The sequence below is a fragment of the Arenicella xantha genome, assembly GCF_003315245.1.
In the GTDB taxonomy this organism is placed as follows: domain Bacteria; phylum Pseudomonadota; class Gammaproteobacteria; order Arenicellales; family Arenicellaceae; genus Arenicella; species Arenicella xantha.
In genome coordinates this window covers 1,078,799-1,309,484 of record NZ_QNRT01000001.1, presented here as the reverse complement: position 1 = coordinate 1,309,484, position 230,686 = coordinate 1,078,799, and the positions used below count along the sequence as shown (strand labels likewise).

The following is a 230,686-nucleotide window of genomic DNA, read 5'->3' as shown; positions in this document are numbered from 1 at the left end:
GAAACACCGAGATCGTGCGCACCAGCTAGCATCAACCGGCGTAACCGCGCAACAACGATGGGAGCAAGATTACTATCCAATTACTGTTGGTGGCCAAGGATGGTCGTCCGGCATGGTTGACCCCGGCAATCTCAACGGTGGCACCACGTTTGGTATTTGGCGTGAAGCCGGTTGGTTAATCGATATGGTGCGGAGCGGTAATGGGGCGTTAATATTCAATGCCGTAGGCGGCACCAACCGGGCTCACGATTTATCGAGTTTAATGTTGAGTCAGGGCAATGTTCTGTCAGAGCTAAACGATAGAGACCGATCAGGTTGGGGCGGCCGAGTAGCTCGATCAGCTGGCGGAAATTCTATTTCTTTGACTAGCACGCCAAGTTCATTTTGTTTTGGCCCTAAAGGGTTAGCTCCAAACTATAATCCAAATGCTATAGACAACTTTGATCTTATTTCTGTAGAAGATTCGCGTGATATAGGCTTGTTTGATTTTAATATCGAGTCAAATCAGTTTTACGATTTTGATGACAAAATGGCGCGTGCAGCGAAGAGTTATTACGCTGGACTTCGTCAAGAACGTGTAGCCAGTGTGTATCAAAAATTCATGGACCATGAGGCCAAGGTTCGCGAGTTTGGTGAGCTCATTCAAGGTCGACTTGTTACGGTTCCGATCCCTGATGTAGTTCAAGCGTTATACAGCAATATCAATGGTATTAATATTGATCCGAATGATTCAGGTAGTACCGGGCGCCGCGTATTACGTCAACGGCACTTGGGCTATCAAATCCGTAATTTATACGACATTGTGGCAGCCAATGACTTGTTAACCCCGAGTGTAATGTCGATGAGTTATGGCAGTTGGGATAGCCACGGAAATCAACGCCAAGTGCCATCAATTTTGGCCTCAGATCCACACAACCCTGATGTTGGTCGTGGTATCGAGAATGGTCTTAAAGACATTTTCGGTGGTCAATACGGTAATAACCCAAGTGATGCGTCAGCCTTTCACAGTGGCTTTTCTGCGCTATATGCGAGCTTACCTCAAGCGGATCGCAATAAAATAGTGATTACTATCGCTGGTGAGTTTGGCCGACAAATCCGCGACAACGGAGATGCTGGAACGGATCATGGCAAAGGCAATCTAATGTTGGTATTGGGCGAAGGTGTGCGTGGTGGCGTATATGGCGAAATGTTTCCAGATGACGAAGTCGATAAATACGACAATACTAGTTTACGCACACCAGATATCGACCCACGCAGTGAGATCGACACATTCTTTTCGAAGGTCAGTGATTGGGTTGCGCCGGGTTCGGCTAATGCTGTGTTTCCGCGTATGGCCTCGAGCTATGCCGGAGAGGCGCCATTGCTAGAGTTACCCGGTTTGTTTGACAACTTGATGAGCTAGCGGCTTATGCCTCACTTCAATTTTGATTACCGAGAAGAATAGATGAAACTTCGTTGTTTGTGCTTGTCGATCGCTGTTGGCTCAACCATGTTTACCACCAGCCCAACGGTTCAAGCCCGTTTAGCCTATCTGGGCGCGTGGCAAAATTACTATCCGACTTCTACGTCAGATGATATTCAGTGCCAGTTATGTCATCAAAATGCTGACGGGGGCTCTCCTTGGAATGCCTATGGTTGGGAACTAAGGGAAATCTTCTTAGGTAATGACGCAACGACCATTGAAGAGGCATTTATATTAACCGAAGCATTGGTGCTGGATAACAACCCTTTGGGAGCCGAGGTGTATGATGAAATTATCAGTAATTTTCAACCGGGTTGGAGTGACGGTGCGGTCAACTCAGTGTTCCATCAAGCTGGTGATGCTGAAATAGAAACAACCAATCAGCAACCAGCACCGTTACCGATGACCGGAACAACCGCTTACGATTTTCCACCAAAGCTAGAAGACCCGATCCCCGAAGACATTCCAGTCGGTGCGATTGACCTGGGTTTAGTCGAGGTTGCCAGTGGCTTTAATGCGCCGGTCAGGGCCGTTAGTGCACCAGGCATCAACGGCAGTATTTTTGTGGTGGAACAAACTGGTCGTATTTATCGAGTTGAGCTAGCAACTGGGCAAAAAACTTTATTTCACACTGTGCAAGCCGACTTGGTGCCAATCAATCAAAATGGTGATGAACGCGGTCTACTTGGTTTAGCATTTCATCCAAATTATCAAAATAATGGCCTGTTCTATACGTATCAGTCGGAACCGGTCGATCAGTCTGAGAGTGCTGACTTTACTGTGTCTATGCCGCCAGGCCGCGAGATACTGCACCGGTCAAAGGTGGTCGAGTACCGCGCCTCAAATGCGAGTTGCAACTCAGCTATTCGTAAAACCCGAACCGTGATGAGTATTGATCAGCCGCAAAATAACCACAATGGTGGTGATATAGCATTCGGCGCCGACGGTCATCTGTACATCTCATTAGGTGATGGTGGTAACCGAAATGACTTAGGGCCAGGGCATGGTGTACTCGGTAATGGGCGTGACAATACCACTATACTGGGCAGTATTTTGCGCATTGCGCCATTGAGCAATAATGCCGCCAATGGTCAATACGGAATCCCCGCTGACAACCCATTTGTCGGCAACGGTAACGCCGGTATCGATGAAATTTTTGCTTATGGGTTTCGTAATCCTTATCGCATCTCATTTGATGCGGCAACTGGTGAGTTGTATACCGGTGACGTGGGGCAATACGAAGTTGAGGAGATCAATAAGGTCATTAAAGGCGGGAACTATGGCTGGAATTGGAAGGAGGGCAGCTTCTTTTTCTACACGCCCACTATTGGTATTGATGCGTATGTAAGCTCGGTAGCTTCCCCGAATTCGCCCAACGATTTAATCGACCCAATTGGTCAATATGATCATGATGAAGGTATTTCCGTGATTGGTGGTTATGTGTATCGAGGTTCCGAAATCACCGAGCTAGCTGGTCAGTATGTATTCGGTGATTTTCTTAAACCGTTGCTGTATTTGAATCCGTCAAACAATCAGATTAGTAAGTTCCGGTTGGTGAATCAGTTGTCTGGATACATAACTGGTTTCGGTCAAGACAATGAAAACGAGCTATATGTGGTCACAAACAATCTCACCAGTCCTGCTGGCGCTGATGGGAAACTGCTTCGTCTGATTGATCCTTCGGTGGCTCACACTTTTCCAAGCGCCGTCGAAGAGACCTCAGTTTGCCCTGCAGACCCAGATTTTTGCGTCCCAATAATTACTAAGACACAAGCCGTTTCACTGGTTTGTCTGTGACGGATTTTGTCACTAAATAGGACTGTCGCTAGGGCGAACACCAGTAGCGCTATGGAATGTGTGCTAAAAACCGAGTGTTTATGCAGTTTTGCGCTATTGACACATAGCGTCAGTGCAGTCGATGAAAAGCAGACAGGTGTCAATTATTAACTAAAGGTAAACTATATTTGGTTTTAGTTTGGGGTTGCTGTGGTAGGGAACTAACAAATAACTCATGCGAGCATCCGTATTGGCTCGTGTATGTAATTACAAACTACAGTGGTAACTGCAAATGCTTACTATGTTAGCCCCTAAGCGGGTTGGTTGGTCTTCGGTGTATCTATCTATTCGCTGGTTGAAAACAACGGTATTGGTTTTGATCATTATGTTGATGCTGGTAGCGACTTTGCCTGCCAGTGCTCAGCTCAATCACGCCGAGCGGCAAAAAATAACCGCAGTCATGAGCGTGATAAACTTGTATCTACTAGATCAAGTTTCGTCCTACCAACTCACTCTAGGGCAGCTCGAGTCCTCGTCGGTAAGCATTAGTAGTGATTTCGAAGCCACTTTCGACGCGCAGGCGCACGACATTGAGGTTTGTTTTATATTGCAACGTAGCGGTGCGTTTAACCCAGGCAACTTCAGTTTTAGCATTAATGGTGTACCGCAATTGGCCGATAACCAAGCGACCCTCGGTGAAAATTGTTATCTGCTACCGGTTAATCAACAGCTTGCCACCAATACGCTTCTATTCGCAGTTAACCCAGGAACAACGGTACGGCTATCGCGGGTTGGAATTGAGCCTGCAGTGCAAACACGCCTCGGACTCCAAAGGCTAACGCGCAGTGGTTGGGATGAGCAAGCGGTGCGCAAAGTATTAAAGATATTTGCTTTTGGTGGTCATGCGAGTGATGCCCAAATTCTCGAGTGGTCATACATGCGGCCGCGAGTGGCGATTACTCAAATGCTGAACTTCAACGAGCATAACCAGCGCTTATCCCCTATGTCGCGCGGTGAAACCTATACTGAGACAGCACACTCACATGGCACGCTACGCGGGTTCTTTGACTACATCGGTTCCAGCACTTCAAATATCCCGATCCCGGTTGAGCAACGAGAGTATCTGTCGATTGATGGATATCGCTTCGATTCAACGTTTAGTCGCATGATCGCTATGCGCGGATTAAATCCATTTCGCCAACGCATTGGTTTTTGGGAGACCAACTATCACCTCGCCACGAACTTAGATGCAGGCGTTAGTCGTCGGCAGATGGTTCAGTACTATGATGAGATTATGCAGGCTCATGAGGCACGCTTGCCTTATCACGAAGTAATGGGTGTGGCGGCTAAGTCAGCGGCAGTCGCTATGCAGTACGGCCACCGTCGGAATCAGTGGGTACAACGAGATGGTGAGTGGGTCTGTGAGTGCAATGACGACTTTGCGCGAGAAATTCACCAATTGTTCTATGGCATATTTGGCGCTAGTGATCCACATCACGAAGATGGCACGATTCGTGAAACAGCCAAAATGCTGACCGATATGCGAGTTCCCTACATAGATACCTTTGGGTTTGATATCAGCGTGTCGTTTGAGCAAGAACGCCATCATCTAGATGACTTAACTATATTGGGTACGACGATTACTGGTAGCGATGCCAGCGCCAAAATTGATAACTTGATGCCAGTTTCAATCATGCATCCAGAAAGTTTGTTCAATTTACCTGTCACCATTATCAGTGATTTGGCGGATGACAATTTGAATGAGGCGAGACGAGATCAAATACGGGCAGCGTGGGCCGCTTTAGGGCCAAATAAGGATTTTCTCACGTTTATACATATTTATGCGACGTCTAACTTGTTTCATAGCCCGGATCAATTCAAGTACTTAACCAGTTTTGAGCGCGCCTTTTATACGGCTAACAAGTTCAATATTGATAATATCGAAGCGTTTTTTAGTAACGATTATTACAATGGTCTCGATGGAAATGCTGGTCGTGAGGTCGACGGAGTATTGGAGGGAGACAACTCAAATGAGGTGTTTCGGCCGTTACATAATGTGTTTGGTGGCCAGACCTCGCAAGAAGCCTCTGATTCTGCGGTGGCGTTTGAGAAAAACTACAACCGTAGCGCTACACCTGAAGAATGGCAGTTCCGAAATCAGCTACCAATAGAATGTGAAACCTGTGATCAGGGCTTGGCCTGGCAAAAGGATTGGACCAAAATTATTCCACCAGTAAATGGTGGTTATAGCGCGGATTACGTGGCGCGCTGGCTATGGATGCATGCGGTTGGCTCATTTGATAACTATACGGAATTAGAGCGCGCGCACCTGTTAGCAATTTTGGGAGCTAACCGTTTAGCAAATACGACTCCCGGTGAAGATCCAGAATACTATTGGCAAATCGGTCAACGTTATCCGTTTTTCGATATTAATTTCTTGTTGTGTATACGAGAAGATCGCCGAGAAAATGGTATTTCCAATAACAGTTTGGCCGATATTATGTCGTTTCAGTCATGGAACAACTATTGCTTGTTCAATTATGACGGCGAGCCCAATTACGCAGAGCACGAAAGACAAGCATTCGAGCTTAGTTTCAGTGGTGACGAGTTGCAAAATAGTAATCAAGATCCGTTTCCTTATCTCAGAGGTTTGATGGCTGAATTAGCCGTTGCGCCAGTAGCACTGACTAGTAGCGATGCGATACAAAAGCGCCGCGCCAATGAGCGTGTACAGGCAGCTATAGCCTTCATTTTTGCTACACCATACGTGTTCGCGGAGGGCCAATAATCATGGATAGACGTCAATTTTTACAATCATCTTTATACACAAGTCTGTTATTTGGAGCGGGTTCTTTACCGCGTTTCGTTAACGATGCAATCGCTGGTTTCGAGCCTTTAGAAAACCGACTCTTGGTTAATCTATTGTTAGAGGGCGGCCCGGATTTTCGCCATCTAATTGTTCCGGAGTTCGACAGTAACACCAATAGCTTTGGTTACCAGTATTGGAGTCACCGCTGGCGATCGCATGATCTATCAGAGAACCCAACAAGCTGGCAGCAACGTTGGAATGATGACTATTATCCGATCACAGTCGGTGCCGGTAACTGGACTGGTGGTTTGGCAGATCCCGCGAATATCAACAGTGGTGTAACGTTTGGAATTTGGCGAGAGGCCGGTTGGTTAATCGACATGTTTCGCGCTGGCAATGTGGCGGTTGTGTGTAATGCCGTGGGGGGTACTAACCGAGCACATGACTTATCTACGTTGCAGCTAAACCAAGGAAACGTACTGTCTGGGCTGAATAATGGCGATCGTTCTGGTTGGGGCGGAAGGTTAGCGCGTTCCGCTGGCGGTAATATGATTTCAGTTACTAATACGCCTAGTGGTTTCTGCTTTGGTCCACAGGGGCTTGCTCCAAACTATGATCATAATGCGATCGATAATCGTGACCTAATTGCGGTGCAAAACTCTCGCGAAATCGGGCTGAATGAGTACGATTTAACGCAAAATCAGTTTTATCGGCCACAAGATAAAATGGCGCGGGCGCTCAAGAATTACTATCAAGGTGCACGGAACGAACAGGTCAGTGAGGCGTACGAAAAATTCATGGATCATGAGAGTAAGGTCCGAGAGTTTGGTCGACGTATTCGAGAACAATTGGCTGATTTACCAGAACCACCGCATATAGAGGCGTTGCATCGAGCTATTTCAATTGATGGCGTTCCGGTCAACCCTAATGCCAATAATGAAGCACGCCGAGTACTGCGTAATGGCTACGGATTTGGCCGACAAATACGCAATCTCTATGACGTGTGCGCGGCTAACCACATACTCGACGTTCGGGCTGTGTCTATGAGTTACGGTGGTTGGGACAGCCATGGAGATCAGCGGCAAGGTGCTAACGCACAAGATGTTAATGACCCCGATCTTAATCGTGGTATTGAAAACGGTTTCAAGGATATTTTTGGTGGACGGTACGGCAATACTCCGGTCGACGGCAATGCGCTACATGGTGGCTTTTCTGCATTGTGGGCTGAAATGAACTCACTAGACCTAGATAAAATGGTGATTACTGTTGCTGGCGAATTTGGCCGACAGATTCGCGACAATGGGGATGGTGGTACCGATCACGGTAAAGGTAATATCATGTTCGTAATCGGCGAGCGAGTTAATGGTGGTGTGTATGGAGAGTTATTCCCTGAAGCCGAAATTGATAAGTACGATGACCTGTCGCTAAATACGCCCGATATTGATCCTCGCACTAGCATTGATCCGCTGTTCGCGTCGGTTTGTGATTGGGTTGCGCCTAATTCAGGCAGCGTTGTGTTTCCGCGTACAGCTCCAGGCTACATCGGTGAAGCTGCAATTATTGAGTCCGCCGGTATGTTTGCCAGCTTGTTGAGTTAGCCGTTAAATGGGTAGGTTTAAGCACATAATCAAGGGCTTTATAGCGCTCGGATTACTATTGGTATTGAGTGTACACAATGCCAGCGCGCGTGATGAATATTTAGGTTGGTGGGGCGACATGTACGGTGGTCAGTCGCAATCAAATGATGCTGTCTGTCAGATGTGTCACGAGCGCGGTGGCGGCGGTAATGGCTGGAATAGGTATGGTTGGCTAGTACGAGAACTATATGGGTTAAATAGTAATATTTCTAATCTCGAGCAGCGCCTAAAGACGAGCTTAGAAGATGTTGAAGATCTGTTAAGTGACCCAAATAATGGCGGCTCACCGACTTTTTTGCAGGAAATTAATGCCGGCGCGCAACCCGGGTGGCGTCAAGGCGCGGTTAATCTAATTCGCTTTAGAGGTGATGCTACACCAAGCAAAGTAATTAGCCCGCCCACAACGTTGCCGTGCGCTTTGTTGATTGATCAAGGTGATACTGAACGAACTTGCTCGACCGTCAACCCAATACCAACGGCTATTACTAAAGGAGGCCCGGAGCTGGGCTTGAAAACTGTTGCGAATGGTTTTACTGCGCCAGTTGCAGCGTTAACCGCGCCCGATGAGCCAGCTCACATGTATGTGGTCGAGCAAGGTGGTTCGGTTTGGCGTGTGGCGTTGGCGACCGGTGAGAAGCAATTGTTTTTAGACTTTAGTGCCGAGTTGGTTGCTGATTATGGTAGCCCAATTCCTGGTTTTCCAGGCTACGATGAGCGTGGACTATTAGGCTTTGCCTTTCATCCAGATTATGCCAATAACCGCAAAATCATTACTTACTATTCAGCTCCTTATGTAGCTGGAGCGGCACATTTTTCGACTATGCCGACAGGGCAAGCGGCTGACCACATGTCAGTGGTAACCGAGTGGCAAGTGTTAGGTCCAATGTCGGCGTCGCCACAATTAGATAACAAGCGCAGCATATTGATTGTCGACCAGCCGCAGTATAATCACAATGGCGGTATGCTCGAGTTTGGGCCACAAGGCTATCTATTTATAGCATTGGGCGACGGTGGTAACGCCAACGATGCCGGTGATGGTCATGTGTTAGACGGCAATGCTCGAGATTTTACTTCGCCATTAGGGGCAATACTTAGGATTGATATTGATGCTCCCGCGCCCGCCAATGGACGATATGGCATACCGATCGATAATCCGTTTGTAGGACAAACAGGCTTAGATGAAATCTATGTTTACGGTTTACGTAACCCATATCGATTTGCCGTTGAGCAAGGCACAGGCAATGCTTTTGATTTGTATATTGGTGATGTTGGGCAGGACGCCATTGAAGAGATAAACCGCGTGCCATCTGCGGCCGCCGGCGCTAACCTTGGATGGAACTACAAAGAGGGTAGCTTCTATTTTTCCGTAGTCGATGGCTTAACCTACGTAAGTGAAACGCCACCGAACGGTCAAACCCATCCCCCATTAATGGACCCTGTGGTCGAGTACGACCACGGTGAAGGTATATCTGTGATTGGCGGTCAGGTGTATCGAGGCTCGGCAATACCGCAGCTAAACGGTCATTATGTGTTTGGTGACTGGGGGCGCGGGTTTGGCACTCCTGATGGTCGCCTGTTCTATATTGATGCCAATGACACTATGCGTGAGCTAAGACTAAATCGGGCGCTGGGTATGCATGTTACCGGTTTTGGCGAAGGCCCAGACGGCGAGTTGTATGTGGTCGGTAGTCCAGACTTTGTGGTGTCGGCTAATACCGGTAGCTTGCAGAAATTAGAGCCAGTCGAATCGATGTGCTTTGCACTCAAGGCGCTTAATCAAGCGGTGGCGATGATTTGTCTTTAGGGCTTGCAGTGAGGCCGCTTTGATCATATAAACTTAGCAGCCGACATTGATCGTCGTCCCAATTTTGTTTGGAAGTCGATAATTTTCAGTGTCACGATTATGCTTTACCGAATGGTCTGGAGTCACAATGAAATCTAAAACTGCACTTATCACTGGCGCCTCTGTTGGCATTGGACGTGCCACTGCCCTGATACTTGCTGAGCAAGGGTATCAACTGATCTTGCTAGCGCGACGACTCGATAAGTTGCAAGAGTTACAGAATGAATTGTCGGTAGCATCACATTTGATAGCCTGCGATATAAATGATCACGAGGCGTTAGACCAAGCATTACAAAATTTACCGCAAGCCTTTAAAGATATAGATGTGCTCGTGAATAACGCGGGGTTGGCACTTGGCTTGAATCCGGCTGATACTGCTGATTGGAGTGATTGGCAGACCATGATTCAAACGAACTGTGTGTCATTGGCCTACTTAACGCACCAAGTGTTACCGGCGATGGTCGCGCGCAACACCGGACATGTCATCAATTTGGGATCAATTGCCGGAAACTATGCTTACCGCGGTGGCAATGCGTATGGCGCAACCAAGGCATTTGTGGCGCAGTTCTCTAAAAATTTGCGAGCTGATTTGTTAGGTAAGCAAATTCGGGTGACTAATCTGGTGCCCGGCATTATCGGCAATACGGAGTTCTCCTTGGTACGTTTTCACGGTGATAAGGACTCTGCTAATGCGGTTTACCAAGATTGTCAGGCCCTAACGCCGGAAGATATCGCCGAGACAATCCGCTGGGTTGTTAGCTTACCTGAGCACGTGAACATTAATGAAATTGAGTTGATGCCGACATGTCAGGCTTCTGGCGGCTTGGCTGTAAGCAAGTCGAATTAAAACTGGTTTAGTCTATTTGGTTTTATTTGACTTGATTACCAAATAGACAATGTAGACCGGTAACGCAAACACGAATACAACGATTCCGATTTTAAGTAATAAGTTTGGATCCATGCTTACCGGTGCCTGCTACAAAGCTACTTTTGACGTGGAGCCAATGCCTTGTTCAGCCATGAATTTCTTAAATTTGAAATAAATATCAAATACTTCGACATGACCAGCAGCATCCTCGACTAGAAAAAACGGCGCGCGTGCGACTTCATATTTCTTCGCGAGTCGTGCGCCTTCGGAATCATTATCACGTTCATCAGCGATCGCAATATGGTTGATCGAGTCGATTAAACCTTCGGATTCTAGCCGGTCAGAGACTTCTAAGCATTTCTTGCAAAGCTCGCCGTTGGCTAATATTTTTTTAACAAACGTAATATGTGTCATGACTAATATGTGCAGGCGCTTAGATTGACTTTCAAGTCTTCAGTTAAGTTAAATTTAGTAGCAACTATTTATCAGTGAATGGCGCGACGTCGTGAAAAAATTAAGCGTGACTGGTCCGCAGACGGTTGATAAACCTCACTGAACTCTGAAAATGCTCGTAAAGCGGTAGAGAGGTTCTCGCTCTCTGGTAATTCAAATGCATTACAACCAACCCGAGTCAAGAAGCCCAGCTGATCAAATTTAACATCGCCGATAGCGCGTATCTCACCAGTATAGTTATAGCGTTTGCGTAAGGTCGATGCGTGCGTGTAGGAGCGACCATCAACGTGGCTAACAAACGGCAGCACGATCATGCTGATATCCGCTAAGTCATCGATCAAGTCGGCTGGATCTTCGTCGGCAGCAATCTGCACCGCGAGTACTCCTGAGCGGCGTTTTAGATCGTCTTTATTCTCAAGCCAAAGGTTGAGTGGAACGCTAATATTGCCCTCGGGTAAGTCACCTATCGTTAACTCCTCGGTTTCAGCAATATGCAGTAAATCGTTATCGACAATGGCATGATCGAGTATCGCCTGAGCGGTTTGAATGTTTTCTTGTATTCGATCTGGCGTAGCCTTCGGGCGTGCTTTAATACTGCGATTTGCTACCATTACGCTTCCTCCGCGTAGACTCTGTCTTTGAACGGATCGACCCCGACGCGACGGAAGGTATCAAGCAAGCGTTCTCCTTCGTCACGTTGCTCGCGATACACGCTCAATATATCGTCAATTGCATCGCTGACTTTATCCTTAGCAATCGCTGGGCCTAAGCGAGCGCCCAACGCAGCTTGATTTGACGCATCGCCGCCTACCGTGAGCTGATACCACTCTTCGCCTTTTTTGTCGACGCCAAGAATACCAATATGTCCAACATGATGATGACCGCAAGCGTTCATGCAACCAGACATCTTGAGTTTTACTTCGCCAATATCATAGAGCGCTTGGAAGTCGTTGAACTTCTCATTAATTTGCTTGGCAATAGAGATTGAGCTAGCGTTTGCAAGTGAGCAAAAGTCTAGCCCAGGACAACAAATCATATCGTTAACCGAACCGATATTTGGTGTGGCCAATCTCACTGCGTCTAGTGCCTTCCATATATCGAGTAGTTGGCGTTCTTCGACGTCGGCCAATACTAGGTTTTGTTCGTGTGTTACGCGAATTTCGCCAAAGCTGAATTGCTCGGCGATATCAGCTAATGCGTCCATTTGCGCATCAGTGGCATCACCTGGTGCGACGCCGTGTTCTTTCAACGAGACATTAACAATGCGATAGCCAGCTTGCCGATGTGCGGCAGTATTGTTGTCGTACCATGCTTTGAAACGGCTGTCTAACTGACGCCATTTTTCAACTCGCGTATCACCGTCATCGAGTTCAACATAATTCGGTGGCGGGAAAAATCCCTGCATGGTTTCGAAGTCGGTGTCGTGTAGTTTTAGTTCACCATCTTTAAAATGCGCCCAATCGGCCTCTACTTGATCGCGGAATTCATCAATACCTAGCGCGTTAACCAAAATTTTGATGCGTGCTTTGAACTTGTTGTCGCGACGACCGTGTAAATTATAAACACGCAGAACGGCTTCGCAGTACGAAAGGATATCCGCGCGGGGCAGAAATTCTTTAATGACTTTGCCAATCACCGGCGTTCGACCTAAGCCGCCACCTACATACACGCGAAAACCAATGCCTTGGGTCGCATGCTCGACCACTTCTAGACCAATATCATGAAACTGCACAGCCGCGCGGTCGGTGGTCGCGCCAGTCACGGCGATCTTGAATTTGCGGGGCAACCAGTAGAATTCTGGGTGTAACGTCGACCACTGCCGAATAATCTCACAATAAGGACGAGGATCGATGATTTCATCGGTCGCGACGCCGGCGTAATGATCAGATGAAATATTGCGGATGCAGTTGCCGCTAGTCTGTATCGAGTGCATTTCGACTTTCGACAAATCTTCCAAAATGTCTGGCACGTCGGCCAGCGCAGGCCAGTTAAATTGAATATTTTGCCGTGTAGTAAAATGCCCGTAGCCGCGGTCATATTTGCGCGCTACATGTGCCAAGGTGCGCATTTGTTGGGCACTTAGCAATCCATATGGAATAGAGACACGCAACATGTGAGCGTGAATCTGCATATACAAGCCATTGCGCAATCGCAGTGGTTGTAAGTCAGACGCGCTTAACTCGCCCGCTAGGTGACGCTTAACCTGGTCGCGAAATTGCTCAACGCGTTCCGCAACAATGGTTTTGTCAATGGAGTCGTACTGATACATAAAATAAACCTGACGGCCTTAATCAAATTTGGGTAATCGAAATCGCCCCTGTGACTCGCGACTATAGCGCCGCAGTCTTAGAAAAAAAAGTAATAAGCATTTATATTTATATAAGAAAATCGTACTAATCGAGCGATAGAAAATGCCGATTTTTCGAGCGCGAGTGTCACAGACCGACTAAGAATGTGTCCTTATACTGAACAACAGCACTAATTATCAGGCCGTTATTTTGACACACAATTCGCGAAATACTAGACCGACAGAGCCATTAGACTACCCTTTTAAGCGTGGTTGGAGCCCTGAGCCGGGCGTTCCATTTGAGGTTGCTGATGGCGTGTTTTGGTTGCGCATGCCGCTGCCAATTGCGCTCGACCATATCAATCTTTGGTTGCTAAAGGAGCATGATGGTTGGACCATAGTTGATTCGGGTTACGATTCAGATTTGTGTAAATCGGTTTGGGATCAAGTGTTTGATACTATGCTTGCGCCCAATGATGTAAAACGGGTTATTGTCACGCACTTTCATCCGGATCATATCGGTTTAGCAGCTTGGTTAGCGGCACGTTGTGACTGTCCAATTTTGATCTCTAAGGGTGAATTCGAGCTCTACCATAGTATTCATACCCGCGACCAAAGTCAGGTGGCAAGTATGGTCAACGATTACCTTCAAGAGCTGGGCTACGAGCAAGATGTGGTTGAACGGTTTTTACCATTCTTTCTAAGTGAGGAGAAACCCAAGAGCGACCGTGTTCAGCCAGAACAGTGTGTTTTTATTCAAGAGGCCGATGCCGTACTTATTCGAGATCGGAGCTGGCAAGTAGTGACTGGGAATGGGCATTCACCAGAACACTCTTGTCTTTACTGTGCAGAGCTAGGTGTCATGATTTCGGGCGACCAGGCTATACCGCGAATTTCATCTAACGTGAGTGTTTACCCAGCGAATCGCCATGCGGACCCCCTTGGTGATTGGATTACTTCCTGTGAAAAACTGCGAGACTCAATTCCCAACGACACCTTGATATTGCCGTCTCATCAGGAACCATTTTATGGCATAGCTCAGCGCATGCAGCACCTGATTGACGATCATCATGAACAGTTGAATGAGTTAAGGCTAGCGGTGCAAGCGCCTATTTCGGCGATTCAAGCACGGTCTGTGCTGTTTAATCGTAAACTTAGCCAGGTTGACACACTGTTGGCTACCGGTGAAACCTTAGCGCATTTAAACTTCTTGCTACATCGCAATGAAATAGCGATGCAGCTGAACCAGCAAGGCGTGGCACTGTACGCGGAAAGACATTAAAACAGCTCCCTAAGCTTCCTTTGCAGCAGCATAGCGTCGGCGTTTTTATTAGCTCGTGAAGCTTGGTTATTGGCCGCTTGCTGTTTTGCTCGAGCGATCACCAAATCAACTTTACTAGCATAGCGACCACGTTCTGCGGCTGATTGTGAGATGTTGTGTGCGGTTTCTAGGTTCTTTATGGCTGTTACGTAGTCATTTTCGACTTGATGGATTCGGCTACTCAACTCATAAAATTGTGGATCTCGATCATACAGTTTGATCGCGCGCTTGATGGCTCTTTTGGCGTCGGCAAAGTGCTTTGACTTAAATGCTGTCTGTGCTTTATGAAAGTGCAAATAGGGGTTCTTTTGGCGTGCGCGATGTGCCAGTTTTTTATATCGATCAGCGAGCAATGCACGCCCTTGTGAGCGATACAAACGCTCCAAATTACTTGCTGCTAAGCTATCTTTATCGTTTAATTTTTGGGCATGTAGATAGCTTTTCTCTGCTAAATAGTCATTGCCGGAGCGACGATATCCGGCGGCTAAATTAATCCACATATCAGAATTCTCTTGGCTCAGTGAAACGGCTAGTTTCAAATAATGCTGAGCTACTTGGTAGTCTTCGGCAAGCATTCGTTGGATGCCGATATTGCTAAACAAGAGTGCTGCGGCTTCGCGTTTAGAAATATAGCGCTGAGGGTAGCCTGGGCCGTATTCTTCAAGTGCTAAGTCAAATACTTGGGTATAACGATCAGACTTATGGATGGCGTTTACATGGCGATAGAAAACCAGGCCACTTTCTTGGTTTTCGCCCCACATATTGGGCAGGTCGACTTCATTTATCTTTAAGTCTATATCTAACTCATGAGCTAGTTGAACGAGCAATAATGTAAAGCTTAAACAATTACCACGATTTCTATAAAATGTTTCGATTGGGCGAAAATTAGCGTTCACGTCGTAATCCATTTTTTTGCCTTGTTCGTCGACCAACCACATTGCCATTTTGCGAACTGCACGTGAGCCCGGTAGGTGGCCAAACCGTTTGACGACGGTGGCGCGCATTTCTGGTGTCACTTGGTAGAGGCGCTCGATCGAGTCCTGATGATCGGCACCAAGGGTAAATTGGTAATTTATTACGTCCTGCATCCAGGCTTGCTGTGGCTGAGCCTTAGGTATGCTCGTACAGCCGGACACTATTAACAGGCTAGCTATAGAGCCTAGCAGCCCAAGGGATTTCAACGTTTGTCGACCTAACATCATTGATTACCTCGTTGTTGTTTCATTACCAAATATAGGCAAAAATTACTAAAACATCTCTTTTTTCGCGCCGAAAGTTACAATGATGATATCGGATTATCGAATTACCGTTTGCCAATTTTGGCAAGTGGATGAGAGCGAGATAACCTAATCTAATGAGGTAAGTAGGTATGAAATGTATCATCATAGCAAGCTTGGCCGTTTCTCAGTTCTGCCTAAACGCGATGGCGGCAGAGAGCGTGGCTCCAAAATTTACGGTGAAAGGGAAGCAACTCGAACCGACCCCATTGCACGTCGACGCGGATCAAAAATCTACTATGAAGGAAAAAATGAAGCAGCAACAGCAAGTCGATTTCGCACGAGCTGAGCTGGCTGAGCGTCTCGGGGTTGAACTCGAGCAAGTTTCAGTAACTCAGGCTACCGCAGTCACTTGGCGGTCTGGTGCCTTGGGTTGTCCTGCTGAGGGGCGCGTTTATACTCAAGCATTGGTGCCCGGCGTACGAATCATATTGTCGGCGCAGGGCGAATCATATAGCTATCATGCTAGCCAATTTGGTCGACCATTTTCCTGCTCTGAGGAACGCGCTGAATCGCCAGCCGAGGGCGCAAGTGGGCGTTTTTAAAGCACCTTGACAGTGCTTAACAGCTGATCAACCATAAAAAAGGGAGCAGAGATTGCTCTCTACTCCCTTTAACCTGAAGTCACTAGCTAAGTAAGCCTAATGTTCAGCGTGTGCATCACATTGCTAGCGGTGACGGTGACTACATTCAGTGACTGCTATAGCTTGTTCACTGGTGTCCCCACTGCTCAAGTTAGCTTGGTTTATCAGCAGCTTGCCATGGCGACGGCTGTTACGACACTTTGCTTCAACTTGGAAGCTCAGTGTGGCTGATCCGCCTGGAACCGAGGATATTAACAGCTCATCTCCTGCGGCTGGCATAGTGCCGACACCATCAAAGAAGTAGTTGGTACCGGTAGTACCTGCTGCATCTTCAGCGCCAACAGTCGCAAAATCGATAGGACTTCCGATTGGACCGTAAACGTAATGGATGTCACCTTCAACCGCTGAATTATCAACGCCCATCCACACTTGCATACTGACGGTTGGAACGCCTGGACCAGGGGTTGCTGACCAGATTGGAACATTTGACCATTCAACGACATGCCAAACAAATCCTGGACCAGCATTTAGTGTCGCAAAATACATTTCTCCACCAGCGCTTAAATTTAAGTCAGTCCAAAACGGTGCAAGAATGTTATTCGGCTCAACGCCATCGGGTAACTCAGTGTTAATGTAGTTGGAAAAATCTAGGCTGGCTGATCCCGCTTCAACGGTACCGTTTACTGAAATAAGAATTTCAGTGTTGCTTTGTCCATTATATGAATAAGGATCAAGTTCGGTAAAATAGAACCCACCTTCATCACAAGACCCGTTACAGTCACCGGTTAACGGTGTGATACCAAGATTACTAAGTGGTAAAAAGCCGAATGGCGACGATGTTGGCGTGTTGACAATTTGCAGTGCGCCAGGTTCTAACTCACCAGTCCAAGTGACTGTTTTGTTGCGTGAATTATAGCTTAACGGTGTGGTGGTAGAACCCGCCACTATCACTTCATTTTCAGAACCACGAACGAATTTAGTACCTTTAGGAAGCTTATCCGCTACGGTGATTTCGTCAATAAGTTGACCATTTTGTACCGTTATCTCATAGGTTAGAATATCACCGCGAGAAGCTGTCGCTGAATCAACTGTTTTATTAAACAGCGCAGCGTCGGTGCTTTTCGATGCGTTGACAGCCATAGGCATACTTAAATCCGGCCCACTCTTTCGATGTCGGTTTCCACCACGACGGTCATGCCCGTAGCCATGCCCTGATCGTGCGCTTTTGGATTCCAATTCAATTACGCCGAACTGCCAGCCGATATCAGAAGTGTAGTTTTCCGCTGTTACGGTGATCGTTCCACTTTGGCCTGGGGCAAGCTTCAAGTTGTAATCTCGACTACGCGATCTTGGTGTAATCGATACGTCTGCATCAAAGCCTTCACCGGTTGCGGTTACGTTCCAGTAACCTGTGCGGTCAAGCGCATTGGTCACGGTTCGCGTCCATGAACAAGTACCGACGCAATTGCCATCCATTACGCTGGCCAAGTTCAAGGTTTTGGGGTCACCACCTAAGGCTGGGTTAGCCGCTTCAAAATTGGCAATAGTCTCACTCATAATAAGGCCGGAAAGATCGGCTTCACCAAGTTGAATACGTCCGGCACCAAGATCAAAGGGGTCAGTTGGCGTTACACCATCTTCTTTGTAGGTGTTTTCGGTTTTAGCGGTCAGCATCAGCGCTGACTTAATCTCAATAGGCGTCCAATCTGGGCGTGCCGCAGTCAGTAGTGCACCAGCACCAGCGTTGTGTGGGCTCGACATTGATGTGCCACTGAGGAAGCCGTATTCCGGTGGCGAGTCGCTATTGCTAAGTGCTGCCAAAATGGAGACACCGGGTGCGGTGACATCAGGCTTTAAAACACTAAAAGCATTGTTCGGTCCACGAGAACTAAATCCGCCCATAACATCACCATTGACGTCTGCATAAGACACCGAAAAGTCCGCTATCGACCCCATTGGATTGTTGTCCTTATTGTCAGCTAACCATGTCGCTAACGTAGCGCCATCGGCTGCTGAAATATGAACAGCTGGTAGTGCATGAGGGTCAGCCACAAGTCCAGCGCCGTTATCCATTAAGATATAGCCACCAGCTCCGCCAAATAGCACGTTTTGACCTTTCTCGACTCGGCCATAAGCACCACGGGTACAAGCGACGATTTCGCCGTTAAAAGTGCCGGGAGGAAATGGCGAGGTGTTGCCTTCACCAGATTCACCGATACCGCACAGTGTTGCGCCAGGGAACTGGTCTTCATAATCAGCTGAATTAACGATCGGCGCGGGTCCATAGCCAGAAGTAAAGCTAGCTCCGTCGATATTTGCTAAACCGCCACCAGAGCTTGTAAGCCCAGTAAGTGAGCTATCTAGACTACGATCATGAGTTGATGCGGCAGTGGTCGAAACCCATGGGCCTAAATGCGCGACAGTGCCGGCTGTAGGACCTGAGTTGCCGCCAGATGCTGATACATAGATACCGGCTTCTACGGCAGCAAGAAAGCCGAGTTCGACCGCATCATTGTAAGGATCAGTACCGCCGGAGATAGAGTAATTTAATGCCGCGATTCCGTTTGGAAGGTTGCCGGCATCGATAATTACTTGGTTGATGGCAGCCACTAGTGCGGAACCAGGGCAAGTCCGTTGACATACGTCATACGCGATAATATTCGCATGTGGCGCCACGCCCGAAACATTGGCTTGAATGATGGTAGTAGGAGCTTCAGCGGTCGCACCTACAATTACGTTACCCGCGGTGGTTGATGCCGTGTGACTACCGTGGCCGTCATCATCTTCGGGTATTGTTCCGTCAAGGTCAATGAAGTCCCAAGCACCGATCAGTTTATCATTACAGAATGCTGGGTCGACGGTGTCGCAGTAACTGCCTGGCAAATAGTTTCCACTTCCAAGCGGGTTCTCGTGGTTATAGCCGTCGCCACCAACATCAGCGAAAGATGGGTGGTCGCTGTTGATCCCAGAGTCAAGAATGGCGACAACCATGCCTTCACCTTGACTAGAGCGGCTACCGTTGTTCCACAGTTTTGGCGCATCGATCCACTGCGGACCGGTATCGGTAAGTGTGTACTCTAAGCGCTCACGTTGAACACTTTTTACGCCGGGCATCTTAGCCAGAGCTTGAGCTTCAGAATCTGACAAATCAACGGCAAAGCCGTTAATAGCGTGCTGATACTCAAACTTTGGTGTTAATGGTCGGCCTAGTTGGCTGGATGCGTTGGCAAGTGCCGTAGACTGTGTTTTACGTAGATGGTTGGTGTACTGCCGCGCCGCTGGGGACTTGGTTTGTAGCTTACTGCTATTCGTTGCTTTGGCGCTGGTTGCCGCGAAACCTTGTATTCCGCCATCGTAGCTTGCAACCGAAGGCTCGGATAGCTGCACAATATAGGTATTGCCCGGCATGTTGTGGGGAATCAAGACGCTTTGAGTTGGCTGCTTATCGGCAACGGTTAGGTTTTGTGCACTAGCTGTTGTCATACCAGACACAGCAATCAAAACGCTGCTAAGCGTACAGATAGCTAACTTTCGAGCCTTTGGTAGGCGAGAAGTCTGGGTAGAGTCAGGTGCGGTAAGCATCGATTTAGAAAATCGTGTTTTCATGCTTGTAAATCTCCTGTGGTGGGTAAAAACAAATGTCTATAAACATCCGTATTAGGGGGGATGCTCATAAGACGCAAACAGTGAGGATGAAGGAACGGTCATAGCCTCGGCGTAAAGCCAAGCAATTAGACAGTTGGGACGACAGCGTTGTCAGAGAAATACAGGCGATTTCAGCAGAGGGGTCTGACCATGTTCTGTGGATATGTGTGGCGTATGCACACACAACCAAGATGGCTCAAACTACGAGCGTAGAGGTTAAACCGATCGCTCACACGCTCGTGGTAAGCGTATGCACGTCTATATTTCCCTACCCAATTTTCTGCCCACAAAACCTAACGACTGTGGCTTTGGGGCTATTGGTGTTCGTTCAAGAACAAATTCACATGTGAGCATCTTACGGCGAGATTACCAGCGCGGCAAGCTTTTGCAGACAATTGATTGGTTGTGAGATTAGAATAGGTCAAGCGGGTTGGGGAAAATCTAAAAAGGTTACTGTTATGAGTCAGCACGAAAAAATTAATTATCTCGAGTACGCGGCCTTTGACTTGGCAGCCACTAAGGCCTTTTTTGAAAAAGTCTTTGGATGGCGTTTTACTGATTATGGGCCTGAATACACCGCGTTCGATAATCAAGGTGTCGAAGGTGGGTTTTATCACGCGCAACTTGCAAGCTTGACTGAGCATGGTGGTGCGCTCACGGTATTCTATAGTGACGACTTAGAAAGTACCTTGGCCAAGGTGGCCGCTAATGGTGGCATTATCAATAAGCCCATTTTCGACTTCCCGGGTGGCCGTCGGTTCCATTTTATTGAACCGAGTGGCAATGAGTTTGCGGTGTGGGGTGTTGCAAAAGAATAACCAGCGGTTTTGGGTGTTAGTGTCTCTTGTTACGCGTAATCATTTGCTTCGATCTAAATAAAAATCGGCTGTAGATTATGCCTACCGACAAGCCATCATTTGTTTCGACTAGTGGCGAGTCTTCAAATGACGCTCCACTGATATTTTCATAGCGTAAAAACCAGACCCACAGGCGATCTGCATTTTTCGAGCGGAGGGTCATCAATAGGCGCGAGCCAGAGTAACCGCTGTCGGCTTCAAACGCTGGCCTTGCTTCGGTGGCAAACTCCTCTTCAACACCGTAATACACATTCTGATACTCGCGAGTACCAAATTGTGGGCCTAAGGCTATGCCTGCACGCCACGGTTTTTGTTTCCACTCGAAGTCGCGAAAGTACGTCACATTGGGAGCAAACGTGAAGCCAGATTCATCGATACCGTTTTCACCGACGCCAAAATTGGCGCGTACCGGTAAATTTACTAACCAACGGTCGTGGTCAGTCTCTGCTATCTTTAACTCTAAAGATGGGCCGATTTGTAAGCGACTGTCGATGTCAGGCATACCGGCTCTTAGGTCAACATCTCCGCTGTCGATGGCTAAATTAAAATCGAGGCTCATTTCTAAACGGGCACGATCATTATTTAGCAGCAGTGCGCGGACTCCTTCTTCATCCGATTTGAAAATGTGGCCGCGGTATATCGGCACGGGCACCGGAAACGCAAAACTGCGAGTTTGTTTGGTTCCGACATAGTAGGGCTGGTGGAGACCGCCCAAACCTAAGCCCAATTCCCATAATGGCAGTTCTTTTGCTTGCAGAGCGCTGCAAGCAAACAATGCGCTTAGACCGATTGGTAATCCTAGTAATACAGTGGCGCGATGGGTACGGCTACGCTTGAATAAGGTTAAGAGCTTCATATTTATTACGTTTCCCAGTTAATCGACCGCTTGGTTCGGTACAAGGAGTCTAACTTTGATAGAATCCGAAAGCCATCGCCGATGATGGCGCTACCCTTAATTTACTGTGGCTGAGAGCACGCGGCTTACCTTTATGGACATACGTTTATTAGATTATCAATCTACCTCAGCCGCCGGCGTAAATGTGGCGGAACTGCGGCAGTCAATTGACGCCCAGCGATCTGGGCTACGCAAAAACGATTTGCCTAATTCTGATTTGAATACCTGGGTCGGCCGGGTCGCAGGAATCGAAGCCTGTGAGCAAACGCTGGGCGAATGGCAAAGTCGCAATAACGCGTTGGCTGCGTTGGGTTATCAGCAAGGTGACTTACGCGTCAATATTGATAAGCTGAAGCAACAATATCAACCGTCTCGCCTTGGTATTGTGATGGGGTCGAGTACCTCGAGTATCGATCGTACTGAGTCGGCTTATCGAGAGTTGCAAGATGATGAATTGAGTCCACCATTTCGCCAAGCTCGGGTACATAACCCTCATGCACCGAGTTTGTATGTGGCACATATGACCGGAATTACTGGGCCAGCGATGACGATCAACACGGCGTGTTCGTCTAGCGCTAAAGTGTTTGCCACAGGTGCTCGGTGGTTGGAGTTGGGGGTTGTTGATGCGGTGTTGGTTGGCGGAGTCGACACCCTGTGTTTAAGCGTGTTGCATGGCTTTGATTCCTTACAGCTGATCTCCGAAAACCAGTGCATGCCGCTGGATCAGCATCGTGATGGCATTAATCTGGGCGAAGCGTCTGGTTACGCCATTTTGGTGCGTGCTGACGAAGGCCATGCTGACACCGGCATTCGGCTTGTCGGATACGGCGAAAGTTCCGATGCTCATCACATGTCGCATCCGCATCCCGACGGGCTCGGCGCCGAACTCGCGATGCAACAAGCGTTGGCGATGGCCGACCTGCAAGCAGAGCAAATCGATTATATAAATTTGCATGGCACCTCGAGTCGCGCTAACGATTTGATTGAGGGCCAATTGATTGCCAAACTATTTCCCACAACAACTCAGGTTTCATCGACTAAAGCGTGGATGGGGCATACTCTCGGGGCGGCAGGAATTACCGAAGCCTTGATCGCAGTGGATGCCTTGCAACGCGGTGTCATTCCGGGTTCATTGAACTTAACGGAGTTGGACCAGCAATTGAGTCTTTCGGTACAAGCCGACAATATTGTAAGAGAGTTAAGTTATGTGCTATCGAACTCATTTGGGTTCGGTGGTAATAATTGTTGCTTGGTATTTGGGAGAGTCGCATGAAGCCAATTTCGTTTTCAGTATTAGGGGTCGGTGCGTGGGGGCTCAATGCCCGTAATTGGGAAGATTTGCGTACCTTGTTGGTTGGTGGTGAGCTGGCCGATGATGGGTCAAAGGGGCCCAAACCTGCGGTGATTCCGGCCAACGAACGTCGCCGTGCACCGTTACCCGTTCGTTTGGCGGTGGAAGCCTCAAGTCAGGCTTGTGATGCGGCAGATGTTGATCCGGCTGAGGTGGCGTGTGTGTTCGTGTCCGGGCTTGGTGACACCGCGCTGACTGACTACATGTGCAAAGTACTGGCGAGTGATAACAAAGCGCTCTCGCCAACCAAATTTCACAACTCGGTACATAATGCGGCGGCCGGTTATTGGACGATAAGCACTGGCTGCATGCAAGCAGCTAACTCCGTAGCGGGTTTTAACGAATCGGTGTCTTTAACCCTGTTGGAGGCACTAACTCAGGCTGAGGTTGAGCAGCGTGCATTGCTGCTTACCTTCTACGATGCACCAGCATCCGCGGTGTTAAAACCGTTGTTAAAGAATGATACTTCGTTCGCTACCTCGATCGTAATTGCGCCTACGGCGATTGCCGATCCGAGTGCGAGTCGGTTTAGTGCATCGGTGTCGCAAGCATCTGTTGATTGGCCAGCTGGCAATTGGCGGGGCGAGTTGCAAGCGTGCTATGAAACCAATCCGGTGGCCCGAATCTTGCCATTCCTACAGTTATTGATGAGCGGCGAGCATGACACCTTAGCAATGCCGCTCAGCGGTCAAACTGCGTTGCGCGTCGAGAAGCTTAGCTAGTATGAGTGTTATCCATAAAGACGTGATCATCGCAGGTGGCGGACTTGCTGGCTTAACACTTGCCCGTCAGTTAAAGCAGACTAAGCCAGAGTTGGATATCTTGGTGGTTGAGCGCAACCAATTTCCGGTGCCAGAGAAAACCGCCAAAGTCGGTGAATCGACGGTCGAGATTGGCTCGCGCTATCTTACCTATACCCTTGGTCTGCGTGAGCATTTCAGTGAGCGGCATTTACGTAAACACGGGCTACGTTGTTTTTTCGGAACGCCACAATCTGACTTTGCGCAACAAGATGAATTAGGCGTTAGCGAGTTGTTCGGTATTCCAACCTATCAAATTGATCGTGGTGCAATCGAGAATTACTTACACACGTCGGTGTCCGCTGATGGTGTGGAAGTATTAGACGGCGTTACAACGAAACATCTTGATGTGTCTGGCGAACTCAAACAGTTAACCGTGACTAACGGTGCGCGTGAGCAACGTTTCTCAAGTCGATGGTTGATTGACGCTGCGGGTCGACAAGCCCTGATAAAAAACCAACTGGGCTTGCAACAGGACAGCGGACACAAAGGCAATGCGCTGTGGTTTCGTATCGATAAACAGGTCAAATTGGATGATTGGTCGAGCGATGCTGATTGGCGAGCCAGAATTAAGCAGGCGGGCACGCGCTGGTTAAGTACCAATCATTTAATGGGGCCCGGCTATTGGATTTGGGTTATTCCACTCGATAATGGCGCGACTAGTTTTGGCATGGTAATGGACGATCAGGCACTCGCTGCCGGTGATTTTAGTTGTTTTGAAGCCACCTTCGCGTGGTTGCAACAGCACCATCCACAGTGTGCTGCATCAATTGAAGGCGCGCGCATCTTGGACTACGTAGTGATTAATGATTACTCACACGGTTGCCAACAAATGTTCTCGGATCTAGGTTGGGGCGTCACCGGTGAATCTGGTGTGTTTGCCGACCCGTTTTATTCGCCCGGCAGTGATTTTATTGCGTTCAACAATACATTTATTAGTGAACTAGTTGGTGACTCGTTTAGTGGGCACGATATTCGACTTAAGAGTCGCGTATTTGAGTCGATGAATCAGTCCTTTTTTGCCAGCACCTTGTCACTATATAACGGTGAGTATGGTGGCTTTGGTGATCGTCGAATGATGTCGCTTAAGTTGGTTTGGGACTATGCGTATTATTGGGGCGTGCTGAGTCTATTGTTCTTTCGAAATGCGGTTACTGACGTAACTTTGATGCGTAGCTTAAATCCCAATCTACGCGAGGCTCAAGCATTAAACGAGCGCGTGCAAGGCGAGTTTCGACAGCGCGCCAAACAGCGAATTGTGTTGCCAGCGCAAGGTCTTTTTATGAATCAATTTGAGGTTCCTTGCCTAAAACAGTTTAGCCGTGTATTGGAAGATGATAGCTTAGATGTAAGCCACAGCTTGGCTAATAATGTGGCGCTGCTGCAGCGCTTGGCTGCGCATACCATTGATATGCTCGGGGCCAATCCGAGCCAACAAATAAGTGACGATGAGTGCGCTGTGTTAGGCGACTACCGACGTAGTGTGTTGGCTTAAGCGATGCGCCCACAATTACTGCTATTTGCCGTTATCGCCGTAGCCACGGCCGGTTACCCGTTCATTGTTTATAGTGGGCTGACAGCATTCGGACCGGCGGCATTAAGTTTAGTGCTGTTCGGTTTGCTGCTCGCCCGTGTAATCTTGCGTGGTGATTATCATCAACCAGAGCAATATGCACAGCTATTATTGGTTGGCGCTTTGTGTTTGCTAGCGGCGTGGCGAGACAGTGAAATGATCTTGCGTTATTACCCAGTTGCCATGAGCTTGGGGTTTGCCAGCTTCTTTGCAATCTCTTTGCGTGCTAGCGAGACGCTAATTGAACGATTCGCTAGTGTTTTTGTGAAAGACATCCAACCGCACCAACGACAATATATGCGCGGTCTAACTAAGGTGTGGGTCGGTTTATTGCTGATTAATGCCACGGTCGCCGCTTATACCGCCTGTTGTCTTTCGTTGGCACACTGGACACTTTATAATGGCGCTATTGCCTATATCGTGTTTGGGCTATTCACCATGGCGGAACTGGTCAACCGTCATTTTTATAAGAAACGCTATTATCGTCGCCAACATAATCATCCGTCCGATTCGGCGTGAGCCCCATGCTTCAAGTAACTTCTGAACAGTTGAATAAACAACTTTGCGCCGCTGATTGGCCGCGTATTGAATCCATTTCAGAAAGCGACGGTACACTTACCTTGCAGCTCTACGTGCCAGATAACTTGAGTTACTTTGCTGGTCACTTTCCTGCACAAGCGGTATTGCCTGGTGTGGTGCAAGTGCATTGGGTTGGCGAGTTGGCAGCACAATTTTTTGCGCTTGGTGATTTTCAAGAACTTAAGAGTGTGAAGTTTAATAGCATGGTGTTGCCCGACACTCGGCTGACTTTGGTGCTGAGGTTTGCTGCAAACAAAGCCATGTTACGTTTCGAATACTTTAATGCGACGGATAAGTTTTCAAGTGGCGCATTGAGTTATTCAACCGGGGCATTGTAATGGGGTATTCGTGTTGCTTAGTGGTGCCGCACTTCAATCATGTGCAAGCCTTCGCTCAGTTTTTGCCCCGTTTAGCCGCGCTCGAATTACCGTGCATCGTGGTTGATGATGGCAGTATGCCAACCCAGCTCGAGCAGCTCTATGAACTCTTACAAGCGTACCCTGACATTACTTTAATCGACCATCAGCAGAATCGCGGCAAGGGCGCAGCAATGTGGACCGGAGCGCACGCAGCCCGTATGCAGGGGCACAGCCACATGCTTCAAATCGACGCGGATGGACAACACGATACCGCCGATGTGGCGCGCTTTATTGCCGATAGCCAAGCCCATCCGACGGCAATTGTGTCGGGCGCTCCACAGTTTGACGAGTCGGCACCTAAGGCGCGCGTGTATGGACGCAAAGTTACTGATTTTTGGGTAGCGCTGGAAACAGGTTCAACGCAAATCAAAGACAGTTTATGTGGATTCCGAGTGTATCCGCTTAATCAATTTGAACAGGTGTTTGATCACTATCACATTGGTAAGCGCATGGATTTTGATACCGATGTATTGGTCAAATCGGTATGGCAGGGCATTCCTATTAGGTTTATCGATACCAAAGTCGTCTACTTGGCTAATAGCGTGTCGCACTTTCATTATTTGGACGATAATCTGCGCTTGATATGGCTACACACACGCCTAATGACCGGCATGTTGGTCCGGTTACCATTGCGCTGCGGTCGGGCTATTAGGCATTGGTTAGTGAAGCAATATCGAGCCATCGCCGGTAAGCCAAATTGAAGCCCACTAATTTATCGAAGTCAGATGCGCACTGGTCTACGATGCGTGAGGCCGGCACACTATTTGGTTTGCAGTTCCTGCGCTTTGTACATCAGGTGTTTGGTCGCTGGTTAGTATCATTTTGTCTACTACCGACAGTGGCTTATTTCGTGCTTTTTAGACCCGCTACGCGCCGTAGCTCAGCTGAATTTCTGGCTGCTCATTATCAACAATATCCAGACTACTGGCGTCAGCCGCCTAAGCTGTGGGATACCTGTAAACATCTTTATGTGTTTGCTCAAACGGTGGTCGACAAACTGTTGTCGTGGTGTGTCGATATTGATGTTGATCAGTTTATCATCGAGCATCCTGAGCGTATTGAAGCCTTAATGGAAGATACGCGTGGGCAGCTAATTATTGGCTCACACATGGGCAACCTGGAATATTGCCGTGGTTTTATGCATCGCTATCGTAACAAGACCATCAATATCTTGGTGCACGATAAGCATTCGCAAAACTACAACACTATGATGCAAAAACTGAACCCAGATTCACGGCTAAATGTGTTTCAGGTGGATGATTTCGATATTCCTACCATGCTTACCATTAAAGCTAAAATTGATGCTGGTGAATGGGTGTTTATTGCCGGTGACCGCTCACCATTGTCAGGCGGAGAGCGCACGGTTCCGGTTGAGTTTCTAGGAAAAACTGCATACTTGCCAATCGGTCCATATATGTTGGCAAAAGGTCTCGGGTGCCCGGTTAAACTGATGTTTTCGTATTGTGATTATTATGCTCCTGATAAGCCGGTGCACTTTGAAGTCGTTGCGTTCGCCGAACGAGTTACCTTAGATCGTAAACATCGTGAGCAACAGATTCAGCAATACGCCCAATCATTTGCGCAGGCGCTTGAACAGCAATGCGCTAAGGCTCCGTATCAATGGTTTAATTTTTATGATTTTTGGGCCGAGACTGCCGCATGAATAACCCTCGTTTTGATCCTGAAATTTTGCAATTGATACCGCATCGAGAGCCGATGCTGTTGATTAATCGATTAGTAGATGTTTCTGCAACTCGTTCTGAAGCCCTAGTTCTAATTGATCGGGATACCCCGTTTTGGCTAGAAGAACGGGGCGTGCCAGCTTGGATTGGCTTGGAATATATGGGGCAAACCGCTGCCCTCATTGCTGGTTATCAACAGCGCCAAGGCTTAACCGCACCGCACCTTGGTTTTTTAATGGGATCGCGTAAGTATCAAACCTCAGCAGCATTTTTCGCTACTGGACAAAACTTGCGCGTGGTGTGTGAGCAGGCGGCGCTGGTTGGCGAGAGCTTAGCAACATTTAACTGTACAATAAGTACCCAAGAGAGCAACCGAACACTCGGCCAAACCGTGGCCACGGCAATGTTGTCGGTGTATCGACGACCTCTGGAAGACTAACATTTTATGAAGAAAAATCTTAAAGCACCGCAGCGAGTAGTCATTACCGGCGCAGGCAATATCTCTCCGTTGGGCGACTCATGGTCAGAGGTTAGGGCGCAGTTACTCGCGCAAAAGAATGCCGTGCGCTACATGACGGAGTGGGATAAGTATCCGGAATTGCGTACCCGTTTGGCCGCGCCGGTTAGTGATTTTGCGCTGCCGAGTCATTATCGAGCCAAGCAAAAGCGGCCGATGGGCCGAGTTGCCCAAATGGCTGTACTGGCAACTGAACGAGCTTTAGAGCAAGCCGGACTATTGGGTGACCCCATCGTTCAAAGCGGTGATCTAGGTGTGAGTTATGGGTCTGCCACAGGCAGTAGTGCGGCCGGTATGGAGTTCTTTAAACTCCTCGCTGGTCAGTCAATGGAAGATGTTACTACCACTACTTACATTCGTATGATGAGTCATACTGCGGCGGTTAACATTGGCGTGTATTTTGGTACACAAGGCAGAATGTACACAACCTCTAGTGCCTGTACCGCAGGCAGTCAAGGAGTGGGCTACGCCTATGAGGCAATTCGTGCCGGTCAGCAAAAGGTTATGATTGCGGGTGGTGCCGAAGAATTGTGTGTGACCCAAGCCGCGGTATTCGATACCATTTTCGCTGCCAGCTTAAAGAATGATGCACCCGAAACTTCGCCCAGTCCGTTCGATAAGAATCGTGATGGTTTGGTGCTTGGCGAAGGCGCTACCACGCTGATTCTGGAGTCTTACGACCATGCGAAAGCGCGCGGCGCCGAGATTTTAGCTGAGGTAATTGGATTTGGTACCAATACCGACGGTGGGCATATTGTGCGACCACGGCAAGCTACGATGCAGCGTGTGATGGAATTGGCGATGGAAGACTCGGAAATATCTGTCGATGAAATAGGCTTTGTATCGGCGCACGCCACAGCCACGGATCATGGCGATGTATTTGAGAGTCATGCTACTTACGACGTGGTTGGTAAGAAACCGATTAATTCCCTTAAAAGCTACACGGGACACGGTCTAGGTGCTTGTGGCGCGTTTGAGTTGTGGACTTGCATCAATATGATGGACGAAGGTTGGTTCGCTCCAACGTTGAACCTCACCGACCTTGATGAGCGATGTGCCGATTTAGATTATGTCCGAGATGAGCCGCGTGAAATCAAAACTGATGTGTTTATGACCAACAATTTCGCCTTTGGTGGTATCAATACTTCGCTCATTATTCGAAGCGGAAAGTCGGCATCAAGTGAGTGATTGTGTCTGCAAACCTAGTAGTCGATTTAGCATTTTTCTCGTTCCTTGAATTGACGTTGCATTGAACAAAACTACCAAATTGTATTGGCGGTTGTTGATCGCAACTTTCTTGTTACTCACGCCGATCACGAGGGTTCTGGCTATGGAAATTTTAGATTTGGCTCAGCTTATTGCGTCCAATCAGGCATCCGCTAAAAACGAGTTAATCAAATTTCTAGCGGATCCTGATCAAAATGATGTTGATGAGTTGATTCTTGAGTTTTCTTATACCGAAGAAGGCGAAGGTATTGATAATATGTTTGAGCTTTTGGGCGTTGATCGCTCCAAAGCATTGTTAAAACGGCAATTAGACGATGACGGTGGAGGCTTGTATTCGGGCGCTCAATATTTGCTTAAGCAAGGCGTCGACATTAATGAAGTCTATGACGGCGTGCCAATAATTCTGCAAAGCGTCTTTAACACTGAAGTACCTTTCTCAGAATACGATCAAGAGCCCTATGAGGGCGACTGGTCGGAGGAAATTGAAGAGTCAGATAGTCTCAGAGTGCAGTTGTTAAAAAACGGTGCGGACCTTCGGCTTTTGGAAGGCGAGGGGTATATTTATTTTATCAATGCTTTGTCTGAGTCTGAATATGGCGTCTGTGATGCATTTTTTCGAGCAGGCTATAAACTTAAAACCGATGGCACCGTCGTCAACGGCGAACCGTTTACCAGCGAACTTCAATACATTCTGGGCGATGTCTACTCGGATCATGCCGCGCTTGGCGAACTCTATGATGAAGTGTTGAGTGATTGGTCTGGGATTAACCCATTGAACCAAGAAGGTGCAAATCAAGTTAACGCATATATTGAGCATTATCTGAATCAAAAAGCCGAAACGATTGACTACTTGGTTAAGCATGGTGCCATTGAGCATGGACTTAAGCTTATTGATACCGATTTGCCGAGTGTCTTTGCCCGTTCACGCGATTACCTCGAACGCTTGCCGACATGGCGCTTGTATGGTTCGCGTGGGTTTAATCTTAAAGCACTCCTAGAGCAACACTATCCAGAGCTTGGTGTACAAGCGGATATGGTTGATGGTGAAGTACTATTAGCAATGTTGTTTGATGCGCGCGAAAAGCGTATTCGCAGCGCATTATCGTCTACCGAAATTAACCAGTAACTTAGGCTTGTGTTAGTGGATCAGCGCGCCAGTTCGGCAAGTTTTTCGTCAAGAGGCTGGTAGTCCCAAAATTGCTGGACCTCGTCATCAAGGCCAGTGATTTCAAAGCGAATAAGGGCAAACGGAATACCACCGGCGGCCATGACTTGATCGTGAAATTCACCTAATACGAACTCATCGAGTAGTTGCTGTTTGCGGTCGGCAAGCAGCTTGTACATCTGGAAGCTGCCAACGGTGTAGCCGAGCCCATAGCCTGGTGGTCTGCGCAGATAGATCTCTGCGTCGACGCGCGCGACATTGGCGTCAAGCCAAGGGGTTTTTGAACGCCAAAAGGAGACCGCTTCTGGGATGCTAATTTCGTTACGTTGCAAGCGGATGTCGCCAAGCGTTCGCGCCGCGCGAAAAATGCCGAAGTTGTAAATCAGTTCGCGAGTGCGCGGCCGCGTTGCATAGAAGCCCAGCTGTAGTGGAGCTTCTTCGAGATACAAAGCCCAGCCCTCCATTCGGCCACCGTCGCGGAAATATTTACGGATTGGGTGTTGGTTAGTCGCGAGCATAATCGCGTCGACCTTGTGGCCGGGAATATGCGCGTGCCAATGATCCGGAGACGGGTCGCGATATTGTATTTGTTCCCAATAATTAGGCCCGCCGCCACGCTCAATCCAAGGTACGTTAAAGCCGATTTCACGAAAGTCATCCGGGACGTAATCAGGCAGAGTCATGAATTCTTCAGTTTTGATGAACTTGCGAATGTCGCGATCCACTGAAGCAATACGAGCTTCATATTCCTGCTGTGATTTTGGTAGCGTTAGCTGAGCAAGATTACGGTTACGGTGCTGTTCCAATGCGTAGAAAGCCCACGTCCGTTCAAGTTCGCGCTCCCCGAGAGCTTCAATATCGTCCGAGCTATACGGCATGAATTTGACCTGCATTAAATACCAATCAAGCAGCTCCTTGCCGACACCAGCTTGTGCGGTCATGGTAGGTTGCTTTTCAAGTAGCCATGCATACAAGCTGCTGACCGCATCTCGTGCAGATTCAATTTCACTCACCAGTTCTGCTTGCGAGGAACGAGCTCGCTCGAGCAAATCGCCGTACCATCCGATAACACCGGCTGGTGGTGTGGCACGATACGGTTGACCGTGACCCACACCATCAGGCTGCGACAAGTTGTGAATTGCCAATGCAGCGAAATCAGTAGGCACATTCTTAAGGTTACGTTTCGCTATCTTGACCAGAGCCACGGTAGAACGTAGTCCAGTACGCAGCTGGGTAAGCTCGGCATCGCTAACAGGAAGGTCAACAAAAGTCAGTCGCTTCATTCGATCAACGTAAAAACCTGGGTCACGCTCCCAGGGCTTAGAGACCTGCAACATAAAATCGTGCTGATCCATAGCGGCGCGCAATGCGAGGTAATCAACTTGTTTGGCGCGATCCCAATCTGCAACGGCCATATCATTTAGTTGCAGCTGCATAGTCTTAAGCTCATCAAGACGCTCAGCGGCCTGCGTGGCCGATCGATTTAGCGGGTCGTTGCCGTCGCTCTTCCACGCGAAGAAGCGTTCTGTAAGTTGGACTAAGCTCGCATAATCGCCGTTCCCAGTTGGCGGCGAAGCCGCTAAGCTTGACTGTGCCAATGCCAGGAAAAGCGTTCCAATGATGGCGATGATGGCGATGACGGTAAGCAACGAAGGCCGCCCGTTTATGTTTCTGAGTGTCATGGAACGCCTCGACAGAGTAAGCTAATTAGTGATTATTAAGAATAAAGGCCATACCTGATCCATGCAACAACCCAGTATTTTTTGCCATTCGGTATTAACTGTGCACTTTAGCGAATATTGAGAAAAAGCGGTGTTTATACCTCAGGTAAATTTGGCGAACTCTACTACGCTAGCTTAACAACCCCTCGGTTTACGCCGTTGTAATTTGGTTTACACGGCGATTGCTTACCTACTTCGACAAAACGGTAATAGATAACTCATCGGCTGATTTAGCAATGGCAGATATCAGGCGCTCAACGTCAGAATCCTGCGTGACCCAAGAGGAAAAGCTAAGTCGAAAACCGTCACGGCCTTTCCAGCGAGTGACCCCAAACCACGCTTCGCCACTGGCGCACACCGAGTCAACTAGATTTGCTAACGCTGACTCTTGGCTTGGATGGCTTACAACCACTTGGTTCAAGGTTACCTCGTTGAGAATTTCGAAGCCCATGCTCCTAAGTGCAGCGGCGGCCATTCGTGCGTGACGACAACAGCGTTGGATTAAGTCATCCACTCCCGCTACACCTAGACTATGCAGGGCGGCCCAGACATCTAGCGCGCGAGCTGATCTTGAGAGTTCGGGAACCATGTCTTTGGGCGCTGCTTCAAAGCCTTTGCTAAGATAAGGCGCCACGGTTGACATGGCGTTATGCATGGCTTGCGGATGACGACAAAATGCGATGCCGCAATCGTATGGTGTGTTTAACCATTTGTGTCCGTCGGTGACCCAGCTGTCGGCTAGTTCAAACCCTTTTATCAGATCTCGCGTATTGTGGCAGGCGGCGGCCCAAAGTCCGAACGCGCCGTCTACGTGAACCCACGCTCCAACTTTTCTTGCTTGCTCGGCGATAGCCCCAATTGGGTCGATCGCGCCGGAATTTACGTTGCCGGCTTGGGTTAACACGATGCTGTGTGGTGTGAGTTCGGGTAACTGGTCAATTAGCATGGCGCCGTTGCTGTCAGTTTTGACTTTTTCAACATTGGCTGAGCCTAAGCCGAGCATCGATAGCACTTTACTCACGGTGACGTGAATCTCCTCGGAGGCCACAATATGCAGTGGCGGGCTGCCGACTAAGCCCTGGGTTTCAACGTCCCACCCTTGTTTTGCTAGTTGCGCGGTGCGAGCTGCGGCTAGGCAAATAAAGTTGCCCATGGTGGTACCTGATACAAATCCAACTGAGCACTCAGCGGGCAAACCAAATAGAGACAGTAACCATTTTGATGTAGTGCGTTCAATTTGCATGCTGATTGGACTGGTTGCTTGGCTAGTGGCAAGTTGATCCCATGCCGCTGCTAGCACTCGGCTGCCAACCGTTGCGGGTAACGAGCCGCCAACGACTAAGCCATAAAATCGCCCACCAGCAGTCGCCACGGTAGCCGGTGAGCCCAGCCGGCTAAGTAGCTCAATTGTGGCAACTGGATCTTGGGCCTGTGTTGGCATCTCGGTATCCAACAGCGCTAGATCGGTTACAGCTTGCTCGCTTGGGGCCACCGAGCGCGAGCTTAGTTCATCTAGGTAGGCTGTTGCCGAGCTTAGCGATGATTCCATCACGCGAATAGATTCATGCAGTGGGTTTACGGTATGATTCGTCATCTTAATAGCCCTTTATCTATATTTATATGTTCCTATATAGGTAAAGTCTAGTGGCTTTGTTTTGTTATAGCAAGTGCAGTAAATAAGCTAAACCATTAGGCGAATGGTTAATCGGAGTAAAGATGAGTGACTCGACGGTGATTTCCAATACTAGGCTGGCCAAGCAATTTCATGCACTATCGAACCAAAATCGATTACTGATCATGCAATGGTTGGTAGATCCGACCGCGCACTTCGAGCCTCAGGTAGACGGTGACTTAGTGGAAGATGGTGTGTGTGTTGGGCGAATTGTCGATAAAATCGAGCTGAGTCAGCCTACGGTAACATCACATATGAAAATTCTAGCCGACGTAGGATTGGTCAGTGCTAAAAAAATTAAGAACTGGGTGTTTTATAAACCCGAACCAGCCGCGTTGCGTCAGCTACAAGTCGGCGTTACGGCGCTTGACGGTAAGCTCAAATAATTAGTCGATGAAACCGCGATTAGTTCGTTCTAAGGCGAGTCGTTCATTGCGATCATTCCACTTCTGACCAACGAGTTTTCGCATAAGGCCTTCGATCGTGCGTGTCACAAAAATATTCTTCAACAAGGTTGCTCGTCCGCGCAGACTGGTTGGCATAGAGCGTAGCGTCATAGAGAAGCCAATATCTTGGTATTCAATAAAATGCCAATATCCAGACGGAATGTATAAAGCATCACCATGCTGCAACTCTGCTACATAGCCATTGAGTTGTTTCAGTGCTGGGTGTTTAGCAAAATCCGGTTGGTCAAAATTTACCGAATGTAGCGCGCTAAACGAAAACGGTACTTTGTACATATACTGTGTTTGTTCTGGCGGAATCAAGAGCACACGTTTCGGGCCGCCAAAGTGGCATAGAATTAGGTTCGCTAAATCAATGTCGTAGTGCATTTGAACCTTGGCCCCTCTACCGCCAACGAACAATACCGGTAGGCGTTTAAAAAATGATAAGCCTAAATCCGGGTAACTAAAATCGTTTAATAGCTGTGGCACGTTCTCCAAAATATTGTAAAAGAACATACGAAGGTCGTTTTCACCGGCTTCGAGCATCGACAAGTATTCACGTAGCGGTAGTTGCTTCTCCGCCGCATGTTGGTGTTGTTTGCCCTGTGCTGGTTTACTGCTGTATACCGGCACAATTTGCTCGCCAGCAACCTGTTTTAAATAATCGACCGACCACTTGGTCACGGCTGGCCAGCATTTGGTTAATTCGGTAATAATCACCGGCGTATTTGAATCTTTATAGGTGGCGGTGAACTCTTCAGTCGAGAGTAGGGGCAAGCGTTCAACAGCACGAGTTTTAATGTGATTGGTCACAGGGCGTTTTGTGGAAATGGCTGTTGTAAGTCAGAGAGAGCTAAATTTTACCTCAATTTTCGATCGCCGATAGTGCTTCTGCTCAGACTCATTAAAACTGCGTTGGTTTGCCAGCAAGCAGGCAGGCTTCTATACTGTTAGGACTCAAACACTTACTCTTACAGGGAACGTTATGTTTCGCATGCGTCAGCTAACCGCACTTCTAGCCAGTGCACTTGTTATTCTTGGACTACCGACAGCGACTATCGCCAGCCAGGCCGATATGGATGCTGAGCTAAGCAACTATCGTGCTGTTTTCGAGGCGGACGACTTTGCTGATCACCGAAAGGCGATGGATAGATTAATTTGGGCGGGCTATAGCGATGCTGCGCTATTTGATCTGATTGAGGTTCGAGTTAATTCGTTAATCAACGAGAAGGGTAAAGCGAATGTGCAGAAAGCCTCGTGGTACGCGAAAGCTCTTGCACTGTCAGGTAATGAAAAATATCGTGCAACGTTGCAAAATGCGGTTAGTAACGCCAAGTCGAAAAAGGTACGTAAACATGCGGCTTTAGCGTTGCAGCGTTTGGCTACCTATCAAAAGTGGAATTCAATTATTTCAGCCGGTTTAGAGTTTGCGCCATCCGGTCAATTGGAGGAAACACGGGTTACTAACATGTTGAATGCAACCGATTACAGTTTGCTCAAGATCGGCGTAAAACGAGTTTACTATGGACATAAAACGGATCAAAAGTTGGTTACGTTAGCACAGCAACGACTGGCGATGGAATGGGGCGAGGCTGACGAACAAAATGGCGAACAGATAGATGCAATCGCCTGGCTAATTAAGACAATGGCCGAAGTTGGTAACCATGACGCCAAGCCATTACTTGAGCAAATAGCCCAGCAAGCGGATGTTGCTAAGCTGCGTAAGTACGCGGATAAATACGCGGATTATCTGTAGGCTGCGTTAATAACAGCTAGCATTATGATTCGGGCGTACATGACGCCCGAATCATAAGCCGATACTTAATAGGCTCAATAGGCGCCTTCGCTATAAACCAACTCGTAGCTGTGGCTGTAAATCTCTAAGATATTGCCAAATGGGTCTTCCATATAAATCATGCGGTAGGGCTTGCTTCCGGGGTAATAATAGCGTGGCTTAGGCATACGTTTTTTGCCTCCCGCAGCAACAATTTTTTCGGCGAGTTCTTCCACATTTGGATCTTGCACACAAAAGTGAAACACACCGGTTTTCCAGTATTCGAAATTGTTCTCGGGATTCACTTGGTCGTTAAATTCGAAAAGCTCTACTCCAATGCGGTCGCCCGTTGACAAGTGCGCGATGCGAAATTTCCCCCAATTGCTACCGAATACGTCTGTGCACATTTGGCCTATTGGGCTGTCGTCTTCGACAACGTCAGTTGGTTGCATAATTAAATACCAACCCATTACCTCGGTATAAAAGGCAACGGCTGCCTCTAAGTCGGGGACTGATATACCAATATGTGAAAAATTGCGGGGGTAAGGTGTTTGCATGATGTTTGCGTCTGTAATTAATGTTGTAAGTAGATTACAAAGGGTTGATTATTAAGTAAAATTATCATTTGAAATGGATATGAGTAATATTTGTAATGATAAATCCGGTCTGGTTACAAAGTTTTTGCACGCTGGTTGAGGTCGGTCACTTTACCCGTACGGCAGAAAACCTTCATATGACCCAATCGGGGGTGAGTCAGCATGTGCGCAAGCTAGAAGAGCATCTTGGTCAGCCACTTTTACATCGGCATGGGAAGAGCTTTAGCCTCACTAGTGCTGGGGACCGTCTATATCGAGAAGGTCAAAAGGTGATTCTGTCGCTGACTAAGCTAGAGCAACGCGTAGGGTCAGATCCGACGCACGAAGGTATTGTTAAGGTGGCATCACCGGGTAGTGTCGGGCTTAAGCTTTACCCTTATTTCTTAGCGATGCAGACACAATTTCCTACGTTGGTTGTGGAATATCGATTTGCTCCGAATAAAGACATCGAAAAGTTAATTGCTGAGCGTAAAGTAGATATCGGCCTTATGACCTGTTTGTCGACCATGGGTGAGGTTAGTTTGACGCCGATTGCAGAAGAAGCGCTACTGCTTATTACTCCAGCAGGTATCGAACAACCTAGCTGGGAGACACTCATTGATCTTGGGTTTATTGACCATCCGGATGGACCTCATCATGCTGGTCAGCTGTTGGGTGTCAACTTTCCAGAGTTCCACAATACCAATCAGTTTAAGCGGTCTGGGTTCTCCAACCAGATAGGTCTAATTTTAGAGCCCGTGAGCATGGGGCTCGGTTTTACCGTGTTGCCCAGTCACGCAGTCGGGGCCTTCAAAAAACAACAACACATCAAGGTACATCAGCTACCCAACAGCGTTTGTGAGTCTTTGTATCTAGGCACTCATACAAATGGGATCAAACCGAATAGGGTAGCGACGGTTATCTCTGAAATAGAAAAGTGTCTGAAGAATCGCTGATGTGTTAAACCAAGTTATCCGACTCAAACCTCGGACAGCATTGCTCAAGTTGTCGTGGCGTAATATATTGGTGTTAACTTAAGGAAAGATTCAATTAACACCGAAAGCCAAACTGAGTTTGTTAAGTAGGGTACTAATGCTGCGGCATCGGTGGTCTCTTCTAACGGATCGAAAACACTCACTCATAGATATTCAATGAATAGAATCACCCGATATAGCTTGATCGCTTCGATCTTTTTTCTTGCCGCCTGCGAGGCGCCGCTTATGTTGGCTCCCGATGTGGTGTTGCCAGATGGCAGCAAGTACGAGGGCGATGTAGTCGATGGTAAGTTTAGCGGTCAAGGTACATTGTTGTATCCGTCTGGTGGGTTTTATAAAGGCAATTTTAAAGAGGGTCTATTCGACGGGCCAGGAATAATGGTGCAGGCAGATGGTAGTCGGTTGGAGGGAGAGTTTTCACTAGGTCGCGCTACCGGCCAGTTTTCTGTGACTAACACACCTAGCGATTACACTTATCATGGCGAGATGCTGGATAGTCAGATGCACGGAATGGGTAAGTTGGTAACGTCACAGCACCAATATGAAGGACAGTTTGTAAATGGTTGGTTTGAAGGCTTCGGCACTTTTACCAATAATAATGGTGATGTGTATGAAGGTGAATTTAAGGCTAATCTTTACGATGGTTCAGGAAAAATCACCTACCCCAGTGGTGCCGTTTATGAAGGTATGTTTGTGGCTGGTTTGTATCATGGGCAGGGAGCTTATATTCAGGAGGAGACCTATTACAAAGGAGAGTTTGTTGAGGGTAAGTTAACTGGGCAAGGTGAAATAAAAGCCTATGATGGCAGCGTGTATGTGGGTGCAGTCGAAGCATGGCAAGCTAATGGCCAGGGTGTTCTTACCAATGCTGATGGTGATCGCATTGAAGGTGAGTTCGAGGATGGCTACATCAGTGGAGACGGTAAATGGTTTGGCGCGGATGGAAGCAGTTATGTGGGGTCGTTCGAGTACAATCAATTTGATGGTGACGGTGTGCTCACTTCGTCCAATGGTGATGTGTACACGGGGGAGTTTTCATATGGATACTATGACGGAAAAGGCAGTTTAGTTCGTAAGCAAAGTGAGGCTGATGATGACCCCGCTGTGTTGCAAGGCGAGTGGGAAAGCGGCAAGCTCGTGTTTAATGCGGCGACTGGTGAGCGTCGGCATCAGCAAGCCGAAGAAGCTTTGGCTAGCCATCAGCGCTTGCTAGATACTGCACTGAGTGGATTGCAGCCGTCTGATGCAAGCGTTGCTAACGCGTATTTTCTTGGTATAGCTGGCGATGGTCGACAAAGTGTGTTTCGCCGAGAGGTTGAGTATGCCACTGGCATTATGGAGTCGCGTTATCACACCACGGGGCGCAGTGTTATGTTGGTGAATGATCATGACTCGGCTGCCATGTGGCCGATAGCGAACCGGCGTTCAATTCAAAGTGCTATCACCGCAATAGGTCAAAAGATGAATGCAGAGCAAGATGTGCTATTTATCTATATGACAAGCCATGGTTCCAAAGAACCTGAGTTTTATTTGAACCATGACAGCATAAAGCTACCCGATTTATCGCCGCAAGAATTTAGAGTAATGCTGAATGAAGCTGGCATTAAGTGGCGTGTATTGATGATTTCGGCCTGTTATTCTGGCGGGTTCATACCTGAGTTAGAAAATGAACACACCTTGCTTTTGACTGCTGCAGACAGCGAGAGTAAATCCTTCGGCTGTTCTGACGATGCGGATATGACTTACTTTGGGCGAGCGCTGTTCAAAGAGGTGTTGGCTAATAGCCCCGATATAGCTCTAGTTGATGCGTTTTCCGAAGCCGTTGAATTAATTACAACATGGGAAACAGAGCAAGACTTGGACCCGTCTAATCCATCTAAGTCTGCGCCACCGCTGATTGTCGAAAAACTTGTCGAATTACGTCAAATACACTAATCCGCTAGAGCCTGTAAAACGACAGCGAACATCGAGTGCAAAACAATGCATTTAAACTACTGTGTGAGCTCGAATAATAGGCTTGGCGCAGCAACCGTTTAGTCAAGTTGAGGAAAAAGTAAATGGCGGCAAAAAGTATGTTTTTTATCTGGTTACTTAGTTTTGGCTTAGGTGTTATGTCTGAAACGTTTTGGGACCTTCCGCTGATCTTTAGCATTATATTGCCGGCAATATTTTTAAGCTTATCGTTTTATGTATTTAGAAATTTTGTAATCGGTTACAGAATTTTCCATATCATTTGTATCACTAGTCTATGGCTGTATTTTGCGTTGGGCTTACTAATTCAGTTGCCGACTATCCTTTCAAAGTCCGGAATTGCCGAGCGACTTGCCTATCAATGGTTTCAATCGTTAAGTCTGACCTACTTATTTTTTCTGATGATGTTCGGAGTTGCTTACTTGCCTTACTATATTGTGAAGAGAGTCAAAGCTAGAAAGCCGTCGGGCATTGAGATGATGTAGTGTGCGGAGCTACGCTAATTTCCTACGTCATTTTTATGCTCAAGAACACTCAGCATGACAGAACACCTTTTATTTGTCTGAAGGATGTTTTGAAGAGGGCACTGTCATTAGATTGGTTCGTGCCAAAATGATGCTATGTTTGATTTTTCTAGAAAAAGTATCCCATTTAACCGCTGTTCTATTAGGAGTGTTTAATGAATCTTAATCAGGTAACGTTGCCGGTCAACGACATGGTGGCAGCGGTTGAGTTCTATTTAACACTTGGGTTTATTCAGATTGTCGATACACCGCACTATGCTCGATTCGCTTGTCCCGAGGGAGCATCAACGTTTTCATTGTCATTATCGCAAGAGCATCATCAACACGGTGCGGTGATATATTTTGAGCACGAAGCACTTGATGATTGGGTCGAGACTCTGTTGACCAAGAACATTGAGTTTGAGCAACTTCCTACGAACGAATCGTACTTGTGGCGTGAGGCCGTCCTGTATGACCCTTCTGGTAATAAAATTAAGTTGTATTGGGCGGGAGAAAATCGGCTAAATCCGCCTTGGCGTATTACTAGGAGAGCTAAGTGAGAGTGCTGAGATAGTCATTACTTTGTTGATTTCGGTGTACAAACGTTGTGTACATCCGATGAGTGTTGTTTAGGCGGCGGCGGTACATTTACCGATACTGACTTCGGCTTGCTTGAGCATGGTTTGCAGTTGCGATAATTGAGTTGCTGTAAGGGTGCTGCGGATTCGGTTGTTTTCCATCTGTGACTTGTCTCGAATCAAGTGCTGACAAGTGTGGTGTAACACGGTGTGATTGAGCTCTGAACGGGTTTTTACACCGGACACCAGCTGTGACAACATGCGACTCACAATGGGTTCGACGTATCGGCTGATCGAAAACACACTGGCTTCGTGGCGAATGTAATCGCGCATCTCGCCCATGCTTAATATTCTGCCATCGTAGAAATACTGTATGAGTCGGGTCCAAGCGTCGTGCCAGTGTTGCATTTGCGAGAAATAGTCAGCGCTATGCCTTTCCACCTCGCTTTGCGGTTTCGACAGTACTAATCTATCTAAAAGCTCGGCTGATTCTAGTGCCATAAATACGCCGGGCGACAACATTGGGTCAACAAAACCGAGCGCGTCACCAAGCAAAATCCACCCTTTACCGTGTGCTTGTTCGGTAATAAGTTGATAGTTGCTGTACGTCATGACCTCGCTAACTCGTTGCCGTCCTAAGCCTGCCTCGGCTAACAAGGGGTTATGCGAAATTGCATTTTCTAGTCGTTCTGCCGCATTACGGCCGTATAGTTTTGCGCTGTCTGCATTCATCACTACGCCGACGGAGGTAACGCCGTGCAAAGGAATTTGCCAAGACCAGCCGCATGCCAACGCACTTAACACCACTTGGCCGTCGAGGTGAGCATCGTCGGAAAAATTCTTGAAGTGGGCAAAGTGAGCTATGTCAGTTCGCGGACCGCGATTGGCAGAAAGGTTTAAGCGTCGACTAAATAAACGTGAGCGACCCGTGGCATCAATCAAAATGTCGGGCTGTGTGCTGAGATTCAAGCCGGCTGCTAATAAGCTGTCGTTGCTTAATCTAAGTTCGCGTTGCGGGTCATCGTCGACCAGCTCAACATTGGCTCGATGGGTAATAAAGCGCACTCCGAGCTGTTCGGCGCGCTGTCTAATAATTCGATCAAACTGAGGTCGCGGAATATTATAAGAATAGTCTGGGTAATCGCTACCATACGCTTTGAATTCGAAGTCGACCCGGTTGCCATTGCCGTGGCGTAGAGCAGCACCACGTTTAACGCGTGAAACGGCAGCCACCTGCTGTTCAATGCCGAGCCGCCGTAAAACCGGTATTGCCGCCGGTACCAATGACTCGCCGACCATCAATTCTGGCGTTTTATCGCTGTCGAACACCAAACAATCGATGTCTCTCTCGCGCAAAAAGCAAGCAAGGGCACAACCTGCAGGGCCGGCTCCGATTATAGCAACTTGCTTATACATGAGAGGTTTGGATGGTAATCATGGCGCTATTATAGGCAATCAAATGGGCCGGGCAAACCTAGCAAAATTGACTAGCCGGTTAGCCGTGCTGTTCATTTGAACTAATTCGGCTCAGCACATGCCGCCGTTTACGCTGATTACTTGGCGCGTCACATAGCCGGCTGAATCTGACATTAAATAGGCCACCGCAGCCGCAATATCTTCGACTTGGCCGAATCGGCCCATGGGTATCATCTTTTTAGCTTCGTCGGCATGAATATTTTCTGTCATGTCGGTTTCGATAACCCCGGGTGCGACACAGTTCACAGTGATTTTACGTTTGGCTAATTCAACGGCTAAAGCTTTGGTTGCACCAATAATGCCGGCTTTCGCAGCACTGTAGTTAACTTGGCCGCGATTACCGATTAGTCCAGACACCGACGACAAAGTCACGATGCGCCCGCCGCTACGAAGCCGAATCATTGGCATAATCAACGGCTGCAGTACGTTGTAAAAGCCGTCTAAGTTGGTATGTATTACAGAATCCCATTGTTCGTCTTGGAGCGCAGGGAATGCCGCGTCATGGGCAATGCCGGCGTTGCAGACAACACCATAGTAGGCGCCATTCTGTTCGACGTCGGACTCTAAAATTTCCCGCACTTGAGCACGATCGCCGATGTCGAACTGTAGTGCCTTAGCTGCTATACCATGCTCTTCAATGGTCTTTACAATCGCATCGGCCGCGGCTTGATTGCTGTGATAGTTTACTGTTATGTCGAAGCCTTGCCGCGCTAGCTCAATGGCGGTGGCGGCACCAATTCCACGACTAGCGCCGGTGACTAATACTCGTCGATTACTCATGTTTATGTGCTTGTGTCTACGTGCGCCAAAATAGCGTACTTTAGGTTGTTTGAGGGGTTGTCGGGGAGGTTTGAGTGCGAGCATATACCAGCGCACCAAACAGGTTAAAAAAGTTGCCAATCAATAAAGTAATACCGAAACTCGCTACCACTGGAATTGCACTTAAACCAAGTAGGCCAAAAGATAGCAAACTGGTTAGTGCCGATAGCAGGATCGCTTGTAAAGTAATGGCGACACGTTGCTTCAATTCATGTACGAAGATAGCATAATCCATACCGAAGCCGAGCACCAAAAACAGCGCCATAACGTGGAATAAATTGAGTGCAAAGCCGAATACCGCGCTCGCAATAAAGAGTGCCGAGGTCGCGCTAGCGGGAATCAACACCAGCCACAATGCCTTCACTTGTCGAAATCGCAATACCATAAGTGCCGCTACCAAGAGGTACGCCAACAACAACAATTCTAAGGCGGACTGGCGCTGTGTGCTGAGCGCCTGCTCGGTGCGAACCAAGGTATTAACGTATTCGATGCCATCGATATCGGTCAGCAGTGCGTCAAGCGCATTCGCATTAACCCCTTTCTGGATTAATACAAAGCTAACAATATTGTTGGGCTCAACAAACCAAAGCGGCGGCATCGCATCGCCGAGCAAGCCAATTAGCGTAGACGGTAGCAGTCGACGTTGTTTGGCCGCGAGGTACTCTTGCGTCAGCGCGGTGGCACCTTCGGCTTGGCCGAGTTGCATAAGCAATTGGTCAGCCGCACCACCGGTGGTATAGAGTTTTTCCTGCAATTGGTAGATCGCGTCTTGGCTGGCCTGACTTGGTATCCAGTTCATTAGGCTGGTGAATTGTTCAGCGTGTAGTGTTTTACTCTGGTTGATCTTGTTTAGAAATAGTGCGTGACGTTGGTACACTTCTTCGGTGTTTTGGCCGCGTAAAATAATGTACTGGCCGGGTTCGTAGTCACTTGCAACTTCCGCTACTCGTCGTTCGCTGTTGAGCATGTCGGTTGGGGCTTTGAAAAACACTCGAGGATCGTCGTCGAATGGCTGTAATAGCGCCGCGACCGATATGCCTGCAATAAGTGTGGCTAAGGCTAGGGTCGCCCAACAGCGCTTACTTATTTGTCTTAAAGCACTTGAGATCAACGCGAGCAACGCGGGAAATACGCGTTGCTCAACACTCAATGGTTTACGCAAGGCCCAATCACCTAAACACACCACACTGAGCCAGGCCATAAACAAACCAGCGCAGGAAAATACCGCGACTTTTTGCAGGGCTTGCAGGCTGGAGAAGCTCAGTGCCGCATAGCCAATAATCGACGTTAACAAGCTCAATGCTAATGCTCTTAGTAAGGCCTGTTTTTCGTTGCTTTGGTCGGTGTGGTTGCTTGGCGTGTTGGCGTGGCTCGCGCCGTGATAAAAGTAGTGCAGTGAATAGTCAATTACAATGCCGATTAGGCTCGCACCGAACACAATGGTCAGCACATGGACTTTACCGTATACGGTGTGCGTTAGAATGAACGCGAAGCCCACTCCCAGCGCAATCGATGCTATCGGTAACAGTAACGCCCGTAAGCTTCGGAACACGAGTAGTAGCAACAGAATGACGCCGATTGTAGAGCCGGTGCTGATCATGCTTATGTCTTGCTTAGAGCTGCTGGCGGCCTGAGCGGCGAAAAAGAATATGCCAGAGCGGTCAATCGACACGTTGTGTGACGTTTCAGTCAGTTCGATGAGTTCGTCAAGCTGTTGGCTCAATGCCTTTTGCGCATTCATATTGAGCGCGCCCTGAGTAATCGATAGCTGAATCGGCAGCGCTACCGAGTTGTCTTGTTCGTGGCTTGGGTTGCTAGGTGCGAGTTGTAGTAGCGTATCGGAATGAATACCCAGCGGGTCGAGTGTGAATGGCAATACGCGAACTTGGCCAGATAAACCAAGCATTGCCGCGTAGGCGCTGTTGGCTATTTCATCGGCGTTCATGTCTGTCAGTGAAGCTTGCTGATTAACCGTCAACAGGCTGAATCGATACGGCGTTAGCTGTTCGATCATTTGTTCAGATCGTTGTTCGGGCGAGGCATGCACGGTCAGATTGCTTACCTGACTCAATGCTTGACGTAAGTCGTCATCCGCTTGGTACGCGGCGTCTTCGGGGCCAGACACCAATAAGATAATGCGCTGTTGGATATTGTCTTGCAGTGCATCAATGGCGGCTCGAGTCTGCGAGCTGTGTTGACTCCCTGGCGAGATGTCTGCAAGATCGGTGTCGATCTGTATCGCGGTACCTAGGCGTAACGCCAACACGATACTGGCAATCACTAACACAATGAACAGAATTCGGGCGATGCGCATGAACATGCTGCTATTTATCCAATAGTTGGCAAATAGCGAGGCGTAGACTCTCGACCGACGCACAGGCCTCGACAGGCTCTTGATCGTTGTTAAACTGCGTATCCTGAGTCGATTCTATAATGGTGTGTTGCTGGTTGCGGTCTACAATTGTTAGTTGCACAGTCGCAAGTTCGACGTTCAGCTTGAGGTCGATATGTGAAATGCCGCGTTGTAAGGAGCGTTGTTTGGGCGTGAGTCGATACACTGAAGCGTCCGGTAAGAGCGCTATTGTGAACCGCTTGCTAAGTTCGTCTTGCTCGCCAGCCATTAAGCTGTTGAGTAAATCGCCGAGAAATTTGTGCTGGCGTGAGCTTAGTTTTTGAAAGGTGTTATCTTTAACAATATATCCAGCACCGCCTTTTTGCAGCACCAATGCTTCAGCGATCGGTGCAGCGGTCGACCACACCACACCATGCTCGCAGTGGAAGTAGAAATAGCCAGCGGATTCAAGTGGTGTTGGTATGCCGCTAAGTAAACGTTGTTGGCTAAAATGGCCAGCAAAGCTACAGGTTTGATTGGATAGTGGTAACGGCACGTCTTGACTGGTTTCAATGGAGTTGGCTTGCACCGGTAAGCCGATAGGCAATAACACTATTAATAATGCGGTTCGGATTGAGCACATCATGACGTTGGTGTGGCGGGCAAGCGACTCTCGATATGTTCGATGAACTCGCGTGGACTTTGGAATTGGGTAATGTTGTCTGGCATAAGCACCGCGACTTGCTGAGTTTGCCCCTTGGTTAATCGGTCACCGGAAACTTGGTCAGTAATTAGATAGTCTATAACCAGCTTGTTTTCCCATTGCTTGAGTGTGGCTTTGACCTGAATCCGTTGCTTGAACACGATAGGTTTAACATACCGTATGTGCATATCAATGACCGGGAAAAAATAACCTGATTCTTCCATTCGCTGATACGGGTAACCAATTTCTTCGAGTAGTTGGCAGCGAGCAATTTCAAAATACTTGGGGTAGTTGCCGTGCCACACGATTCGATAGGCATCCACGTCGAAAAATGGTACCTCCATGTCTAGCTTGGTGCTCAGCATGGCTAATTACATTTTGTGAATGACGTCAGCCACTTCACCGATGGTACGCGCATCAATAAAGGCGTCGGCATCAATGTCGCGCCCAACAAATTTCTTTAGCTCGATTAATAGGTCAATAGTGTCAATGCTATCAATATCGAGATCGTCATAGAGTTTTGCTTCAGGAACGAGTTTTTCTTCTTCAATTTCAAATAGATCAACCAACACGCCGTTAATGTGATCTAGAATTTCTTGTTTAGTATGTGCCATACGTTTGCAATTATGTAAGCCTTATTAGGCGGCGGATTATAGCACTAACTGGCTAACTACCGACCACTGCCGAAACCGCCTTATAATAGTAGTCGCGCAGCCACTCGGTAAGCTTACGGTATTGTCGTGTGCGCGGCTCTGCGGTGTCGATGCATTGCGCAATCTGCAGCACTGAATGAAACTGCATAATGATCTTAGATTTATCCTTTGGAATTTCATACCATTTTTGACCTTTACCCAGAGCGCGAGGCATACAGCACAGCACGATTGGCAAAATCGGTGCATTGCTGAGAACGGCGATATTGGCGGCTCCACGTTTAAAATCCAATTGCAGGTCGTATTGGTTACGTGTTCCTTCGGGGAATATGAGAATGTTTTCGCCTTGCGCTATTTTCTCGGCCGCGCGTTCCACTAGGGCAGGATCGCCGTTAGAGATATAGCCTGCAGATTTAATCGGTAGGTAGGTAAATGGGTTGTGACACAAGGAGGCTTTTACTACACAGCATAAGTTTTCGACGTACGCTAAAACAAATAGAGCGTCTATTAGCATGGTGTGATTTGAGATCACCAAATGCCCGCTAATGGCAGTAGGTCGTTCACCTTCCAGTGAGTAACTCATCAACCCTGATGCTTGAATCAATTGAACGTAGAAGCGGCACAGCGACTGTATAACGTTGCGAACACGCCGTTGCTTAGCGGCTTGGTCGATTGGCAATAATGCTAAGCAAAATATGTAGATGCCGGGCAATAGTGCGCCAATCGCAAATAAGATATAGCAAATTCCGGCGGCCAAAATTCGCCAAGCATGATTGACTGACAGCGCTGGCACGATTAACAGCATTGCGCGTGGTGATTAGCTAGCAACGCAAAAGCACTCTATTTCCACCAATAGATCTGAACGACAGATATCGGCATGGGTAAACAGTACTTCGGTGTCTGGGAACAATTCTTTGACGATGCGATTGCACTCTTCAAAGTCTGACTTATTACGCAAGTACACTCGTAAGGTTCGCACTTGGCTACGCTTGAACGAGGTTTCTTTTAATAAGTACAAAATATTGTCGTTAGTGGTGTAAAGCTGCAGACGTAGATCGTCTTGATGCACTGAGCTATGACCCAAAATACTGGCGGTTCCAGAGATAAAACAGAGGCGTTGTTCGCCTAACTCGAGGGTCGTGGCGCGCGCAAACGATGGGCTGCTGAGCCCATATTGGCGAGGGTATTTGAACGCGTCGACTTGGCGCGGGTTAGCATGATGCTCGGCACTAGTTGCGGTGGTTAAGGCATAAACGGTAATTCCATCGCGGTAGTGGCCAACCGCCGAGGCGGCCGGAAACTGCAAATCATCTAATTGATGTTTAGTGAAGGCCCGAAGCCGTCCAGCGCAGAACCGTTTATAATTTTCACTGTCGCCAGCGCCCACATTAATGTTGGGAATGTAATTCCAAAAGCGCACTAATTCAGGGTGTGGCGAGGCATTGATGAAGCTGAGCAATTGATCGTATACGGCGTAGGCTGTGGCTTCAAAGTCGTCGCCTTGTTGAAGTGGCATCGACACGCTGCAGAACTGCAAGTCGGCAGAACGTCGCCAAGCGCAGCCAAGATCGTTGCCGTGCTCAACTGAGCCTGATTCAATTTGCCAAACTTCGTAAGCAGAATTGGGTAGGCCGTCGATTTCAGAAAGTAACTCTACTCGAGTATCAATCACTGATTCAGGCTGAGGCGGATTTGCGGTGAATCGCAATACAGCTAAGGTATCACGCGCTGACAGCAGCCGTTCGGGGTCAGACGTGGTAATGTAATTTCGTAGCATGCGATGGCTCACTTATGACATAACAAGGTACAGCACGCGATGCTAAGCACAACCGACAGAGAGTGCTAAAGAACGAGTAATAAGGGTTTTCGACACCACAATTGGCATCGTAAAAGGCAGTGGTTTGAAGCACCGGCATCCCTCATAAATTGTGCTATAGCGTCAAAATTAGACAGTTGTCTTTTTTGTGTAACTATCGGTTATGCCGACGCTGTTTTGGTATCTTGTTATTATCTTTTCTAAACGAATAGTTTAAACTTTCGCCCTTTGAAAATAAAGACACAACCGAACGGAGATTCCGACCATGGCAACTCAAACTCCTGCTGAAGCAGCCCTCGCAGAACTGCTTGTAGAAGTCCTGAATCTGGAAGATGTTGAGCCGAATGAAATCGATCCCGAAGAATTATTGTTCGGTGATGGGCTTGGATTAGACTCGATTGATGCGCTGGAGATTGCCTTGGCAATTTCCCAAGAGCACGGTGTCGAGATGAAGGCTGAAGACGAAAGTACCAAAGAGGCCTTTGCTACCTTGCGTAGCTTAAACGCCTTTATTGAAGCACACTCATAAAATTGTTCAGTTTGGCATGATCCTCATGCGATGACCTGACATGAGTGATGTAACACTGTTAATCCAACGGGAGCTAACTGCGCCCGTTGCGTGCTTAAGCAAACCGCTGAATCAGCTAACGGGTTCTGTAAGTGGGTCGAGCGCGCTTAGCGGAGCGCCGCTTATTGTGTCGAATGCGGCGTTTCTTAATCATGTGCTACGTTTAGCCGCGGTTATGCCGCGCGCTGAACATGTTATTAACCTGTGTGACAATCGCTATTTGTTCTTGGTGGTTCTGAGTGCTGCTATTGTGAATCGGCAGACCTGCTTATTGCCCGCAAATAAAAATGGCGTGACGCAGCTTAATCTAGCTCAGCGCTATGCCGGCTGTGCGGTGGTTCACGATGGTGCTGTCGATATAGATGCGAGTCTCGATGCTATGAATGTGGCGGAGTGTGACTGGTCTCTCGACGAGAGTCATCAAGCTATTCCTAGCGTGCCGCTGGATCATCTCGCGGCGATTAGCTTCACTTCTGGTTCCACTGGTGAGTCCAAACCAAACCCCAAGTCGTGGCGCACTTTGCAAGAGAGTACTCGAATCAATGCGCGCTATATGTTGCCCAATAATCGAGACGTTTTTTATCACTTAGCGACTGTGCCAGGACAACATATGTGGGGCTTTGAAACCTCGGTATTACTACCGTTGTTTGCTAACGCTTGTTTGGTGGACGCGCGTCCGTTATTTCCTCATGATGTACGCCAAGCCTTAGCGAGTCTGCCCGCGCCACGTACGTTAATTACCACGCCAGTGCATCTGCGCGCATTAGTGGCATCACTGGAATCCAGTGCTGCTGATGTGCCGGCGGTAGAGCTGATATTGTGTGCTACTGCGCCCCTCGACCAATCGTTGGCATGTGCTGCCGAGCAGGTGTTCGACTGTAAACTGCGCGAAGTTTATGGTTGCAGCGAGGTCGGGTCTATGTCAATCCGTCGGCCGTCACAAACTAATAGTTGGACGCGTTTTTCTGATATTCAGTTTATCTCGCTTGAATCTGGCTGCACTCGTGTCGACACCGACTACTTGCCGGCGCCGGTGATGCTAGAAGATCAATTAACGTTATTGGATGCAGACACGTTTGAGTTGGTCGGTCGTGCCAGTGATCAAATCAAGATAGCTGGCAAACGAGGTTCGTTGCGAGATGTTAATTTGGTGCTGAATCGTTTTGACGGTTTGCGTGATGGCGTGGTGTTTTTTCCGCAGCAAGATCGTGCAGTGCCGCGTTTGGTTGCGTTGGTGTGTCTAAAAGCGGGCGTCGCTAAAACGCAGCTGCAGACCTTTTTGCGACAGCAATTAGATTCTGCGTTTGTGCCTAGGCCTATCTATATAGTCGATGAATTACCGCGTGAGCCAAACGGTAAACTACCGAACGCATCCGTATTGGCGATTTATGATCAGTTACGGCCATCATCTGAATCGGTGAAAACACTAGTGAATTAACGGTTTTTGACTGGAAATTCACAAATAGCGTGTCTATAATCGCAGCCGAGTGCTTGAGGAGCGTTGCAACGGGTCCTTCCCGTCAGGCTCAAGCATCGTTAGTACTGCTGTTTTTTAAATAGTTAAGTGTCTAGCGCCTAGCTGCAACGACGCTCATTTTTCGTTAACTTTAATTCTTATTTAAGAACAGGAGATGAAAGATGAGTGTAAATCCATCGAATCCCGAATTTGTAGACTATTACGTCAAAGATATTAACCTTGCTGCTTTCGGCCGCAAGGAAATTGCAATTGCCGAAACCGAAATGCCAGGCTTGGTATCGGTTCGTGAAGAGTTCCGTACTCAGCAGCCATTGAAAGGCGCTAAGATTACCGGTTCTTTGCACATGACTATTCAAACCGCCGTGCTGATCGAAACCTTGGTTGCCCTTGGTGCCGAAGTACGTTGGGCGTCATGCAATATCTATTCTACGCAAGACCACGCGGCGGCAGCGATTGCGGCGCAAAATATTCCAGTATTTGCCATTAAAGGCGAAACTTTGGAAGAGTACTGGGACTACACGCACCGCATCATGGATTGGCCTGGTGATACTGGCCCGAATATGATTCTAGATGACGGTGGCGATGCCACAATGTTGTTGATCTTAGGTGCTAAAGCCGAAAAAGATATTTCGGTATTAAACAACCCGGGCAGTGAAGAAGAAACCTTTTTGTTTGCGGCGATTAAGAAGACCTTAGCCAAAGATAATACTTGGTATTCTCGTCGACTCGCTGGTGTGCAAGGTGTGACAGAAGAAACAACTACCGGTGTAGCGCGTCTATATAAAATGGTTAAGGACGGCACATTGCCATTCCCAGCCATCAATGTAAACGACTCGGTTACTAAGTCTAAATTCGATAATTTATATGGCTGTCGTGAGTCTTTGGTTGATTCAATCAAGCGTGCGACGGACGTAATGATCGCTGGTAAAACCGCCGTAGTTTGTGGTTATGGTGACGTAGGCAAAGGTTCTGCAGCCTCATTACGTGGTCTTGGTGCCATCGTAAAGGTGACTGAAATTGATCCGATTTGTGCGTTGCAAGCCGCGATGGAAGGGTACCAAGTAGTGACCCTGGAAGAGGCGGTTGCCGATGCGGATATTTTTGTTACGACTACTGGTAACTACAACATTATTCGTCGTGAGCACATGGAAGCGATGAAGAACCAAGCGATTGTTTGTAATATTGGTCACTTCGATAATGAAATTGACGTTGCTGGTTTAGACGATTGCGAATGGGAAAACATTAAGGATCAAGTAGACCATGTAATTTTCCCTGACGGTAAGCGAATTATTTTATTGGCTCGCGGTCGATTGGTTAACCTTGGTTGCGCAACGGGACATCCGAGTTTTGTTATGTCGAATTCGTTTACTAACCAGACGTTGGCACAAATCGAACTTTGGACTAAGAGCGGCGAGTACGGTAATGATGTATATATCTTGCCTAAGCACCTAGATGAAAAAGTGGCTCGCCTACATCTGGACAAAATTGGCGCCAAGCTAACTACGTTGACCAAGGATCAGGCTGATTACATTAATGTCAGTGTTGAAGGTCCTTACAAGTCAGATCACTATCGCTATTAATTTAGCCTAGCTCGCCATTGCGGGCACGCACAGTGATCTCTTGGACTCGTATTTCTGAGCCAGAGATTGCTGTGTGCGATCGATCGCGTAATGGCGCCGCTCAAGGAGCAACAATTATGAGTAAATCCCCTGAACTCAGTTTTGAATTTTTCCCGCCACGGACCGATAAAGGCGTCGCTACCCTAAATCAGGTTCATGCGGAATTGGCTCGTTTTGAGCCAGAGTTTTTCTCGGTAACTTTTGGTGCCGGTGGCAGTACTCAAGACGGTACATTTGATGCTGTTAAGAGTATGTTAGCGGCAGGTTCTGATGCCGCCCCGCATATTTCTTGTGTTGGGTCATCTAAGCAAAACATCAAGCAGATGGTTGATGGATATATGGCGCTCGGTGTTAAGCGTTTAGTCGTGTTGCGCGGAGATCTGCCTTCCGGCATGGTTGAGCGAGGTGATTTCGCTTATGCCAACGAGTTAGTCGAGTATATCCGCAAAGAATATGGCGACAGCCTTCATTTAGAAGTTGCTGCCTATCCGGATTTTCATCCGGAATCCCGTAGCCCGCAGAAAGACATTGAAAACTTTAAACGCAAAGTAGATGCCGGTGCTAATTCAGCGCTGACTCAGTATTTCTATAATGCCGATAGCTATTTTTCCTATGTGGATGAAGCGCAGCGAATGGGCGTAGATGTGCCGATTATTCCGGGCATTATGCCAATCACGAATTACACCATGTTGGTGCGCTTTTCGGATAATTGTGGCGCAGAGTTGCCGCGTTGGATTCGCGCCCGTTTAGAGCAGTATCAGGACGACGAAGCCTCTCTTAAAGCTTTTGGCTTAGATGTGGTAACGCATCTTTGTTTTGATCTTCTGGATAACGGAGTTCAAGGCTTACACTTTTATGCGCTTAATAAAATTGAGCCAGTAAAAGAAATTTGCACACGAGTTGGCTTTCAGCTTGCGTCTAGCTAATCATTAACTCGCTACTCAACAAAGGGTCTCTTATGTCGAATCGCAGTGCTGAACTGAAACGCCTAATGGCGCAACGAATTCTGATTCTCGATGGTGCTATGGGCACCATGATTCAGCGTCGTAAACTTGAGGAAGATGATTACCGAGGTGAGCGTTTCGCCGATTGGGAATCACCACTCAAAGGCATGAACGATCTATTGGTGTTGACTAATCCAGACATCATTGCAGACATCCACCGAGAGTATCTGGCGGCTGGAGCGGATATTATTGAAACCAATAATTTCAATGCTACGACCAGCGATCTCAAGCGCTACAATTTGCAAGATTACGCTTACGAAATCAATGTTGCCGCGGCCAAGTTGGCGCGTAAAACCGCTGACGAATTTAGCACTGAGGACAAGCCGCGCTTTGTAGCCGGAGTGCTAGGGCCTAATCAAAAAACCGCATCAGTGTCGGTTGATGTTAACGACCCCGGTGCACGTGCTATTAGTTTTGATGAGCTAGTTGACGACTACTCTTTGGCGACGCGCGGCTTGATCGAAGGTGGCGCGGACATCATTTTGATCGAAACGGTATTCGACACATTAAATGCTAAGGCCGCGGTGTTTGCGGTTAAAACGGTGTTCGATGAAGATAACGTTGAGTTACCTATTATGATTTCCGGCACCATAACCGATGCCTCTGGTAGAACCTTAACCGGCCAAGTGACCGAGGCGTTTTATAATAGCTTACGCCATGCCAAGCCGCTTACCATTGGTTTGAATTGTGCCTTGGGCCCTGGTGAGCTACGACAGTACGTAGCAGAGATATCCCGAATTTCAGAGTCCGGCGTGTCTGCGCATCCAAATGCCGGTCTACCCAATGAGTTAGGTGAATACGATTTAGAGCCAGAAGAAATGGCCGAGCATATTCGTGAATGGGCCGACAGCGGATTCTTAAATATTGTCGGTGGTTGTTGTGGCTCGTCGCCTGACCATATTCAAGCGATTGCGAATGCCGTCGCGTCTATCGCGCCTAGAGAGAGCAAACATCATGTCTAATTCAGTCAATATGCGTCTATCTGGTTTAGAGCCGTTTAATATCTCAGAAGACACCTTATTCGTTAACGTTGGTGAACGTACCAATGTGACCGGTTCGGCACGTTTCAAAAAGCTTATTAAGGAAGAGGACTACGAGGCGGCCTTAGAAGTAGCACGCCAGCAAGTTGAAGCAGGCGCGCAGGTTATCGACGTCAATATGGATGAAGGATTGATCGACGCTAAAAAAGTCATGGTCACTTTCCTAAATCTAATGGCCTCGGAACCTGACATCTCACGGGTGCCCGTGATGATTGACTCGTCTAAATGGGAGGTTATCGAAGCAGGTCTGAAGTGCTTACAAGGCAAAGGCATCGTCAACTCAATCTCGATGAAAGAGGGCGAAGCTAAGTTCATAGAGCAAGCCAAATTGGTGATGCGTTACGGGGCGGCTGTGATTGTCATGGCTTTTGACGAACAAGGACAAGCCGACACCAAAGAACGCAAAGTTGAAATTTGTACTAGGGCGTATAAGATTTTGACCGAGCAGGTAGGGTTTCCGCCAGAAGACATCATCTTTGATCCGAATATTTTTGCGATTGCGACCGGTATCGATGAGCATAATAATTATGCAGTCGACTTTATCGAGGCTACGCGCGAGATTAAGCGTACTTTACCGCACGCCAAAGTATCGGGTGGTGTGTCTAATGTGTCGTTCTCATTTCGCGGTAATAATCCGGTGCGCGAAGCGATTCACTCGGTGTTTTTATATCATGCTATTCAAGCTGGAATGGACATGGGCATTGTTAACGCCGGACAATTGGCGATTTATGCAGATTTACCCGATGAGTTGCGTGAAAAAGTAGAAGACGTGGTTCTCAACCGCAACGACGGTGCGACTGAAGCATTGCTCGATATTGCTGAAAATTACCGTGGTGATGGCAAACAAATCGATACTCGGCAAGACCAAGAGTGGCGCACCTGGGACGTTAATAAACGTTTGGCACATGCTTTGGTTAAAGGGATTACCGAGTATATAGACGACGATACGGAAGAGGCTCGTCTTGCCGCCGATAAGCCGTTGCACGTAATCGAAGGCCCGCTTATGGATGGCATGAACGTGGTAGGCGACCTATTTGGGTCCGGTAAAATGTTCTTACCACAAGTGGTCAAGTCGGCTCGCGTGATGAAAAAAGCAGTAGCCTACTTAATGCCTTATATCGAAGAAGAGAAAGAAGAAGGCGATACCAATGGCCGGATCTTGATGGCGACGGTAAAAGGTGATGTGCACGATATTGGTAAGAATATTGTCGGTGTGGTGTTGCAGTGCAATAACTACGAAGTCGTCGACCTCGGGGTAATGGTGTCAGCCGAACAGATTCTGCGCGAAGCGGTGGCCAATAAGTGCGACATGATCGGACTATCTGGTTTGATTACACCGTCACTCGATGAAATGGTGCACGTGGCCAAAGAAATGCAACGTCAAGGTATTCAAATGCCGTTGTTGATTGGTGGTGCGACCACGTCTAAGGTGCACACTGCTCTGAAAATCGAACCGAATTTGTTAGATGAACAAGTAGTGCATGTGCCAGATGCCTCACGTGCAGTTGGTGTGGCGCAGAACTTATTGTCAAAAGAAAACAAGGCCGGTTTTGTGAGTGGGGTAAAAGACGAATATGAGCGCATTCGAGTCGAGCGCGCCAAGCATACTAAAGTTCACAAAACCTCGACTATTAAAGAAGCCAGAGCCAATAAAGTCGCCATCGACTGGGCTGGTTATGTACCTGAGAAACCTACTTTTCTAGGGCTTAAAAGCTTTGATGATTATGATCTCAACGACCTAGTTGAACGTATCGATTGGACACCGTTTTTCAGTGCGTGGGAGCTAGCTGGCAGATATCCACGCATTTTAGATGACGCCGTTATTGGCGAAGAAGCGCGCAAGCTATTGCTTGATGGTCAGGCTATGTTGCAAAAAATAATTGATGGCAATTGGCTTCAGGCATCTGGCGTAATTGGATTCTTTCCAGTTAATAGTCACGGCGACGACATTCAAGTGTACGCCGACGACGAGCGTAAAGAGATTGTTCATGTACTGCATAATTTGCGTCAGCAAGACCAAAAGAAAGGCGCTCAGCCCAATTACTGTTTAGCTGATTTTGTGGCGCCCAAAGACAGCGGAATTGCCGACTACATGGGTGCCTTTGCGGTCACCACCGGTCACAAAATCGAAGAGAAATTAGCTGAGTTTCACGCTGATCATGATGACTATCAAGCCATTATGCTCAAGGTGTTAGCGGATCGACTCGCTGAGGCTTTCGCAGAACACATGCACGAACGCGTGCGTAAAGAGTATTGGGGTTATGAGCCTGAAGAGTCGTTGGCCAATGACGACCTCATTCGTGAAAAGTATCGGGGTATTCGACCAGCTCCCGGTTACCCCGCTTGCCCAGACCATACTGAAAAGGCGACGTTATGGGAGATGCTCAAGCCTCAAGAAAATGCTGGTATTACGATCACCGAAAGCTTTGCTATGTTGCCCACTGCGGCAGTGAGTGGTTGGTATTTTGCGCATCCGCAATCACGTTATTTTTCTGTTACACGTATTCAGAAAGACCAAGTTATTCACTACGCTGAGCGTAAGCAGCTAGACTTAATCAGTACCGAACGCTGGTTGTCGCCGGTATTAGGCTACGACGTTTAGTTCAGCGCTCGAGCATTAATGTTGAACGAATCGCCTAAATAGGGGATAGAAGATACGTTATGTGGCGCTGTATGATGCGCATACCTAACTAACTTTGGTACTACCCCAACGGGAGCATTAATGAACAAACTATTAGTCGTATTTGGTTTTACCGCACTATTTGGCAGCATGGCACACGCCGATATGAGTGACTCGATCGGACAAATGTGCGAGAAGATGAAAACCTGTGCGGTGGGTAAAATGGTCGAAGAGGGCGATATACCACCAGAGATGATCGATTCAATGAGCGGCATGTTTGATGGTATGTGCAAGCAAATGCTAGCTGAACATACTCGCGCAATCGGCAATGCCGGTCTAGAAGGCAAAGCGCAATCCTGTGTTGATTCGATGCTTGATAGTTCATGTGATGAATTGATGGAGAGCCAAGGCAACTTTCAATCACCAGCCTGTACGGAATTTACCGAGGCCGCTGAGAAAGCGGGTCTTGATACTAAACAGTAAACAACCGGGCTAGCGTGGGTAATCTCTGCCTAGCACCACTAAAGGTTACCGTTGAGCGGTCGTTTAACGCGGCCGCTTCGCGTTTTAGAGTCTGGTTGCTAAGGCGGCAATTGCGGTATACTGCGCAGCCAGTATTTCTTATGCATGGCTTGTCGTTAGCCATTGAATTGTCAATGTCATCAGATCAATCTTCCGATACCAGTCTCCTTCATTTTTTGAATTGTGAAGCCTTAGACCTCAACCTGTTTCGTGGCCAGAGCCGTGATTTTAAAACGGGGCAAGTGTATGGTGGGCAGGTACTGGGCCAAGCCATTAAGGCTGCCTATCAAACTACCGATGGCACTCGTGGTATTCATTCTGCGCATGCTTATTTTTTGCTACGGGGCGATGTTGATGCACCAATCATCTACGAGGTTGATCGATCTTTAGATGGTGGCAGTTTTTCATCACGACGAGTCGTAGCGATTCAGCATGGACGGCAAATTTTTCACTTGTCTGCGTCATTTCAAAAGCATGAAGAAGGTCTAGAATACTCCGAGAAATGGCAACCACCTTTCGAGTTGTTGCAACAAGCGCTCGATAAAGGCATTACCGAAGAAACTAATTTTCAATCAGAATACCTGGATGTTTGGTATGTGCCGCACGAACAAGCGACACGTCGAGATAGCACGCAATACTGGTTTAAAACCAAGGAAGCATTACCCGACGACCTAGCCACGCATCATACGGTGTTGGCGTATATTTCTGATATGGGGCCGTTGGAAGCGACCGTCGAGCCGCATTCTTTGAATGCACCTAAGCTCGAGGATCGACATAAGAAAGTAATGCTCGCGACTATTGATCATGCTATTTGGTTTCATCGACCGTTTCGCGCTGATGATTGGTTGTTTTATGAGTGTCGAGCGCAATCCACTGGCAATGGTCGAGGCTTGGCGTATGGGCGTATTTATACTAAGGACGGCACCTTAGTTGCATCGACTTCGCAAGAAGGTTTATTGCGAATACGTCGCTAGCGCGCCTTAGAAATGGAGCGAGCTAGGCGCGCTACTAGGTAGTTGAATTGCTAAGTTAGCCGCCAAGTGGGCAAGTAGTTTAAATCGCTTCGGATTGTCCACACGGTAGTGATTGCCGTATTTATTTAAATGCCACAGTAAATCGCCCCATAACAATGCTAACTGCGCCGCTTGAAAAATAGGCTGATCAATTTTGGCGGCCCAATCCAAAGAATCTTGGCTGGAGCCACTATTTAAGTAAGCACTTGAATACGCGTTTAGAAAGCGCGTTGATTGCTTTGTATCTAATTCAAAATACAAGATTATTGCCGCTAAATCGAACCATGGATTATGCTGCATCGCATATTCCCAATCGATTAACCACGCGCGTTCATTGGTAAACAAACAATTGCTGCGCACCAAGTCGTTATGACATGGGCACCACGGCGTGGGGTCATCAATAAACTGCTGTAATACGGGTAATAGCGTTCGATGTTGTTGCTTGGTCAGTGCGTCAGCGGTGGCTAAATACTGATTACAAAATGACATGAAATCAAAGCGGCTTAGCTCAGTATTAGTGGACTGGTGCAAGGTGCCTAAAGTATGCGCCAGTCTCGCTAGATCAGCTGTTTCAAAAGGCCGAGCCGCTACGTAGGTCATCACCGCGAGGTCATTGTTTGCATAGACTATCGGTGGTGCAATTTGCTGTTCGGCGGCCCAGCTTTGAGCTGACACCGCAATATCAAATGAATGATCGAACAGCTTAACTACCCATTGCTGCTGATTTGCTTCGACTAGCGCTGCGGTGTGATTTTGCCCGGCAGTGAAGTACTCCAGCACACGAGGTTGGCCGGCTAAACCCCAATCTTTCCAGTGTTTAAGGCGTTGGCTTAGCATGCAAAAACTCAATGCGCCAATGGCGGTAGCCGTAAAGAGCAATCACCGTGTAGAACGCAAATAGCAAGGCGTAGAGATACAATTCCTTCTGCCAAAATAGCCACACCGACACCGCGTCGATCACTACCCAATACAACCAGTTTTGTAGAATTTTACGGGTCACCATCCAGGTAGTGATTACCGCGGCCCATGTGGTAAACGAATCGACATACGGCAACGCGGCTTCAGTGTGTCGTGCCAACCAGGTGCCGGAGATTAGCGTAAGTACCACAACCGAACCAATCGCCAGTGCGTGCTGCTTGATGTGCCAAGAACTTATCGCCAGTGGCGAGTGCGTGCTGCTGCCATATTGCCATTGCCACCAACCAAATATCGCCATGCCTAGGTAATACACATTGAGTGCTGACTCCATTAGTAAACTGACGTCCCAAAATAGCCAGATGGCGGTTGCGGTGCCGCCCAGTGCCGCAGGCCAGCACCAGCTATTTTCTTTGGCCGCCAATATCACATAGGCCAAGCCGAATAACACTGACACCAGCTCTAGTGTCGAGGTAGCCTGCCATGCAGCGAGTAATGATTCCGACATCAGTGGCGCTCTACGCTAAAAAGTGCTGGTTTATTCATAGCCCTTTAACTCGCGTGCATCGCCCTGTAAATATTTGCAGACAAACACGATTTTGCCGTATTTCTCCATCGACTGACGCATTGCCGTGTTTAACAGTTCGGTAACGACCTGATAGTCGCCGAAGATGCGAGTACTCATATTTGAGGAGCGAATTTCGACTTCTTCGCAAGTGTTGATGACATCTAGAAAGTCTTTAATTTTGGGTCGGTACTCATCTTGAAGTGGGTACATGCTGATTTCGACAGAAAGTTTCATAGTGATAATAGTCCAACGATTATTTAATTAGATTGATGAGTTTGGTTTAGTAGCAGACAAGCATTTCTGCACCGTATGGAACTCGCAATGACTTTCATATAATGAAGATGCCATTCTGATGAAGTCATTGCGAGTAAATTCAATACGTTTGTCCGGTGTTAACGCTTACTACTAAAAGTCAAACGAGGCACGTACGCCGACCAGCCTTGGCGTACCAAACTGGTTATATGGCTCAGTTTCATAGAACTTACGCGGGTCATTACCAAAGCTGCCAAAGCCGCGAGTTTTAACCAATTCATCGGTTAGGTTTTTACCGTACAAGGCAAGCTCCCAATTCTCAGCGCGGTAGGTCAGTTCTAGGTTCAACAATTCATAGGCATCGGATCTCGCTTCGTGTCGATCAGAAAAATAGAAATCGTCTTTAGCTTCAATCGAGCCGCCAATCGTCCACGCGTCGGACAGGCTTACTTGGCCACCGATTACAACTTGATAAGCAGGCGCATGGGCTTGCTCGCGACCATCGAGGTTATACGGTATGCCATTCTCAAGGTCGGCATTGACATGGTCGAAGGTTAGTAGTTCATCGAACTCGGTATCGAGCAGGCCAACGGTGGTGTACAGTGACACGGCGTCAGACGCTGCCCAGTTTAGTTCAAGTTCGATGCCCTTGTTAGAACCACTTGCGGCATTGTCGGTAAAGTCTGTGAAACCACACGGGCAGGCACCACCGACTTCGCCAGTGGCGATCGAGCTGACAATAGACTGCTTGGTTTGAATTGCATCACGGTCTTGGTAGAACAGCGCCGCTTGCACTTGCAGGCGATCATCATACAGCGCGTGTTTGAATCCCAATTCGTAATTAACCATGGTTTCAGTATCAAATTCACGACGGTCGCCAACTAAGTCTTGGTCTAGATTGAAGCCGCCCGGTTTGAAGCCGCGAGACACCAAGCCGTACACAAACGCACCGGAGTCAGCGCGGTACTCTAAGGCCACACGCCCGCCCCATAGTGATTCATCCGGTGCGGCATTGGCACCATTACTGTCGGTATACTCCACGTCCCGGCGCTCAGAGCGTAAGCCGGTAATCAATGACCACTGATCATTTAGTGCCAAATTCAGTTGACCATAGACAGCGCTATTGCGGGTATCAAAGGCACTGGTAAACGGGCCATCGTTATAGGTGTAATCACGTAGCAAGTCGATGGATTGATCACGATGATACAAACCGGCAACCCAGCTCAAGATAGTGCCTTGCGAGACTAGCTTTAGGTCAATGCTGGTGTTGTCGTTGTCGCGTGTGTATTGATCAAATGATGAGTAAAACCAATCAAAGCCAAATAACTCGCTATCGCAAGCGGTGTTATCACAAATACCGAGGTGGCTCCAGTCTTCGTCGTAGCTGTATTCCAAAACTGAATTAGCGACGCTGGCAAGTGCCTCAATGTGGAGAGTGTCATTTAACTGGTAGTCAGCGCGAATCGATGCGGCACGTGTTTCTTGCCGATCAAACCCTGGCTCGTCGGAATAGGTGTCACGATTGTTGTCTAAGCTGAACGCATCATAGCCGTTGTCGATGTCGGCTAAAAACACTGACATATCTATGTTCAGATCTTGGCTTACTTCACTAATGAATCGAAGTCGAGCGGTGGTTTCATCTATCGCACTAACGTCATCACGACCCAAGAATACGTTGTTGGTGAATCCGTCACTGCTGTATTGCTTCACCGCTAAACGGTAGCCGCTGGTAGCGGAGCTTGGGCCGCTAATAAAGCCAGAGAGCTGCTGCCCACCGAAGTCTTCTAGTCCAACACTGACGTTGGCTGCAAACTCGTCACTAGGTTTGTTAGACACCACATTAATTAAGCCCGCAAGCGCGTTGGCGCCAAACAGCGTTCCCTGTGGGCCGCGCAGTATCTCTATTTGGTCTACGTCTAAGGTGCTTGCCGCAGTGGCAATACCGGTTAGGTCAATACCATCAACGACTACTCCTACTGAGTTAATAATAGGGTCTTGGAATTCGCTGCGTTCGCCGATGCCGCGTATCTGAATAAAGCGACCGCGTGACGCGCCAGTGGCAAAGTTCACATTTGGTGCGAGGTTCAGAATGTCTTCAAGGTGCTGAGCATTACGTTGCTCAATTTGAGCACTGCTTACTACGGTAACGCTATTGGGTAATTCCAACACGCTTTTATCAATAAGTTCAGCCGTAACCATTACTTCTTCAAGTGGTTGCGCCGCGAAGGATGTGCCAGCATAGGTCAGCAATACACTGCTTACCAGACTGGTTATTAGAGGTTGTTTCATATTGGTCTCTTCAGCAAAAAAATGATGAGACCCGGTAGGCGAGAGCGAGGTGTGAAGCGTTCTGTAGAACGTTATTCCCATCCCTACGCCGGTGTTAACCGGATCAGGTTCATGGGGTTTATGCCACCGTTCCAAAGAACATTTAACTAGGCAAATCTCAGGCTGATTCGGTTCAGCCACCCCCTGGGTGCCTTAACTATAAGGCTGGCGCGAGTTTAGCAGATTATTGGTGAGTGTCTAGGAGTAGAGATAGAAATCAGCGGCGCACGGTAATTCCGCTCTACACCGGCACTGATGTTGAGTGCCCATATGCAAAACATAAGGACCAACGTCTATTTACGTTTTTCCGGTGTTGCTGTAGTTTTGCGCGCTTGGCTCGGTTTTGGATGGTTTGATAACTGCCTTCGAGCTGAATCACTGTGCTGACTTGCCGATCAAAATTAGTTTGCCGGTTTTTGGGTCTCGGTAGACTTGTCCTACTGACTCATAGCCTTGCCCAGATGCTTCGCCTTGGCTTGGCATTTGCGGTAGTTCTCGGCCTTGTTCGACGATTCGTTGTGGCGCTTGAGTTTGATCAAAGTGCTCGTTCACATTGTTGCTCATACTGATTAAGGCGGCGATTAAACCGCAGGCAAACACCAACATAAGGTCGAGTAAGTTAGCCAGCGGGCCTAAGGGCTCTTCGTCTTGAGGGTCAAAGCGGTTAGCTGACCATTTTCGTTGCTTATTAGTCGACATCATCAAGGCCTAACGATTCGCTTCCATCTGCGACAAGGTTTGCTCATACCAGCGCCGTCGCAAACGTCCTGCAACAAAGCCTACAATACCGACTAACAGCCCAAGCACGGTGGTGTCGAATGCCACGCTCATGGCCGTAGTCAACACGCTGAGTTCGCCTTCGCCGAGCGCGGCTAAGCCTGGGCCCAGCGGTATTAGCGTGCCCATCAATCCCAGCATTGGTGCTATTCGCGTCAGAAAGTCGGTGCGCTCAATTCGTTTTGCGGCCAATAACTCCAGCTCATCGATCGCACCACTTTTACGCCAACGCTGTAGGCCAATAAAGCGTTCGGTGAACAATGTGCCAACCTCAATCGCGGCCCAGGCGGTTAAGGCAAGTAATGCAATCACCACCGGTTGCAGTAGGTAGCTCACCAGCGCGTGCATAATGCCGAATAGAGATCCGTCGAACATCGTATTAGTCATAGCGTTTAATCCTTATTGTTAATCTTAGGCGTTCGCATGCCGCGAATAATGCCCACTGCAATCAGACAGACAAACAGCAAGATTAACCAACGATAGTCCTGAAACACGGTTTGTGATTGATCGGCTTGTTGAGCCTGTTGGTTGTTGCTATCGGCTTGTTGTGCCGGCGCTAGGTCTGCTTCTTTGAGTTCGGATATGGTTGATGGTGCGGAGGCCACGCTTGAGTCGACCCGTGCGGCATCCAATACCTGCTGAACTTGTGCGAATTGTTGTTCCGAAACATGGTCTTTAAGAAAATCGAAGACCGGATTGTTTGGTGAGGTATGCCCACTACCGGGTAAGCCATGTTGAATAATAAGTTCGGCAAATTGGGCCGAAAGTTGCCTAAGGGTGGCTTCGTCGGCTTGCCAGAATTGTTTTTGTGCGGCAACAAGCATGACTGCCAACATATTGCTTTTAACATGCACATTATGATTCTGTTGTAGAAAGTCACTCAAGCCAATCTGATGCTTGTCGTCGATATACACCGACTTAACGTCATCCCAAACCCAAGACTTGACCACATCTGGGTTGGTCACTTGCCAACCCCATAGATACTCAAAAAATTCACTGCCCATGGTGCGCGCACCGGCATAGCCTTCATCCATTAATGGCGTTAACCATTGCGGATTAAGGAAGCGTCCGCGAAGTTCAGACAATAAAGCCACACTCAGAGGCTCAACCGATATTTTAGTGCTATCGGCGTGCGCCAATATAAAGTTCTCCGGTACTCGGCCTTTAGTTGTCTCGACCGCCAAACTCAATCCACCGAGATAATCAAAGGTGTCGTTGTTATCAAGCAAGCCATATAGATTGCTCGAGCGCCCTAAATAAGTGTTGCCCACTTGGCTGATTCGCCGTTTGAACAACCCTTGCTGGGGTTCGCCGTGCAACGTAGCGCCATAGGCATGGCCCATACGGCGTAAATACACGGCGCCAATTTCAGAGCGATGTTGCCAGCTACCCGAGCGTTCGACCATGCGATTTACGCCAGCGCCGTACGCGCCTGGCGCATCTCCAAATATCCGGTAAGTAGCTTGTCGACCAGCTAATTCGGCGGAAATACCCGCCTGCAAGTTTGCTCGCGCATCGGCTACCCATTGTTTGGCAACGTGATTGATTGCGAGTGGTTCTTTACCCGGGTTCTGTAATTCGCCCAGCGGTGACAGCGCAGCATTTAATGCTAAGGACAGCGCCGGATAACGACTGCGAATTTCATCGGATGAAGCATCTAAGGCCATTAGCACGGCTTGTTCCAACCAGGCAATGTGGGCGCCATACAGATCACGAAACAGCCCCGAGGTGGTGTATAAGGTATCGCGCCGAGTTCGCGGCGCGCCATTTTCGGTCAAGTTGGCAATATCCAAACGCTCAAGGCGCTGCACGATGCCACGACTACTCCACACCGGTTTGATACCCAGCATATCAAAACCGAAGGCGATCATTGCGCCTTCATCTCGCACAACATCCGATGCCCACAGTACAATCGCGTCTGACTCGGTCGTCTCGTTAGTGTGTGTTAATGAACGCGCTTTAGTCGCCAACTCAACGCCGACCTCGTAGCCCAAACGAGACGGAATTAAGCCGCCATCTAGAGCATAAAAGTTACGACCTGTTGGTAGTACTTCGGGAGTTCTAATGGGGTCATTGCCTTTACCTGGCTGCACATAGTGACCATTTAACCCGTTCTCGAGTGCTTGCATTTCAGCTTGTGGCGAACGGCTAAGCTTGGTGTGCCAATCTGCGCCACGCTCGCCGCCTTGCTGCATTGAGGTCAGCATGGTTGAAATGGCTTGCGGCGACCAGTCTTGCCCAAAGGAGTGCAGACCGAGTGGCATAAAGTCTTCTTGTAACTTGGTTAAATAGTGGCCAACTTCGTGCACCAGTAATTCGTCGTCAACTTGGTCATAAGCGCTAACCCCGCGAATTTCTAGCTCGCCTTCCATACTTTTGGTGAGCTCGTCACTCAGTTTTAACTCGTCAACCAGTTGCTTAATCGCCACAATTGCCCGATGCCGCATGGCACCGGCCGCTTCTGGCGCGGTTTCATAGCTCTCGACCAATTGCCGCAGCTCAAGTAGGCGGTCATACAACTCCGTGCTTTCTAGCGGCGGCGTTAAATGATCAACCATGACCGCCAAGCCACGTCGTTTAGCTTGAATACCTTCGCCGACTCCGTCTACGATATATGGGTAGACACTTGGCAGATCATCAATTAGCGCCAAAGGATAATCAACCTCGCCCATGCCGACTCGATGCCGAGGTAGGAACTCATAGGTGGAATGACGCCCTAAATGGACTAATGCGTCGGCTTGAAAGTCGTGTCTCAGCCATTGATAAAACGCGAGATATTGATGCGTTGGCGGAAACGACAAGTTGGCATGCAGGATCTCTTCGTTAAGCTCCCAGCCACGCGGAGGTTGAGGCCCAACAAAGACATTGCCAAACTGAATGCCTGGAATCAACAGTTCGTTGTTATGCACCATCACCTTGCCCGGCGCTTGCCCCCAACCGCGAAGGCCTTCGATGCCACTTTCAGCAATCGCGTTGGTTAATCGTTCGGCCTGATTCCAATCAACCTTGGATGATTGATATACCGTCTGAAGCTGAGCTAATAGGTCAATAACTCGGTCACGCGCGGCATGGTCGGCGCCTTCGAGCGCGTGTTTTAGGTCTTCACTAACACGCCGCACGAGGCGTTGCGCCGTTTCAGGGTCGTCAAACGTCATCGCCGTTTTCAGCATTACGTGTAGATAGCCGAGTGGGCCGTTCTGCATTTCGTCTTGAATTAGTGGCGGTAGCTCGTCAAACCATTGCTGATACTGTGGTGCCGATATTGTCGTAACTTTGTTGGACATTGCCGCTAAAGCGCCGCGATCTTCAGGCAGATTGACGCCACGGTCTTGCAAAAGGTCGAGCAGTGCTTGGCGTGTTTTAGGAAGCTCGCCAGTGTCGTAACCTTGGCGTTTTAAGTGGGTTAAAATGCCCAGCAATGACTCGGGCACATTGAGGTTATCGGCACCAATATTGTGTCGCCCCGGGGGATGGTTGTAATAGATGATGGCGATTTTTTTGTCGCTATTGGCTTTAGTTTGCAGCGTGATCCACCGCTTAACCCGTCGCGACAATAGTGATACCTGCGATTCTATTGGTTTGGAGAGTGCCAGCTTGACGCCGGTTTGTGGGTCAATCGAAGCGCTCGTCATGGCCGCAACCACCAAGGGCTGTGATACACCTTGTAACTCAGGCATCGCTACTCGGTAATGCACGCTGTCCCAGCGCAACCCTTCTTCGGAGACGCGCCACTCATCGGCGGTTACATCGGTTAAACGTAAGCCCTTTATTACTGGAACACCGAGTTCGGCCAGCGACGCATTGACCGCCGCGCGACCATCACCACCACCAAGCACAAAGTTTTGCAGTGACACGATGGCCGACAGTCGACCTTTTTGCTGCGCCAATAATTCGACGGCGCGCACTGTGGGAGCGCCCCATTTTGCGAGTACGCGCAGGCATTTCACTTCGCCATCTAGGGTTTTAGCGCTGAGTTCACCACAGATCTGGTCGATTAAAGCACGTTCACCAGGGCGACCGCCGGTTTCGTAATCGACAATGGCAACCCATTTAAAATCAGTAGAGAGCGCTACGTTTTGTGCATCTATCGGCTTGTCGTCAATAAACATTCTGAGCGGTTGATGTACTGTTGGTGTTGGTACTGAGATGCTGACACCAGCCAAAGCCGCGAGATGACGAAACAGTCCGTTCATATTGTCGGTATCGCGATCAGACCAATATGTTTTCGCAAGCAACCATGAACGATATTCAGAAAATTGTTCGAGTCTAGTTGCCGACCATTGCATTGCGTCGTTGTTTGGCCCAGCTGGTGGGTCTTTCATTAGCTCGTCGATATTCGCGCCCGCAAGCATGGATTGCTGATTGCGGTGCGAAGCGGTCACTAGTTTTCGATCACTGTGTACCGCAACAAATGATTTTATTAGTTTTGCATCAGCGACATAGCGCTCGAACGTGTTAACTGGGTCGCCAAATACACCGCCAACAAATACGATGTCGGCTGCGCTAAGTAGCTCGCGACGCTTCGCTTCGGGCAAATCACTGAACTGATCGGTGGTGCGTAAAATTATTTTGTGCGTAGGGTTTTCACGTAAAAACTGATGCGCGCCACTTAATACATCGGCTGTGTTACGCGGTGACACAACCGCTAGAATATTGACTGCAGACACTGCATTAGAAAAACACAGCAAGCTGATGAGAATAAATTTTGTGACTAGAAACTTCCAAACTTGACGTTTCAAAATGTGACGAACAACAACCATAAGGCGAGACACCAACTATTCTGTTGATCCGTCTATCGGTGACAAACGCGATCAAGCTACATTAACAATCCTTGAAAAATAGCTAGGAGCAACAGCGTTGTGCTTTCAACAAAGCAATAACGAGTATGCTAGAACTGGCCGTTTCGCGAGGCAACTTACTTAAGTTTGCAGGTAGTCGGACTTTGTGTTCACGGCTTAATCTCTGTTAAACCGGTCACATTACCGTTGCGCGTCAGTGCTGGATTCTCACCAGCTTCCCCTGCTAAAGCTCAGAAACATTGAATGAATTCTGAGGCCAAGGAAATGTAACGCAAATTGAATTAAATAGCTAAGGCGAATTTTAATGCCGAGCATTGCCGGTATTGGTGTTAATGGTTGTTGGGCAACCAACATCAGACAGCGGTGATTTGCAGGTTAGCGGAGTTTAGTGAGCGAACTATTTTGCTAGGAATGGTTTTATGTTGTGCTGTCAATGTGGTGGCGGCAGAGCAGTTATTTCAAGCTTGGGTCCCGCTTAAGAAAAGCGTGCTCTGGCGCTCGTTAATTTTTACTTGAGCTGAGCTAATGTGCTCGCTAATTCATTTACGTCTAACACATTGTAATCAGGCTTTGCGGCCAGCGGGAATAACACTTTACCTTGTCGATGAATAAACGCTGTTTGTAAGCCGGCTTTGCTAGCGCCTGCGATATCCCAACCATGAGCCGCGACCATTAAGGCTTCATCAGCATTAACGCCTAGGTCTTTGATGGCCCATTGATAAGTGCTCAGATGCGGTTTAAATACGCCTACTGATTCAATGCTCAAATTAGCGTCGAAATACTGACTCAATCCAGCATTCTCGAGTTGTAGTTGCACACCCTTTAACGACGAATTGGTTAATGTCACCAGCTTATAACCTTGGGCTTTTAGTTTAGCCAAACCTTGTGCCACATCGGCATGCGGCGGCAGCGAGCGGAGCGGTGTCAAAATAGCGGTTTTGGCATTGTCTTGAGTGATTTCTATGCCATTAATTTCGGCCACCATTTGCAAAGCCGCTACACCAATATTGCCAAAGCTCTCGTATTCACCGGTCGCTGAAACAACCAATGAGTGATGGAGCATAGTCGAGAACCACAATGGTAATAAATCATCTCGCCCACCAATTGCCGCGCCAACAGATTTACGCATGCTTTCGAGGTCGAGCAAGGTTTCGTTAACGTCGAAAATAATTACCTTAGGTTTGCCTAAATGCGCTTCGGAGGCCACTGTGGGTTTATCTTCGTTTGCATAGAGATTGTTAAAGCCAAGCAGCAAAACTACTAAGAGAAGGGGATGTAAAGCACGGATTTTCATAAAAGCACTGTAGCTATGTGAGTAAAAATTAGAGCCAACAGTATACGTCGTTCACCAAGGAATAAGGTGAAAAGCAACTCTTACAGTGCGTCTATCGGGCTACGAATTCTCGCGCCATGTTTATAAAGTACATGCGTATAGATTTCGGTGGTCGACACACTTGCGTGACCAAGTAGTTCTTGGATTACTCGTATATTGGTTCCCGCCTTTACTCTTTGCGATGCAAAGCCGATTAGCCTCAAAATCTATCTCTTTGAGTCTCAGAGAAAGTGCCTCACCTAGCCTCAGCCCACTACCATAAAGTAGTTGAACCACTAATTTATTGGGCGATGCTAAAGAATCAATTACCGTTTTAGCCTCCAGCTCGGAAAGCACCACCGGAATTTTGGGACCAAGCTTGGCTGGTGTAAAGTTGAGCTTGCTTAGAGGCTTCTGCAGAAATTGATTGAACAAAAAGGCTTACGCATTAAGTGCTGATTTTTGGGAATTAATAGATACATTCTCTACCGTAACGATGTGATGAAGGAACTGCTCGACGTCTCGCTGACTCATATCAACTGGATGAAGCAAATGATGATATTTGATAAAGCGTTTTATCCAGCCGCAATAGGCTCGTTCGGTAGACGCACTTAAACCCTTCTGCCTGATCGATAATCTAAGGCGGTGCATGAATTTAGTGGGCACCGCCGGCAAATTTGGTCTTCCCCTGAGTTTGTTCGACATAATTCACTCCTTGAATTCTTTCGTCGTTAACGATAGGTTAGCATACAAGAAATATCCATGCAGACCAGATATTTTCTATTTAATGCTAAGTGTTTCAACCACTTAGGAAAAAAGGGTCAAAAAAAATATCACGTCACAACGACTGGATATTGTTTTTTAAAAGTCTAACGCATTGATTTTAAAGGATTAACCGTGACCACAGAAAAAATATCCAAGCAAAAAATATCCAGTCATTATGCCGGATAATAAAACTGTTAGGTGTGTTCTGTCTGTTTAGCTAAAACGGTCGTTGATAATAAGGTTTTTGTTGGTGCAAGTTTCCGTAGGTGAGGCAGTCTAGAAAACTGGTTCATCGTTGTAAGTTAAGTATTTATATCGTTTTGGTCGAACAGCATTTTTATCACTAAACGAATTCTGATAGTCTGGTTGAGTAAACGAAAGCAATGGGTTTTGTTCTATGGAGGCAAAAGGAAGTGCATCAAGTCATCGAAAAAGTCACACCACCTAACAAGGCGTCAAAGTTCACTCCGCCAACAAGTTGGCTCCGCGGGACGGCTGCTACGCGCCGCCCCTTGGCTTGGCGTTAGAACTATCATGAGCGAATACATCAGTCCACAAGAAAAACATTTAAAGGGTGGTCATCGCCCTAACATGGAGAATGCAAAGCTAGAGCTACACAGACTAGTTGCGATATTTCTCTCAAGTAGAAAATTCTCTGAACTGGTTGAAGATCCTACGGGTGAAAAATACGATCCAATATTAGATATTCAAGAATTCGAGTCAGATGAAATAACTCGAATACTTCTCTACTTATCAACACTGGCACGTGTGATAGACGATCGAGAGGAGAGGTTTTTTAACGTATTAGCTACGAATTGTGGCTACTTATACATGGGCGATGGTTTCTCAAAAAAACAAGATTTGTCTCTTAGGGAAGCTTGCAATAAGATTATTCACGCGACGAAAATAAGTGGAGATATAGATCAGAGCACTCAGCCGCCACATCTAAATCCTGTAATATATTTCTATGGTACTACTTTAGGAGGAAAAGACTGGAAAGCAGAGCTCGATATCATAGAGTTTGCAAAAAAATATGCATCTATTGCGTGCAAGTTCTAACAAGTGTAGTCACCTGACACAAATTGCTACGCGCCTCTTTGTGTTTTCGCTACGCTCAATTATACACAAACGGCACTCCACAATTTGTGCAGGTGCTACAGGCGTTAGGCGGCAATGCATAAAACTAGTGAGTTAATTACATTGAGTATTGTTGCAGGCACTAAAGGTTACGAGAAAGTAGTAGAGGCTTTTACTGAGGCGAGTTTCAACTTGGACTTTGAGGAAATCAGTTCTGATTTTCTTCAGTTTTTACCTCAAGCTCCCGCCAGAGTGCTTGATGCAGGCTCAGGAGTGGGACAAAATTCTGCCGCATTAGCTAAACTAGGCCACTCAGTAGTTTCGGTAGAGCCTCTAAATGAATTCCTTCAAATAGCAAAGTCTAAATATCAAGGTCTAGATATTACATGGATCAATGATAGCTTACCAAGACTCAATAAAGTTGATGTTTGTGCGGGGTTGTTTGATTTTGTATTGATTGATGGTGTCTGGCATCACCTTTCCATTGAGGAAAGAAGACATTGCATTCGGAGATTAGCGGAAATTGTTAATATTGAAGGTATTTGTGCAATTTCTCTTAGGAATGGCCCAGCAGGTGCCGGCACGCATGTATTCTCGACTTGTAATGATGAACTAGCCACATATGCAAATGAATATGGTTTTCAAATTGTACTTCTATTAGAAAATCAATCTAGTAAAATGCAAAATAAGCCAAACGTAATTTGGTCACGTGTGGCATTAAAAAAGGTTGGTTCGTGACAGAGAGAGCGCCTAACAAACAGCGCAACTCGGACTTCGGCGCTATCGCACCTCCGCCGGTTCGCTGGGCGTTATGTTTCAGACGGAGATAATGCAGAATAGATTTCCACTCAATGTAGAAGGCGATTTTTACACATCCGGTACCCGAGACCGGAATGGTGAGTGGTGCGGTGACTGTTTAGATTGTGCCTTAATGGCCATGGCTCAGTAGCTCTTAATAATAAGGTATACATTATGGGAGGGGCCGCAAAAGTGGGACCACAAGAAACACTAGCTACAACTTTAATCTTGGCTAAAGATTAAATTTTTTACATTCAGGGCAGTGTTTACAGTCGCACATAACAAGCTGTTTAAAAAGGACAAAATACAGTTGGCTTTTGCTCCTTCGTCGCTTAATTTTAGCTACCTAGGTACCATGGGGCTCGCCAATACCTGTATTCAAGTATTTTTTTAGGCTGTTAAGGAAAAAGTGATCCCAGCCAGCTTCGCATACGTCATAGCAATCCTTTTTTTGAGTTAGTCCCTCATGAGTGAAGTTAATTTTCACTTGATTTCCAACGCTCTCAACCTTGAAACGTAAAGATGAGCCAAGCCACTCGGTTTTGGATGCTTCTGGCTTTTCTAAAATTATATGATGCGCATCAACACATTCAAGTTCTACATATTGGTCAGGTATGAGTTCTTTTGCCTCAAATGTCCAGTAAGATACTTGTGGTGGAAATCTAAATGTTATTCGATCTCCCAGTTTACTAAATATACCATCACATGGCGTCCACCACTGTGAGTAGCCACTGGTTAGCGCTCGGTATGCTTCGTGTGTTTGAGCATCAACAATAATACTCTGTTCGTAATTTTCAGAATTCATTCTAATATCCTCATTATTCGTTCCAATGATAGGGTAGAGTTTTATTCATGTTTGGTAGCGCTTCGATTCTCTCTCTCCACGCAAATAGCATTGGATAATGTTCGTCAAAATGGTCAAACCCTATTGCGCCCATAAGGTCAGGCTTTCGCTCAATAGCTCGCTTTACGAGGCGAATTTCAGGAAATACGATTGCTTCTGCTGCACTAGGGTTTTCTCCTGCAAGGAAAAGATTTCTGGCTAATAATTTTTCTAGATAAGCGCACTCAGCATGCATCTTTTCACTTGCCGCTTGTAAAGTATTCATTGCTTCACTGTTACTATTCGGCAAGTTAACGTTTTCAACTAGAATAGGTCGTAGTAGTTTATTTGTAGCGTTACGTAGGTGATCACAGCCTTCCATAGTGATTTGCCAAATATTTTTAGCTTCATCATTTGTCTCTCCAAATAAAGGTTTTTTTGGGTATTCTCTATCTAGCCAAGCCAATATCGCAATAGAGTCATGGATTATCGTTCCATTATGCTCAATAACAGGAATCATTCCTCTTGGGTTTATTTTAAGGAATTCGGTTTGTTTATGTTCTTGCTTTGAGCCTTGCAAATAATGAATATTATATTCAAGGTCTTTCAACGTTAACCCGATAAGAACACGCCATCCCCTCGGTGCTCCGCTTATAGTGTAAAGTTTTATCGCCATCTGCCTGCCTTTGTTCATGAATAGATTTATCTGTAGTTTATAGCTATGGTATGATATTACAAGAAGGCAGTTTTATAGTGTATAGCATCAAAAACAATACTAAGGATAAAAAAGTGTCCAAAAAGAAAGCTGATAAAGAATCAAATGGAGAGTTGTGTCCAATGCCCGATATTGCAAAGTTAATTGGCGGTAAATGGAAACTTATAATTCTTCAAATTTTGATTTTTCATGGCATGAAACGGTTTAATGAGCTACGTAGAAAGATTGATGGAATTACTCAAACGATGTTAACGAGCCAACTACGCGCATTGGAAAAAGATGGCCTTGTTAGCCGTAAGATTTACCCCGAGGTTCCCCCTCGAGTTGAGTATACTGCAACAAAAAAAGCAATAGCTTTAAGTCGTATGTTTAAAGAAATGCATAACTGGTGGATAAAATATGAAAGTGAGTAATACTTAAATGATGTTTCAGTATTTTGCTCAAATGCATAACAAGCCCATCAAATACGTTCCAGCCGCAAAAAGCGCGGCTTCCACCGGACTGCCTACGCGTTGCTTCGGCATCCGTTTATGGTGGCGTTAGATGCATGATTGATTTTTCAGGAATTGTTTTTAATGCGTACAAGAAAAAAAGCGGAAATATCTCTTTGCACGCTAGAGGGTATCTGCTCATTCCCACAAACATCGGCTTTTCATTATCAGCTTATCTAAGGGACATCGGATGTTGGATATACGTTCCTGGAGAAAAAGAGCACGAGTGTCAATCAATCTCAATCGGGCACGAGATAGAGTGTGAATTTGATGGAATGACAATGATGCACGACTATCACATTGAAACAGTTTTACCATTTGAAAAAATTAACACCTGTGTTGCGGACGTAAAGATCGTATACCATTTAGCATTCGCGAACTCAGAACACGAGGAGCCAAAGGTCTTAAATATGAGAGTTGCCATTATCAAAAAGTACAAAAGCACTAATGCGAAAAGCATCTAACAAGGCGTCAAAGTTCACTCCGCCAGCAAGCTGGCTCCGCGGGACGGCTGCTTCGCTACATAGCCGCAGCTTGCTGCGGCGTTATGAGTTCAGGAGAGCCAAACATTGAATGTAGGAATATATATTTACGAAAATGCTGAAGTACTAGATTTTTCTGGTCCATTTGAAGTGTTTTCTACAGCAAGTAGGTTATCTGAACCAAAAGATATTTTTAATGTTTTTCTCTTGGCTGAGGGGAAAGATCCAGTAAATGCTAGGGGTGGCTATAAAATTCTTCCTCATTATAGTATTACTGACAACCCTGATATAGATATACTAATTGTAGTTGGTGGTATCCACACTGAAGAATTAAGAAAACCATCTGTTATAAATTGGGTATGTAAAACAGCAAAAAATGCAAAAACTGTTGCATCCGTTTGTACTGGCGCCTTTATTCTTGCAAAAGCTGGTTTGCTCTCAAATCTAAAGGTTACTACCCACTGGGAAGATATTGATGATTTACGAAAATCATTTCCAGATTTAACCGTTGTCGATTCTCAAAGATGGGTGGACGAAGGAAAATATATTACCTCTGGTGGTATTTCAGCAGGTATCGACATGAGTCTCCATTTAGTTTCAAAACTCACTAATTTAGAACTAGCGGTAAAAACAGCAAGGCAAATGGAATATGAGTGGACTAAGAACTCATAACAAGGCCATTAAAAATCGCACAACAAAAAGCACGTTGTGCTGGACTCGCAAGATCGCCTTTTAGGGCGGCGCTATACGCACTGGAGTTAAAAAATAGTGGATAATATCGTCGACATTGTCGAAAGTTTACTTCTAGAACCCCCTCGAAAATTGGTTCCAATACTCGAGAATGGTCACTCGGAACGCTCTAGCCCCTACGAAATACCTGATTTGTCTGATTACGATTTTAATCGAGATAGTATGCTTTGTGGGGCGACTTCTACATTATGCTTTGATCATATGTCCGAACTCGATCCTCGTCATACGGAGAATGGGGCTCCAGAAAAAATGATTACTTCTTTCAATCAAAGATATCAGTCATACGTACAAACATTGTCTAAGCGTTACCGAGAACCACAAATTACCGGTTCTTTACATGAAGGTCATTGGGGTATTGGCGTTGCGAGTGAAATTGATAATTTGCGTATTGGAAGCAAAACAGATTTTACGCTATGGATAAAAGGAACCCATGAAAAGAAAAATATATTTTTAGTCAATACGTGTGATATCGGTGATAGTGAATTCACTTCACAGATATGGGTATATTGTGCTTTAGAGCAAAACGATCTATCTTCGTCTACTACTTTACCTTGGTGGAAATCGGTTAAATTCTGGAGATAAGCTTGCCGCGATACAAGCTTACAAAACTGAAAATAGGTGCGGCATATCAGAAGCACAAAACAAGAGGAAGAATACATTTCTAAACATAAACATCTAGGGTGAGAGAAAGCTGTATAACAAGTTTTCTCCGCGGGATGGCCTGCTTCGCGCCGACCCTGGCTTGGTGTTATATGCATTCAAATTCTGACTATGGATTACATACGAGGTAGAAATGAACACTCCAACTAATATATTAATTTTGGTGGCATTCTCGTTTTTTTTAATGGGTACACTGGATGCGAAAGAAGGCAGAAGAACTAATTTAGAAGAATCCAACCTGAGACAGGCAGTCTATTGTATGGATATACTAGAAAATAGGCCCGACTTAGAAGCTTCGCACCGGATAAGCATTTTGCGTAACGAATGCTACAGTGAAAACTTTATTGAGCACGCCCCTAACATTCAGGATGGGCGAGAAGCACTATTGAGCTTATTTGAAAAACGATTTAAGAAGTATCCTGAACTTTCAATGTCTATTAAACGAACTGCTTCCGAAGGCGACCTTGTTTGGATTCACCTGCATGTAAAACATACGCCAGACTCTCATGGCGGTGCTGGCATTCATATATTCAGGATGAAAGAGGGAAAGATTGTCGAGCATTGGGGTGTAAATCAACCTGTCCCGGAAAAATCAAAAAATGATAATACAATGTTTTAGGCTGTTTACGCCTGTTGCATATAACAGGCTTAGAAACTGTATTTCACTACGTTCATTCGGATGCGCAAAAAGCGCGCGCCCGTTTTAACAGCGTTTTGTCGCTAGCACTTGGATATTCAATGAAATCTTGGACCTCTTTTGACAAGTTTGTAGCTTTCAGTGTCGTGCTGTTATTGTTGTACTCGATAGCATTATTGGTCAATGCACATCTCGCTGGTGAGAACATTGCCCATTGGGTATGGGGTCGACATCAGAACCAGTTCTCTTGGTACTCCCGCCCATTGTTTCTTATTCCTGCGTGCTACTACGCCTATCGCCGCAAGCTCTGGCTGATCGTTGGATTTATGGCGCTGCTTTTATGCAGCTTATTCTGGTTTGCTGCGCCAGAGAACGTACCAGAGCATGTAAGCGGATATCTTGAATGGGAAAAACAGTTGTTTTTTTCAAACAACTCTATTGTTCCCCTAATTTCGCTGTTGGTGGCTGTGGTTTTATTTCTGATTGGATTGTTTTCGGCTATCTGGTACCGAAGTTATTGGCTTGGATTGGTCCTAATCAATATTGGTACTCTAGCAAAGATTGTTATTAGTGTTGCGCTGGGGAATGAGTTTGGCACGTCGGCCGTTATACCATCACTATCAAGCTTGGCGATAATAAATTTCGTTGCGTTCATGGCATGGCGATTGTTTAATGCCAAACAAGAGAGTTAGCCGGCGACGTAACAAAAACCTACAACGGACAGGTTTACTAAGCCATGGAAGCTGGCAGTGTCACACCCAAGTCTTTGTCAATTGGCGCTGATGTTGGCGCTACATGTCATAGGAATTGTTGTGAAATTTTTTATGTTATGTGTAATGAATTTCAGGCTCGTCAATTTTGGCCTATGATTTGTTAGCTGCTAGTTCATAGGCTCAAGCGTGCTTTTAAAAATTCAATAAATACGGATATGCGTTTTGACAGCGCGGTGTTGCGATAAAACACCGCGTGCACATCATGACGTGAACTGCTCTGCTCAACGACACCAGGCAGTACTTCAATCAGCTCTCCGTTCTTTAAATACTCACCAACCATAAAATTTGAGATTAACGCTATACCGTGGCCACCCAGACACAGTTGAAGCAGCGTTTCCCCACTGCTGGCAGCGATCGATGGGTTTATCTCCAACGGTTCTGATAGTGGCCAGTTATTCAGGGAGCTGCCTCGAGAAAAGCCGATCAGCTGGTGATGCTGCAGATCATTTACGGACTGCGGCGTGCCGTAGGTCTTTAGGTAATTGGGACTAGCCAGCAGACGCATAGGGCTGCGGCCCAATTTGGTGGCGTGTAGGTTGGAGTCATCGAGTTTGCCAATCCGGATAGCAACATCGGTCCGCTTCTCGATCAAGTTGATAAAATTATCGTTCGATACTAGTTCTAATTTAACTAGCGGATATAGCTGCTGGAACTCTGCCATTAAGGGGACTATTTGGTGCAGCATAAATGGGCTAGCAGCATCTACTCGCAGCCAACCAGACGGCACACGTTTTTGTAATTGCAGCGTTTCCTCCGCCTGCTCTAAGTGTCTCAGGCCCTCGCGCACCTGCCGCACAAAATCCAAACATTCTTCAGTGGGTTCCACTTTTCGCGTGGTGCGATTGAATAAGTTGGTATCGAGTCGTTGCTCGAGCCGCTGAATGGCACGGGTGACTTTGGCAACCGGGTGATTGAGGGTTTTAGCTGCTGCTGAGAAGCCGCCGAGATCGAAGACAGCCAGCAGAATAACCAGGTCATCTGTTTTGGATATATTTGTCATAAGTGTAATAGTGTTTTATATATTACGTTGTTTTTCGCAATAATATATTCCCGCATACTCCACCGCAAATCAATATAGGAGTTATGTCATGCCATTAGCTTTATGGGCACTCACCCTGAGTGCATTTGCAATAGGTACCACCGAGTTTGTAATCGTCGGATTAGTGCCCACCATCGCCCAAGATCTGGGTGTATCCCTACCATCGGCTGGCCTGCTGGTGAGTCTCTATGCCGTGGGCGTGGCTATTGGCGCCCCTGTGCTCACAGCCTTAACCGGTCGTTGGCCGCGTAAAACGGTGCTGCTAAGTTTGATGGCGCTTTTTGTGGTCGGCAACCTCTTCGCTTGGCAGGCACCGAGTTACCAAAGCTTGATAATCGCCAGAATTCTTACCGGCTTAGCCCATGGCGTTTTCTTCGCCATCGGCTCTACGATTGCCACAGGCTTAGTGAGTAAGGACAAGGAAGCTAGCGCCATCGCCATCATGTTTACTGGGCTTACGGTAGCCCTAGTAACCGGTGTGCCCTTGGGCACCTTGATTGGTCAGAATTTTGGCTGGCGCGCGACTTTTTTAGTCGTTTCCTTGCTGGGCTTAATCGCGTTTATTGGCAGCGCCTTGTTGGTCCCGAAGAACCTAAAGCAATCCGCACCTGCAAAACTGCGTGAACAACTTCAGGTATTGATGGAGCCGCGCCTGTTGTTGGTCTACCTCATCACCGCGTTAGGCTACGGTGGTACCTTTACGGCCTTTACCTATCTTGCACCGATTCTGGAGCAGGTGAGCGGCTTTAGCTCAAATGCAATTGCGCTGGTACTGTTGGTATATGGTGTCTCTGTTGCAGTCGGCAATATCTGGGGTGGCAAGCTTGCTGATTCCCAAGGCCCGATAAAAGCGCTAAGCATAATTTTTAGCGCCTTAACGTTGGTGTTATTGGCCTTTACCTTTACGGCGAGCAATCCAATATTGGCCGTGCTAACGATACTTGTTTGGGGGGCTTTCGCCTTTGGCAATGTGCCCGGCCTGCAGGTGTACGTGGTACAGCTAGCTCAGAAGTACACACCCAATGCAGTGGATGTGGCCTCGGGTTTGAATATTGCCGCCTTTAACATCGGTATCGCGTTAGGCTCGTTGATAGGAGGTTTAGTGGTCGAGGATATGTCGCTAATGGACACTCCCTGGATTGGGGCGCTGATTGTTGCGTTGGCTATTATTCTGACGCGTATTTCCGGCGCGTTGGACTCACGTTCGTCTAAAAAGCTGGCAAGTATTTAAAATCTTTATTAGTACATTATTTCGAGAACTGGTCTCTAACTTGTCGTGTGTTACCCTATAACAAAGAGAGGCAGCCGACGCATAAATGCGCGGCTGCGTTAGGCGTTGGATTTACACACAAGAGGTGATTAATGAAATACCATTTGGCACAATTGAATATAGCTCTTTTTCGTCTACCTAAAGAACATCCAGATAATAAGGAGTTTATTGATAATTTGGATAGAGTTAATGCCATCGCTGAAACTCAAGAAGGTTTTGTTTGGCGCTTTACTGGCGAAGGTAATGATGCGATGGACGTGCAGGCTTTTGACGATCCCAATATAGCTTCCAATATGTCTTTATGGACTGACCTCAACTCTCTTGGAGCTTTCGTTTACAGGAACAAAGAGCATCGAGAAATCATGCGTCGAAGGGGTGAATGGTTTGATAAAATTGATTTCTACTTAGTTCTTTGGTGGGTTCCAGCGGGCCATACCCCTACATTAGAAGAAGCAAAAGAAAAACTTGAATTGCTTACAAAGGGTGGGCCGACCGAAAAGGCTTTTACTTTTAAGGAGCCTTTCCCCTCACCAGATGAGAGTAAAGTCAGCCCAATTCTCGATGAGTGTGCATAGAAATTTAACAAGGAGCCAAAATTTTTTCGCCTTCGGTTTTGGTGGACGCTCATGTTTTCGCACTCCTTGGCTGGGCGTGATGTTTTACGAACAATGAAACGATGAAAATCAGAGAAGCAACAAAGTCAGACTGGGACTCAATATGGCCAATGTTTCATGAGATCGTGTTGGCTGGTGAAACATATGCTTATGAAACGAGTACGACCAAAAAGCAGGCTGAGAAAATTTGGTTGGAAGCTCCACGTAAGACCTACGTTTTTGAAGAAGACGGTAAGATTTTGGGCACGTATTACTTAAAAACAAATCAAGCTGGCCCAGGCAGCCACGTTTGTAATTGTGGTTATATGGTTTCCTCCCAAGCAAGGGGCAAAGGTCTGGCAACATCAATGTGCGAGCATTCGCAAAAAATGGCATTAGAGCTTGGGTACAAAGCAATGCAATTTAATTTCGTGGCATCTAGCAATGAAGGGGCTGTTCGTCTTTGGTGCAAACTTGGCTTTGAGACTGTTGGCCGTTTACCTAATGCATTCAATCATCCTATTAGAGGGTTCGTAGATGCATTGGTAATGTATAAGTGGTTACAAACATAGTAATTACATCAAGTTCGCCGCCACGCTGCTGCGACCTCCACTCCGTTGTTAGTTTTGTTGTTTCACGCTACGCTACAACAAAATAAATAACGACACTTCGGCCTCTGATGTGAGGCGTTATGGATGGAACCGAAAAATGAGTGTGATTGGCAAATTCATCATCCTTTACCTGATCCCATTAGTGACCTTTGCGGTTTCTTTGGGTGTTTACGTACATGCATATGGTAAGAGTCCAGAAGACACGTACGTTAATATCGGGTTACTTTTTACGATTTGCTCCTTAGTGGCTTCATCTGCATTAGCCTTCAATTTAGCTCATAAATTTTTACCAGGGCATAGCAACTATCTGGGCGTAGTGTTTTCATTGATTCCATGTTTTCTTTCGATAATCGTTATAATTTTGTATCTAATAGTATTCTTCGGTGTTTTTAATCCTTAAAGTTCAATAAAACCACCGCTTATTGCGGAGTTAGTTTCATTTAAGTTTGTCGACGGTGATAGAGGACAATTCTCAGTCGAGAAGAAAAGCTCAAAAATTATTGTTTATAATCGAATACGTAACAAAATTTAAAGGGGGTCGCTGAACCAAGGAAGTCTATGCCAAAGTTCGAAATTGAAACATTTCTATCGGTAACTCCTGAGCAGCTTCAAGCAGAACTGCTTAGCATGTCTGGAGTTAATTACGAGTTAGCGCCGATAATACAAATGTCGGTGCCAGAAAAATGGGCTACAACCGCAATCACTCTATGGCCGACACATGAAAATGTTTTTACAAGCACGGTGTTGTTGTTTGGTGTTCTTCCGGTTGATCGTCATTGTTTTAAGCTTTTATCTGTTACTGGCACGGGTTTTACTGAGTCATCGAAAACGCTATTGAATAGTGTGTGGTCGCATCAGCGTACGATCACCAAACATGGCTCTGGTGCCAACGTAAAAGATGTTGTGTATTACACAACTAAAATACCTTGCATAGGCTCTCTACTAAGACCGGTTTATCGTTCAATATTTATGCATCGTCATAAACGACTAAAATTGAGATATGCAGAATTTGGCTAACACCTAGTTTAAATGGATGTGTTATGCCCACTGCGTATTTTTGCATAGCGATTGGCCTTGTACCTATTAGCCACCACGAATCACGAGGAGTGTATGCGACGACTAACGGAAAAACAGCATGGCGTGTTGAAGGGAATGGTGTTCGGAATGATCATTGCTATTAGCATTGTAGGCTTAGGGTCATATTTAAACCCTTTTGGCTATCAAGAGCCGATTAGCTTGGTCAGTAAACTTAATATTCTAGCCGTTAGCCTAATCATACCAACCTTTTTTCTGGCGATTGCTATTGGTCGCTTAGCGAAGCATCGCTTTTTTACGGCAGAAGATATTGATGGCGGGGGTATGTCACGAGGGTCAGAGCAGGCCAAAGTATTGCAGGCTCTATTGCAGAACACCGTCGAACAAACCTTGCTAGCTTCACTGATATATGGTGCGTGGTTAATTGTGATGCCGGCGAAATTTCTGTCGACAGTTCCGCTCGCTGCCTTGGCTTTTGGGCTAGGTCGTATATTATTCTTTGTAGGTTACAACAGCGGTGCTCCATCACGAGCGCTGGGCTTTACACTGTCTTTCTATCCATCAATGGTGATGTTCATTGGCATAGTTGGAAATCAAATAGGGCAGCTAGTTAGCTAAAAACATACGTGAGGGCTTGTTAATAAATCAAAGTTCACTTGCGGTTGGACGCGCTCTTTATGGAGGGGTTATGGATTTTGACGTGAACCCGTAGCGCTCCGTTTGCGTATGCCTATGGAATTTTATCCGCTACCTTGCATTGTAACGGACGCTATGAAAAACATCGAAACGCTTCGGGAGACAACCTAATGAAAGCACTGGTATTGTATAAATCGACTGCTGGGCATACCAAGCGATACGCCGAGATGATCGGTGAATTAATCAGCGCGGATTGCGTGCCGGTAGATCGCTTTGACTTTAGTTTGGCTGGGAACTATGACCTGATAATTTTTGGAGGGAACCTTCACGCCGTAGGAATAAATGGCTACAAAATTTTCAAACAGCATTTGAGCCAAATGGCGAATAAACACATCATTATTTATGCTGTTGGCGCGACTCCGAACAAAGAAGGCGTTGTCGAAGAAATAAAGGATAAAAATTTACTTTCCGAGTATGAGAAGAAGTTTCCGCTCTTTTATTTACGCGGAGGATTTGATTTTGCCAGACTACCACTCAAAGAGAAGGTGTTAATGTCCTTGTTAAAGATCATGCTTCTACTCAAGCGAAATAAGAGTGAAGATGAGCGTGAAATGTTGGCATCGTATAAGCATCCTTTGGATACTGTAAAAAGAGAAAATTTACACGAGCTGGTCTCATACATTGAACATTATGACCTTTCCTCAAACGTAGAAGTTATACAGGAATCTTCTTGAAGCATTCTCCAGCTGGGGTATTCTCACTGAGTTCGTGAGCCACGCGGTGAATCAATCGCGAAGGGCTGCAAGGTAAAGTGTTTCTATATGAGCTGTACACTATGACTGCAAGACCGATACTGTTGGCCGCCGCATTACTACTAGGAGCTTGTAGTGATGCCCCAAGTCCGCATGACCTGAGTGAAGAAGCTGAGTATTTTGAAGTTTCAGATAACTCGAATAATACCGTGCCGGTTGCAATCTCGTTGCGGCCGATCAAATTGGATTTGGAGATTCCTCGACACCACTTAGCAAGCATTGCACATCCGTATAAGCCGTGGGCTAAAACCATATGGGACCGAGTGAATTTGCAGGTATTGCTTCCAGACTTCCAATTTAGGAATACGCAAAACCTAGCTGAATTCAACTCCCAAGATAGTGCGGATGTATTGCGATATCGAATCGGCGGGTTATCGAGTGATCAGTCATTTGTGCTGCTTTCCGTAAACAAGGAGTACCAAGAAGTTGATGATTTTGCCGATGTGCATTTGCGCGCCTATGTTAATCGGCGGAAGTACGGAAATCAGAGTGAGGAATCTATTCAAGCTAGACAGCCCACTATGTTTGTGGTGAACGAATCATATTTGCGCACACCATCGGAAAAACCAATTGTACTAAGCTGTAATTTGCGTCGTTGTAATGCATCTATGGTGATACCGGCGTCAAACTGGCCCGAAGCAGACCGAGTCGATTTTGGTGGTACGCAAGGAGTGAGAATTGAATTTAATTATGACCAAAAATACTTAAGGCAGTGGCAGCAGATTCACAATTTTGTGCTGGCCACTATCGCTTCGTATATACACTATCCTGAATCAGTACTGTAGCGCTGACAACGTTTCGAATCATCAACATGCACCTTAGCTGGTAAATATTGAACTAGTAAACACAAAGCACGATAGGCTAAGACTCTATGAGCATTACACTAAGATCAATTGGATTATTGGGAGCGCTGCTTTTTGGCGTTCTTTTTTCAGCTACATTTGCTTCTCCTGAGCTGATTGAAGAGTCTGCTAGAGATTTCGTTAAATATCAAATAGCCAAGGAGGTGCAGGCCAAGCAACAACTGTTGAGTGACTCAACTGTGGCGAATAAAGCGTTAGAGATGGCCGAAAAATTGGGCATGGAATCTGAGCAAATTCAAGAAGATCTTGATAACAATTTGCCAGAACGAATCGCTACTGTTCTCGCCTCTCTATGTGGTTACGACTGTGAGAAGAAAAAGGCGATTACGCAGTCGATCACCACTGCTTATCTCGAGCGCATAAAGAATATTAACAGCGCGCAAGAGACGCTTGGGAAAATCGTAAAGGGTAAATATTTAGAGATTGTTGGTAATCTTAGATTTGATCTTCGTATCTTTCTTGGAACTAACTTTGTTATGTTTACTGTTTTGTTGGCGATTTCTTTTGCCAAACCGCAGGCTATCAGCCACTTGTTCTTGCCCGGGGTATTGCTGTTGTTCGCGACGTTGTTATCGTCGTTGATCTATGTGTTCGGCCAGGATTGGTTTTATACGATTTTATACAACGACTATATGGGGTTCGGCTATCTCGCTTATATTGGTGTCATATTCGCCGGCTTAGTCGACATTGTGTTTAACCGCGCGCGTATCACAACCGAAATCATTAATGGCATAGCGAGCGCGATTGGCTCGGCATTCTCGGTTGTATCGTGTTAATTAAACCGGCCTACTGGGAACCACATACTCGGATGCAGGGCTAACGATCAATGCACGCCGTAGCATGGATGTCTGGAACCTTGGTTTCGTTCTGCTTAATGGCAATTGGAGCCAGAGAGCTAAGTGGCGAATTGTCGGTTTTTCAAACACTGTTTTTTCGTAGCGCGATTGGCTTGTTTGCCTTATTGCTAGTTTTTCTGATGTCCCGACGAAAAACCGTTATTCGAACTGACAGGGTTGGGCTGACGCTACTGAGAAATGTTTTCCACTTTTTTGGGCAATATGGATGGTTTGTAGGAATCGGTTTACTGCCGTTGGCCGAAGTTTTCGCTCTCGAATTTACCGTGCCAATATGGACGTTAATTATCGCGGCCATTTTTCTGCGTGAGAAAATTACGGTTAGAAAAATCGTGGCGGTGTCTCTGGGTATCGTTGGTGTGCTGATTATTGTGCAGCCGGGCTATGCGATTATCGATTCGGCGTCATTTATTGTGCTTGCCGCCGCTATTTGCTATGCCATCTCGTATACCGTGACTAGGGCGTTAAGTGTCTCTGAATCAGCGTTTTCAATATTGTTCTACATGTGCCTAATTCAACTTCCTATAGGGCTAATATTGTCACTTGAAGATTGGCTATGGCCTGCTGGCGAGCAATGGCTATGGTTGCTGGTGATTGGTCTAACGGCGCTCTCGGCGCATTATTGTTTGGCTAAAGCGATGCTGTTCACCGAAGTAACCACGGTTGTTACACTCGATTTTCTTAGACTCCCTCTAATTGGTTTGGTTGGAATTCTACTTTACGCTGAACCAGTAAAAGCGTCGCTAATTTTGGGTGGTGGATTGATGCTTCTTGCCAATCTAATAAGTATTAAGCAACCTACTAAAGCGCGCGAGAATTAGCCTAGTTATTACTGGTTTACATGACATGCTCGTGACGGGGATCGCTGTACAATCTAGCTATTTGACGACGAAACTGGCACAAATTCTAAGTCGATTATTTGACTACATTTTGAAAGGATAGTGACTGCCGTGTTGGCGCTTGATTTAGCGAACGGAACCGTCATATACAAGTAACTTAGGCAACGCGTTAAGCAAACACTAAACCCATTGGTTGATGGGGAAATTATTGAGGATGAAAATGAATAAGCGACCAGAAATAACTATTTCATCGTTAGATGCAGATAGGCTGTATAAATTAATCGATTCGTTACCAAAAAATAGTTTATTGGGGGTCAGTGAGCTGGAAGAGGAGCTTACGCGCGCTAATATTGTTGATCCACCGCAAGTTCCGCCGACCATTGTAACGATGAATTCAACCGTCAAATTTTCGGTGGAGTCGTCTAAAGAAGAGTTTGTGTTGACCTTGGTTTACCCTAAAGATATCGATGAAAGTGGTAGTAAAATATCCATTTTGGCTCCGGTCGGTAGTGCGCTGTTGGGTCTATCGCAAGGTGATGAGATTGAGTGGCCCAAGCCTGGCGGTGGATTGATCAAGGTCAAAATTGAAGAAATAACGTATCAGCCAGAGCGAGCTGGAGAGCTGCATCGATAGCGCGCGAGACTCGAGTATCCAAACGTCACATGCGACGTTCATTAGGCTGCCGTGGTAGTTTGCGGTGCGCTGGTGAGCGTCGGCGAGGCAAAGTTCTTGATTGTATTTACAACGTCGTTATAATGGTGGCGTAAGATGTTGTTTTTGAAGGGGTTCTAAACATAGGGATGCGCTTCAATCAGCGACACCGAGTAACCCCCGACTGAAACAGTCGACTTTGTCTTCGCAGCGTTTTCGCTCGATCAAAAGCCCAGCTAAAATTCTCTAAGGAAGATGAGCGTTTTTAGCAGGCTAACGTATAGAATCTAATCCTCTTTTCGTATGCCAATATGTTAGAGGAGACCACACAGTTATCGACTTAACTGGTCGTTGAACCTCAACATAGAATCGATAAGAGCATTCGCAGTGCGCGACACAGACGACTTAGAACAAAAGCACCTGCCCTAAAATGCCAAAGAAGCAGGTCACTATCCGTCTTGACCAAGACACGCTCAGCTATGTTCAAGACTTAGCTGAAGAATAAAAGTGTTCCATATCAAAGTCTGATTAATTTGTATCTTGGTGATTGTGCGCAATCACATCGAGATCTTATCTGGCAGTAACAGCAGTTAACCAGCGCTGGAGATGTCGTGAACGTTTGCTATGTTCGCGCTCATGTCGTGTGCTCTACATAACGAGGTCCCAACAATGATAGATTATTTAGCAACCTTCATTATGTTCTTTGCGGTGATAGACCCCATTGGAACGGTGCCGGTGTTTATTGCGGTGACGTCCCACTTCAACAAGTCTGCTCGGAATAAGATTGCGCTTATTTCAACCCTAGTAGCCGCGATGATCCTCCTGTTCTTTATAGTGGCTGGCGAGTACATACTGATCGCAATGTCGATACCGCTTCCGGCGTTTCAGATTGCCGGGGGCATTGTGCTATTTTTGTTTGCGCTAACAATGATTTTTGGTGAAAGCAAACCAGACGAAGAGATGAAGCTGGTGCAAAGTCATCATGAAACCGCGATATTTCCATTGGCGGTTCCGTCTATTGCGAGTCCTGGTGCAATGTTGGCCGCCGTTTTACTAACCGAAAACAATCGTTATAGCATTTGTGAACAAGCACTCACGGCTGGCGTGATGCTAAGCGTGTTGTTAGTCGTATTTATTTTGATGTTATTGGCGAGTCACATTATCCGATTAATCGGTGCAAGTGGCGCCAGTGTAGTCAGCCGAGTCATGGGTCTTATATTGGCTTCGGTCGCGACATCCAATGCGTTAGAGGGAATAAAAGTGTATTTCGGGCTATAGGTGTAAGTACCAGCCTCCCAATAAATAGGGAGCCCTAGCAACTTGGGGAAAACTGCCATTCAGATCGAATTTCGTTTACTGATTCACCACATGAGAGGTTTGGTCAGGCGTTGCGATACTCTCGATGTGGGCTCTTAACTGGTTTGAGTTGTGTGTGTCTGAGTATCAGCCGATGGCGGTGTGCCGAAAAAACGGCGGTACTCTCGACTAAATTGTGATGGGCTGGAGTAGCCCACGTTGTACGCGGCATCGCTGGCCGAGAAGTTGTCGAACAGAATATTTCGTCTGGCCGCGTGTAATCGAATAGCCTTAATGTATTGAATGGGCGAGCAGCTAGTGACCGTCTTGAAGTAAGAATAGAAAGATGATTCGCTCATACTGGCAATTGCCGCTAAATCGGCTACTTCTAAATTTTTCGAATATTGTTGTTGTATAAATCCGATGACTTTGGCAATTTGAAAATTTTGTCGGTCTTGATGTGCAAAAGCTCTTAGCAAATCTCCCTGAGCACCATTCAACACATGAAATAGCAGTTCCTTAATGGCTAATTTACCCAAGAATTTGGCCTGTTCCGCATTGTGAAGATAAGACAATAAGCGAGATAGCGTTAATTGAATGTCGTGGTTCAGCGTTGATACAAAGATGCCGGGGCTTGGTGCTGACGGCGCGGGCTGTTGTTTCGCGGCTGTCTCAACCATCAGTTCGCTGAGTAAAGCTCTATCAATGTCGATTCTTACCGCGAGGTAAGGAGCGTCTTCACTGGCGGTTTCGATTTGGCATTCGAGCGGTAATGGAACTGATAGCACCAGATAATTTAGCGCGTCGTACACGAATACTTCACTGCCTAGTAGCGCAGATTTACTGCCTTGCACCACAATGTAAATGCATGGTTGGTAGATAATCGGAACGCGATCGGACATTGCCGCATAGTTCTTTACCAAGTTGAAGTTGTCTATTGAGGTTGAGTGAACCCCTGCAGTTGGTGTGAGTTCGTCAATTCGGGCGGCTAATTCAATATTCAGGTTCATGTGGTTTCGCTGTGCCGTGATGAGAAGTAATTATTATGCTACGAGCCGCCGGTAAGACAGAGTCTAAAAAGTCAGTTTTGGAGGAATAGGCAAGTATCGAGTAGGAACGATCTATTAACAGTAGCCAGCCGAACCCTATTATTTACGCTCTCCGGCGGCCTAAGCAATTCGTAGCGTAGGCTCGCTGGGCAAATTTAAATTCAGGAGCAATAATGAAAACACGTTTACTTGGTACACAGGGGCTTGAGGTTTCGAGCATTGGGCTAGGATGTATGGGGATGTCCGATTTTTACGGTCGTCATAACGAGCAGGATTCTTTAAATACACTGTCACAAGCGATTGAGTCGGGCGTTACATTTTGGGACACCTCTGATATCTACGGGCCACACACGAATGAGCAATTACTGGGTCGCTATTTCACACAGCATCCGTCTCACCGGAATACGGTTACGTTAGCAACTAAGTTCGGTGTCATGCGCAGTCCGCAAGGCGATTTCTTGGGCGTTAATGGTCGCCCCGAATATGTGCAGCAAGCTTGTGACGCGAGCTTAACCCGCTTGGGAGTGGAGCATATCGATTTGTACTATCAGCATCGTATGGATCCGTCCGTGCCGATTGAAGATACTGTCGGTGCCATGGCGGACTTAGTTAAGCAGGGTAAGGTAAAATATTTGGGCCTGTCGGAGGCGGGCGTGAACACCTTGGAGCGAGCCTCTGTTGTGCATCCGATTTCAGCATTACAAAGCGAATTTTCATTGTGGAGCCGTCATCTCGAAGCGGAAATCTTACCTGCATGCCAACGATTGGGCGTCGGTCTGGTGTCGTATAGCCCACTTGGTCGAGGGTTTCTAACCGGTGCGATCAAAACTCGAGCAGATCTTGAAGCAGGGGATTGGCGACTAGCTAACCCGCGTTTTTCGGAACAAAATTTTCATCACAACTTAGCATTGGTAGATAAGATCAAGCAGCAAGCGAGTGCTAAACAATGCACTGCCGCACAACTTGCGTTGGCGTGGATTCTGCACCAAAGCGATCATTATGTGCCGATTCCGGGAACCCGTAGTGTGCAACGATTGGTCGAGAATGCAGGTGCGGTGTCAATTGAATTGTCGACTGCGGAGTTGGATGAGGTTAATCAAATTATCTCGCCGGAATTAATCGCCGGAGAGCGCTATCCAGAAGCGGCTATGTCGGCCTTGGACTTGTAGCTTGATGTCAGCTTAATTGGGCTAATAAGCGCTTTAGTCCGGGCGGAGGGTACGACTTTATGGATGAGCGCGATACGCTGAATTCTAGTGAGTCGTACCTTTTGCTGAGACTCTATTGCCTAACCGTGCGTTAGATTTTGCAGGGCGACGGTCTGGCTTGGGCTGTGAAATACATCGGCAATATGACAAAATAGCGCTGCTGCTTAGTATTAATATCTTAAGCCCAATACCGACTAAATAAGTAAGGAAAAACATGAAAAAACTAATCTCACTGTGCGTTTTTGCGATGGTGTCTAACTCAGTCAGTGCGTTTGAATCTCAGGATTTGAATGGAATCTGGTGTTTTTACGAACAAGAAGGAGCGGGCAATACCGTTGAAGAAAAAGTCACCATCACGCTGAATGACGATGGGACTTATAAGTGGTCAGATGTGTTTTGGAAGCAAGATGGTACTTGGTCGGTGGCAGATGATAAGTTAATCATGTCCGACGTAGGTTCCCACAAACTTGTTTCGGTTACGGCTGACAAAGTCGAAATGACGCGTGGGAGTACTATGCGCATGCGCAAGGGCGCTTGTTCTTAAACTTAAATGTTTATTCGCTAGATACAAAAAGAGCGTGTATTGATGGTATTTTCAATACACGCTCAGTCGTTAATATCCATTGACTACCCTAGGACAGGGTAGCCATGACGTTAAGCTTTATTGTGGTTGCTGCTTGGCTTGGATATACGCATCAACCTGTGCTTCCAATATTGGCAGTGGCATAGCGCCCTTACCAATCACAACATCATGAAAGTCCCGAATATCAAAGTTGTCGCCAAGTTGTTGTTTAGCTCGAGCGCGCAGTTCTAGAATCTTCATCATGCCGATCTTATAGCCGAGTGCTTGACCAGGCCAAACAAAAAAGCGTTCTACCTCGGTGACCATATCACCTTCAGAAAGCGGTGTGTTTTGGCGGAAGTAGTCGATGGCTTGTTCCCGCGTCCACTGTTTTGCATGAATACCAGTATCAATGACTAACCGAGCCGACCGCCAAATTTCGTCATGTAGGCGGCCAAAATCACTCATTGGGTCTTGGTAAAACCCCATGTCTTTGGCTAAGCGTTCGGCATATAAGGCCCAACCTTCGGTATAGGCACCGTAAAAGCTGTGTTTGCGAAAGTCCGGTAATCCGGTGAGTTCTTGTGAAAGCGCAATTTGAAAGTGATGTCCGGGTACGCCTTCATGATAAGTGATGGCTGTTGATACGCTTATTTGATAGGTGCTCATATCTTTAAGGTTGGCGTAGTAATAACCTGGCCGACTGCCGTCTAAGGAAGGCGACTCATAAAACGCAATCGACGTCGAATTTTCGCGCCATGGCTCCACACGACGTACTTCCATGCTGGCTTTTGGTAGCTTATTAAAATACTGGTCTGCGACTGTAAATATTTCTTCAGTTTGGCGTTGTGCATCGGCTAAAAATGCAGCTCGACCGGCATCGTCATTGCTATAAAAGTTGCTAGGATCGGTGCGCACAAATTTAAAGAAGTCTGGAGGCTGCCTTCGAATCCGAGTGTCTGCATAATGCCACGCATCTCAGTATGAATTCGCTCGACGTCGGCTAAGCCTCGCTGGTGCACTTCATCTGCGGTTAAATCGAGTGTGGTGAAGCGTTTGATTTGCGCTTGATAAAATGCCTCGCCATTGGGCAGCGACCACACACCCTTATTGCCGTCTACAAGTGTTGACTGACGCTTTATTTCAGTCGTGAGAGCGTCGATTCCGGCCTTAAATGGGCCGCTAATTGCGGCACTCGCACGTGCCGTCAATTGGTCTTTCTGTTCTTCACTAGCCGTTAGTTCTGCGAGCTTAGTGGTGAAATCGGCTAATAGAGTGTGTGCTTGGTCGGACTCTTCGATTGGTGCACCTTTACCCAAGCCGCCAATGTCGTTCAACATATCTGAATAGGCAAATGCAGGCGTCATTACGCCAAATTCAGCGCGGTCAGCTAGCTGTTTAGTCATGGTTGCGTAGACGTCTTGCAAGCCCTCGATTCGCGCTATGTAATCTTCTGCATCCTTTACGGTATCGATGCTGTGAGCATTGAGCAGTAAGCTAACTTTATCGGTCACTTGGCCGCGAAACTGATCAACAATATAGGCGTGCTTTCGATACGGGGCTTGATTGATAGTTTCTTGGAATTGATACGCGAACAGGTCAGCACTGAGCTGGTTATCCGGCGTTAGCGCATCTCGATCAAATTCGGCGAGCTTGTTTAAATCGGCTTTCGCTTCGTCAACATTAGCTTGGGCTGCGGCATCTGAGATATCAGTCCATTTGTCTTGATCTTCAGTCTTCAAGCCGAGTGCGGATTGTCGCTCAGGGTTCTGTGACACCTCTCGGTCATACACAGCTTGGAAGAACTCGTTGATCTCAGAGTTGTCAGCGCGGTTAGAGCTTTCAGCGATGGCGCTTGAATCAACGACCGCATCAGTCGCTTGTGTGTTCGGTGTCGACGCTGGTTTGTCGCAAGCCAGCAATAGCAATGCGGTTGCGCCATAGGTGAGGCCGAGCCTGATCGATTTCAGCATTATTGAGGTACCTTGATAGCAGATTAGTTGGGCGCTCCATGTTAACCTTGAAACAGCATTCAGCGATAGCGAAGCTTAATAAACTCTGCGGTCAGGCATTTGCGCTTTGTAAATGAGATTTCCAGATGCTTGAATCAAATAATTTAAGTTTGACTAGTAGCTTGATGAGTAGTTTGATTACCTGAAACGAGAATGAATGATGGAGCGAAAATGAAGCTTGTATTACCTTTTCTACTGTTTGGTCTGTTGACGGCTTGTGCTTCGACGACCAACAACAGGGTTTCTAGTGATGAGTGTGGAGTTGATGAATTATTTAATGGAATTAGCTGTATCGAACCAGACTTAGAGGCTATTGCGAAAGCGCCATTAGGTTCGCAGTACAACCCTGTGCGCGCTGACGGCCCGAGTGGTCAGCGTGAGTATTTATCTAGACTTGTTTGCAGCAATGGCATGTCGGTTGCCGACTTCTATCGATTAGGTAGTGCGGGCCCCAGCCCGTATGGGTTTATTTTAGACATGTATATGGTGAAATGTGACACCGATGCTGGCTTGGTAGAGCATGAGGTGTATCTAGATATGTATCACAAAGGTTATTTAGAAACTAATGCCGCCGAAGGCTTCTCCATCGTAAACGAATAAGTTATCGGTGAAATGGTTTAGAAGGTGGTTTAGTGCGCTCAGCTAATCAAACTAAATTAGCGCTGCTCTCCTTATTCTCGAACTAGGTCGAGTGAAAAGCGCTATAGTGGTCTGACTAATTTGGTCTACAACTGTTCGCAGCAGGAAGTGCGAATAGATCCAAGCAATTAGCTGGGTTCAAGGTTTTTTATCACCAGCTCTCTACAAATCAACTCTGTGTAACGGCGGCTTAGTTTAATTCGCTGCTGTGCGTGGACATTCGGCCTATTGGCGAAATTGACCACTCGTTCATGCCGTCACCAATAAACAACAAGGAAGGTACGACATGAAACTATCAAGAGTGGGCGTCATTGGCACGTCTAAAAAGCAAGATGAGCGACGTTATCCAATTCATCCCGCACATTTATCACGGATTCCGCAGGCGCTTCGTCAACAACTTATATTCGAAGAGGGCTATGGTGCGCCTTTCGGTATATCCGATGCGGAAATTTTGCAGTTGAGTGGTGGACTCGCGACGCGTCATGAATTACTCGCCGACATTGGCACGGTGATAATTGCTAAGCCGGTGTTGGAGGACCTCCAAGAGCTTCGCGAGGGCGGCACACTTTGGGGCTATGTGCATTGTGTGCAGCAAGCGGATATTACCCAAGCAGCGCTAGATCGCAAGCAGACACTTATTGCTTTTGAAGACATGTTTATTTGGTCTCCAAGTGGTCAAATAGGTCGCCATACGTTTTATAAAAATAACGAAATGGCGGGCTATTGCGCCGTGATTCATGCCTTGCAACTCAAGGGTATTGATGGACATTACGGCAATCAACGTAAAACTATTATCTTTGGTTTCGGTGCTGTGAGTCGCGGTGCGATTTACGCTTTAAAAGCGCATGGTTTTCGAGATATTACTATCTGCATTCAACGCCCTGACCATGAAGTTCGCGAAGAAGTGCTCGACTGCAACTACGTGCGGATCTTAGCGGGCGTCGATGATGAGGCGCGCATGATGGTGGCGGCCCATGATGGGAGTATGCGACCGCTGACAGACTTGATCTCTGAGTCGGATATTATTGTAAATGGCACCTTTCAAGATACTGCGCATCCGATTGATTTTGTTACTCAAGCTGAGAGTTCGTGTTTAAAGCCAAATGGCTTAATCATTGATGTGAGTTGTGATGAGGGAATGGGCTTCTTTTTTGCTAAACCCACGACCTTTGAGAACCCAATGTTTAAATATGGCACCACGGATTATTACGCGGTGGATCACACGCCGAGCTACCTTTGGGAAAGTGCGACGCGTTCGATTTCGGCCGCGCTCATTGTGTATCTGCCAACGGTGTTAGCGGGGCGTGATGCTTGGCAGGCTAACGCGACGATTAGGCATGCAATAAATATTGACGACGGTGTGATCAAGAACAAGTCTATCTTGTCGTTTCAACAGCGCGAACTGGATTATCCACATGCCTATCTAAACCATGTAGGCGACGCTACGCCGAAACAGGTGGCGTGATTAGCCAATTTCAGTAACATGGGTTTGTTCGCCGGCATATTGTTAGTCTACTGGGGATTCGAGTCAGACTTAGTTAAGCTAGGCTAAATTAAGTTAAGAGATTCGTCTTAATGAATTAGTCTTACAAAGTAATTCAAGCTGGAGTGTTTGATGAGAATCGATTTTGTGCCGGCCGTAGAGTCTGATGAAACGTATCTATTGGCGCTACGCAAACAGACTATGACTGAGCACCTTGAGGCTGCTGGGTTGTTTTTGTCGGAAGCGGAGCATCTAGCGCGACTCAGGCACTTGTACTCGTGCTGTTACTTAGTGCTGATTAACGGTGAGCGAATTGGCGCGATCAAGTATCAGAGTACTGCCAGCGAGCTTAATCTATTGCAGTTGCAAATTGAGCGTGACCACCAAGGTGCTGGGTACGGGTCGGCTATAATTCAACAAATCTTGGCACACCATGCTGGCAAACAGATTGGATTAAGCGTGCTTAAAGCGAACCCTGCCTTTGGCTTGTATCAGCGCTTGGGGTTTGCGGTGGTTGGTGAGGACGAACACGAGTACTTGATGCGATATGAGGTGTAGGAGCTCTGCTCGGTTGTACATTAGGTGTGGCTTGCAATCAGTGGCAGCAAAGCACTTAGCATGCTGCTACTACCGAGTTCGTTGAATCGAAGTATTCGGTTTTTTCGATGCGATTGGAGGCATGTTGGCGTGGTGCTAAAACAAGTCATGCGAGCGCGCGCAAAAAAGCGTATATTCGCTCTGTTATTGCTGTCATCCCGCTGCAATCTAGCAAGGGTATGGTCAGCCAGTTTGGCAAACTAGACTTTTTTGGATGAACGCTTATAACCCCACAACCTCAGCATTGACAAAGCCGACGGCGGACACGGCCAGAATTTTGGTGATTCGCTTTAAGCACATCGGTGATGTGTTGTTGACTTCGGTATTGTGCAATACGCTCAAGCAAACCTTCCCGAAGGCGCGTGTGGATTTTCTAATCCAGCAGACCAGCGCCGACCTTTTTGTTAATCATCCTTACATTAATAAAGTCATTGCAATTAGCCCTGCGCAGCAAAAAAATCCCTTTAAATATTGGCAACTTATTCGTCGTATTACCAACGATAACTATGATCTAGTCGTCGACGCGCAATCGACCGCCAAGAGTGAGTTGGTGTCGATGCTGGCGCGCAAAAATGCAATATGTATCGGTCGTAAGAAGCGCCGTCGAGGATTCTTTTACACGCATAAAGTGGATACCAGCCAAAAACAAGCGGGTAACAAAATTGAAGAGCGTTTGAGTTTGCTGGAGCCGTTGCGCAAGATGGGCTTTGATGTAAAACGTTATGATCAAATGGAAATCGCGGTTCCTGATGCGACTAAAGCGCGTTATCGACAAGCCTTATTAGATCGCGGTGTGGATTTATCGCGCCCGATCTTTGCGGTGTCGGTAAGTGCTAAATTGCCGCATAAAAAGTGGCGGGTTGATTACTTGCATCATGTTATGGATCACTGTGTCGAAGTCTATGGCGCGCAGATCGTATTGAATGCGGGGAGTGATACCGAGCGAGCTGATGCGTTGGCGTTTATGCAAGCATCGCGGCATAAGGAATCTATTTTGCACGATGTCAGTACCTTTAACTTAATGGATTTATCGGCGCTATTGTCACTGTGTGATTTATATGTGGGCAATGAAGGTGGGCCGCGCCATATTGCGCAGGCAGTTGGCGTGCCCAGTGTGTCTATTTTCTCACCGAGCGCAAAGAAGGCCGAATGGTTACCAAGTTCATCACGCTTACATCAAGGTGTTGAATGGGATGATTTGGTAGATACCAGCTTGGAAGAGAAGGCGCGCGTGCATCGGCAGCTCGAAGTCGGTAGTGCCGAATACTTTGAGCTCTATTACAGCATAACGCCGCAACCGGTTATTGAGTTGATTGATGATGTTGCGTGCTTTGCGGGTATTCAACGCCTGGATAAAGTTCATGCAGAATCTCAAGCTCGAGGCGGTGTTTGATTCTTTCCTAGTGTTGCTAAAAGATTGCCGAAACCGAATTGCGTAATAGAGCGCATTGCTTTAAAAAGTAACTATGAGTGATTACACGTTTTTAGCCGCGATTGCCGGTATTTTACTGATTGGCGCTATGAGCCCTGGTCCAAGTTTTTTTGTGGTTGCGCAGAGCGCCTTGGCTAAGTCGCGTACACACGGTATTGCTACGGCTCTAGGCACGGGGCTGGGCGTTGCATTGTTCGCTATATTGGCCAGCTTTGGGGTAACTACCTTAATTGAGACGGTGCCAAGTGCGTACCTGATCTTTAAGCTCTTCGGCGGCGCCTATTTACTGTATCTGGCGTTTAAAATCTGGCGCGGTGCCCGCGAGCCGTTGGTTACCGAATCACTCGAAGGGAAATCGTCAGGCACCTTGTTCCAGTCATTCCTGTTGGGCTTGATTACGCAAACCAGCAACCCCAAAACCGCCTTGGTGATCGCCGGTATCTTTGCTGCATTTGTGCCGGCAAACCCTCCTCAGTACACCACCTTAGCGGTTTCGATCATCGCTTTTGTTATCGATTTTAGCTGGTACGCTGTGGTGGCCTTAAGCCTGTCTACTAGTCGCACACGTGGAGTATATCAACGCGCTAAAACGGGTTTTGATCGTACTGCTGCGGTGTTTCTCGGTGCGGTTGGTATCAAGTTGTTATTGAGCAAACTTAGTTCGTAAACCTGCATGCATAGACTAATCTGATTAAATCACAAGGCTGTACAGTTTAGTCTGCCAAGTCTGCAAGAGCTAGTTTTAACGGGTCTAGTTTATCACCGTACTTTTTCCAGCGACCAATCGAGCCTGAATAAAGAGGTTGTCTAACTTGTACTGAGCTGGCGGTTGCTACTGGCGCCGTATTTTCGTGAAATCTTAGGCAGGCTTCATGCCAATCCAAGCCACAAAAATCCAATAGTCGACGTGTTTGATTTTCTTGATCGAACACTATGTTTTCGTACTGTATTTCCATGAATCGATCGCTTGGTATATGGGCTCGCCAATGGCTCATTAATTGGTCAAACGCGCGGTAGAAATTCGCCGTTTTATTTAGGTCGTAAGTGTAATGATAGTAGGAGTGTTGGACGGTAAGAAGTTGACGGTAGTTACTCAAACAGCTGTCCATTGCTCCGCGCCGTAAAACCACAATATGCGCGTCTGGGAGTGCCTGATTTATTAGGCCTGCATAGAAAAAATTCAATGGCATTTTGTCAATGATGCGTTGGCCATTTCTGACTAAACCCTGTGTACTCTCAAGATAGGCTTGGCCTATAGCCTGTAGGTCCAATTTGTTAGCCTGCTGCATTGTCGGGGCATCGAGCACTAAGTTAGATGGTGTAGCCGTTGCTTCTTTGATGAGGCCTGGAAAGGTATTGAGTTCACCGGCTGAGGTTACATCTGGGTGCGACGACAGTATTCTATCTACAAGCGTAGTGCCGGTTCGGGGCAAACCAATAATAAATATTGGTGCTTGAGTCGCACTGCGCTCGGTTGGGCGTATTTGAGCTGCGTTGTGGATGCTAGGCCGTGTGGCTTGTGCCGCGGCAAACACGGTTTCTAGTGTGGTGTGTTCATGTGAATTAGCTAGCTTAAGCCGTTTAGCACGATGTAACCAATCAAGGCTTTCAGAATACAGTTCTAAGTCTTCGAGCGTTTTGGCGATAGCGTGTCCAATATGCAAGGCGGCGTCGGCATTCGCTTCATACTGCTTGAATAAGCTTTTCAAATGCTCTAAATAATTGTGTTCGCTTGACTGCCGCTTCAGCGATATCAGCGATGACCAAGCGCGGTATGCGTTTGGATCTCGTTTAAGTGTTGCTTGATAGGCATTTTCGGCTCCCTCAAAGTCGCCAATAAATTGTCGTGAAGCGGCTAGATTGTAGTGAAAATTAGCGGGCTCCGGGTTCAGCGATACGGCCTTTTCAAAGTAGGGTATCGCTAGTTCGTGGAACCCTGTACGACTATAGATAACGCCGATGGTGTCATTAATTAGCGGGTCGTTGGAGATTAAATTTGCGGCTCTATCGGCTGCTTGTTTGGCAAGGTTTTGATGACCTAATGTGGTTAAGGCTTGACCATGGTAGGCATGCATTTCCGCTGAGTCTGGTGCTAACCTCGCTGCACGTTCAAATAGCTCACAAGCTTTAATGTGATTTAGATGTTGCTGCGCCAAAAGACCTAAGAGACAGTACGGAACAGGGTTGTTTACGTCGGCTTTGATCATGCTAATTGAACGCGAATGAACGGCCGTGTAGTCACCGGCAGCTAGCAACGCTAGTCCAGACTTAAGTGATTGATGTAACGAGGTTTTCGGAGTCATTGACGAGCTTGGCATGGTTCTAGGTAATTATATTTGACAGGATTGAAGCGAGTAAGAGACACTTGGTGTCGAATCATTCCTACAAAGACGTAGTGCGATCGTTGAGAGACGAGTTTTGACGCATTACGTGCTGCGCTCGTCATCTCCATCTGTTGGGTCGTTACCCCCTATTTACCCAGCACAATATAACCTAAGGAGCGCAATCCGAATAGTTGCGCCTCGAGTATGAGGTAATAATGAGATGAAACATCATCCAAATAATCAGAAGAGATTTAAATTAACGCCATCGGCGCGTGCGATCGCTAGCACGATGGCGTTACCATTGGTGGGAGGTCTGATGTTAAGCCCAGTACAGGCTCAAGAGTCGGGATCCTCCACTACCGCAATTGAAGAAATAATTGTAACCGCAACTCGTCGTGAAGGGTCGATCCAAGATGTGCCGATTAACATTGCTGCGCTGGACGGAACTCGTCTGCAGGAGCAAGGTTTTAGTGATATTTCGGAGGTGTTGGCTTTTGTCCCTGGGATTAACGCGGTTAATCAGGGTGGACGTAACGGTAACCAAACCATCGTTCGAGGCTTGAACGCAGAGCCGCTAGGCCAGGGTAGTGGCAATGACACGGGGGGTACAGTTGCTACTTACCTCGGCGAAATCCCGTTGCCTATTGATTTGCGACTAAATGATTTGCAACGAGTCGAGGTGTTGCTGGGCCCGCAGGGAACGTTATATGGTGCCGGCACTTTGGGCGGTGCGATTCGTTACATCCCGAACAAACCAGACCTAACTGAGTCCATGTTCGAAGTGCGTGGAGATGTTTACTCGGTTGGTGAAAGTTCTGGTTTGAGCACTGATATAGGAGCCACGTTTAACCTACCGGTGTCTGATACGTTCGCAATTCGAGGTTCGTTCGACCGTCTCGACGATCAAGGTTTTATCGACTATCCGTTTGTCGTCAAGCAGCCAGGTGTATCGGAGCCGGATGTTGATTTAAATGATCCGACTGCGGTGGCGGCTAATTTTAGTCCCGCAGAAGACGTAAACTCGCAAGAGACTGTGTCAGGTCGAGTTGCGGCACGCTGGGTTCCCAATGATGTGATCGATGCGACGGTAACCTATTATTTTCAAAATGAAGAAAATGGCGGCCGATCAGTATCCAGTGCGCGTGGCGCCTATCCGACGGAGCGTTATGCATCGGCCAGCCGGGTTCTTGAGCCGAACGAGGAAGAGAATGAGTTGTTAGCCCTCGAAATCGTCGCAGATCTTGGTTTCGCGGAACTAACTTCGGCAACGGGATTGGGCAAGTATGAAGAAGTTGGTCAACGTGACCAAACTGATTTATTAGTGAGCTTGGAATACTCTTATGAAACTTTTCCAACTTTCACAGCGTTAACCCGTGAGGAAGAAGAGGAAGAATTTCTAAATCAAGAAATACGTTTGGTTTCCACCGGAGATGGTCCACTAAATTGGATTGTCGGCGGTTTTTATAACAAGCTCGAAACAGTCGCGACTTCGGCTGAATTTACCCCAGGTTTTGCCGCCTTTGCGGGGTTCGATCGAGCCGACGACCTTGAGTATTTCTCAGCTCAGTCGGCAAAAGTGGTTGAGCAGGCAATTTTTGGTGAAATAGGCTTCGATATAACCGATAAATGGCAGATCACCGTAGGCGGCCGATATTATGAGTATGATATTCAACTGCAAAGTACCGTTGATTTTCCGCTGTTCGACCCGGAATTCGTAGCGGTAGGTTTAGACACTGTTGGAGGGCGAGAGTTTGATCCAAGCTTACGGCAGGAAGATGATGGTAGCTTATTCAAATTTAACACGTCTTATGCTGTGTCAGAGGATGTGACCTTATACGCTACTGTGAGTGAGGGATTTCGAATCGGTGGTGGCAATGGCGGTGGAGAGTGTCCTGCGTATGACCCAGATGCGGCGCAAGGCAACTGTAACCTAGCACCAGGGCAGCAGTTTGGACCGGGACCTGATGACTTTGCTGAGTTTGATGAGCGCGCATTTGGACCAGACACAACACGAAACTTTGAATTGGGCGCTAAAACCGAGTGGCTCGATGGTGCACTGACTGTAAATGGTGCGATCTTCCATGTTGAGTGGAATGATCCGCAATTGTCTTCTGCTACGGTTAATGCTTCTATCCCGATCACCATTAATGCTAACGGTGCGGAGTCTAATGGGGTAGAGCTTGCTACCGATTGGCGTGCTTCGGAACGATTGCGATTAAGGAGTAGCTTTAGCTATACGCAAAGTGAGCTAACCGCCGATGTTCCTTCGTTGATTCGCACCATCACACCGCCAGGGTTTAGTTCAGCATTTGAAGATGGCCTGGATGGCGATCGTTTGCCTGGTTCCCCTGAAACGCAGTTTTCGATGTTTGCTAATTACACCATTCCAATGGCGGGCAGCAATGAGTTGAGACTTAATGCTGGTTACGCGTGGCAGAGCGACGTGTTGTCGCGAGCCGGTGGGCGGGGTAGTAGTTTGACCTTAGACAGCTATGGTATTGCAAATCTATCTGCGGTTTATCAATCTGATACTTGGTCGGTAAGCGGCTACGTCGATAATGTGTTTGATGAGTTCGCTGAAACCGGTGTGCAAAGTACACGTCTATCAAATCAGATCGTGCTGGATACCAGTGTAAGGTCTTACTTAACGCAGGTGTTACCGCCGCGGACGGTTGGCGTGCGGTTTACTTACAAGTTTTAAGTTTGTTAATGCGCGGCTTTGCAGCAGCGCTAACAATGGGGCTATTTATTAGCCCCATTGTTAATTATCACGAAACTGGCGGCAGGTTAGCCGGGTAATGAGGCGTGTTGACGTCAGTGCGTAGACCGGGGTCGTTTGCCTTTAGTGTGTACCAGCATGTGGCTTTCACTCTTTGATCTGTGCCCCGCCTTTCATTACAAATGCTACGTTTTCTAGTAGGCTGATGTCTTCCAGTGGATTGCCACGTACCGCAATAATGTCGGCGAAGCGGCCAGCACTCAGCGAGCCCAAGTCCTGTTCCCGTTTTAATAATTTTGCAGGATTAATGGAAGCGGCTTGCAGTGCCTGCATTGGCGTCATGCCAAATTTAACCATGCGCGATAATTGTTTGAGATTGTCGCCATGAGGATACACACCGGCGTCGGTACCCATGGTCATTTTAATTCCGGCCTTAACCGCTCGCGTGAAACTCTCTCGTTGCAGCGTGCCCGTTTTACGTTCTTTAGCGAGACTTTCTTCGAGGATTCCGGCTTTGGCTCCTTCGCCCAGAATGTACTCAGTATTGTAGATATCCATCGAAAGGTAAGTGCCTTTTTGTTTCGCAAGTTGGATGCCGGCATCGTCGATAAAACTCGCGTGTTCGACTGAGTCCACGCCAGCTTGAATCGCTGCGTAAATACCTTCAGTGCCATGGGCGTGAGCGGCTACCGTAATGCCGCGTCGATGTGCTTCTTGCACGATCATTTGCATCTCTTCGAGCGAGTATTGCTGAACCCCAACTTTAGTGCCCTTTGATAATACGCCGCCAGTAGCGCAAAACTTGATTAGGTCAGCACCGTATTTAATATTCGTGCGTACTTTCTTGGCAACCTCCCACGGACCATCTGCAACGCCGTCACTCTGTACTTGAAAATCGACGGGCAGTAGATTGTTATCACAATGACCGCCACTGATGCCAAGTGACGGACCTGACACAAACATGCGAGGGCCGAGTACGTCGCCGTCATTGATGGCGTCTCTAAGCGCTACGTCAATAAACCCCGGCGCGCCTAAATTTCGCACTGTTGTTACGCCAGCGCGCAAGGTGCGAGCGGCGTTCTTAGCGCCGCGTAATGCGGCTCGTGTTTGTGACGTCGCCAATCGTTTGTAGCCATGTTCGGTGGCGGAACCGGTCATGTGTACATGGGTATCAATCAGCCCCGGTAACAATGTCATGCCGCTTAGATTGATGACCGTTTCGGCATCGGCCGGAATCGTTAAATCACTACCAAATTCACGAATACGATCGCCATCAATTACAATTACTGGGTTCGCGATTAGTTTGCCATCGATAACGTCGACCATGGCATCGGCGGTAAGGTAAGTGGCTGCTTGTGCGTGAGTTACACAGAGTAAAGCCGACAGTGCGGCGGTGAGAACGGCTTTGGGGAGCATAGTTATTGGCGCTTTCGGTTAAACGAAATTCCAGTATAACTCAGCTGCTTGGTATGAGTGTACTGCTCGCCGACGTGTTGCCAGCGAGCTAGTATCGGAGAGCCTAGTGTCGGAAGTGGCGCATACCGGTAAATACCATCGCCATACCGGCTTCATCGGCTGCGGCAATAACTTCTTCGTCACGCATTGAGCCACCCGGTTGAATTACCGCGCTGATTCCTGCTTCAGCGGCATTGTCGATGCCATCTCGAAATGGGAAAAATGCGTCTGATGCCATGACCGAGCCTTTTACTTCTAGTTTGGCATGCTCGGCTTTGATGCCGGCGATTCTGGCAGAGTTGATGCGGCTCATTTGGCCCGCACCGACGCCAACCGTCATATTATTATTGGCGTATACGATGGCGTTAGACTTCACAAACTTGGCTACTTTCCAGGCAAATTGTAAGTCGGCCATTTGCGCATCGCTTGGCTTAACCTGACTGACAACCGTCAGATCATTGGTTAAGGATAGATCATTGTCTTGGATTAATAACCCGCCGGTGACGCGTTTATATTCAAGCGCGTTGTGCGATGACGAATCCCAAGCACCGCATACTAGCAAGCGGACGTTTTTCTTTTTAGCGACGGCAGCTTGAGCTTGATCTGACACACTTGGCGCAATGATCACCTCGACAAACTGCTTCTCTACAATTAATGCGGCGGTGGTGGCATCAAGCTCTTGGTTAAACGCGATGATGCCGCCAAACGCGGATTCTGGGTCAGTCGAAAAGGCTTTTTGATAGGCTTCCAGTAAGGTTGGAGCCACGGCTACGCCACAAGGGTTAGCATGTTTAACAATCACGCAGGCTGGTGCGCCATCGAACTGCTTAACGCACTCTAATGCAGCGTCGGTGTCGGCGATATTGTTATATGAAAGCTCTTTACCTTGCAGTTGCTTGGCTGTGGCGATGCCGACAGGTGCGTTTTCCTCAACGTAGAAAGCGGCGCGCTGATGTGGGTTCTCGCCGTAACGCATAGTTTGCTGATGCGCGAACTGCAAATTCAAGGTGCGTGCGAAATCAGTCTTTTCACCGTCTTGTTGAATTCGGCCTAAGTGGTTGGCAATTGCGCCGTCATATTGGGCTGTATGCTCGAACGCTTTGGTGGCGAGTGCAAAACGTGTCGCATAGCGCAAACCACCTTGTTGGATTTCTTCAATTAGTCCTGAGTAATCTTGAGCATCGACCACAATTGCTACGTCTTTGTGATTTTTGGCTGCTGAGCGAACCATTGTCGGGCCGCCTATATCGATATTTTCGATGGCGGTAGGTAGGTCACAATTAGGGTCGGCAATGGTTGCTTGAAAAGGGTAAAGGTTCACCACCACCATGTCGATCGGTGCAATACCGTGTTCTGACATAACAGCGTCATCGGTGCCGCGGCGACCTAATATGCCGCCATGGACCTTAGGATGAAGAGTTTTAACACGTCCATCCATCATCTCAGGAAAACCCGTGTAATCGGACACTTCGGTAACCGCGATGCCTTCGTTAGCAAGCAGCTTAGCAGTGCCGCCAGTGGATAAAATTTCGATGTTTAGCTCGGCAAGTTCGCGAGCGAAGTCAACGATACCGGTTTTGTCGGATACACTGATAAGTGCACGTGCGGGGCGTATCCGAGTTTCTGAGGCGAAGTCAGTCATGGTAAATTCCTAAAAATGTCGGTCTGGAAGAGGGGTAGGCGGCTTAGCCGAGATTGTAGTGTTTGAGCTTTTTGCGCAAGGTGTTGCGGTTGATACCTAATATATCTGCTGCGCGAGTTTGATTTCCTTTAACCTCTTGCATGACAACCTGTAAAAACGGTTTTTCAACTTCATTGATAAAAAAGTGATGAAGGTTAGATGGCATCTCCCCATTTAAATCTTTGAAGTACTGTTCCATCGAATGCGTAATGCATACGGATAGCGGGTCGTTTTTAGTCATGGCGGTTAGGTGTGTATAGAATGCAGTGGTTGATGTAACGAGCCGCTTAAGCGGCTTTATTTATTGCTGTGGTTGACTGCAGAAACGCCTGCAGTAATTCAATTTGTTCAGTTGGGTTCTCGGTTTGCGTAATCGCTTGCCGGTATGCTTCCGAGGGCGTGCTAGACCAGTGGCTTAGATACCATTTGATGTGTTTGCGTGCCAAGCGTACGCCCATGACATCACCGTAAAAATGATGTATCGCTTCTATGTGCTTGTGTATTGTGGCGGCTCGCTGATCAGCGCTCGGAATTGCTTGATAGTGGCCGTGTGCAAGATAATCCGCGATTTGTTGAAACAGCCATGGCTGGCCTTGCGCCGCGCGCCCAATCATTACCGCATCGGCATTGGTATAGTTTAAAACTTGTTGGGCCGACTCGGGAGAGTCTATATCGCCGTTTACAATCACCGGAATATCGACGGCCAGTTTTGCGGCGGCAATTGAGTCATACTCCACTTGGCCGACAAACTTACATTGACGTGTTCGGCCATGAATTGTGATGGCGCTGATACCGGCGGCTTCAGCGATACGTGCAATGTTTACCGCGTTGCGTTGGTCGGGACTGGTGCCGGTTCGAATCTTTACCGTCACCGGTACATCGACGGCATTCACTACCGTTGTGAGTATCTGTTGCACCAGCGGTTCATTTGCCAGCAGGGCTGAGCCGGCGGCTTTCTTACACACCTTTTTGGCTGGGCAACCCATATTGATATCAATGATCTGCGCGCCATTAGCGACATTGTACTGCGCAGCTTCGGCTAACACATTCGGTTCGGTGCCGACGATCTGAACTACCACTGGTTCTGGTTCGCCAATTAGGTCGGAGCGGAATTTGGTTTTAGTTGAGTCGCGTAGATCTTTTTGGCTGGTGATCATTTCAGATACAACCATCCCAGCACCGTATTGCCGACAGACTTGTCGATACGGTTTATCGGTTACGCCCGCCATTGGCGCTGCCACTACCGGTGTTGATATTTGATATGGTCCAATTTGCAACATTGATTCGGCTAACTCAGAGCGGTCTAAGACAACGACAGTCTGACTGGGCGACCCCAGAAAATGTGTGTGGTGAAAGGACGTCAGATCATACCCATGTGAACAAAACCGGTAAAGATGACGAGGCGAAAAATTGCCACTTTTTTAAGCAATTTTCACTTGCTATGGATTAGCGACTTATTATTTTTAGCTCGTAGCCGGTTACTTGTTTGGGAAATGCCAATAATTCAATCGTGACTTTCTTTAGTTGATTGGGGCCGATGTCGGCCGTTGTTTTGTTGTTGTAGAGATAGTCTCGTGGTGAGAGATTGCGCCGCGACACCAATTGACCTTCAGAATTTCGCAACGCTAACTCGAGCCAAGGCAACGGTTGCGTGATACTGGCACGATTTATCATACTGACTCGTAATAAAGTCGTTGAAGGGCGGGTTGGATGCGTTTCGGTGCGTGCCGATACAAGCTCTAGTTGACTTAAGTCACGCCGCACCGGTAGTTCGATGTTACGCGTTGCTAATTGTTCAACTAATGGGTCGATCACCGCCTGCATCGCAGTATCAAAGCGGCCTGAATCGTTTGGCTTGATCCATTGTTTGAGCCACAGTTGATACAACAAAGTCGCGCTAAATAGCAAAATCAGTAACAGACCTAGTAATATTGCTAACCAACGAAACCCTGATTTTTTACGCTTAATGGGGCGCGCTGCAGCCGGTCTACTGCGACGTCGGTTGATTGCAGCCTCGTTAATTGATTCTGATTTAGGCGACAGAATTTTGTCTTTGATCAAACCGTCGACTTCGTCGATCAGTTCAGTTTCGTTGCGGCTGGAAGCGGGTTTGGTGTGTCGCGCTTTGTTAACCGTTTTTGATTCTGGGCTCGATTCTGGGTTTGATGCTGATAATGATTTTGACAGAGGCTCTGTCGTCATCGGCTTATGTGGTGCCGGAGCGTTAGTTTTAGATGGCGTTGTCAACGGCGGCGTATTGCGCGATGGCCGCACATCGTCACGCAAGGGCAACTCTAACTCAGCTTGCTTAGCAGCTTTGCTGGGTTCGGGTTTAAGTTCGGGCGCCGGAGTCGGTTGCGGCGCTGGTGTGGTGGTAGGTGGAGCTAATTGGGCCACCTGTGGCGATGCGCTATGGTCATTTTTGTTGCGCTCTCGTTGTGCCCTAATGCTAGCCACTACCACCGCGACCGATGGCGTTTCAATACCGTCAGTTGCTAGGTCGTAATCAGGTTCACTGTTTTCTTGGCTCGACTCTGGCGTAGATTGTTGCGTCGATTCTTGTTTAGTCTGTTGCTCAGAGGTTGTGCTGTGAGTTACTTCCTGATCCGGCTCTTGGCTAAATCTCTGATCGCTTGTGCTATCGGCACTCGGCTCTGAGTGAACGCTTTCTTCGATCGAAAAATTAGTAAAGGCTGTACTAGCTGGGTCCGATTCGGTGTGCGGATCGGTGAACTTTATGTCGGTAATGAATGGCGTCGGTGTGGTTGGCGGTGGCGCGGGTTCTTCAGACAAGGGTTCAATGAACGCCTCGCGTGGATCGAAGCGAGGCTTGTTTGGTGAGGCACTAATTAGGCGTGCTTGAAAGCGTTCTCGGCACGTGCCACAGCGCACCATGCCTTCAGAGACACGGAACTGTTCATCACTGATTACATAGGTTGTAAAACAGTGGGGGCATTGTGTTTTATTTAAGCCCATTGCACGATTCGTTAGGTCTTAGGTGTGGCGACAATTAAGCACCATTGGTCTTGTTGGTGAGTAGTGTACGACATTTTTTCGCCAAATGCGGCGATCACGCGATCAGCTTGAGAGGCTAAGATGCCGGTCAATAGCAGCGTGCCATTTGGTTGCAAGTGAGCTAACAATGTTTCGCGCAAATCGAGAATCACCTCGGCTAGGATATTGGCAATTACTAAGGGATAACGATGTGCTGGCTCGGGCTCTAGTTGCTCTGGCAACAAGGAAGAAATCTGGTCGGTGACGCCATTGCGTTGTGCATTTTCATCACAGGCCGCAACTGCGAGTGGGTCTATGTCGACGGCGTCGGCATGGCTTGCACCGCTTAGCAACGCCGCGATTGCCAGAATGCCGGTGCCGCTACCATAATCAAGCACTCGTTGACCTTCTAGCGATTGATCGGCAAGCCAACGTAGACACATATGCGTGGTGGCGTGTGTGCCGGTTCCAAAGGCGAGCCCAGGGTCTAGCGTAATATTGCGCGCGTTAGGATCCGTTGGTTCACACCAGCTTGGGCAAATCCATAAATTGGAGCCGACTTCGATAGGCTTAAATGAGCTTAACCATACGCGTTCCCAGTCTTGATCAACCAGCTTCTCGATTTGCACGGGAATTTCGGTTTGCGCGGAATCTGCAAATTGTTTTTGGACGAATTCAACAATGGGGGCTACATCGATGGCGTCATCGAATAGAGCTGTTAATTGCACCTTTTTCCACGTCGGGTTACCCGGAAATGCGACTTCATAATATTCGTCGGCACCGGCGTTTTCTGTGGTAATAGCTTGCGCCATAAACGCTTCAAGAGCGTCCGAGAGTGGTTCGACCTTATTAACATCGACCACGAAAATTAGCTGAATCCAACTCATTAGATTATTCCTTTTCGTTAGATCCTGCACTCGCAGGCAGATAGGTGTTTAGCCATTCGCTTATCTGCGCTTCATCAACCTTACCAAGCACTTGATCCAGTACATCACCGTTAGCATCAAGCAGCAGGCTATACGGTAGCAGGCCTTGTGGATTGCCAACATTTTCCATGACTTGAGTGCCGGTTTTTTCAGCATAAAAAATTGGATAGTTGATGTCCATTGAGTCCAACATGGGTTGCGCTGTCTCGGGGTTATCAATGGCAATGCCAATCACTTGAAAACCATGTGGTTTCGCATTGCGATACATGGCTTCGAATAAGGGCATTTCTTCACGACACGGGGTACACCATGTTGCCCAAAAATTAACGAGGGTTATTTCTCCGAGCTGACTAGCAACCGCGGTGGATTTGCCTTGATACTGCAATTTTGCTTGCAAGAGTGGTTGGCTATCGAGCACTGGCGACACGCGCGCAGTGTTAACGGCGATGCCGATCGCGAATGCAACAATCGCGATAGCGAGTATAAGTATCTTATTTTGTGCGGACATGGGTTTCATTTTAATTATTGGCTCGTGCAACCAGTGCTAGGAGCTCAGATTTATTTAAGTAACCATATTGGCGAAGGTCCGATAGCTCCTGTCCATTCGCTTGAATAAACAAGGTGGCTGGAGGACCAAATACGTCGAAAAAACGTTTTAGGGCTTCGCTATTATCGTTGGTGACGGTGACATCGACTTCGATTAATGCCCACTCGCTCAATGCCTCATGAATTTCTGGTTCCAAAAAGGTTGAGCTTGCCATGCGCTTGCAATCTAGACACCAGTCCGCATAGAAATCCACGAGGACTGGTTTATTGTCAGTCTTGGCTTTATCTAATAGAGTTTTAGCCGCGTTTAAGGTTGTTACGCTGTTAAACGGAAGCTTGCTCTTTAGCGCGCTATTGCTGCCGCCAACATTAACCGTAGCCAATGGTTGGAAAATATTATTCCCGCCAGTGGCGACACCAACCAAGGCCATGGCGCCCCATAATAACGCGGCTAACCCAAGCCCACGTAATACTGCGGCACTTAGTGCTACGCTGCTATTTTCGCCGAGTTGCCACAGGTAGAAGCCGGTCCAAAGCAGTAGAGCACACCACAAGGCTAGCACTGGTACGGCGGCAATAAAACCAGCGATGTAGATCGCTACGCCGATGACCATAAAACCGAATAAGATCTGCACTTGTTTCATCCATGCGCCAGCACGAGGGAGTATCCAGCCCGCGCCAAATCCAACCAAGATCAACAACAGCCCCATGCCGAGTGCGAGGGCACTCATAATGGCTGATCCAAGCACCGGGTCGCCGGCCTTGATAGCGGCCCCGATGGTGATAAACAGTACTGGCGAGACACAGGCGCCGACCACCAAGCTGGAGATTACCCCGAGAAAAAAGGTAGTGATTGATACTGAGCGAGTGCTGATTGATTGCCCGCTTAGTTTGGTTTGTACTGAGCTAGGTAGCTCCAATCGAAAAGCGCCAAACAGTGAAGCTGCGAGCAGTAACAAGAGACCGCAAATGAACCCAATAACCCAAGGGTTCTGAAAATAGGCCTGCAGTTGAGTGCCCGATAAACCCGCTAGCCAACCGGCCACGGCATACACCGCGACCGTGCCCATGACATAGCAAAATGCCAACCAACCGGCGCGAAGGCGGCTGGGGTTCTGTTGACCGGCGATAACGCCGAGCAAGATGGGGATCATGGGGAGCACACATGGCGTGAAACTTAGCACTAAGCCGGCAACAAAGGCCGCTGCGACATAGCTCCAGAACGACTTCTGTGGTGCGTTAGACTCGAGTTTGTCGCTTGCTTGCTTGAGATTCTCAGGCGATGAGTCGGTTGCCGTTACGGTGTTTGGTGCATTCGCCGATGGCGTGTAGTCGACTGTCACCACGCGAGTCTGTGGCGGATAGCAAACGCCAACTGGTTTATTGCAGCCTTGACCAAGCAGTGTTAGTTCGATTGATGTGGCGGTATCCGGCAGGGCAGTAAGTGGTGCGATTAGCTCGACATTATAAAAGTACACCACCACTTGGCCGAATAGTGGGTCGTCTTCAGTTTCGCCGGCTGGGAATTGTAGATCACCAATTTCGACGCCTGGGGTTGCCGATGACACCTGAAACTGGTCGCGGTACATGTAATAGTCTGGCGCGATAGTCCAAAATAACTTCAGCTGTTGGTCAGTGATCTCAGCCGTGACCGAAAAGGCTTGTTCTTCAGGTAACAGCGGAGATTCTTTTTTACTCCAAAATTGCGCATTGGCTGAGGTCATCATGACCAGTAGGCTGAATGCGGCGAGGCGGAGAGCGATGTAACTAAATTGTTTCATTCGTAGATGGATAGGCCGATTTAAGTACATTGATAGACCGCTTTGTCAGGGCTTTTCTGGCCGAGCGCTGGTCTTGCGGGTATTGTGCCATTAATCGCGTGGTGAACCCATGTAAAGGCACATTTAATCAGACTGAATTAGTCGCCAGGCCTTTGAATGCGGCCACCGATTAATCATATAGCTAGCCATAACACTAACCAGAGAAGCGATACTCACTAATCTGCACACATCGTTCGCCAGTGGGCGTAACTGGGGAGTAGAAGGTGCTTTGATTTATCGCATCTGGGGCAAACTGGGTTTCAACACAAAACCCAGCTGAAGCAACGAATGGATCGTTCATGGATTTGCCCGTGTAGAATTGAAAGCCCGGCGACGTACCGAATACATCGAGTTGAATGCCGGTGGTCTTTGAGTGTGCTGTGAGTAATCGTCGCATTTCCGAGCTGGCCGCATCGCCAACGTTAAAATGATGGTCACTGCTGCCCTCAAGTTGTGGGTAAGCACTGGTTTGGTTAATCGCATAGTCAAACGGCTTGACGATGGGAATGAGCGCTCCGGTGGGAATGTTATTCTCATCAACCTCGACAAAATTGTCGGCAAACAGTCGAAACTCATGATCATCAATTGGGCGGTTTTGACCACTTAGATTCAAATACACATGGTTGGTCTGGTTCAAATACGTGGCATGGTCGCAGGTGGACTCGTAGGTTACTGAAAGCGTTCCGTTGGCGACCTCATAACGTGCCATGGTAGTGAGGCTACCGATTAGCCCGGCTAGCGCCATATCGTAGTGGAGCTTAAAGGTCACGCTGTTGCTGCTGTGCGATATTTGTTGCCAGGTCTGCTTGTCGAAACCATTACCACCTGAATGAAGCGTGTTTTCGCCCTCATTTTGTGGCATTTGTAAGTGCTCGCCCAACACCGTCATTTGGCCTTTGCCAATTCGATTGGTGATCGGACCAATGCTGGCTCCAAGATACATAGCATCTTGAGCATAATCGTTACTCGAGCGATACCGGCAAGCCACATCGACATCATTAAATTGTATGCCAATAATGCGGGCGCCATAGTCTAATAAATCAACGCTCAGACCTTGGCCATCCTTGATAGTGTAAACGTGCATATAGTGTTGAGGGAATCAGCCGCTTAAAAGATGAGCTTAGTATACCGTTTCATCTCGATGGTGTTCGAATTTGCTATGCTAAGGGTAATGTAATTTTTACTGCGTAATTATCTATGCCGTCTATTCGTGTGTTACTTCAAAGTATGACCAACCGTTTGGTATTGCTATGCGCGATTGTATATTTCGTACAGTCTGCCTTGTTTCATCAGCAGCTCACTGGGCTTGAGCTGTTTAGCTGGCAGAGCCCCAATTTTGCAGTTTGGCAGTTGCTAACGCATATGTTTTTGCATGGTAGCGTAACGCATCTTTTGTTTAACATGATTGCGTTGTGGTCATTTGGTCGAGTGCTGGAACGTGTTTGGGGGAATCGGCGCTTTCTGGTGTTTTTCTTGGTATGCGGTGTTGGTGCGGCGGTGATTTCAATGCTGGTCGACGCGCTTATATTGGGTCGACCTTTTTCCGGTTATATGGTTGGTGCATCTGGCGCTATTTACGGTGTACTGGTCGCCTTCGCATTGTTGTTCCCTAACTTTAAAATCATCTTATTGTTCTTGCCCGTGCCAATTGCGGCCAAATATTTTGTGCCGGTATTACTGTTGATCGACCTCACGGCAGGCTTTACCGGCTTTTCTATTTTTGGCTACAATATCGCGCATTTCGCACACGTTGGTGGCGCGATAGTGGGCTTTGTGATGGTGCAATTTTGGTTGCGATCGTCCGCTAGATCGTAGGTAGCAGCGCGGCTATGTTTGTTGCTCCTCGTTGCTTTAGCGTTTGCGCGCCAAGCATGGCACGTTGGCCGCTACGGCAGGCTAATACAATTCGCTGATTTATGCCGCTAATGTCGAGTTGTGATAGCTCGTCCAATGGTATGTAACAATCTACATGGAATGGTTGTGGGCTGGTTTGCACTTCAGCGGTGTTACGGACATCTATAACGTAGTCCGATTCACTAAGTTGATCGGGTTCAACTAGCGATATGTTGAGAGCGGCGTCTTCATTGGCATTGCTGACGTCTAATAAGTGAAAATTGTAATGCCAGCAGTCGACGTACAGTAGTTTCCCACCTAGGGTTGTTTGCCCGACCAATATTTTGAGCGCTTCTTGTGCCTGTAAACTAGCGATAACCCCAACACTAGGTCCGGTTACACCAACACTGTCACAACTTTGCTGATTGGCCGGCAGACGTGGAAAGACCGCACGAAAACTTGGCCATGGGCCACCGAACACGCCAACGTGGCCATAGACGCGATTAACCGAAGCGCTCAGCATTGGCGTGTTGCTGTGACGACTGAAGTCACAGGCTAAATAGGTCACGGCGAAGTTGTCGGCGGCATCAATAATAAGATCAACGCCTTGCCCAATGCGCGCAATATTGCTCGGCAGTATGCGTTCTGAAAATGCTGTTATGTTTACACTGGAGTTTAGTTCACGCAATGCCTGTTGCGCGACCTTGGCTTTTGATTGACCGCAATCGGACTCGCGAAACAGATGTTGACGGTGCAGATTAGTCTGATCAATGGTGTCGTGATCAACTAGAACCAACTCGCCGACACCAGCGCTTACTAATTGAGTGGCGACGGTGCAGCCCAAGCCGCCGACGCCAAGCAGTAATACTCGAGCGGCGGCCAGCTTGGCTTGTCCTTCAATGCCAATTTCAGATAGTTGAAGTTGGCGGGCGTAGCGGGAATCAGTTTGCATCGTTCTATTCTATCGGCTCTGTGGGCCGGCGGCGAGTCCGCATTGCTTATATGCGTTCTGCGTCTCGGCACGACAGTAGTCGATTAAGTACTTTCGGGTTATTTGAGCTAGTTTTGCAGAGTAATCTGCAAGCTTGTCGCTGGCGAATAAGGCCAATGTCAGTCAGTTGGTTTTAATGCAAATGGGTTTGTAGTGACTTAGGTCATTGAGTGGCTAGCACGGTGAGCGGCGTGCCCAGTTTCAGGAGGTGTTCGCGCAATACTATTTTTTCGTCGCGATTCAAAAAACGACCGATTTCGATTTGCTCGTTAACGTGTTTTAAGCGCAGTGTGGGCGGGCTCATGCGGTAGCTACTCGGTTGCTTTAGTAATCTTGTTTGACTGAGTTGCCATTGCCATTCCTGTTTTGGGAAGTACACGCCTTTTTGCAGCACTATTGAGTCGGCTCTTACGGTGATTATTTCCTTAAAGCTTAGTTTCCATGACGCGTAGTACATTCCTAGCCCGACTAACAGCACTTCGAGCCCAGCAAACGGCATAATCATCCATGCGCCCATCATTGCCCATGCGGCTGCGATGCTCATATTCACTACGAACAAGGCTAGCAAAATCTTCTTATTGGTTTGCCAACTCATCGAGCGATTGGGACTGAGAACGAGTTGGTGCCCTCCGTCATATGTACTAAACTCAACCATACAGGAATAGTAGCAAAATGCTGGTCTTAGCGATGTGCTCGGCTAATTTGCGCAATTGCAACAGGAGGACGAATGACAGACAAACCGATAGGCGCTATTGAGTGGCGTGATTTAACTGTCGATGATGCTGATAGCGTAAAGGACTTTTATGCTCAAGTGGTTGGCTGGAATACCGGCTCTGTGTCGATGGGCGATTACGATGATTACACGATGAGCTTGCCGGGTTCCGGTGAAACCATCGCAGGGGTTTGCCATGCTCGTGGCTCGAATGCCGGTCTGCCGCCGCAGTGGATGATGTATGTGCGAGTCGCGGATGCGGATGCCAGTGCTAACCGCGTGCTTGAACTCGGTGGCGAAATTATCCAAGGTCCACGCACGATGGCCGGTGACATTTACTACATGATCAAAGATCCTGCGGGCGCGGTGCTATCGATTTTCTCGTCGACAGGCTAGCTTTGTCGAGCGGTTGGTTTAACAGCCGCGCCGATTGCTAACCGTGAGCGTTTAACCAGGTCACAACTTCGGCGAATATTTGTTGGCCTTCTGGCTCGTTAAATATTTCGTGATACAGGCCATCATAGAGATTGATGTGTTTGTCCGGCGACGACACCGAGTTGAACAACAGTTGCGAACCTTCGGGTGCGGTCATGACGTCTTTAGTGCCGTGCATTATCAAGATTGGCAAGGTGATCTTGGCGGCATTGGCTTTGACGGTGTCCATGGTGTTGGTCATTTCGACCAAGAATCGTGCGGATAATTTGTCTTTGCTAACGAGCGGGTCAGCCATGTATTTATCGACTACTTCAGGGTCACGACTAATTGCGGAGGCATCTAACTGCAGCATGGCGGCCTTGGGAAATAGCTTGGCTATGCCCTTAATGATTGCGACTTGCCACTTGGGCGGTTCTTGCGGGCTTTGAATCGCGGCACCGGATAATAGTGCGCCACTAAATTTATCTTGGTGATCCAGCAGGAAGCGTGCCGCAATTAGGCCGCCCATACTATGGCCTAATAAGAATAGTGGGGTATCCGGGTATGATTCTCGAATACGAGCATGCAGTTTAAGTGCAGCGCTTTGAAATTCGTCAAAGCTGTCGATGTGGCCTCGTTTGCCTTCAGAATGACCATGGCATGGAAGGTCGATGGCGCTTAATGCATACCCGTATTGATTGAGAAATTCGCCGAGCGCGTCATAGCGTTGGCAATGCTCACCTAAACCATGGATCAACATGACAACACCTTTTACTTTACCTTCAGGTGTCCAGTGACGGTAATACAGTCCGTGATCGGTATGATCGCTGATTTGGCTCATGGTGGCTCTCTGGAAAATTATTAAGCAGCCATCTTACCAGACCTCAAAACCGCTTCGCTAGTGGATTACCGGTGCTGAGTGATAACTAATGTTGGGTAAAAAGGAATGCGGCTCGAGCATGAGCCTGTTTAGCCAGCAATGGATGCGATCGTTGTTCAAGGCCGAGTTGAAATTGGCGAGCCAAGTCGTTGATGTCGTCGCTGCGATTTGCGTGTCGAAGTACCGTAACTAGGTTTTGTATATCACCTAGTAATGTTTCTACGATGTGTTGATCGAATTGAATATTATCGAACGCTGGGTCAATTTCCTTCATCCGAGAAGCTTCGTCAAAGACCGCAAATAATTCATCAAGCTTAAGTTCTGGGCGTTCTAAGAAATCGTTACAAACTTGCCATTGTTCCGCATTCAGAAGATCATTCCAAACAAATTTGCTTAGTTTGGCAGCTGACTTAGGTTCACTATGATGCAGGCTTAAAAACTGTTCTAAGGCATCGCTTTCCACGCCTAATACTCGACAGATACACAAATAGTCGTGAAAGCGCTCCGGGTCACGTTCATCCAAATAGGTTTGTAATAGCTCGCGCTTTTTGCCTTCGAGTCGGTTTTTGGCGCCCGGAAAAATTTCAGCTAGTTCGCCCCAACCGTTGAGGCAATGGTTTAAGCGAACGCCATATAATGCATAGGGGTCATCTTCTAGCGCATGATCAAAAAAATGCTCATAAAATGTAAGCGCACTGACAAAGTCGCCAGATTTATGGGCGATTTGAGCACTTTCCAATACTTGGATAATGGCTGGTTTCTGCATGATGAAGGTACTCTGGGTCGAGGTATATCGCTTAGATCATTCCGAGTTCTAGTTTGGCTTCTTCCGACATATTGGCCATAGTCCATGGCGGATCAAAGGTAAGCTCAACGCGAGCATCGGACACACCGACGACACTTTTCACAGCGTTTTCGACAATGCCTGGAAACGTCTCAGCGACAGGGCAACCCGGAGCGGTTAAGGTCATGCTGACGTCCACAAAGAAATCTTCATCTACTTCAAAGTTGTAAATGAGGCCGAGGTCGTAAATGTTTACCGGAATTTCAGGGTCATAGACTGTGCGTAACGCTTCGATGATATCCGGCCCTAGTTCTTCGGGTGTGCGCGGTTCAGCCGAACGCTTGGCTGCGTCAGCTTCGGTTTTGCCTTCGGGCAGTACGATATAGGGAGTGAGTGTGTCGTTCATAATAATTTCTTCAACGATGGTTATTTCAACATAGAAACAGCTTTATTGATGGCTTTTACCAGAGCATCAATATCGTCACGCGTGTTGTAGAAGGCTAGAGACGCTCGCGCTGTGGCGTCGACCCCAAAGAATTCCATTACCGGCATAGCACAGTGATGACCGACGCGAATAGCAACGCCTTGTTGGTCTAGTAGTGTGCCAAGGTCCGAGGCATGGATGCCATCAATTTGGAAGGATAAAATACTGGCTTTATCTTGTGCGGTTCCAATCAAATGTAAGCCATCGATGGCTAACAATTGTTCGGTTGCGTAGCCTAATAGCTGATGTTCGTAGTCTTGTATTGCCGGTATGCCGATCGCGTTGACGTATTTGATTGCGGCAGCCAAGCCAATGACGCCAGCAATATTGGGTGTGCCAGCTTCATATTTGTGTGGCAGTTCATTATAGGTGGTGCCAGAGAAGCTTACGACCTTGATCATTTCGCCACCGCCTTGATAGGGCGGCATGGCATCAAGCAATTGGTGCTTGCCATACAGCACACCAACGCCGGTTGGCGCAAACAATTTATGGCCAGAAAACGCGTAAAAATCGCAATCGAGTGCTTGCACATCGACCACTGTGTGCGCGACCGCCTGAGCGCCGTCGACCAGCACTTTGGCGCCAGCTGCATGCGCGTCTGCAATCATTTGCTTGAGTGGCGTTAAGCTTCCGAGAGCATTCGAGAGCTGCGTGATCGCGAGTAATTTAGTCTTGGGGTTAAGCAGTTTTAAGAATTCATCGTAAATGATTTCGCCATGCTCATTGATCGGAATGACGCGTAACTTTAAACCCAGCTCTTGCTCGAGAATTTGCCAAGGCACAATATTCGAGTGATGTTCCATCATTGACACAATGACTTCATCGCCCGCTTGAAATGAGCTGCGCACGAGACTGTGAGCCACCAAGTTAATTGCGTCGGTAGTGCCGCGAGTAAATATTATTTCTTTGTCGGAGCCAGCGTTGATGAACTCACGAACGGTCTCACGGGCGGCCTCAAACTGATCCGTGGCACGTTGGCTCAGGGTGTGGATTCCGCGGTGCACATTCGAGTAATCATGCTGGTAAAACTCCGACACTGCGTCGATCACCGCCTGAGGCTTCTGCGTTGATGCGCCGTTATCTAGATATACCAATGGATGTCCGGACACTTGCTGGTGTAATGCTGGGAAATCGGCGCGATACGAGCTGATATCAGCTACGTTAGCGGGTATTTGATTCATTGCTTTGTTCATTGCCATGATCTCGGAGTCGTGTTTAGACTAGTTCTTCTAGCCCTGCTAGTAATTCGCCAGCCATGATTTGCGTAAGCTCTTCACGAATCGCGGAAACGCCGACACGCTCAATAACTTGGTTAGCAAACGCAAAGGTTAGCAATGCATTGGCCTGCTCGCTATTGATGCCGCGGGACTTAAGGTAGAAAACTGATTTAGGATCTAACTGACCTACGGTGGCGCCATGTGAGCACTTTACGTCGTCAGCATAGATTTCTAGCTGCGGTTTGGTGTCTGCTTCGGCATTACCGGATAGTAGCAAGTTGTTATTCTGCTGATCGGCGATGGTCAGTTGTGCGTCTTGAGCGACCACAATACGACCGCGAAACACACTGCGTGAATGGTCGCTTAGCACAGTCTTGTAATACTCGTCGCTACTGCAACTTGGCTCCAAGTGGTTTACTTGAGTGTGGTTATCAATATGTTGTCGACCTTGGCCGAGTACTAAACCGTTCATTTCGATATGAGCCCCAGAGCCTTGTAAATTGCTATGGATATCGTTGCGTGTAACCAAGCCGCTTAACGCAATGTTATGACTCTTTACCTGAGATGAGCGCGCTTGATTGATAAACACGCCGCCCATATGGAATGCACTGTCGCCGTGTTGTTGAATTTTATAGTGATCGATATGCGCGTTGTCGCCAGCAATAATCTCCGTGAGGGTATTGCTAAGATATGTCATGTCATCGTTTGCATCGCTGCTTACACAATGTCGTTCAACGACCGTGCATTGGCTATTTGCGGCGGCGATAATCAGGTTTCTGGCATGACTGACGGCCTGTGAATGCTGATTAATAAACACAATTTCGAGCATCTCAACCACTGCGCCTTGGCTAAGCTGCAGTACGTAGCCGTCTTGTGCGTAGGCCGTATTGAGGGCGGTAAAGCCATGCTGTTCGCTCGGTAGTGTGGTGCCGAAAGCCTCTTGAACGGATGCATCTTGCCATACGTCTGACAGACGATTAACTGTGACTCCCTGCATTGAGGGCAGAGTAGAGGCGGCAAGGTCTACGAAGCCATCGACAATAACGAGCCGTGCATGTGTCACTGATGGCAGTGTTTGACTCAGCTCGACCGCTTGGCCGACAGAAAATTGCTGGCTTTTTAATGCGCGTAGATTGGTGTAACGCCATTGTTCGTCACGCACACCGGGTAGTCCCACGGTCTCAAAGTGAGTAAGTGCTTGCTGACGTTGCTGCATAAGCCAGTTTGGCGCCGTTGCGAGCGCCGCATGTTGACTAATCCAGCTTTGGTTTTGGTCGGCTGAAATCATGATTAACTTGCCTTTTGTAGTCCGTCGATCCAGCTATAGCCTTTGGCTTCAAGCTCGAGTGCCAATGACTTATCGCCAGATTTAACAATGCGCCCGTTGGCGAGTACGTGTACGTAGTCAGGTACGATATAGTCGAGTAAACGCTGATAGTGGGTAACTAGTACCATCGCGCGATCGGGCGCGCGCAGAGCATTAACGCCTTTTGACACGATCTTTAAAGCGTCGATATCCAGTCCTGAGTCGGTTTCATCAAGCAAGGCTAGTTTTGGTTCTAACATCGCCATTTGCAGAATTTCGTTACGCTTCTTCTCGCCGCCAGAAAAACCTTCGTTGACAGCCCGTTTAAGGAATTCTTGCTTCATCTCTACTAAGTCGGCTTTCTCGCGAATCAGCTTGAGGAAATCGCCGGCGGTGATTTCCGCTTCACCTCGATACTTGCGCATAGAGTTCATAGCCGCTTTGAGCATAGCCATGTTGCTAACACCTGGAATTTCAACAGGGTACTGAAACGCTAAGAAGATTCCTTCACAAGCGCGTTCGTCGGCTTCAAGCTCGGTTAGGTCGTTACCCATATACTCGATCGACCCTTCAGTTACTTCATAGCCTTCGCGGCCCGCGATCACATTTGAAAGCGTACTCTTGCCTGAACCGTTCGGGCCCATAATGGCATGTACTTCGCCGGCTTTAACCTCTAGGTCGATGCCTTTGAGGATCGGGGTATCGAATACCGAAACGTGCAAATTTTTGATCTTTAACATAGCTATACTTTTACAATTGTCTTCTAAATGAATGATTCACTGGTGCGTAGTGGTGGCAGTTAACCTGAGGTTTAACCGACCGCGCCTTCAAGTGACACATCGAGTAATTTTTGCGCTTCTACCGCAAACTCCATCGGTAGTTCACGGAATACTTCTTTGCAGAACCCGTTTACAATCATCGACACTGCGGCCTCCTCGTTCAGGCCGCGTTGTTTTAGATAAAACAATTGGTCTTCTGAAATTTTAGAGGTGGTTGCTTCGTGTTCTAGATTGGCCGTTTGATTCTGTACTTCCATATACGGGAAGGTGTGCGCGCCGCAACGGTCGCCGAGCAATAAAGAGTCGCATTGTGAGAAATTACGTGCATTGTCTGCGCCCTTCAGAATTTTCACTAGGCCGCGATAAGTGTTCTGGCCATGACCTGCTGAGATGCCTTTAGAGATAATCGTGCTGGACGTATTTTTGCCCATGTGGATCATCTTGGTGCCAGTGTCAGCCTGTTGCTTATTGTGGGTAAGTGCGACTGAATAGAATTCACCAACAGAGTCATCACCTTGCAGTACTACGCTCGGATACTTCCACGTGATGGCCGAGCCAGTTTCGACTTGAGTCCATGAAATTTTAGCGCGGTCGCCTTTGCATACACCACGTTTGGTAACGAAGTTATAAATACCGCCTTTACCGTTTTCGTCACCGGGGTACCAGTTTTGTACGGTTGAGTATTTGATTTCTGCATCGGCATGCGCAACTAACTCTACTACTGCGGCATGCAGCTGGTTTTCATCGCGTTGTGGTGCGGTGCAGCCTTCAAGATAACTAACGTAGGCACCTTCTTCGGCAATAATCAGGGTGCGCTCAAACTGACCGGTATTGACTTCATTGATCCGGAAATAAGTCGACAACTCCATTGGGCAACGTACGCCTTTGGGAATAAATACAAACGAGCCGTCTGAGAACACCGCGGCATTGAGCGCGGCGTAATAGTTGTCTTGGGTCGGAACCACACTACCAAGGTATTGCTTAATTAAGTCTGGGTGCTCTTGCAAGGCCTCGGAGATCGGCATAAATATCACGCCGGCCTTTGATAGAGTTTCACGAAACGTGGTGCGTACCGACACACTGTCGAAGACCGCATCGACTGCGACATTGGCCAACATTTTTTGCTCTTCGAGCGGAATGCCAAGCTTGGCATAGGTCTCGAGTAGTTTCGGGTCAACGTCGTCTAAGCTGTCTAGCACGGGCTTTTTCTTTGGCGCAGAAAAATACGCAATGCTTTGAAAATCTATTTTAGGATAATCAATGTGTGCCCATTCGGGTTCTGGCATTTTCTGCCAGCGACGAAACGCTTTCAGTCGATACTCGAGCATAAACTCGGGTTCGTTTTTCTTTTCTGAAATTCGGCGAATCACGTCTTCATTCAAACCGGGCTCAAAGGTATCCGACTCAATGTCCGTGATAAAACCTTCCTTATACTCGCGTTTGACGAGCTCTTTCAGGTCCTTATTCTTTTCGTTCAATGCTTCTGACATGGTTAATACCTACTGATCTGTATCGGAATGTCCCCGATTTGTGTGACATCTTGTTGTGTCGCCAAAGTTTGTACGTGGCGAGAGCGAACAAGATCGCTGAGTTTCTTGCTATTGAGAAACTCAAAAAATTCTCGGCTAAGATTGGTCCATAGATTGTGGGTTAAACACGGTTGCGTATCGTCGCAGGTGTTGCCGCCGCCACAAGCTAGGTTAATTTTTTCGTCTGCTGCAATCAGGATGTCGGCGAGAGAAATTTCTTTTGCGTCGCGCGCTAGCATATAGCCGCCTTTGGCACCGCGAGATGACACCACGAGCTCAGCTTGTCGTAAGCTGCGAAATAATTGCTCAAGATAAGAAAATGAGATTTTTTGCCGTTCGGCAATGTCCACCAATGACACGCGATCGAGTTTGGCATGTAACGCCAAATCCATCATCGCGGTGACCGCGTAACGGCCCTTGGTGGTTAATTTCATCTCTGATTCCGTCGCTAGCTCTTAATTGCTGACACGAGTGTAATAGCTGTGCTGTGACACTTGAGTCAATATACCTGAGTAATTTACTCGGGAATCGGAGTATAGGCATGCTGATGACTGTATTCAAGCCGAATTAGCCGGATTCTCTGGCTATCTTTAGGTCATTGGGTGCTGCAATCACTCGGCGTTAATTGAACCTTCCTGCGGTTGACGTTCAAATATAACGCGCACATCACCGTAGTGTTCGCCTGACGCCTTGCTCAGGTTTGAAGCGCCTTGGTAGTAGGCTATTTGTTTGGTGTCCGCGTAATAGCCGACTTCGATTGGACTAATAAGCCATCGTATCAAGGGATTGGCCAAGCGCATTTGAAACATCACGATACCGGTAGTGTCGCCGTTGTCGGCTAATGAGCTTGTCTGTGGGTCAACTTGGTTTAGCTGGACTTTTATCAGATCCATTTGGGCGGTGCTGGCAAAACGTGTTGTTACCTTTTTGCCGGCCAATAAGTTCTGCCAGTTGCGTAGTAAAAAGTTGGAAAACCCAGCGTCTATGACAACTTCATCGTCTTGACTGATATCAATTTCCTGCTGAGTTTGCTTACCGGCAGCGCTAACAGACATATCAATAGACTGTTGTTTTCGCTCAACTGATTCGGTAATAGCGGCCGCTTGTTGAGTCAGTTGATACGCGTTAACCTGACCATTGGGTTTGAACTGAACCTCACGTTGGCCGATGACATTACCGGAAGCATCGGTGTAGCTTGTTTTCAGTGTGGTATCGGCAAAACTGTGGGTTTCTTGATACAGCAGTGCTTGGGTCTGGATATCATAAACCTTGCCGATCAGTTCTGGCTGCGCAGCGTGAACTTCAATGCTGACGAGGGTAGCTACCAATAGGCTGGCTAAGGTTAGTTTCATTCTTTTGCACCATTGACTGTTGTGGAGTGCCAACTTAGCAGTGTACGAGTGAAGTCATTGCTTAGAGATGTGTAAATAGTGTTCACAAATAAAAACAGCCCGCATTGCGAGCTGTTTTAACATCGAATACTGCTGGTCGACTATTTCGGAATACGAATCTTCTGACCTACGAAGATCTTATCTGGATCTTCAATGACTTCTTTATTGGCTTCAAAGATTTCTGGGTATTTCGAACCATTACCAAGAAATTTTGCTGCAATGCCCCACAAGGTGTCGCCGCTTTCAATGACATAGTATTCAACTTCTGGCTCAACTTCAGGTACCGGCGCGCTCAATGCTTCACCGTTAACTGAACCGACGCCTTTCATGTTACCGGCCATCAAAATGGTCTTTTCCTTGGCTTCAACTGAGTCACAGTTGCCTTCTAAGGTGCAGATCTCGTCGTTCAATGAGACGTTTAGCTCCTTAACGCCAGGGTTGTTAGCTTCAATGTTGGCTTTGATTTGGTCCGCTGCGTTCGCGTCACCAATGCCAAAAACTTTTTTGCCAATATTGGCTGCAAAATCAAATAATCCCATGGTATCTCCTACCTTGATCAAGGCTGTACTGTATTAGCTAGGCTAACAGGTTAACTTCAGATTAGCAGCGTAACTCGGAGTGATTGGTTTTGGCAAGCTGCCCAGCGCGGTTGCAGCGCGATTGAAAAGGTATTAATCCATGTAATACAGTATGTTGCAGCAGTTTTTGCTACTTGTTAAGAAGTGTCAATTCAACTCGGCGAGTCTAACGCCGCAACCAAACCAGAAGCAAACCGGCAATAATAAGCCATGGTGCGGTCTCCGTAACCTGTGGCGAATGCAGCCAGCCTAGTTGTTCTGCGAGCAAGGCGATGCCCGCTAAGCTGGCGGTAATGAGGCCCACCGGTAGTGGGCGCGCTGCTGGTTTGGGTGCTTGAATCGGGTTTAACTGTTGATGCAAATAATTCGGCAACTCGGGTAAGAGTGCTTTCCAGATCGGCCAGTCGCGCTTGAAATCATCCAGTAATGCTTTTGGAGAAAGCTGGTCTTTCATCCACTTTTCGAGAAACGGTTTAGCGGTATCCCACAGGTTTAACTCAGGATAGAGCTGGCGACCTAGGCCTTCGATATTTAGAATGGTTTTGTATAGTAAAACCAGTTGCGGTTGCACTGGCATTTCAAATCGACGTACAGTCTGGAACAGCTGCAGTAGTACATTGCCAAATGATATTTCACTTAATGGCTTGGCAAAAATTGGTTCGCACACCATGCGTACCGCTTGTTCAAAGTCCTCGATGCGTGTGTCGGCTGGAATCCAGCCGGCGCGTAAGTGGGCTTGTGCGATTGAGCGATAGTCGCGGTTAAAGAAGCCTAGCAGCATTTGTGCTAAGTATTGCTTGTCGTGCTCATCTAGCGTGCCCATGATGCCAAAATCGATGGCGATCCATTTGCCTTGGTCCGACACGAAAATATTGCCCGCGTGCATGTCGGCATGGAAAAAATTCTTTTCAAATGCCTGTGTGAAAAATACTTCGACGCCGTCGGCCGCAAGTTGTTGCAGGTCGAAGCCTTTAGCTTCTAATTGCGCAAACTCCCGAATTGAAGTGCCATGAATCCGTTCCATCACCATTACATTTTGATGTGTATAGTCCCAATAAATACGGGGTACATAAATAATGTCAGTGGTTTCGAAATCAGCGCCCATGCGTGCGCCATTGGCGGCTTCGACACGCAGATCTAGCTCGTCGTGGATAGTTTGATCGTATTCTTTGATTACGTCGTGTGGTCGGAATTGTTTACCACGCTTCCAGTGTGTTTGTAGCAAGCCGGCAACAGTGTGCATAACGCGCAGATCACTTTCGACCACTTGTTGGATCCCTGGACGCAGTACTTTAATCACCACATCGGATTGTTTTTCGCCATTTTGACCTGCAATAGCCAGCCCGGGTCGAAGTCGTGCCGCGTGCACTTGCGCAACCGATGCTGATGCCATGGGGGTTGGTTCCACGGATTCGAAAATTTTCGTGTAGTCGTCACCGTAGGCCTGCTCAATTAGACGCATTGATTGGTCGGCAGAAAAGGGCGGTACTTGATCCTGTAGTAGGGTTAATTCGTCGGCGATGTCTTGTGGCAACAGGTCTGGACGAGTTGACAGTGCCTGGCCCAACTTGACAAATACTGGGCCCAATTCCTCTAAGGCTAAGCGAATGCGTCTTCCGCGTGGTTCGGCAGACTCACTTGAGTCAGGCGATGTGCCACCTAATAATGCTCGACCAACCCAGCGACTGCGGCCCGTCAGCTGCATATCATCAACTAATGAGGCTAGGTTGTGGCGTTTAATCACGCGCCGGATTTGTATAATTCGGCTGAGCCGAGAGGGGGTTTTGGCCATTACTTAATTTAGCGCTTGGCGTTAAGTTTGTTTAGTCGACTGGCTAAGCGGTCGACGCTGGCGCGTAACGAGTCCACGTCATCCATAAAGCTGTGTACGCTTGGAGCGTCGGCAACCACACCGTCTTTACCGGTCAGCGTCTCGTTGAGAAACTGTTTGAAGCGACTTCGGCCATCTTCAACTGCATTTTTTGCTTCACCAGCGAGGTAGGTCATCATGCGTGCTGACGACTCACCAAATTGTTCTGCTAGCAAGGATTCCCAGTCGATATCGAGTTCGGCTAATACTTGAGCGAAGCGCTGGCCGACTATCGGGTCGCCTGAAATTTCAAGTTCGCCAGGTGCTAAGTCTGCGTCAGCTAGACCGTCGCGGCTAATTTTAAGCATCGCGCCGATGGTCGCGGTAAGGGTTACATCGACCGGCTCGACCGAGCTTCGCGAGAATTCGAGCCCTTCACGTTGCGGTGTTACCGAAATAGTTTGGTCGATAGGTTTTATCCGCAGCATCATGGTTTTACCCTGAAGTTTGGTTAAGCGAATTTTTGTCGCTTGGTCAAACTCCAAGGTCTTATTGCCGGCGAGTTCCAGTAGCTCGAACAACATGCTAATACTTATAGCCCATATGCAGGGCCACAATACCGCCGGTCAAATTATGGTAACGCACGCGGTCAAACCCAGCGTCTAACATCATCTGTTTTAGCTCTTCTTGTGGTGGATGCTGGCGGATCGACTCAACCAAATATTGATAACTATCGCGGTCATCTGAAATAAGTTCGCCTAGTTTAGGAATGACATTAAACGAATACGCATCGTAAAATTTGCGAAAAGTGGAGTTGGTCGGTTGTGAAAACTCTAAGATGATGGCGCGCCCGCCAGGTTTCAAGCAGCGGCGCATTTCAGCCAAGGCTTGGTCCTTGTGGGTTACATTGCGTAGACCAAAACTGATTGAGATACAGTCAAATTGGTTGTCCTCAAAGGGTAGTTTTTCAGCATTTACCAAGCAATAGTCAACATTGCCGGCAATGCCTGCGTCGGTTAGTCGCTTGCGGCCTTGTGCTAGCATCGCGGCGTTAATGTCGGTGACGATTACCATTCCATCAGGACCGACCTTGTTGGCGAATTTCAGTGACAAATCACCGCTGCCTGCTGCTAAGTCTAGTACGCTGTCGCCAGCGGACACTCCGCTTTGTGCGACGGCAAACCACTTCCAAGCACGGTGCACGCCCATCGACATAGCGTCGTTCATCACGTCATAATTATCGGCAACGGCGCGGAATACATTGCCAACTAAGCCCTGTTTGGCCTGCTCATCGACTTCTTGAAAACCAAAGTGGGTTTTGTTTTGTGACTCTGTCATAACTTAACTCAAATATTGATCGTTGGGCTGGTCTGCTCGTTCTATGCCTGCTTCTTTCAGTTTGGCCAAATAAGCTTGCCAATTTTTGTAGCGTTCACTACCTAGTTCGTATAAATAGTCCCACGAATACAGGCCTGAATTATGCGCATCGTTGAAAATAAGACGCACAGCATAGTTGCCGACTGGCTCGATGGCAACGATATTGACGTCCTCTTTATTGGTCTGCAAGACTTCTTGTCCAGGGCCGTGACCTTTGACTTCGGCGGAAGGGGACATCACCCTTAGGTATTCGCACGGCAGTCGAAACGTCTCGTCTTGATAGACGACTTCTAATAGTCGAGACTTGCTGTGTAAACGGATGTCGGTAGGCGTAATTTTCATGGTAGCGACCAGAGTTGTTGACCTGCAGTATATCGTTTAGCTGATGCCGGTAAAACGTGCTATTTTCAATTGCTGGAAAACAGTACTAAATGCGCTTAAGGAACCGTTCAATGGAACATTATAAAATCGTTCTTCCCGCCGATCTAAATGACTACGGCAGTCTATTCGGTGGCACTCTCTTAAAATGGGTAGACGAAATCGCATACATTCGGGTCAGTTTAGACTTCCCCGGTCAACATTTTGTGACTATTGGTTTGGATAATGTTGAGTTCAAGCATCCAATACGAGAAGGCCAAATACTGCGCTTTCGCTGCTGTCAGACGCGGGTTGGTAAAACCTCGGTTACTTACAATGTTCAGGTGTTCGGCGCGCGCTATGAAGCCAACTCGGAAGTGGTTTTGTTTGAAAATAACATCACTTTCGTGTGCGTTGATCGTAATGGCAAGAAAGACACAATCAAAGCTCTAAGCTAACCATACTAGGCCCTTCGTGTATGTCGATGCAGAGCTTAAATGAACCACTAGGCGTTAAGCCACGGCATAACCGTCTGTCGGTCATTGCGCTATTAATGGCCAATGCCGTGCCCTTGTTGGGGGTATTGTTATACGGTTGGAATGTGGTGTTTGTGCTTGCCTTATTCTGGATCGAAAACCTTATTGTTGGTGTCTTTAATCTGGTCAAAATGTTGGCGGTTGTGGTGCGCGATCGGCGTTATTCCGAATTGTTGATGTGTGCTTTCTTTATAGTGCACTACGGTTTTTTCTGTATGGCGCACGGAACTCTGCTTTGGTCCTTGCTCGATCTGGGTCCGCTTAATGTCGATGGATATTTTCCTAATCATGGATCCGGTCTATTTGGCTTGTTTGCTGAGGGCGCGACAGTTTTTATGAGTTTTGTAGAGCAATTTGGTACGCCGTTGCGATGGGCGATTTTAGCGCTGATATTGAGTCATGGCGTTGCGTTAATTGAAAACTTTGTGTTGCAAGGTGGCGTGTTAGACGAACGCATAAATCGGCTTATGGGAGCGCCGTATCCACGCATTATAATAATGCATGTTGGCCTATTGGTTGGCGCCATCGTGCTGGAGAAGCTGGGCTCGCCGACTTGGTTGCTGGTGATTCTCGTGGGCGCCAAGATAGTCGTTGACGTCTCCCGATATCGAACTAATAAAGCACAGCTTTAAAGCTATGGATTGCGATATTGTCACTTTAATCACCTTTAAGCTACCGTTCAGCTGCGTCGTGCGATACTTAAGGTCAAATATCAACTGAGAAATATCATGACTAAGCCGTTTACTAAACAGTCAGCTCTGATGCCGATAGTGGCATTGGTGCTAGTTGCTAGCAGTATGTTTGGCAACTTTGCGATAGGGCACGAAGGCCCAGTGGAAGATCAAATACAGGTGCTTGGTACGGGTGAAATCAACGCCGAACCGGATCAGGTAGTGTTGACGGTTAGCGTGTATGCCGTAGAACCTGATCAAGCTACAGCTAAGCGAAAAGCCGATAGTGCGTACCAAGCTGTACTCGGGCAAATAGCAAAGTACGGCATCGCGGACGCGGACGTCAAAGTAACGCGCTTGGCGATGAACCCTGAATACGAGTGGACGGACAATCAACGCCAGCATCGAGGTGAGCGCGTGAGCCGAACACTTGCCATTACCGTTAATGACGTCTCTGTGCTGTCAGATTTGTTACAAGCATTAGTGGAGCAAGGGGTGTCGGAAGTTAATTCGATGCAGGCTGGCTTTCAAGACAGCGCGGCGATTAAACAACGCGCGCTTGCGTTAGCGGTCAATGATGCTAAACAAAAGGCGAGTTTTTTGGCCAAACAATTAGATCGAAGCCGTGGGGCAGCGTTGCAAATTATTGAGCAAAATTCTGATGTGCCGATGTTTCGGGGGCCAGAAATGGCGATGAGCCGTTCGAGGGACGCTGATGCACCGCCGCCCGAAATGCTCGGCACACAAGCGATTCGTGCCACTATCCAAATCACCTTTAGGTTACAGTAAGCCCATGCTACGAATTGTTTTAGTTATAGTCGCTGTATTGCTGGCGGTTGGGGCTTATGTTTGGTATTCCATGCAGACGCTACCAGCGTGGTTTGATGGTGAGCAGCAACAGGCACAGACGGCCTTAGCCGACGCGCAAGAGTCGGTAGGCGCGAATTCGCTGTTAGGGGAAAAAGTCGCCGATGTTATGAATGGCGAAGTGGTGCTAACCGAAGATGAATTCAATACCATTTTGTTAGCCAGCCTAGCGCACGATGAGGACGGTCGACAATTGTTGCAAGTTAGTGATGCCGTCAAAGCTTTTTTGCATCCAGAGCATATTGAGATTTCGGCGGTGATTAACCTAGACAAGGTTGAGAAGGTTAATCCAAATGCACGTAAAGCGGTTGAGCGCTTCGACAAAATATTTCCTTTTTTGAATGGTTCACGCGTGTCGCTCAGCGTATTTGCGTCACCAGTAGTGCGGCAAGGCAGCGTCGGGGTTAAAGATGATTTTCATATCAAGGTTGGCGCCCTGCCATTCTCGAACGAGACATTGCGTGGCCTCGGCGTTGACGTAGAACGTGCGAACCACACTAATTTGCGTTTAGAGTACTTGGTGGTGCAACAGTTAAAGCTGGATAAAAAACAGGTCAGTATGACGGTTTTGCCGCGTTTTTAGTGATATTAACGACTGATCATCGGGGGAGTTAATGAGCAAGTTAAAGGACGAAAAAGAGTGGCTAAAAACGGCCATTCGCGTTGGCATGCGTTATGGTGAAAATCGCGGCGTGGTTAAATTCGATGCCGGCGATTCACAAAACGATAAAATCGAATTTCTTTATCGCCTGTTAGTGCATGACAAATTAATCACACCTTTGCCGAGTGAGCAATTGTCACTTCCTGCCATGAAGCACAAGCTGGCTTTATGGGCATCGAAGTTGAAAGTGTGAATTGATCATGGCTGCTTGGTTCTGGCTTTGCGTTTTTTGTAATATCGATAGAGTCCGACCAATGAGGCCGCGATCCAAAATAGTTCGATCACGAAGCTCGCTAAATTAAAGTGAATGCACAGGCTAATTAGTAGTAACACCGCGCCGAGTAGATTCCAGAGATTAAAGGCAAGCCCCTTGGCATCCAGTTCGTCGATTTGCAATAGAAAATAGGTGCCGACCACCATAATGGTTCCGAGCATACCAACGATATTGCCAAATAATTCAATGCTCATTAGTTTGATTCAACCTGTGTTTGTACGCGCACTTCAACGTTGACATCTTGTCCGACCCAAGAGGTGTCGCGCCAGTCTCCGGTACCTATATTCCATGCCAGTCGGTCGATCTTTGCCGATCCGGTCAGTACCTGAGTGCCTTGCTCTTGTGTGACATTGAATACGAAATCCAGCGGCTTATTGATGCCTTTCATCGTTAGCGTTCCAAGTGTGCGGTAGCCGGACGCAGCGGTGTTAAATTCGGTGGCTTGAAAGGTTGCTTTTGGGTGATTCGTAGCGTCGAAAAAATCAGCTGTGGCGATTGTTTGATCTCGCTCTTGATCACCTGAGTCGGCAGATGCAGGATCAATTTCCACTTCGAAGCGCGACTGGGCGAGTGTGTCTTTATCAAATCGAATAGTAGCCTGCCATTGCTGCCATTCGCCAGTGAACGCGGCACCAGCTTGGTCGCCAGTAAACCGGATATAGCTCTTAGGGTAATCGATTAGCCACGCGGCTAAGGTACTCTGAGTGTTCTCAGTTTCGGTAGCCTGCGGCGCTGGTTGGTTGATGCTGTTTGTGCTGCTGCTCGGTGCGGAGGTGTCTGGACCATTCGGCGCAGTGTTGGTGCTTAAAACTCGTCCAAACACAACAACACATAACAGGATTGAACCGGCGAGTATCCACCAGCCTAATTTGCTAGACATACGTTTTAGCACGGTGTCGCGATCAAAAAAGTGATGCTTCAGTGCCGCCGCAACGTGTATTACGGCTAAAATTAACAGAGCCTCACCAAGCCAGTGGTGGGCATCGTGCATAAGGCTATACCAGGTTTCACTTGGCGCGATTAAGTCGGGCAAAGGAAACAGGTTGAACCAGCTTACTGAGTAGGCCTTGGCTGACGACATTAACCAGCCGGTAATCGGCAATGCGAATAAGAAGCCGTACAACAGCGCATGTGACGCGTTTGAGGCGAGCTGTTGCCAGCGAGGCATGGTTTGCGGCAGCGGCGGCGGTGTGTGTCTAAGTCGGTGAACTAATCGTACAATCGCTAACAGCAATATCGTGATGCCGATTGATTTATGGTTCGCCAGTATCGCCAGCTGATTGAGTATTTCGTCGTTGTCTTTGGCTATTTCGGATAGCTTGGCAAGAATATATTGGCTGACAATAAGTCCGGCGACCAACCAGTGTAAGGTTTTGGCCGTATTCGAATAAGGTTGCATAGGATCTCTATTTCTTTTTAGCTCTCGGATGAGCGTCGTCATACACTTGCGCAAGATGCTGGAAATCTAGATGCGTGTAGATCTGGGTAGTGCTTATGTTGGCGTGCCCCAAGAGTTCTTGCACGGCACGTAATTCTCCGCTTGATTCTAACAGATGGCTGGCAAATGAATGTCGTAACATGTGTGGGCTGACTGATATTTCGATGCCCTGTTTAGTTGCCCAATATTTTACTCTTGCTTGAATCGAACGGGGGCTGATGCGTCGGCCATGCTGACTAACGAACAAGGCATCGTAATCTTTTAATGGCAGCGTATTACGTTGTAGTAGCCAAGCTCGGATTGCTTGGTCCGCTTGCCGACCTATCGGTAGATCGCGCATTTTATTGCCCTTACCGCTAACTCGCATCATGCGTTCCGAAAGGTTTAGATCGTGCAAGTCTAGCCCGCATAACTCGGCCAAGCGCAGCCCGCTAGAGTAAAACAGCTCCAGCACCGCTTTGTCTCGATAGCTAAGTGGGTCATTCACATTAATCTCCACGAGCGAGGTGACTTGGTCGACCGATAGTGTTTTGGGCAACCGTTTCTCGCCTTTTGGCGCGCGCACGTCGTCAAATGGATTTGCCGTTAGCTGGCGTTGTTGGATTAAATACTGGCAGAATCCGCGATTAGCCGACAGGATGCGCTGGATACTTTTTGCACTCATGCCATTGGCGTTTAAGCTGGCGGCGAATAGTCGTGCAATATGATTATTGAGACCTTGCCATAGCAGTGCGCCGCGTTGATCACAGAACTGGATAAGTTTTGTGATGTCACGCCGGTAAGCACGAGTGGTGTGTAGTGATAGTCGCCGTTCGACTGAGAGGCTGGTCAGATAATTGTCGACATTGTCAGCCGGGCTATTTGCCATGGCGTACTTATACGCTGCTTGGTTGCAGTCGGGCCAAACAAATGCCGGACATCAAGCCTAGACGGTCTAGGTGCGCGGTTCCAAGGTCGTTAGTATAGCGTTCGGGGTCGCGTGAACCGAGTGCTAATACACCAAGGGTTTCGGAGCTTGAGTTGGTACGCATTGGCACCAGTGCTGCCGAATTGATGTCTGTGCTAAAAAACAGGTTCATGATCGTGCTTGGCCAGCGATTGTCGCAAACTGCGCGATTATTGATTAAGCGTCGTAACGTCTCAGTGTAGCCATTGCTATCGCTGGGTTTGCGAGAGACGGCTTGAGCGGTCTTAAATGACACTTCGTCGATTTCAAATTTGTTGCGTAATTCTTTAGGAAACTCAGTGGCGAACTCGGACAAATTAGTAAATCCGATCATCTGACATATCACGTGAGTGAAATTGTCACTGATTTGCTCGTTCTCACGGGCTACCTGTACGAATTGTGAGTGTTGTGATTTATGCTGTCGCAAGCGTTCATTTAGCATGGCGACTTGTCGTTCGATTAGGCTTGCCGTGCCGCGACTGTCACTCAAGCTAATTAGCTCGAGTAACTCTGGATGTTGCTGAAATATGCTCGGATTGTCGCTGAGAAAAGCAGCCACATCTTGTTTGCTGATCTGGTCTTTGCGTTCGGCTGGTTTCATCTGAGGTTTCTTGAATTGTGATTAATGTGAGGTTTAAAGAGTTAAGCGTCCTTCAAACGTGGTCTCGGCTGGTCCGGTCATCATAACGGGTTGGCCTTCGCCTGCCCATGTGATTTGGAGGTCGCCGCCAGTCAATTGAGCGAGTACATGCTGATCAAGCAAGCCCATTTGGATACCTGCCACCACCGCTGCGCAGGCACCGGAGCCGCATGCGATGGTTTCACCGGCACCGCGTTCAAACACGCGCAGACTAATATTTTGCCGGTCATTTATTTGCATAAAACCAATATTGGCGCGCTCTGGAAATATCGGGTGTGATTCTAATATCGACCCAAGTTGCTGCACCGGAGCGGTCTGTACATCGTCGATTACTAATACTGCATGCGGGTTTCCCATCGACAGCGCGCTAAATTCGACAGTTTGCCCGTCGATATCTAGCGAGTAACGATCGGCTTTGTTGCCCACAGCCAGTGGTATGGTTTTAGGGGCAAATCGTGGGGCCCCCATATTCACCGTTACCAGTCGTGTAACTGGGTCGATAGTGAGCGTCATTTGGCCGCTTAGGGTTTCTACACTGATCGGGTTTTTAGCGCTTAACCCTTTGTCATGTACATAGCGTACGAAACAGCGTGCACCATTGCCACACTGACCTACTTCCGAGCCATCAGCGTTGAGGATGCGATATTTGAAGTCGACACCGTCGGTATCAGATGTCTCAACGATCAAAATTTGATCACAACCCACGCCGAAGTGGCGATCAGCGATTAATGCCGCTTGTGCCGACGATAGCGCTAACGGTTGCTTGGTAAAATCCAAAACAACAAAGTCATTGCCTAAGCCGTGCATTTTTGTAAAGTGCAGTTCCATGCGGGTATTTAAGCATAAATTGATGGCTAACTCTTAAAATACCGAATACTCGTTTGGTATTCGCAATACTCACGCCGAATTCAGTATAATCAGCGCATGCAAATAGATTGGCAAAATATTGATACAGTGCTCCTGGATATGGACGGAACGCTGTTGGATCTGCATTACGATAACCATTTCTGGCAAGAGCATTTGCCCGTTGTGTGGGGCGCGCGGCACGGCTTGCCTGCCGAGGCGGCTAAGGAGCGGCTAATGCCACTGTTTCGCAAACATATGGGCACATTGAATTGGTATTGCGTGGATTTTTGGAGTGATACGCTGGATATCGACATCATGCAGCATAAAACCGAGACAGCGCATAAAATAGCCTATCGACCTAACGCGCAAGCATTTTTACAACGCTGCCAAACCGAGAGCGAAGATGTGCGTTTAATCACTAATGCGCATCGTAAGGTGTTGGATCTGAAAATTCAGCATACTCAGATCGATCAATATTTTGATCAAATGCACTGTTCGCATGAGCTGGACTATCCGAAAGAAGACCGTGGATTTTGGGACTCTTTGCAGAAACTAAAAGCATTCGACCCAAGCCGAACGCTGTTCTTGGATGACAGTGAATCGGTGCTTGAGGCTGCCGATGATTACGGCATTGCGCATGTGTTCAGTATCGCCAAACCTGATTCTCAAGCGCAACGAGCCAGCGGCAGCCGCTTTCATATGCTTGATGAACTTGTTTGAACCCTAAGGACACCTAGGTTCAGGGCTACGATACGAGTTCCTGACAACTAATTGGTTTTCCGTCCCAATGTCCTATCAGTGCCACTATCAGTGACCTACTCGTTATGCGCCAAATTATGTACCAAAGTTGCCGAGTCGATCTTTGGTGTCGCTAATGTTCGGGAACTGTAGCTCGTTTTCAGCGGCTAATGCGGATTCGAGTGGATGACATTCTTCGTGCAATTGATAGAGCTTTTTATAAGCCTCAATCGCGGCAGTGCTGCCACTGGATATTTCTTGTGCGAGTTGCGCTACCCGCTCGGTTAACGCGTCGGCGTCAGCGGCAACCTCATTAACCAAGCCCCAAGCATGCGCCTGAGTGCCCGAAAAGACCGCTGCTGAAAATGATAACTGGCGGGCGCGACGTACGCCGACTGCTCGCGCCAAGTTCTGTGCCATCCCCCACGTTGGTCGTAAGCCCCATTTAGCATGCGTATCACCAAACTTGGTTTTAGCCTCGGCAATAATAAAGTCACAGCTTAACGCAATCTCCAAAGCGCCGGTGAAACACGCGCCATGCACTTTGGCTATTACTGGCAAGCGATGATTTCTAATCGCCGCAGTGACTGAGTTAGCGATAGTATCGAAGACATCACCGATACGCCCTGCGGCAGGTTCGATGCCCTGTAATATCTTTAGGTCAACGCCAGCCGAGAAGCCGCGCCCGTTGCCCTCTAATACGATAACGTTGGCAGTCTTACTGTGGTCTGCCTCGTTGAGAGCAGCGCTCAGCGCGTGTAGCATGTCTGGGGTAAATGAGTTGAATGCGTCGGGCCGGTTTAAACTAATCGTGAAAACGCCGCTGTTTTCAGTCGTCAGAATGGTACTCATGCTGTGCTTCCGTATTGTTTTTGTAATTGGCATAAGTGTACTCCATCGCTGCTAATCATCGTGTCGATGTGCTTGAATCCAAGTTTTTTAACGAGAGCTAACGAAGCAAGATTGTCAGACTCAACTCTGGCAATCAGCGTGTTCAAGGCTAACCGTTGTTGCAAAGTTGGCACAAAGCTCGACATGGCTTCAAGCATGTAGCCTTGTTTCCATGCGGCTCGCCCTAGAACATAGCCAAACTCAAGACTGCGCGCATTCGGGCAGAAACTGAATGCAATGCAGGTGCCAATGATATTCGCCGAGTCCTTCAACTCGATTACGAATTGCTCAGCCTCGAGAATACGTCGCCGCTCGAGAACTCTGGCATACCAATGCTTGGCGTCATCCCAAGATGTCCAAGTGTCGTATGGTAAGTAGCGATTGACGACCGGTTCACTGTGGATCGGGTAAATCGCTTTTACATCGGCGTCCTCAATACGACGAATGCGTAAACGCTCGGTTTCTATTTTTAATTGGGTGAGTTGCTCAATCATTGTGGAGAAAGCAGCCTTTTTCGAGAAAATATTTGACCTGGCGAATAACGCGTTTGTCGCGCATCATGAAGGTGTGATCCACTGGCAGTACAATATGGTCTTGCATGCCGTCCACCATAGAGCTTTTGACTGTGACTTTACCGTCGCTTTCGGTTGGTAGCAGGTTAGATAAGATCGGATCCAGACGCCGGTTGCCAGCGATTACTCCGAGCGAGAAATCTACCGCCCCAAGGGTATTGGGTTTGCTGTTTGGATGAGAGCCTAGTTGTTTTCCGGCTGGGCCATTTAGGCTGTTGAACAACATTGCAAGCATGGGGTTCTGCTGAAACGCTTCGACAATTTCACTGCCTTGATTCGGTGGTCCGATCATCACCACATGGCCAAGATCTTCGATCTGGTGCTGGCTCAGATACTGACGTACCAAAATACCGCCTAGCGAGTGAGTAACGAAATGCACTTTCTGCCCGGCTTGGCGGTTGGCTAAGCCGTTTTCGATAGCTAAAGTTGCCAATGTCTCAATATTATGACGTCGCGACGGATAGGTTTGATTGACTACTTCATAATCTGCTTGTAACTCCGTAGCGAGGCGGCTCATGGCGCTCCGCGTGCGCAGTAAGCCATGCAGCAATACCACGCGTTCAGGCACTGGTGGAGTAGACAACGTACTTACCGTTACAGCTGGGTTAAGTTGGCGTAGGCGAGCACCAACCATTTGCTGCCGACCTCGGCAAAGTTGATTTGGATTCGAGCATATTCACCGTGCCCCTCCAAATTGACTACCATACCCTCACCAAATTTAGGATGTCCAACGCGCATGCCTACCGTAACCCCGCTTTCGTGGGTACTTTGGTCATCGACCCAAGCCGAGTGTTTGCGTTCTGGTGCCGAGTAATTGGTTTTTGGTTTGGGCCGTACTGCAAGCACCAATTCATCGGGAATTTCACCGAGGAATCTAGACGGACTAGTGTATTTTTCCGAGCCATATAGACGGCGACTCTCGGCGTGTGTCAACCACAGTTGTTGCATTGCGCGAGTCATGCCCACGTAGCACAATCGTCGTTCTTCTTCGAGCCGACCGGAGCCTTCTTCCAATGAACGTTGGTGTGGAAATAAGCCTTCCTCGAGGCCGGTGAGGAATACTAAGGGGAACTCGAGCCCTTTGGCGGTGTGTAAGCTCATAAGCTGAACACAGTCTTCCCACTCTTCTGCTTGGCCTTCGCCGGCTTCTAGTGCCGCGTGAGCCAAGAATGAAGAAAGCGGCGGCAGGTCGTCGTCAGTTTCGTCAATTTCGTATCCGCGTGCTGCGGTCACCAGTTCTTGCAAGTTTTCTACGCGCGCTTGGCCTTTCTCACCTTTTTCCTTCTTAAAATGCTCTAGTAGCTTGCTGAGATCCAGCATAATCTCAATTTGCTGAAACAGGTCTTGGTCCTGAATTTGTGAGCGTATTTCTTGGATTAGGTTCACAAATACGGCTAATGCTGATTGCGCTCTAGACGTTAGCTGGGAGCCGATGACTAGCTGATTTGCCGCATCCCACATGGAAAGCTGGTTTTGTCGAGCGTATTCGCGAATGGTGTCGACGGTTTTGTTGCCAATGCCGCGAGTTGGAGTGTTGACGATGCGCTCAAATGAGGGGTCATCATCGCCGCGGGTACAGAGTCGCAAATACGCAAGCGCATCTTTAATCTCGGCACGCTCGAAAAAGCGTAGTCCACCGTAGACTCGATATGGCATGCCGACATTTAATAGGCGTTCCTCGAAGGTTCGAGACTGAGCATTTGAACGATAAAGAATAGCGACTTCGCTGCGCAAGCCTCCTTGATCTACCCATGCTTGGATTTGGTCAATAATAAAGCGCGCTTCGTCTTGTTCGTTATAAGCGGTATAGAGTTTGACCTGTTCACCGTCTTCACCGGCGGTCCATAAGTTCTTGCCAAGGCGTGTATTGTTGTTTTCAATAACAGCATTTGCGGCGCTTAAGATATGACTGGTGGAGCGATAGTTTTGCTCGAGGCGCACGACTTTGGTGTCGGGAAAATCTTTCTCAAATTGCAGGATGTTCTCGACTTTGGCGCCGCGCCATCCGTAAATGCTTTGGTCATCATCGCCGACCGCGAATAGATTGCGAGACTTTTGTACCAGCAGGCGTAACCATGCATATTGGATTGAGTTGGTGTCTTGGAACTCGTCGACCAGTACATGTTGAAAACGGTCTTGGTAACGTGCGCGCAACACTTCATTGTTTTTAAGCAACTCGTAGGCACGCAGTAGCAGCTCCGAGAAATCGATCAATCCAAAGCGTTGACATAAGGATTCGTAATGACTGTAAACCGCTAGCAGGGTTTGTTGTTGCGGGTCATTGCTGGGCGGCACGCCGGTCGGACGTCGCCCTTCTTCTTTGTGTCCACTGATAAACCACTGTACTTGTTTTGGTGGCCAATAAGCTTCATCCAGCGCGAGCTCTTTGAGGCTACGTTTGATCATTCGTAGCTGGTCGTCACTGTCGAGTATCTGGAATGCCTGCGGCAAATTAGCTTCTTGATAGTGCTGACGAAGTAAGCGATGCGCAAGGCTGTGAAAAGTACCGATCCACATTCCAGACATGGGGAGGCCGAGCATTTCTTCAATGCGTATGCGCATCTCCTTGCTGGCTTTATTGGTAAAGGTCACCGCCATAATTGACAGCGGAGACACGTTGTGTGCTTCGACTAAGTACGCTATTCGTGACGTCAGCACGCGAGTCTTACCGCTGCCAGCCCCTGCCAGAATCAATACCGGTGAAGGAGCCGCAGCGACGGCCTCACGTTGAGCGTCGTTTAGCTCATTAAAAATATGTGAAATATCCACTTATTCGACCGTCACTGATTTGGCTAAGTTTCGAGGTTTATCGATGTCCGTGCCTTTTAATAACGCAACGTGGTACGCCAGCAGTTGTAGCGGCACCACATAAAGTATGGGAGCTATAAAATTATTGACCGGAGCAACGTTCAAGACCATTACTTGATCGTCTGACCTTAGGCCGGATTCGGCATCGGCAAATACAAACAGCTTACCGCCGCGTGCTCTTACCTCTTCCAAATTGGATTTGAGTTTTTCCAATAATTCGTCATTCGGGGCAACCGCAACCACCGGCATATCTTCGTCTATTAATGCCAGCGGGCCGTGTTTTAATTCGCCTGCAGCGTAGGCTTCAGCATGAATATAAGAAATTTCTTTAAGCTTTAGTGCGCCTTCCATAGCAATTGGGAAATGTGCTCCGCGACCCAAAAATAAAGCGTGTTCTTTATCTCCAAAGTGCTTCGACATGACAATTATTTGGTCTTCTAAACTCAGCACGTTTTCAATTTGTTGGGGCAGCGTGCGCAGCTCGTTGACGATCTCAGTTTCCATGGCATCAATTGTTCTGCCGTCGCCCAAGCGTCTACGTCTTAAGCAGATTGCAACCATTAGCAAGGTGACTAATTGGGTAGTAAAGGCTTTAGTCGAGGCGACCCCAATCTCACGCCCAGCATGGGTGAAAATGGTTAAGTCGCTAGCACGGACAAGTGAGCTTTCAGGTACGTTGCAAATGCATAGTGTATTCGAGTAACCCATCGTCTTAGCCATTTCCAGCGCGGCCATGGTGTCAAGTGTTTCGCCTGACTGTGAGATGGTCATAAACAACGTGCCGGGATTGACTACGTGTTTGCGGTAGCGATATTCGCTAGCGATTTCTACGTCACACTTAATGCCGAATTCTTCAAACCAGTAGCGAGCTACCGATGCGGCGTAATAACTAGTACCACAGGCAATGATTTTTACCTCTTTGGTACGGTCGAATATTTCCCGCGCATTGTCACCGAACGGCAGCTCTAAGACGCTGTCGGCACCGAGTCGACCTTCTAATGTCTCAGTTATGGCGCGCGTTTGTTCATGAATTTCCTTCTTCATGTAATGCGCATACCCTTCCAGCTCGGTCTCTTCGTCACTGAGGTGGCTGATAATCACTTTGCGTTCAACTGGTTGGCCGTTAAGGTCAAAAATCTCAACTGAAGTGCTGGTGATCTTTGCAATATCGCCGTCTTCCATAACCATGTAGCGGTTCGATACAGGGATTAGTGCCGACATGTCGGAGGCAATAAAATTTTCATGCTCACCTAAGCCGATCAATAAAGGGGATCCGCTGCGAGCCGCGATTAGAGTGTCAGGTTCCAGTTTGGACACCACGCCTAAACCATAGGCGCCGCGTAGCTCAGATACTGTTGCTTGCACCGCAGCCAGCAAGCCTAAGCCTTGTTGCATATGCCAATCGATTTGATGAACAATAACTTCAGTATCGGTTTCAGAACTGAATGGAAATCCTTGCTCAATTTGCCGAGCTCGTAATTCTTGGTGGTTCTCGATAATGCCGTTATGCACCACTGCAACCTGCGATGAGCTGGTGTGTGGATGCGCATTATTCTCGGCGGGTCGGCCGTGGGTTGCCCAGCGTGTATGAGCGATACCCACATGACCGTCTACCTGATCAGCTATTGCTGTCAAACTGGCAACGCGGCCAACACTGCGACGCAGTGAGAGTTGTCCCTTGCCGTCGACGACGGCTAAACCCGCGGAGTCGTAGCCTCGGTATTCAAGGCGGCGCAAGCCATCCAATAACGTAGGCGTAATATTTCGCGCCGCTGCTGCCCCTACAATTCCACACATATCAATAATCCTATCGTTTTCTCTAACGGAGTTTTTTCTTCACCGGTCGCTGCCAGCCAGAAATCTGGCGCTGACGGCCTCGGCTAATCGCGAGTTGATTTTTACCAACATGTTGCGTAATGGTCGATCCGGCACCAATAGTGGCGCCATCTTCAATCTCTACTGGCGCGACTAGTTGGCAATCAGACCCGACAAATACGTCATTGCCAATGGTCGTTTGATGTTTATTGGCGCCATCGTAATTGCAAGTAATAACACCGGCACCGATGTTCGTGTTACGGCCCACAGTTGCATCGCCCACATAACTGAGGTGGTTCACTTTGGCCCCTTCGGCTAACTTCGAGTTCTTGGTCTCGACAAAATTGCCAATACGCGCGTTTTCACCAATGGTCGTGCCTGGCCGGAGGCGCGCAAATGGTCCGACGTTGGCACCTGAAGAAATCTCGGTTTGTTCGATCACCGTATTGGCATGAATCTTGACAGAATCCGCAATGCGGCTTGCTGTGATGATGCAGTTTGGTGCAATCGTTACGTGCCGGCCGATATGAGTAGGGCCTTCAATGACAACGTTAACGTCGATAATAGTGTCTGCACCAATAGTAACATCGCCACGAATATCAATTCGCGACGGATCACGCAGTGTAACCCCTTGTTCCATTAGCAGGTCAGCTAATTCGCGTTGATATAGCCGCTCTACCTCGGCTAATTGTTTGCGGCTGTTGATGCCCATTACTTCATGGTTTTGCGCTGGCTGCCGACTCGCTATTGGCGCACCGTCTTGGTGAGCTAATCCTAGAATGTCGGTCAGATAGTATTCGTTTTGAGCATTATCGCTGTCAATTCGGGTAAGCCAGTCGGCCAACTCGGATCGGCGCGCACAAATAATGCCTGAGTTAATTTCGCGAATTGCTCGTTGTGTGGAGTTCGCGTCTTTATGTTCAACAATGCCTGTGATGTCACCATCGTCGTTACGTGTGATTCGGCCCAGTCCAGTTGGGTCTGCCACTGTGGCGGTAAGAATCGCCAAGCAATGGGTGTCTAGGCAGGCCGTTAAATCGCTTAATGTTTGCTGTTTGATCAGGGGTACATCAGCGGTTAGGGTTAATACATCTGCCTCTTCGGGAATCGCTGGAAGTGCTGTGGAGACTGCATGACCCGTGCCGAGCTGCTCGGTTTGTTCAACCCAGCTAAATAAAGAGCGGCTAGTATGATGCTCGAATGCCGCCATTACTTCGTCTTTACCGTGACCCACCACGATATGTATCATTTGTGGATTGAGGCCCAATGCGCTATCGAGTACATGGTCAAGCAAACTCTTGCCGGCAACTTGATGCAAGATCTTTGGTTGGTCGGAAAGCATACGGCTGCCTTTGCCGGCGGCCAAAATCACGATATGAAGAGGTCGGTTGCTCATTAGGAGAGGGGCGTTAAGTAAAAGAATGATTCTAGCAAACCGCGTCGATGGTAACGAGCTTAACCACATAAAATAACCGTTAGGTAAGGGCAGGCGGTATAATCAGAAAATGCCAACCACAACGCCTATGCCTCGAATTGCTTATACCGTCGGTGAACCCGCCGGAATTGGCCCAGACATCATCCTACAGCTAGCTCAAGAATCAGAATTGTTGGATATTGCGGTGATCACCGACCGACGAGTGTTGATAGCGCGAGCTGAGCGCTTAGGCATTGCCTTGCCGTCGAGCCTCAGGGTGATCGATGTACCTGTGGCTGACCCAAGTGTTTGTGGGGCGCCAAGTGTAGTAAACGTGCCGGGTGTGATTAACATGTTAAATGTCGCCATTGATGGTTGCCTACAAGGTGATTTTTCGGCGATGGTGACTGGCCCGTTACACAAGGGGATTATCAATGATGCCGGCATGGCTTTTAGTGGGCATACCGAATACTTGGCCGAGCGAACCGGCGCCCCGTTGCCGGTTATGCTACTGGCGACGTCGCGCCTTCGGGTTGCGCTGATAACAACGCATCTGCCGTTAAAAGACGTCAGTGCCGCGATTACTGAGCAGCGCATTATGCAAGTATGTCGAATTATTGATCATGACCTTAGGTCGAAGTTTGGTATTGCTGCACCGCGCCAGTTGATTTGCGGGTTGAATCCACATGCTGGTGAAGGTGGACATTTGGGCATGGAAGAAATCGAAATCATTGAGCCGGCGTTGGCGCGTTTACGCGCTGAAGGTTTGGATGTGGTCGGTCCATTGCCGGCGGATACACTATTTACTGCTAAATATTTGGCAAAGGCTGACATTGCGGTGGCGATGTATCATGACCAAGGTTTGCCAGTCTTAAAGTCGCAAGGGTTTGGCGAAGCCGCCAATATTACTTTGGGCCTACCGATTATTCGCACCTCGGTTGACCATGGCACAGCATTTGATTTGGCCGGCTCGGGGCAGGCTGATACCGGCAGCCTAATGACCGCGATTGCTGAAGCGCGTCGTATGCAACACAGTCGCAAGTTAACAGAGAATATCCAATGACCGAATTTGCAGCGCCAAGAAAAACTCTTGGCCAAAATTTTTTGCAGGACCCGAATATCATTGCCAAGATAGTGGGTAGCTTAAGTGTGCAACCAAGCGATATCGTGTTGGAGATTGGTCCTGGGCGAGGTGCTTTAACTGAATTGATTTTACCACTGGCTGCGCATTTGCATTTAGTCGAGTTTGATCGAGACTTGGTGGAATATTGGCGAGCACGCAACAATCCGCGCCTCACAGTGCACGGTGTTGACGTGTTGAAGTTTGATTTTGCTACGGTGCTTAATCAGGTTGATCGCAAAATTAAGGTGATCGGCAACTTGCCGTATAATATTTCTAGTCCGGTATTGTTTCACTTGATGCCGTACGCGGATCGAATTGACTCGCAGATTGTGATGCTGCAAAAAGAGGTAGTTGAACGCATGGCGTCCAAGCCGGGTAGCAAGCAATATGGTCGTTTATCGGTAATGTTGCAGCAACGCTACCATATTGAGCTTTTGTTTGGTGTGCCTCCAACAGCCTTCTTTCCCGCGCCCAAAGTGGATTCCGCCATCGCTCGGCTCACGCCATTGACGGAGATTGCACATCCGGTCAGTGATCATGAGGATTTCACGGCGTTGGTTAAACAGGCTTTTAGTATGCGACGTAAAACCTTGCGTAATAACCTCAAGCCGATGCTATCTACAAGTCAAATCGAAGCAATTGATATCGATCCATCCGCTCGTTCGGAGACTTTATCGGTTGGGCAGTTTGCTGCTTTGGCGAATGTTTACTCAAGTGTTAAGCCAAACAATAGCTAAATTGGAGAAATTTTAGTCGCAGTGCGTGTTAAGCGCTTGAATTAGCGCGGCGATTGCCCTATATTCGCTCGCCCTGAGTATGAATTCGCGCCAAATCACGAGTTCGATCTCTTTTAACTGGAGAAAATCATGAAAGCAGACATCCATCCAGCATACGGTGAAATTAACGTCACCTGTGCATGCGGCGCCGCGTTTAAAACTGGCTCAACCTTAGGCAAAGACCTCCATGTGGAAATTTGTTCTGAGTGCCACCCGTTTTATACTGGCAAGCAGAAAGTAATGGACACTGAAGGCCGCGTTGGTCGATTCAAGTCGCGTTACGGCAAGAAATAGAGTTCCATTTTTATGGAATGAGAAAAAGACGCATATTTGCGTCTTTTTTTTCGCCTTGCTTTTGATTGCGAGCAAGGCGGCATCATGGCAATCTCCCATATCCACCAAACACGAGACCATTCGCATGTCTACTTCTCGATTTGAACAAGCACAACAATACATTCCTGGCGGGGTTAACTCGCCCGTTCGCGCCTTCAAAAGTGTGGGTGGTGAGCCGGTTTTCATCCAACGAGCTAAAGGCGCGTATCTTTGGGATGCTGATGGTAAACAATATATTGACTATGTCGGCTCGTGGGGGCCAATGATTCTAGGGCATGCTCATCCTGAAGTGATTGATGCAGTTAAAACTGCGGCGGACAATGGTTTGAGTTTTGGTGCGCCGACCGAGTCGGAAACGTCGCTGGCGCAGAAAATCTGTGAGCTAATCCCAAGCATCGACAAAGTGCGTATGGTGAGCTCCGGAACGGAAGCGACTATGAGTGCATTACGCTTAGCGCGAGGCTACACTGGTCGCGATAAAATCTTGAAGTTTGAAGGTTGTTATCATGGCCATTCAGACAGCTTGTTGGTTAAAGCCGGCTCAGGCGCGCTTACTTTTGGCGTGCCAACTTCGCCGGGAGTGCCGGCTGCTGTAGCTGAGCAAACGCTGACATTGCCGTTTAATGATCTAGATCAGGTGGAGTCTCTTTTCGCTGAATTGGGTGATCAAATTGCCGCTATCATTATTGAACCGGTAGCCGGCAATATGAATTTGATTACACCAAAGCCTGGATATTTGGAAGGGTTGCGCAAGGTCTGTGATCAATACGGCACCGTATTAATTTTTGATGAGGTCATGACTGGTTTCCGTGTGGGCTTACAGGGCGCGCAAGGGCTTTACGGTATTACGCCTGATCTAACTTGCTTTGGTAAGGTGATTGGCGGGGGCATGCCGGTTGGAGCTTTTGGCGGTAGAGCCGATATCATGAATCATATTTCACCGGATGGCCCAGTTTATCAAGCGGGAACACTGTCTGGTAACCCCGTGGCAATGGCGGCAGGTATCAAAACTCTTGAATTAATCTCTGTGCCTAACTTTTTCGATAACTTAACAGCAAAAACCAAGAGTCTGTTGATTGGGCTCAAAAATGCCGCTAGCCGCGCGGATATACCATTGGCCACCAATGGTGTGGGCGGGATGTTTGGCTTCTTCTTTACTGATGCTGATCGCGTGGAAAGTTTTGCTGACTCTATGGCCTGTGATGGCGCTCGATTTAATGCATTTTTTCATGGAATGCTGGACCGCGGCGTCTATTTGGCACCGTCGTCATTCGAAGCTGGTTTTATCTCGATTACTCACAGCGAAAATGATATCGCCGATACCTTGGAGTCTGCGGCTGAGGTTATGCAGACTCTGTAGCCGGTACTGTTTGCATGCCCCGATCAATAATCGAAATATTGGCTGGGTATCGAAACTGTTTGCCGCGCAGCGTCGAAGCGACTGCGGTTAAGCTTGCCAACAGGCTAAAAATTAACAGCAGCGGTATCGCAAGTGCACCGATGATCACGTAGGCCATGAACAGGCACATTAGTAGATATAAATAGATGGTGATTTGAAAGCAAATCGCTTCGCGCCCTTGGTAATCTAAGTATCGCGAGCGACTGCGACTTGTGACCCAAAGGTAATAACAGGCTAAGAAATTAGCGAGTGGTAGCCCGGTGAATAAGAGCAGGCCGCAGGCGTGCATTTTGGCCGCTTGAACGTGGTCAGCTTGATCGTCGAAATAAGTTCGTAACTCGGGTTGGCGCTTGGCTAAAAGCAACATGGCCGTTAGTCCACACATTAAGCCTCCGATGAGTATCGACACCATCGTTAAAAAAGACATTTGAATGGTGTCGTCAATGCCCAGTGCAACGCGCACTAGTGGCGTCAAGGCAAATCCCATCAACAATATGGCCAGGCAAAGAAATATCCAGCTAGGTAAGCGATTTACCATGGTTAGAAAGCTCGTTCAAAAACGAAGACAACTTGATTTGAGTGAAGTGTATTAAAACATAGTTAGTGCTAAACTCCGCCGACTAAATTTACTCAAATACCCTTAAAATACGAAAAGGTATGGCAATGCGTGATTACTTATTCACCTCCGAATCGGTTTCGGAAGGTCACCCAGATAAAGTGGCTGACCAAATTTCAGATACGGTTCTTGATTATCTGTTAGAGGTAGACCCCCATTCGCGTGTAGCATGCGAAACGCTGGTGAATACTGGCTTAGTGGTACTTTCTGGTGAAATTACCAGTAAACGAAGTTTGGACGGTGTCGTTGAGCGTATTCGCAAGACAATCAAAGATATTGGCTATGAAGGCTCTGAGATGGGTTTTGATCATGCTAGCTGCGCGGTCATGCTTACGCTTGATCCGCAGTCTGTTGACATCGCTCAAGGTGTTAACGAAGGTGAAGGTCTTGACCTAGACCAAGGAGCCGGCGACCAAGGGCTTATGTTTGGTTATGCTTGCACGGAAACCGATGTATTGATGCCAATGCCGATCGAGTATTCACATCGTTTAGTCAAGAAACAGTCTGAAGTGCGTAAGAGTGGTCAACTGGCTTGGTTGCGACCTGATGCTAAATCGCAAGTGACTGTGCGTTACGAAAACGGTAAGCCGAGCTATATCGATACGGTTGTGTTATCGACGCAGCATGATGAATCAATCAAGCATGAAGATTTAGTCGAGGCGGTGATTGAGGAGATTGTTAAGCCAGTTTTACCGAAAGAAATGATCACCGCAGATACTAAGTACCTGATCAATCCTACTGGTCGATTTGTGATTGGCGGACCGGTTGGTGACTGTGGTATTACTGGTCGTAAAATCATTGTCGATACTTACGGTGGTGCCGCGCATCATGGTGGCGGTGCTTTTTCGGGTAAAGACCCCTCAAAAGTTGATCGATCGGCGGCCTATGCTGGTCGTTATGTGGCTAAGAACGTGGTTGCTGCGGGTCTTGCTGAGCGCTGCGAAGTGCAAGTGGCCTACGCGATTGGTGTTGCCAAGCCGGTAAGCTTAATGGTTAATACGTTTGGAACCGCTAAAATTGATGAAGCGAGAATAGAAGCCTTGGTGGCGGAGCATTTTGATCTACGTCCGAAAGCGATTATCCAAACGCTTGATTTGCTACGTCCGATCTATAAAAAGTCGGCTGCCTATGGCCATTTTGGTCGTACTGAACCTGAGTTTACTTGGGAGCATACGGATAAAGCGGACGCCTTGCGCGACGCAGCCGGTTTGTAGTACACGGGTATAGTTCAGTTAAAATCTAAGAAAAGGCCGCTAATGCGGCCTTTTTTTTCGTTTGTATGGTAGCGACTAATCAATAGCATTTATTAATCACGGCTTAATTCATTAGAAGTGCTGCTGTCGGTCTCGGCAAACTTTAAGCTACCGTCGCCCGATAGTAAAATGGCGATGTAGCGGGTCTTCTTAAAATGTGCGAACACGATCAACATCATTACCGTGATCGGCACGCTCAGAAACATGCCTGCAATGCCCCAAATGCTGCCCCATAGGGTCAATGACATCATCACCACAAACGGGCTAACATTTAGTGAGTTGCCCATTAGGCGTGGCTCCAAGAAGTTACCAACCACCACCTGGATAGCCCCGACCGCCGCCAATACAATGAAGAATTGGGCGAAGGTGTCAAACTGTATCATGGCCAGGATAGCGGGAAATAGTGTCGCAATAATGGAGCCGATGGTGGGAATGAAGTTCAACATAAAAATCGTGAACGCCCAAAATCCAGCAAAATCGACGCCGACCCAGAGTAAAACCCCGTAGCTAATGATTCCCGTTAAAGAACTAGTGACGGTTTTAATCCACAAGTAGGTTTGAATGTCTTCCTGAGCGTGCGACAAAATACTCATAATTGAGCCACGTCGATTCTGATCAGGGAAAATCGCGCGAATCTTATTCTGAAAAGTGCCTTGTTCCAGCAGCATAAACATAACGTAGAACAACACTAACGACACATTACCGATCATACTGGTGAAGGTGCTAGCCAAGGCTGAGATAAGCGGTGCGATCTCGATGTTGGTAACCATTTGTTTGACGTTACTGAGTAAATCAAAGCGTGAGTTAGCGGCGAGGTCGGCCATCATGCGGTCAAAGTTTACTTTGTACTGAGGAGCTGCTTCGCGTACCGCTGATATATTGTCGGACACCATGTCGATCGCAAAACCAAAGAACATTCCAATACTTATTAGCGCCAACAACATGGTTAGCCAATTGGGCTTATCAAAAATGGGAATTGCGCGGGCAAATGTGCGACTCAAAGCATTAATGACATACCAAACCATAAGCGCTACGGCTAATGGAACCAAAAACGCCTGACCTACGACTAAAACGTAGAATACCGAAATGGTTGCTAATATCACCAACGAAATCGAAATAGCGCGTGTGTCGATGGTCATAATAATCCCTGTAAAAGTAACTGAATGGCCAATATAAAGCCTGCTTTGGCTCGCCACAAGGAAAAGCCCGTACGAGAGTCATAAGGAATCGTTATAATTGCGAAAAGACTATTTATATGGCGAGCGTTAAACGTTTATGGACTTAGCATCACTGATCAGAACGATTCCCGACTTCCCTAAACCGGGAATTCAATTTAAAGATATTGAATCAATCACCGAGCACCCTGAAGCATTCGCTTGGGTGATCCAGCAATTTGCCGATGAATGTGAGAACCATTCGATTGATCGCATTGTGGCGCTCGATGCCCGTGGATTTTTGTTTGGGGCGGCGCTGGGCTTGCAGTTAGGTTTGCCGGTCGTTATGGCGCGTAAGAAGGGTAAGCTTGGTGGTGACTGCGTGTCGGAAACCTACTCCCTAGAATATGGTGAAGCGGAAGTCGAATTACAGAAAACTGCGATTAAGCAGGGCGACCAGGTGCTGATTATTGATGACCTGCTCGCCACCGGCGGCACCGCATCGGCGGCCGCAGCCTTGGTTAATCAGGTCGGGGGTAATGTTAGATTGTTCGCATTTGTCATTGAACTAGCCGAGTTGAACGGTCGCGCGCGTTTAGGCGACGTTGATACGATGGCCTTGGTGCAGTTTTAATATGGCTTCGCGAACCAAAATAGTAGTTAAGTGGTGCGCATGGACTCGCTAACCACCGCTTCGTCGTCGACAGTGAGCCGCTGGATTCTTGCATCAATTGCGCTTTGTGCGTGTGCCGCTATCGGCTCAGTACTGAATGAGCAATGGGGTTGGTTTATGCTACTCAAGCCCCTGACGACCATTTTGGTCATTGGTTTATTCGTATGGCGCTCGATTGGCTTGTCTCGTCGCGAGTCGCCGATTGCCTTAATTGCGCTATTTGCGTGTCTGTTGGGCGATGCCTTATTGTTGAAAAATGACTATTTCGTATTTGGCTTAGCGGCGTTTTTTGTAGCACATCTGTGTTTCATCGTGAGTTTCATTAGCCTGCGAGGCAATCAGCTTAAGCCCAAGGTACTCGGCATCAGTTTACTGATCTGTGGTGCGTACTATTCAATTTTGTATCCCAAACTTGGTGCGCTGCTGGTGCCGGTGGCGGCGTATTTGCTAATAATTGTCATTATGATGGCGCAAGCGATTGGCATGGCGTTAAACGCCAAGGGTCATCAAGGGGCTGCCGAGTGGCAGATTGCGATTGGTGCCTTGCTGTTTGGTGTTTCTGATTCGGTTATCGCGTTAAATAAATTTCTGGTTCCATTTGATTGGTCCGCGCTAGTTGTTTTAAGCCTTTATTGGTTAGCGATTAGCTTGCTGGCGTTTGCGTTACCGACTCTAATCGCGCAATCCAAGCGTTAACTAGAGAGACTCAAGCAGACGTTTAGGTCATGAGCTAGAAGGACTATTCGACTGATAAATAAAATAGTAGCCAGATGTTGAGTATTTGAGGTGTATTCACTACCATGAGCCGCACCAAGAGTATTAAATAAGTTAAGCGGGTTCGGCCGCATTTCAGGGAGTTAAGATGGGTCAGCGATATCATGTGATTTTCTCAGGCAAGACCAAGCCCGGAGCCGATCCGCAAGCGGTGGCGAGTAAGCTTGCTCGAGCCTTGAAAAAAGATGAGTCTTATACTGAGGTGCTACTCAGTGGTGAGCCGGTCATCGTCTCGCGGACCACTAATCCGAACCGAGCTAATCACGTTAAAGGTCAATTAGAGAAAATCGGTGCGGAAGCTGACATCGAAATACTCGAGCATGTTGAAGAGCTAATACCCGATCAAACCGAGAGCTATCAAACCGAACCTGAAGCCGTTGAGCAAGTGGTGGATCGGTCGATGGACTTTGCTCGGGACGCCGATACTGTTGGCGCTGTGTCACTCAAGAATAAGTTGCAGTATCGCTTCGACACCTTTATGGCAAAAGGCAGTACGTCGTCGTTCAAGGCTCTATTGTTTGTGTTTGTCGCACTGTTTTTGGTGGTTGCCGGTTTGCGTGGTTTGTTGCATATGCTCAGTCCGGGTATTGCCCAACAATATGAATCTTTGGATTTCTTTGGCAACCTCTATGTGACTTTCCTGCAACTGACCGATCCCGGTAATATGGCGCAGGACATTCTGTCATCCGCTTGGTACAAATTTTTCGCCATTATTGCGGGCTTGGCTGGGGTCATTATGTTGTCAGCTTTGGTGGCAGTGATCACCACTGGCTTAGATCAGAAATTAGCCGAGCTAAAGCGTGGCCGCTCTAAGGTGATCGAAGACGATCATACATTGATTATTGGCTGGGACGAGCAGCGCGTTATCGAGATATTGCGTGAATTGGTATGGGCTAACGAAAGCGAAAACGATGCTGCGGTAGTTATTCTAGCTGACCGAGACAAACAAGAGATTGATGATGTGCTTCGGTTGCGAATGCCGAATACAAAAAGTACCCGAGTGGTGACACGCTCCGGCAAAGGCACCATTCTGGTGAACTTAGACATGGTGTCGATAGAATCAGCTAAGTCGGTGATTGTTTTGGCCGGCTGCGCGGATACCGATACCGATGCCGCCAAGACCGCCAGTGATGCAATGGTCATTCAAACTGTGTTGGCTGCCACCACGCGAAGTGTCGATAAAGACGACTATGCAATCGTTGCGGAAGTGTATAACGATACTTATCGAGACATCATCGAAAACACCTTCCCAGACTATGTAGTCACGTTAGATACAGCCAATATTTTAGCTAAGTTGTTAGTGCAAACATCTCGATCAGTCGGTTTGTCGGTGGTCTACAACGAAATCTTATCGTTTGATGGCTGCGAAATGTATTTCTATGGCACCGACTGGCGCGGTGAGCGTTTCGGTAAGCTGGCGTTCAATTTTCCTGACGGTGTGCCGATTGGGGTAAGACATGCCAGCGGTGAGTTGCTGATTAACCCACCGGTTGATTATCAAATGCAGAGCGACGATGAAGTCCTCATTGTTGCGGATGACGATTCAACGATTGATTTCCAGGCCACACCGGTTGCGCTACCGAATCAGTTTCCAGCACTTAATACGCGCGCAGAACAAGGTACAGAGCGAGAGCTGATTGTTGGTTGGAACCACAAATCCGAAACTATCCTCAGAGAATTTTCCGACTATGTGCAAGAGGGTAGCGAGATTGACGTGGTGATTTATCAAGCCAGTCAGAGCGAGCAAGACGAACTGGCGCGCATCGATCAAGATATTGAAAACATTAAAATAAATTTGATTGATATTAATCCGCTTGATCGCGCATCGTTGCTCGACTTACAGCCCAGCCGGTACGGCAATATCATTATTTTGGCCAGTGCTCGCGAAGACAAAGATACGCAACAAGTGGATTCAGAAAATATTGTCACCTTGCTGTTACTGCGAAGTATTTTTCAGAGCTTGGAACCATCGCATGGTGAAACCAAATTAATCACCGAAGTGCTGGAATCACAAAACTATGAGTTGATCGCTAAAGCCGGCGTCAAAGATATGATCATATCGAATCGACTGGTTAGTATGATCATGGCGCAAATATCTGAAAGTCGGCACATCAAGGATGTTTACGATGATATTTTTCAAGAAGACGGTTCAGAGATCTACCTTAAGCCGCTGTCGTTGTATTTTGATTCATTTCCAGTTGAGCTTAGTTTTGCCGATTTAATTGCGGCCGCACAGAACCGTGAAGAGGTTTGTTTTGGCGTCAAAATTAAGGCGCTTGAGAGTGATCAAGCTGCCAATAGTGGTGTCGAGTTGATCCCGCTTAAAGACAAAGTGTTTACGCTGGTCGCGGAAGATTGTTTGGTGGTGGTCGCGGAAGACGAGCTATAGATTTAGGCTTGTTTGATTGAACAAAAATGAGTAGTTTCTTGGGATAAAATAATTCTCTGCTTGGTCTCTCTCTTATATGCTGTTTAAAAACTCGCCTATTAAACGAGCGGTGCTGGTTGCTGTTCTACTCATCGGTGGCTTGCTTGCCTTTCATAAGCAGATTATTGCGTGGTACATCAATCCGCCAGTCGATTTTTCGATAGAGCAAGTACCAGCGGCACCTGACTATAGTCAGCTAGCGTTCTGGAGCGCGCATCCGGGTGTCAACGACAGTGCCGACCTCGCACCAGACGGGGTTACTACCATCGTGCCAGAGCAGGCACCGGTTGACGTGTTTTTTGTACAGCCGACCACGTATTTTAGTGGTGGCTCTTGGAATTCAGCGATGTCGACTAACGAGTTTGCCGAGCAAGGGACTGAGCATGTGTTGGCAACAGTGGCGAGTACGTTCAGTTCGTGTTGTCGCGTGTATGCGCCACGCTACCGTCAGGCACACCTAGCTGCCTTTATTAAAACCGGCTCACCAGCCGCTATTCAAGCGCTGGATTTGGCGTATCAAGATGTGGAGCAAGCATTTCTCTATTTTTTGAAACATCGGGATCCAGCACGACCGTTTATCCTGGCCAGTCATAGTCAAGGCACGCTGCACTCTTTAAGGTTGCTGGCGAATCATGTTGATGGCAAAGCGCTGCGAAAGAGCATGGTCGCCGCATATCTAATCGGTTATTGGATTCCCAGCGATGCGCTAACCGTCACGATCCCTAATATTCCTTTATGCACTGAGGCTGGTATGACCGGGTGTTTAGTGACCTATGACACCTATGATGTAGAAGGCACCGGCCGCGACCCAGACGGCGTCTTACCTTATTGGTATCCGAGTGGATGGGAATGGGCTAACCGACCTAGAACGTTATGTGTGAACCCTCTAAGTTGGAAAGTTGATCAACAAAAAGTTCCGAAGCAAGCTAACCTCGGTGCCGTGCCGATGCAATGGAAAGACGCTATTCCTGAACTTTTAAAAAACCAAAACCCAGGGTTTAAGTACACCACTATCGGTGCCCCGATGGTTGGCTATACGTCCGCTCGTTGTCATCAAGATGGCTCCCTAATGGTGGATCCGCAGCTCGGTTCGCCGTTCGATAATCGCGGTGCTGGTGAGGACCGTAGCCTACATCCGAACGATTGGACTCTGTTTCATATGAATATTCGGCAAAATGCCGCGGATCGCGTGCAGGCTTATATGCAGAGCGCGAGTGTTGCGGTATCGGCTATCAGCGAATAGTCGAGGGCGGTCTATTAACCGCGCTAGAGGTAAGGCGACATCATTGACACCAGTGAGTCGCGCAAGCGCACTAGCACCGAGCGCGATGCCAATTGTTGATAAGTGACTTCGGTACTGCGTTGAATCACCTCGTGCACGTGATCAACCAGCTGCGCATTTAGGCTCTCAGAGAAAACCTCTAAACCGAGTTCGAAGTTCAAGCGCAAGCTGCGTTGGTCTAAATTCGCTGATCCAATCAAGCTATAGCTGCGGTCAACACAGAGTAATTTGGTATGGCAAAATGGCGACGGTTGATAGTAAATTTTCACGTCCCAATTGAGCAATTCGGCGAGCAAGTTTCGATTTGCCCAATGCATGTAAAATAAATTGTTTTCTAGAGGTAGCACTATTTGCACTGTTACGCCGCGAATTGCTGCTGATTGTATTGCCGACAACATTTCTCGCGAAGGCAGAAAATACGGGGTCATAATGGCGACCCGTTCGGTGGCGGAACTGATCACGGTTTGTATGGTAACGGCCAAGGCATCTAACGATTCATCAGGGCCATCTGGAATAAGCCGACACGCCATGTCACCGGTGTTAGGCGATATAGCGCAATCGACAGTAGCCGTATCGTGACCGTGGGCATAATGCCAATCATAGTTAAATAGGCTGGTGAGTTGATCAACTACTGGGCCAGATACCTCAAAATGCATATCGGTCACCGAGCGTAGTCGTTTGGGGTAATCCAAATTGTCGTCACTGATATTCATGCCACCAATAAAGGCATGCGTGTTATCTACTGTCAGAATCTTGCGGTGATTGCGTAGATTGATATGCGCGCTCGGTGGAATCAAAGTCGGCGGTAAAAACTGAACCACTTTTAGTCCTTTGTTTCGCAACAGCGTGGTGCTGCGTCGAAACGAATACAGGTTGCCTACACCGTCAACGATTACTTTGACGTCGACTCCACGTTCGCTGGCAGCGCTCAATGCTTCAATAAAGCGTTTGCCGATTCGATCACTCTTAAAAATATAGCTGGTCAGGTACACACACTTAGTTGCTTTTTCAATCGCCAGTAGCATCGCTGGATACACCGCATCTCCATTGTGCAGTGCACTAACTTGGTTGCCGTTGACCAAGCTGCGGCCGGACACTGTGTAACCAATGCGAGCTAAGTTAGTGTTATAGGGTGTGGCTCCGGCAGTGATGCTTGAGTGAGAACCTGCGAGTGCCTTAGGTGTGTGTTTTGCTGGCTTGTGATCGGCTATTTCATAGGCTACGGCTAACAAGCCGCGCTTAAGACCCTGCGCTCTGCGTTGAATACGATTGATGCCAAATAGGTAGTAAGTGAGTGGCCCCAGATACGGCACCAACAGGCAAATCATAATCCAGCTGAGTGCCGCCCGCGTATCACGTTTAAATAATAGATTGTGATAAATTGCCCAAATCGCCGCACCGAAGTGTACAAGGAAACCTGCCAAGACATAGATATCCATTGGCGTTACTGACTCCGAGTTAGCTGGTCGAAAGTGGTGGGCATGTGTGGCCGTTAAAGCTCTTAAACGGTCATCATATCAGACTGATAATAGCCGCGCTCCAGTCGCATCAATGGCTGCTCGTTCTGTGTGAATCGTTAGGGCATTGGCGTGTTGTTTGAAAGTGCGCAGCAAAACTCGGTCTTTGCTTAGCGGCGCTCACCAATGATTCTAGTCATGTGACTAACAATGGTGGTCAAAGCGACTTAAAGTGTGTAAACAACTGTCATATTGGTATATCTACGTATATACCGCGTACAGGCGCTTATATAGACTCGCGCTATTAGAACTAGACCTATTGTCAACTTTAAGCTAGAAATCTCACTATCCGCATACCTCTCCAATGCATGGTGACGAAGCGGGCGCATTACAGCCCTGAGTATAGACTTTTTTCTAGCGATGAATGACCTTCGACTAATGTAAACATAATAGGGATACAAATGCTTAAATGTATTGAAAACAAACTTTTGCGCGCTGTTTGGCTGTTGCTATTGGTAGCGTGCTACTCAACGATTGCACAGTCGAGTGAACCGATACTGCCGCTTCCTACCGCGGTTGATGTCGATGAGGCTAAGGCGGCAATCGGTAAAAAACTCTTTTTCGATACGCGCTTATCGGCAGACGGAACAATTTCATGTGCCAGTTGCCACGACCTCGATAAATGGGGCGCTGAAACGCGTAATGTTTCAGAAGGCATCAAACGCCAGCTTGGCGAGCGAAATTCGCCGACGGTATTCAATACCGTGTTCAATTTCAAACAGTTTTGGGATGGTCGCGCTGATAACCTTAGTCATCAAGCTTTGTCGCCGGTAACTAACCCGGTGGAGATGGGCATGATCTCATGGGATGACGCACTCGCTAAGCTTCAGAATGGACCGTCGTATTCATCGGAGTTCCATGAGGTTTACGGTCAAGCGATTTCGAAGGAACTCATTGTTGATGCGATCGCGGAATTTGAAAAAACACTGATCACGCCGAACGCACCATTTGATCGCTATCTGCGAGGTGACTCAGCCGCGATTAACGCCACACAATTGAAGGGCTACGAATTATTCAAATCATACGGTTGTGTAGCATGTCATCAAGGCGCAAACGTTGGCGGCAATATGTTTCAAAAGTTTGGTGTGCTTGAAGATATTAGCATGCAGAACGGTAGCTTAAGCGACGACCTTGGGCGCTACACCGTGACAAATAATGAATGGGATAAGCGCGTATTTAAAGTTCCTAGCTTGCGTTTAGTAACTAAAACGGCGCCCTACTTTCACAATGGTTCCGTCGCAACAATACAAGAAGCCGTCGACATTATGATCAAGTATCAGCTTGGGCGTGGAGTGCCGACAGAAGACCGAGACGCAATTATTGCGTTCTTAGAATCGCTGGTGGGCGAGAAACCCCAGGGAGTTAGCCAATAATGAAAAATTCAATACTGTTTGCTGTGATCATTCTCATAGCCATCGCCGGTGGTGCAGGCCTCTTCTATGTTGAATCGAGATTGCCCAACGATGTATTAACTAACCAAGACGTTAATAGTCAGCTACTTAAATTAGATGGGCTTGATTCTAATATCAATGAACTAGCGCTCAGAAGTCGGACTAACATTGATACCAATTACGACATGTTGGTGCGCAGTACGGTTGCCTTAGAGCGAGCTGTGTCAGAACTGTCTGAGAGCCATTTTAACGAATCAAAGATTTCCGGAAGTTTACTGGAGAAGCGGTTTAATACTTTCAAAACATCGGTAGAAGTGAAAGTCGACCAAGTCGAAGATTTTAAATCGTCTAACTCGGTGTTGAGAAACTCAGAGACGTATATTCCGTTGGTTGGAGCGCAGCTCACGGAGTCGGCTCAGCAAGCTGAACTGACAGACGTTAGTGACCTGTATAAGCAGGTGGTGATCGATATGCTTGAGTTCACTAGGCAGGGCAGTCGAAAGCCAATTGCGGATGTTATTGATTATCGGAATGAGATTTTAGCGACTGAAGCGGTCATGCCCGAAGCAGTCGGAATCAAGGTGTTGGAGTTTGCCAATCATGTCGCGACAGCGATAGATTCAAAAACCAAAACTGATCAATATCTTGGTAAATTATTGAATTCAAAAAATGGCAGTCAGCAGGTTGAAGAGATTTCAAATGCTTGGAATCTATGGCAGCTGGACAATAATAATACTCGCGAAGTACTGCGTTATTACATCATCGCTTATGTGCTAGTAATGATGGGTTTGCTAGGCTTTTTGTTCTTCCGCTTACGTAATCTTTATAAACACCTTGATCGAGAGGTAGAAGCTAAGACGGCTGAGGTTAAGGTTGCCTACGATGAGCTACGGGTATCAGAGCGGCAACTCGAACAAACTGAGAAAATGGCTTCGTTAGGGCAGCTAGTAGCGGGCGTTGCACATGAGGTGAATACGCCGTTGGGCTATACCTTGTCAAACCTAGAAACCATTAAAGCAAAATTTAGCGGACTGATGCCAGTGTTATCTAAGGTCGATGCCTTAGCCAGTTATGCAGCTGATCCACAGCGCGACAAATCAGCACTAAGTGGCATGTTGAAAGACCAAATTTCAGCGTATCGACAACTGGGTGATAAACATAATCCCGAGAGCATGAATCTACTGCTCGACGATGCCTCAGAAGGCTTGCGAGAAATTAAAGGCATTGTTGCTTCGTTAACCAGCTTTAGTCATGAGTCAGATGCGCCGACCGAGAATGTTGATATTAATGAACGTATTGAATATTCATTAAAAATCAGCACGCCGACCATCGCCAATCGTACCATTACCACTAACCTAGGTTCGCCACTCCCTAACATCAGTGGTGTGCCGGACCAGCTCGTGCGTGTGTTTACTAATATCATTAGTAACGCGGCGCATGCTACCGATGCCGATGCCGGTGAAATTAAAGTTACGACTAAATTTGGCAATGGTTTGGTTCAAGCTATATTCCAAGACAACGGTCGTGGTATCGACCCCGAGTCATTAAAACGTATTGTGGAACCGTTCTTTACCACCAAGCAAGCAGGTGAAGGTACTGGCTTGGGCTTAGCGATTGCGGATCGCATTATTCAGTCTCACCAAGGTAGCATTCGCTTTGATAGTGAGGTTGGAACTGGAACCACGGTGACGGTATCGTTTCCCGTCGCCGACTAAACCTTATTAAGCTTGTTTAAGCTAATCAGTTTGTTTAAAAAATTTAAGCGAAACATAAAAAGAGAGAGATATGGCTAAGGTCTTATTGGTTGATGATGAACCGAGAGTTTTACGAGCATTGAGTGCGGCGCTTGATTCGGATTATGATATTCATACGTCTGAATCAGCTGCGCAAGCACAAGCTCTTATTGCCAGTAATGGTGGGTTCGACGTGATCATATCTGACGAAGTCATGCCCGGCAGCAATGGTCATGAGTTACTCAATTGGTGCCGAAAGAATTCGCCTAAAAGCAAACGTATTATGTTGACGGGCATACCGATTACGACCGAGTTGCGGCAGAAAGTGTCGGGCGCTGATGACGTGGTGATTTTTCCAAAGCCTTGGAATATTACTGACATAAAGGAAGCGCTAAACGCTTCTAAGCGAACACCTAAAGCAGCGGTTCCTGACGCTTCAACAACAAGTGAAAAGAATCTAGCGCTGATCGTTGACGCCACAGCACGCGGTCGCGAAGTGTATTCTCAGCTCAAGCGCGACCGAGTCATCAAGCCAGTTCTATTCGACAGTATCTCTGAGCTGCTTGGCGCTGCGGGTCGCTACAATGATATACGTCAGATAATACTGAACGGCGAAACTCTGTTCGAGCAACATGAAAATCTCATTCTTAGAATTGCCCGAACGTATCCGAAAGCAAAGATTCTGATTACCGTGTCTCCGAGCCTTGGAAGAGTGCGTTTCATTCCGCCGTCTTTATCAAAGCGAGCTAATCTTTTAGCCATACCTTTTTCGGCCAATAGGCTGCTCACACACTTGGTCATCGGGCACTGAGCAAGGCGTGCATAGTGCTGTGCTCAACGCCGGGTTAAACCAATATGCCGGCTAGCATTAGGCGCGCCGCGTTCGCTTGTCTCGATGGTAGATAAAAATCAGCAACGCCGCCAATAATAACCACCAAACGGGTTCTGGTGTTTGTTGTTCTTCTTCAAAATCTAGGCCGCTATGATTATTGATTGATTGTTTTTCTTTGCGCGCCAAAATCTCCCATTGCGAAGCGCTCTCGACTACGATCAACGACGTTGTCGGTATTAACAAATTCAAAGCTCGACTCTGATCTAACAGGGCGCGTCGTTCGCTTTCGAGTGTGGCTGGGTTTTCGCGAACGGTTCGCCAATGAGTCCATAACTGCGCTAACTCTGCCCACTTTGCCCACTTAGGCGTAGCGATCGCGGTTTCTGATGTCGTTAAGATCGGCGTGAATTCAGACTTGGCTGGGTTGTAGAGTTCGATCGGTGCTTTTGTGCGGATGCTATAAAGGCTAGGCACAGTGCTGGGCAAAATAGAAATCGTTGAATGATCTTTCAAAGCAATTACTGACGCTGAGCTCTTAGTGTGGTGGCTAAATTGGCGCGTGCTGAGTGTGTTATTACGCAGCACATACCAATCTGTTACATCGGGCATTTGCCATAGCCAACCTGAGGCGTCAGGGGTTTCTAGTTTGTCGGTCTGGCTAATCACCACAAACCTTGGGCGGAGTGAAACGTCGTCGGTGGTTCGTGTGTTGATTCGGGCTCGAGCTTCGCGTGCGAATGCTTGAGTTAGCCATAAGCCGCCGACCCGAGTTAACTCGATGTCGTCGATATAAGCGGTAATCTCGTCAAGGTCGGTAGAGGTTAGCCAATCACCATCTGTATTCGAATTGCTGCTTATATTGGCCGCCGAAATTCGGTACTTTTTAACGCCCGTTTGCTCAATCGTTTCAACGATACTCTTAGCATACTGGCGACTCGTCGAGCGTGCCTTGCTCGAATAGTCCAATATGAAGTGTAGATAGTCTTCTCTGGTAAACGCCACATCGGCAGGTGAGTCAACTAACACGGTGCCATCGTTAGCCACCACTGCAGCGCTTGTAATGGATGGATTTAAATCGATAGCCTGATCGCCAAGTGTTATTTGCGCGTTAAGATGCGGATGAATTTGAACGTCGATTTCAACTTCGCGAATTCCCTGCGCGGGGAACGGGTAAACGCGTAGTTCGGCGGTGGTCGCACTGGTGTAATACAGTAGGGCTGGGTCGCGTCGTACTTCCGTGATTTTCTGAAATACCCAGATTGCGGTCTTACGGTCAAATACGCGTCCGGTTTCCCACGTGTCTCCAATCTTTAAGCGAAGGCCAGTAACGAAAGTGCCTTCGGGAATTGTCAGCTCCCCAACGTACAAGGAATGCGTGCGGCTTGAGCGGTTTGCTAATTCGACTTGAATCGTCGCCGTCTCTGCAGACTTAGATTTAACTGAAAACTCGCTTAAGTCCACCTGCTGTAGTGGCGGTGTTATTCGATTGCGTCGGAATGATCGGCTAGAGCGACTTGGTTGACCAAAGAAAGAACGTTTCGGGGCGGCAAGTTTCTCACCGGTTAACAGTTGATGCATCCGATCAATTTTATTGTCAGACAGTACCAAGCTACCGAACACAATAGAATTGTAAGCGCCGGATATAAATGGTAACTGTATGCCGATCTTGCGATCGCGCAATTGCACTAGGGTGTCAGCGCTGCGCCGTATTTGGGATTCGGTAAGCGGCGTGGCGTTAACATCATGCGAATAAAAGTAGCGTAAGCTGGTGTCTAGTGCGTGTTTGTCGAGCAGCGCTTGGGTTGTGAAATAGCCGGGCAGTACCGCCAGGCCCAGCACGCCTATTGCAACAGCTTTGAATGAGCCGACGCGTTGTTTGGCCAAGCTAAATTCGGTGAGCGTAATGCGAGCCTGAAATAATCCTAGAGCCAACGGCGTTAGCATTAGAAAGCCGGCACCGACGGCAAGAATGGCAATCAGTGATAACGGCAAAAAGGGTAGAAACACCAAAAAGAAATACCCAATAAACGGCAATGTGATGCAGCGCAAAAATAAGCGTATCGGGCTGCCGTGAATGCCAATCGGTTTAATCAATAGTACTAAGCCATTGATCAGCGTAAACACATACACGCCAGTTGACTGAAAGTCGGCCGGAAACGGTAAGTACAAGTTGAGCCAAAGCCCACCAAGCGGTGCGGCTATGCCCAACAATGTAACCAATAAGGTGTACTTTAAATCAAAGCTGTTAATCGCTTTTTTGCTTGATTGAGAGTCATTTTCGCCAGTGTCATTTAATGTCGAATCGTTGCTAGTTAAACCGCTCGGGTAAAGGTTAGCCAGTAAGGAATCAAACAGCCTGATAATGCCAGCCAGAAACACCACAACCATGGTTGTGGCGAATACAATACTCAGCGCCACCGAATATTGGCCAAGCCAAACCGGTTGCAGTACGGACATCGAGAGATACCAAAACAAGGGAACACCTACGGTGGTAACCACCACTATCAGGTTGCTTTGAAGTTTAGTGAAGCTGCCAAAGAATTGCTTTGTAAACACATACAGCGCTAAAAATGCACCTGGCATGAATAGGGAAATATTCCAGTATGCAACGCCCTCAGGGTTAAGTATCCAGGGCTGAATGGCATTGGGAATGGCGTCCTCTAAAAACATTGGAACGCAAATCATGTAGCTAATGTGTACCACCAACGCCAACAAACTAAGCCACAGAAGCGCGCGAGCGGTGTTAAGTGTGGAGCGTATTCGAACATAGCTACAAACCAACGCAAGTATCAGTAACTCAGCAAGCAAAATTGCAATGGCAACAGACTGCTCGCTTTGAACTGTTTCCCCTTGAATAAGTGTCCAGCCGCGAATATTCACCAACAATAATGCTACTTGAGGAATGATCATGGCCCAAACAATCGGCCAGAAGTGGGGTTGGCTTGAGCGGTTTTTAACGGTATTCATTGCATTGCACCTGCATTAGTTTTTTCGATTAAATACGCCAGTAATAAGAAACACGTTGCAAAAGTCACGGTTCCGGTAATCACATGAACGTTGGTCGAGAGGCTGGTAAGGTTGAGGTGCACTAAGGCGTTGTGCGCTGGAATTGACGACAAAACACGCATTGAATTTACCGCAATGGCGATTGGATAAACCAACAATAGCCAGCTAACTGAAATCTTATGAGTAAGCAGTCGGTACACTACGTAAGCACTTAGTAAGCTAAAAAAGGTCGTGCCGCTGCACGGAGCACCTAATACGAAGCGGGTACCGTCTACGTTGAATACCCATTCGCTGTGAATGTAGATACCGGTGCCGTTAAACCAATTGACCACCATGCCAGACGGAAAGATAAACCAGCTTTTGGCTGCCACATATTGTTGAAAAAATAGCCTTAACAGAAAATAGGTAAGTAATAAGGCGCTGAGTGGTAAGGCCAGCGGATATTTCTGTTGCATTAGGGAGAGCCTATTACCCGGTAGTTGTGTACTTAGGGAGTCGTCATCCATGTGGTTGTACTCGCAAATGGTTATGTGTATCTAATGCAGCTAGCTTATGGCATAGCCAGCACTGAGTCGATTCAACTAGATGGGGATTTAATGATTGTTTTGTGAGTGTGGTGCCAGCGTTTTGCGGATAACGGGCGATGCTAAGTGCAAAGTTTTCGTGTCTTATACTGAAGCAAAAACACCAACTTGTTGTTTTCTACACAACAATTCAAACAAAAATGCTGCATTGAGTTAACAGCAAGTAAAATTGGCACGCAATTTCAAACGCTTCATATATTGTTACAAGCATGAAATGTGAATGAATATTTTTGTTTCATGACTCTCTCTTCTTTTTTATTTTTAAAGCCGCTCAGTCGAGCGGCTTTTTTTTGTCTGCAGTGCTCACAAGCCTCACGCCAAAATAGCGCTCAACAAGCGAGTCATATTGAATTTAGTCACTACTATTGATTCGCTCATGATGAATCATTGCTTGAGTTTTTAGCTAGTTAGAGATAGCTTAATAGATACGAAATATCCATGCAGACGAGATATTTTTCAATTAAATCTATGTTTTTCAAACACTTATAAAAATAAGCACCAAAAAAATATCCAGTCATCGTGACGGATATTAAAACTGTTAACTGGATCTGAAAGTATGTGGAAAAAACTTAAGGAAATCATTCTTGGAAAACCTTCAATTGAAATGGAGCATGAATACTTTGGAAAGATACTTTTCATGGGCGGAGATAAACCAGCCGATGATGACTACTGGGAAGCAGAGGCTTCAATAAAGGAAGCTAAAGAGCCATTAACAATACTTATTAATGCACCATTGTCTGGCCCAACTGAAGCGCATGTAGCATTTTATAAAAATGCAGTTTCTGACTTTGAAGCATTGTTTGGCAAATGCTGGCCTATATTCGAGCCAGATTTTCAGCAATGGGCAAATAAACAATTCTCTGGTAACTGGAAAGACGACTTCGAGTTAATGAGCATAGAGATACCAAGGGACGCGGATGAAAGAAATGAATGGACTGTGGGCTACTATGTAGATGCCGCAAAGCACTATTTCACAGCGCGATTTATTGATGGTAAACCCACGTATAACGAGATCGATGGGTAATCCAGTTAACAAAGCCAGCCAGAGGGACCAAAAAGCCGCCGCTTCGCTCTGGTTTTACGGCCCCTGCTGGCGGCGTTAGGCATCATTAATATGACCAAGTTCGTAATCCAAAGTGTCAATATCGGCGACGAAGAAGTTCAAGAAATTATCGTCGATACAACTCCCCAAGAGGATGAGTTCTACGCAGATATCCGTGAACTTATAGCAAAGCTTCCCGAATCGGAAGACGTGACAATTTTCGTGCTCCGCGCGCATCTAGTCATTGAGCAACTCGTCATAAGAATGACCGAGTCTCTTGTTCGTAATCCCCAGCACATAAGAAAAGCAAACCGACTTCAGTTTTCGACACGAGTCCTATTCTTACGTTCTTTAGTTAAACCATTAATCCAATCAGATGACTCATTTTGGGGCTCGATTAATTTGCTCAACGGACTTCGCAACGATTTAGCTCATAAGCTCGACATCCCTGCATTGGAAAAGGATATTGACTCTTTCATTGAACTGGCAGCTTCAACCCTTCAAATGTCTAGCCGCCCAGGCTTTGATAGCCTTGTTCGCATCGATAAATTAAAGGCATGTCTAAAAGGGCTATGCGAGTTCACATCTGGGGTGCTTGCAGTTACTTGGCAGGAGCGTCAAAGCGGTGCTTAACAATTTGCTCCTGTTGACGCCCATACCTACGCGACTTTTGTGCGTTCCGCTTCGCTGCACTATAGCATGAAAGCCACTCCGGTTTGGCCGCAACAGAGCAAGGCGTTACGGCTTGTTTAAATCTTCCAATACCCTGAAAAGTAAGTTTGCGTACTAATGTAGCCTGGCTTTGATTTTATCTGTTTTTTTATCGCCTTTGTTTGGCCTGCTTCCCCAGCTACAAATATTGCAGGGTTGCCATCTTTCCATGCCAAATCTTCAAGACCTTCAAGCAAGACATTTTTATTCATGTCGTCATTGATAAGCCATCGCACTTCTATACCATGGGGCGCATCAATAGGTAACTTATCCTTTGCTGTGGGAACTTTAAGAAATGCCGTACCCACAGCGGATGCGGGTAACTTCTCCAGAATGGCGGCGGCGGCTGGCAGGGCTGTAAGATCTGCCATAATTAAATGCCAGTCTGCATGAAAGTTTGTGTACTTAGTGTCACCTGGGCCTGCAACTCCTAAGTAGTCACCTTGTTTCGCATCCTTAGCCCAATTTGCACCGAGTCCTTCGTGATCGTTCACGGCAAAGTCTACCATCAACTCTTTTGTTTGCTTGTTAAATGCACGCACAGTGTAGGAACGCATCCATTTTTTAAAACCTGCATATATGCCAAGCTTTGGTTTAGTCTGCCCTGGTTGCGGGAATATGGCTTTAAAATGTGCACTTTCTTTGTCGGCTGGAAAGTCTTCTAAATCATCGCCTCGTAAGACAATGCGTCTCATATGTGGCCCCATATCCTCGATGTGGGCAACTTGTGTCATTCTCATTTTTATCATAGTCATAATCTCCTGGCTTTAGCTGGCCATAAATCTATCAAGCTTTGGTTTGAGGGCGAGTGACATTAGTAATGCCATGCATAACCCAAAAGGTAGCCCTGCACTAAAAGCTTGTTGCCATGCACTTACAAAGGCTACGATGTCTGTGAATCCTAGTAAATTTGCGGTCGTACTTACGGCTAGAATGGACTCCATAAAGAACGCCATTAACAACCCGGTAATGATTTGATGGAGAGTTTTATGACCGTTGGGCATAACTTGCAGAAGAAATTTGCCGGTGAGGGTCATAAAAAGCAAACCTGCTGGAGCCATAATCGGCACGGCAATGGCGAATGAAGAAAGCCAGTCACTCCAGAAACTTTCCCTAACACCGACATTCACGTAGGTCATGATGCCAGTCAATGTGCCACCCACAAGGCTCATCATTCCGGCTATTACTAAAATTTTCTGATACAGCGGGCGTTTAGGTGAATTGGTTCCCACAAGGGCTGCTGACATGTGTTTTCCTCTAAATATTGAATTTGTTCGGCATATAGTTGATAATAGCAACTATATTAAATATGGTTGTTATTGTCAACTACATGATTTGAGATTTTTACTATGTTCAATGCAGTTACGGTCGAGGCGGCTTTTCATTTAGCTCATGCAATCAAGCAACAGCTTGGTAGCCAACTGGAGGCTCAAAACCTGGGTATTGCGACGATGCATGTAAGGGTTTTAAAGGTTATTGGCAAATTAGATGCTTGTACTGCAATTGATATTGCAGGCATTTTTAAGCGTGACAAGGCGCAGATTACTCGCTTGGTTAATCAGTTGATTGATCAAGGCTTGGTTCAAAAGGAGCCTAACCCTGGTGATAAGCGTAGTCAGATTTTGACGCTGACTTCGGCTGGCAGGGCTTTACAAGAAAGGTTGCGGGCCATTTCGGATGACATGGAAGAGCAAATGACGCGGGGTGTTGACGCAGCAGATTTGAATACCTTTATGAAGGTTGCTCAGAAAATAACCAGAAACTTAACTGGTCAGTAAAATGACTCTAAATTACACACAACAAGGCTTTCAAAAACCGTACTGGTCAAAAAGCGACTCACACTGAACGCGCAAGCGCTACGCCCCTTAGCGCGGCGTTATGTTTCCATTGTTTGAAAGAAGTTAACTTATGGATATGTTTCTACTTTTAACTACAGGGTATTCAAATTCAGTTAAGACGGCGTATGCTGTATCCTTTTTATTAAATAAATTCCCTGAAAAGAGGCGGTGTGGTGATTAAAAAGGAAAACGAGCTGAGTCAATCGGAAACTCACAAACCAAATAAAAAGGCTGGTGCTATATTGATTGTAACCGCTCTTGTAATAGGTGTGATGTGCCTAGTTTTCTACTGGTATCTAGCAGCTTTAGCTCGCGGATTTTCTAATCATTAAAGCATTGGAAGATTTTTTGCAGGGTAGAGTTCCTCTTAACGAGGTATTGCAGCGCGCGTATTCGGCGAAGCCGCATGCAATAAACGTATTAACTACCGAGTAGTCACTCGCAGCAAAGTGCTGTTGCGGACTACGAACTTCACCACAAAGCTAAGCATTAGCTACAACGGAGAATTCAGTGATTGGAGAAACTAATTTAACTAAATTACTCGGGTCGATGTCACCGGAACTAATGCCGGGTGAGTATGTGTTCTGCTCGGTGCAAGGGGAGTATGGTGACTTTCAAGAACTGTCTCCATTAGCATCTTATCGCGAAGCTGAGGGCTTAACGTTGCTTGTTGAAAAACAAGCCGCAATCGCTAACAAATTGCCATTTGAATCGGTGTTTAGAGGCATAACCTTAACTATTCATTCAAGCCTCGATGCGGTTGGTTTGACTGCAGCTGTTGCAACTAAGCTGACTGAAAAAGGGATCAGTGCTAATGTAGTAGCAGCGTATTATCACGATCATATATTCGTTCAAGCAGAGAAGGCGGAATTAGCAATTGAAGCATTAAGCGAATTTAGTAGCTAACCAGCTATTAGATAGGGCGACATATAGTTGGCTATGTTTCGTTCCCCAACATTTTAGTCAACAATTATTTGCCTCTCATTGAGGTGTTATAAGGCAAGCTTTTGATTAAAAATATTTCTAAAACTAAGACGTTTTTGATTGGCTGTAGTATTCCGACTTTATATATTGTTCTATACAAAACTTTAAACTTGTTAGGGTTTTATTGGAGTTCGGTATTTGATGTTGTCACGATTGGCTTTGTCGTTCTTTCCTTTCCATGGTCACTTCCTTCATTCGTATTCCCTAGAGAAATAACGTGGTTAGCCGGCCGGTCGCTCTCGGGCTATATCGAGGCTGTAAGCCTGATTATAGGTTTCGGAATCAACTTTTTAATAGCGTTAAAATTCAGTGCTCGCTACTGGTTGCTAAGTGTTTTGAAATTCTCTGTGCTGGTATTGGTGATGCTTATATTTTTTATCATCTGGATTATCTCGCGTGGCGACGCATGGGCGCTACAATAAGGGCTCGTTTTACTCATTGCGCGCCACGCTGTTAAGCTTCTAGCCTTATGCAGCGGCGTCACCTACTAAGAGAAGTAGATGTTTTTTACTAATAATCATAGTAATTCAATTCATAGAAAGAGAAGTAAGTCTCTCGGTGTTCCGGAGCTAATTGCTATTGCGCTTGGTGGCATGGTTGGTGGTGGGATATTTACGATTCTAGGGATTTCAGTAGCGCTAGTAGGTGTATTTACTCCTTTGGTGATTGTAATTGGTGGAGCCATTGCCGGTCTTGCCGCCTATTCCTATGTCAAGTTAGGTGTTTACTATAAAGATGAGGGCGCAACGTACTCGTTTTACAAAAGAACATTCCCCAATTCTTCTTTTGCGGCATCATTAATTGGTTGGTGGGTCATTTTCGGCTACATCAGCACATTGGCGTTATATGCCTATACGTTCGCGTCTTACGCGATTAGCGGATTCTCTTTTGCCGACAGTGAGTTAGCACGAAAAGCTGTAGCTGGACTCATTATTCTTACCTTTACGCTTATCAATATTTGGAGCGTGAAAGGTATGGGTAAATTGGAAGACATTATGGTTTATACCAAGTTAGTTATCTTGGTAGTTATCTCGTTTGTTCTTATCAATAATAGTCAATCAACTATCCCTGAGCTAATACAGGGCGACGCTGATGTCAGTGTATTGTCAATTTTAATAGTCGCGTCACTGACCTTTGTTGCATACGAAGGTTTCCAACTTGTTATCAATGCCGTTAATGAGATGGAAACACCAGAGAAGAATATTCCCAAAGCTATTTATTCCGCGCTATTTCTCGCTGTTCTCATTTATTTCGTTATTTCTTTGGGCGCGATACTGGCTATTCCCTTTGATGAAATCATTCAAAACAAGGAGTATGCACTTGCTTCGGGTACTGGCAACGTGCTCGGTCACTGGGGAACTGACCTCGTGATATTAGGCGCACTGTTAGCAACCAGTAGTGCTATCAGTGGGACTCTATTTGGCGCATCGAGGCAGATGGCGGTTATCGCCGGTGATGGCTATTTTCCGGCCATTCTTGCGAAGCGAAGCAAGCACATTCCTGTTGCTGCGATTATTAGTATGGCGGTCCTTGCGTTTATTCTCGTGCTTGCCGGGAGTTTAGAGGTGATACTTGAATTTGGTAGTGTGACGTTTCTATTAGTGTCGCTACTAATGGCGTATGCTAATTTCAAAATCCGTGATTTGACCAAGTCATCATTATTCATCACCGTTGTTTCCTTTTTCGCTCTGTTAATTGGAGCGGTACTTATTCTGTATTACGAATTCAACAACCAACCTCAGCAACTAATTTTTATTATTGGCCTCTATATATTGCTTACAATCGGGTCATGGCTGTTTTCACGAAACAAGCCACATCAAGTTGGTAAATGAGGCTTTAGCTATTCCATTTGTTAAGCATTTACTGTTGCGTTCAGGGTTAAGCGCTACGAAAAAAATTAGTTTAAGCCTGGGTCTCGGTTTTCAACTTTGGATGGAGTCGTATTGCTGGTCGGCTCTATTGGAGCATGGTGCTTCGAGAAGGGTTTGAATGGTTGAGTAGAATAGAACACTAACAATTGTAGCCAATGAATTGACATGAATACAAAAATATTAAAAAGAACTTTCTGGGTATTTCTTCTACTTTTCGTGTTTGCTTCGGTAGCACTCACCGTTATCGATTCGGGGCTCAGAAATAGCACTACACCACATGGCATTGTGTCATTTGAGCTGTGTGCTTATACCGCGTCTTGCGATGCCGCGTTAATTCAATGGGGCACAAAGGGTCAAGCCTTAGCATTGCTAAGCCTGGGTTTGGATTATCTATTTTTGTTTTTGTATCCCGGATTGATCGTCATTGGTTTGTTGCTGATTGCTCCGCGTGTACCGCGAAACTTGTTCCGTCTAACAATGTTCGCCGCATGGTCTTGTGTTGCTATCGGCTTAGCCGATGCCATTGAGAACTACGCCTTAATACAAATTATTCTAAGTGAGTCGGGTAGCCGCTATGGATTGCTAGCTAGCATTTCTGCCACCATCAAGTTTGTGTTGCTCGGTATCGCGCTACTGTGGTGGTTGTTCACTACCGTGAAGTACGGTTTATTGAAGCGGCAACCCAGTTAAGTAAGACATACTTCTTGAACTATCTTATGCCTGCTATTGAAGGCGCCAAGGTCAATTTGATGGAATAGCTTGGAAATTAATGCCTTTCATTTAGAAAATGCAGCTGCGTGTTACTCTCTCTCGGTCACAAAATTGGAACAACGTTAAGAAAATTAGAATGCTCACGCATTACTAATTTTCAAACAACGTATTGATATCTGGTTCTTCGTCACAACTAATACAAGCCTGATGCGGCGACATTACACCTACAGGTTTGGTTGCCGTGCAGAATAGACTGAAAGTAGGTTTTTGTAAAAAATGTAAAGTTGATGCGCTCAGATCTATGTCGACATTCCTATTTCCTACCATAGACAATGTATTTAGTTTTTAACTGGAGTAATCAATGAAAAAAATTCTTATCTTTATGACCAATCATGCCACCTTAGGTGAGACCGACGAAGCGAACGGCACCTATGCCGCCGAGTTGACTCATGCGGTAGCTGAGTTTGATAAAGCCAAATTTCAGTATGATTTAGTAACGATCGCAGGTGGTGAAGCACCACTGTACGGCGAAAATGATTTTGACGATGACGCACATAAAAGTGTTCTTGCTGATCCAGCATTTGTTGCCAAAATCAAAGCCACTAAGAAAGCTGGCGACATCAACATAGACGACTACGACGCGGTATTCTACCCTGGTGGTTTCGGCTTGTTGTCAGACCTTGCTACTAACGATGAGGTCGCTGCGTTAACTGCTCAGCTATATGACAAAGGCGCAATCGTTGGTGCGGTCTGTCATGGTCCAGCCGGCTTACTCCCAGTAGTTCTAAATTCGGGTGAAAAATTATTGTCGACTAAAGAGGTAACGGGCTTCACACGCGATGAAGAAGTGGCGGCTGAGACCATCGACAAAATTCCTTTGGTGCTTGAAGACGAGCTACGCACTTCAGCGAAGTCTTTCAGCAAGGTGGACGTATGGCAGGAGCATTTGGTAATTGATGGTCAACTGATCACTGGGCAAAATCCAGCCAGTGCACATGCTGTCGGTAAAGCCATGGTGGCCGCCTTAGTTTAAATGAAGGGCTTAATTAAAGGGCTTAATTAAAGAGCCTAATTAAGTCGCTTAACTAATTAGCGTAAGCGATAGTCGCCAAGGTGAGTTAATGGAAAAGCCGAGTGGTAGCTTCAAGTTTGAAGTCACCACTCGGCTTAGTTTTTGCACTAATTAGTCGACCACGTTAAAGGTCTTGCCGTCTGGTAGGTTGAGCGTCTTGCCATCAAAGAACGCTTTAAAGGACACGTCTTTAAGGTTTCGGTGGTTAAGGCCATCGCTTTGCGACCAGCTTATGGCGTTTAGCGTTAACACCTTGCCGTTTTGCTCATATTTGCCGTGGCCCGATACGGAACCTTGGGGGCTGCCAGATACCAGAATGAAATACCCATCCGACAATGCAAGTTTGCCGTCAGCCAGTTGGTAGACCTGCATATCGTCGCCGCTGCCAACACGCTTGAGGGTTTGTACCGTTCCTGCGCCAGCACTAAATACCAGTGTTAAGTTATCACCGTTTCGGGTGACTTTAAGGTCGTGTTCGGTGGCGCCGTCAGAATCGAGTTTCGATGTTGGAGCTTTGGCAAGAGGGTACACATGCAGGGTTTGATCCGCTGCAAGACGCAACCCAGCGCCGCCAGCCCAGCAGGTGCCAGCGTGAGCCATTGAGCCTTGTTGGTCAAACGGTTCACTTTTATACATGCTTTGCTGAAGAAAGGTGCCGTTCTTGATTAAGAAGATACCGGTCAGCGGCCGATCCTCACCCTTAGAGGTAACGAGGCTGGTGTACTCCCACAGGCCTTCGGTTTCAGGCAATATGGTTTTTTCTGCGGCGACACTGGCCGCTGATAAAAGCGACAGGGTTAAGAGTAATATTGAGTATGTGCGTTTAAAAAGTTGCATAAGATATTTTCTCGTATAGTTCAGGCCGAAGTATCAAGCGCTTGCTTGGGCATTTGGCTAAAAAAATTGGCGACCAAATTACTTGGCCGCCAATGATCAACATTAGTAAGGCGTAACCGCCTGATCAGTAACTAATTAGTTAATGACGCTAAATGTTTTTCCGTCTGGCAGGTTGAGTGATTTGCCGTCAAAGAACGCTTTCAAGGAAACGTCTTTTAGGTTGCGAGTCGTAATGCCGTCGCTTTGTGACCAGCGAATTACATTCAACGTTAGCACGTCACCAGCTTGGTCAAATTTACCGTAGCCCGTTACCGCACCTTGTGCGCTGCCAGTTACAAGTACGAAATAACCGTCTGACAATGCAAGCGTGCCATCAGCCAATTGGTAAACGCGCATGTCGTTGCCGTCGCCAATGCGTTTGAAAGTTTGAATGGTGCTGGTGCCAGCGCCAAATACGAGCGTTAGGTCATCACCTTTACGAGTTGCTTTTAGGTCGTGATCGGTGACGCCAGCAGATGATAATTTCTCGTCATCGACCGGTGACATGCTTAGTGTTTGATTAGCTTTCAGAACCAAGCCAGCGCCGCCGGCCCAACACGTGCCAGCATGTGCCATTGATCCAAGGTCATCAAATGACTCGCCATTGAAGATACCTTGTTGCAAGAATATGCCGTCTTTGATTAAGAAAACGCCGGTGAGAGGTAGAGATTCGCCAGACGAGGTAATCAGCCCAGTGTATTCCCAAAGACCTTCGGTCTCAGGCAGTATGGTTTTTTCGGCCGCGGCACTGCCTGCCCATAGAAGCGACAAGGCTAAAAATAATACTGAGTAGCTACGTTTAAAAAGGTGCATAAGATATTTCCTCGTAAAGTTGAATTTAAAGTGGCCAACAGCGGCTACTGTGAGTTTGCTTTTAAGCGGTTGTTTCAGTGAGCGGTGCTGACGCTGGCTATTGGGCGTGGCACGCGCTGTTACACGTTTACGCTATGACGGTCGGCCATAGCCAATTGCGAATCATTGGGTTTCATGACTCTAAATCGTCAGTCGATTGAGTGCCCAATAGGTCTTTAATGCTGGTTGGTCTAGCCGGAAAACGAGCGGTGAATCCGCCCAGTATCTCGGGTGCTAGCTTGCGTTCGCGTGCCAGCAGAAAGCGGCTTTGATAGTGACAGTAGCGCCCCTGACAATGGCCCATGCCGCAGCGAGTCAGAAGTTTTAGCGCATTGAGGTCGGTGACATCAGGGTTGTCGGCTAAGGTGTTGACCACTGAGCCCACAGTCACTTCTTCGCATTTGCAGAGGTAAGCATCGTTATCCATGGTGCCGGCGATGAGCGCATCACCGGGGTAGGACAGTTGTGCTAACAAAACGGCAAAGTCTCGAGTGGCTGTTAATGATCCGCGAAACGTGTTGCAGGCTTTTGCATAAGCTGCGGTAGATATTTTTTCAGCGTCTAAGTTTGCACTGAGGGCGGCAAGCCGACCTTCGAAATAGGCAACATTGGCACCGGCCACGCCTGTGGTTTCGCCAGCAACATAAATGCCGGGCACTGAGCTACGCATACCATCGTCGTGCGTAGCAATCCAGCCGCCAGCACTCTGCGACCATTCGCAGTGGCCACCTGCTTGACGCAATAAATCATTATTGGTTAGAAAGCCAAAGCAGATTCCAAGACGGTCACAGTCAATGTTTTGGAGTTCGCCGCTAGATTTAGCAGACTTAACCTTGACGCGCTCGAGTGCATGCTCGCCTTCGGCACTGATCAATTGAGTGCCAAACTTAATTGGCACTCGCTTAGCGAGCAATTGTATAACCACGCCCATGATGAACAGAATGTTCGGTAGCTGACGCAACAATACTAACGGACTTCGGGCCACACGCAACATTGCTGACAGTGGTTGCGTGAACATGATGCCGGCCACGTCACCGCCAGCGGCTAACACCTGGTTTGCCACAATAAGTTGCAGCGGATGACTGCCGACAAATAAGAATTTGTCACCGGGTATAATCTGTTGAGACTTTAAGAACGCTTGTAAGCCGCCGGTCGCCATAACGCCGGGCAGCTGCGCGCCTTTGAACGCGAGCGGCATGTCAAAACATCCGGTCGCGATCAATATGCGTTTTGCATCTAATGGCTGAAGCCCTTGCTTAGATTGTGTGCTGCTCAGTATTTGTAGCGTAAAACCATGTTCGGCTTGGCTAATGCCCAGTACCGAGGTGTTATTTAAATGAGTCAGACTTGGTGAATCAGTAAACCGTGCATAGAGCGCATGCAGGTGGCGGTAGACGCGCTGCGGTAACCAATTGCGAACGGTGAATTGCGACGGCGGGCGGCGCAATATTTGACCACCGGCTCGATCTTGCTCGTCAATAATGACGACGCGCATACCGTGTTCGCAAGCAACTTCGGCGGCGGCCATGCCAGCTGGGCCTGCACCGACTATGGCGAGATCAAACATCGTTATTTTCGCCTCCTTTCGTGCTGGCAGTGCTGGGGTTCACGTCATGATCAATTGTGGGCTCAGTACCCGCAATCCAGTGACTCAAATCGACATTAGTGTCGATGCGCATATTCGCTTGCGCCGGTGTAACACAAGCCAGAACCCAGCGAGAGTCGGCGTTCTGTGTAACACGCACACGGCACTCAAAGCACACGCCCATATTACAAAACATCATTCTTGGTCGGTCGCCGCGGGTTCGGTAGCAGGAAGTTTTGTCCTGCAATAACAACACCGCCGCGATAGTTTCTCCGGCAAAGGCGGACACCGTTTGCCCGTCGATGACCAGCTCAATGGGGTCTCCTCGAGAGACTTTATTATTTGCGCGTGATGACATCTGCATTACCCCATAAACATGTTCATGTGGCCGAAGCGATTAGGCGAGTAAGCGCTGATTGGAAAGCTGGTTTCGCCACTCAGTATTAGCTCTGCCAATAATTTTGCGTAGGTGGGGCCGTAGGTAAAGCCCGATCCACCAGCTGCTACATAAAAGCCTGGCGCTTGATCAACGCCACCAATGATCGGCAGTTGATCTGGCGTGATGCCGGTGGTGCCGGTCCAACTGCGTAGAACATGCAGTTCGGCAAGTTGCGGCATAACATGGCAAGCGGTGGCCAGGTTCTTCTGTAATAAATCGACATCAAGTACGGCGCGATAACCGCTCTGCCATTGACCATTGCGCTGCGGTAACTTTGCTGACCAACCGCCACCGATTAGTAAATTGCCGTCATCGACCTGCTTGAGCGATAGCTTTTGACCGACATGTTGAATCATATGTTGCATGATTGCCGGTGCTTTCTCGGTGACACTAATCATGAGTCCAACCGGGAACAGCGGAAGGTGTAGATTAGCCATGCGCGCAACCTCGGTTGACCACGCTCCAGCTGCGTTGACTAATACTTTAGCGGTATACGTGGTTTCGGCTTCACCGTCGGTTTGAGCGCTCACTGACCAAACATCGCCAGTCCGCTTGAGGGCGTTAACCTGAGTCTGCATCTGTAGCGTAACGCCGAGTGCGCTTGCCTTACGTGCAAACGCATGTGATAACAGACGCGGATTGCAGTGTCCTTCGTCAGCGCAGTACAACGCGCCAATGACTGAGTCGCTCAGATACGGTGCTTTGTTTAACACTGCCGCTCGATCCAATAAGCTGACGTCGAGGCCTTGCTCACTTTCGATCTTACCTTTGAGTTCCAGCTTGGTCATCTGCTCGGCGGTTTCCGCCAGCATTAGTCCGCCGGTCATTTCAAGTTCGATGTTTTGTTCGAGTTCAGTTTCTAGTGCGCGCCAATCAATAATAGCCATGCGAGCGAGTGCCGCATAGAAAGACAGTTCTTCATCGAGAACACCGACGTGTTCGATCAGTCGGTGTTCTAGTTGAAAATGCAGTGAGCCGGCGTTGGCGCCCGACGCACCGCGATTTATTTGGTCGCGTTCGAGTACGATGACCGATGCACCACCTTTTGCTAGGTGATAAGCGGTGGCGACCCCAGTAAGGCCCGCCCCAATGACTATGGCATCGTAGTCTGTCACGCTTAGCTGCTAATAACGCCCAGATCTAGCAGCGTCTTACGGATTGCGGCAACATCTTGTTCTTCTAGCGGCAATATTGGTCGACGTGGAATGCCGCCTGGTAGCCCTTGTTGATTAAGTGCTTCTTTGAAGATCGCCTGAGCGGAGCCAAAGCGGCCGGTATAATCGGCATTGAACCAATCACTCATGATACGAATATCGCGGGCACCGTACTCACGTGCTCGATCTAAATCTCCGGCCCAAATTGCATTGTAGAAATTCGGTTGATCGCTACCCAGAACGGCGCCAGCGCCCATGGTTCCATCGCAGCCGTGTTTGGTGACTAACGAGATTCCCATGTCATTCATTGGTGCGCCAAATACTCTTACGCGATCTTTGACAGCAGCCAAAACGTTCACAAAGTGCGTCGGATTTGGGGTCGAGTTCTTAATAGCCACGACTTTGTCCAAGTCCGCCAATTTCGACAATAGGTTTAAAGACATATCGACATTGGTGCCCGGAGGCCAGTTATAAATGCATATTGGTAGCGCACTGCCAGCATTTACTTCTTTATAAAATTCGTAGATCTCACGTTCGGTCGGCATCATATACGGTGGAGGAGTGAGTAGGATACCATCAAACCCATTGTCAGCAGCGCAGCGTATATTTTCAAGCGCTTCAGGTGCCCGAAACGCGTTGCAACCCGCTATCAGGGTCAGTTTGCCATGCATATGCTCACCGGCAATTTCCATCACACGACGCTTCTCGGCGGTCGTTTGATTGAACCATTCACCTTGTGTGCCCAGTACGATAAAACCATGTACGCCTTTGCTATGTACCCAGGCGTGAAGTGTTTTAACTCCTTCCTCATCAAGGCTTTCATCCTCAAAGAAGGGAGTTGTTAGAGCCGGTATATACCCGCCCCAGTCAATTGAATCACGATCCATCAGTGTTACTCCTGTCAACTTTGACGCAAACCGACTTGTTCTAAAAAACAACACAATAGCGGATAGAAATCGATATGCAATAGCAATGGATTGACAAGTTTGTAGCCTTTAACGCAAACTAGGGATCCGATGTGAAACACAACAAAGGTAAAAATCTATGCCTAGTAATATCCGATTGCGCTATTTATATGAATCAGCTCGTTTAGGCACAATGAACTCAGCCAGTGAGAGTCTTGATGTTGCGACCTCGTCGGTCAGCCGCCAAATTGCGCAACTGGAAATGGAGTTGGGTTTACCGTTGATTGAGAAAGGTCGGCGTCGAATTCGGCTCACTGAGGCTGGTGAAGCTGCGTGTAAGTACTACCGTGAAAAGCTCTCGCAGGAGGAGGCATTCCTCTCGCATATAGAAGAGATGAAAAAAGTACGGACTGGCAAAATTGTGTTGGCGGTCGGTGAGGCGTTCATTACCCAAGGCTTTAGTGACATGCTGGATGACTTTATGCAGCAGTATCCGGGTATGGAGATCAAAGTTTCCACGTCGAACACCATTGATGTCTCCAAACAGATTCGCGAAGACTTGGCACACCTGGGTTTGATATTCGACATTCCGCGTGAGCCTGGTATCACTGCACGGCTCGTGCTTCCGCAACCTTTGCGTGTGATCGTTCACGGGCAGCATCGTTTGCGCGATAGTGGTGACGTAACCTTGCGCTGCATTCAGCAAGAGAGTATTGGTTTGCCGGATAACGGCTATCGAATTCGCCAGATAGTTCATGAAGCCGAGCAGGAAGAGGGGGTATTCCTTGAGCCGTCGTTGACCACCAATTCGCTGGTGCTGCTTAAGGACTTTGTATTGTCTGGCCGAGGCATTTCAATTTTGCCGGAGCTGGTTGTACACGACAAACTCAAAGATGGCACATTGGTTGCACTGGCATCGAGTAACCAAGTTCTAAACAGTACCCAGACTAGCCTAATTACACGGGTTGGTCGGCAACTACCGGTGGGGGCCTATCGGTTAATGAATTGTATTCAGGTCTATCTCAAAAGTATGACAGGACTAGCAGAGTCGCAAGATTAAAAAATCCTGCAAGTGTCTGAAAATGTTTTAGTTTGCATTTAAGGCAATGAAGTTGAACATAGTGTGCTATTGAAACAACTTTGAGATTGCTATCCAATACAGTCTAGTGGTCTGTCAAAAATAATTAGTGGAGAATACGTCATGAATACTCGAACCCGACATCGCGCAAAAGCCAGTCACGGTAAAGCGCACAAGCAATTCCTGCCTCTGTCATTAGTCGCCATTGCAATAGCCTCTGGAAGTGCTGTAGCGCAAGAATCAGCGATCGAAGAGATTGTGGTCACCGCTCAACATCGTGAGCAGAACATCCAAGATGTGCCTATTAGTATCTCGGCATTTAGCTCGAATGACATTGAAAGCAACATGTTTCGTGATGTGACTGACTTTGTTGGTCGTACGCCAAACGCTAGTTTCGTTAGCAATGGTGCTCGCTCGCGTAAAGAGATTAGTATGCGCGGAGTGACTAACTTCGTTAGTTCTAATCAAGCGCGCCGCACATCTACTTTCGGCTTCTATATTGATGGGTTCAATCTATCATCAAGCGGTAGTAACCCGCCGATTATGGATATTGAGCGAATCGAGATTCTACGCGGTCCACAATCGACCTATTTTGGTGCGAATGCACTTGGCGGCGGTATCAGTGTGACGTCAAAAGCACCGACGGCCGATGAATTCGGTGGATCGGTGATGGTTGACTACGGCAGCTTCAATACGCTCGACGTAGAAGGCACATTGAACATTCCAATTATTTCCGACCAATTAGCGGCGAGAATCAATTATAAAGATGTAAGCTCAGATGGAAACATCGAGAACATTAATCCTCTTGGTGGCGGTAATGATTCGGACTATCAGTACCTTAAAGGGTCGGTGCTGTGGACTCCTAACGATAAACTTTCTGTCGCATTAAACTTCGCCGACTCTGATGAGCTTGTCGGTATGCGTGAAGGTGTTCCTTCCGGCGTATTTTCTACGTTTGCTGGTGGTACGCTGTTCGCTAACTTCCCTGATTTAAATGGCGACGGGCTGGCAGATCCAGATCCAGACGGCGTTGGCTTTTTCCCAGAAAATGACGATAAAGTGAACTTCAATTCGCCACAGGAAATTGGTACTGAATACCAATATTACATCGCCAAGGTTGACTATGACTTTGACTCAATGTTGTTTAGCAGTATCACCGGCTATGTAGAATCAGATTATTTCCTACGTGGCGATATCGATGGCGGTAGCGGCGATTACTTTAATGAATTTCGCACCGTGCCGCGCGATAGCTTTACCCAAGAATTTCGCTTGCAAAGCACTGGCGACTCAAATTTGAGTTGGAACGTCGGCGCTTTCTATAACGATGACGAAGGCTATATCGACAGCAAAACTATTGTTGGTGCGGCCATGCCTTTCGGTTTGCCTGATGGCTTCATAATCGATAGCGAAGAGTCACGTGAAACCTCAACCGGTTGGGCGTTGTTTGGTCAAGTTGACTACTCATTCACTGACAAATTGTTGGTCAGTTTTGGTGGTCGTTACAGTGAAGAGACGATTAAGTCTGACATTGCTGGATTTGGTGGTGCATATACTCAAGAGTTAAGTACTGAAGAGAGCTTTACCGATTTTTCACCACGTTTCGCAGTTAGTTATGACGTGAGCGACAGCGCGACTATGTACGGTTCGGTGGCTAAGGGTTTCAAATCTGGCGGGGTTCAGTTGAGTCCATTGCCAAGCGGCGAATCTTATGATCCAGAAGAGTTGTGGAACTATGAAGTTGGCTATAAGGCCGAAATGTTTGATCGCGCGTTGCGTTTAAATGTTGCCGCGTTCTACATGGACTGGACTGATCTGCAAACTACGTTTCAGCAAGCTGGCCTAGATGAGAACGGTGACTTTATTATCTTTGGTGGTATTGATAATGCTGAGTCTGCTGAGTCTAAAGGTCTTGAGTTGTCGATTACTGCAGCGCCGATGGACGGCTTAGTGGCTAACATCAATATTGGTTTATTGGACGCTAAATACAATCAATTTGTCGCTTTTATCGACGGCGAGAATCGCGTTCTCGACGGTCGCACCATTCCAAATTCACCAAAGATGACCTTTTCAGCCGATGCTGAGTACAACTTTCCTTTGACTGGATCGTACGAAGCCTTTGTGCGCGGTGAGTATCAGTATCGTGATGAAATTGAATCGTCTACCTCGGCACTTATCCAAACAGGTTTCCCTTGGCAAGTACCAAGCTATGATGTTGCGAACCTACGTTTTGGTGTAAGAAATGACAATCTAAGTGTGTCGTTCTATGTTGAAAATCTGTTCGATGAAACTTACTTCACGAATGCCTATCAAAAAGCATTCTCAGGTGGTTTGTATATTGAGCCAGGTGTGCAGCGCATCGGTATGAAGGTTCGTTACAACTTCTAAACCGCATGTGGGCATTTTGATGAAGCACGCTTCTGATAAATGCCCACTTTGCTGTTGCCACGAAGATGTAATGATGTCTGAAAGCAAATTTCCTAGGAGGCTCAATGAATAAAACTCACCAACCGCTATGTCGAACTTTGCGCTCAGGCTTATTATGTCTAGTGCTCATTTTCAGTTTTACGACCGCCAATAGCAGCACATCGGTGCCGGCTAATGCCTCAGGTCAGAATTTAGTAGACAGCTATATAGAAGCTTGGACTGAATTTTACCCAAGTTCGGCTTTCGCATACGGCGACGTTAGCTCGGCGACAAGTTTCGAGACCTTCACTGAGTTAAGCAAAAACCAATGGCTGGCGTTTAATAAGATGACGGTTAGTCAAACGCAAGCGTTACTTGATACTGATTCGATCAATCAATCCTTGCGAATCGATCTACAAATTTTACTTGCCCAAGCCGAAAATGAATTGGCAGATTGGAGCGAGGACCAGCCGCTTACCGAGCAACCTCAATGGTATGCGGAGCAAATTTCACAAGCACTGACATCGCTATTGATCAGAGATCAATTGCCAGCACAGCAACGTAGTGCCGCTTTAGTCGCACGGCTTATTGGCATACAGCAGCTATGTGATACAGGAATACAACAGCTTAGCGGCGGAAACGCGCTGAGAACCGAAACCGCAATACGCACATTAAAGGGCACGCGAGAATTTTACGCCGGTAACCTTCGTACGTTGACCGCGGACTGGCCACAAGCAAGCAATACGCCGGATGATGCCGATTCAATTGGCAACAACATTGACTTAACCGTTAACGCGATTGAACGCTTAGAAGGCCATTTGCGCGATAAGATTTTACCTAAGGCTGGGTCTAGCGCCGCTATTGGGGTAGCGCATTACACGGCCAAATTGGCGCGCAGAACTTCCGGCAAGTACACGCCTTCGGTGTTGTTAGCCGAAGCAGGCAAAGAAATGCAAGACGTGCGAGCACTGATGACTCTGCAGGCGCAGCGCTGGCTCAAGAGTTTACCTAATAATTCACTCAAGACGGTCACGATCAGTGGGTCGCCCGAACAAATACTAGCCGCAGCGATTGACGCTATGGAGCAGGACCGCGAAGATAATAGCGCTGATTTTTTGGCTAGTTTTCGTACATTGACTTATGCTGCCGAGCGTTTTGTGGAGCAGCATCAGCTGGCCACGATTCCCAAGCCGACGACATTAACCATTGCGCTGTCGCCAACCCATTTTAGTGGTGCTGCGGTTGGCGGAGTGTATCCGACTGGGCCATTTTCGCCGCAAGCAGATACTATTTTTTATGTGCCATCGGTGTCTGATTCGGCTCCGATAGAGGCTAAAGATGGCTTCTATCGTTCGTTCAATACCCATTTCAATACGATGATCATGTCGCATGAAATGTTCCCTGGGCACTATCTGCAATACAAGGTGGCCGTGACCCAAGCTCCGGCAGTGCGCTCGCTGTTCGCTAACGGATCATATGTTGAAGGCTGGGGCAGTTTTAGCGAAGAGCTTATGCTTGACGCGGGCTGGGCAGACGATGCTCCGCTGACCCGTTTAGCGCATCTGCGTAAACGCTTAGAAAATGCTACACGCGCCTACGTTAGTGTGCAGGTAAATACCGCGCAATGGGGTGAATCTCAGGTGCTCAGTTTTGCGCGTGATGAAGGGCTATTAGCACCTCAGTTCGCCAAGAACCTTTGGCAACGCGTGGTCAACTCGCCGATGCAAATCACTGACTACTTTACCGGTGCGCAGCAGTTTCGACGGTTATTTGTCGAGCATAAGGCCAGTTCGCCAGATGCGCAGACCAAGCCATGGGTTGATGCGGTGTTGCAAGCCGGCCCCGTGCCACCTGTCATGCTGGAGCCATTACTATGATTAGTAATTTACCTAGTGCTAAAAACGGTACTAAAACCAGTGCCCAAAACAGTGCCCAAAACAGGAGCTTTCCAACCATGGTCTTCAAACTTAAAACGGCTCGAAGCTTAACTCTGGCGCTAAGCTTGGCGGTTGGTACGTTTAGCTGTAGTAACGAAGCGACGACTAATCAAGCGATTAATGAAAGTGCTGCAACGCCTGAAGTGGCTGTTGCGACGTCAGTGTCTGATAATGCCAAATTAGAGCAAATGCTGGAAGCCGTGTATCAGCGGCGGGTGGGCGACGATCCGGTACTTGGCTCGCGAGTTGGAGCGCAGGCCGCAGAAAATCCCTGGTTTGATTTGTCGTTAGCATCTTGGGATCGAGAATTTTCTGAGACTCAACAAGACCTAGCAGCGTTGCGCGACGGCATCGATGTAGATTCATTAGATGCTGCTGGTCGTATCAACTATCTAGCGTTTGAGGCGGATCTTCTTCTACGGCTTGAGCGTTACCGATGGCGCTTTCACCTGAATCCGATCAATCAAATTGTTGGGCCGCACCTCACGATCGCGGGCACACTATTAAATAGTCATCCGATTGATTCACGCGCGAGTGCGGAATTCTATATTCAGCGCTTACAGGCGGCGAATGTGCCGATGCAGCAATTGGTTGAGCATTTACAGGCCCGACGAGCACAAGGCATCGTAATACCTGCCGCAGTGGTTGAGCGCTTGATCGACGGTGCCAAATCAATCATTGCTGGTGACCATACTGATAATGTGATTCTTGCTGATTTCAACAAGAAGTTAGCTGATGTGAAGCTTAGCGACAAAGATCGCGTAGCTTTGCAGGAAGCGGCTACGGCGGCGTATCAGTCTGGTTTTGTACCTGGCTATGAATTGTTGATCGAAGATTTGCAGGTCGAGCTTACTGCTGCCAACCAACAGGGCGCTTGGTCGCTGCCGGAAGGCGCTGAGTTCTATGAATTTCTAATTGACCAATACACCACGGCAGACTTCAGTGCCGAAGAGATTCATGCGCTGGGGCTGGCTGAAGTTGCACGAATTCAAAGTGAGATGGATGAGATTCGTAAACGAGTCGAGTTTGATGGTGATTTAGGTGAGTTCTTTACCCATTTGAAAACCGACTCGGCATTCTACCTTCCTAATACCGATGCTGGTCGTGCAGCCTATTTACAGATGGCACAAGACTTAGTCAATAAAGCCAAAACAAAACTAGGCGACGTGTTGCCGTATGCCTTACCGCATCCGTTGCAAGTGCGTCGTATCGAAGCATTCCGCGAAGAGTCAGCACCGGTCGGATTTTATGAATCCGGTAGCCCCGATAATGACTATGTAGGCACCATTTACCTTGGTATGCACGACATGAGCAGTCTTGGTACTTATGACCTGCCAGCCTTACTTTTTCATGAAGGTTTGCCGGGTCACCATCTGCAGTCATCGGTGATGTTATCGCGCGATATTCCGCAAATACGTAAATATTATGTGTGGTGGTCGAATACCGCGTTCACAGAAGGTTGGGCTTTGTATGCTGAGTCATTGGCCGATGAGCTTGGTTTGTATGAAGACGACTATGCTCAGTTTGGTCGACTCGCTGGTGAACTGTGGCGTGCTTGCCGCTTGGTAGTCGACAGCGGTTTGCATCTTAAGCAGTGGAGTCGTGACGAAGCAATTGGGTATCTAAATGAAAACACCGCGAGTTCTGAAGAGAATAATGCGCGTGCCGTCGACCGCTATCTTGCGGTACCCGGTCAAGCAACTGCGTTTAAGATTGGCATGCAAGTCATTCGAGATTTAAGAACGGAAGCCGAACAACAGTTGGGCAGTGACTTTGATGTCACCGAATTCCACGCGCTGGTACTAGAAAATGGCCCGTTGCCTCTGTCTTTGCTAGGTAGCAAGGTGGAAGCTTGGGTTTTGGCAAAGAGTAAAGCAGCAACACCAAAGACATAAACTTATAACGAGAAGGGTAATAATATGAAGACGAAACTCGCATTTATCTCAGTTTTACTGACCGGCCAGCTGTTGCTGAGTTTGTCGGTGAGTGCTGCGACAACTGCCATCGTAGGTGGCACAGTAGTTAATTTGGATGGCGGAAAATCACTGCAAAACTCGGTTGTTCTAGTTAATGGTGATCGGATTGAAAAAATCGGATCTCGTTCTGAAGTTCAGATTCCTGCTGACGCTAAGGTTGTAGACGCAAGTGGTAAGTGGTTGATCCCTGGTCTAATGAACATGCATGTGCATCTGGATCTAATTCTGCCAGGCAAGATGAAGGCGGAGCTAGCGGGTGAAACCGAAGCGGCAATGGCGCTTCGCATGGCAGCGAATGCCCAGAAAATTCTACAAGCGGGCGTCACCACAGTTCGTTTACCAGGCGCGGATCGTTATGGCGATATTGCCCTGAAGAAATCTATCAATAAGGGTGAGATGGTTGGCCCACGTATTTTTACTGCCGGTGAAGCCATACTTATCACCGCTGGACATGGTTCTGAACCTGGTGTGGTTTATGCCGATGGGCCAGACGAGTTAGTAAAAGAAGTGCGCAAGCAAATTAGCTTGGGTGCCGATTGGGTGAAAATCCTTATCTCCGGCGGTATTGCAACCGATGGTGGCGCGATTGCGGAAGCGTTGATGACACCTGAAGAAATCAACGCTGTAGTTGATGCGGCGCATCGTTTTGGCGTTAAAGTGGCCGCTCACTCAGGATCTCCAGCTGCTACATTGGTTGCCGTGGAAGCAGGCGTTGACAGTATTGAGCACGGTTATATGCTCGATAGCAAAGTCCTGAAAAAAATGGCTCAGGCCGGCACTTGGTTAGTTCCAACCATTGTGGTGAGTCAGCCAGCAACACAACCATTCTTCGAAAAAATTGGTTCACCGCCTTGGTATCTAGAGCGTCGTAATTCGATGGGTAAAGTTCATTGGGAAGCGCTTAAGACCGCGATCAGTGAAGGTGTGAATATTGGCTTAGGAACAGATCAATTACCCAATGAGCCTAACGACGGTACTACTGCCACGGTTCGTGAAGCGGAATACTACGTCGAGGCCGGTATGACGCCTTTGCAAGCTTTGCGATCGGCAACGATAGAAACAGCAAAGATGCTTAACGCCGAAAACGATATTGGTACCTTGGAAGAAGGAAAGTACGCCGACATCGTGATGGTATCTGCTAATCCTGCTGAAAATATCAGCGCGTTGCGTTCGATGGATATGGTGATGAAGGGCGGTGTGATTTACCTTGATAGCGATAGCAAATAGCTTAGGCCGCGACCAGTCGATTGACTGGTTCGCGAACTTCAAAGTAATTGAAAACGTTCTTTTTATATAACATTTTTGTCCAGCGCTACATGCGGTGGTCTGGCGGGTTTACATTAGTATGAACTTTATTATCAAACTATTTCGAGATCTAGTCGGACCTACCGCGGTCATGGCGGCGGGCGCAATGGGGGGCGGTGCAGTCGCATCGTTTCTTCTGGCCGGCGCGTGGTTCGGCTACGACCTACTATGGGTGGTGTTATTGCTGCTGCCGATTTTTGTTATTTCGGTCGATTGTTCATCGCGGATTGGTGCGCTGAATCCTGATCAAGGTATGTTTGCGCTGATTAGGGCGCGGATACATCCTGGGCTGGCATGGTTGATCTTATTGATTAATGTGCCAGTGCATTTCTTGGTCGCGATGGGCCAGATGTCGGTTATTTCTTCGGCCTTCGGTACGGTGGTTGGGCTGCCTACCGCCGGCATTAGTGATTCGGCTACTGTATCGCTAAGCTTTGAAGTAGGTCTGTCATTGGTGTTAGGTTTGGCTATCTTGTGGGTAGTTTTCTCACAAGGCTATGAGCGTATGCAACGAGTTATGTCACTGTTGATGGTGGTGATGTTTCTGTGCTTCTTTATTGTGGCTATGCGTGCGTTTACTGAGTGGGAGGCGATTCTGGCTGGGTTTATACCCTCTTTGCCTGCGGACTTACCGGTACCGGGTAGCGACTCACCGCGTATTGCGACCAGTTCGATCATAGCTATGGTCGGTGCCGCGATAGCGCCAGGGGCTTTGTTAGGTATGCCTTACCTAGCAGCAAATGCCGGTGCCAATCGAGCGCAACTCGCGGAAGCTTTCCGCGGTGCGATCGTTAATTTAGGGTTTATCTTCGGCGCCTACGCTATTTTTGTGCTGATCGCCGGTGGTTATGCGCTGCACTCGTTGACCAACCACGCGAGCTTCGCCGATGTCGGCCAAGCATCGACAGTGTTGCGTGGAGCATTGCCACAAGCTCTGTCATTTTTAAGCCCAATAATCTTCTCACTCGGTCTGTTCATCGCGGCGATGACAACGCTGGTGGTGACGGCTCAAATTACCGTCTATTTCATGCTCGATATGTTCGGCATGAAATGGCGCTTTTCTAAAGACAATAAGAACTACCATCGTTTGGTAATTGCGTTTGTCGTAGCAGCAGCGGTGTTAGCTCCGTTCTGGGAATTCCCTGCCTTGCTCAAGGTGGTGCTGCTGATGGGAATCAACGTGGTGGTAATCCCAATGGTTTACGTGATCATGTTGATACTCGTAAACAAAACCAGCGTTATGAAAGAATTTCGCGCCGAATGGTGGCGCAACGCGGTGCTGATTATTGGCCTCGTGGTTTCACTTATACTCGCGGTGCATAAGGCACCTCTTTATTACACCATGCTTATTGGTTAATTGTTTAACGGAGGCAGAAACATGACTGACAGTAAACCCACTTTCCGCAAAGCCGACCACGTGTCGCTTACGGTTGAAAATATCGACGCCGCTATCAAGTTCTATACTGAAGTGATGGGCGCAACTTTAAGTTACCAAATGGGGCCGTTTGACGCAGCTGAAATTCCTCGAATGGAAGATGGTCGTGATTGGACCGAAGCGCATGTCAATGTTGTCGATGCACGGCTGAATATCGCCATGCTGCAATTGTGTGACAACTTAGGTATGGAATTGTTTCAATACGATCGTCCAGCCGATGCAAAATCCACGCCACCAAGAAACTGCGATGTCGGATGTCGGCATATCTGTCTTGAAGTGGACGACGTCACTGCGGCTATCGATCACTTAGTTGCCAATGGATGTACTGCTCAAGCAGGTCCGATTGTATCGGAGGGTGGTCCCGCTCCAGATTCGTTGTCTTGGTATGTGCAAGATCCTTTTGGTCATCAAATGGAGCTAGTGCAATATGTATAGTCTAGTTGCGTCGACCGTTGCACGGGCGCGGAACGCACAGCGATTGATCTTGATTGCCGCTTTTACGGTTTCGATTGTGATACCGGTTGCCCATGCCGCAAATGGCAAGGCGTTAGATCTGCCAACAATCTTCGCCAGCGATGAGTTTGCATCGCAACTGCCAACGGCTCTTAAATGGTTGCCGAGTGGTGATCAATATGCATTTTTAGAACAAGATGAAAATGGTCAGCGCATTGTCAAACGTAGTGTTGGCTCAGAGCAGCTCGCTACCGCGCTGACGCTAAATGATATTAGTGGTTTACCAAGCGATTTTCGTCTCACCGATTTTTATTGGCAGCCAGCTAATGAGTTGTTTTTATTGCAAGGCGCTGTCACTACCGATTGGCAAGGCTATCGTTATGCCGCTTGGTATGTGTATCAAAGCAGCGATAAAAGTCTACGCCCACTAGGCACAGCAGGCCAGCAATTGCAGCTCGTCAAACTGGCACCGAACGGCAAACATGCAGGGTTCGTGTTTGAGAACAATGTTTATGTTGCGGACCTCAGTTCTGGCAAGGTTAAACCAGTAACTCAGGACGGTAACGGCGACATTTTCAATGGTGTGTTTGATTATGGTAGTAGTGAATTTGGTCCATTGGATGCTTGGCGCTGGTCGCCTGATAGTAGCCATATTGCGTTCTGGCGCATGGATGCTACCGATGTAAAATTCTATCCAATGATCGATGAACTGCATAGTTACAGCGAAGTTCGACGGTTCCATTACCCGAACGCAGGTGAGAAACATTCGGTTAATAAAGTTGGCGTGTACAGCTTGGCGTCGGCGGACACACAATGGGTCGATGTTGGGCATGACCCCGACGACTACTTGCCGCAAATGCATTGGGATGCAAAATCCAATGGCGTCTATATTCAGCACTTAGCTCGCGACCAAGATACTTTAAAGCTTTGGTATGCTGAGGTAGGTAATGGGTCGGATAAGGAGGTAGGCAAAAAAGAAGTCAAGCTAGTGCTTACCGATACTGATCCAGCGTGGATCGATATCACCAACGACCTGCAGTCTTTGACTGATGGTTCGGTGATTTGGACTAGCGAAAAAAGTGGCTTTCGGCATATTTATCGTATAGCTGAGAGTGGTGAAGAACAAGTTGTTACCAAGGGGAACTGGTCGGTTGATGCGGTGCTCGGGGTCGACGAAGCGGATGGTTGGGTCTATTTTTACGCCAAGAAAGATTCATTGATCGACCAGCATGTGTATAGGGTTAATCTTGGCGACGCTAGACTAGAAAAACTGACTGCCCGCTCCGGTTGGCACATTTGGCAGCTCTCGCCAGATGCCCGTTACGCACTCGCAATTCATTCAGATGCGCGTACACCGCAATCGTTAGCGTTGGTATCCGCTGCTGGCGAATCATTGCAGACGCTGGTTAGCAACTCAGTGCCAGCATTAAATGATTACGCGCTAACGCATACTGAATTTATTACGTTTAAGACCGATGATGGTATTGAGCTAAATGGCTTCTTTATTAAGCCGCCAAATTTTGATCCGTCTAAAAAATACCCGGTTGTGAGTTACGGCTATGGTAATGCCGGTTCGCAGGTTGTTGTGAACCGCTGGGGAACACAACGTGGTCCAACGCAAGATTTGTGGCATCGTTATTTGGCTCAACAGGGCTATGTGATTTTCGCGATGGATAACCGGACAACCACTGGTCGCGGCAAGAAAGCTAAAAACCTAACTTATGGTGAGTACGGTAAGTACGCGGTTCTCGACTATATACAGGGCGTGGATTACCTGAAGACCTTGCCGTGGATTGATGACGAACGAATTGGTTTCTGGGGTTGGAGTGGCGGTGGTTACTTAGCCGCAGCGCTTATGACCAAGGCCGCACCTCGATTCAAGGTAGCTGTTAGTGTTGCGCCAGTAATTGACCTAACTCGTTACCAAGCTGTTGGTGTAGAGCGTTGGATGGGCAGCCCGGCGGAAAACCCTGAAGGGTATGCCGCGATGAACCTCATCAATTTTGCTGACAAGTTAGAAGGCAAGTTAATGCTGGTACACGGTACTGGCGATGAAAATGTTAAGTATGCCTTTACCTTGCAGTTCGCGGAGTCATTGATTAAGGCGAATAAGCAGTTCGACATGCTGATATATCCAAATCAGCGGCATGGTATTAGCGACTATCGCTTACATGTTTTCTCGACCATCACGCGTTATTTTGACGAAAATCTATAACATCGTATTCTACGGTAAACGACAACTATTAAGAGGCATAGCTTATGAGCATCGAAAAAATTAATCCTGAAGAGCTTTACGCGAGTGTGAACTACGGTTTTTCTCACGCGGTAAAGTCTGACTGTGCAGTGACCATTCATTGCTCAGGTCAGGTTGCTTGGGATAAAGACTACAATGTGGTTGGCCAAGGTGATGTCGGCGCTCAGGCGCGTCAAGCGTTGGCTAACTTGAATGTGGTGTTGGCTGAGTCTGGCGCCAGCGTTAGTGACATCGTGCGAATCCGCACTTATGTGGTTAATCACGATCCATCATTGATCGAGCCCATCGGGCAAGCGCTTGGTGAGTTTTGGGGTGACGTAACACCAGCCGCCAATACCTGGATTGGCGTGCAAGCGCTTGCAATGCCAGATTTCTTGATCGAGATAGAAGCGACAGCGCAAATTAACGCGGCGTCTTAATCCTAGCCCTCGTGAATGAGCATGGTTTGAAGTAGTTCAGAAAAATAGCCCAACTCGGTGCTGCTTAGTCAGTATTCGAGTTGGGCTTTTTTTGGTTTAGTCTGTGCAGGATGAGTTAGCTCAAGGCTTGCGTCTTCAACCAAGGCGAGCAGCGGTATCGTTCTTCGCCATAAGAGTGATGAATATTCTGCAATACGGATACGGTATTGCTAAATCCAAATGCGTCAGCCCATTGAATTGGGCCAACTGGATATGCCACTCCCAGTTGCATGGCCATGTCAATTGACGTTGCATCAGCAACCCCTTGGTTGGTGGTGTCCGCTGCTTCATTGGCCAACATGCACATGGTTCGTAGTACCACGAGACCGGGTACATCCTTGAGCATGATCACCTTTTTTCCAAGCTGATGGATAAAATCAATGACTTGTTGAACGGCCTCGGTGTTGGCGTTGGCCGCGCAACTGATGGCGAGCAACGGTGATGTTGCGTAGTCACGAGTAAGGTCAAATAGGACCGTGTTGGGCTGCTCGTTTCGCGCGGCTAGGTCAGTAGCCGTTAAGCCATTGCTCATTTTCAGGCAAGCGTCACCAAGCTTAATATAGGCGTGTTCACTGCTTATGCGAGATACTTTGATATTCTCTTCTTGGGCAAGATCGACCAAAGACTCGGCTAGCCCGAGGTCTCCGTAAACCTCGATGTGTGAGGTGCTGGGCTTGTCGCTAGCGAGGCAGTAAAGTGGCTCTTGTTGACTTGCTCCATCACGATAATCATAAAAGCCCTGACCAGATTTTCTCCCCAACAGGCCGGCGTCGACCATGTCATTTAATAGCACTGATGGTCTGAAACGCGGATCTTGGAAGTAGGCGTTATAGATCGATTCGGTTGCGGCTTGATTAATATCCAGACCAATTAAATCGATGAGCTGGAACGGTCCGAGTTTGAAGCCCATCGCGTCACGCATGATAGCGTCAATGCTGGCTACATCCGCTGCGCCTTCTTGTAGAGATTTTAAGGCTTCAGCGTAATAGGGGCGTGCTACTCGGTTCACAATAAAACCGGGCGACGACGTTACTTTGACCGGTTGTTTGCCCCATTCTTTAGCTAATGCGACGATAGCGTCAGCGACTTGATCGTCGGTTTTGAGTCCGCTGACTACTTCTACCAATTTTAATATCGGCGCAGGGTTAAAGAAGTGCATGCCAACAAATCGTTCAGGGTGGTCGAGCTGCTTGGCCAGCGCTGAAATGGAAAACGATGAAGTATTGCTTGCGATTATCGCGTCAGCCGCGAGTATTGATTCGAGTTGTTTGAATAGCGACTGTTTGATCTCTAAATTTTCGATAATGACTTCGATTGCCAGCGCACAATCTGCGAGTTGGTCTAGCTCGACAACCAGTTCAATATTAGCCAGCAGACGCGCCATGTCTTGGTCACTAATCTTGCCTTTATTGACGCGTTTTTGCAGGCTAGCGGTTAGGTCTGAGTAGGCTTTATCCAAGATGTCTTGGGAGCGGTCACACAACTTAACAGAGTAACCTTTACTTGCCGCAACTTGGGCAATACCTGCGCCCATGACGCCTGCGCCAATCACCGCAATATTGGCATTGGTGTTGATTGTTTTGGACATTATATTAGTCATTGGGCTATTGAGGTTAGGCTAAAAGCTGTTAAACAAATAGCCGTTAAACAAGAAAATGCTAAGTGGTTAAAAGATAAGCCGTTGATCACGCGTTGAAATTAGGCTGTCTCTTGTCGAGGAAGGCAGTGACGCCTTCGATGCCATCGTCGGAGCGAGCTTGTTCGAGAAATAGTGTGCGCTCAAACAGTAAGGCTTCTTGTTGCGGACACTCGAAGGAGCGCAAGACACTGCGTTTATTGGCAATCAGCGCGGATTGCGACATGCTCGACATGAGTTCGGCGATCTCTAAGGCTCTAGGCAGTGCATCATCGGCATCTACCAGTTCACTAATTAAGCCAATTTCAAGTGCCCGTTGCGCGCTAACTTTCATGCCAGTTAGGTTCATAAGCATGGCGGTCGCTTTGCCAACTCGAGCCGGTAAATATTGGCTGCCGCCAGCGCCTGGCATTAGCCCAAGCTTAACTTCGGGTTGGGCAAATTGCGCTGTGTTACTAGCGATTAAAATATCCGCGTGCATAGCCAACTCACAACCACCTCCGAAAGCAAAACCATTAACGGCAGCGATAATCGGTTTTGGGAAGCTTCTTATTTGCTGCCACGCTACGCTGCGTTCACGCTCTGGATAGCTGCCGGTGTTGATCGCTTGTATTTCCGTGACATCAGAACCTGCAGCGAAGGCTTTTTCATTACCGGTAATGACCACACATTGGATTTCAGTACGCTGTTGGGCGTCGTGCAAGTGTTGGCCGATGGCGCAAAGCATCTCAGTGTTGAGTGCGTTATAAGCGTGCGGTCGGTTGAGTTGAATCTGTAGCGTACTGCTAGACGCATCGCTGACGATTAAGGTGTTGGTACTCATGATTTAGTTTCCGGATTCCAAGTAGGTGCTACTAAGCGACGTTTGCCGTCGTGGCTCATTCTAATATTAGGCTCGTCGAGTTTTTCGCGATCCCATAATTGGCAAGTGACCTGTTTATGCTTTTGATCTAAGCCTTCGCAATAGTTGGTGTACTCACATAGCTTAACTTGATTTCCGTTGCCACTTTTGACTTTGCGAAACCAATCTGGATCTGCCATTGCCTGACGTGCCATACCAACGATGTCGGCTTGATTCTCTATCAATAGTTGTTCAGCTTGTTCGAAGTTATGGATACCGCCGGCACACACTACTGGCGTGGTATAGCCGGCTGCGACCACTGCCGCGCGTACCGCATTGGTTGGTTCTATATTGCGTCCGAATGGACCGAATTCATCGGATATGTGTCCGGGCATACATTCGTAGCCGCTCGGTCCGGTGTACGGGTAGGCAGCTGCGCCTACCTTAGGTTGTTTCGCATCGTCAAACTTTCCGCCACGCGACAGAGAAAGAAAATCCATGCCGGCTTTGGCAAATTCGACCGCGTAATAACACGCGTCTTCTAAGTCGCTCCCTGAGTCGATACATTCATTAGTCAAGAAGCGACAGCCAACCGCGACCTCAGGGCCCACGGCTTTGCGAACACTATTAAAGACTTCGATCGGCAATTTAATACGTGCTTCGCGACTGCCCCCATAGCCATCGGTACGGTTGTTCTTGGCTGACAAAAACGATGCCATTGTGTAGGCGTGTGCGTAATGCAGTTCGATGCCATCAAAACCTGCTTTGGCTGCTCGAGATGCTGCGCTGGCGAACAAATCAGGTAGCACCGCCGGCAGTTCGGCGATGTGTGGTAGGTCTAGGTCGGTAACGTATTCTCGGTAACCGTGGCTCAGTTGACTGTATTCACGCTGGTTTAGAACGTCCTTTAGTTCATCGTCAGGCAATGCTATTAGGCGTTGTCTAAGTTCCTCTTCGCTCAGATCTGGGGCATTCAGTTTGGCAATATGCTGTGGCGTGATTTTGAGAAATCGAGTGAGAAAAGCATCACGATTTGGACGACGTTTGATGGCCAAGAAATCGATGATTTGAATTAACACTTTGGTTTGATTGTTGCTTGCGGCTTTGACGCGTTTAACTAATTCGCTGAGCCCGTCAATATAACGATCATGGCTAATCCGCAATAATGGGCCACTCGGTACATCGCGAATGCCGGTTGCTTCAATGACGATCGCGCCGGGCTGGCCTTGGGCGTATCGCTCGTACCATTGGATTACATCTTCGGTCACTTCGCCAGCTACATTGCTGCGCCAAGGAACCATTGCTGGAATCCATGTCTTTTGCGCTAACCTAATTGGGCCAATCGCAATGGTTTGGAATACCGGAGAGTTTGCTGCTTGTTCTTGGGTAGGCCATTGACAATCTATTGGTTGATAGCGAATCCGCTCTTCGGGTTTCCACATATAAAGTTGCATCTATAGGTTGGTTGTTTTTGCCGACGCGGAGTGACTACTTGTACCGCATATTTTGATCATACAAAATATTGTTTACATTTAAAAGGTTCAAGCATAAAATATAATTTGTTAGCGATTATATTCATCGGAGAAACACAACGTGAGAATAAATATTTTGGGCGGAGGGCCTGGTGGCCTGTACTTTGCTTTATTAATGAAAAAGCATGATCCTTCGCACGACATTCATTTGTATGAGCGTGGCCCGCGTGATGCAACGTGGGGCTTTGGTGTGGTTTTTTCGGACGACACCATGGGCGGTTTCCTCGAGTATGATGCAAAATCATTTCAGGCAATTGTCGATTCGTTTGCCTATTGGGACCAAATTCGTACGGTTATTGAAACACCAGACGGTGACAAGAATATTGTCTCAGGTGGACACGGTTTCGCTGGTATGTCGCGCCTCAAGCTGTTGAATATCTTTCACGAGCGATGCGACGAACTGGGTGTGAACCTACATTTTGAAACTGACATAACCGAAGTTGACGAGCTACTCGATGCTGATCTAGTGGTCGCGGCCGACGGCATTACTAGCCTGCTGCGAGAGAAATTTAAAGAGCAGTTGGGCACGACTATTGATATGCGACCGAACCGTTTTTGCTGGTTAGGAACGTCAAAGCCGCTTGATGCATTCACGTTTATCTTTAGACAAACTGAGCATGGCTGGTTTTGGGTTCATGCTTATCAATTTGAACAAGGTAAAGCGACTTGGTTGGTCGAGACAACTGACCAAACTTGGAAAAGTGCCGGGCTAGATCAAATGTCTGAAGAAGACTCTAAAGCCTATATGGAAAAGATCTTCGAGCCAGATTTAGATGGACATTCATTGTTAACTAATCGCTCGGTTTGGAGAACTTTTCCGGTGGTTAAGAATGCCAAATGGCACCATGACAACGTCATTATCATTGGTGATTGCGCACACACCGCGCACTTTTCTATCGGTTCTGGTACCAAAATGGCAATGGAAGACAGCATTGCATTGTTTGAGGCGTTTAAACAGCACCAAACAGTTGAGGCTACATTGCCAGCGTATGATGCAGCGCGTCGCGAAGTTACCGAGATATTGCAACACACGGCCGATGTTAGCTTGCAGTGGTTTGAGCATGCTGATCGTTATTTGAATCAATTCGATCCGGAACAAACTGAGTTCAGCATGATCACGCGCTCGAAAAAGATTACCTATGACAATCTTGCTTTGCGCGACCAAAAATACATTGATGGCATTACCGACTGGTTTGCCAAGCACAATGCCAAGGTGACTGGTTTAGCAATAGCGAAAACCGATGATAGGCCAGCTCCACCAGCTTTACAGCCGTATAAGATTGGCGAAATGGTCGTTCCTAATCGCGTCACCTTGAGCCCGATGTGCCAATACTGTGCGCACGACGGCGATATTAGCGATTGGCATTTGGTTCATTACGGTGGTCGCGCGATTGGCGGTGTTGGCTTGATCCTGACTGAGATGATTTGTATCTCTGAACTGGCACGAATCACGCCTGGTTGTGCCGGTTTGTATACCGCTAAGCAAGCGCAGGATTGGCAGCGTATTGTCGATTTTACTCATCAGTACGGCGAAGGAAAAATTTGTGCACAGTTAGGTCATGCTGGACGTAAAGGTGCAACGCGTTTGCCAAAACATGGCATGGATCAACCGCTGGAAGAGGGCGGCTGGGACATTATTTCGGCAAGCCCAATTGCGTATTTAGAAAATTCAGTGGTGCCACGTGAAGCAAGCCGCGCGGATATGGATCAAGTGCTCGAAGACTATCGGGTTTCAGTAGGCCATGCTGATGCCGCTGGGTTCGACATGATCGAAGTTCACATGGCTCATGGCTATTTGCTCTCGAGTTTTATTAGTCCTGTAACAAATATTCGCAGCGATGAGTATGGTGGCGACATCCATGCCCGCATGAAGTTCCCGCTGGAATGCTTGAGAGTCGCGCGCGAAGTATGGCCGGCACATAAACCAATCTCGGTGCGTATTTCGGCATCCGATTGGATTGAGAATGGGTTAAGCGAGGACGATATGCTCGAAGTCGCACGTTTAGTTAAAGCCAATGGCGCCGACGTAATCAATGTCTCGACAGGGCAGGTGACTAAGGCCGAAAAGCCAGTTTACGGTCGTATGTTTCAGGTGCCGTTTGCCGATCAAGTGCGCAATGAGGTTGGTATTCCCACCATTGTGGCGGGCAATATCTCAAGTATTGATCAAGCCAACACCTTGGTAGCCGCAGGCCGTACTGACTTTGTGGCGTTTGCCCGACCATTGCTAACCAATCCAAATATGGTGCTGCAAGAAGCGGCGCGCTACGGCCACAGTGAGCAGCATTGGCCTGAGCAATACACCTCGGGTAAGTTTCAAGCTGGGTTATTGGCTAAGCGTGAGAGCGATGAAATGCGAGAGTTGCGCATTAATGCTAAACCACCGTCGCCGAATGATGCTTTGGCACTGGCGCTGGGGCGAAAAGAATTGAGTTAAAGGTAGTTCTAAGTGCGCTATATCCTCCTGCACTTATTTTTTAGGCGAGTATCGCGTGGATGATACTCGCTTTTTTTTGTCCGGCTCGCGCGTGCAAGGCTGGCTATTTAGCTAACAGCGAATAGAATTAAGTTACGGGCTTGAGCGGCGAGCCATTAATGTTGCGCGTCGCTATAAAGGAGCTCGGGATGACGGTGTTGACCCGCTTAATACGCCGTTGGCAGCCGGCGCATTAAGGGTTTATTGAGGGGGCTAGTAAAACGCTTTTGACTAACTAATGACAGCGGTCGTTTCAATCTCGACTTTTGCCTTGTCTTCAACTAGCGCTAACACTTGTACTAGCGCCATGGCTGGAAAATTCTTACCTAAGATTTCACGATAATGCTGGCCGATTTCCTTGCCTTGTTCCAAATAGGCTTGTTTGTCGGTTACATACCAAGTCATTCTGACGATGTGCTCGGGTTTGGCATTGGCTTCATTTAAAACCGCAACAGTGTTTAGCAGTGCTTGACGAACTTGGTCAGCGAGGTGGTCGGATTGGATGATTTCTTGCTCGTCCCAGCCAATTATTCCACCGGTGAACACCATCGGCCCTTGCGCCAATATGCCATTAGAGTAGCCTTTCGGTTGTCGCCATCCTTCTGGTTGTAAAATCTTTCTCATAACTATTTAACTATTGCAGATCTAAATGCTTTGCGCTTTAAAAAGCTGATTGGTTTGATTGGCGATAATGGTTTTTTGGACTTCCGAGGCGCCTTCATAAATCCTTAGTGCTCGTACTTCACGATACAGGCTTTCAACGATGCAGCCTTTCTTCACGCCCATGCCGCCAAATAACTGAACCGCTTGGTCGATGGATTTCTGTGCTGATTCTGTGGCGTAAAGTTTGGCCATTGCCGCTTCGCGAGTCACACGATCTTTAACGCAGTCTTTGGTCCACGCTGCGCGATAAATTAACAGCGCGCTGGCATCGATATCCACCGCCATATCGGCAATTTTGGTCTGCGTTGCTTGCAGGTCAAACAACGGTGCGCCGAATAGTTCTCGGGTATTGGCTCGGTGTAAACTCTCGTCGAGCGCTCTGCGTGCAAAGCCCATCGATGCCGCACCGACCGTAGAGCGAAAAATATCTAAGGTGGCCATGGCAACCCTAAAGCCTTCACCAGGGTTGCCCAATAGGTTTTGCTTGGGCACGCGCATATCGGTGAACTTAAGCGTTGCTAGAGGGTGCGGAGCAATGACTTCGATGCGTTCTTCAATGCTCAGCCCGGCAGTGTCGGCGTCAACTACAAATGCACTTAGTCCTTTGGATCCAGGCATTTCTCCGGTGCGCGCGAACACTACATAATGGTCAGCAATACCGCCGTTAGATATCCAGGTTTTGCTACCATTGATAATGTATTCATCGCCGTCGAGTACTGCGCTGGTCTGCATTGCCGCGACGTCAGAACCGGCTTCGAGTTCGGACAATGCAAATGCGGCAATATTTTGCCCGTTGCGAACACGTGGTAGGTAGTGGTCTTTTATTGCCGGTGTGCCGAAGAGCGAGATTGACCCGCTACCCAAGCCTTGCATGGCGAAAGAAAAATCTGCCAACCCTGAATAGCGCGCGAGAGTTTCGCGGATAATACAGAGTGATCTTACGTCTAGTTTGACTTCACCGTATTGGTTGGCTACTGGTGCGGCATAGGTCAGCCAACCGCCGGCGGCCAATTTTTCAACTAGGTCTCGACAGGCTTGATCAATGTCGTGTGGATGTTCATCATCAAGATTGGCGTCACACCATTTTTCAAGATCTAGCGCGAGTGTTTTATGTTTAGCATCGAAGAACGGCCAATCTAAAAAAGACTTGTCAGACATAGTTAATCCCCTTTGAATTCGGGCGTTTTCTTATTGGCAAACGCATCATAAGCGCGCTTAAAATCTTGGGTCTTCATGCAGATCGCTTGTGCTTGAGCTTCGGCTTCTATCGCTTGGTCTATGCTCATATTCCACTCTTGGTGGAGCATTGTTTTGGTCATGCCGTGCGCAAAGTTGGGTCCGCTAACTAACCTATTGGCGTATGCGGTAGCTTCTTCGAGCAAAGATTCAGAATCACAGATGCGATTGAAATAACCCCATCGTTCACCTTCGTCGGCACTCATATTGCGGCCGGTATATAGCAAGTCAGAGGCGCGCCCTTGGCCAATAATGCGCGGTAATATGGCGCATGCGCCCATGTCGCAACCGGCTAAACCTACCCGCGTGAATAGAAACGCGGTTTTGGCAGACGGAGTTGCCAACCGAATGTCGCTGGCCATTGCCATTATCGCGCCAGCACCAACACAAATTCCGTCGACCGCGGCAATAATCGGTTGTGGACAGGCGCGCATGGCCTTAATTAGGTCGCCGGTCATTCTGGTGAATGCCAACAGTTCGGGCATTTCCATTCTGGTTAGCGGGCCAATGATCTCATGCACATCACCACCTGAGCTGAAGTTGCCGCCGGCTCCGGTTAACACCACGGCTTTGATGTCATCTCGATAAACCAAGTCGCGAAAGTAATCGCGAAGTTCAGCGTAAGACTCAAAGGTTAAAGGGTTTTTGCGCTCAGGACGATTAATCGTGATGGTCGCAACCTGATCGTTGATGTCGAGCTTGAAATGTGAAGGCTTATCTTTCATGGATGTTGTGTCTTTAAGTTTTGTTGGATTTGCCCTGAATCGACTCTTTGGTTTTCTTAAGGGTATTGATCATTTGGTCAACTTCGTCCCGATCTAGTGCTGAAAATAAATCGGCGACCCAAGTTTCATGTTCGGCAGCGATCGCTTTGAAACGCTCTTGACCGCTATCGGTTAACTGAATGTACTGAACTCGGCGGTCTTGGTCAGAGCGTACGCGTTTGAGAAATTTTTCGCGTTCCAGTCGATCGATAACGCCAGTGATATTGCCGTTGGATACTACTAAGTGTTGCGACAATTCCGACATGGTCAACGGTTCGTCAGCATTATCAAGCTCGGCTAATACATCGAATTGAGGAAGCGTAATGCCATGATCGTCGCGCAAGCGAACACGAATAATGTCTTCGATCATCGATTGACATGAAAACAGGCGCAGCCATAAGCGGAGCGCTTGTTTGCTACGCGACTTTGTCAGTTTGCTCGAATCTATGCGAGCTGATCTTGGAATGGCTACTTGACTCATTATTCTTCCCTCTGGTCGATCTAACTTTGGTATATCAAACGGTTAGGATACCGCTTATTTAAAAGTCTGTTTAGCACTAAGCCGTCTCTCCCCCGTCAACCGCAATGGCTTGCCCAGTAATTGAATTGCTTGCCGCCAAACATAATGAGGCGGTAATGCTCGCGACTTCATTGGGCTGGATAAATTTTTTCTGCGGGTTATCGACTAATAACTGATCTCGCGCGGCTTGCTCAGTGCAACCGGTTTTACTGACAATGTTAGCTATGGTGTCGCTTAATATGGCGGTTTCGGTGTATCCCGGGCATACCGCGTTCACGGTGGTTGCGGTTCTGGCCATCTCTTTTGCGAGCGCCTTGGTAAAGCCAATTGCGCCGTGTTTGGCCGCACAGTATGCGCTGACATAGCCGTAGCCAGTCAAGCCAGCGGTGCTGGCAATGGTAATTATGCGTCCATAGTCTTTCTTTCTTAACATATCGACAGCGTGTTTTGAGCAGAGAAAAACTCCCGTCAAATTAACACTGATGGTCTTGTCCCAATGCGCTAGCGACGTTCTATTGACTGGCGCGCTCTGCGCTAAACCGGCATTGTTAATTAAAATGTCGTAGTCACCAGCTTGTGCAAAGGCGCTAGTTACTGAGGCCTCGTCACATACATCTACCGCGATTGCGGAGGCTCCAGCCAAGCTGTCGGCCTTGTCACTCAACACGTCTAAGCGCCGCCCCATTAACGTTACGCGCGCGCCAAGTTCGGTCAGTGTGTCCGCTATTGCGGCGCCAATTCCGGTACCACCACCAGTGATAATTGCGTGCTTGCCTTGTAATGGATTATTCATCATCGTCGATTTTATTTTTAGTGTGCAGTGGAATACTAAGGTTTAGCCAACTTAGTTGTCAATATAAATGTTTTAAGTAAGAAACTTATTGACATAAACAATCTTGTGTATGAATATTCTAATCATCTGAGGCCGCGTGCCTAATCAATTTGTAATTCGGAGATCGCTGTGACTGGCAACATCGCTACTGTAGAAGGTACCTTCAATTGGGAAGACCCTCTGTGCTTTAACAATAATTTGTCTGACGAAGAGCGCATGGTTATGGAGACCGCTCACGCGTTCTGCCAAGACAAGCTTATGCCTGGCATCGTTGAAGCAAATCGCAATGAGGTTTTCGATAGATCGATCATGACCCAGTTCGGTGAGCTCGGTTTACTCGGTGCCACATTGCCTGAGCAATATGGCGGCTCCGGACTTAATTACGTTAGCTATGGTTTGATTGCGCGCGAAGTTGAGCGTGTCGATTCCGGTTATCGCTCAGCGATGAGTGTTCAATCAAGCTTAGTAATGTATCCAATCTATGCGTATGGCTCGGAAGAGCAGCGGAATAAATATCTCCCTAAGCTGGCTTCTGGCGAGCATGTGGGTTGTTTTGGTTTAACTGAGCCAGATCATGGCTCAGATCCAGGCTCGATGATTACGCGAGCCCGCTCTGTGGACGGCGGTTATAAATTGAGCGGCGCGAAAATGTGGATCACAAATTCGCCGATCGCTGATGTGTTTGTTGTGTGGGGAAAAACCGATGATGGGAAGATTCGGGGATTTATTCTGGAACAAGGTTGGGAAGGTCTGAGCGCGCCGAAGATAGAGGGTAAGTTCTCTCTAAGAGCATCTATTACTGGGGAAATCGTTATGGATGAAGTGTTTGTTCCAGAAGAAAATCTCCTGCCAAATATCTCTGGATTAGGCGGTCCATTCGGCTGTCTTAACCGAGCGCGCTACGGTATTGCGTGGGGTTCTATGGGGGCGGCGGAGTTTTGCTGGCACGCTGCACGTCAATACACAATGGAGCGAAAACAGTTCGGTCGACCGCTCGCTGCGAACCAATTAATACAGAAGAAGTTGGCAGACATGCAAACTGAAATTGCGCTTGGTTTAAACGGTGCATTAGCAGTTGGTCGCGCTATTGACCAAGGTGCAACAGGGCCGGAATCGGTGTCACTTATGAAGCGCAACAACTGTGGTAAAGCACTCGATATTGCGCGCGTCGCACGTGATATGCACGGCGGAAATGGGGTGGCTGATGAGTATCATATTATTCGCCACGCAATGAACCTCGAAGCGGTTAACACTTATGAGGGCACACACGACATCCATGCGTTGATTCTTGGTCGGGCTCAAACTGGGCTGCAGGCATTTCAATAGCACTTAGCCGATTGATTCTGACACCGACATGCGAGCCTAATTAAAATGTTCAACACCGATATTAAAGTAAGGTTTAACCATGTCGATTTTGCCGGCTTGGTGTTCTACCCGCGTTACTTCGAAATGTTCAATCAAGTGATTGAAGAGTGGTGTGAAGGGCAATTAGGTTACGACTTTCAGCGTTTACATGAAGACCTCAATGCTGGTGTGCCGGTGGTTCATATTGATGTCGATTTTAAACTGCCGAGTCGGCTAGGCGATGTATTGACTTTTGCGCTGACGGTCGAGAAGGTTGGTCGGAGCTCGATCAGTATCGTGTTAGAAGCGGTTTGCGACGATGAGGTACGCCTTAAAGGTAATCTCACGATGGTGTATATCGAGAAGACCGGCGGAGGTGGAATTAATGCTAGTGAGATTCCACCTGAGCTGAAGCAATTAATGTTAGAAACATAAGCGATGTCAGTCATGCCCAAACCTGCTACCAATAATGCGTATATCTGTGATGGGATTCGAACGCCCATCGGTCGTTACGGCGGCGCGCTGTCGAGTGTGCGTGCTGATGACCTTGCGGCTATTCCAATTCGCGAACTCAAAGCACGAAACCCAAATCTTGATTGGTCGGTAGTAGATGAGGTAATTCTAGGTTGTGCCAATCAGGCCGGCGAAGACAATCGAAATGTGGCGCGCATGGCATCGCTATTGGCTGGTTTAGACGTGGCGGTTGCCGGTGTGACGGTAAATCGTTTGTGTGGTTCGGGCATGGAGGCTGTTGGCCAAGCTGCTCGCGCACTGAAGTTAAACGAGGCCGAAATTATCGTGGCGGGAGGCGTCGAATCGATGTCTCGGTCGCCATTGGTGATGCCCAAAGCCGACACGGCATTTAGTCGTAACGCGCAGATATTTGATACCACGATTGGTTGGCGTTTTATCAATAAGGCTCTGCAGGCGCAATACGGTACTGAATCGATGCCTGAGACCGCTGAAAACCTAGCCGAGAAGTACCACGTTTCCCGAGCGGATCAAGACACCTTTGCGGCGGCTAGTCAGCACAAGGCCGGTGCAGCGCAAGCCTGTGGTTTTTTTGCGGATGAAATCGTCCCTGTCGAGATCGTTCAGCGCCGTGGTGAGCCATTTAAGGTTGAGCACGATGAGCATATTCGCGCAGATACCAGCGTTGAAAAATTAGCTAAATTGTCGACGCCGTTTAGAGTTGACGGTTCGGTAACTGCCGGCAATGCCTCCGGCGTTAATGACGGCGCCTGCGCGCTATTGTTAGCCAGCGATAGCGGCATATCAAAATACGGTTTGGCGCCACGCGGTCGTATTGTGGCCATGGCCAGCGTCGGCGTCGAGCCGAAATTTATGGGCATAGGACCAGTGCCTGCGACTCACAAAGTATTGAATATCGCCGGGCTGTCGTTGGCGGATATTGATGTTATAGAACTCAATGAAGCGTTCGCAGTACAGGCTTTGTCGGTATTGCGCGGGCTTGAAATTGCCGATGACGATCCGCGGGTTAATGTAAACGGCGGTGGTATTGCACTCGGTCATCCCTTAGGTATGTCCGGTGCACGCATTGTCTATACCGCTTTGCGGCAACTTGAAAGAACACACGGCCGCTATGCTTTGTGCACCATGTGCGTTGGCGTCGGTCAGGGTTTGTCGATGATTATCGAGCGCTGTCAGTAACACATCGGCTTACTATCGAGTATGTGTTAAGTCTGAGTGCGATTAGCGCTGCAGCGAGTTATAGGCAGCAGCGCTTGATAGGCAGCAGCGAGTTATAGGCTGCAGCGCTTGATAGGTAGATGGGCTAGTTCCAATTGAGGATTAGCAATAACTCAACGTTGAGTTTTCTTAAATGAGTTAGAAACGCATGAAGATGCGGAATAATTTAGTCAGATCAACACAAGAGGATAATGTATGTCAGCAACAGTATTAAACGGTTTGATTACCGAAATAGCGCAAGGCGGAATTAAGATGGTCGATCTTACTGAGACCTTACGCCCTGAATACCCGACTATTCAATTGCCGGAAGAGTTCAAACAGGCGTTGCCATTTAGTGCGGAAGTTATCTCTAAGTATGATGGTGACGGCCCTGCTTGGTACTGGCAAAACATTACCTTGAGTGAGCATACTGGTACGCATTTTGATGCACCATGTCATTGGGTAACCGGTAAAGATTTACCCAATGGTTCGACTGACACACTCATTGTGGAAAACATGATTGCGCCAGTAGTGGTGATCGATTGCTCCAAAGAAGTTGCGGCTGATAAAGGTTTTATCTTAACGGTTGAGCATCTGCAAAAGTGGGAAGCCGAGCACGGTACTATTCCTGCTGGCTGTTGGGTATTCCTGCGTTCAGATTGGCGTAAAGTCGCTGATCCTGATAATTACACTAATATGCAAGAAGACGGCGCACATTCGCCGGGCCCTGACGTAGCGGCTTGTCGTTGGATGATAGAAGAGCGTGATGTCTTAGGCTTTGGTTGTGAAACGGTAGGAACTGATGCTGGCCAAGCGTTTAGTTTTGATCCGCCGTATCCACATCATTATTTTTTCATGGGGTCTGGCAAGTACGGGCTGCAATGCATGACCAACCTCGATCAGTTGCCAGCGACTGGCGCTGTAATCATTAGCGCGCCGTTGAAAATTTTGAATGGCTCGGGTAGTCCATTACGTGTATTAGCCTTAGTGCCAGATCGCGCACAAGAGCCTGCCCAGTGAGGCACGTAATACAAGTAAGCTGTTTAATATTAGTGGCAAGATACTAATCCGAGTATGGTAATTGTGATCACTTTAAGTAGGAGCATCTAGATGGCTGAGCGTTCGTTCGTCAAAGAAATACAAAAGTTACGTCTGGGCGATGGCGACGAGTTTCATGGTGAAGGCATTTTGGCGGTCACTAAAGCACTGCTGCAATCTGGGGTCTCGTATGTAGGCGGTTATCAAGGTGCGCCGGTGTCGCATTTGATGGACGTGCTGGCTGACGCCCATGATGTGCTTGAAGAGCTTGATGTGCATTTTGAGAGCTCGGCGAGTGAAGCAACCGCCGCGGCTATGTTGGCGGCATCCATCAATTATCCCTTGCGTGGAGCAGTGACGTGGAAGTCAACGGTTGGCACTAATGTCGCTTCTGATGCGTTGTCGAATATCGCGTCGGCAGGGGTTAAGGGCGGAGCGCTGATTATCCTTGGTGAAGACTACGGCGAAGGCGCCAGTATTATGCAAGAGCGGACCCACGCTTTTGCAATGAAATCACAAATGTGGCTGATGGACCCGCGCCCCAACTTAGACACCATGACTGAGATGGTTGAACATGGTTTTCGCTTGTCGGAAGCCAGCCATACGCCGGTGATGTATCAAATGCGTATTCGTGCGTGTCATATGCATGGTCGGTTTATTGCAAAGGACAATAAGAAAGCCTTGTTCAGTCGCAAAGATGCACTCGATAATCCAGTTGGTGCTGGCGATGCCATTATTCTTCCTCCGCATACCTTTCGTCATGAGCAAGAGAAGATTAATGACCGATGGCCCGCGGCGCTCGATTACATTCGTAAGGCTAAGCTGAACGAATTAATGCCTGGTGCAAGAACTGATCGCGTTGGCATTATCACCTTAGGTGGTCACTACAACGGGGTTATTCGTGCGCTACAAGGCTTAGGTTTGTCTGACAGTTTTGGTAACTCGGCGATTCCTCTGTACGTTATGAATGTGTCTTATCCGCTGGTAGATGATGAGCTTGAGAGTTTCTGTCGTGACAAAGATGCGGTGCTGATGATTGAAGAAGGTCAGCCGGATTTCATAGAGCAGAATTTACATAGCATATTGCGTAAAGCTGATATTGCTACCAAGGTCTACGGTAAAGACGTGTTACTCAAGGCTGGTGAATACACTGGCGCGGTGTTACGCAAAGGCGTTAAAGCGTTTATCGAAAACTCCCAACCGGAATTGCTTGAAGCACCTAAAAAGGCGGTGCGCGAGATCAGTATTCCAATTGAAAGTATCGCTAAAACCGTACCGGCACGGCCACCAGGCTTATGCACCGGATGTCCGGAGCGTCCGTTCTTTACAGCCATGAAGTTGCTACAACGAGAAGTTGGGCCACTACAAGTGAGTGCGGACATTGGTTGTCACTCGTTTGCTACGCTCGCGCCATTTAACTTAGGCAACACCATTGTTGGCTACGGTCTCGGCGCGGCCAGTTCATCGGCACTAAATTTAAAACACACACGTCGGCCGATCAGTTTGATGGGCGATGGCGGGTTTTGGCACAACGGCTTAACCAGCGGAATTGGTAATTCAGTTGAGAATGAGCACGACGGCATTACGGTGATTGTCGACAACGGTTATTCGGCGGCAACCGGCGGTCAGTGGATACCTTCTTCAAAGGCAGTTGCGAACAGCCGCCAATATAAAATCCCGATTGTTGACGCGGTAAAAGGCGTTGGCGTTAGTTGGGTCAGGCGGACTCAAACTTACAATATTAAGCAAAGCCTACAAACCTTACGTGATGCAATGACGACCGATCATGTCGGCCCTAAAGTGATCATTGCTGAAGGCGAGTGCATGCTTAATAAAACGCGTCGTGAAAAGCCATTACGGGTAGAGCGAGTAAAACAAGGCAAGCGCGTGGTCGAACAAAAATTTGGTATCGATGACGATGTTTGCACCGGTGATCATTCCTGTATTCGTTTGTCTGGTTGCCCGTCGTTGTCAATTGCGGATAACCCTGATCCATTGCGAGAAGACCCGGTTGCCAAGGTTGAAGAAAGTTGTGTTGGTTGTGGTGTGTGCGGTGAAGTTGCGCATGCGGCGGTGTTGTGTCCGTCATTTTTCAGAGCAGACTATGTACGTAACCCTGGTTGGTTCGAGCGAGTTAGATACTCAGTAGGCCAATCCATCATTCGATTTTTACAAAACGGCATTGAAAAGAAGCGTGCGCGATGGGCGATGGAAGATTAAGGCGATGACAAATACGACGAAACAGCCAATCAAGTTGGCGATTGCGGCAATGGGTGGACAAGGTGGTGGCGTTCTATCCGCGTGGATGGTCGCGCTGGCCGAGAGCAATCAATATTACGCTCAGTACACTTCTGTACCGGGTGTTGCGCAGCGAACCGGTTCCACCATTTACTATATTGAGTTGTTTCCTGAAGAACTCTCTAAGCAGGCCGCCAAAGAGCCGGTGATGGCCTTGATGCCGGTTGAAGGTGATGTCGATATCGTGGTGGCTGGAGAACTGGTCGAAGCCGGTCGTGCGGTAACCCGTGGATTGGTCACGCCTGAGCAAACCACTTTTATTGTGTCAACGCATCGTCTGTATTCGCAAGCCGAGAAAGAAGTGCTTGGCGACGGCCGCGCAAATTCGGAGTTAATCATTGCTGGTGCCCGTGAGCATGCCAAAAATTTTATTGGCTTTGATATGCAGCAAACGGCGATTGATACCGGATGCATGATCAGTGCTATCTTGTTTGGTTCATTGGCGGGCAGTAATCAGCTGCCATTTGAACGCGAGCAGTTTGAGCAAGTGATTCGTCAGGGTGGCAAAGCGGTTGAATCAAATTTAGCCGGTTTTAATGCGGGTTATGCACGAGCGCAAGCGCTGCTAAACAATACTCATGCGGTTTCCGATAGCACATCCTCTGCGCAGGAGTTTAGGTTTCCGACTGCCACGCAGCCAAAGTTGCAAGCTTTGTTGAACACTATAAAAAGCGTATTGCCTGAGCAAGCCCACGAATTTGCCGTAGAAGGCATCAAGCGCTTAGTTGATTATCAAGATATCGCTTACGCCGACGAATATTTACAGCAATTGATTAAGGTTTTAGACACGGATCTAGCGAATGGCGGCGAATCGCAACAGTTTGCCTTAACGCGTGAAGTCGCACGTTACCTTGCATTATGGATGTCGTATGAAGACACCATTCGGGTGGCGGATTTAAAGATCCGGCAGCAGCGTTTTACCCGTTATAAAGACCATGTTAAAGCTAAACCCGGTGATGTGGTGCATGTGGTTGAGTTTATGCATCCGCGCTTGGAAGAGATTGCCGATACCATGCCAAGTTGGTTTGGCAACATGATATTGAACGTCGCGCCACTGCGCGCAATGGTTAGCTACTTTTGTAAGGAGCGAAAAATCAATACGTCAAAGCTAGGCGGCTTTCTCATGCTCTACGTTACCGCAAAATTTAGAGGTATTCGGCGTAGCACGTTGCGCTTTAAGCGCGAGCATACACGTATCGACGACTGGTTAAATCTAGTTGCGAGCACTGCTAGCAGCGATTATCAAAGCGGCGTGTCGCTAGCGCAATGCCAGCGGTTGATTAAAGGTTACGGTGATACCCATGAGCGTGGTTGGGCGAATTACTCGAGCATTGTAGCGAGTCTACCGAAGATCATGAGCAAATCTGAGCCGAGCCAGGTGATTACGCGTCTGCGTGATGCCGCGCTAGCCGAAGAGTCGGGTGCACAGCTAAACAGCGAAATGTCCTCGGCAGTTGCAGGCTAATTATCGTTTCAGTGTTAACAGTCTGAGAGTTGGGAGTAAAGATTAGCGGGCAGTTATCGCAATGCGTGTCTTCGGTGAGGGCTCGTGGCAGTTAAATTCATTTAGTAAGGTGGGTAAATATGGCGGACATGAAAACAGCTGACGAGTTTAATCCAGACAATTTAAAGCCGACCAAGAATTTCGCGCCGACACAAAACGAAGCACTTTGTGGCTTCGAAAATATCACCATCACACCCGAATTTGAGCCGTTCAATCAGCCCAATGACATGTTCTGTCGTGGCTTTTGGGATAAGAAAGTCCAGAACAAGATGGTGTATAAATTCTTTCGCTCGTTCGTTAAACCGACTGAGCGATCGCGTGACGCAGATGGCTATGAAGCGCATGATTATGCGTTGCGCAATGGCCCCTGGGTTGTTACTGAAATGCTCGCCGAGCGACACAAAACCGAAGATCGTCGTGATGGCTTCTGGGACAATTTCAAGCCGCATATACCGCCTAAACTAGACCCCGTATCAATTGAAGATCCTGTACAAGCTTCCGTTGAAATCAAGAAAGTTGCCAAGTTGTACGGCGCGGATTTGGTCGGTATTACCGATTACGAAGAGCGGCTAAACTATGTCGGGAAATTCAGTGCGAGAACGCTCAGTAATGAACCGCTAGAATTGCCCGAAGGCCTGACTAATGTGGTGGTGCTGGCGAAAGCAATGGACTACGAATTAATACGTACCTCGCCATCAAGCACCGCGAGTACCGCACCAGCTATTGGCTATGCCGACGATGCGGTCATTCTATTGGCTGTGGCGCAATACATTCGCAGCTTGGGTTACCAAGCAGTGGCCTGCCAAAATGACACTAATCTGGCGATTCCGTATGCAATTAAAGCTGGCCTTGGAGAGTATGGTCGGAGCGGTATTGTGATTACTAAAGAGTTTGGTCCGCGAGTCCGTTTTGGTCGAGTGTTGACTGATATGCCGTTGCAAACTGATAAACCACAACGCTTCGGCGTGACCGAGACGTGTCAGATTTGTCGGCGCTGCGCTAACAACTGCCCACCACAAGCCATTGACCATGGAGAGCCATCGGACTATACCTTTAATCGCTCAAATATTAAGGGTATTGTTAAGTGGACTACTGACGCCGAGAAATGTTTTAAGTTCTGGGTGTCAAAAGGCACTGATTGCGCTAACTGCATTCGTACCTGCGTTTATAACAAGGACTTTTCGCAACGCCGTTTTAGAGTATTGCGTTGGTTACTCGGTACGCCGCTGCGTAAGCTAGCGCTGAAAATAGACGACCGATTACGGCTGCATGATCAATTGCCATCTCATCTCTGGTGGGGCAGGAAGGCCGGATTGAAAGATATAAAAATCGAGGTCGCTTCGGATCATCCAATCGACCCAGAAAAAGCCCAACGTCAGCAACGCGTTAAGGATTTACGCGCCAATACTAAAGAACGTTCACAAGCCGAGCCAGTGACACCTTAACCCTTTTTTCGAACTTTGACCGACTAGAATTTTATTATGCCAAATGTAACTTATATCGAACATGACGGAACCTCAAAAACGTTTGACGTGCCTGTTGGCGACAGCATTATGGAAGGTGCAATTGCTAATGACATTGATGGCATTCAAGCGGAGTGTGGTGGTGCCATGGCATGTGCGACGTGCCATGTTTATGTGGATCCAGCATGGGCCGACAAGTTTCCTGAACGCAGTGGCGACGAAGTCGATATGCTGGAATGCGCCGAGGCCGAATGTCGTGACACAAGCCGTCTGAGCTGCCAATTAAAAATGACTGGAGAGCTTGATGGTGTAGTGATTCATTTGCCGGAATCACAGTATTAGGCTGTAAAAAATTTGCCTGAAAATAATAGAGTACAGGTTGGAAGCCTCTGAGCGAACGGCTCTGTGTTATCTATATTAGTGCTATCTGAGAATTAGGTCATCACACGCGTAGTGCCGCGCCTAGGTTAAGATCCGCACCACTCTCAAGGCTTGCGATTGCTATTTTTCATGGCATCGAAGAATATACTGCAAGGTTTACGGCAAGACTCGGGTCTTACGTCATCATCGACTCAACCTCTGCCGTTCCGCCTTATGTATTCTCCTAAATTTTGTTCGTTTATTGTTACTGCTAGTACGATTCTTTGGCTGCCAGTTGCCATGGGTCAAGCACCGCAACCACAAGAGCCATCCGTCGCGCTGTTGGAGGAAATTATCGTCACGGCTCAGAAGCGAGAGCAGCGCGTACAAGATGTACCGTTATCGCTTGATGTGCTGAGTTCAACAAAGCTCGACACGCTACGATCGTCAGCACAAGACATCTTATTTTTGTCGGCGAGCAGTCCGAGCCTGTATGCCGAAAGCTCGTCAGGACGTACGTTCCCACGCTTCTATATTCGAGGCTTGGGCAACACCGATTTCGATTTAAATGCAAATCAGCCGGTGAGTTTGATCTACGACGAAGTGGTGCTTGAAAACCCCATTCTTAAGGGCTTTCCGGTATTTGATTTAGATCGTATTGAGATACTTCGCGGCCCACAAGGTACGCTCTTTGGGCGTAATACGCCCGCCGGTGCAATCAAGTTTGAATCGGCTAAACCAACAGAGCACACCGAAGGCTATGGGCGAATCTCATATGGGCGATTCGATACTGTGGATGTTGAAGGTGCGCTCAGCGGAGCATTGAGTGACACCGTAACGGCACGCGTATCGGGCTTGTATCAGCAGCGCGATGACTTTGTAGATAATACCTTCAATGGCGGAGAAGATGGTTTCGAAGAGTTCGATGAATTTGCCGGTCGCTTGCTGCTTAACTATGCACCAAATGATAATGTCAATGTTCTACTCAATCTACATAGTCGATCACTTAATGGTGGTTCTCGCGTTTTTCGCGCGAATATTATTGAGCCCGGCATCGGTGGATTGACCGAAGACTTCAAGCTTTTTGAAACCGCTCAAGACGCCACACAACGCCTCAATGTGGACAATCACGGAGCCAGCATCAAGACCGATATCGAGTTGAGTGCTGGTACCTTAAGCTTTATTTCCAGTTATGAGAGCGTCGAGGTGCAAGCTCGCGGTGATGTTGACGGTGGCTTTGGTGCCTCGTTTGCGCCGCCTTCAGGGCCGGGTTTTATACCGTTTTCGGCTGAGAGTGCGGACAACATCAATGATCATTCGCAGCTTACACAGGAGATTCGGTATGTGTTCGATCCGCTTGACAGCCTAACTACGACCATCGGAGGGTTTGCGTTTTTCGAGGATTTAGAGATTGAGAACTTGAGCTTTGATACATTGGACGGTGGCCGCATTAACGGCTTGGCGAATCAAGAGCAAGAAACCACCGCCTACGCACTCTTTGCTTCAACCGAGTGGCGGCTTAATTCTAAGCTGAGCATCAATGGTGGTTTGCGTTGGTCAGACGAGCATAAAGAGTTTGTCGCGTCTCGCTCTGTTGGACCATTTGGCAGTGGCGCGTTAGCGCCAATTCGACGTGACCTTGACGATGCGGTTTTATCCGGTGACTTGTCGCTTAGTTATAAAGTTAATGAGCAGAGCCTCGCCTATGCACGCTACGCGCGCAGTTTTAGAGCGCCCAATGTGCAAGGGAGAATTGTCTTTGGTGATAGTGTGACGGTGGCTGAAACTGAAACAATTGACTCCTTTGAGGTAGGCCTTAAAAGCGAGCTACTGGATGGCAAGGCTTATCTGAATCTGAGTAGTTTCTATTTTGCGACCGATGATCAACAACTAACCGCAGTTGGTGGCGCGGGTAACTTTAATCAATTACTCAATGCGGATTCTGTCGAAGGCTATGGCTTTGAAATCGATAGTGGCATCAACGTCGGAACTCAGACGGTCATTACGGCTGGTGTGAGTCTGAATAACACCGAGATTAACGACGACACATTAGAAGTCGGAACCTGTGGTGCGCCGTGTTTGGTGCGTGACCCGATTAACCCTGTTACAGGTAATGCGCTGATCAACGGTAATCCCTTGCCGCAAGCACCGAAGTACATCGCCAACCTCACAGCCCATTACAGCTGGCCGTTAGCTCAAGGAGAGATCTATCTGTATGCCGATATCGCATATCGTAGCGAGATCAACTTCTTTCTATATGAGAGCGCAGAATTTAGATCACGAGGCCTAACCGAAACTGGATTGCGGGCTGCTTATAAGTCGGCCGATAGTGGATACGAATTTGCTATTTTTGGCCGCAATATATTTGACCAACGATCCATCGAAGGCGCTATCGACTTTAATAATTTTTCGGGCTTTGTTAATGACCCAGCAATCTGGGGTATTGAATTGTTAAAGCAATTCTAAACTGGCGCTGATTAAAGCAACTTGGTTATTTTCGAGGGCTAAATTACTGGTTGATCGCTTGGTTCGCGTAATTCAAAAATAGGTGGCAGCACGGATTTACCGCCGTACCCTGGCTGGCTTACTGTTAACTACGTCATTAAGAGCGAATTGCTCAAAATGACTACCCGTGCTGCGAAGTGGCCTGGCTTACGTTCCCCCCCTAATCGTGAAATAGTAAGTCAGGCCTCTTTTATTGAGTCGTTAGAGGGAGTTTAGCGATGTGTCGACACCAGTTCCATTGGCCTAACAGGCAATGGAACTAGCGCACCGTTTCAACGCCGAATGGTATCCGGCGAAAAATAGATATGTCGCGGCTGTTTGTCTTTAAAACTATTGCGGTGCCAAATATAGGTATTGGCACGGATTTAATTTGGTGCTTTGTTGATTATTCTGCTTCTTTGCCCATGTTAAATAGCGCTGCCATACGGTAGGCGGAAGGAGTTGTTATGAAGTCAAGTAAAGGAAATCGTCGTACCGTCTTAAAGAAGGCTCTGATCGGCTCGACGGTATTAGGCGCGGGTTCGCTGTTACCGACCCGTTGGAGCAAACCGCTGATAACTGAAATGGTGTTACCTGCACACGCACAAACGTCGGTGCCGATAGTTGCTGTATGCCAACAAGTCGATGATGTAGTTTTCGCTGAGGCGGGTGCTGTGCAATATGAAATACCCGCCGGCGTGAACTTGATTAGCGTACAGGTAGTTGGTGGTTCTGGTGGCGGCGGTGGCAGTGGTGCAGCAGATATTGGCGCGTTAAGTGGCGCCGGCGGAAACGGCTCGTTTGGCGAAACTGTCATCGCGAACGACATAGCGGTTTCCCCAGGAATGGTGATTGAAATCAATGTGGGGGCCGGCGGAGCAGGTGGAACGGGTGGCCTTGAAGTACCCGGTGAGACGTACATCTATAACGGTGGCGAAGGCGGCGGTTTAGGTGTCGGGTCTTCGGTGGACATAGACGGGCTCGTAGTTTCCGCGACCGGCGGCAACGGCGGTGGCGGAGGCGGTGGTAGCCAAGTTGGTACTGCGAGTGATGGTGAAAATGCGAGTGCCGGTGGCAGTGGTGGCGCGGGTACCGGTTTGGATGGATTAGCGGGCGGTGATGGTGAAACGGGAGGTCGAAGCGCTAATGGAGGTGGTAGTGGTGCGCCAGCCTCTGTCGAACAAGATGGTTTTGACGGCGACGATGGCGATAGTGGCCTAGTCGTAATCGTGCATTGCGGTCAAGTAGCAGTTGAATAACTTTATAGGAGAGATAAATGAAACAGAGAAATTTTGTTGCAGCGTTGTTGTTATTGTTTGCTTGTAACTCGGTATTTGCGGGCAAATATCAGCCTGCTGAGTTGATCATCGATTTCGAAAATAGTCGGGCGGGTGGCGACATGTATACGGTTCGATTCTCCAGTGACGAAGAGAGTTTTATCGGTTGCGGAGTGCGCTTCTCGCTAGTTGGTGACGAGGTGTTTGAATACGGCTTTTGCCAAGCGAAAAACTCGGATACCAAAGAGAGCGTGTTCTGCTCTACCGAGAGGCCTGAGATGGTCGAGGCCATCAGTTCAATTGCACAGCTTTCGTTCATTACCTTTGGATGGGATAAAAGCGGCGAATGCACTTGGATTGGTAATAGCACGCAATCATTCTATATACCTAAGATATAGTCATATTGGCAGCCAAACTAATACTCAGGTTGGTTTTCTAGCTAATAATGTATCAGTGGTTGAGCATCATGGATGACTAGCTCAGCCACTCGAATTGGATCAAAACTAAGCCGGTCGGCATAGTAAGGCGATTGATGCAATAAAACCGGATGTGCTGGATTTCTGCCCAGTCGCTAACCGTGGATGGCTATTTGGCCCTTTGGCTGCTTGGAGCACGGGTGATACGATGCCGTCGTTACGAGCTTGTCCCTAAGACCAATAAGTATCGACCTTACACGGCAGAAAAAATGAAACCACGAAAGTTAGCTATACACGCAAAAACTCAAACTGCCTTACTGGCGCTTATCATGATGCTAATAGGCCAAACCGCATTGGCACACAACAAAGTTGTAGTGATACCGATGGCCGGCGATGACATTCCGGCTATTTCACACCCAGTAGCCACCACCGTGACCAACAGCATAGGCATGCAGTTTAATGAACTGCCAGCGGGTAGCTTTACTATGGGCAGCCCCGTCAACGAACCGGGACGATACGGGGTTGAATCTGAGCATATGGTTACCCTGACTAAAGCGTTTAAGATGCAAATCACTGAAGTCACCAATGCACAGTGGAATGACGTTATCGTGGATTCTGCGTTGGGGGCAAACCCCTCTACTAGCAACCCTGGTGATAACACTCATCCAGTGGAAAATGTAAATTGGTATGATGCGTTATATTTCGCAAACCGTTTATCGTTGGATGAAGGTCGAAGTGTTTGCTATACCTTTTCCGGTGTTTCAGGCACTCCTGGTAGTGGTGCATTTGCCATTACCACGGTGTCGCAGAATACTAGTTGCACAGGTTATCGCTTGGCAACTGAGGCTGAGTGGGAATACGCCGCTCGTGCAGGCACCACCAAGGCTTATGCTAACCCCATCATGTTTGATGATTCAGACACCCAAACGAATGACGGCTTTAATCGCAATTTACATGCGATGGGCTGGTATTCTTACAATGATGAGATGGAAAACGCTAGTGGTGTTACGGCCTATGGTCAAGGCACCAAACCTGTTGCACAAAAGCAAGCTAATAGTTGGGGCTTGTACGACATGCACGGCAATGTATTTGAATGGAATTGGGATGCATATGAGCCTTATTCGGGTGATGTAACTGACCCTAGCGGCCCAGCAAGCGGCGATGACCGCGTTATTCGAGGTGGTGCTTGGAATTCCATAGCCAGAGCAACACGTTCAGGATATCGCAACAATTATTTTCTCTCGTCTCGGGCAAATCACATAGGGTTCCGGCTTGTTTTGTCGCACGTTCAGTAAACCAGCTGGGTACTAAGTTGGGGAGCCAGATCAAGACTGAGATGCTCCCCAACAACACAAGCACTTACGAGGAAGGGTGAGGGTTAGTTTGTAACCACTGCAGTGTTTCCGTCGGCCAGCGGAATAGCAATCAATCCAGATTCTGGTCTGGCCTATTCAAACGCGCCAATAGCACAAATTTCTAGCCGATCATGCCCGCGCTGATCAGTCGATTCGTATGTGCTGGAATTACCTGCATTAATCGCAGGGGCCGCCTCGGTTAATGAATAAACACGGGACGCAGCCGATTTCAAATCAACTCAGAAAAAACAAGTTTTGGCCAGGTAATGGTATCGAATGGTTCTATGCGGGTAACGCGAAGTGATTTTTGTTAGCATGGATTTGACCGTGAATGACCCGCAAGCGTGTCATAGTCATGCCGATATCAATAAAAATTGATCGCACTAGTTGAACTGTCACTGCTCAACTTAATACAGATAGAATTATCTCAGACAAGGTGACCAATGAAATTAACCATACTAGCTAGCCTGCTTCTAGCAATAACCGTTAAACCGTGTTTTGCCGAAGACCCACTTGATTTGCCTTTGATATCAATTTCACATATTGAAAACAATTTTGTGGGAGCCTTTAAAGTAGATTATCAAAATGCGATGACGTCGTATGATGAAAGGTTGAGCACGGGCTATGCAAATGGCCGCATTGCCTATAACAAGAGTACTCAAACGGTTTTTATAGATTCTCACGTTTACACGGATGCTACTGGTGAATTTAAGATTCCGAACACCTTAGGGCAGTCGGGCAATCCGGATAATTTACCTAATGCTACGGCCGTACAAGATTTCACGCCGCTGCTTCCACGTGCATCCACTGCTAACAGTCAAGGCATGGATAGTTTCGGTGGCATGGCCGTAATCGGTAGCGAATTGTATCTGCAAGTCTATGACTATTACGATGCGCCGGCGACGGACACCAACACGACGTTGGTAGTGCGAAATCACAATGATCTAGCTAATTCCGAGGTGAATGGCTTCTTTGATCTTGCCGGCGCCGGAAAAACGCTAAGCTATATCTCACCAATACCAAGGCAATGGCAATCGTTATTACAGGGTAAATATCTTGCGGGTAATGGCGGCGGTGTGCCGATCAATGCGCGGGTAAGCATTGGCCCTAGTTTGTTTGCCTTTAACCCTGCTGATTTTGGTGGAAAAACATCCGGCAATATTCAGAGCAAAGAATGGTTGTCTTACAGCTTAAGCAAGCCATTATCGACCTCGCCGGGCAATTGGGATGGCTACAATGAGTCACTCAATAACAAGCTGTGGACGCACAACAGTGGCGCTTGGTTTGGATTTATTGCTGCTGGCACTCGAACCTTTGTGGTATTGGGTGGGTCAGCCATGCATAACTCTGGCGGCGGCTATAAAATAACCCAGACTAATGGTCGGTTATGTGGTGGCCCATGCCCACGTGATCCGCATGATGCATCGCCTTATTACTGGCTGTATGACGTAAAAGATATTCTCTCCAGCTCGCCATCGAAAACACTTTTACCTTATGAATATGGTGAGTTTGACTCTCGCTATGTTCAATATGGTGAACAAGGTATCACTGGCGCCGTTAGTGGTGGCGCATATGATCCTGATACGGGCAAATTGTTCTTATTGCTGAAGTCGGCGACCGCAAATTCAAATGCGGGTTCACCCGTTGTGTCGGTCTACCAACTTCCGGCACAAAAGAAAACCAATACCACCGTGCCAGTATTACAATTGCTTCTTGATGAATAGTTTAGACACGGAGTTGTTTTAGAAAATCCATCTGTTATTTTCACTGCGTTTTTCAGACGTTGAGCCACTTAAGTGGCTCAACACTAAGAATGGCCTAAACTCGATTCCCTGTGTCGAGCCCAAATAGTCGGTCGAGAGATAGTCGCCCAGGCCCAGTAGCAACGATGGCAAGTAGTGTAACGGCCCACCATGCGGCTGGGTTCCACCAGTGAGACCACTCAGGAAACACAGCCAATTGAATAAACAATGTCATGGCAAGTAGGCCTATTGCGGCAAAGCGGGTGAATAGCCCTGCAATCAGTAGTACCGGAAGCAGAACTTCCATGACACCTGCGGTTAACGCGAAGGCTTTGATAATACTGACAATCGTAGCGCCTTCTTCATAATCGAGAGTTTCTGGATTGCAAAGTAACAATGCGCCTTCACGAATAGGCTCGGGGCAAAAGAACTCATACATGAATAGGTCGTATTTTTCTTCGTTGAACTGAAATAGTCCGTTCCATTTTGTAAGCCCAGAGCTTAGAAAAACCTTCGCTGCTAACAGGCGTAAAAAGAGTTGCGAGAGATCTATAGTTATCAGCCCGGTGGTTTCGGTCAGGCGCTGATAGGTGGATTTAATGCGGCTCATGATCGTCATAATATAGCTTGTGTCTCAGTCGATGATTGGGTTAATACACCAGAACTTAAAAGTGCTGAAAATAGCGCACTTACATCCTCGTTTGGTTGTGCGTTAATAGCCGCTTCTGCCGCGTCAAAAATTGATCCAGAGTCCGCGAGCGTGCGGATGAATTGACCTTCAAATTTGTTCAGCACTCGATAATGAACAACATTGTCTTGGCGCCAAAATAATAGGGATTTGGAGTTTTCATGGTTCAAATTGCCATCTTGGTTGAACTTTAAATGAACCCATTCAAGCATATTGTTACCCGACAGTTGAACTAGCCGAACCGAGCTTGATAGCTGTAATTGGTCTAGGCCTTGGGTATCGTTGTCGTTCAATATTGCGAGAATAGATTGGGCGCTAAGTGGCGCCTCATCTCGGGCAAGCAATGAACTCAACCATGCATAGTCAAGCATCGCAAAATCGACTTGCCGTGATGCGTGAGGGTCTGAGCTATGTTTGGTGCATTTTCTGATGTAATCGCTCAGGCCATCGCCATAGCTAGAGAGCCGCGTATCGCTTGGCCAGTTTTCTGAAATATAGCTTCGGCAAAGCGACTTAAAGGGCTCGTCTCCTAGCACCTTTTTTAGTGTTGGAAAGTTGGCAGATAAGGCGTCGACGCCGGCCTTAAAGGCACCATTTCGGTAGACCTTAAGAAACTCAGGGTTAGACGTTTCAGACAAATACGGTGAGAGTGCCGATGCATCACCGGTGGAAATATACGTTGCGAAGTGCTCAAAAAAGGCGTCAAGCTGTGACATGTTTTTTCCCGCCACTGTGTTTTTTGATTACTGATTGCGCGCGCTCACGTTCAGCGAATAGTTCCGCCCATGGCGGCAAATTATCATCACGTTCGACTAACACCGGCAAGGGGCCAAGACGTTCAAGTGCGTAGTCAAGCAAACTCCAAACGTCTTCGCTCACCGGCTCAGCGTGGCTATCGATATACAGCTTAGTTGCGTGTTCGGGGTCCGGGGTAAAACCAGCTACGTGGATTTCCCCCACCAGATTGGTCGGCAGGGCATCAATATATTTATGCGTGTCCATGCCGCAATTAATACTACTCAGGTACAGATTGTTGACGTCGAGTAACAAGCCACAGCCGGTACGGTTTGCGACATCGACTAAAAACTCAGGCTCATCCATCTCGCTGACAAAATCAAGATAGTTGGTTGGGTTCTCCAGCAAGATGGTTCTTGCGATACCATCTTGATAGGCCGAGACCCCGTCCACCAAGCTTGATAGTGCTTGCTGCGTTCTGGGTAACGGCAGAAGATCCGGAAAATACTGGCCCGCATAACGCGACCAAACAGCGTGTTCAGAAACGCTGCAAGGTTGAAAGTGATCAATCAACTTCTTGATTGAGGCCATGAACGTTGAGTCCAGCGCCTTGCCACTACCCAGCGATGCCGAAACGCCATGAAAACTAATTTGGTGGTTTTGCCTGAGCTTTTCTAAATGCTCAAGTCTCAGGCCGCCGTCGACCAGATAGTTTTCAGTATGTACCTCTAGCCAGAGATCATTCTCTGGCATAGAAGCAATATCCTCAAAGTAGTCGGGCTTAAAACCGACGCCGGCGGAACCTATCATCTTGTTAGTTATACAATCAGTTTTGCTGATTGTTATGCGTTATCTCGATCAAGCTCTTCCAATGACGCGGGGCCGTTTGGAGTAACGATTGATTCACAGCTACCTTTTGGTGCATAGGTCCAAGCGTTGCCTTGAAAGTCAATAGTCGAGGTTCCTTCGCAAGAGGTGCCAGCACCTGCTTTGCAATCATTCTCACCGGCTAAGGCAATGCCATAACACTTGTCTTTTCTACCCTTTGGTGATTTGCCGGTCGCGATCCAAGCATTCAAGCTAGCCGCAACTTTTTCAGAAGCACCTTCGGCAACGGTAAGTTGGTCATTTGGTTTTGCTGAAATAGAGCTCGTCGCTGCAATGGCTGCGCCTGTAAGTAATAATTGAGCCAGTTTAGTCTTGTTCATGAATTTACTCCGAATTGATAATGAAATGAATGTTGCAAGCTATTAGATCGGTGTATTCAGCGATTGCTTGCAAAAAGTTTTTAACGGATGGTTAGAGCTACCGTGAATTAGACTAGCCGCAGCTGAAAAATCAGCTAAGGCGACAGCGCTATTTTTTATGTAATAGTCGGCAGAATACCTCGGTCTAAGTGAGTGAAACACACGCCAAATTTGGCAAAGACATAGAAATCATTGTGACTACAATTACGATCTCACTTCTGATAATTGCAGTGATTGGCTTCATCGCACAGCGGATTGGTATTTGCTTAATTAGAGGTGTGGGCCAGGCGCTCGACGGTGACTCTGCACTGTTACTAGCGATATTACTTAGCGGCTGTTGGCTGTGGGTCTATTTTCTGGCTACCAGTTATCTCGGCTGGGAAAATAGTATGCCACGTTATGCGTTCCACCCGGTCTTCTTGTTAGGTGGATTCATCTTCGGTATCGGTGCCGGAATCAATCAAGCTTGCTCAGTATCGACCATGAACCGATTCACTAAGGGCGACCTGTCGATGATGCTGACCATGGGTGGCTGGGCCGTCGGCTGGTGCTTATGGATGAGCGTTTCGTTGCGGGGCGGTTGGAGCTTTGAGTTCTATCAAACCACAGAGCATTTCTCTAACCAAACTATTTTCTGGTTCTTTGTGCCGGCTTTTTTGATTACCGTGCAACGCTTGGTTTTTAAACCAGATCAGCGCAGACTGTGGCTTGGAATTATTGTCTTCGGCTTGCTCGCTTCTACGCTATTTCTACTGCAACCAGATTGGCCACCAAGCCGTTTAATTCAGGATACCGGCGATGTGATTTTTAATTCGCAGAACACCGATTGGCCGAGTGCTCAGCGCTATTTATTATTACTCGGGCTGACCTTTGGAATGTGGTATTCAGCGATTCGAGCGCAACAGTTTCGTTTGCAAAAAATCACCATCAAGCGCGTTTTTCGACATTTTCCAGCCGGCACGCTAATGGGCATTGGTGGTGCTGTCGCTCTGGGCGGCAATGACTCCCACTTGCTCCTCGGGTTGCCAACTTTGTCGTTCGCAAGCATGGCCGCGGTGGTAGGTATGTTGAGCGGGATTGTGGTGGAGAGGTGGGTATATCGGCGGTATTTTGCTAATTAGGTAGAGCGGAGCTGCCGTTTGCGTGGCGGTTGTGAAGTAAGTTATTGCTGAGAGATATCCATACTTACATTGGTCAATAGATTCGTCTGTTCATGCCTCTAAGTATGGGTTAGTTTGATTCCGCGGTAGTACTCCAGCTCAGAATATATACGGCTGGTATTTTTGTATAGACTTAACTCTGAGTGGGAGAGTCTAGTGGACCGTTGATCGTTAATGCGTGAGAATGGCTTTTTAAAGAACATCTTATTAGGATGAAAACGTGAGAATAATAAAGGGATTTTGCTGCGTGGCGATGCTGAGCTTGGCACCGTTCAGCTTGGTGAAAGCAGAGTCAGATTATGTGGCTTACAGCAAAAAAGGGTTTGATGAGTGTTTTGATAAAACGCTCTCTGGTAAAAAAATAGTGGTGCCTTGTGAGCAACCGTCGCCGGTAATGACTCCAGCCGAGATCCAAGAATCTATCGACCAATTTAGATCATTCGAGAACGGTGATATTGTCGAGGCTGTTTTTGAGGCCGCTCGACAGCGGGACACCCTTCCTAAAGCAGAAAGCCCTTTTGGTCAGAAAATCAAACCGAAAGAGAGTGTGAACAGTCATTCGAAAGAGCAATCATCTAACCGTAACGATAATTTTCAAAAGTACCTACAATTTCGATCTCAGTTCAAACCCGAAGTTGCTCAAAAGATGGGAGGCGTAAAGAACGAAAGATATCTTGTTACATTGGCGTTTTCGAACGACGGAGATTTCCCAAAAAAGCACTCAAGCGGTGAAGTTTTTATAGGCAATGATTCGGAAGCATACGCCAGTGATTGGAAATCTATTATTTTCAAACATTATTTAGGCGATGACTATAATCGCTATCAGCCAGTATTGGGTGCAGTGCACGAGGTCGCTGTAATCCAGGTTCTCGTCGATGTTAGTAAAGATTTGGCAAAGATCGTGGAAAACCAACCGGTGGAATCAATTTCGCATATTGGAGGCCCTGAGGGGAGCCTAGATGAGAGTTCTCACCTTCCATTAAAAACAAAGCGGTAGGGGTATTACTAGCAAGATGCTCAATGTGATGTAACGAAATAGCTGGGACACCCAGACTAAGAGCCAGTCTCCACCAAGCCACTTAATCCAGGATACCAGCGACGTAATTTTTGATCCGCAGAACACCGATTGGTCGAGTACTATTTGGAGTGGGTGTCCCGCTAATTTCCGATTTAGAGCTCAATATAAAACAGTGCCGCTGACAGCGTAAGACAAGTCATTTATATAAGCTTATATACGTGTCGATAAAATAGAAAAACATCGACACATCTTGTTGACGTGTCGATGCCATCGACATAAGCTCCCTACGTGTCGAAATAATCGAAGAATATAAACATATGCAATGGGATCCAAGTAAACCCTATAACGAACTTCCTTTGTTGCCTCCTTCCGTTGAGTTAGAAACTAAAGCAGTATTAAAGAGCTGTATTAACGCTAGAGCTGCACTCGCTGAACTAAAACAAGCTGCAGATTTAATACCTAATCAAGCGATGTTGATTAATACTTTGCCGCTGCTTGAAGCTAAAGATAGTTCTGAAATAGAAAATATCGTGACCACCTCCGACAAGCTATTTAAGTTTGCCGAACATGATGATCAAGCCGATTCAGCTACGAAGGAAGCTCTACGTTATCGAAGGGCTCTTTACGAAGGTTGGAAGGCTTTATCTCAGCGACCCCTAAATACTAATAGCGCAGAGACAATATGCAGCCAGATAAAGGGTGTGGAAATGTTGGTACGAAAAGTGCCGGGCACAAATTTAACTAACACTGCTACTGGAGAAACTATTTATACACCTCCAGTAGGTGAGACATTACTAAGAAGTCTGCTTGGTAACTGGGAGAAGCTACTTCATGAGCAGCCTGAGTTAGACCCATTAATCCGTATGGCCGTTATGCATTATCAATTTGAGGCAATTCACCCATTCACAGATGGCAATGGTCGTACCGGGCGAGTCTTAAACATTTTATATTTGGTTCAAGAGGAACTGCTAAATCTACCGATTCTCTATTTAAGCCGTTACATTATTGCTAATAAGGCAGACTACTACACCAAGCTACTTGCAGTCACAAAAAATGAATCTTGGGAAGACTGGTTGTTGTATATGTTGGAGGCAGTAAGAAGTACCGCAACTTGGACAACACAAAAAATAAGTAACATACGTCGGCTAGCTGACCATACGACAGAACATGTTCGGTATAAGTTGCCAAAGATATACAGCCGGGAATTAATCGATGTGATCTTTGCTCAACCTTACTGCCGTATTGGTGATCTAGTCACAGCGGGTATCGCTAAACGGCAAACCGCATCTGAATACTTAAAGAAGTTAGTTGAAATAGGGGTTTTAGAACAGAACCAACTTGGGCGTGAGCAGCTATTTTTACACCCTAAGTTAGTCAAGTTAGTGACACAGGATAACAACGAATTCGAGCTGTATTAGCCTCTATGCTTAATTGTGAGTTTGGGCTTCCCAGACTATAGTAGACACTTTCTAGCAGGGAATAGTATTTGTTTTCAAACTGGATGCATCCATAATGGACAGACACGACTAGAAGAAACCAGATTGACCTACTTGGTTTATTACTGTGTACTTCGAATAGGTTCGTTTTTTACGCCGTGATAGGTATTTTGACGTTTTCAGCCTAAAATTGCTGTGTTCCTTATATTGTGTACGAGTGTCGGCCTCGCGTAGCGCGATAGTCGCTTTCTGAATTGAATATGCTTTAGTCTAAGTAGGAAGCAAGTGGCGTTGATGTCGTGCGGATGGAACCCGTTTGTAGCCTTGGTTACTGCAAGCTTGTTTAACGATGTGTTCTGAGCCTACCCAGTTTCTAAATTGCCGCTCAAATTGTGTGGTGAGTATTTGCCAGGAATCGATTGGCAGGTTTAATCGACCAAGAATAGGTGGTAGCTCTTCGCTTATGGCTCCGCGCTTATCTTGTCTGATGACTCGTCCAGTCCAATCGACGAGCTCTATATACTCTTTTAGTTTAAACGGAATTCCGATGGAATCTTGTTTAGTTCCCACGAAGCTCTCTAAATAGCGCGGCTCTGCTTGTGACGTTTGCAGCAAGTGAATTCGTTTACGAACAGCGGTATGCTCAGAGACTTCTGGGGTGGCTGCCATCTTGGCTCGAACGGGGTTTAAGTCTACGTAAGCCATACAGGACAAGAGTGCACGCTCGTCTAATAATGCTTGGCTCTTAAATCGACTTTCCCAGAATGAGCCAGTACATTTGTCTTCGGCGTTGGCTTTACGAGCAATAAACTCATTGACGATGCGCATAAACCAAGAAATATCAGTGAGGCGTTCTCGCCAAACAACAATGTCTTTGTTCAGAGCTTCTCGTTCAACGTCAAGTAGCGGCTCACCTGCCAGATAGCGTTGTGAGAATAGGGTGCCGTTGAATAGCTGATGCCAGCGTGTGACTACCTCCTTATTAGACCAATCAGAGGCAAGGTCTTGGCGCACATGCAGTACCACGTGATAGTGATTACTCATTACTGCATAAGAACAGAGCTTAATCGCGAATATAGATGCTGTATCGAGCAGTTTTTTCTCTAACCAGCTGCGGCGATGCTCAAAAGACTGCCCAGTGTAGTGATCAACGCCACATAAAAACGCACGTCGCACGCAGCGAGAGGCACAATGGTAATAGGGCGTTTCAGACAGTGAAACGAGTGATTTCCTTGGTAGAGTCATCCATGGCTCCGTTAATTTCCGTATGAGAGTTTACATTCTCATGTTTTAATGGGCATTGCAATTATTTTGAGTGGGTGTCCCGCTAATTCGTTCTTTGAAAATTTTCTTGCTGGTCCACGAGTCTGTATTATCAATCTAAGTTTATCTGACCGAATCAGAGTACAGCAGATGACAAATCATCTCAACATATGATTAATAATCCCCGTTCAAAATAACATAAGTTATTATTTATATTCGTATTAATTAAATATATCTATATTAAGGGGTAAATGTGGGGTAATTATAGCTTCTGATTGTGGGGTTATGGCCTTATGTTCTCCCAGGGACTTCAGAGCAGCCGATGCCAATTTGTCATCCTTGTAGACTTTATAAGCGCTTTTTGCCTCAGTGATTAACTGTTCTGATCTCTCTAAATTCCCAGCTATAGCTTCTTCCCTCGCCCAATACAGGCCACATATAAACTCATTTCTCCTGTTCTTATCCTTGCGGAGAGCTATTCTCGCGTTGGTATAAAACTCCCGTCCATTTTCAGTATCACCAGCCCTAAATAGGAGCAAGCCAGTAGTGGCCATTAGCGAATGAATTTCTGTATCTTTGCCGTTCTCCACAGCAGTCTTTATGATTTTGCTTGCCTCCATCAGTTGACCAGAACAGACGAGGCTGACCGCATAGTTATTTGCAACCGTTTGGTCAGTTGGATTAGCGATATAAGCGGGTTTCATTAGCTCAAGCGCAGCATTGGGATCGTTTAGTACGCTTAGCGCAACCATTGACCCATTTAAAGCTGGGCGTTTAGAAAAGGGCTCTACTGCTTGCCATGCGCGGGAGCTTTCTAGCACTTTACCCCAATTGCCATTTTTGAAGGCCCTGGTTTCCATTGCCTCAAAAGCTCTTGTGTTATCGATTGTTTCTTGCGGAATTACCAGGTTTTGGTGAAAGTTCGAGAACCACTGTGCTTGTGCAAGCGCATTCTCAGTGGGGTCAGTAATGGCGACATTAAACAATTTTTTGGCTGTTCTATCAGAGCCATGTCCTGCTTCTAAACTGGCTAATCCTGTTAATAGCTCGCTTCTGGAAAAAGTTGTCCAAGTAGGATCGTTAGAGAGGCGTAGCAGTCTGTTGACTGATTTTTGGGGGGTTTGAGCGATTTCACGTGATGCTATAAGCGCTGACGCTAGCCATGGGTCGGAAAGCGCTCGGCCAGACTTTGCAAGTACATCTATCGCTCGATCTGGTAATTCTCTATGAATGAAGTATCTGACAGCAACGCGAGCCACGTATCTACTACTGGGCGACAATTGGCACGCAATTTTGATGGCTTGCTCGCATTTTTTCGATGAATGTAGGCCTAAGATAGTGTAGGAGCGAGCTAAAGCCAGCCAGGCAAATGAGCTGAGCGGCTGGCTGCGAGTAGCATTTCTCGCTAATCTGAGTTGAGCGCCAATTCCATCTCGAGAACTAGGAAGCATATAGTTGCTTTGAATCGCCTGCGTGGCTTCAGCTCTTTCCATAAGTTTCAAGGCAATATCACAGCCTCCGTACTGTATAAATTCAGATTGTATTTTCTCTCTTGAAATTGAGCTCCAATCGCCGAAGGCCTCGAAGGCTATAGCGAGTTCGATAGCCGAATCAGGGCTTTTGGTTGAGCTCCATTTGACGTAAGACTTCTCTAAATCTGAGTTTAGAACAAGAGGTGTAAAGTTCTTGTTTCCTTCAGAATATCTAAGCGCATCATTATCTGATGCAAGTCTCCATCGAGGAATTACTCGTCGGGACTTGCGGCTAATTAAGCTATGCATTACTTGTTCTTGATTGTGCTAAATGCGTTTTTAAAAGTCGGTCAAGCCTTGATATGAAGGGATGTAGTGAATGTCGATCAATTCTGGTGCTGAAGGATTTGCTTCCTCTCTGCGCTGGGTCTGGGTTGGTGAGCTCCTTGATAATGGTGATGAGTTCTCTTTCAATTTCGGATTCGCAATCGTTAATTGCATCCGAAAATATTTCTTCAAAAACTATAACTAAATGGGGGAGGACTTGATCGTAGGTATCTGAAAAATTACCTGGTTTTAGAGGTTCGGTTAAGCGTTTCATCCATTCTCGAGTTAGTGGAATATCACTCTCTGATAAGTATTGCCACATTAGAGAGCCAAAAAGGTAAAGGTCACTTGAGGTTCTTTTCAGATTCCAGTTTGAAGTTTGAACTCTGTACAATCTATCTGGCGCTGCGTACATTCCTTGTCCTGCCCAATCAGCTAAATCATGTGCTATGCCATCTCCTTCTATGCTGGCTCTGCCGAGGTCTGTTATTTTTCCTCGATCTTCGCCTTTTTCTTTTGTTTTGAGAATGTTAGAGGGCTTTATGTCTTGGTGGGCTATAGATCGTTGGTGTAGTTGAGAAAGACCAACGCAGACATCCTTCATAAGTTGAAGTCTAAAGCCGAAAGAGTCCTGCACCTCAGTAACATTTTTTATGTGTCCATTGCTTTCGGCCTTCTCGAAAGCCATGTATGCGTATTCTAGATCTCCATTATCATCGCTAACCTCACCGACATCGACAAGCTTAGCAATTCGCTTTAAGTTGTGCTTTAGACAAACTTCTAGTAACCGGCGCTCATGATTGAATGCGTGTGTTTCCCTTTCAATTTGTTGCGTGGCAGTTTCACCTTCGAACCTTCTCCTTTGAGTGCCGAAAACAATGGTTTTAATAAAAACCTCTTCTCCTGTTTTCAAGTCTATGCCAAATTTTCCATCTCCAAAATAACCGTTGTAATCGTATTTTCCTAATCGATCGTCAGTTACTTGAAAACGCTCGTTTAGCGTGACTCCCTTGAGTTCCTTTCTCGAGTTTGATTTCATACCCTAATAATAGAGGCATGTTTCATAGATGCCAACCCTCAGTCATAAGTTTCATTACCCTCTATTTGCCCCTTGATCAAGACAAGGGTTATTGTTTTTTGAGAAAGTATCAAAAAAATTATATAAAACAGTGGTTTAATGGTGGCCAGGGACAGAATCGAACTGCCGACACGGGGATTTTCAGTGTGTCTTTGAAGCAATAAGCTTAGATTATCTGGGATAATCTAAGCGTAACTAGGCGATACATAAGCTAATTAGTAATCAGTAATTTATAGTAATTAGAGGTAAGTTGTAAAAGCTGACGAATGTACCTAATTTGTACCCATGGAGTAAGTTTAGATAAATAATATTTGAAGCACTAGTCCTCGACTAATTTAAAGCCTTTAACTTCGTAGTCTTCGACAACTTTAGTGTATGCTTTCTTGCCAGCATGTTGTTTCCTGAAGGCAGTAAATGCTTTTTGGTTTGAGCAGTCGAGCTCATCATAAGCTGCTTTTTTAGGTTTTTGAATGGGTGAAGGTGTTACCCTAACCATCTTCTCAAGATCAAATATTGGTATCTCCGGACGTGTACCGTAAGAGGATTTACCTCCATACTTAACTCCACCGTACATAGCAGCTTGCGTTAGTCGTGATGCATCTTGTTCCCCTAGCATGTCTCTGAAAACGGTATCGGCATGCTTTTTTTTACCTTTCTCTCCAACGGCGTACAGCCAGTCGTGAACAACACCAGCTTCCATAAAATCTTTTGATCTTATAGCAGGAGTAATAAAGTTCGGAATAGATAAGAAATCTGTTTCAAATCCTGTCGGAACTCGATAGACCTCGTTACTTCCCTCATGGCAGTAGAAATAATCGCTCAAAACTACGCCTATTTTCCTTCCATCTCGTTCCTGATCATGAAAAATAGCAACAGCTAAAAATGGAGATAGTAGGCAGTTTTCACACTCTTCTTTAAATTCCATGGTCTTTTCATATTCAAACCTCTGTGCATGAACATTTATACAAAAGCAGAATAGCGTTACAAATGCGAACAGTTTAATTTTTATCATATGCCTGTATTCCTACTATTTAATGTATCGAAGCCCAGAATTCGAAGAAAGCCTATCTTTCCAGTTTTTATCTACTGCTTCGTTTAATTCTTTTAGGTTGTTTAGAGTTAAGCACCACTCCCTCCCTCTACTATAGCCATCAAACATTATGTTGGCTACCGCCTCTATTGCGTCATCATTATCATGCTGTAAGCCAAACCAATGACCGACTTCATGAG

At 47.5% G+C, this 230,686-nt stretch carries 211 protein-coding genes, 4 pseudogenes and 2 riboswitches (2 of these 217 cut by a window edge); of the genes and pseudogenes, 113 read left to right on the top strand and 102 right to left on the bottom strand.

Annotated features, from left to right (window positions below; genetic code table 11):
- The 6 genes from DFR28_RS05615 to DFR28_RS05590 all read left to right on the top strand — a co-directional run.
- Positions 1–1,402, top strand: the 3' portion of a protein-coding gene (locus DFR28_RS05615; RefSeq protein ID WP_113953282.1) for a DUF1501 domain-containing protein. 230 nt of this gene lie to the left of the window's left edge; 1,402 of the gene's 1,632 nt are visible here — the last part of the coding sequence; its start codon lies beyond the left edge, outside the window; its stop codon occupies positions 1,400–1,402.
- 42 nt (positions 1,403–1,444) lie between these two features.
- Positions 1,445–3,259, top strand: coding sequence for a PQQ-dependent sugar dehydrogenase (locus DFR28_RS05610; protein ID WP_113953281.1), 1,815 nt, complete (start codon positions 1,445–1,447; stop codon positions 3,257–3,259).
- Between the two features lie 280 nt (positions 3,260–3,539).
- A complete protein-coding gene (locus DFR28_RS05605; RefSeq protein ID WP_170131987.1) occupies positions 3,540–6,026 on the top strand; it encodes a DUF1800 family protein in 2,487 nt (828 codons plus the stop codon).
- A gap of 2 nt (positions 6,027–6,028) precedes the next feature.
- On the top strand, positions 6,029–7,645 hold the full coding sequence (locus tag DFR28_RS05600) for a DUF1501 domain-containing protein (RefSeq protein ID WP_211316877.1): 1,617 nt from the start codon (positions 6,029–6,031) through the stop codon (positions 7,643–7,645).
- Positions 7,646–7,652: 7 nt separating this feature from the next.
- Positions 7,653–9,488 carry a PQQ-dependent sugar dehydrogenase gene (locus DFR28_RS05595; RefSeq protein ID WP_113953279.1) on the top strand — a complete coding sequence of 612 codons (1,836 nt, stop codon included), beginning with the start codon at positions 7,653–7,655 and terminating at the stop codon, positions 9,486–9,488.
- A 127-nt stretch (positions 9,489–9,615) separates the two neighbouring features.
- Entirely contained in the window at positions 9,616–10,374 is a 759-nt protein-coding gene (locus tag DFR28_RS05590) for an SDR family NAD(P)-dependent oxidoreductase (protein ID WP_113953278.1), read from the top strand.
- 129 nt (positions 10,375–10,503) lie between these two features.
- Here the strand turns inward: DFR28_RS05590 and DFR28_RS05585 are convergent, their stop codons facing one another.
- The 3 genes from DFR28_RS05585 to DFR28_RS05575 all read right to left on the bottom strand — a co-directional run bounded on the left by DFR28_RS05585 (position 10,504) and on the right by DFR28_RS05575 (position 13,117).
- Positions 10,504–10,809 (bottom strand): hypothetical protein, encoded by a 306-nt coding sequence (locus tag DFR28_RS05585; protein WP_113953277.1) that lies wholly within the window; start codon positions 10,807–10,809, stop codon positions 10,504–10,506.
- Between the two features lie 71 nt (positions 10,810–10,880).
- Positions 10,881–11,459 carry a DUF934 domain-containing protein gene (locus DFR28_RS05580; protein WP_113953276.1) on the bottom strand — a complete coding sequence of 193 codons (579 nt, stop codon included), beginning with the start codon at positions 11,457–11,459 and terminating at the stop codon, positions 10,881–10,883.
- Complete coding sequence (locus tag DFR28_RS05575; protein ID WP_113953275.1) at positions 11,459–13,117, bottom strand: nitrite/sulfite reductase; 1,659 nt, start codon at positions 13,115–13,117, stop codon at positions 11,459–11,461. Before DFR28_RS05575 ends, DFR28_RS05580 begins: the two co-directional genes overlap by 1 nt.
- Before the next feature lie 229 nt (positions 13,118–13,346).
- Between DFR28_RS05575 and DFR28_RS05570 the strand changes: the two genes are divergently transcribed.
- On the top strand, positions 13,347–14,417 hold the full coding sequence (locus DFR28_RS05570; protein ID WP_113953274.1) for an MBL fold metallo-hydrolase: 1,071 nt from the start codon (positions 13,347–13,349) through the stop codon (positions 14,415–14,417).
- Here the strand turns inward: DFR28_RS05570 and DFR28_RS05565 are convergent.
- Complete coding sequence (locus DFR28_RS05565) at positions 14,414–15,655, bottom strand: tetratricopeptide repeat protein (protein ID WP_113953273.1); 1,242 nt, start codon at positions 15,653–15,655, stop codon at positions 14,414–14,416. The genes DFR28_RS05570 and DFR28_RS05565 overlap by 4 nt on opposite strands.
- A 170-nt stretch (positions 15,656–15,825) precedes the next feature.
- Here DFR28_RS05565 and DFR28_RS05560 point away from each other — a divergent pair, with 170 nt between their 5' ends.
- Entirely contained in the window at positions 15,826–16,278 is a 453-nt protein-coding gene (locus tag DFR28_RS05560; RefSeq protein WP_113953272.1) for a hypothetical protein, read from the top strand.
- A gap of 123 nt (positions 16,279–16,401) precedes the next feature.
- On the opposite strand, the gene DFR28_RS05555 is transcribed toward DFR28_RS05560, so the two are convergent.
- A complete protein-coding gene (locus tag DFR28_RS05555; protein WP_113953271.1) occupies positions 16,402–19,923 on the bottom strand; it encodes a S8 family serine peptidase in 3,522 nt (1,173 codons plus the stop codon).
- 497 nt (positions 19,924–20,420) lie between these two features.
- Here DFR28_RS05555 and DFR28_RS05550 point away from each other — a divergent pair, with 497 nt between their 5' ends.
- On the top strand, positions 20,421–20,780 hold the full coding sequence (locus tag DFR28_RS05550) for a VOC family protein (protein ID WP_113953270.1): 360 nt from the start codon (positions 20,421–20,423) through the stop codon (positions 20,778–20,780).
- A 16-nt stretch (positions 20,781–20,796) separates the two neighbouring features.
- On the opposite strand, the gene DFR28_RS05545 is transcribed toward DFR28_RS05550, so the two are convergent.
- Positions 20,797–21,675 carry a MipA/OmpV family protein gene (locus DFR28_RS05545; protein ID WP_113953269.1) on the bottom strand — a complete coding sequence of 293 codons (879 nt, stop codon included), beginning with the start codon at positions 21,673–21,675 and terminating at the stop codon, positions 20,797–20,799.
- A 133-nt stretch (positions 21,676–21,808) separates the two neighbouring features.
- On the opposite strand from DFR28_RS05545, the gene DFR28_RS05540 reads away from it, so the two are divergent.
- The 10 genes from DFR28_RS05540 to DFR28_RS05495 all read left to right on the top strand — a co-directional run bounded on the left by DFR28_RS05540 (position 21,809) and on the right by DFR28_RS05495 (position 30,988).
- The gene (locus tag DFR28_RS05540) at positions 21,809–22,987 is read left to right on the top strand and encodes a beta-ketoacyl-ACP synthase (RefSeq protein WP_113953268.1); all 1,179 of its coding nucleotides are present in this window, start codon (positions 21,809–21,811) and stop codon (positions 22,985–22,987) included.
- Complete coding sequence (locus DFR28_RS05535) at positions 22,984–23,787, top strand: beta-ketoacyl synthase chain length factor (RefSeq protein WP_113953267.1); 804 nt, start codon at positions 22,984–22,986, stop codon at positions 23,785–23,787. The genes DFR28_RS05540 and DFR28_RS05535 overlap by 4 nt, the downstream gene beginning before the upstream one ends.
- A gap of 1 nt (position 23,788) precedes the next feature.
- The gene (locus tag DFR28_RS05530; protein WP_113953266.1) at positions 23,789–25,360 is read left to right on the top strand and encodes an NAD(P)/FAD-dependent oxidoreductase; all 1,572 of its coding nucleotides are present in this window, start codon (positions 23,789–23,791) and stop codon (positions 25,358–25,360) included.
- Between the two features lie 3 nt (positions 25,361–25,363).
- A complete protein-coding gene (locus DFR28_RS05525; protein WP_113953265.1) occupies positions 25,364–25,957 on the top strand; it encodes a COG4648 family protein in 594 nt (197 codons plus the stop codon).
- 5 nt (positions 25,958–25,962) lie between these two features.
- Complete coding sequence (locus DFR28_RS05520) at positions 25,963–26,355, top strand: ApeI family dehydratase (protein WP_113953264.1); 393 nt, start codon at positions 25,963–25,965, stop codon at positions 26,353–26,355.
- The gene (locus tag DFR28_RS05515) at positions 26,355–27,137 is read left to right on the top strand and encodes a glycosyltransferase family 2 protein (RefSeq protein WP_113953263.1); all 783 of its coding nucleotides are present in this window, start codon (positions 26,355–26,357) and stop codon (positions 27,135–27,137) included. The genes DFR28_RS05520 and DFR28_RS05515 overlap by 1 nt, the downstream gene beginning before the upstream one ends.
- Positions 27,134–28,099: a lysophospholipid acyltransferase family protein gene (locus DFR28_RS05510; RefSeq protein WP_113953262.1), complete on the top strand. Its 966-nt coding sequence runs from the start codon at positions 27,134–27,136 to the stop codon at positions 28,097–28,099. Before DFR28_RS05515 ends, DFR28_RS05510 begins: the two co-directional genes overlap by 4 nt.
- Positions 28,096–28,557: a hotdog family protein gene (locus DFR28_RS05505; protein ID WP_113953261.1), complete on the top strand. Its 462-nt coding sequence runs from the start codon at positions 28,096–28,098 to the stop codon at positions 28,555–28,557. Before DFR28_RS05510 ends, DFR28_RS05505 begins: the two co-directional genes overlap by 4 nt.
- A gap of 6 nt (positions 28,558–28,563) precedes the next feature.
- Complete coding sequence (locus DFR28_RS05500) at positions 28,564–29,823, top strand: beta-ketoacyl-ACP synthase (RefSeq protein WP_113953260.1); 1,260 nt, start codon at positions 28,564–28,566, stop codon at positions 29,821–29,823.
- A 142-nt stretch (positions 29,824–29,965) separates the two neighbouring features.
- Positions 29,966–30,988 (top strand): hypothetical protein, encoded by a 1,023-nt coding sequence (locus DFR28_RS05495; RefSeq protein WP_113953259.1) that lies wholly within the window; start codon positions 29,966–29,968, stop codon positions 30,986–30,988.
- 20 nt (positions 30,989–31,008) lie between these two features.
- Here the strand turns inward: DFR28_RS05495 and DFR28_RS05490 are convergent, their stop codons facing one another.
- Both DFR28_RS05490 and DFR28_RS05485 read right to left on the bottom strand, forming a co-directional pair.
- Positions 31,009–32,709 carry a DUF885 family protein gene (locus DFR28_RS05490; RefSeq protein ID WP_113953258.1) on the bottom strand — a complete coding sequence of 567 codons (1,701 nt, stop codon included), beginning with the start codon at positions 32,707–32,709 and terminating at the stop codon, positions 31,009–31,011.
- 229 nt (positions 32,710–32,938) lie between these two features.
- Positions 32,939–34,342 carry a pyridoxal phosphate-dependent decarboxylase family protein gene (locus DFR28_RS05485; protein WP_211316876.1) on the bottom strand — a complete coding sequence of 468 codons (1,404 nt, stop codon included), beginning with the start codon at positions 34,340–34,342 and terminating at the stop codon, positions 32,939–32,941.
- Positions 34,343–34,464: 122 nt separating this feature from the next.
- On the opposite strand from DFR28_RS05485, the gene DFR28_RS05480 reads away from it, so the two are divergent.
- Entirely contained in the window at positions 34,465–34,806 is a 342-nt protein-coding gene (locus tag DFR28_RS05480; protein WP_113953257.1) for an ArsR/SmtB family transcription factor, read from the top strand.
- On the opposite strand, the gene DFR28_RS05475 is transcribed toward DFR28_RS05480, so the two are convergent.
- The gene (locus DFR28_RS05475; protein ID WP_211316875.1) at positions 34,807–35,679 is read right to left on the bottom strand and encodes a cupin-like domain-containing protein; all 873 of its coding nucleotides are present in this window, start codon (positions 35,677–35,679) and stop codon (positions 34,807–34,809) included. It abuts the gene before it with no gap.
- Between the two features lie 181 nt (positions 35,680–35,860).
- Here DFR28_RS05475 and DFR28_RS05470 point away from each other — a divergent pair, with 181 nt between their 5' ends.
- Positions 35,861–36,622 carry a hypothetical protein gene (locus tag DFR28_RS05470; protein ID WP_211316874.1) on the top strand — a complete coding sequence of 254 codons (762 nt, stop codon included), beginning with the start codon at positions 35,861–35,863 and terminating at the stop codon, positions 36,620–36,622.
- 74 nt (positions 36,623–36,696) lie between these two features.
- Here DFR28_RS05470 and DFR28_RS05465 read toward each other — a convergent pair whose 3' ends face one another.
- Entirely contained in the window at positions 36,697–37,197 is a 501-nt protein-coding gene (locus DFR28_RS05465) for a lactoylglutathione lyase family protein (RefSeq protein ID WP_113953255.1), read from the bottom strand.
- Between the two features lie 95 nt (positions 37,198–37,292).
- On the opposite strand from DFR28_RS05465, the gene DFR28_RS05460 reads away from it, so the two are divergent.
- From DFR28_RS05460 to DFR28_RS05445, 4 genes are all read left to right on the top strand, one after another.
- On the top strand, positions 37,293–38,171 hold the full coding sequence (locus DFR28_RS05460) for a LysR family transcriptional regulator (RefSeq protein WP_113953254.1): 879 nt from the start codon (positions 37,293–37,295) through the stop codon (positions 38,169–38,171).
- 195 nt (positions 38,172–38,366) lie between these two features.
- A complete protein-coding gene (locus DFR28_RS05455) occupies positions 38,367–40,145 on the top strand; it encodes a C13 family peptidase (protein WP_113953253.1) in 1,779 nt (592 codons plus the stop codon).
- Positions 40,146–40,267: 122 nt separating this feature from the next.
- A complete protein-coding gene (locus DFR28_RS05450) occupies positions 40,268–40,666 on the top strand; it encodes a hypothetical protein (RefSeq protein WP_113953252.1) in 399 nt (132 codons plus the stop codon).
- A gap of 194 nt (positions 40,667–40,860) precedes the next feature.
- Positions 40,861–41,244: a VOC family protein gene (locus tag DFR28_RS05445; protein ID WP_113953251.1), complete on the top strand. Its 384-nt coding sequence runs from the start codon at positions 40,861–40,863 to the stop codon at positions 41,242–41,244.
- 69 nt (positions 41,245–41,313) lie between these two features.
- On the opposite strand, the gene DFR28_RS05440 is transcribed toward DFR28_RS05445, so the two are convergent.
- The 8 genes from DFR28_RS05440 to DFR28_RS05405 all read right to left on the bottom strand — a co-directional run bounded on the left by DFR28_RS05440 (position 41,314) and on the right by DFR28_RS05405 (position 49,019).
- Complete coding sequence (locus DFR28_RS05440; RefSeq protein ID WP_113953250.1) at positions 41,314–42,678, bottom strand: NAD(P)/FAD-dependent oxidoreductase; 1,365 nt, start codon at positions 42,676–42,678, stop codon at positions 41,314–41,316.
- A gap of 111 nt (positions 42,679–42,789) precedes the next feature.
- Positions 42,790–43,518 carry a 3-ketoacyl-ACP reductase FabG2 gene (locus DFR28_RS05435; RefSeq protein ID WP_113953249.1) on the bottom strand — a complete coding sequence of 243 codons (729 nt, stop codon included), beginning with the start codon at positions 43,516–43,518 and terminating at the stop codon, positions 42,790–42,792.
- Between the two features lie 40 nt (positions 43,519–43,558).
- Positions 43,559–45,871: an MMPL family transporter gene (locus tag DFR28_RS05430; RefSeq protein WP_170131986.1), complete on the bottom strand. Its 2,313-nt coding sequence runs from the start codon at positions 45,869–45,871 to the stop codon at positions 43,559–43,561.
- A gap of 10 nt (positions 45,872–45,881) precedes the next feature.
- Positions 45,882–46,502: a LolA family protein gene (locus DFR28_RS05425; protein WP_170131985.1), complete on the bottom strand. Its 621-nt coding sequence runs from the start codon at positions 46,500–46,502 to the stop codon at positions 45,882–45,884.
- Positions 46,503–46,531: 29 nt separating this feature from the next.
- On the bottom strand, positions 46,532–46,957 hold the full coding sequence (locus DFR28_RS05420) for an acyl-CoA thioesterase (RefSeq protein ID WP_113953246.1): 426 nt from the start codon (positions 46,955–46,957) through the stop codon (positions 46,532–46,534).
- A gap of 6 nt (positions 46,958–46,963) precedes the next feature.
- A complete protein-coding gene (locus tag DFR28_RS05415; protein WP_113953245.1) occupies positions 46,964–47,206 on the bottom strand; it encodes an acyl carrier protein in 243 nt (80 codons plus the stop codon).
- 52 nt (positions 47,207–47,258) lie between these two features.
- Complete coding sequence (locus tag DFR28_RS05410; protein WP_113953244.1) at positions 47,259–48,047, bottom strand: lysophospholipid acyltransferase family protein; 789 nt, start codon at positions 48,045–48,047, stop codon at positions 47,259–47,261.
- A gap of 12 nt (positions 48,048–48,059) precedes the next feature.
- Positions 48,060–49,019 (bottom strand): chorismate transformation FkbO/Hyg5 family protein, encoded by a 960-nt coding sequence (locus DFR28_RS05405; RefSeq protein WP_113953243.1) that lies wholly within the window; start codon positions 49,017–49,019, stop codon positions 48,060–48,062.
- Between the two features lie 304 nt (positions 49,020–49,323).
- Here DFR28_RS05405 and DFR28_RS05400 point away from each other — a divergent pair, with 304 nt between their 5' ends.
- The 7 genes and pseudogenes from DFR28_RS05400 (at position 49,324) to DFR28_RS05370 (ending at position 58,882) form a co-directional block, all read left to right on the top strand.
- On the top strand, positions 49,324–49,587 hold the full coding sequence (locus DFR28_RS05400; RefSeq protein ID WP_113953242.1) for a phosphopantetheine-binding protein: 264 nt from the start codon (positions 49,324–49,326) through the stop codon (positions 49,585–49,587).
- Between the two features lie 40 nt (positions 49,588–49,627).
- A complete protein-coding gene (locus tag DFR28_RS05395; protein WP_113953241.1) occupies positions 49,628–51,064 on the top strand; it encodes an AMP-binding protein in 1,437 nt (478 codons plus the stop codon).
- 49 nt (positions 51,065–51,113) lie between these two features.
- Positions 51,114–51,226, top strand: a riboswitch (S-adenosyl-L-homocysteine riboswitch).
- 38 nt (positions 51,227–51,264) lie between these two features.
- Positions 51,265–52,683, top strand: coding sequence for an adenosylhomocysteinase (gene ahcY, locus DFR28_RS05390; RefSeq protein WP_113953240.1), 1,419 nt, complete (start codon positions 51,265–51,267; stop codon positions 52,681–52,683).
- A gap of 116 nt (positions 52,684–52,799) precedes the next feature.
- Positions 52,800–53,648: a methylenetetrahydrofolate reductase [NAD(P)H] gene (gene metF / locus DFR28_RS05385; RefSeq protein WP_113953432.1), complete on the top strand. Its 849-nt coding sequence runs from the start codon at positions 52,800–52,802 to the stop codon at positions 53,646–53,648.
- A 32-nt stretch (positions 53,649–53,680) separates the two neighbouring features.
- A pseudogene (gene metH / locus DFR28_RS05380) lies at positions 53,681–57,368 on the top strand (methionine synthase).
- Between the two features lie 120 nt (positions 57,369–57,488).
- Positions 57,489–57,869, top strand: coding sequence for a hypothetical protein (locus DFR28_RS05375; protein WP_113953239.1), 381 nt, complete (start codon positions 57,489–57,491; stop codon positions 57,867–57,869).
- A 173-nt stretch (positions 57,870–58,042) separates the two neighbouring features.
- Entirely contained in the window at positions 58,043–58,882 is an 840-nt protein-coding gene (locus DFR28_RS05370; protein ID WP_170131984.1) for an acyl-CoA thioesterase, read from the top strand.
- A gap of 6 nt (positions 58,883–58,888) precedes the next feature.
- On the opposite strand, the gene DFR28_RS05365 is transcribed toward DFR28_RS05370, so the two are convergent.
- The 11 genes and pseudogenes from DFR28_RS05365 to DFR28_RS05320 all read right to left on the bottom strand — a co-directional run bounded on the left by DFR28_RS05365 (position 58,889) and on the right by DFR28_RS05320 (position 70,577).
- Positions 58,889–59,758 carry a phosphotransferase gene (locus DFR28_RS05365; protein ID WP_113953237.1) on the bottom strand — a complete coding sequence of 290 codons (870 nt, stop codon included), beginning with the start codon at positions 59,756–59,758 and terminating at the stop codon, positions 58,889–58,891.
- Positions 59,739–60,344, bottom strand: coding sequence for a nicotinamide riboside transporter PnuC (gene pnuC, locus DFR28_RS05360; RefSeq protein WP_113953236.1), 606 nt, complete (start codon positions 60,342–60,344; stop codon positions 59,739–59,741). The genes DFR28_RS05365 and pnuC overlap by 20 nt, the downstream gene beginning before the upstream one ends.
- Before the next feature lie 30 nt (positions 60,345–60,374).
- Positions 60,375–60,638: a YkoF family thiamine/hydroxymethylpyrimidine-binding protein gene (locus tag DFR28_RS05355; RefSeq protein ID WP_113953235.1), complete on the bottom strand. Its 264-nt coding sequence runs from the start codon at positions 60,636–60,638 to the stop codon at positions 60,375–60,377.
- A gap of 171 nt (positions 60,639–60,809) precedes the next feature.
- Positions 60,810–62,945: a TonB-dependent receptor gene (locus DFR28_RS05350; RefSeq protein WP_113953234.1), complete on the bottom strand. Its 2,136-nt coding sequence runs from the start codon at positions 62,943–62,945 to the stop codon at positions 60,810–60,812.
- A 63-nt stretch (positions 62,946–63,008) separates the two neighbouring features.
- A riboswitch (TPP riboswitch) is annotated at positions 63,009–63,139 on the bottom strand.
- 220 nt (positions 63,140–63,359) lie between these two features.
- On the bottom strand, positions 63,360–63,683 hold the full coding sequence (locus DFR28_RS05345) for a DUF2149 domain-containing protein (RefSeq protein WP_113953431.1): 324 nt from the start codon (positions 63,681–63,683) through the stop codon (positions 63,360–63,362).
- Positions 63,684–63,692: 9 nt separating this feature from the next.
- Positions 63,693–64,136, bottom strand: coding sequence for a MotA/TolQ/ExbB proton channel family protein (locus DFR28_RS05340; protein ID WP_113953430.1), 444 nt, complete (start codon positions 64,134–64,136; stop codon positions 63,693–63,695).
- A 17-nt stretch (positions 64,137–64,153) separates the two neighbouring features.
- The gene (locus tag DFR28_RS05335; protein WP_113953233.1) at positions 64,154–68,521 is read right to left on the bottom strand and encodes a cobaltochelatase subunit CobN; all 4,368 of its coding nucleotides are present in this window, start codon (positions 68,519–68,521) and stop codon (positions 64,154–64,156) included.
- 547 nt (positions 68,522–69,068) lie between these two features.
- Entirely contained in the window at positions 69,069–69,854 is a 786-nt protein-coding gene (locus tag DFR28_RS05330; RefSeq protein ID WP_113953232.1) for a haloacid dehalogenase type II, read from the bottom strand.
- An 80-nt stretch (positions 69,855–69,934) separates the two neighbouring features.
- Positions 69,935–70,096 (bottom strand): tyrosine-type recombinase/integrase, encoded by a 162-nt coding sequence (locus tag DFR28_RS20040; protein WP_342773273.1) that lies wholly within the window; start codon positions 70,094–70,096, stop codon positions 69,935–69,937.
- Positions 70,094–70,229: pseudogene (locus DFR28_RS20150) on the bottom strand (tyrosine-type recombinase/integrase); the annotation flags it as partial. The gene DFR28_RS20040 and the pseudogene DFR28_RS20150, both read right to left, overlap by 3 nt.
- A gap of 84 nt (positions 70,230–70,313) precedes the next feature.
- Complete coding sequence (locus DFR28_RS05320; RefSeq protein WP_113953230.1) at positions 70,314–70,577, bottom strand: site-specific integrase; 264 nt, start codon at positions 70,575–70,577, stop codon at positions 70,314–70,316.
- Positions 70,578–71,171: 594 nt separating this feature from the next.
- On the opposite strand from DFR28_RS05320, the gene DFR28_RS05315 reads away from it, so the two are divergent.
- Both DFR28_RS05315 and DFR28_RS05310 read left to right on the top strand, forming a co-directional pair.
- A complete protein-coding gene (locus DFR28_RS05315) occupies positions 71,172–71,696 on the top strand; it encodes a hypothetical protein (RefSeq protein WP_113953229.1) in 525 nt (174 codons plus the stop codon).
- Between the two features lie 114 nt (positions 71,697–71,810).
- On the top strand, positions 71,811–72,452 hold the full coding sequence (locus DFR28_RS05310) for a class I SAM-dependent methyltransferase (protein ID WP_113953228.1): 642 nt from the start codon (positions 71,811–71,813) through the stop codon (positions 72,450–72,452).
- A 406-nt stretch (positions 72,453–72,858) separates the two neighbouring features.
- Here the strand turns inward: DFR28_RS05310 and DFR28_RS05305 are convergent, their stop codons facing one another.
- The gene (locus tag DFR28_RS05305; RefSeq protein ID WP_113953227.1) at positions 72,859–73,317 is read right to left on the bottom strand and encodes an SRPBCC family protein; all 459 of its coding nucleotides are present in this window, start codon (positions 73,315–73,317) and stop codon (positions 72,859–72,861) included.
- 13 nt (positions 73,318–73,330) lie between these two features.
- On the bottom strand, positions 73,331–74,011 hold the full coding sequence (locus DFR28_RS05300) for a glutathione S-transferase family protein (RefSeq protein WP_113953429.1): 681 nt from the start codon (positions 74,009–74,011) through the stop codon (positions 73,331–73,333).
- 161 nt (positions 74,012–74,172) lie between these two features.
- On the opposite strand from DFR28_RS05300, the gene DFR28_RS05295 reads away from it, so the two are divergent.
- The 6 genes from DFR28_RS05295 to DFR28_RS05270 all read left to right on the top strand — a co-directional run bounded on the left by DFR28_RS05295 (position 74,173) and on the right by DFR28_RS05270 (position 77,762).
- Positions 74,173–74,463 (top strand): winged helix-turn-helix transcriptional regulator, encoded by a 291-nt coding sequence (locus DFR28_RS05295; RefSeq protein ID WP_113953428.1) that lies wholly within the window; start codon positions 74,173–74,175, stop codon positions 74,461–74,463.
- Between the two features lie 134 nt (positions 74,464–74,597).
- A complete protein-coding gene (locus tag DFR28_RS05290) occupies positions 74,598–75,005 on the top strand; it encodes a hypothetical protein (protein WP_113953226.1) in 408 nt (135 codons plus the stop codon).
- 105 nt (positions 75,006–75,110) lie between these two features.
- The gene (locus DFR28_RS05285) at positions 75,111–75,695 is read left to right on the top strand and encodes a DJ-1/PfpI family protein (RefSeq protein ID WP_113953225.1); all 585 of its coding nucleotides are present in this window, start codon (positions 75,111–75,113) and stop codon (positions 75,693–75,695) included.
- A gap of 96 nt (positions 75,696–75,791) precedes the next feature.
- Positions 75,792–76,355, top strand: coding sequence for a hypothetical protein (locus DFR28_RS05280; protein WP_113953224.1), 564 nt, complete (start codon positions 75,792–75,794; stop codon positions 76,353–76,355).
- A gap of 211 nt (positions 76,356–76,566) precedes the next feature.
- Positions 76,567–77,052, top strand: a complete 486-nt coding sequence (locus DFR28_RS05275) for a nuclear transport factor 2 family protein (protein ID WP_113953223.1) — start codon at positions 76,567–76,569, stop codon at positions 77,050–77,052.
- Positions 77,053–77,171: 119 nt separating this feature from the next.
- Entirely contained in the window at positions 77,172–77,762 is a 591-nt protein-coding gene (locus DFR28_RS05270) for a hypothetical protein (RefSeq protein ID WP_113953222.1), read from the top strand.
- Between the two features lie 193 nt (positions 77,763–77,955).
- Here the strand turns inward: DFR28_RS05270 and DFR28_RS05265 are convergent, their stop codons facing one another.
- A complete protein-coding gene (locus DFR28_RS05265) occupies positions 77,956–78,843 on the bottom strand; it encodes a LysR family transcriptional regulator (RefSeq protein WP_113953221.1) in 888 nt (295 codons plus the stop codon).
- A gap of 88 nt (positions 78,844–78,931) precedes the next feature.
- On the opposite strand from DFR28_RS05265, the gene DFR28_RS05260 reads away from it, so the two are divergent.
- From DFR28_RS05260 to DFR28_RS05210, 12 genes and pseudogenes are all read left to right on the top strand, one after another.
- Complete coding sequence (locus tag DFR28_RS05260; protein WP_113953220.1) at positions 78,932–80,113, top strand: MFS transporter; 1,182 nt, start codon at positions 78,932–78,934, stop codon at positions 80,111–80,113.
- Between the two features lie 131 nt (positions 80,114–80,244).
- A complete protein-coding gene (locus DFR28_RS05255; RefSeq protein ID WP_113953219.1) occupies positions 80,245–80,727 on the top strand; it encodes a DUF3291 domain-containing protein in 483 nt (160 codons plus the stop codon).
- A gap of 101 nt (positions 80,728–80,828) precedes the next feature.
- A complete protein-coding gene (locus tag DFR28_RS05250) occupies positions 80,829–81,317 on the top strand; it encodes a GNAT family N-acetyltransferase (protein ID WP_113953218.1) in 489 nt (162 codons plus the stop codon).
- 597 nt (positions 81,318–81,914) lie between these two features.
- Positions 81,915–82,373 (top strand): hypothetical protein, encoded by a 459-nt coding sequence (locus DFR28_RS05245; RefSeq protein ID WP_113953217.1) that lies wholly within the window; start codon positions 81,915–81,917, stop codon positions 82,371–82,373.
- A 93-nt stretch (positions 82,374–82,466) separates the two neighbouring features.
- Entirely contained in the window at positions 82,467–83,009 is a 543-nt protein-coding gene (locus tag DFR28_RS05240; RefSeq protein WP_113953216.1) for an MAPEG family protein, read from the top strand.
- 188 nt (positions 83,010–83,197) lie between these two features.
- Positions 83,198–83,761 carry a flavodoxin domain-containing protein gene (locus DFR28_RS05235; protein WP_113953215.1) on the top strand — a complete coding sequence of 188 codons (564 nt, stop codon included), beginning with the start codon at positions 83,198–83,200 and terminating at the stop codon, positions 83,759–83,761.
- A gap of 101 nt (positions 83,762–83,862) precedes the next feature.
- Positions 83,863–84,624 (top strand): hypothetical protein, encoded by a 762-nt coding sequence (locus DFR28_RS05230; RefSeq protein WP_147250933.1) that lies wholly within the window; start codon positions 83,863–83,865, stop codon positions 84,622–84,624.
- Between the two features lie 86 nt (positions 84,625–84,710).
- Positions 84,711–85,478 (top strand): hypothetical protein, encoded by a 768-nt coding sequence (locus tag DFR28_RS05225; RefSeq protein ID WP_113953213.1) that lies wholly within the window; start codon positions 84,711–84,713, stop codon positions 85,476–85,478.
- A 50-nt stretch (positions 85,479–85,528) separates the two neighbouring features.
- Entirely contained in the window at positions 85,529–86,377 is an 849-nt protein-coding gene (locus DFR28_RS05220; RefSeq protein ID WP_211316868.1) for a DMT family transporter, read from the top strand.
- A 238-nt stretch (positions 86,378–86,615) separates the two neighbouring features.
- Positions 86,616–87,029 carry a nucleoside diphosphate kinase regulator gene (rnk, locus tag DFR28_RS05215; protein ID WP_113953427.1) on the top strand — a complete coding sequence of 138 codons (414 nt, stop codon included), beginning with the start codon at positions 86,616–86,618 and terminating at the stop codon, positions 87,027–87,029.
- Between the two features lie 448 nt (positions 87,030–87,477).
- Positions 87,478–87,631 (top strand): annotated as a pseudogene (locus DFR28_RS20035) (CopG family antitoxin).
- A gap of 85 nt (positions 87,632–87,716) precedes the next feature.
- The gene (locus DFR28_RS05210) at positions 87,717–88,325 is read left to right on the top strand and encodes a MarC family protein (RefSeq protein ID WP_113953211.1); all 609 of its coding nucleotides are present in this window, start codon (positions 87,717–87,719) and stop codon (positions 88,323–88,325) included.
- Between the two features lie 134 nt (positions 88,326–88,459).
- Here the strand turns inward: DFR28_RS05210 and DFR28_RS05205 are convergent, their stop codons facing one another.
- On the bottom strand, positions 88,460–89,353 hold the full coding sequence (locus tag DFR28_RS05205) for an AraC family transcriptional regulator (RefSeq protein WP_113953210.1): 894 nt from the start codon (positions 89,351–89,353) through the stop codon (positions 88,460–88,462).
- A 212-nt stretch (positions 89,354–89,565) separates the two neighbouring features.
- Between DFR28_RS05205 and DFR28_RS05200 the strand changes: the two genes are divergently transcribed.
- Complete coding sequence (locus DFR28_RS05200) at positions 89,566–90,561, top strand: aldo/keto reductase (RefSeq protein WP_113953209.1); 996 nt, start codon at positions 89,566–89,568, stop codon at positions 90,559–90,561.
- Between the two features lie 253 nt (positions 90,562–90,814).
- Positions 90,815–91,144, top strand: a complete 330-nt coding sequence (locus DFR28_RS05195; protein ID WP_113953208.1) for a hypothetical protein — start codon at positions 90,815–90,817, stop codon at positions 91,142–91,144.
- A 117-nt stretch (positions 91,145–91,261) separates the two neighbouring features.
- Here the strand turns inward: DFR28_RS05195 and DFR28_RS19920 are convergent.
- Positions 91,262–93,135: pseudogene (locus DFR28_RS19920) on the bottom strand (DUF885 domain-containing protein).
- Between the two features lie 210 nt (positions 93,136–93,345).
- On the opposite strand from DFR28_RS19920, the gene DFR28_RS05180 reads away from it, so the two are divergent.
- From DFR28_RS05180 to DFR28_RS05160, 5 genes are all read left to right on the top strand, one after another.
- Entirely contained in the window at positions 93,346–93,774 is a 429-nt protein-coding gene (locus DFR28_RS05180) for a hypothetical protein (protein ID WP_113953426.1), read from the top strand.
- Positions 93,775–94,099: 325 nt separating this feature from the next.
- Positions 94,100–95,278 (top strand): N(5)-(carboxyethyl)ornithine synthase, encoded by a 1,179-nt coding sequence (locus DFR28_RS05175; protein WP_113953205.1) that lies wholly within the window; start codon positions 94,100–94,102, stop codon positions 95,276–95,278.
- A gap of 150 nt (positions 95,279–95,428) precedes the next feature.
- Entirely contained in the window at positions 95,429–95,854 is a 426-nt protein-coding gene (locus DFR28_RS05170; protein WP_113953204.1) for a GNAT family N-acetyltransferase, read from the top strand.
- Positions 95,855–96,107: 253 nt separating this feature from the next.
- The gene (locus DFR28_RS05165) at positions 96,108–97,286 is read left to right on the top strand and encodes a glycosyltransferase family 9 protein (RefSeq protein ID WP_113953203.1); all 1,179 of its coding nucleotides are present in this window, start codon (positions 96,108–96,110) and stop codon (positions 97,284–97,286) included.
- Between the two features lie 73 nt (positions 97,287–97,359).
- Positions 97,360–97,992, top strand: coding sequence for a LysE family translocator (locus tag DFR28_RS05160; protein ID WP_113953202.1), 633 nt, complete (start codon positions 97,360–97,362; stop codon positions 97,990–97,992).
- A 46-nt stretch (positions 97,993–98,038) separates the two neighbouring features.
- Here DFR28_RS05160 and DFR28_RS05155 read toward each other — a convergent pair whose 3' ends face one another.
- Positions 98,039–99,628, bottom strand: coding sequence for a tetratricopeptide repeat-containing sulfotransferase family protein (locus DFR28_RS05155; RefSeq protein WP_113953425.1), 1,590 nt, complete (start codon positions 99,626–99,628; stop codon positions 98,039–98,041).
- A 241-nt stretch (positions 99,629–99,869) separates the two neighbouring features.
- Here DFR28_RS05155 and DFR28_RS05150 point away from each other — a divergent pair, with 241 nt between their 5' ends.
- Positions 99,870–102,350, top strand: a complete 2,481-nt coding sequence (locus DFR28_RS05150) for a TonB-dependent receptor (protein ID WP_113953201.1) — start codon at positions 99,870–99,872, stop codon at positions 102,348–102,350.
- A gap of 165 nt (positions 102,351–102,515) precedes the next feature.
- Here the strand turns inward: DFR28_RS05150 and DFR28_RS05145 are convergent, their stop codons facing one another.
- The 9 genes from DFR28_RS05145 to DFR28_RS05105 all read right to left on the bottom strand — a co-directional run bounded on the left by DFR28_RS05145 (position 102,516) and on the right by DFR28_RS05105 (position 112,874).
- Complete coding sequence (locus DFR28_RS05145) at positions 102,516–103,784, bottom strand: Xaa-Pro dipeptidase (protein ID WP_113953200.1); 1,269 nt, start codon at positions 103,782–103,784, stop codon at positions 102,516–102,518.
- Between the two features lie 103 nt (positions 103,785–103,887).
- A complete protein-coding gene (purH, locus tag DFR28_RS05140) occupies positions 103,888–105,465 on the bottom strand; it encodes a bifunctional phosphoribosylaminoimidazolecarboxamide formyltransferase/IMP cyclohydrolase (RefSeq protein WP_113953199.1) in 1,578 nt (525 codons plus the stop codon).
- A 43-nt stretch (positions 105,466–105,508) separates the two neighbouring features.
- Positions 105,509–105,745, bottom strand: coding sequence for a helix-turn-helix domain-containing protein (locus DFR28_RS05135; protein WP_113953198.1), 237 nt, complete (start codon positions 105,743–105,745; stop codon positions 105,509–105,511).
- A 46-nt stretch (positions 105,746–105,791) separates the two neighbouring features.
- Positions 105,792–106,784 (bottom strand): tRNA dihydrouridine synthase DusB, encoded by a 993-nt coding sequence (gene dusB, locus DFR28_RS05130; protein WP_113953197.1) that lies wholly within the window; start codon positions 106,782–106,784, stop codon positions 105,792–105,794.
- Positions 106,785–106,950: 166 nt separating this feature from the next.
- Positions 106,951–108,480 carry a zinc-ribbon and DUF3426 domain-containing protein gene (locus DFR28_RS05125; RefSeq protein ID WP_113953196.1) on the bottom strand — a complete coding sequence of 510 codons (1,530 nt, stop codon included), beginning with the start codon at positions 108,478–108,480 and terminating at the stop codon, positions 106,951–106,953.
- An 11-nt stretch (positions 108,481–108,491) separates the two neighbouring features.
- A complete protein-coding gene (gene prmA / locus DFR28_RS05120) occupies positions 108,492–109,385 on the bottom strand; it encodes a 50S ribosomal protein L11 methyltransferase (protein ID WP_113953195.1) in 894 nt (297 codons plus the stop codon).
- Positions 109,386–109,389: 4 nt separating this feature from the next.
- Positions 109,390–109,941 (bottom strand): TlpA family protein disulfide reductase, encoded by a 552-nt coding sequence (locus DFR28_RS05115; RefSeq protein ID WP_113953194.1) that lies wholly within the window; start codon positions 109,939–109,941, stop codon positions 109,390–109,392.
- Position 109,942: 1 nt separating this feature from the next.
- Positions 109,943–111,751 (bottom strand): protein-disulfide reductase DsbD, encoded by a 1,809-nt coding sequence (gene dsbD / locus DFR28_RS05110; protein ID WP_170131981.1) that lies wholly within the window; start codon positions 111,749–111,751, stop codon positions 109,943–109,945.
- A 193-nt stretch (positions 111,752–111,944) separates the two neighbouring features.
- Complete coding sequence (locus DFR28_RS05105; protein ID WP_113953192.1) at positions 111,945–112,874, bottom strand: aldose epimerase family protein; 930 nt, start codon at positions 112,872–112,874, stop codon at positions 111,945–111,947.
- 113 nt (positions 112,875–112,987) lie between these two features.
- Between DFR28_RS05105 and DFR28_RS05100 the strand changes: the two genes are divergently transcribed.
- Positions 112,988–113,605 (top strand): rhomboid family intramembrane serine protease, encoded by a 618-nt coding sequence (locus DFR28_RS05100; protein ID WP_113953191.1) that lies wholly within the window; start codon positions 112,988–112,990, stop codon positions 113,603–113,605.
- Here DFR28_RS05100 and DFR28_RS05095 read toward each other — a convergent pair.
- Together DFR28_RS05095 and DFR28_RS05090 are read right to left on the bottom strand one after the other, a co-directional pair.
- A complete protein-coding gene (locus DFR28_RS05095; protein WP_113953190.1) occupies positions 113,595–114,575 on the bottom strand; it encodes a ThiF family adenylyltransferase in 981 nt (326 codons plus the stop codon). The genes DFR28_RS05100 and DFR28_RS05095 overlap by 11 nt on opposite strands.
- Before the next feature lie 202 nt (positions 114,576–114,777).
- Entirely contained in the window at positions 114,778–115,269 is a 492-nt protein-coding gene (locus DFR28_RS05090; protein WP_113953189.1) for a DUF2244 domain-containing protein, read from the bottom strand.
- Positions 115,270–115,341: 72 nt separating this feature from the next.
- Here DFR28_RS05090 and DFR28_RS05085 point away from each other — a divergent pair, with 72 nt between their 5' ends.
- Positions 115,342–115,722: a VOC family protein gene (locus DFR28_RS05085; RefSeq protein ID WP_113953188.1), complete on the top strand. Its 381-nt coding sequence runs from the start codon at positions 115,342–115,344 to the stop codon at positions 115,720–115,722.
- Between the two features lie 37 nt (positions 115,723–115,759).
- On the opposite strand, the gene DFR28_RS05080 is transcribed toward DFR28_RS05085, so the two are convergent.
- The 14 genes from DFR28_RS05080 to DFR28_RS05015 all read right to left on the bottom strand — a co-directional run bounded on the left by DFR28_RS05080 (position 115,760) and on the right by DFR28_RS05015 (position 128,217).
- The gene (locus DFR28_RS05080) at positions 115,760–116,581 is read right to left on the bottom strand and encodes an alpha/beta hydrolase (RefSeq protein WP_113953187.1); all 822 of its coding nucleotides are present in this window, start codon (positions 116,579–116,581) and stop codon (positions 115,760–115,762) included.
- 85 nt (positions 116,582–116,666) lie between these two features.
- Complete coding sequence (locus tag DFR28_RS05075) at positions 116,667–117,386, bottom strand: hypothetical protein (protein ID WP_113953186.1); 720 nt, start codon at positions 117,384–117,386, stop codon at positions 116,667–116,669.
- 31 nt (positions 117,387–117,417) lie between these two features.
- The gene (locus DFR28_RS05070; protein ID WP_113953185.1) at positions 117,418–117,810 is read right to left on the bottom strand and encodes an SUF system Fe-S cluster assembly protein; all 393 of its coding nucleotides are present in this window, start codon (positions 117,808–117,810) and stop codon (positions 117,418–117,420) included.
- A 20-nt stretch (positions 117,811–117,830) separates the two neighbouring features.
- Positions 117,831–119,069 (bottom strand): cysteine desulfurase, encoded by a 1,239-nt coding sequence (locus tag DFR28_RS05065; RefSeq protein WP_211316866.1) that lies wholly within the window; start codon positions 119,067–119,069, stop codon positions 117,831–117,833.
- A 34-nt stretch (positions 119,070–119,103) separates the two neighbouring features.
- Positions 119,104–120,393, bottom strand: a complete 1,290-nt coding sequence (gene sufD / locus DFR28_RS05060; RefSeq protein ID WP_113953183.1) for a Fe-S cluster assembly protein SufD — start codon at positions 120,391–120,393, stop codon at positions 119,104–119,106.
- A gap of 2 nt (positions 120,394–120,395) precedes the next feature.
- Complete coding sequence (gene sufC, locus DFR28_RS05055; RefSeq protein WP_113953182.1) at positions 120,396–121,151, bottom strand: Fe-S cluster assembly ATPase SufC; 756 nt, start codon at positions 121,149–121,151, stop codon at positions 120,396–120,398.
- Between the two features lie 71 nt (positions 121,152–121,222).
- On the bottom strand, positions 121,223–122,680 hold the full coding sequence (gene sufB / locus DFR28_RS05050) for a Fe-S cluster assembly protein SufB (protein ID WP_113953181.1): 1,458 nt from the start codon (positions 122,678–122,680) through the stop codon (positions 121,223–121,225).
- A gap of 2 nt (positions 122,681–122,682) precedes the next feature.
- Complete coding sequence (locus DFR28_RS05045) at positions 122,683–123,153, bottom strand: Rrf2 family transcriptional regulator (protein WP_113953180.1); 471 nt, start codon at positions 123,151–123,153, stop codon at positions 122,683–122,685.
- 177 nt (positions 123,154–123,330) lie between these two features.
- Positions 123,331–124,071 carry a hypothetical protein gene (locus DFR28_RS05040; RefSeq protein WP_113953179.1) on the bottom strand — a complete coding sequence of 247 codons (741 nt, stop codon included), beginning with the start codon at positions 124,069–124,071 and terminating at the stop codon, positions 123,331–123,333.
- A gap of 140 nt (positions 124,072–124,211) precedes the next feature.
- Positions 124,212–124,649, bottom strand: a complete 438-nt coding sequence (gene lysM, locus DFR28_RS05035; RefSeq protein ID WP_113953178.1) for a peptidoglycan-binding protein LysM — start codon at positions 124,647–124,649, stop codon at positions 124,212–124,214.
- A 205-nt stretch (positions 124,650–124,854) separates the two neighbouring features.
- The gene (ubiB, locus tag DFR28_RS05030; protein ID WP_113953177.1) at positions 124,855–126,480 is read right to left on the bottom strand and encodes a ubiquinone biosynthesis regulatory protein kinase UbiB; all 1,626 of its coding nucleotides are present in this window, start codon (positions 126,478–126,480) and stop codon (positions 124,855–124,857) included.
- Positions 126,481–126,488: 8 nt separating this feature from the next.
- On the bottom strand, positions 126,489–127,082 hold the full coding sequence (locus DFR28_RS05025; RefSeq protein ID WP_113953176.1) for a ubiquinone biosynthesis accessory factor UbiJ: 594 nt from the start codon (positions 127,080–127,082) through the stop codon (positions 126,489–126,491).
- A 1-nt stretch (position 127,083) separates the two neighbouring features.
- Complete coding sequence (gene ubiE, locus DFR28_RS05020; protein WP_113953175.1) at positions 127,084–127,836, bottom strand: bifunctional demethylmenaquinone methyltransferase/2-methoxy-6-polyprenyl-1,4-benzoquinol methylase UbiE; 753 nt, start codon at positions 127,834–127,836, stop codon at positions 127,084–127,086.
- A 3-nt stretch (positions 127,837–127,839) separates the two neighbouring features.
- On the bottom strand, positions 127,840–128,217 hold the full coding sequence (locus DFR28_RS05015) for a gamma-butyrobetaine hydroxylase family protein (RefSeq protein ID WP_113953174.1): 378 nt from the start codon (positions 128,215–128,217) through the stop codon (positions 127,840–127,842).
- A gap of 110 nt (positions 128,218–128,327) precedes the next feature.
- On the opposite strand from DFR28_RS05015, the gene DFR28_RS05010 reads away from it, so the two are divergent.
- From DFR28_RS05010 to DFR28_RS04990, 5 genes are all read left to right on the top strand, one after another.
- Positions 128,328–128,690 carry an acyl-CoA thioesterase gene (locus DFR28_RS05010; protein ID WP_113953173.1) on the top strand — a complete coding sequence of 121 codons (363 nt, stop codon included), beginning with the start codon at positions 128,328–128,330 and terminating at the stop codon, positions 128,688–128,690.
- Positions 128,691–128,710: 20 nt separating this feature from the next.
- A complete protein-coding gene (locus DFR28_RS05005) occupies positions 128,711–129,400 on the top strand; it encodes a DUF6498-containing protein (RefSeq protein ID WP_113953172.1) in 690 nt (229 codons plus the stop codon).
- Between the two features lie 96 nt (positions 129,401–129,496).
- A complete protein-coding gene (locus tag DFR28_RS05000; RefSeq protein WP_113953171.1) occupies positions 129,497–130,228 on the top strand; it encodes an SIMPL domain-containing protein in 732 nt (243 codons plus the stop codon).
- Between the two features lie 4 nt (positions 130,229–130,232).
- Positions 130,233–130,889 (top strand): hypothetical protein, encoded by a 657-nt coding sequence (locus tag DFR28_RS04995; RefSeq protein WP_113953170.1) that lies wholly within the window; start codon positions 130,233–130,235, stop codon positions 130,887–130,889.
- Positions 130,890–130,920: 31 nt separating this feature from the next.
- Positions 130,921–131,160, top strand: a complete 240-nt coding sequence (locus tag DFR28_RS04990) for a DUF5062 family protein (RefSeq protein WP_113953169.1) — start codon at positions 130,921–130,923, stop codon at positions 131,158–131,160.
- 5 nt (positions 131,161–131,165) lie between these two features.
- On the opposite strand, the gene DFR28_RS04985 is transcribed toward DFR28_RS04990, so the two are convergent.
- From DFR28_RS04985 to dapF, 5 genes are read right to left on the bottom strand one after another with little or no spacing between them, the layout of a single operon-like run.
- Entirely contained in the window at positions 131,166–131,435 is a 270-nt protein-coding gene (locus tag DFR28_RS04985; RefSeq protein WP_113953168.1) for a CBU_0592 family membrane protein, read from the bottom strand.
- Positions 131,435–132,640, bottom strand: coding sequence for a YceI family protein (locus DFR28_RS04980; RefSeq protein ID WP_170131978.1), 1,206 nt, complete (start codon positions 132,638–132,640; stop codon positions 131,435–131,437). The genes DFR28_RS04985 and DFR28_RS04980 overlap by 1 nt, the downstream gene beginning before the upstream one ends.
- 7 nt (positions 132,641–132,647) lie before the next feature.
- Positions 132,648–133,547 (bottom strand): tyrosine recombinase XerC, encoded by a 900-nt coding sequence (xerC, locus tag DFR28_RS04975; RefSeq protein WP_113953166.1) that lies wholly within the window; start codon positions 133,545–133,547, stop codon positions 132,648–132,650.
- Positions 133,548–133,554: 7 nt separating this feature from the next.
- Positions 133,555–134,226 carry a DUF484 family protein gene (locus DFR28_RS04970; protein WP_113953165.1) on the bottom strand — a complete coding sequence of 224 codons (672 nt, stop codon included), beginning with the start codon at positions 134,224–134,226 and terminating at the stop codon, positions 133,555–133,557.
- A gap of 33 nt (positions 134,227–134,259) precedes the next feature.
- On the bottom strand, positions 134,260–135,093 hold the full coding sequence (gene dapF / locus DFR28_RS04965) for a diaminopimelate epimerase (protein ID WP_113953164.1): 834 nt from the start codon (positions 135,091–135,093) through the stop codon (positions 134,260–134,262).
- A gap of 96 nt (positions 135,094–135,189) precedes the next feature.
- Between dapF and yrfG the strand changes: the two genes are divergently transcribed.
- Positions 135,190–135,831 (top strand): GMP/IMP nucleotidase, encoded by a 642-nt coding sequence (gene yrfG / locus DFR28_RS04960; protein ID WP_113953163.1) that lies wholly within the window; start codon positions 135,190–135,192, stop codon positions 135,829–135,831.
- Between the two features lie 114 nt (positions 135,832–135,945).
- Here yrfG and DFR28_RS04955 read toward each other — a convergent pair whose 3' ends face one another.
- Genes DFR28_RS04955 through glmU form a run of 6 tightly spaced genes read right to left on the bottom strand, consistent with a single transcriptional unit; the run spans position 135,946 to position 143,331 of the window.
- Positions 135,946–136,701: an enoyl-CoA hydratase/isomerase family protein gene (locus DFR28_RS04955; protein WP_113953162.1), complete on the bottom strand. Its 756-nt coding sequence runs from the start codon at positions 136,699–136,701 to the stop codon at positions 135,946–135,948.
- The gene (locus DFR28_RS04950) at positions 136,698–137,234 is read right to left on the bottom strand and encodes a GNAT family N-acetyltransferase (RefSeq protein WP_113953161.1); all 537 of its coding nucleotides are present in this window, start codon (positions 137,232–137,234) and stop codon (positions 136,698–136,700) included. The genes DFR28_RS04955 and DFR28_RS04950 overlap by 4 nt, the downstream gene beginning before the upstream one ends.
- Complete coding sequence (locus DFR28_RS04945) at positions 137,227–137,895, bottom strand: esterase/lipase family protein (RefSeq protein ID WP_113953424.1); 669 nt, start codon at positions 137,893–137,895, stop codon at positions 137,227–137,229. The genes DFR28_RS04950 and DFR28_RS04945 overlap by 8 nt, the downstream gene beginning before the upstream one ends.
- 11 nt (positions 137,896–137,906) lie before the next feature.
- On the bottom strand, positions 137,907–140,081 hold the full coding sequence (gene uvrD, locus DFR28_RS04940; RefSeq protein WP_113953160.1) for a DNA helicase II: 2,175 nt from the start codon (positions 140,079–140,081) through the stop codon (positions 137,907–137,909).
- The gene (gene glmS / locus DFR28_RS04935; RefSeq protein WP_113953159.1) at positions 140,082–141,917 is read right to left on the bottom strand and encodes a glutamine--fructose-6-phosphate transaminase (isomerizing); all 1,836 of its coding nucleotides are present in this window, start codon (positions 141,915–141,917) and stop codon (positions 140,082–140,084) included.
- Positions 141,918–141,939: 22 nt separating this feature from the next.
- On the bottom strand, positions 141,940–143,331 hold the full coding sequence (gene glmU / locus DFR28_RS04930) for a bifunctional UDP-N-acetylglucosamine diphosphorylase/glucosamine-1-phosphate N-acetyltransferase GlmU (RefSeq protein WP_113953158.1): 1,392 nt from the start codon (positions 143,329–143,331) through the stop codon (positions 141,940–141,942).
- 127 nt (positions 143,332–143,458) lie between these two features.
- Here glmU and pdxA point away from each other — a divergent pair, with 127 nt between their 5' ends.
- The 4 genes from pdxA (at position 143,459) to hemL (ending at position 146,941) form a co-directional block, all read left to right on the top strand.
- The gene (pdxA, locus tag DFR28_RS04925) at positions 143,459–144,412 is read left to right on the top strand and encodes a 4-hydroxythreonine-4-phosphate dehydrogenase PdxA (RefSeq protein WP_245941731.1); all 954 of its coding nucleotides are present in this window, start codon (positions 143,459–143,461) and stop codon (positions 144,410–144,412) included.
- Entirely contained in the window at positions 144,409–145,209 is an 801-nt protein-coding gene (gene rsmA, locus DFR28_RS04920; RefSeq protein ID WP_113953156.1) for a 16S rRNA (adenine(1518)-N(6)/adenine(1519)-N(6))-dimethyltransferase RsmA, read from the top strand. Before pdxA ends, rsmA begins: the two co-directional genes overlap by 4 nt.
- A gap of 129 nt (positions 145,210–145,338) precedes the next feature.
- Entirely contained in the window at positions 145,339–145,542 is a 204-nt protein-coding gene (gene rpmE / locus DFR28_RS04915) for a 50S ribosomal protein L31 (protein WP_113953155.1), read from the top strand.
- A 124-nt stretch (positions 145,543–145,666) separates the two neighbouring features.
- Complete coding sequence (hemL, locus tag DFR28_RS04910) at positions 145,667–146,941, top strand: glutamate-1-semialdehyde 2,1-aminomutase (RefSeq protein WP_113953154.1); 1,275 nt, start codon at positions 145,667–145,669, stop codon at positions 146,939–146,941.
- Here the strand turns inward: hemL and DFR28_RS04905 are convergent.
- On the bottom strand, positions 146,925–147,518 hold the full coding sequence (locus tag DFR28_RS04905; protein ID WP_113953153.1) for a DUF4870 domain-containing protein: 594 nt from the start codon (positions 147,516–147,518) through the stop codon (positions 146,925–146,927). The genes hemL and DFR28_RS04905 overlap by 17 nt on opposite strands.
- A 125-nt stretch (positions 147,519–147,643) precedes the next feature.
- Here DFR28_RS04905 and metK point away from each other — a divergent pair, with 125 nt between their 5' ends.
- A complete protein-coding gene (gene metK, locus DFR28_RS04900; protein WP_113953423.1) occupies positions 147,644–148,810 on the top strand; it encodes a methionine adenosyltransferase in 1,167 nt (388 codons plus the stop codon).
- Positions 148,811–148,902: 92 nt separating this feature from the next.
- Here the strand turns inward: metK and DFR28_RS04895 are convergent, their stop codons facing one another.
- A complete protein-coding gene (locus tag DFR28_RS04895; protein ID WP_113953152.1) occupies positions 148,903–149,988 on the bottom strand; it encodes an AI-2E family transporter in 1,086 nt (361 codons plus the stop codon).
- A 136-nt stretch (positions 149,989–150,124) separates the two neighbouring features.
- On the opposite strand from DFR28_RS04895, the gene DFR28_RS04890 reads away from it, so the two are divergent.
- The 4 genes from DFR28_RS04890 (at position 150,125) to DFR28_RS04875 (ending at position 155,121) form a co-directional block, all read left to right on the top strand.
- Positions 150,125–150,637 (top strand): adenine phosphoribosyltransferase, encoded by a 513-nt coding sequence (locus DFR28_RS04890; RefSeq protein ID WP_113953151.1) that lies wholly within the window; start codon positions 150,125–150,127, stop codon positions 150,635–150,637.
- Between the two features lie 39 nt (positions 150,638–150,676).
- Entirely contained in the window at positions 150,677–151,372 is a 696-nt protein-coding gene (locus DFR28_RS04885; protein WP_113953150.1) for a lysoplasmalogenase, read from the top strand.
- Positions 151,373–151,538: 166 nt separating this feature from the next.
- Positions 151,539–153,839, top strand: coding sequence for a CASTOR/POLLUX-related putative ion channel (locus DFR28_RS04880; RefSeq protein WP_113953149.1), 2,301 nt, complete (start codon positions 151,539–151,541; stop codon positions 153,837–153,839).
- A 76-nt stretch (positions 153,840–153,915) separates the two neighbouring features.
- Complete coding sequence (locus DFR28_RS04875) at positions 153,916–155,121, top strand: DUF3089 domain-containing protein (RefSeq protein WP_113953148.1); 1,206 nt, start codon at positions 153,916–153,918, stop codon at positions 155,119–155,121.
- Positions 155,122–155,144: 23 nt separating this feature from the next.
- On the opposite strand, the gene cls is transcribed toward DFR28_RS04875, so the two are convergent.
- Positions 155,145–156,599 (bottom strand): cardiolipin synthase, encoded by a 1,455-nt coding sequence (gene cls / locus DFR28_RS04870; protein WP_113953147.1) that lies wholly within the window; start codon positions 156,597–156,599, stop codon positions 155,145–155,147.
- Positions 156,600–157,078: 479 nt separating this feature from the next.
- Here cls and DFR28_RS04865 point away from each other — a divergent pair, with 479 nt between their 5' ends.
- From DFR28_RS04865 to DFR28_RS04855, 3 genes are all read left to right on the top strand, one after another.
- Positions 157,079–158,050 (top strand): cytochrome-c peroxidase, encoded by a 972-nt coding sequence (locus DFR28_RS04865; protein ID WP_211316864.1) that lies wholly within the window; start codon positions 157,079–157,081, stop codon positions 158,048–158,050.
- Complete coding sequence (locus DFR28_RS04860) at positions 158,050–159,783, top strand: DAHL domain-containing protein (RefSeq protein ID WP_113953146.1); 1,734 nt, start codon at positions 158,050–158,052, stop codon at positions 159,781–159,783. The genes DFR28_RS04865 and DFR28_RS04860 overlap by 1 nt, the downstream gene beginning before the upstream one ends.
- Before the next feature lie 70 nt (positions 159,784–159,853).
- Positions 159,854–160,612: a response regulator gene (locus DFR28_RS04855; protein ID WP_113953145.1), complete on the top strand. Its 759-nt coding sequence runs from the start codon at positions 159,854–159,856 to the stop codon at positions 160,610–160,612.
- 57 nt (positions 160,613–160,669) lie between these two features.
- Here DFR28_RS04855 and DFR28_RS04850 read toward each other — a convergent pair whose 3' ends face one another.
- A complete protein-coding gene (locus DFR28_RS04850) occupies positions 160,670–163,600 on the bottom strand; it encodes an MSEP-CTERM sorting domain-containing protein (protein ID WP_113953144.1) in 2,931 nt (976 codons plus the stop codon).
- Positions 163,597–164,094, bottom strand: a complete 498-nt coding sequence (locus tag DFR28_RS04845) for a hypothetical protein (protein WP_113953143.1) — start codon at positions 164,092–164,094, stop codon at positions 163,597–163,599. Before DFR28_RS04845 ends, DFR28_RS04850 begins: the two co-directional genes overlap by 4 nt.
- 685 nt (positions 164,095–164,779) lie before the next feature.
- Between DFR28_RS04845 and DFR28_RS04840 the strand changes: the two genes are divergently transcribed.
- Together DFR28_RS04840 and DFR28_RS04835 are read left to right on the top strand one after the other, a co-directional pair.
- On the top strand, positions 164,780–165,247 hold the full coding sequence (locus DFR28_RS04840) for a hypothetical protein (protein ID WP_113953142.1): 468 nt from the start codon (positions 164,780–164,782) through the stop codon (positions 165,245–165,247).
- Between the two features lie 90 nt (positions 165,248–165,337).
- Complete coding sequence (locus DFR28_RS04835; RefSeq protein ID WP_113953141.1) at positions 165,338–165,898, top strand: hypothetical protein; 561 nt, start codon at positions 165,338–165,340, stop codon at positions 165,896–165,898.
- A gap of 116 nt (positions 165,899–166,014) precedes the next feature.
- On the opposite strand, the gene DFR28_RS04830 is transcribed toward DFR28_RS04835, so the two are convergent.
- Both DFR28_RS04830 and DFR28_RS04825 read right to left on the bottom strand, forming a co-directional pair.
- Positions 166,015–166,725: a siderophore-interacting protein gene (locus DFR28_RS04830; RefSeq protein WP_170131976.1), complete on the bottom strand. Its 711-nt coding sequence runs from the start codon at positions 166,723–166,725 to the stop codon at positions 166,015–166,017.
- An 18-nt stretch (positions 166,726–166,743) separates the two neighbouring features.
- Complete coding sequence (locus tag DFR28_RS04825) at positions 166,744–167,223, bottom strand: DUF2798 domain-containing protein (protein WP_113953139.1); 480 nt, start codon at positions 167,221–167,223, stop codon at positions 166,744–166,746.
- 102 nt (positions 167,224–167,325) lie between these two features.
- Between DFR28_RS04825 and DFR28_RS04820 the strand changes: the two genes are divergently transcribed.
- The 5 genes from DFR28_RS04820 (at position 167,326) to DFR28_RS04795 (ending at position 172,413) form a co-directional block, all read left to right on the top strand.
- Positions 167,326–167,754 (top strand): MarR family winged helix-turn-helix transcriptional regulator, encoded by a 429-nt coding sequence (locus tag DFR28_RS04820; RefSeq protein WP_113953138.1) that lies wholly within the window; start codon positions 167,326–167,328, stop codon positions 167,752–167,754.
- A gap of 570 nt (positions 167,755–168,324) precedes the next feature.
- Complete coding sequence (locus DFR28_RS04815; protein ID WP_113953137.1) at positions 168,325–168,720, top strand: ACT domain-containing protein; 396 nt, start codon at positions 168,325–168,327, stop codon at positions 168,718–168,720.
- Between the two features lie 578 nt (positions 168,721–169,298).
- Positions 169,299–170,630: an APC family permease gene (locus DFR28_RS04805; protein ID WP_113953135.1), complete on the top strand. Its 1,332-nt coding sequence runs from the start codon at positions 169,299–169,301 to the stop codon at positions 170,628–170,630.
- A gap of 204 nt (positions 170,631–170,834) precedes the next feature.
- Complete coding sequence (locus DFR28_RS04800) at positions 170,835–171,359, top strand: hypothetical protein (protein WP_113953134.1); 525 nt, start codon at positions 170,835–170,837, stop codon at positions 171,357–171,359.
- A 382-nt stretch (positions 171,360–171,741) separates the two neighbouring features.
- The gene (locus DFR28_RS04795) at positions 171,742–172,413 is read left to right on the top strand and encodes a type 1 glutamine amidotransferase domain-containing protein (RefSeq protein ID WP_113953133.1); all 672 of its coding nucleotides are present in this window, start codon (positions 171,742–171,744) and stop codon (positions 172,411–172,413) included.
- Positions 172,414–172,563: 150 nt separating this feature from the next.
- Here DFR28_RS04795 and DFR28_RS04790 read toward each other — a convergent pair whose 3' ends face one another.
- From DFR28_RS04790 to DFR28_RS04765, 6 genes are all read right to left on the bottom strand, one after another.
- Positions 172,564–173,289 (bottom strand): hypothetical protein, encoded by a 726-nt coding sequence (locus tag DFR28_RS04790; RefSeq protein WP_113953132.1) that lies wholly within the window; start codon positions 173,287–173,289, stop codon positions 172,564–172,566.
- Positions 173,290–173,424: 135 nt separating this feature from the next.
- Entirely contained in the window at positions 173,425–174,141 is a 717-nt protein-coding gene (locus DFR28_RS04785) for a hypothetical protein (protein WP_113953131.1), read from the bottom strand.
- A 172-nt stretch (positions 174,142–174,313) separates the two neighbouring features.
- Entirely contained in the window at positions 174,314–175,747 is a 1,434-nt protein-coding gene (locus tag DFR28_RS04780) for an NAD(P)/FAD-dependent oxidoreductase (RefSeq protein ID WP_113953130.1), read from the bottom strand.
- Positions 175,740–176,123: a (2Fe-2S)-binding protein gene (locus tag DFR28_RS04775; RefSeq protein ID WP_170131975.1), complete on the bottom strand. Its 384-nt coding sequence runs from the start codon at positions 176,121–176,123 to the stop codon at positions 175,740–175,742. Before DFR28_RS04775 ends, DFR28_RS04780 begins: the two co-directional genes overlap by 8 nt.
- Before the next feature lie 5 nt (positions 176,124–176,128).
- Positions 176,129–177,319: an NAD(P)/FAD-dependent oxidoreductase gene (locus DFR28_RS04770; protein ID WP_113953128.1), complete on the bottom strand. Its 1,191-nt coding sequence runs from the start codon at positions 177,317–177,319 to the stop codon at positions 176,129–176,131.
- Between the two features lie 2 nt (positions 177,320–177,321).
- Positions 177,322–178,245, bottom strand: coding sequence for a dihydrodipicolinate synthase family protein (locus DFR28_RS04765; protein WP_113953127.1), 924 nt, complete (start codon positions 178,243–178,245; stop codon positions 177,322–177,324).
- Between the two features lie 157 nt (positions 178,246–178,402).
- On the opposite strand from DFR28_RS04765, the gene DFR28_RS04760 reads away from it, so the two are divergent.
- The 9 genes from DFR28_RS04760 to DFR28_RS04720 all read left to right on the top strand — a co-directional run bounded on the left by DFR28_RS04760 (position 178,403) and on the right by DFR28_RS04720 (position 191,523).
- Positions 178,403–179,323 (top strand): LysR family transcriptional regulator, encoded by a 921-nt coding sequence (locus DFR28_RS04760; RefSeq protein ID WP_113953126.1) that lies wholly within the window; start codon positions 178,403–178,405, stop codon positions 179,321–179,323.
- 141 nt (positions 179,324–179,464) lie between these two features.
- The gene (locus DFR28_RS04755) at positions 179,465–181,726 is read left to right on the top strand and encodes a TonB-dependent receptor (protein ID WP_113953125.1); all 2,262 of its coding nucleotides are present in this window, start codon (positions 179,465–179,467) and stop codon (positions 181,724–181,726) included.
- Positions 181,727–181,830: 104 nt separating this feature from the next.
- On the top strand, positions 181,831–183,621 hold the full coding sequence (locus tag DFR28_RS04750) for a DUF885 family protein (protein WP_113953124.1): 1,791 nt from the start codon (positions 181,831–181,833) through the stop codon (positions 183,619–183,621).
- Entirely contained in the window at positions 183,618–185,576 is a 1,959-nt protein-coding gene (locus DFR28_RS04745) for a DUF885 domain-containing protein (protein ID WP_113953123.1), read from the top strand. Before DFR28_RS04750 ends, DFR28_RS04745 begins: the two co-directional genes overlap by 4 nt.
- Positions 185,577–185,600: 24 nt before the next feature.
- On the top strand, positions 185,601–186,884 hold the full coding sequence (locus tag DFR28_RS04740; protein WP_113953122.1) for an amidohydrolase family protein: 1,284 nt from the start codon (positions 185,601–185,603) through the stop codon (positions 186,882–186,884).
- A 118-nt stretch (positions 186,885–187,002) separates the two neighbouring features.
- Positions 187,003–188,319, top strand: a complete 1,317-nt coding sequence (locus tag DFR28_RS04735; protein ID WP_113953121.1) for a divalent metal cation transporter — start codon at positions 187,003–187,005, stop codon at positions 188,317–188,319.
- A 21-nt stretch (positions 188,320–188,340) separates the two neighbouring features.
- Entirely contained in the window at positions 188,341–188,832 is a 492-nt protein-coding gene (locus tag DFR28_RS04730; protein WP_113953120.1) for a VOC family protein, read from the top strand.
- Positions 188,825–191,065 (top strand): S9 family peptidase, encoded by a 2,241-nt coding sequence (locus DFR28_RS04725; protein ID WP_113953119.1) that lies wholly within the window; start codon positions 188,825–188,827, stop codon positions 191,063–191,065. Before DFR28_RS04730 ends, DFR28_RS04725 begins: the two co-directional genes overlap by 8 nt.
- A 44-nt stretch (positions 191,066–191,109) precedes the next feature.
- Positions 191,110–191,523 carry a RidA family protein gene (locus tag DFR28_RS04720; protein WP_113953118.1) on the top strand — a complete coding sequence of 138 codons (414 nt, stop codon included), beginning with the start codon at positions 191,110–191,112 and terminating at the stop codon, positions 191,521–191,523.
- 115 nt (positions 191,524–191,638) lie between these two features.
- Here the strand turns inward: DFR28_RS04720 and DFR28_RS04715 are convergent, their stop codons facing one another.
- The 3 genes from DFR28_RS04715 to DFR28_RS04705 all read right to left on the bottom strand — a co-directional run bounded on the left by DFR28_RS04715 (position 191,639) and on the right by DFR28_RS04705 (position 195,481).
- Positions 191,639–193,150, bottom strand: coding sequence for a 3-hydroxyacyl-CoA dehydrogenase (locus DFR28_RS04715; RefSeq protein WP_113953421.1), 1,512 nt, complete (start codon positions 193,148–193,150; stop codon positions 191,639–191,641).
- A gap of 97 nt (positions 193,151–193,247) precedes the next feature.
- The gene (locus tag DFR28_RS04710; RefSeq protein WP_113953117.1) at positions 193,248–194,021 is read right to left on the bottom strand and encodes an enoyl-CoA hydratase-related protein; all 774 of its coding nucleotides are present in this window, start codon (positions 194,019–194,021) and stop codon (positions 193,248–193,250) included.
- Positions 194,018–195,481 (bottom strand): oxidoreductase, encoded by a 1,464-nt coding sequence (locus DFR28_RS04705; protein WP_113953116.1) that lies wholly within the window; start codon positions 195,479–195,481, stop codon positions 194,018–194,020. Before DFR28_RS04705 ends, DFR28_RS04710 begins: the two co-directional genes overlap by 4 nt.
- Positions 195,482–195,632: 151 nt before the next feature.
- On the opposite strand from DFR28_RS04705, the gene DFR28_RS04700 reads away from it, so the two are divergent.
- Positions 195,633–198,008 (top strand): oxidoreductase, encoded by a 2,376-nt coding sequence (locus tag DFR28_RS04700; protein ID WP_113953115.1) that lies wholly within the window; start codon positions 195,633–195,635, stop codon positions 198,006–198,008.
- Between the two features lie 270 nt (positions 198,009–198,278).
- Here DFR28_RS04700 and DFR28_RS04695 read toward each other — a convergent pair whose 3' ends face one another.
- The 5 genes from DFR28_RS04695 to DFR28_RS04675 form a co-directional block, all read right to left on the bottom strand.
- On the bottom strand, positions 198,279–198,671 hold the full coding sequence (locus DFR28_RS04695; RefSeq protein ID WP_113953114.1) for a RidA family protein: 393 nt from the start codon (positions 198,669–198,671) through the stop codon (positions 198,279–198,281).
- Positions 198,672–198,692: 21 nt separating this feature from the next.
- The gene (locus DFR28_RS04690; RefSeq protein ID WP_113953113.1) at positions 198,693–199,868 is read right to left on the bottom strand and encodes an acyl-CoA dehydrogenase family protein; all 1,176 of its coding nucleotides are present in this window, start codon (positions 199,866–199,868) and stop codon (positions 198,693–198,695) included.
- Between the two features lie 2 nt (positions 199,869–199,870).
- The gene (locus DFR28_RS04685) at positions 199,871–200,737 is read right to left on the bottom strand and encodes an enoyl-CoA hydratase family protein (protein WP_281268359.1); all 867 of its coding nucleotides are present in this window, start codon (positions 200,735–200,737) and stop codon (positions 199,871–199,873) included.
- A complete protein-coding gene (locus DFR28_RS04680) occupies positions 200,685–201,191 on the bottom strand; it encodes a MarR family winged helix-turn-helix transcriptional regulator (protein ID WP_113953111.1) in 507 nt (168 codons plus the stop codon). Before DFR28_RS04680 ends, DFR28_RS04685 begins: the two co-directional genes overlap by 53 nt.
- Before the next feature lie 76 nt (positions 201,192–201,267).
- Positions 201,268–202,023, bottom strand: coding sequence for an SDR family NAD(P)-dependent oxidoreductase (locus tag DFR28_RS04675; protein ID WP_113953420.1), 756 nt, complete (start codon positions 202,021–202,023; stop codon positions 201,268–201,270).
- Between the two features lie 168 nt (positions 202,024–202,191).
- On the opposite strand from DFR28_RS04675, the gene DFR28_RS04670 reads away from it, so the two are divergent.
- The 12 genes from DFR28_RS04670 to DFR28_RS04615 all read left to right on the top strand — a co-directional run bounded on the left by DFR28_RS04670 (position 202,192) and on the right by DFR28_RS04615 (position 217,230).
- A complete protein-coding gene (locus DFR28_RS04670) occupies positions 202,192–203,388 on the top strand; it encodes an acyl-CoA dehydrogenase (protein ID WP_245941730.1) in 1,197 nt (398 codons plus the stop codon).
- A 45-nt stretch (positions 203,389–203,433) separates the two neighbouring features.
- Positions 203,434–203,841: an acyl-CoA thioesterase gene (locus tag DFR28_RS04665; protein ID WP_113953110.1), complete on the top strand. Its 408-nt coding sequence runs from the start codon at positions 203,434–203,436 to the stop codon at positions 203,839–203,841.
- A gap of 12 nt (positions 203,842–203,853) precedes the next feature.
- Positions 203,854–205,077 (top strand): 3-oxoadipyl-CoA thiolase, encoded by a 1,224-nt coding sequence (gene pcaF / locus DFR28_RS04660; RefSeq protein WP_113953418.1) that lies wholly within the window; start codon positions 203,854–203,856, stop codon positions 205,075–205,077.
- Positions 205,078–205,311: 234 nt separating this feature from the next.
- Positions 205,312–206,115, top strand: a complete 804-nt coding sequence (locus DFR28_RS04655; protein WP_113953109.1) for a cyclase family protein — start codon at positions 205,312–205,314, stop codon at positions 206,113–206,115.
- 90 nt (positions 206,116–206,205) lie between these two features.
- Positions 206,206–208,353, top strand: a complete 2,148-nt coding sequence (locus tag DFR28_RS04650) for a thiamine pyrophosphate-dependent enzyme (protein WP_113953108.1) — start codon at positions 206,206–206,208, stop codon at positions 208,351–208,353.
- A gap of 4 nt (positions 208,354–208,357) precedes the next feature.
- Positions 208,358–209,896: an indolepyruvate oxidoreductase subunit beta family protein gene (locus DFR28_RS04645; RefSeq protein WP_113953107.1), complete on the top strand. Its 1,539-nt coding sequence runs from the start codon at positions 208,358–208,360 to the stop codon at positions 209,894–209,896.
- Positions 209,897–210,015: 119 nt separating this feature from the next.
- The gene (locus tag DFR28_RS04640) at positions 210,016–211,380 is read left to right on the top strand and encodes a reductive dehalogenase (protein ID WP_113953106.1); all 1,365 of its coding nucleotides are present in this window, start codon (positions 210,016–210,018) and stop codon (positions 211,378–211,380) included.
- A 36-nt stretch (positions 211,381–211,416) separates the two neighbouring features.
- The gene (locus tag DFR28_RS04635) at positions 211,417–211,740 is read left to right on the top strand and encodes a 2Fe-2S iron-sulfur cluster-binding protein (RefSeq protein WP_113953105.1); all 324 of its coding nucleotides are present in this window, start codon (positions 211,417–211,419) and stop codon (positions 211,738–211,740) included.
- A gap of 168 nt (positions 211,741–211,908) precedes the next feature.
- Entirely contained in the window at positions 211,909–214,224 is a 2,316-nt protein-coding gene (locus DFR28_RS04630; protein ID WP_113953104.1) for a TonB-dependent receptor, read from the top strand.
- 485 nt (positions 214,225–214,709) lie between these two features.
- Positions 214,710–215,501, top strand: a complete 792-nt coding sequence (locus DFR28_RS04625; RefSeq protein ID WP_113953103.1) for a glycine-rich domain-containing protein — start codon at positions 214,710–214,712, stop codon at positions 215,499–215,501.
- A 17-nt stretch (positions 215,502–215,518) separates the two neighbouring features.
- Positions 215,519–215,917 carry a hypothetical protein gene (locus DFR28_RS04620; protein WP_113953102.1) on the top strand — a complete coding sequence of 133 codons (399 nt, stop codon included), beginning with the start codon at positions 215,519–215,521 and terminating at the stop codon, positions 215,915–215,917.
- A gap of 287 nt (positions 215,918–216,204) precedes the next feature.
- Positions 216,205–217,230: a formylglycine-generating enzyme family protein gene (locus tag DFR28_RS04615; RefSeq protein ID WP_170131973.1), complete on the top strand. Its 1,026-nt coding sequence runs from the start codon at positions 216,205–216,207 to the stop codon at positions 217,228–217,230.
- A 152-nt stretch (positions 217,231–217,382) separates the two neighbouring features.
- Here DFR28_RS04615 and DFR28_RS20145 read toward each other — a convergent pair whose 3' ends face one another.
- Positions 217,383–217,523, bottom strand: coding sequence for a choice-of-anchor Q domain-containing protein (locus DFR28_RS20145; RefSeq protein WP_425455464.1), 141 nt, complete (start codon positions 217,521–217,523; stop codon positions 217,383–217,385).
- Between the two features lie 210 nt (positions 217,524–217,733).
- Between DFR28_RS20145 and DFR28_RS04610 the strand changes: the two genes are divergently transcribed.
- Positions 217,734–219,014 (top strand): hypothetical protein, encoded by a 1,281-nt coding sequence (locus DFR28_RS04610; protein ID WP_113953100.1) that lies wholly within the window; start codon positions 217,734–217,736, stop codon positions 219,012–219,014.
- Positions 219,015–219,108: 94 nt separating this feature from the next.
- On the opposite strand, the gene DFR28_RS04605 is transcribed toward DFR28_RS04610, so the two are convergent.
- The 4 genes from DFR28_RS04605 to DFR28_RS04590 are packed head-to-tail and all read right to left on the bottom strand — an operon-like array spanning position 219,109 to position 221,663.
- Positions 219,109–219,651: a DoxX family protein gene (locus DFR28_RS04605; protein WP_113953099.1), complete on the bottom strand. Its 543-nt coding sequence runs from the start codon at positions 219,649–219,651 to the stop codon at positions 219,109–219,111.
- On the bottom strand, positions 219,648–220,436 hold the full coding sequence (locus tag DFR28_RS04600; RefSeq protein WP_113953098.1) for an HvfC/BufC N-terminal domain-containing protein: 789 nt from the start codon (positions 220,434–220,436) through the stop codon (positions 219,648–219,650). The genes DFR28_RS04605 and DFR28_RS04600 overlap by 4 nt, the downstream gene beginning before the upstream one ends.
- Entirely contained in the window at positions 220,423–221,265 is an 843-nt protein-coding gene (gene bufB, locus DFR28_RS04595; RefSeq protein ID WP_113953097.1) for an MNIO family bufferin maturase, read from the bottom strand. The genes DFR28_RS04600 and bufB overlap by 14 nt, the downstream gene beginning before the upstream one ends.
- A gap of 32 nt (positions 221,266–221,297) precedes the next feature.
- Positions 221,298–221,663: a BufA1 family periplasmic bufferin-type metallophore gene (locus tag DFR28_RS04590; RefSeq protein ID WP_113953096.1), complete on the bottom strand. Its 366-nt coding sequence runs from the start codon at positions 221,661–221,663 to the stop codon at positions 221,298–221,300.
- 188 nt (positions 221,664–221,851) lie between these two features.
- Between DFR28_RS04590 and DFR28_RS04585 the strand changes: the two genes are divergently transcribed.
- From DFR28_RS04585 to fic, 3 genes are all read left to right on the top strand, one after another.
- On the top strand, positions 221,852–222,823 hold the full coding sequence (locus DFR28_RS04585) for a YeeE/YedE thiosulfate transporter family protein (RefSeq protein WP_113953095.1): 972 nt from the start codon (positions 221,852–221,854) through the stop codon (positions 222,821–222,823).
- A 286-nt stretch (positions 222,824–223,109) separates the two neighbouring features.
- Complete coding sequence (locus DFR28_RS04580) at positions 223,110–223,859, top strand: hypothetical protein (protein ID WP_147250929.1); 750 nt, start codon at positions 223,110–223,112, stop codon at positions 223,857–223,859.
- 338 nt (positions 223,860–224,197) lie between these two features.
- Positions 224,198–225,298: a protein adenylyltransferase Fic gene (gene fic, locus DFR28_RS04575; protein ID WP_113953093.1), complete on the top strand. Its 1,101-nt coding sequence runs from the start codon at positions 224,198–224,200 to the stop codon at positions 225,296–225,298.
- Positions 225,299–225,586: 288 nt separating this feature from the next.
- Here fic and DFR28_RS04570 read toward each other — a convergent pair whose 3' ends face one another.
- From DFR28_RS04570 to DFR28_RS04550, 5 genes are all read right to left on the bottom strand, one after another.
- Complete coding sequence (locus tag DFR28_RS04570) at positions 225,587–226,561, bottom strand: transposase (protein WP_113953092.1); 975 nt, start codon at positions 226,559–226,561, stop codon at positions 225,587–225,589.
- A 239-nt stretch (positions 226,562–226,800) separates the two neighbouring features.
- Positions 226,801–228,360: a tetratricopeptide repeat protein gene (locus DFR28_RS04565; RefSeq protein ID WP_113953091.1), complete on the bottom strand. Its 1,560-nt coding sequence runs from the start codon at positions 228,358–228,360 to the stop codon at positions 226,801–226,803.
- Positions 228,353–229,417: a protein kinase domain-containing protein gene (locus DFR28_RS04560; RefSeq protein WP_113953090.1), complete on the bottom strand. Its 1,065-nt coding sequence runs from the start codon at positions 229,415–229,417 to the stop codon at positions 228,353–228,355. Before DFR28_RS04560 ends, DFR28_RS04565 begins: the two co-directional genes overlap by 8 nt.
- Positions 229,418–229,775: 358 nt before the next feature.
- Entirely contained in the window at positions 229,776–230,468 is a 693-nt protein-coding gene (locus tag DFR28_RS04555; RefSeq protein ID WP_113953089.1) for a DUF1353 domain-containing protein, read from the bottom strand.
- A gap of 15 nt (positions 230,469–230,483) precedes the next feature.
- A protein-coding gene (locus DFR28_RS04550; RefSeq protein ID WP_147250928.1) for a hypothetical protein crosses the window boundary here: on the bottom strand, positions 230,484–230,686 show its final stretch. 802 nt of this gene lie beyond the right edge of the window; 203 of the gene's 1,005 nt are visible here — the last part of the coding sequence; its start codon lies beyond the right edge, outside the window — the gene reads right to left on this strand; it ends in the stop codon at positions 230,484–230,486.

Coding starts and splice junctions, on each gene's coding strand:
- DFR28_RS05610 (WP_113953281.1), top strand. CDS start 1,445: ATGAAACTTCGTTGTTTGTGCTTGTCGATCGCTGTTGGCTCAACCATG.
- DFR28_RS05605 (WP_170131987.1), top strand. CDS start 3,540: ATGTTAGCCCCTAAGCGGGTTGGTTGGTCTTCGGTGTATCTATCTATT.
- DFR28_RS05600 (WP_211316877.1), top strand. CDS start 6,029: ATGGATAGACGTCAATTTTTACAATCATCTTTATACACAAGTCTGTTA.
- DFR28_RS05595 (WP_113953279.1), top strand. CDS start 7,653: ATGGGTAGGTTTAAGCACATAATCAAGGGCTTTATAGCGCTCGGATTA.
- DFR28_RS05590 (WP_113953278.1), top strand. CDS start 9,616: ATGAAATCTAAAACTGCACTTATCACTGGCGCCTCTGTTGGCATTGGA.
- DFR28_RS05585 (WP_113953277.1), bottom strand. CDS start 10,809: ATGACACATATTACGTTTGTTAAAAAAATATTAGCCAACGGCGAGCTT.
- DFR28_RS05580 (WP_113953276.1), bottom strand. CDS start 11,459: ATGGTAGCAAATCGCAGTATTAAAGCACGCCCGAAGGCTACGCCAGAT.
- DFR28_RS05575 (WP_113953275.1), bottom strand. CDS start 13,117: ATGTATCAGTACGACTCCATTGACAAAACCATTGTTGCGGAACGCGTT.
- DFR28_RS05565 (WP_113953273.1), bottom strand. CDS start 15,655: ATGTTAGGTCGACAAACGTTGAAATCCCTTGGGCTGCTAGGCTCTATA.
- DFR28_RS05560 (WP_113953272.1), top strand. CDS start 15,826: ATGAAATGTATCATCATAGCAAGCTTGGCCGTTTCTCAGTTCTGCCTA.
- DFR28_RS05555 (WP_113953271.1), bottom strand. CDS start 19,923: ATGAAAACACGATTTTCTAAATCGATGCTTACCGCACCTGACTCTACC.
- DFR28_RS05550 (WP_113953270.1), top strand. CDS start 20,421: ATGAGTCAGCACGAAAAAATTAATTATCTCGAGTACGCGGCCTTTGAC.
- DFR28_RS05545 (WP_113953269.1), bottom strand. CDS start 21,675: ATGAAGCTCTTAACCTTATTCAAGCGTAGCCGTACCCATCGCGCCACT.
- DFR28_RS05540 (WP_113953268.1), top strand. CDS start 21,809: ATGGACATACGTTTATTAGATTATCAATCTACCTCAGCCGCCGGCGTA.
- DFR28_RS05535 (WP_113953267.1), top strand. CDS start 22,984: ATGAAGCCAATTTCGTTTTCAGTATTAGGGGTCGGTGCGTGGGGGCTC.
- DFR28_RS05530 (WP_113953266.1), top strand. CDS start 23,789: ATGAGTGTTATCCATAAAGACGTGATCATCGCAGGTGGCGGACTTGCT.
- DFR28_RS05525 (WP_113953265.1), top strand. CDS start 25,364: ATGCGCCCACAATTACTGCTATTTGCCGTTATCGCCGTAGCCACGGCC.
- DFR28_RS05520 (WP_113953264.1), top strand. CDS start 25,963: ATGCTTCAAGTAACTTCTGAACAGTTGAATAAACAACTTTGCGCCGCT.
- DFR28_RS05515 (WP_113953263.1), top strand. CDS start 26,355: ATGGGGTATTCGTGTTGCTTAGTGGTGCCGCACTTCAATCATGTGCAA.
- DFR28_RS05505 (WP_113953261.1), top strand. CDS start 28,096: ATGAATAACCCTCGTTTTGATCCTGAAATTTTGCAATTGATACCGCAT.
- DFR28_RS05500 (WP_113953260.1), top strand. CDS start 28,564: ATGAAGAAAAATCTTAAAGCACCGCAGCGAGTAGTCATTACCGGCGCA.
- DFR28_RS05495 (WP_113953259.1), top strand. CDS start 29,966: ATGGAAATTTTAGATTTGGCTCAGCTTATTGCGTCCAATCAGGCATCC.
- DFR28_RS05490 (WP_113953258.1), bottom strand. CDS start 32,709: ATGACACTCAGAAACATAAACGGGCGGCCTTCGTTGCTTACCGTCATC.
- DFR28_RS05485 (WP_211316876.1), bottom strand. CDS start 34,342: ATGACGAATCATACCGTAAACCCACTGCATGAATCTATTCGCGTGATG.
- DFR28_RS05480 (WP_113953257.1), top strand. CDS start 34,465: ATGAGTGACTCGACGGTGATTTCCAATACTAGGCTGGCCAAGCAATTT.
- DFR28_RS05470 (WP_211316874.1), top strand. CDS start 35,861: ATGCGTCAGCTAACCGCACTTCTAGCCAGTGCACTTGTTATTCTTGGA.
- DFR28_RS05465 (WP_113953255.1), bottom strand. CDS start 37,197: ATGCAAACACCTTACCCCCGCAATTTTTCACATATTGGTATATCAGTC.
- DFR28_RS05460 (WP_113953254.1), top strand. CDS start 37,293: ATGATAAATCCGGTCTGGTTACAAAGTTTTTGCACGCTGGTTGAGGTC.
- DFR28_RS05455 (WP_113953253.1), top strand. CDS start 38,367: ATGAATAGAATCACCCGATATAGCTTGATCGCTTCGATCTTTTTTCTT.
- DFR28_RS05450 (WP_113953252.1), top strand. CDS start 40,268: ATGGCGGCAAAAAGTATGTTTTTTATCTGGTTACTTAGTTTTGGCTTA.
- DFR28_RS05445 (WP_113953251.1), top strand. CDS start 40,861: ATGAATCTTAATCAGGTAACGTTGCCGGTCAACGACATGGTGGCAGCG.
- DFR28_RS05440 (WP_113953250.1), bottom strand. CDS start 42,678: ATGTATAAGCAAGTTGCTATAATCGGAGCCGGCCCTGCAGGTTGTGCC.
- DFR28_RS05435 (WP_113953249.1), bottom strand. CDS start 43,518: ATGAGTAATCGACGAGTATTAGTCACCGGCGCTAGTCGTGGAATTGGT.
- DFR28_RS05430 (WP_170131986.1), bottom strand. CDS start 45,871: ATGCGCATCGCCCGAATTCTGTTCATTGTGTTAGTGATTGCCAGTATC.
- DFR28_RS05420 (WP_113953246.1), bottom strand. CDS start 46,957: ATGCTGAGCACCAAGCTAGACATGGAGGTACCATTTTTCGACGTGGAT.
- DFR28_RS05415 (WP_113953245.1), bottom strand. CDS start 47,206: ATGGCACATACTAAACAAGAAATTCTAGATCACATTAACGGCGTGTTG.
- DFR28_RS05410 (WP_113953244.1), bottom strand. CDS start 48,047: ATGCTGTTAATCGTGCCAGCGCTGTCAGTCAATCATGCTTGGCGAATT.
- DFR28_RS05405 (WP_113953243.1), bottom strand. CDS start 49,019: ATGCTACGAAATTACATTACCACGTCTGACCCCGAACGGCTGCTGTCA.
- DFR28_RS05400 (WP_113953242.1), top strand. CDS start 49,324: ATGGCAACTCAAACTCCTGCTGAAGCAGCCCTCGCAGAACTGCTTGTA.
- DFR28_RS05395 (WP_113953241.1), top strand. CDS start 49,628: ATGAGTGATGTAACACTGTTAATCCAACGGGAGCTAACTGCGCCCGTT.
- ahcY (WP_113953240.1), top strand. CDS start 51,265: ATGAGTGTAAATCCATCGAATCCCGAATTTGTAGACTATTACGTCAAA.
- metF (WP_113953432.1), top strand. CDS start 52,800: ATGAGTAAATCCCCTGAACTCAGTTTTGAATTTTTCCCGCCACGGACC.
- DFR28_RS05375 (WP_113953239.1), top strand. CDS start 57,489: ATGAACAAACTATTAGTCGTATTTGGTTTTACCGCACTATTTGGCAGC.
- DFR28_RS05370 (WP_170131984.1), top strand. CDS start 58,043: ATGTCATCAGATCAATCTTCCGATACCAGTCTCCTTCATTTTTTGAAT.
- DFR28_RS05365 (WP_113953237.1), bottom strand. CDS start 59,758: ATGCTAAGCCAACGCCTTAAACACTGGAAAGATTGGGGTTTAGCCGGC.
- pnuC (WP_113953236.1), bottom strand. CDS start 60,344: ATGTCGGAATCATTACTCGCTGCATGGCAGGCTACCTCGACACTAGAG.
- DFR28_RS05355 (WP_113953235.1), bottom strand. CDS start 60,638: ATGAAACTTTCTGTCGAAATCAGCATGTACCCACTTCAAGATGAGTAC.
- DFR28_RS05350 (WP_113953234.1), bottom strand. CDS start 62,945: ATGAAACAACCTCTAATAACCAGTCTGGTAAGCAGTGTATTGCTGACC.
- DFR28_RS05345 (WP_113953431.1), bottom strand. CDS start 63,683: ATGTCGACTAATAAGCAACGAAAATGGTCAGCTAACCGCTTTGACCCT.
- DFR28_RS05340 (WP_113953430.1), bottom strand. CDS start 64,136: ATGTTCGACGGATCTCTATTCGGCATTATGCACGCGCTGGTGAGCTAC.
- DFR28_RS05335 (WP_113953233.1), bottom strand. CDS start 68,521: ATGGTTGTTGTTCGTCACATTTTGAAACGTCAAGTTTGGAAGTTTCTA.
- DFR28_RS05330 (WP_113953232.1), bottom strand. CDS start 69,854: ATGAAAATCCGTGCTTTACATCCCCTTCTCTTAGTAGTTTTGCTGCTT.
- DFR28_RS05320 (WP_113953230.1), bottom strand. CDS start 70,577: ATGTCGAACAAACTCAGGGGAAGACCAAATTTGCCGGCGGTGCCCACT.
- DFR28_RS05315 (WP_113953229.1), top strand. CDS start 71,172: ATGAGCGAATACATCAGTCCACAAGAAAAACATTTAAAGGGTGGTCAT.
- DFR28_RS05310 (WP_113953228.1), top strand. CDS start 71,811: ATGCATAAAACTAGTGAGTTAATTACATTGAGTATTGTTGCAGGCACT.
- DFR28_RS05305 (WP_113953227.1), bottom strand. CDS start 73,317: ATGAATTCTGAAAATTACGAACAGAGTATTATTGTTGATGCTCAAACA.
- DFR28_RS05300 (WP_113953429.1), bottom strand. CDS start 74,011: ATGGCGATAAAACTTTACACTATAAGCGGAGCACCGAGGGGATGGCGT.
- DFR28_RS05295 (WP_113953428.1), top strand. CDS start 74,173: ATGCCCGATATTGCAAAGTTAATTGGCGGTAAATGGAAACTTATAATT.
- DFR28_RS05290 (WP_113953226.1), top strand. CDS start 74,598: ATGATTGATTTTTCAGGAATTGTTTTTAATGCGTACAAGAAAAAAAGC.
- DFR28_RS05275 (WP_113953223.1), top strand. CDS start 76,567: ATGAACACTCCAACTAATATATTAATTTTGGTGGCATTCTCGTTTTTT.
- DFR28_RS05270 (WP_113953222.1), top strand. CDS start 77,172: ATGAAATCTTGGACCTCTTTTGACAAGTTTGTAGCTTTCAGTGTCGTG.
- DFR28_RS05265 (WP_113953221.1), bottom strand. CDS start 78,843: ATGACAAATATATCCAAAACAGATGACCTGGTTATTCTGCTGGCTGTC.
- DFR28_RS05260 (WP_113953220.1), top strand. CDS start 78,932: ATGCCATTAGCTTTATGGGCACTCACCCTGAGTGCATTTGCAATAGGT.
- DFR28_RS05255 (WP_113953219.1), top strand. CDS start 80,245: ATGAAATACCATTTGGCACAATTGAATATAGCTCTTTTTCGTCTACCT.
- DFR28_RS05250 (WP_113953218.1), top strand. CDS start 80,829: ATGAAAATCAGAGAAGCAACAAAGTCAGACTGGGACTCAATATGGCCA.
- DFR28_RS05245 (WP_113953217.1), top strand. CDS start 81,915: ATGCCAAAGTTCGAAATTGAAACATTTCTATCGGTAACTCCTGAGCAG.
- DFR28_RS05240 (WP_113953216.1), top strand. CDS start 82,467: ATGCGACGACTAACGGAAAAACAGCATGGCGTGTTGAAGGGAATGGTG.
- DFR28_RS05235 (WP_113953215.1), top strand. CDS start 83,198: ATGAAAGCACTGGTATTGTATAAATCGACTGCTGGGCATACCAAGCGA.
- DFR28_RS05230 (WP_147250933.1), top strand. CDS start 83,863: ATGACTGCAAGACCGATACTGTTGGCCGCCGCATTACTACTAGGAGCT.
- DFR28_RS05225 (WP_113953213.1), top strand. CDS start 84,711: ATGAGCATTACACTAAGATCAATTGGATTATTGGGAGCGCTGCTTTTT.
- DFR28_RS05220 (WP_211316868.1), top strand. CDS start 85,529: ATGCACGCCGTAGCATGGATGTCTGGAACCTTGGTTTCGTTCTGCTTA.
- rnk (WP_113953427.1), top strand. CDS start 86,616: ATGAATAAGCGACCAGAAATAACTATTTCATCGTTAGATGCAGATAGG.
- DFR28_RS05210 (WP_113953211.1), top strand. CDS start 87,717: ATGATAGATTATTTAGCAACCTTCATTATGTTCTTTGCGGTGATAGAC.
- DFR28_RS05205 (WP_113953210.1), bottom strand. CDS start 89,353: ATGAACCTGAATATTGAATTAGCCGCCCGAATTGACGAACTCACACCA.
- DFR28_RS05200 (WP_113953209.1), top strand. CDS start 89,566: ATGAAAACACGTTTACTTGGTACACAGGGGCTTGAGGTTTCGAGCATT.
- DFR28_RS05195 (WP_113953208.1), top strand. CDS start 90,815: ATGAAAAAACTAATCTCACTGTGCGTTTTTGCGATGGTGTCTAACTCA.
- DFR28_RS05180 (WP_113953426.1), top strand. CDS start 93,346: ATGAAGCTTGTATTACCTTTTCTACTGTTTGGTCTGTTGACGGCTTGT.
- DFR28_RS05175 (WP_113953205.1), top strand. CDS start 94,100: ATGAAACTATCAAGAGTGGGCGTCATTGGCACGTCTAAAAAGCAAGAT.
- DFR28_RS05170 (WP_113953204.1), top strand. CDS start 95,429: ATGAGAATCGATTTTGTGCCGGCCGTAGAGTCTGATGAAACGTATCTA.
- DFR28_RS05165 (WP_113953203.1), top strand. CDS start 96,108: ATGAACGCTTATAACCCCACAACCTCAGCATTGACAAAGCCGACGGCG.
- DFR28_RS05160 (WP_113953202.1), top strand. CDS start 97,360: ATGAGTGATTACACGTTTTTAGCCGCGATTGCCGGTATTTTACTGATT.
- DFR28_RS05155 (WP_113953425.1), bottom strand. CDS start 99,628: ATGACTCCGAAAACCTCGTTACATCAATCACTTAAGTCTGGACTAGCG.
- DFR28_RS05150 (WP_113953201.1), top strand. CDS start 99,870: ATGAAACATCATCCAAATAATCAGAAGAGATTTAAATTAACGCCATCG.
- DFR28_RS05145 (WP_113953200.1), bottom strand. CDS start 103,784: ATGCTCCCCAAAGCCGTTCTCACCGCCGCACTGTCGGCTTTACTCTGT.
- purH (WP_113953199.1), bottom strand. CDS start 105,465: ATGACTGACTTCGCCTCAGAAACTCGGATACGCCCCGCACGTGCACTT.
- DFR28_RS05135 (WP_113953198.1), bottom strand. CDS start 105,745: ATGACTAAAAACGACCCGCTATCCGTATGCATTACGCATTCGATGGAA.
- dusB (WP_113953197.1), bottom strand. CDS start 106,784: ATGTTGCAAATTGGACCATATCAAATATCAACACCGGTAGTGGCAGCG.
- DFR28_RS05125 (WP_113953196.1), bottom strand. CDS start 108,480: ATGGGCTTAAATAAAACACAATGCCCCCACTGTTTTACAACCTATGTA.
- prmA (WP_113953195.1), bottom strand. CDS start 109,385: ATGAGTTGGATTCAGCTAATTTTCGTGGTCGATGTTAATAAGGTCGAA.
- DFR28_RS05115 (WP_113953194.1), bottom strand. CDS start 109,941: ATGAAACCCATGTCCGCACAAAATAAGATACTTATACTCGCTATCGCG.
- dsbD (WP_170131981.1), bottom strand. CDS start 111,751: ATGAAACAATTTAGTTACATCGCTCTCCGCCTCGCCGCATTCAGCCTA.
- DFR28_RS05105 (WP_113953192.1), bottom strand. CDS start 112,874: ATGCACGTTTACACTATCAAGGATGGCCAAGGTCTGAGCGTTGATTTA.
- DFR28_RS05100 (WP_113953191.1), top strand. CDS start 112,988: ATGCCGTCTATTCGTGTGTTACTTCAAAGTATGACCAACCGTTTGGTA.
- DFR28_RS05095 (WP_113953190.1), bottom strand. CDS start 114,575: ATGCAAACTGATTCCCGCTACGCCCGCCAACTTCAACTATCTGAAATT.
- DFR28_RS05090 (WP_113953189.1), bottom strand. CDS start 115,269: ATGGTTGAGTTTAGTACATATGACGGAGGGCACCAACTCGTTCTCAGT.
- DFR28_RS05085 (WP_113953188.1), top strand. CDS start 115,342: ATGACAGACAAACCGATAGGCGCTATTGAGTGGCGTGATTTAACTGTC.
- DFR28_RS05080 (WP_113953187.1), bottom strand. CDS start 116,581: ATGAGCCAAATCAGCGATCATACCGATCACGGACTGTATTACCGTCAC.
- DFR28_RS05075 (WP_113953186.1), bottom strand. CDS start 117,386: ATGCAGAAACCAGCCATTATCCAAGTATTGGAAAGTGCTCAAATCGCC.
- DFR28_RS05070 (WP_113953185.1), bottom strand. CDS start 117,810: ATGAACGACACACTCACTCCCTATATCGTACTGCCCGAAGGCAAAACC.
- DFR28_RS05065 (WP_211316866.1), bottom strand. CDS start 119,069: ATGAATCAAATACCCGCTAACGTAGCTGATATCAGCTCGTATCGCGCC.
- sufD (WP_113953183.1), bottom strand. CDS start 120,393: ATGATTTCAGCCGACCAAAACCAAAGCTGGATTAGTCAACATGCGGCG.
- sufC (WP_113953182.1), bottom strand. CDS start 121,151: ATGTTAAAGATCAAAAATTTGCACGTTTCGGTATTCGATACCCCGATC.
- sufB (WP_113953181.1), bottom strand. CDS start 122,680: ATGTCAGAAGCATTGAACGAAAAGAATAAGGACCTGAAAGAGCTCGTC.
- DFR28_RS05045 (WP_113953180.1), bottom strand. CDS start 123,153: ATGAAATTAACCACCAAGGGCCGTTACGCGGTCACCGCGATGATGGAT.
- DFR28_RS05040 (WP_113953179.1), bottom strand. CDS start 124,071: ATGAAACTAACCTTAGCCAGCCTATTGGTAGCTACCCTCGTCAGCATT.
- lysM (WP_113953178.1), bottom strand. CDS start 124,649: ATGGGATTATTTGATTTTGCAGCCAATATTGGCAAAAAAGTTTTTGGC.
- ubiB (WP_113953177.1), bottom strand. CDS start 126,480: ATGGCCAAAACCCCCTCTCGGCTCAGCCGAATTATACAAATCCGGCGC.
- DFR28_RS05025 (WP_113953176.1), bottom strand. CDS start 127,082: ATGTTGTTCGAGCTACTGGAACTCGCCGGCAATAAGACCTTGGAGTTT.
- ubiE (WP_113953175.1), bottom strand. CDS start 127,836: ATGACAGAGTCACAAAACAAAACCCACTTTGGTTTTCAAGAAGTCGAT.
- DFR28_RS05015 (WP_113953174.1), bottom strand. CDS start 128,217: ATGAAAATTACGCCTACCGACATCCGTTTACACAGCAAGTCTCGACTA.
- DFR28_RS05010 (WP_113953173.1), top strand. CDS start 128,328: ATGGAACATTATAAAATCGTTCTTCCCGCCGATCTAAATGACTACGGC.
- DFR28_RS05005 (WP_113953172.1), top strand. CDS start 128,711: ATGTCGATGCAGAGCTTAAATGAACCACTAGGCGTTAAGCCACGGCAT.
- DFR28_RS05000 (WP_113953171.1), top strand. CDS start 129,497: ATGACTAAGCCGTTTACTAAACAGTCAGCTCTGATGCCGATAGTGGCA.
- DFR28_RS04995 (WP_113953170.1), top strand. CDS start 130,233: ATGCTACGAATTGTTTTAGTTATAGTCGCTGTATTGCTGGCGGTTGGG.
- DFR28_RS04990 (WP_113953169.1), top strand. CDS start 130,921: ATGAGCAAGTTAAAGGACGAAAAAGAGTGGCTAAAAACGGCCATTCGC.
- DFR28_RS04985 (WP_113953168.1), bottom strand. CDS start 131,435: ATGAGCATTGAATTATTTGGCAATATCGTTGGTATGCTCGGAACCATT.
- DFR28_RS04980 (WP_170131978.1), bottom strand. CDS start 132,640: ATGCAACCTTATTCGAATACGGCCAAAACCTTACACTGGTTGGTCGCC.
- xerC (WP_113953166.1), bottom strand. CDS start 133,547: ATGGCAAATAGCCCGGCTGACAATGTCGACAATTATCTGACCAGCCTC.
- DFR28_RS04970 (WP_113953165.1), bottom strand. CDS start 134,226: ATGAAACCAGCCGAACGCAAAGACCAGATCAGCAAACAAGATGTGGCT.
- dapF (WP_113953164.1), bottom strand. CDS start 135,093: ATGGAACTGCACTTTACAAAAATGCACGGCTTAGGCAATGACTTTGTT.
- yrfG (WP_113953163.1), top strand. CDS start 135,190: ATGCAAATAGATTGGCAAAATATTGATACAGTGCTCCTGGATATGGAC.
- DFR28_RS04955 (WP_113953162.1), bottom strand. CDS start 136,701: ATGAGTACCATTCTGACGACTGAAAACAGCGGCGTTTTCACGATTAGT.
- DFR28_RS04950 (WP_113953161.1), bottom strand. CDS start 137,234: ATGATTGAGCAACTCACCCAATTAAAAATAGAAACCGAGCGTTTACGC.
- glmS (WP_113953159.1), bottom strand. CDS start 141,917: ATGTGTGGAATTGTAGGGGCAGCAGCGGCGCGAAATATTACGCCTACG.
- glmU (WP_113953158.1), bottom strand. CDS start 143,331: ATGAGCAACCGACCTCTTCATATCGTGATTTTGGCCGCCGGCAAAGGC.
- pdxA (WP_245941731.1), top strand. CDS start 143,459: ATGCCTCGAATTGCTTATACCGTCGGTGAACCCGCCGGAATTGGCCCA.
- rsmA (WP_113953156.1), top strand. CDS start 144,409: ATGACCGAATTTGCAGCGCCAAGAAAAACTCTTGGCCAAAATTTTTTG.
- rpmE (WP_113953155.1), top strand. CDS start 145,339: ATGAAAGCAGACATCCATCCAGCATACGGTGAAATTAACGTCACCTGT.
- hemL (WP_113953154.1), top strand. CDS start 145,667: ATGTCTACTTCTCGATTTGAACAAGCACAACAATACATTCCTGGCGGG.
- DFR28_RS04905 (WP_113953153.1), bottom strand. CDS start 147,518: ATGGTAAATCGCTTACCTAGCTGGATATTTCTTTGCCTGGCCATATTG.
- metK (WP_113953423.1), top strand. CDS start 147,644: ATGCGTGATTACTTATTCACCTCCGAATCGGTTTCGGAAGGTCACCCA.
- DFR28_RS04895 (WP_113953152.1), bottom strand. CDS start 149,988: ATGACCATCGACACACGCGCTATTTCGATTTCGTTGGTGATATTAGCA.
- DFR28_RS04890 (WP_113953151.1), top strand. CDS start 150,125: ATGGACTTAGCATCACTGATCAGAACGATTCCCGACTTCCCTAAACCG.
- DFR28_RS04885 (WP_113953150.1), top strand. CDS start 150,677: ATGGACTCGCTAACCACCGCTTCGTCGTCGACAGTGAGCCGCTGGATT.
- DFR28_RS04880 (WP_113953149.1), top strand. CDS start 151,539: ATGGGTCAGCGATATCATGTGATTTTCTCAGGCAAGACCAAGCCCGGA.
- DFR28_RS04875 (WP_113953148.1), top strand. CDS start 153,916: ATGCTGTTTAAAAACTCGCCTATTAAACGAGCGGTGCTGGTTGCTGTT.
- cls (WP_113953147.1), bottom strand. CDS start 156,599: ATGGATATCTATGTCTTGGCAGGTTTCCTTGTACACTTCGGTGCGGCG.
- DFR28_RS04865 (WP_211316864.1), top strand. CDS start 157,079: ATGCTTAAATGTATTGAAAACAAACTTTTGCGCGCTGTTTGGCTGTTG.
- DFR28_RS04860 (WP_113953146.1), top strand. CDS start 158,050: ATGAAAAATTCAATACTGTTTGCTGTGATCATTCTCATAGCCATCGCC.
- DFR28_RS04855 (WP_113953145.1), top strand. CDS start 159,854: ATGGCTAAGGTCTTATTGGTTGATGATGAACCGAGAGTTTTACGAGCA.
- DFR28_RS04850 (WP_113953144.1), bottom strand. CDS start 163,600: ATGAATACCGTTAAAAACCGCTCAAGCCAACCCCACTTCTGGCCGATT.
- DFR28_RS04845 (WP_113953143.1), bottom strand. CDS start 164,094: ATGCAACAGAAATATCCGCTGGCCTTACCACTCAGCGCCTTATTACTT.
- DFR28_RS04840 (WP_113953142.1), top strand. CDS start 164,780: ATGTGGAAAAAACTTAAGGAAATCATTCTTGGAAAACCTTCAATTGAA.
- DFR28_RS04835 (WP_113953141.1), top strand. CDS start 165,338: ATGACCAAGTTCGTAATCCAAAGTGTCAATATCGGCGACGAAGAAGTT.
- DFR28_RS04830 (WP_170131976.1), bottom strand. CDS start 166,725: ATGATAAAAATGAGAATGACACAAGTTGCCCACATCGAGGATATGGGG.
- DFR28_RS04825 (WP_113953139.1), bottom strand. CDS start 167,223: ATGTCAGCAGCCCTTGTGGGAACCAATTCACCTAAACGCCCGCTGTAT.
- DFR28_RS04820 (WP_113953138.1), top strand. CDS start 167,326: ATGTTCAATGCAGTTACGGTCGAGGCGGCTTTTCATTTAGCTCATGCA.
- DFR28_RS04805 (WP_113953135.1), top strand. CDS start 169,299: ATGTTTTTTACTAATAATCATAGTAATTCAATTCATAGAAAGAGAAGT.
- DFR28_RS04800 (WP_113953134.1), top strand. CDS start 170,835: ATGAATACAAAAATATTAAAAAGAACTTTCTGGGTATTTCTTCTACTT.
- DFR28_RS04795 (WP_113953133.1), top strand. CDS start 171,742: ATGAAAAAAATTCTTATCTTTATGACCAATCATGCCACCTTAGGTGAG.
- DFR28_RS04790 (WP_113953132.1), bottom strand. CDS start 173,289: ATGCAACTTTTTAAACGCACATACTCAATATTACTCTTAACCCTGTCG.
- DFR28_RS04785 (WP_113953131.1), bottom strand. CDS start 174,141: ATGCACCTTTTTAAACGTAGCTACTCAGTATTATTTTTAGCCTTGTCG.
- DFR28_RS04780 (WP_113953130.1), bottom strand. CDS start 175,747: ATGTTTGATCTCGCCATAGTCGGTGCAGGCCCAGCTGGCATGGCCGCC.
- DFR28_RS04775 (WP_170131975.1), bottom strand. CDS start 176,123: ATGTCATCACGCGCAAATAATAAAGTCTCTCGAGGAGACCCCATTGAG.
- DFR28_RS04765 (WP_113953127.1), bottom strand. CDS start 178,245: ATGGATCGTGATTCAATTGACTGGGGCGGGTATATACCGGCTCTAACA.
- DFR28_RS04760 (WP_113953126.1), top strand. CDS start 178,403: ATGCCTAGTAATATCCGATTGCGCTATTTATATGAATCAGCTCGTTTA.
- DFR28_RS04755 (WP_113953125.1), top strand. CDS start 179,465: ATGAATACTCGAACCCGACATCGCGCAAAAGCCAGTCACGGTAAAGCG.
- DFR28_RS04750 (WP_113953124.1), top strand. CDS start 181,831: ATGAATAAAACTCACCAACCGCTATGTCGAACTTTGCGCTCAGGCTTA.
- DFR28_RS04745 (WP_113953123.1), top strand. CDS start 183,618: ATGATTAGTAATTTACCTAGTGCTAAAAACGGTACTAAAACCAGTGCC.
- DFR28_RS04740 (WP_113953122.1), top strand. CDS start 185,601: ATGAAGACGAAACTCGCATTTATCTCAGTTTTACTGACCGGCCAGCTG.
- DFR28_RS04735 (WP_113953121.1), top strand. CDS start 187,003: ATGAACTTTATTATCAAACTATTTCGAGATCTAGTCGGACCTACCGCG.
- DFR28_RS04730 (WP_113953120.1), top strand. CDS start 188,341: ATGACTGACAGTAAACCCACTTTCCGCAAAGCCGACCACGTGTCGCTT.
- DFR28_RS04725 (WP_113953119.1), top strand. CDS start 188,825: ATGTATAGTCTAGTTGCGTCGACCGTTGCACGGGCGCGGAACGCACAG.
- DFR28_RS04720 (WP_113953118.1), top strand. CDS start 191,110: ATGAGCATCGAAAAAATTAATCCTGAAGAGCTTTACGCGAGTGTGAAC.
- DFR28_RS04715 (WP_113953421.1), bottom strand. CDS start 193,150: ATGTCCAAAACAATCAACACCAATGCCAATATTGCGGTGATTGGCGCA.
- DFR28_RS04710 (WP_113953117.1), bottom strand. CDS start 194,021: ATGAGTACCAACACCTTAATCGTCAGCGATGCGTCTAGCAGTACGCTA.
- DFR28_RS04705 (WP_113953116.1), bottom strand. CDS start 195,481: ATGTGGAAACCCGAAGAGCGGATTCGCTATCAACCAATAGATTGTCAA.
- DFR28_RS04695 (WP_113953114.1), bottom strand. CDS start 198,671: ATGAGAAAGATTTTACAACCAGAAGGATGGCGACAACCGAAAGGCTAC.
- DFR28_RS04690 (WP_113953113.1), bottom strand. CDS start 199,868: ATGTCTGACAAGTCTTTTTTAGATTGGCCGTTCTTCGATGCTAAACAT.
- DFR28_RS04680 (WP_113953111.1), bottom strand. CDS start 201,191: ATGAGTCAAGTAGCCATTCCAAGATCAGCTCGCATAGATTCGAGCAAA.
- DFR28_RS04675 (WP_113953420.1), bottom strand. CDS start 202,023: ATGAATAATCCATTACAAGGCAAGCACGCAATTATCACTGGTGGTGGT.
- DFR28_RS04665 (WP_113953110.1), top strand. CDS start 203,434: ATGTTCAACACCGATATTAAAGTAAGGTTTAACCATGTCGATTTTGCC.
- pcaF (WP_113953418.1), top strand. CDS start 203,854: ATGCCCAAACCTGCTACCAATAATGCGTATATCTGTGATGGGATTCGA.
- DFR28_RS04655 (WP_113953109.1), top strand. CDS start 205,312: ATGTCAGCAACAGTATTAAACGGTTTGATTACCGAAATAGCGCAAGGC.
- DFR28_RS04650 (WP_113953108.1), top strand. CDS start 206,206: ATGGCTGAGCGTTCGTTCGTCAAAGAAATACAAAAGTTACGTCTGGGC.
- DFR28_RS04645 (WP_113953107.1), top strand. CDS start 208,358: ATGACAAATACGACGAAACAGCCAATCAAGTTGGCGATTGCGGCAATG.
- DFR28_RS04640 (WP_113953106.1), top strand. CDS start 210,016: ATGGCGGACATGAAAACAGCTGACGAGTTTAATCCAGACAATTTAAAG.
- DFR28_RS04635 (WP_113953105.1), top strand. CDS start 211,417: ATGCCAAATGTAACTTATATCGAACATGACGGAACCTCAAAAACGTTT.
- DFR28_RS04630 (WP_113953104.1), top strand. CDS start 211,909: ATGGCATCGAAGAATATACTGCAAGGTTTACGGCAAGACTCGGGTCTT.
- DFR28_RS04625 (WP_113953103.1), top strand. CDS start 214,710: ATGAAGTCAAGTAAAGGAAATCGTCGTACCGTCTTAAAGAAGGCTCTG.
- DFR28_RS04620 (WP_113953102.1), top strand. CDS start 215,519: ATGAAACAGAGAAATTTTGTTGCAGCGTTGTTGTTATTGTTTGCTTGT.
- DFR28_RS04615 (WP_170131973.1), top strand. CDS start 216,205: ATGAAACCACGAAAGTTAGCTATACACGCAAAAACTCAAACTGCCTTA.
- DFR28_RS04610 (WP_113953100.1), top strand. CDS start 217,734: ATGAAATTAACCATACTAGCTAGCCTGCTTCTAGCAATAACCGTTAAA.
- DFR28_RS04605 (WP_113953099.1), bottom strand. CDS start 219,651: ATGACGATCATGAGCCGCATTAAATCCACCTATCAGCGCCTGACCGAA.
- DFR28_RS04600 (WP_113953098.1), bottom strand. CDS start 220,436: ATGTCACAGCTTGACGCCTTTTTTGAGCACTTCGCAACGTATATTTCC.
- bufB (WP_113953097.1), bottom strand. CDS start 221,265: ATGATAGGTTCCGCCGGCGTCGGTTTTAAGCCCGACTACTTTGAGGAT.
- DFR28_RS04590 (WP_113953096.1), bottom strand. CDS start 221,663: ATGAACAAGACTAAACTGGCTCAATTATTACTTACAGGCGCAGCCATT.
- fic (WP_113953093.1), top strand. CDS start 224,198: ATGCAATGGGATCCAAGTAAACCCTATAACGAACTTCCTTTGTTGCCT.
- DFR28_RS04570 (WP_113953092.1), bottom strand. CDS start 226,561: ATGACTCTACCAAGGAAATCACTCGTTTCACTGTCTGAAACGCCCTAT.
- DFR28_RS04565 (WP_113953091.1), bottom strand. CDS start 228,360: ATGCATAGCTTAATTAGCCGCAAGTCCCGACGAGTAATTCCTCGATGG.
- DFR28_RS04560 (WP_113953090.1), bottom strand. CDS start 229,417: ATGAAATCAAACTCGAGAAAGGAACTCAAGGGAGTCACGCTAAACGAG.
- DFR28_RS04555 (WP_113953089.1), bottom strand. CDS start 230,468: ATGATAAAAATTAAACTGTTCGCATTTGTAACGCTATTCTGCTTTTGT.